Genomic DNA, 193,646 nt, shown 5'->3' with positions numbered 1-193,646 from the left:
GACCTCACCGGCCGGTCAGCGTCACCACAGCTCCCCGAATCAGGGACGAAATACACCTCAAGTGGTGACCCTCATCCTCATAATCAACTCACTAGAGTGATTGTCCTCGCCAAAGATCTTCTGCTCTCGAGACACACCGAGCGAAGGTTGTCATACTTGAACCGGAAGGTCCTTATCAAGAGTTGAAGTTGACTTGACGGCCGTTAAGCATCGGTCCAGGTGCTTGTGTAGGTCGCTCAGGGGCCGCATCTTGACGAACTTGATGCTGTCATGGAGAGACGAGCCCATGATCACCGCAGGAATCGCATCGAGGTGATGGCGATCAACTAGGAGCGCCAACAAACATGTCACAGATTCCCCTCTGGGAGGAGCCTCAGAGGAAACAACATGATGATACCTATGTACCAACGGTAGATGAGTTTCTGGACCTGTTGACGCATTTCGAATTGAAGGCACGCGCAGCCAAAACTCCTTCGGGGGCAGCGAGCAGCACGGAGCAACCATCCGTCACTCGGCCCGTGATCGCGGAATCGATCTCCACCCCAAGGAATCGTTGCCCGACTACATCCTGATGGCTTATCGACGCGCCCACGAGACTCAACACCCCCCGAGGCTCAGCAGGAATCAAAAACATTCTAGTTGCCCTAAGCGAGGCAGATCGCAGAGAGAAATAATTCGGCCCGTTGGAGATCCGAAACTCCTGCGGTGGCGTTTCAGATCTTTCGGGAGAAGCCGTGGAAGCCGAGACAGGCGTGGAGCCTCCGGTAGACGAGTTCTCACCACAAAGAAAGCACAACCGCCGAACGGCTCCACGTGATTGCTCATCGTGTCATGCTCGACGTCTCCCGTGTATTGGTTCACCACGTTGCCCGGCCACTGCGAGACGAACGACAGCGGGGGGTACTTCGAAGGGCAGCTGAGCTCTAACCCAGTTCTGGCAGACAGTGCTAATCTAAGGCGCGACAACTTGCCAAAAGCTCCGCAACCACTGAAGCCACCACACTTACAGGACTTCCTTATCCGCCAAATCGAATCTCGACTCAATGTTAAGCCGCTCTGCGATGCCTAGCGCCAGTTCCACACCGTTGCCATGTCTCGCATTGTCTACTCGTACACGCTTTGCGCCAGTTTGCTCGACATATTGGAGAGTTTCGTCAAAATCTGCGTGGTCACTCAGGCATACAGTATATGAGTTTTCGCTGACACGAAGAACTGGTTCAGATCGCATACGGAAGCCCGTTAGGACCACAGTCGCGCCACCTGGGTCAGCATACCTCGTTAGCGGATCTCTCCGGCCAAGCAGCCTGACATATGAGCGAGTGCCAGGAATATTATCTTGAACATTTGCTACTGCACCATAACGGCAATAGACCTCTAGTTCGTCGGCTACTCTCTTGGTAGCAATAAGGGGATGCCGAATTGCCCCATAGAGGAGCACTGCAGCTCGGTGAAGGGTCCCTGAGTGCGCTTTGATGGTCACTGGTCCACGAACCAGCAAGTCGCTGATCAACTGCAAAAATTCTGCTTCAGCGTCTTCCTGGGAGAAACGCCGCACCGAGGCGGCACTCCCATAAGCCGCATCCACAACCAGCTCGTCTACCTGGATCACTTTAGGAAGTGGCCAAGAGAAATCCCCGCTGTACCCAACCCTGTAACCGTCGACGTACTCGACCGCTACCTGAGCCGAGCCCATCATGTGTCCAGCATTAAGTAACTCGATCGAGATTCCTTGAAGCCTCAGTACCTCGTTGTACTGTGGGCTGTAGACGTTATCGCGCCAAGCTAAGTCCGGGTGACCTTCAAGAAGTAGAAGGTCTCTTGTGGCTGGATGCATCACGAGATCGTGCACGCCTTTGCTCGAAGTGAAGCGCGACATATGATCGTAATGGACATGCGTTTGAACTCGGACGGCACATCTCCTTATATGACCATCGACAACAACTCTTTCGCCGAGCAAGATTGCGCCATCAGCGTTGACCAAAGACCTCCAAGCCGACAATCAGACCGCCTCCGAGAGCTTTCCGGCAAGGGAATTAATTCGCGCTTCGAAGTCACTGACTTCTTTGTCAGCCAAAGGGTGTTCCGACACCAGCGAGAAGCTACGACTAGCCAATTTTCCACCAGAGACCGCGAGGGCCGAATCACGGATATTGTCTGCCAAAAATTTGTCGCGTTCCGATTGACTCAAGCGATTGAGGCAGTCAATCGCAAGTGGGTCATAAATCGCCCCAATGGAAACATGGATATTTATGGTTGATGGGCGCATTTGTAGGGTCGCCCGGATTGCTTCGGCAACGGTGTCGTTACGCCGACGCATTAGCTGCACCACCTGACGGACTTCTTCCTTGGACATCAAGTGCCTAACTGCACTCTCCGCCAAGGCGTCCTGGTCGTCAGGACTTACTCGGCTTACTTCGGCTGCCACCGAGAAAGAGATGGCTCCCGGTTTCCGGCCCCAATCGACCAGTTCAGCGACCTCAGTGCGCAAATGGCGGAGTCGCAAGAACCTCTGAGCGGTTGTTTTGTCCAGCGATACATCTACTAGGGCCTGATCCCAGCCAACGTCGTTTATGTGCTCAACCAAAGACTCTGTCACCTCTAGAGGTGACAGAGGTCGAACACCCTTATGAGTGCCCACTGAGAGGATCAGATCACGCAACTTGGTGCTCACTCGGTAGCCCCAAAGCCCTTTGATGATAGCCCATCCTCAATCAAGGTGCGCGCGGCGTCGTCCAGAGTTGTGCCTTCGGTTTTCGAGTACTCTTTCAATGCAGCGTGTGCAGCACCAGACATTTTAACGAGAATCTGAACTACTTTCTCGCCGGATCGAGCTGATTCTACTAGGTCATCGACAGGGATTTCCGGGTTATCGGCACGCTTTTTGACTAGAGCGTCCTGTTGCGCGCCACTCATACCGCTCAACTCGCGGGCAAGTTGGACTGCCTCCTCCGGTTCCGCCCTCTCTCTCCCAGCTGCTGATGCATCCTGAGCCCGGAGTGCTGTCTTGATATCCAGTCCCTCATTCTTAACCAGGTCTTGGAGCTGCGGAATGAGGCGCGCAACCTTCACATACTCACGCACTATACGTTCGGGAAGGCCCGTTTTACTTGCGACATCCTTAATTGAGCCGTACTTCTGGTACAGTTCCGTACACGCGTCGATCGTGTCAGCTCTAGCAGGGTCGGTGCGAATTAGATTTTCGGTTAGAGACAGGGCCTTACGCTCGGTAAGGTCGATCGGGCGAGGCCTGATGACGGCCTTGATGGTGGAATGGCCCATCTGCTTAAAGGCGAGGAATCGACGCTGGCCAGCGATAACTTCAAACTTTTCAGCATCATGTTCCGACTCGCATACGATGATGGGCTCGAGCAAGCCCTGTACGCGGATACTCTCAACGAGCTCATTAAGCGCCGTCTGATCGATCTTAAGGCGAACTTGCCCCTTACCGATAACGATCTTGTCCATGGCGAGATTCGGCTCGAACCGTTCAGAAGTCAAGTTTCCTCCATGTTGAGCGACACCAGGGCTCAGTTATCCGAGCCCCTGAACCACTAGCGCAACTAGCCTGTATAAGGCTATCGGCCATAGATTCACATGCTACTCGTGTTACCGATCTGAAACAATCAGCCTTTTCGTCCTGGGTAACGGCCTACGTCGATGAACTGCAGCGCGAGGATCGCCTGCACGAGCGTGGTCGCGCGATGCGGGCAGCAGCGCTGCTTGGTCAGTACCGTCCGGGCCTTCGAGTTACGACAGCGTGCTCACAGACGGCGCGGATGCGGGTATGGGCGGTTGACCTCTCGCTGCCCGCGTGACAGCCATCGACGGTGGCGATGGCGCATGAATGGCATGTGGATGCCACCGCCCGCGCCTTGATGGCTCATGTCGGCGATGGACTTGACGCCGGCGCTGGTTAGGCCGCTGATCAGACCGACCATACGAGCGGTCACGTCCGGGAGCGAGCCTCGTCCGTGCTTGTTGCCCAGCAGCCCTGGCTGGCATCTCGGCACCGACGGTCCTCATCGAGCTGAAGACGGGGCATGCGCGGGAGGATCTTCCCCTTGCTGCTCGCGGTGCCAGGCGTTAGCGCAGCTCAAGTCCTGTGAGCCGTCCGCGTCACTCGTGCTCTCCTACAGCGGGCGACACAGATTCGCATCCTGCGTGGGGGACTCTCGGTAGCCAGTGACCTCTTTCATCCTCGGGCGACTTCGTAGTTCTGCAGGACGGCGATGGCCTTGTACAGGTGACCGGTCTTGAGGGGGCGGCAGCGGAGCTTGCGCCAGGTCTTGAGCCGGGCGTTCGCACGTTCGCCCGGGCCGCGAAGGCGGGCGTGTGATCGGTTGGCCCGCTCCTGACGCTGGGGCTTGTTTTGTCCCTGTAGGGAGTGACAACCGGCCTTCGGCACCTTGGTAGCCCTTGTCGGCCAAGACGTTGATCCCGGCCCGCTCCAGCGCACGCAGGATGTCCCAGATCCGGGCGGCAGTCAGATTGTGCGTCTTGCTTGGTAGCGCGCCCGAGGTCTATAGGATCGTCCCGTCCGGCGAGGCGATGGCCTGGACGTTCATCCCGTGCACATGATGCTTGCCGGGGAAGTACGGCCGGTCGGCCTTGATTCGGTCGGTGCGGATCAGCGTGCCGTCCTGCACCAGGTAGTGAAGCCCGCCCCACTTGGCCTTCCGCAGCACCTGATCGAGCTTGGGAGAGCGGGCAGACAGCAGCACCACCGTCCGCGATCCACATGCGGCCACGCTGTCGCCGTCGACACGCCGAATCCGACTGCCAGCTCGGCAAACGTTTCGCCCTTGCGCAGATAGACCAGCACCATCAGCGCCTGCCGTCCCCGGTTCAGCAGCTGCCAGACCGGCCCGATCCCCCGACAATGCCCACGGATCAGGCCGGCCACGTAGTTCAGCGTTATTCGCGACAAATCCACCACAGCACGCTAGAACAACACCCAGAGCTCCTGGTCGTGACGGATGGATTGTGGTGATCAACCCGTCTACCGGGGGCTCCGTTACGTCATCAGCCGAACACCGGACCCGCGATCAAGCTGTGATCAACACCCGCCAGCCGAGGATGAAAGAGGTCAGTGCCGGTAACGTCATTAGTTTGTTACCTGGAGGGTGGCAACGAATTCTCCCCTAGACGCGTCCATCACACCATGCAGCCGCAATACCCCCAAGAGCCCCAGCAGCCGGTATATCCACCAGGGGATTACCAGGCAACGGGATATGGCCAACCCGGGCCTCCTTACGGCCCCTACCCTCAAGGGCCCTATGGCGCTCACCCGCCCTACCACCCCGGCCCTCCCCCTCAGGGGATGCCTCCACATGTGGGCCAGGCTCCCATGTACCCAGGTCCCCGCAGGACACTTCCCGCCAATAACAATTTCGCGGTTACATCACTCATTCAAGGCATCCTCGGCGTCCTCAATGCATTCATCGTTCCGGGGCTGGGGTTCATCCTCGGCGTTATGGCGTGCATCTTCGGAGGACTCGGCATGAGTCGCGCGAACAAAGTAGGCAAGGGGCAAGGCATGGCGATCGCCGGCATCGTCCTCGGTCCCATCGCGATCATCCTCAATATCTTGGCGGGCATCGTCTGGGCGGGCATCAACAGCTAATTGGCTCCCCCCAGTGGACCGCGATGGGGCCGCTTGTCCACGGCCAATGCCCCTAACCGTACAGCCTTGCCCGCGAGCACCCTCACAGCACCTTGAATGTGCTGGATGACTGCTGGCGGGCCTTTACCTGTCGGTCGACAGCGATGGGAGACTGCGCTGGCTTGGCAAGGCACCCGTGACGGAGGGATTGGGGCACGTCTTCGCGAACACCTGGCGCATCCGGACCGCTACCGCGTTTACGGCCGGCAGTCCTCGGCATGCTCGACGTCGCCATCCATCGCGGCGCCGCCGATATGCCTCCAACAAGACCGTCTCCATCTGGATGGCTGAGACCGGTGGACCCGTACGTGCGTCGTCGTACGGCGCTCTCGGCGCCTCGCGTACCCGCCTACCTTCTATCGGCTTAGTCCTTTATATTGGCCTGTATGCGGAATGACTGGCATACCCAGGTAGGCGACCTGCTCACGCGCGACGAACGGATGGCGCTGTACGGCGGCGCCAAGTACGGCGGCATCGAGCCCTCCCGCAAGACGGACAACGTCTTCATCTACTCGGATCCCAGCCGCGGTGAAGCCTATGGCTACAACTTCGACGGCTGGAACCACGACGGCTCCGTCTTCCTCTATACAGGAGATGGGCGTGTCGGCGATCAACAGATGCGCGACGGCAATCTCTCAATTGCTGAGCACCGTGCTCAGCAGCGGGTTCTTCGAGTCTTTATCGCCGATGGGGTAGTCCCAGGAACAAACACCAAGACGCATCGCTATATCGGCTCGTTTGAGCTGGACAGAGAGCGCCCATACTTCCATGAAGAAGCCCCTGACGAAAACGGTGAGATGCGGACAGTCTATGTATTCCGCCTTATTCCCATCGGGGAGGTCCTTCGTCGCGATAGCGATAAAAGCCTTAACGCGACCCCCGTCCTGCCGGAGCGTCGCTGACGATGACGGATGGGGGACATCTGCGGGATGATCTTATGGAGGATGCGCACTGCGCGATGCGTAAGTGCAGCTCAGTGCACACGTCAGGGCCGTCCTGGCCGCGCTCTCCTAAAGCGGGTGCCACAGGTTCGAATCCTGCCGGGGGCACTCATCTCCACCAGGCGTTTCGCCTTCTGACCTGTGGTTTCTCAGCCGCAGGTCTTTTGCTTATAAGGCCCCGGTAGGTCGCCACGAGCATCCGTATGCAGCCGTAAGACCATGATCCGGGGATATGGTCGGGATGATCTTGGCGGCGTTTTCCCAGCTCACATCGCGTCGTCGCCCCAGGATGCACGAAGCCCCAACCGCAGGCAGGCCCTCAATTCCGTAGCAGCATGGACGCCGAATGCCTCGTGCGGCAGGATCATCGAGGCCCCACTTGCCCGGCGTTGGGGACCGTTCGTAGTGGGCGATCGACCAGGGTAGGCGGCCCGTGCCACCTGCACCCGAGGAGGAGAGCTGACGTGAGCGAGGCGCTTTTCGGGTTGATAGGAGTCTTGGTGGGCTCCAGCATCACGGCCATCGTGACGATCTACGCCGAACGTCTGAAGGGCAAGCGCGAGGCGGCACAGAGCGATCGGCAGTACGAACGTGAACGCCGAAATGCTCGCGACTCGTTCCAGAGAGAAAGCATCCTCACGCTTCAGACCGCGACAACCGAGTTGATCCAGTCGGTGTACGCCGAACTCGACAGGCTCGTCGCCCTCTCGAAGGAGGCCGGCAGTGGCAAGCCCGCCAGTGGGAGACGCCCACTGCTGTCGGATGGTCCACGGCCTTACTGCTCCTGAAGTCGTCTCGGGCTCGAGTCTTCGACGAAGACATTCGATCGCTGGCCACTGAGCTCGAAAAGACGGCCGGCACCTCCATTTGGGCCAAGAGCCTCGAAGAGGCACGAGAACACAGCAGACGCATCGAACCACTGCTCGACCGTTTCAACGACGCGGTTGCACGCACGCTGCCCTCGCTCTACTAATGATCACGACCGGCTACAACGCCGCGCCCGATCAAATCGGTCTCGATCACAGCTCGCTATATCTCGGACGAAGTGGATGTACGAGTGAAGTGTGGCCAGATATTGTCCGATCATGCGCCTTGGTGCGTGCCCAAAGGCAGTCGCCACGGTACTGGTCTGTTTCGCGGTCATGACGGGCTGCTCCGGCGAGGAACCGTCCACACTGGACGAGTCGACCCGGCAGCTCGTAAGCGACGGAGACGCGGTGATGTCGCTGATCGCGTCGGATCTGACGGGTGTCACAAAGGAACGAGCCGATCGCGACCGGACGACTTCGTGCGGGACGGGTCAGTCGCAGCGATATTTCATGGCCAAGGGAAACTTCTCCGACCCTGCCAAGCAGGACCCCCTCAGCCGTATCGGACTACTTAAGGGCAAGCTCGAGACACTGGGCTACCGCGAGGTCGTGGACGAGCTCGATCTCGATGAGAACGAGTTGGGTGTCACGGTGGTAGTGAACGACAAGGCCAACTTGACCTTCATCCTCCTCGGACGGCTGTCACAGGCCCCGAATCTCGTGATCGTCGGAAAGACCGCTTGCTACCCCCGCAACGGGTGAACCTCATTACATCAGGCCTGGCACCCGAGCGGCCTCCTCACGGAGTTGCTTCGCGCGACGGCGAAGGCTTTCGGCGGTAGCCAAGCATCCGTTCTCGAGATCGGCCATCTGGCGCCTGAGCTGGTTCGCTTGAGTGAGATAGCGCTCTGCGGCCGGCCCCTTCCAGAACGATTTGCTGCCGCTAGGCGCGGACGGGATGCCGTCGAAGGCGTCGGCGAGGGTCCTGGCGTACCTGGTGAACGTGGCGGCGAGAGCCTCCTTTTCCTCCGCCTCACGGAGCAGTTGGCTGTTGACAGGCCTGATCAGCCGCCTCGGACCTTCATCGGCCGGCTCGCGCGCTACGGGAAAGATCCTCGAGTACAGTCGCGACATTGCGTATTCGCGTCACGCCACTCAGTTCAATAGCGAAAATATAGGAAGCGCTGGTAGCGTCCCCCAGCGCGGGCCGCCATCAAATACGACAGCGCACTTCCAGTCATCGACCGGCTATTGCCGCGCGCTCTCGCAGGTCAAGAATATCCGGCATCGCACAGACACGCTCCTGATCAGCGAAAGGATCGCAATGAGAAGGCGCCACTGGTTAGCTCCCCTCCTCGCGAGCACTCTTATCGTCCTGCCATTGTCAGCCCCAGCGTCCGCCCAGGTTCTCGCGTACGCATGGACCACCACCAGCACCGGCGCCGGGTATTTCTGGGACACCTATCCCTACTCAAGCTCCCCCGGCTGGTACATCTCCATCTACGATGACAGGGCAGACGGCCAGGGTGTCCGCATGCGCCAAGATTACGGCACCTACGTCGACTATCACGACAATGTCAGCGGCGTCGGCTCGGAAGACATCTACTGGAGCAGCTCCAGCGTCGAGAGAATTCAGGCATGCAACCGCGACAAGCTGTCCAATGGCGCCATCAGAGTGCTCAACTGCAGCAGCTGGGTCTCGACCGGTATTTGACCCCGGAAGGAAGCAGGCGACCTCTCGTCCGCGCCAGTGGTCGTGCATTCTTGTACGAATCATCATGCAGAGATCCCCTCTGCGCCAACCCTCGTAACTCAGCCGCTCCTCAAGGACGCCAAATGGCCGATACACCGGACTACGCACAGGTTCAGCCCAGCCGTCGTTCCAAGCGTTCCCGCCGCGTCGCGCTCAGCGCAGCAATCGCGAGCGGAGTAGCCGTCGCGGCAATCGTCACAGTCACCACGAACGTTTTGTCCAAGCCGGAAACCTCGTCCTCCGGCAGCGGAACCGCTTCCGTCAGCTCAGCGCGTGCCTCGGCGCCTGAACCCATCGAGAAGCTGTGGCCCGCAGCAGTGCACGAAGTGCCGGCCAAATTACCCGACGGCAGGAAGGTCCGACCGCGCCTGATGGTGGACACCACCAAGGTGCTCCTGACCGCCGAAGCCAGCTTCGAGAAGGCGAACGGCCTCTACACCTACGACGTGAACAACGGCGAGGTGACCAAGCTCGCCGACATCAGCCTCCCTGCCGGCACCATCCTCTTCCCTGACGGCTTCACCACAGGCCAGGGCCGCGTCGCCTGGTGGACCGCTCGCGGCACGGACGACAAGCGAACCGCCGACATCTGGACCGTCCCGACGACCGGCGGCAAGCCGCAGCTCGTCGCCTCTGCTCCCCTGCCGCCCGCCTCATCCGCCGGGTTCGTCACCGGTATCGCCATCACCCCCGATCGTCTTGCCTGGTCGGCCGGCAACGAAGGCGTCTTCACCGTCGACATCAACGGCGGGCAACCGCAGCGCGTAGAAGGCACGCAGGGACAGCACATCCTGAGCTGGCCCTGGGTCGGATCACCCGGAACGGTCGGCAGCAACGAAGCCCCCTTCCAGTCCGTCATGAACATCGAGACCGGCGAGAAGCGCTCCCAGACCGCCCTGCGGTCCGGCAGCCCTGTGGCCTGCGGGATCACGCTCTGTGTCACGCACCCCGACCGATCCATGGTGGCGCAGGTGCAGGGCCGGGACGGGCGAGCACGGTACGAGATGGATGTAGCGGGAGTCGCGCCGCAGCCGCTGCAGCTGGACAGATTCCTGTCCGCCCAACTGCCGGATCGCGCGCTGGTGCATGACGTGCAGACAGGTGTGTCCGCCGAGATCCGAGGCATTGACACCCGAACCCGCTACCGCGCCCGGGCCGGTAGCAACATCGCTCTCTTCGCCCGCGGCGACAAATTCGTGGTCGTCGACCTCACTGCCATCCACTGAGCCGCGGTGTCACCCCCGCTCCGGGACGTGGTCGTCCGCCGAAATGGAGCAGACGCCAGTTGGTCGACGCCATCCGGTGGAGGGTGCGGACGGGTGCGCCGTGGCCCGCGATCGGCCGTGCCCATCAGCACGCCGCGGGGGCACGCCGGGACGGCCATCCGCAAAGAGGGAGCGCCCGGCGGGACGGGGAGCGAACCGGACGATCGCGCGCTGGGCCGCCCGCGGGGCGGGCTGACCAACAAGACGCATCTGGTCTGTGAGCAGGGGCCGTAAGCCCTTGGCTCTGCTGGTGACGGCCGGCCATCGGGGAGACAGCTCGCAGTTCGTCGCGGTGCTGGGCAGGATCCGGGGCGGCCGTCTGGGGGTGGCCGGCCCCGGACCCGTCCCGGTCTGGTGCTGGCCGACAAGGCGTACACCAGCAGGGCCGACCGCGGTCATCTGCGCCGGCGTGGATTTATGGCGTGCATTCCGAGCAAGGCCGACCAGGACGCCCACCGGCGCGCCAGGGGTTCCAAGGGGCGGGCGGCCGCCGGCCTTCGACCTCGGCCTTCACCGCTGGCGTCATGCGGTGGAATGCGGCATCAACCAGCTCAAGCAGAACCGCGGCATGGCCACCCGCCACGACAAGCTCGCCGTCCACTTCAAAGCCACACTCGCCATCGCCGCGATCGACCAGTGGCGCAAGGCCTCGCGAAACACCGCCTGAAGCGGGTGCCGCAGGTTCGAATCGTTCCGGGGCACCAGGCCGCGAGCACACCAAATGAGCCCTTGACCAGCGGGAACGCGGATCGAAGGGCTCGTTGCATGTCCAGGCGCAACAGACCCCAGGCGACCGCCGCTGACAGGCCGCAAGTAACTACCGGCCACCTCCTTATTGCCAATCTGATTTATGCTTTATGTACGCCCGAAAATGAACGCGCAGGTAGATGCCCATAAAGCACGCCTTATGCCATGGTTCCCTTTTATGGGGGTATGGTGGTTGGCATGGCGGGAGGACTTCGACCACGAACTCCTTACAAGGGAGCGCCCTTCAGCGGCGATCGATGCAGCAGGTTCTTACGGCTTGCTGCTACGGTCGGCCTCTGACAAGGGAAAATGCGGCATCTGATTCTGCCGCCCTAGGTGAGAGGCGCCTCTCGACCAGCTCGTAGGGATGCTCGTCCTTGGCACGGACAGCTGATCTACGAGGCTGTCGAACCTGCACCCCGCTGGTGAAGCGGTGGGCTCGTGCTTGTCGGCAGCAAGTCTGCAAAGGCAGCTCTCATGATCGTCATTCACGCCACTTGGCAGCGCGTCGCGCTGGCCGCGATATTCGCGCTCCCCCTGGTGCTCGTGATCCTCCTGATGTCGCCCTCTTTCGTACTCCTCCCCTTCAGTGAGAAGGGGCGCCAGTTCGCCCTCAAGGTCTTGGACAAGGGCTTGGAACTGGCGAAGTGCATCCTGCCCGGCGCGGAGCAGAGCCAGGAGAAGAATGCGGAGGGCTTGAGGATCGAGTTGCCTGGAACCAGGAGCGCGTAGACACAAGGCCAGTGGAGTGCCTCGTGCCGCCGCCCGCAGAGACTCTGGCGCCGACCAGCGGTTGGCGTTGAGCGTTTACGACTCCATGCTTCATCGTCTATCGTCGATCCACGATGAACAACAACCAGGAACCCATCCCCCGGGCCGAGGCCGAGGAGTACGCGAGCTGGTTCAAGGCGCTGGCCGACGCGACCCGCATCCAGATCGTGTCGTTGCTGGCGCGGCGGCGTGGGCCGATGAGCGTGGGCGAGATCGTGACCGCTTCGGGAGTGGGGCAGTCCACGGTGTCGCACCACCTGAAGATCCTGTCCGAAGTGCGGTTCGTCCTGGTGGAGCGGCAGGGGACGTCGAGCCTGTACCGCATCAACGAGAACTGCGTGAGCTGCTTCCCCACCGCCGCCGACGTGGTGATGGGCAACCCGGCGCCGGCCGCGCCGACCTGTGACTGAGGAGATCTCATGGCGCACGACGAGATCGTCGACCACTACTCGGCCCTGGCTCGCAGCACGCTGAGCGGGCAGCGCATCGCCGACTGTGATCCCGTCGCGGTCGCCGTCGCCGAGCTGCGTGCCGGTGAGACGGTGCTCGACCTCGGGTCCGGCGGCGGCATCGACGTGCTGCTGTCAGCTCGCCGCGTCGGCCCGCACGGCACCGTCTTCGCCCTGGACGCCAGCCCCGCCATGGTGGAACTGGCCCAACGCAACTCCGAACAGGCGGGTGTCGCCAACGTGCGATTCCTGCATGGCACGATCGAGGCGATCCCGCTGCCCGGCCACACGGTCGACGTGGTCATCTCCAACTGCGTGATCAACCTGTCCGACGACAAGGCGGCGGTGCTGGCCGAGGCGTTCCGGGTGCTGCGGCCAGGCGGACGGTTCGGCGTCAGCGACGTCGTCACCGCCCAGGTGCTCGACGAGCAGGCACGACAGCGGGCCGAGCACCGCATCGGCTGCGCCGCCGGATCGCTCACCGTGCAGGAGTACCGGGATCTGCTCGCCGCGGCCGGCTTCGTCGCCGTCACGATCACGCTGACCGCCGATCACGGCGACGGGGTGCACTCGGCCATCGTCCAGGCCGTCAAGCCCGCCATCGGGCCCGGCCTGGAGATCCGGCCGATGCGCGAGGGCGACGCCGCCGAGGTGCTGGCCATCTACCAGGCCGGGCTGGACACCGGCCAGGCCAGCTTCGAGACCACCGCGCCCAGCTGGGAGGGATTCAGCGCGAGCCGGTTGCCGCACCTGCGGTACGTGGCGACCGACAGCGACTCCGGCGAGGTGCTCGGCTGGGTGGCGGCTTCGGCGGTGTCGTCCCGTCCGGTGTATGCGGGGGTGGTCGAGCACAGCATCTACGTCCACCCCGGCTGCCAGGCTCACGGCATCGGCCGGGCGCTGCTGGCGGCGTTCATCGCCGCCGCCGAGGACGCCGGCGTCTGGACGATCCAGTCGGGCGTCTTCCCGGAGAACGCCGCAAGCCTGGCCCTGCACCAGGCGCTCGGCTTCCGCGTCGCGGGCACCCGCGAGCGCATCGGCTGTCACCACGGCCTCTGGCGGGACGTGCTGTTGATCGAACGCCGCAGCGCCTTGACCGGCACCTGAATCCCCACTCGGGGAACACGGGTGGCCGTCTGATGGTTACATCCGTCGTGGCCGGTGTGCCCAGTGTCCCCGGGCCTCACCTATCGCCTTCGCGGACTACCGTTCGGCTGGAGCCGCGTTGTGCCCTTCGCCGAGAGGCGACACGCACACCGGTACGCACTCGTGGTTGAAGGCCCTCGCCGAATCGGCGAGGGCCTTCGCCCTTACGAGAAAGCTCCGCGGACTCCTGCTGGCTTCGATGTCTGTCAATATAGAGGGAGGTCGATTTCGATGGCTGTCTATACGGAGGCGAAGTGGAACCCCTGGAGCTCTTGGAGTGCAGCCCGCCGCTGATGCGCGAGCCGCTGGACGCCGAGCAGGCGGCCGGGGTGGCGCGGGTGTTCAAGGCGCTGGGCGACCCCGTACGGCTGCGCATCCTGTCCATCGTGGCCAGCCGCGCCGGCGGCGAGGTGTGCGTGTGCGACATCACCGGCGCGTTCGAGCTGTCCCAGCCGACCATCAGCCACCACCTGAAGGTGCTCAAGGAGGTCGGGCTGCTGACCTCGGAGCGGCGCGCCTCCTGGGTGTACTACCGGCTGGTTCCCGAGACGCTGGGTGAGCTGTCGGCCCTGCTCGACGTGCCCGCGCCGGTCTGAGGAGCAGCGGGATGTCCTCTTCCAGGTCCTTGTCGACGCCGACTGCGGTGCCCGCGCGGCGCGTCATCGCCGGCCTGTCCACGCTCGACCGGTTCCTGCCGGTGTGGATCATCGCGGCGATGGTCGCCGGGCTGCTGCTCGGCCGGCTGGTACCCGGGCTGAACACCGCGCTGGAAGCCGTGAAGGTCGGCGAGATCTCGCTGCCGATCGCGCTCGGGCTGCTGCTGATGATGTATCCGGTGCTGGCCAAGGTCCGCTACGACCGTCTGGGCGCTGTCACCGGTGACCGCCGCCTGCTGCTCTCCTCCTTGGTGCTGAACTGGGTGCTCGGCCCGGCCGTCATGTTCGCGTTGGCCTGGATCTTCCTGCCCGACCTTCCCGAGTACCGCACCGGCCTGATCATCGTCGGGCTCGCGCGGTGCATCGCCATGGTCCTCATCTGGAACGACCTGGCCTGCGGCGACCGTGAGGCCGCCGCCGTGCTGGTGGCGCTCAACTCGGTCTTCCAGGTGGTCGCGTTCGGCGCGCTGGGCTGGTTCTACCTGCAGGTGCTGCCCGGCTGGCTCGGCCTCGCGCAGTCGGCGCTCCAGGTCTCGGCCTGGGACATCGCCCAGTACGTGCTCATCTTCCTGGGCATCCCGCTGGCCGCCGGCTACGCCTCCCGCAAGCTCGGCGAACGCGCCCGCGGCCGGGACTGGTACGAGAGCCGTTTCCTGCCGCGCGTCGGCCCGCTGGCCCTGTACGGGCTGCTGTTCACCATCGTCATCCTGTTCGCCCTGCAAGGCGGCACGATCACCGCCCGGCCCGGCGACGTCGCGCGCATCGCGCTGCCGCTGCTGGCCTACTTCGCGCTCATGTGGGGCGGATCGTTCCTGGCCGGCAAGTTGATCGGCCTGGGCTACGAGCGCTCCACCACGCTGGCCTTCACCGCCGCCGGCAACAACTTCGAGCTGGCCATCGCCGTGGCGGTCGGCGTCTTCGGCGTCACCTCCGGCCAGGCCCTGGCCGGAGTGGTCGGCCCGCTGATCGAGGTTCCCGTCCTGGTCGCCCTGGTCTACGTCAGCCTGGCCGGCCGCCGCCTGTTCACCGCCGAGGAGCCCGCCCGTGCCTGAGTCCGTACCGGGTAAGCCCTCCGTCCTGTTCGTGTGCGTGCACAACGCCGGACGCTCCCAGATGGCCGCCGGCTGGCTCAGCAACCTGGCAGGAGACCGGGTCGAAGTCCGCTCCGCAGGGTCGGCGCCTGCCGACCAGGTCAACCCCGTCGCCGTCGAGGCCATGGCCGAGGTCGGCATCGACATCACCACCGCCCGGCCCAAGGTTCTGTCCGTCGATGCGGTCCAAGCCTCCGACGTGGTCATCACCATGGGCTGCGGCGACGCCTGCCCGATCTTCCCTGGCAAGCGGTACGAGGACTGGAAACTCGACGACCCCGCCGGACAGGGCATCAAGGCGGTCCGGGCGATCCGCGACGACATCCGCTTGCGCATCGAGAACCTGCTCAACGATCTGCTGCCCAGCTGAGAGCTCTCGCTGGAGTCGCAGATGCCGCAGCCTGCCCCCGCGAGGCATCGCGGACAGACGACTACCGAACGGTCACTGAAGATGTGGATTGCGGCACTGGTGACCGACCGATGGCGTCGGTGTGCTTGACGGCCGGCTCCAGCGCATATGGTGCGGGCCAGGGAATGATCAGACAGTGCTCGAACGGCAGGGCCAGCTGTGCCACTCGATCTGACCGCATCGCAGAGCAGTGGCGCCGGCTTCCTGGGCACGGCAGTCATGGGCTGCCGCAGCCGTGGCCTGGGGGGCTTCGGCAGCTACATGCTGATGCTCAGCCTTACCTCCACCGATCCGTTCATCCCCCGCTGGACGGCAACTTCAGCTCTTGTCCTGTGGACGGTCAGGGCGGCCATGGCTGAGCTTGTCCACCGGATCACGAGCAGGGATCACTGGCCCTTCGAACGCGGACTCGGCATCTGGATCGGCGCCTTCCTCCTGGCGATGGGCACATGCGACACCCTCGCCACCTGACCGGCAACAGCGTAAGGCCGGTGTGCGGGTGCCTGGTGCTGGGAGCGGAGAGGTGCCCCGGTTCTGCACTCTTTGTCGGCGGCGGGCGGGCGGAGCGTGCGACCAGATGGGCGCCTGGTAGACACATGCCCATGAACGCATCCACCGCCCAGCGTCTGCGCATCATGTCTCCCGCATTCGCCGTCGAGCATCTGCCGCATGACGGGTTGCCCGAGGACGATTGGCTGGTGCTCGTCCGCGCTCCGGAAGGGCTGACCGTGGTCCGTGAGGCCAGCGGTGTGGACGCGGCGGAGCAGTGGATCGGCTTCTACGGAGGTGCCACAGCACATGGCCTGGACATTCCCGGAATGCTGTCCGCGCTCGTCAAGCCGCTGGCGGAGGCGGCGATCCCGGTTTTCGTAGCCTCGACTTTCCATGCCGACCTGGTTCTGGTTCCCGCGCCGAGGAAGCAGCAGGCCATCGCCGTCCTTGAGGAAGCAGGGCACCAGGTGGAAAGCCAGGACGGCGAAGCAGGTGAACGTTCCCGCCACGACACCAGAGCTGGGCGGTGATTTCCGCGGCCAGTTGACGGGCGGCGCGGCCCGCCGAGGACCACAACGGACGTACGAGCACGACGTCACCAGGCGGGCAGGGTTACGAAGCCCAGGCCGGACACGATGCCGACGTCTGACAGCACCGAGCTACGGAATCCCGTCAGCTCGGTGCCCCGTCAGGAGTCGAGCCGCTCGACGCCGCCGGCGAAGGCCGTCGGCACCCTGTCGATCAGTGCGTTGACACCACCGACGCGGTGCAGCCCGATGAGGGTGATCGGCAGCAGCGCGGCGACGATGACGAGAACTGCAGGGCCTCGTCCTAGATGGCCGCCGCCAGCAGCAGCGCCCTCCACAGCGGCGTTCAGCACGTAGTCGACAACCAGGGAGGCGCGCAGCGGCGACGCGGTGATCTCGGCGCGCTGAGCGGGATCCGGGGTGTAGGCGTCCCAGAACCAGGCCATCGCCTTGGCCGTCAGGTACGGTCCGTCGGCGAACTCCCGGTAGCTGTCGGTGTCCTGGCCGGCGTCGATGACCGGGTAGTACAGGGACTGGTGCACGAAACACACGTCACCGCGCTAACTAGCGCTTCCTCCGGCGGCCCCGAGCTCCCGGCGGCCGGGTGGGGACGAGGCGGAGGCGACGGCGGGCGGTCCTGCGGAGCGGCTCGGCCACCAGCTCGCGCAGCTCCCGCAATCCCACGACATCGGGGTGCCCCGACGCCAGGACCGCCTTCACGAACTCGTACGCGTCCCCGCCTCCCATCCTCTTGAGCTGGTCCACCAGCCCCTCAGGCCCCGCGAGCTCCAGCACTGACAGGAAGTTCTCCGCACCCAGCAGCAGGTTCTCCCGCTCACTCAGCGCCTCGGGCTGCATCTTCCCGGCATCGATGAGCTGCGTCCACACGGCGGGTCCGAGGACCGGGTCGTGACGTAGGTCATGGAAAAGCCGCCCTTCGGGAAGGAGGTCGGCCAGAACGCGCAGCATCGCCCCCACCCGCGTACGGAACGGGCAGTCCCGCACCGCCTGCAGCAACATCTCAAGGTCCTGCCCCGGGCGGGCCAGCCATCCCTGGAGCTCCGCGACGGCGTCCTCCGGCGGATAGTGCTGGGCGACCACCCCGAGCAGCTCGGCAGGTGGAGCGGTGGCCAGTTCGCCGACGAGGGGCGCGTCGCGGCCCTCGGCGAGGAGGCGGTCGCGGACGCCGCGCACGCCGAGCGGGGTGAGGCGGACCAGCGGGAGGCCGGGCTCGGCGAGGGCGGCGCGCAGGCGTTCGACCGCGTCCGGCGGCAGGGGCTGGTCGTCGTGGTCGAGGTCGCTCACGTAGAGGGGGTCGGCGGGGCCGCGGGTGAGCTCCACGGCCCCGAGGTCGGACAGGACCTCGAACATGCGCCCCAGGTCCCGGGCGGACTCGCGGCGCCAGAGATCGCGCAGGCGCTCTTCCTCCTGGTCGAGATCGAAGTACTCCTGGCAGGCCAGCCACACCGTCTCTTCGAGCCGGACCACCGGCATCTCGTCCAGCCCGTACATGGAGTTGAGCACGTCCGGCAGGATCTCGTCGAAGATCTCTGCCAGGACAGGCTGGGATCGCCATGTCTCGACGGGCACGGTGACCACCCGGCCGAGCTCCGGCAGCACCTCGAACGCGCGCCGCCACAGCGTCTCCGGGTCGCCCAGCAAGGGTGCGGCCTTGGCCACGCGGAGGAGCCGGCCCTTGCTGGTGCGGGTCAGGCGCAGCTTCTTGGCCCAGGCGAGCAGCAGGTTGAGTTGCGGCAGATCGGCGGCGCCGCGGACGCCCAGCCGGTCCTCGCCGGTCCCCAGCAGAGCCGACACCTCAAGAGCGTCGGCGATGTGGAGGTTGCCCGCGTCGGTGAGGGCGCGGCCGTCCTTGCCCACCCAATCGGCCAGGGTGATGAGACGCTGGACGGTCCGACTGCGCGCGGCGGCCTCCATCAGCTCGGACGCGGGGGGCAGGTACACGGGCAGCTGGGGGAAGGCCCGTTCCTCACCGATGTCGCCGTTCACGAGGCGGTTCTGCAGGATCTTGTCCAGCACCTGCTCGTCGTGCGGAACGCGACCGGCGTCGAGATCGCGCTTGAACCGCTCGAACGCCCCAGGAACGGTGAGATCGACGCCCTGGCCGAGAGCCGTGTGCGCCCAGAACGTCGCCACCCCCCGCAGCGTAGGATCGTCAAGCGCGGCCGCGTACTCCGCCCGCACGTCGGCGATGATCTCCCGCGCATCCGCGAACGTGACGCCGCGCGGGTCGCGAAGGCCGGTGACGTCGAGATAGCGCAGGTACGTGCACAGCACCTCCGGAGCGAGGTCGAGCTCCTCCCGCCCGGCCGTCACCTTGCACGGCACGTATCGCAGCAGGAAGAACCTGATGCTCGCACCATCCCAGTACGCCAGCCGGCCGTCACGGCTCTCGTGTCGCGCGTCGACGGCTGCGGAGAGCAGCAGGTCATCGACCGGATGCCCGTGCTCCTCCGCCCACGTGACACACCGCCGGATCAGCAGGTCCTTGGCGGCCTCGAACTCCTCGGCCTCTTCGGGCTCGAACCAGGTACGCACCATTCGAGCCTCCCATCCCTCCAGGGTCACCGTCCCGGCCGGCGGCGGGAGTTCTCGGCGGCCCGGAGAGGTGCGGCGGGGAAGGGCACGCCGGTGAGTTGCCGGCTGATCTCCCGCAGACGGGTGCGGGCGTCGGTGTCGTACGCCTGGTGGTGAGCGCGGGCGGGGCGGGAGCGGTTGAAATAGGTGCCGGTGACGTTGTCCAGGGCGGGGTCGGTGATCAGGCGGGCGGTGTGGGTGACGCCTTCGTCCAGGGTGCTTTGCACGGTGAACAGGTGGGTGACGATCTTGGTGGGCATGTAGGAAGCAGGATGCAGGGCATTGACGGTGACGCCGTGGTCGCGCAGTAGTTCGGCGTGGTCGAGGGTGAGCATGATCTGGGCGAGTTTGGCCTGGCAGTAGGCTTGCACGCCGTCCCAGTGGTGCTCCAGCAGCACGTTGTCGAAGTCCAGGGGGGCCTGTCCGGCGGAGCTGACGTTGACGATCCGCGCCGGGCCCCCGCCTGTGTCGGCGGTGCGGGCCAGGAGCGGGGTGAGCAGGCTGCTGAGCATGTAGGTGGCCAGGTAGTCGACCTGGAAGGTCAGCTCCAGGCCGTCGGCGCTGCGTTGGGGGGCGGTCTCCACGCCGATGCCGGCGTTGTTGACCAACACGTCCAGCCGGTCGCGGGTGGCCAGGCGGTCGGCCAGGGAGTGGATCTGGTCCAGGTGAGCGAAGTCGGCATGCTCGAAGGTGAGCCGGTCGTTGCCGGTTCGGTCGCGTAGGTCGGTCAGCAGTTGCCGGCCCTTGGCCGGGTTGCGGCCGTGCAGGATCAGGGTGGCGCCCTCGGCGGCCAGGCGGTGGGCCAGGGCGCGGCCCAGGCCGTCGGTGGCGCCGGTGATCAGGATGGTCTGGTCGTGCAGTGGGCGGGTGGTGGAGGTGGTCACGGGAATCGACCTCGACGTTCGGTCCGGGTGCTGGTGCTGGTCGGGGTCAGACGATCGGGTGGCCGCTGACGGTGGTGGCGGGGACGTCCTCGCGCAGGTCCCAGTGTTCGGCGATCAGGCCGTCGGAGATGCGGAAGATGTCCACCACCGCGATGCCGGGGTGACCGGGTTGGGCGGTGAACAGGCTGTGGGTGAACACCAGGTCGCCGTCGACGGCCATGCGGCGGATCTCGAAGCGGGCGTCGGGGAGCTGGGCGCGCATCCCGTCGATGAACTCGGTCAGCGGACGGCGGCCATCGGGCAGGTTGGGGTTGTGCTGGATCAGGTCCGCGGCGAGGAACCGGTCGGCCAGCTGGGTGCGGCCCTGGTTCCAGATCTGCTCGAAGTAGTCGCGCACGAGCTGGGCTGCCGGCTGGGACATGGGGTTCTCCTGTGAGGTTGAGGTGACGAACAAAGGAAGGCCGGAAAGGAAGATCAGGTCAGCGGTGGGCCGGAGCGGCCGCGGAGACCAGGGTGGCCGGGCGGGTCGGGCGCGGACGGGTGGAGGCGGCGTGGGCGGTGACGGCCGCGGCCAGCGGCAGTAGCGCCAGGGCCGGGAGCCAGTGGCCGCCCAGGGCGGGCAGCAGTCCGGCGCCCAGCAGGCTGCCCAGGCTCATGCCCAGGTACAGGGCCGAGGCGTTGAGCGCCAGCAGGATCCCACGCTGTTCGGGCAGCAGTTCCACCAGCCGGGCCTGTTGCGGGGCCATGAACAAGGTGTTGAAGACGGCCCAGAAGGCGAACACCGCGACCCCGGCCGCCGGTACGGCGGGTGCACCGGCCAGGCCCAGGAAGGCCAGGGTCAGCCCGGCCAGCGCGACGGCGATGGTGCGGCCGCCGCCCAGGCGGGCGTAGACGCGGGAACCTGCGGCGTTGCCGGCCATGCCCAGCACGCCGAACACCAGCAGCGTCAGCGACACCAGCCCCGGGCCCGCGCCGAACCGGGCGGCCAGGTAGGCCCCGGCGACGCCGTAGACGGTGAATTGGGCCGTCAGCACCAGCAGCGTGGTGGCGATCATGAGGGTGGCGCCCCGGGTTCGCAGCGCGGCGGCAAAGGCACGACCGGTGGGGGGCGGGCCCGGTGCCACCGGTGGCAGCAGCACCGCCAGCAACCCGCCGGCCACCAGGGTCAGGGCGACCACGGCGGCCATGGTGGCGCGCCAGCCGATCGCGGCGCCCGCGGCAGAGGCCAGCGGCACGCCCAGCACGGTGGCGGCGGTCATCCCGCCGAACACCACCGCCAGCGCGCGGGGCCGCTGCTCGGCGGGAACGATCATCGAGCCGGTGGCCGAGGCGGCCGGTCCGAAGATCGCCGCGCCCAGCCCGGCGGCCACCCGCGCGGCGGCCAGGGCGGTGAAGTTGGGCGCCATCGCGGCTGCGGCGCCGCCCAGCGCCATCAGCGCCAGGCCCACCAGCAGCACGGTGCGGCGGTCCAGGCGACCCAGCACGATCGCGGCGACGGGGGCGGCCAGGGCGAACACCAGCGCGAAGACGGTGATCAGGGTGCCGACGGTGGCGGCGGGCACCTTCAGGTCCACAGCGATCGGGCCGCTGAGGCCGACGACCGCCAGGGAGGCGGTCCCCAGCGCGAAGTAGCCCAACGCCAGCGTCAGCAGTGCGGGGGTGGAGGAGCGGGGGCGCATGCCCCCTCCTTTCAATACGGTACGTTGCGTATTGACATTTAAATACGGACCGGTGCGTATGTCAAATAGACTGCGCACCATGACCGGACGACCCCGCGACCCCGCCGTCGACGACGCCATCCGTCAGGCCGCCCTGGACCTGATCACCGAGCAGGGCTACCGAGGGGTGAGCATGGAGGCCATCGCCGCCCGCAGCGGTGTGTCCAAACAGGCGGTCTACCGCCGTTACCCGGGCAAGGGCGAGGTGATCTTGGACGTGCTGACGGTCTACGCCCGTACCCGGCTGCCCACCCCCGACACCGGCGACCTGCGCGAGGACCTGCTGGCCCTGCTGGAGGCCACCTTCGCCGGACAGCGCGGGGTGGCCGGCGCACTCAACCAGGCCCTGGCCGCCGAGGCGTTGCAGGATCCCGCCTTCGCCCAGCGCGTGAGCAGCGAGCTGATCGCGGCGCGCCGCCAGGCGGTCCGCCGGATCCTCACCCGCGCGCGCGAACGCGGGCAGCTCACTCACCCCGATGACGATCTGCTCATCGATCTGGTCTTCGGGCCGATGTGGTACGCGCTCTTGTTCGACCCCGGCAAGCTCACCGACGCCTACGCCGCCGCCCTCACCGACGCCGTGATCGCCGCGGGCGCCCACGCCGGGTGACACACGCCAGGGCCTCGGCCGCCGGGTCCTGCCGCGGTCAGTCCGGGTCGTCCGAATGCCGCAGGTCAGCATGCATTCCTGACGCATCTCCCCGGGACCTTCGCGGTACGACCGACGCAGCGACTCAGGACGCCACGTGCGTGACAGAACGTCATGTCGTAGCGACGCCACCCGCCATCGGATCTTGGAGTGCGCCCCCCGGCGCAGCTGCGGTACGAGGTGGTTGTCGTTGTTGACATTCATCGCATAGGCGACAGAATACACATATGAACAGTTCTTCAGCTGAGAATGTGTTGATGGTGGACGGCTGCGCCGTCAAGGTGGTGGACGCCGACCGGGTGTCCGCGGTGTGCGAGCGGATGCCCGCTGCCGAGGACCTGACCGACACGGCGGACATCTTCGGCCTGCTGTCCGACCCCAACCGGCTGAAGCTGCTGGTCGCCCTGCTGGACGGCGAGCTGTGCGTGTGCGACCTGGCGGCGGTGACCGGGCAGAGCGAGTCGGCGGTCTCCCACGCGCTGCGCCTGCTGCGCGCCCATCGCATCGTGGCCGCCCGCCGTTCGGGCCGGATGGCGTACTACCGGCTGGAGGATCCGCACGTACGGATGCTGCTGGACCTGGCGCTGGCCCACACCGAGCACACCGAGGCCATCCACCCGGAGCGGGAGGGCGAGCGCTGATGGGCGTGGGTCACGGGCACGGGCACGCGGGGGCCCGGCACCGCTGGCGGCTGGCGGTGTCGTTCGTCCTGATCGGTGGGTTCTTCCTGGTCGAGCTGGTCTACGGGCTGATCTCGGGGTCGCTGGCCCTGATGTCGGACGCCGGGCACATGGCCGCCGACGTCGTCACGCTCGGCGCGGCGCTGGTCGCCACCAGGATCGCCGCCCGCCCCGACACCACCGGCCGGCGCAGCTACGGCTCCTACCGGGCCGAGGTGTTCGCCTCGCTGCTGGCCGTGATCCTCATGCTGGGCGTCGCCGTCTACGTGGTCGCCGAGGCGATCGGCAGGATCGGCGGGCCGGCCGAGGTGTCCTCCGGGCCGATGCTCGTGGTGGGCGCGCTCGGGCTGGTGGTCAACCTGATCGCCCTGGTCCTGCTGCGGTCCGGAGCCAGTGAGAGCCTGAATGTCAAGGGCGCGTACCTGGAGGTGGTGGCCGACACGGCGGGGTCGGTCGGCGTCATCGCGGCGGGGTGGCTGATCACGGCGACCGGCCAGACGTTCTGGGACACGGTCATCGCGCTGGCCATCGGGGTGTTCGTCGCCGTGCGTGCGATCTCGCTCGGCCGGCAGGTGTTCGCGGTGCTCGGCCAGCACGTGCCCGAGGGCATGGACGCCTCCGTCGTGGCGGCCGACCTGGCGGCCATCGAGGGCGTGCGCGACGTGCACGACCTGCACCTGTGGACGCTGACCTCCGGCATGCACGTCGCCACCGCCCACCTCGTCACGGGCGACCAGAGCGACAACCACGCCGTCCTCGATCAGGCCCGGGACCTGCTGCGCACCCGTCACGGCGTCGCGCACGCGACTCTGCAGGTGGAGCCGGACGGCCACACCGGCTGCGACGAGGTCGGCTGGTAGCCGGCGGTTCAGGGCGAAACCGCTCGCCAGGACGGCGACGGCGACCGGCCTAGGGTGACGTCGTCGTCCTTGTCGGTGTGGTTGCGACTGCTCACCTTGATCACCTGGACCTCGTCCAGGGACCGTCCGGCCCGGTCGGCCAGGACGAGGCGAGAACGGCAGCCCGAGGGCGGCGCCGGGCTGCGGCAGGTCGGCGAGCTCACCCTGCTGCAGCGCCACCTCCTGCTCACCTCCCTCGGCGACGCGCTCCCGACCCCGCGCCCTTGAGACGACCTCTCGTACGCCGGTTCGGGCAGCGTGGTTCGACAGCGCGTAAAAAATGGTTTTCTGGCAGCCACACCCGCCCCGACCTGGATCGATAAGGCCGCCATGAGCAGCGGGCCCGGTTCCGGATCAAGGGCTTAGCCGGGTCTTACGCCGGAGTTGGCACCGTGAGGCAGCAGAACTTGAGGGAGATGACAGATGAACGCGCACGAGCCTCACGAGCAGGACCCTGGAACGCAGGGAAACGGCGGGTGGAGCCAGTTCGGCACCACGCCGCCGACCGCCGGAGGCTTCCCCCGCCGCGACCCGATCGTCACGGAGCAGCCGCCGCCCCCGCCTCCGCCGGCGCCGACCTTGAAGGCGCGGTTCACCGCCGGCCAGAAGGCGGTGGCCGGGCTCGCGCTGGCGGCGATGGCGATCGTCGGCGGGGTGGCCGGCGCCGTCGCGGCGACCTCCTTCCGGCCCGCGCCCGTCGCCACCGCCAGCCACGTGCCCAGCCCCGTCCTCAAGCCGGCCTCCGGATCGCTCACCGTGTCGGACGTGGCGGCCAGGGTTCAGCCGACCGTCGTGATGATCCAGGGGCAGAGCGGCGAGGGCTCGGGCGTCGTGCTGTCGTCGGACGGCCTCATCCTCACCAACAACCACGTGGTCGAGGGCGCGAGCCAGGGCGGCGGGCAGATGAGCGTGAAGTTCAGCGACGGCAAGACGGCCAAGGCAAGCGTCGTCGGCATCGATCCGGCCACCGACCTGGCCGTCATCAGGGCCGCGGACGTGTCCGGGCTGACCAAGGCGACGCTCGGCGACAGCGACACGCTCAAGGTCGGCGAAGCCGTACTGGCCATCGGCAGCCCCCTCGGCCTGGACGGATCCGTGACGGCGGGGATCGTCAGCGCGCTTGACCGTACCCTCACCACCGGCCCTGACCAGCGGCAGCAGGTCCCGCCCGGCTGGGGACAGGAGCAGAGCCCCCAAAGCGCCGGCACGACGATCGGCGGCGCCATCCAGACCGACGCCTCGATCAACCCCGGCAACTCCGGCGGCGCGCTGGTCAACGCGAAGGGCGAGCTGGTCGGCATCAACACCGCCATCGCCTCGAACGCCGCCGGCGGCGGTGTGGGCTTCGCCATCCCGGTCAACACCGCCAAGCACGTCTCCGACCAGCTCATCGCCACCGGCAAGGTCCGCCACGCGGTCCTCGGGGTGAGCGTCACCGACGCGACCGGCGACGTGCCCGGCGCCCTGATCAGCCAGGTCATCGCGGGAAGCCCGGCGGAGAAGGCCGGACTGAAGCAGGGCGACCTGATCACGAAGATCGGCAGCACCCCGGTCGACGCGGGCGAGACCGTCGTCGGACAGGTCAGGGGCGCCAAGCCGGGCCAGCAGCTCAAAATCACCTACCTGAGGGACGGCCAGGCGCGCGAGGTCAACGTCACCCTCCAGGAGAAGACCTGACCCGACGTCCACGCCGGGGCCTCTCCCCCAAGGCAGGAAAGGCGGATCCTCATGGCAGTCCTCCGCGGGAGCGCTCACGACAGCCTGCGCATTCATCAGGGCTCCGACTTTCTCGTCACCGAGGTGGAGAACGGCATGCCCACAGGCAGTCCGCGCCCAGGACAGGACTTGGGAGGGTGGGCGCTCCCCAGGATCGGAGCAGGGCCCAACGGCGTCGACATCACCAGCGCCGTGCCTCCCGGCGGCCCGATCCACGTCCGCTACGAACTCTGGGACGCCGAGCCGGGCCCGCTCCCTGCCTGGGATCGTCTGTGGGAAGGGCGTCTCGACCTGCGAACCGGCCGCATCGGCATCGCTCAGCATTTCGCGGCGGAGTGGGACGAGTACGTCGAGTTCGACACGGGCGAGCGTGACAGCGCCTGGTCGGCTCGCGTGCTGAACAGGGTTCTCTCCAACACCGAGGAGCCGGACTTTCCCCCCGACATCGTCGAGGTCGACCTCTACCGACTGCAACTCTGGCCGCTCGCCACGGCATGAACGGTTGCGATGAACCGTCGATGGAACGCGTGGAAAGCGCCGGCCCCCCGTGGCACACCCAGGAACGCTCTATGTCAGAGAGGCGAGGAGCCGGCCGAAGGATGTGAGATCTGCACAGGTGATCGGATAGCCGTAGGTGGACGGCCGCTTGCCTTTGTTGACCTTCTTGGGGAAGTGGCGCATGCCGTCCGAATGTTTGGGCGCGTCGGGGATCCCTAATCCCGCCTCCGCGGGAAGCCGTGACAGGTCGGTCTCGGGATGCAAAAAGACAGCGATGACGTTTCTCGCGCTCCGCTGCCGGTCGAGGTAGACGATGACGTGGTCGCGTTTCAATTCGCAGTAGTACTGCACCGGCTCGCGGAGCAGGATGAAGCCGTGCTCGTTCGCGATGGCCAACAGGCGCTGTTCGAGATCCGTGAGCGGATGCTCATGTGCGGCCATTGTGCTCCTTCAGACAGGCGCAGCCTCGGACATGCCTACCAGACGCGGATATTAACGCCCGATCACCAGAGAAAGGTCCCTCGATGACAGGAATCTGGCGGGACACCGGAGATGGGCTGGTCCCCCTCCCCACACAGCCGTTTCTCCGCGAAAAAGACCTGCATGACAGCATCGAGCGGACCCCTGCCATGCTGCCGCTGCGTGGACAGCCGAGGTTAGTGGTGCTGGGACGAGAGGTCCCTCTCGGCACCGGGTATGCAGATTTGATTGCGATGGACGCTGACACCGGTCAGCCCGTGATCATCGAGGTGAAGCTCGCGGCCAACTCCGACCGAAGGTCCGTCTTCACTCAGGTTCTCGGTTACGCGTCACACCTCTTCCAACTGTCATCGGAGACGTTCGAGGAACTCGTACGCCCCCATCTCGCCAAGCGCGGAAGCTCGTCCATAGCGGATGCGATCAGGACGGAAGTCGCCGACGGCTCGGTGGATATGGCCGCCTTCCAGGACAACATGAGGGCGGCCTTGGAGGAGGGCCGGATCCGGTGCGTGGTGGTGCTCGATGCCGCCTCGCCCGACCTGATCGATCTCGCCGGCTATCTGCAGGCGGTCACCAACGAGCGGCTCGATATCGACCTGGTAACCGTCTCGGCGTACAAGGTGCAGGACAGCCAGGTGCTGGTGCCTCAGTTGATCGAACCTGAGCGGGCGACCATGAGATCGCCTATGCGGCCGTCCACCTCCCGAAGAGAGGCGAAGCCGACAGCCGGATCAGCTCTGTTCATCGCCGGTATCGAGGACGCGGACCCCACCCATGGCGATTACCTCCGCGGCCTCTGTGAGTGGGCCCAGCAATTGGAGAGCGCGGGATTGGCCACCCTCTACACAACCGTGGGCAAGGGACGTTGGGTGCTGAATCTCCGCCTGCCGGGTCAGGATCGCGGCATGCTCACCATCTGGAACGACCGAGGAGCCTTCCTCAGCCCGCAGCGTTCGGTCTTGGCGGCCGAAGCACCTCTGACCTTGGCCCGTCTGGACGAACGGCGCCCGAACGAGATCCGCCAGAACAACTACCTGACCAACCCGGTGGACCAGGAGATCCTCGAACTGTTCAAGGAAGCCTACGCCGAGGCCGCCGGCCGCAGGAGCCGCCCCGGCCCGTGATGCGCGTTCGCCTGAAAGCCGGCCAAGGCGTGGATGTCGGCGGTGCGGGGTTCTCAGTACAGTGTCGGGGTGGTGGGTGAGCAGCTGAGTGTGCGGGTGGACAGCTGGATCTGGTCGGTACGGCTCACCAAGACCCGTTCGATCGCGGCCGACGCCTGCCGGGGCGGGCACGTCCGGGTCAACGGGGTGCGGGTCAAGCCTGCGCACGCCGTACGGGTCGGAGACGAGATCCGGCTGCGGCACGATGGGCGCGAACGCATCGTGGTGGTCTCCCGTGCCATCACCAAGCGCGTCGGCGCCGCCGTGGCCGCCGAGTGCTACGTCGACAAGAGCCCGCCGCCCCCTCCGCGCGAGGAGACCGTGACGGTGGCCGTCCGAGCTCGTGGCGCGGGACGTCCCACCAAACACGAGCGCCGCAGCATCGACAGGCTGCTCGCGCGCCCGGTGGTGGAGGAACGGCGGGGCGGCCGGGCCCGCCCGGACTGACCGGGCACGTCCCGCCGCATCGGATACGCGCGGGCAACCGCGCGTGCGCGGCATCCCGACACCACAGTGGTGCGCTGGCGAGGCCCCGCAGAGGTGCTGGACGCCGTCGCCGAGGCCGGCTGGTGTCCTCGACGGCTGCGCGAGCCGGCCGTAGCCCGCTTCTCGGTCACGGCGGAGTGACCGCATCCGCATCCACGCAAAGCGCTCGAACGGTACTCGTTCAGGACTTCGATCTTGTACGGTCGCCCGCATGACCTGGCAGCAGCAGCACGCCGCGGTGACCGCGGCCAACGCACTGACCGCCCGGTGGGTGCAGACCTGTTCGGGGGGATCTGTCGTGATGCCGGCGCGGGCGCCTGGCCGTTGCTGGCTCATCTCGCGTCAGCCGCCGAAGGACGGGGGCGCGCGGAACTGCAGGAGGCCGTGGGCATGGACGCCGCCACGGCGTCCCAGGCGGCCCGAGTCGTGCTGTCGATCATGGACGAGTCCACGGCGATACGGTCGGCGCTGGGATTGTGGTCCCGGCCGGACCTGCCACTGCGTCCGGACTGGCTCAGCACGCTTCCCCCAGGCATGTACGGCGAACTGACTGCAGACCCGGCAGCGGATCGCCGCCGGCTCGACGCCTGGGCCAAGGAGCAGACCGGTGGGCTGATCGAGACCATGCCGCTCCAGCTGAGCGACCGCGTGCTGCTCGTCCTGGCCATGGCGCTGACCGTGCGCACCGCGTGGCTGCGGCCGTTCACCGACGGCGTCGGCCTGTTCGAGGCCGGCCCGTGGGCCGGGCGTGAGATCCATGTCCTACGCCGCAGCACCCGCGTACTCGACCGGGCCGGGGTCGCCGACACCCCGGCCGGCCGGCTGACCTTGCTTCGGGTCATGGGTACCGGTGGGATCGACGTACATCTGGTGCTGGGTGACGACTCGATGGGACCCGGGCAGGTTCTCGGCGCCGGGGTCGATGTGCTGGCCGGGCGTCACCGCGTCACACCGGCCGGTGTTCTGGCTGCGGGCTGTCCGGGCCCCGGGATGACTGTCCGCCACGTACGCGACCACGTCCCTGAGGACGTGCTGAACGTCAGAGTCCCGCGTTTCACCCTCGCCGCCACGCACGACCTGCTGGAGTTGCCTGAGGTCTTCGGCCTGGCAACGGTGACCGACCCGGCCCGCGGCCACTTCCCCGCCATCAGCACCCAGCCGCTCGCCGTCACCCAGGCCCGGCAGAACGCCGTCGCCGCCTTCCACTCGGCCGGGTTCGAAGCCGCCGCGATCACCGCCTTCGGCGCCGTCGGGGGCGGAATGGCTCCGCCGTCCCGATACCGCGTCAGGCACGTCGATCTCGACTTCGGCCGTCCTTTCGGGTTTTTCGCGGTTGACCGCCGGAGCCGGCTCGTCATGGTCGGCGGATGGGTCGCCGAACCCGAAGCCTGGTCTGGGTGAGGACCGCGTCGCCGTCGCCGGCGCCGGGCCGAAAATCGGTTGCCTGGGGCGGCGGGGGTTCGAGAACGTGGTCCCCATGAGGCTCTGACGAACGACACCCCGCCCTTCGAGATGCCGCGACGCCGGTTCGCGTCGTGATGCCGCCTGTCCATGCCCTCTCCAGGGAACAGCCCTTCTGCAGGGAACAGCCCTTCTCCAGGGAAGAGAACGTCTTTGTCTCAGCAGCACCCGGCCCCGTCCGCTCCGGTCACCGGGGCCACCGTCACCGTGTTCGCCTCCCCCACCAGCTGGATCGAGTCCGACGCCGTCGCGCAGTGCCGTCAGGTGGCCGCCCTCGACGGCATGACGCACGTCGCCGCCATGCCTGACCTGCACCCCGGCAAGGGCGCGCCCGTCGGGGCCGCCATGGCGTCGGCCGTCCTGTACCCGTTCCTGGTGGGCTCCGACATCGGTTGCGGCATCGCCGTGTTCCCGGTCAGGCTCAAGCGCGCCGTGCCCGAGAAGCTCGCCGCCCGCTTCCCCGACCTCGATCGTGCGCTGGATCCCGTACGTGATGCCGACGATCCCGCCTGGGCCGTCATGAAGGACGACATCCCCGCCGGTCACGTCGAGGGCCTCGGGACGGTCGGCCGCGGCAATCACTTCGTCGAGCTGGCCCGGATCGGGACGGTCTTCGAACCGCGCCACGCCGCTCGACTCGGCCTCGACGCCGGTGACCTGGTTCTCGTCGTCCACAGCGGGTCACGGGGGCTGGGCGAGCGGATCCTGCGCGAGCACACCGAGGTCCACGGCGCGGGCCCGGCCCCCGATCCCGGCGCCTACCTGGCCAGGCACGACGAGGCCGTACGGTGGGGGTCGCTCAACCGGCGGCTGCTGGCCGCCCGGGTCGCCCACGCGCTGGGGTTCGAGCCTGCCGAGCCGATCCTCGACCAGTGCCACAACTCGGTCGAACTCCGCGACGGCGGCTACCTGCACCGCAAGGGTGCGGCGCCGGGCGACGGCCGCGACGTGCTCATCGCCGGCACCCGCGGCACCCCGTCCTACCTCGTGGCGGCGCACGCCGGTCCGGACGCCGGCCACTCCGTGGCGCACGGCGCGGGCCGCAAGATGTCGCGCGCGGACGCCCTGCGCCGCGGCCGGGCCAAGCACACCGTCGAGGAGCTGCGCCGCACGCCGGTGGGGTCGGTGGTGGTGTGCGGCGACCGCCAGCTCCTCTTCGAGGAGGCGCCCACGGCCTACAAACGCATCGAGCAGGTGATCAACGACCTCGTCGACCACGGCCTGGCCACGCCCGTGGCCACCACGATCCCCCTGGTCACCTACAAGACCCCCGATCTCGGGCCGGCCTCCCGAAAGGACCGCCGCAGGCGGGGGCGGCCGTGACCGTCGTCCACCCGCCGGCTGCCGCACCGCCTGGAAGGCGGCGCCCCTGTGAGCAGGTCCGGCTGCGGGAGTGGCGTTCAGGAGGCGTCAGACGCCGGATGTGCGTCCCGTGCAGCGCAGCTTTTCGCCCTTCTTCACGAACGTGGCGTCCACGGCCAGGTAAAGCTTCTTTTTGGCCGAGACCTTGAGGTCGACGACGATGTCGTAGGAGACGTCGTCGAATGCCTTCTTCTCGTGAAGTGTCTCCTCGTGGATCTTTCCGTCCTTGCCGCGGCGTTCGACCATCAGGTTGAGGTGTGCGGTCTTCAGGCGGATCGGTGCCGCGGTGCTCCAGCGGTAGATGATGTCGGAAACGCGGTGGTAGCCGCCGGTCGTCCGGTACTTGATCTCGAATCGCGCCTTCTCGCCATCGCTCATCGCGCAGCTCGACCTGACGCTGTGCGCCGGAGCGGCCGTGGTGACTGGGGTGGCCGGGGTGGTGGCGTGCGCGGTGGAGGTCAGCAGGGCGAGGGCCAGGCCGGCCCCGGCGAGCGTGGCCGCGGCTCTTCCGAGGATGTGCGTCATGTGCGCGACTCCCTTCAGGTGGCTCGGATCTCTGGTCGAGGGTGACGGCGGCGGTGTTGAGGATCGGTTGAGCATCGGTTCAGGCGAGCGGACAGAAAGGGATCGGTCCCGTGGCGACCTGAAGAAATGCGGGGCTAGCGGCCGATCAGGGTCGCACCGGGGAGTGACTGCTTGACCGCCTCCGGCGTGCCCACCACGACCGTCAGTTTTTCCTTGGTCTTCTTTGCCGCCGCGTTTCCGTAAAGCTGCACCTTTCCGAGGTTTTTTGCCTGGACGGTGACGAACATCCGGGTGGGGGTGCACCACAGGGTCACGGTGCTCTCCGAACTGGTGCCGACCATGGGTTCCTTCGGCCCGGCGAAGCCCTCTTCCGCGGTGACGACGTTGCCCTCGGACTTCGTCAGATCCTGGCTCATGTTGAAGAGCACGTCGGAGGAGCCCTGGTCGGCGAGCCCGCACACGCCCTTGTCGTTGATCCAGGGGACCATGTCGTACTCCGCGACCTGGATCCGCGCCAGCACCTTGTCCGCCCCCTCCGGCACGCCTGATTTGGCGGCCGCGGCCGGCAATGACGCCAGCGGCCAGTGGCTCGGATCCTTGAGCACCCAGTCCTTCGGCTCGTTCGTCGAACAGCCCGTCAGCAATAAGAACGCGACTATCATGATTTTTCCGCGCATAGGTGGATCATCCTAATGTTCGAAAATCCTCCACGTACGGGCGTACGCGGTGACATTTCAGGGGCGGGTTACCGTTGGAGTAGGTGTCGAATCGGCGTTGGGGGTACGCATGAAGCGACGCTCCGCAATGACAGCGATGGCCGCCGGGGCATTCCTGGCCGCCGTCACCACCGCGTCGGGGGCCGCCACGGCTGCCATGGCATCTTCGCCGATGCCGTCCCCGAGCCCGAGCCCGAGCCCGGCGGGCCCGCAGCCCACGTGCCCCGGCATGGGGCAGATGCACGCCGTGACCAGCGAGTACGACTACCTGTCGCAGATGGTCCCGCACCACGAGGACGCCATCGTCGCGGCCCGTCAGCTGCAGCGGTCCAGCAGGCCGGAGATGCGGCGACTCGGGCAGTCGATCGTCACGACGCAGACCGCCGAGGTCGGCACGATGAAGGGCTGGCTGCGGCAGTGGTACCCGCAGAGCCCGGCGCCGAGTCCGGGCGCGACCACGATGCCCGACCTGTCGGGGCTTTCGGGGAATCAGCTCGACAAGGCGTTCCTGCAGCACATGATCCCGCACCACATGATGGCGATCATGACGTCGGAGCAGCTCCTCGTGCACGGCGAGGCGGTGCATCCCGAGGTCGCCGCCTTCGCTCGCAAGGTGCGCGACGACCAGCGGGCCGAGGTCGCCACGATGCGGCGGTACCTGGTCCAGTGGTTCGGGGAGCCGAGCATGCCCTGCATCCCACACATGCCCGACATGACGCCAGGGCCACACATGTCCGAGACACCAGAGCCGCCCCCGTCCGAGACACCAGAGCCACCCACGTCCGACATGACCTCAGAACCACACACGTCCGACATGACGCCGGAGCCGCACATGTCCGACATGACACCCACCACCGACACTTCCTGACGACATCCCGGCCGCGCGGCCCGTGCGGGGAAGGAATGGCGCGGGCCGCGAAGAAGGCGAGGATCGCCCAGCCCGAGGCGATCGCCCAGCCCGAGGGGATCGCCCAGCTCGAGGGGTGAAGGGGCGCGGACCGTGGAACAGGAGGAACGCCGAGCCCGACCGGCAGAAGGGCGCGGGCCGTCAGAAGGCCGGGAACGCCCAGCCCGACGGGTGGAAGGGCGCGCGCTCGCCGCGGAAGGCGAGCGAGGCGGCGGTGACCGCGCCCGGCCGCAGTTCCTCGACCCGGCCCGCCGCGGCCAGCGACGCCAGCGTGGTGCCGCCCAGATAGGCCGCCCCCAGCTCGGCGGAGGTGAGCCGCAGGTCAGGCTGGGCCCGGGTGCGTTCGCAGGTGACGGAGTCGCCGTCGGCCAGCAGGCGGTGGCGCCCGGCGTTCCAGGGGCAGAACGTGTCCTGGACCTCCAGCACCAGGTCCAGGGGGGTCGAGTAGCGGCGTGCCGCCAGCGCCCGGTCCACGTCCACCAGGCGGACCCAGAGGTTGTCGATCGTGGTGGCGCGGGCCGCGCGCGGGTCGGTCAGCAGGTGCGTCAGCGGTTCGTCGACGGCGCCGTCGTAGGTGAGGCCGGCGTGCGCGTCGAGGTCGATGAGGAAGCGCCACAGAGCGGCGTAGGACTGCCTGGTGGTGGCCGCGACCTCGATGACCTGCACCAGCCCGGGCTTGGAGCGGTAGAGGACGTACCCGGTGGCCTCGCCGCCTGGCTCGGTGTGCACGACGAAGCGCAGCTCCGTCCCGCCGCCGCGGACGCGTTCGCCGTCCGCCAGGCGGGCCTGCCAGAACTTCTCCGTACGGTCCACCCAGCCGACCGCGCCGCGGCGGGCGGTGTCGTAGACCTTCTCCAGCAGCGGCCGGGCGTCCCGACGGGCGAGCAGGCGGATCGTGCCGTCGCCGAGGTCGGTGCCGGGCCGAAGGGCCAGGAGTCTCTTGTCCGCCTGGATCTCGGCCACGTGGCTGGCGACGCCGTACCCGAAGCGGCCGTAGATGGTGGCCTCGGCGGCGTTGAGCGCGGTGATCGGCTCGCCGCCCGACTCGTGCAGGTCGGTGAGCTGCCTGCGCATCATCGCGGTGAGGATGCCGCGACGCCGGTGCGTGGGCAGGACCGCGACGAGCGTGATGCCGGCGACGGGGACGGCCGCGCCGGGGACCGTCATGACGCGGCCGTAGACGGAGGCGCCGCCGACGATCTCCGGGCCGTCGTAGGCGGCGAGCGTGCGTTCGGGCTCGATGGAGGAGGCCGCGTTGCGCAGGGCGCCCTCGTACCAGTCCTGGCCGTAGGTCGTGGTGACCATGCGGGCCCAGGCGTCGAGCTCGTGGGCGCCGATGGTCCGCAGCGGGTAGGTGGTTGCCATGCGTCCAGCCTGGCCGGGTAAACATGTGCCGCACATCGGGTGATCCGGGTATTTATATGCTGACGCCGTGGTGGCGGAGCGCGTGGTCAGTCCGGTGTTCGTCGGCCGGGGTGAGGAGCTGGCGGCCCTGGCCGCGGCCCTGGACCAGGCTGTCGCGGAGGGGCCGGCGGTGGCGCTGGTGGCCGGGGAGGCCGGGATCGGCAAGTCGCGGTTGCTGGCGGAGTTCGCGCGGTCGCTGGGGCCCCGGGTTCGGGTGGTCGAGGGCGCCTGTGCCGAGCTGGGCAGCGACGGCCTGCCGTACGCGCCGTTCGTGACGGTGCTGCGCCGGCTGATCCGCGTCGAAGGGGTGCTGCCCGGGCCGTACCGCCAGCTGGCCCGCTGGTTCCCCGAGCTGGGCGGCACGGACGAGGCGGAGGGCGGCAAACACCGGCTGTACGAGGAGGTCCTGACGCTGGTCGAGCGGGTGGCCGCGGACCAGCCGGTGGTCGTCGCCATCGAGGACCTGCACTGGGCCGACGCCGCCACCCGCGAGCTGCTCGGTTTCCTGGCCAGGAACCTGACGCAGCCCGGCGTGCTGCTGCTGATCACGTACCGGCCGCACGAGACCGGCGACGGGCTGCTGCTGTCCGAGCTCGCCCGCCGCCCGCGCGCCACCATGTTGCGCCTGGACCGCCTGGATCGGCAGGGCGTGGGCCGCCAGCTGGCCGCGATCCTCGACGCCGAGCCGGACGCGGCCGCCGTGCTGCGCGTGCACGAACGCAGCGACGGCAATCCGCTGTTCGTCGAGGCGCTCGCCCGCGCGGGTGAGCGCACCCCGGACAGCCTGCGCGACCTGCTGCTGCACGGCCCGCGCTCGCTGCCCGGCCCGGCTCGCGAGCTGCTGCGCCTGGCCTCGGTGGCGGGCGGACGGGTCGCCCACCGGCTGCTGGCGAAGGTGGCCGGGCAGGACGGGGCCGACCTGGACGCCCTCCTGCGCGAGCTCGTCGACCGCAGCCTGCTCGTCACGGCGGGGGACGGCTACGACTTCCGCCACGCGCTGATCCGGCACGCCGTCTACGAGGACCTGCTGCCCGGCGAGCGGGCCCGCCTGCACGCGCGCTACGCCGAGGCCCTGCGCGACGGCGACGCCCATGCGCAGCTGGCCGCGCACGCCTACGCCGCCGGGCAGCGCGGGCCGGCCCTGACCGCCGCCTACCTGGCCGCGGCGCAGGCCCGGCGGTCCTACGCCTACGAGGAGCAGGTCCGCATGCTCGACCAGGTCCTCGAACTGTGGGATCCGCGGGCGGGGCTGGGGGTCGACAGGGTCGACGTCCTGACCGAAGCGGCCGAGGCCGCCATGCTCAGCGGCGACTACGCCTGCGGCGTCGACCACGCCACGGCGGGCCTGGCCGAGGTGGACGAGCGGCGCGAGCCCGAGCGGGCCGCCCAGCTGCTGGAGCACCGGGGCAGGTTGCGGCACCGGCTGGACGGCACGGGCGTCTCCGACTGGGAACACGCCCTCGGCCTGCTGGCCGCCGCTCCCGGCAGCGTCCAGCGGGGGCGGCTGCTCGGGGTGCTGGCCATGGGCCTGCTGCCGGAGGTGGACCGGGCCCGCGACCTGTTCGTGGAGGCGCTGGCCGTCGGCCGGCGCACCGGCGACGCCACGGTCACGATCCGCGGGCTGCTGGGCGTCGGGTCCATGACGGCCGACCTCGCGATGCTGGCCGAGGCCCGCACGCTGGCCGAGCGGCTGGACAGCCACGACCTGCTCATGACCGTCCCGATGTACGAGGCCACGCTGCACACCAAGGCCGGCGACCAGCGGCGCGCCGTGGAGGCGGCCCGCGGCGGCATCCGTCACGCCCGCCGGTACGGGCTGGGCCGCAGCCGCGGCGCCGAGCTGGCCCGCCACGCCGCCCGCGGCCTGATCCTGGCCGGGCGATGGGACGAGGCCGCCGCCCTGCTGGAGGAGAGCCTCCAGCAGGATCCGCCACCGCTGTCGCGCCTGGCCCTGCGCGTCCTCGCCGGCTACCTGGCGCTGCTGCGTGGGGATCTGGCCGCCGCCGCCGACGCCGCTGACGCCGCGGCGGCCGGGCACGCCGCGAGCGGCGATCTGTTCTCCCGCCACCAGTTGCTCTGCCTGCTCGCCGTCGCGCAGGGCGACCCGGAGCGGGCCGACCTGCTGCTGGAGCGGGCGCTGGCCGATCCGGCGCTCACCCGGATCTACAGCAGCGACGCCCGGTCGGTCCTGGTCGCCGGCGCCCTGGTGCAGCGGGTGCGGCTGGCCCGCGGCGCTCCCCGCGAGCGGGTCGCGGCGCGGCAGGCCGAGCTCGCCGCGGTCGATGCGACGCTCGGCGTGGACGGGCCGTTCGACCGGGCCTGGCAGATCATGCTGCGCGCGCTGGTCGAGGACGCCGGCTGGGACGAGGTGGCGGCTGCCTGGCGGGACCTCGGGCAGCCGTACGAGCTGGCGCTGAGCCTGTTCCACGGCGCGCGGGCCGCGCTGGCGGCGGGCGACCGGCCCGGCGTAACGGGCCGCCTCGGGGAGGCCGCGCGGCTGGCCGACGAGCTGGGCGCCGCGCCGCTCGCCAGGGAGATCGCCCTGCTCGGACGGCCCCGACCGGCGCAGGACGGGCTCACCGAGCGCGAGCGCGACGTGCTCGTCCTGATCGCCGACGGGTTGAGCAACCGGCAGATCGCCGCCCGGCTGCACATCTCGCCCAGCACGGCGGGCGTGCACGTCTCCCACATCCTGGCGAAACTGGGCGCGGCCACCCGTACCGAGGCGGCGGCCATCGCGTTCCGCGAGGGGCTGGCGGGATCCTCCACGACCCGCCCATGACCCGAGCGCGGCCCGGGGATCAGGTCAGGGTGTCCTCGACCTTGATCTGGCCGCCCTGGATCACCCACTTCTGGTTGGGGTGGTTCAGGCACGTCCACAACCGCACCACAGTGTTGTTGGCGCGGCTGTTGGTGGCGTCCAGGCAGACCTCGCGACCGGTGCCGACGGTGTCCTCGACCTTGATCTGACCGCCTCGGATCACCCACTTCTGGTTGGGGTGGTTCAGGCACGTCCACAGGCGCACGTTGGTGTTGTCGGCACGGCTGTTGGTGGCGTCCAGGCAGACCTCCCGGCCGGTGCCGACGGTGTCCTCGACCTTGATCTGACCGCCCTGGATCACCCACTTCTGGTTGGGGTGGTTCAGGCACGTCCACAGACGCACCACAGTGTTGTCGGCGCGGCTGTTGGTGGCGTCCAGGCACACCGGCGGGCCGGCCTGGGCGGCGTGGGCCGTCGAGGCGGGGGCGACGGCGGCGGCCACCAGGGCGACGGCGGAAACGGCCATCAGACGGGCGACGGGGCTGGCGGGCATGGATTACCTCCACTGATGCGGTGACGACCATGAACAACGCATACAGAAAGTAATCGCACGACTGCGTAAAGCGATCTGGCGGAAAGGTGACGCATCACTGGCCGGTGTCGAAGGCCTCCGAACTGCCCGGCAGTCAGAGGCCCACCGCCGAGGCGGTCGCCGTCAGCTCGGCCGCGTCCGCTGCGGAGCGGCGGGGCTGGAGATGGAACCCTCCGGGGAGAAGAACCGGTCGTCCACGTGGTCCAGCGCCAGGCAGGCTCCGCCCAGGGCGACGCACTCCTCGCCGAGCGTCGAGGGCCGGATGTCGGGGACGCGTACACAGTGAGGTTCGAGCGCCCGGCGCAGCGCGGGCAGCAGGACGTCGGCCGAGCGGGAGAAGCCGCCGCCGAGCACGACCAGTTCGGGGTCGAGCGTCAGCACCATCGCGGCGGTGCCGAGCGCGAGGTGGCGGGCGTACGCCTCGACCGCGGCCCGCGCCTCCGGGTCGCCGGTTCGGGCCGCGCCGAAGACCTGGCGGGCGGCCTCCTCGGGCGCGGCTCCCTTGGCCGCCGGGCCGCTCTCCAACCGGCCGGCCATGGTGCTCCAGCCCGTGATCTCCATGAGCCCGACCTCGCCGGTGGCCCCGCTGAACCCGTGGTGCAGGCGCCCGTCGATGATCAGCGCGGCGCCGGTCCGGCGGCCGACGTGCAGGTAGACGAGGTGCTGGACGCCCGCGGCCACCCCGAGCCGCTGCTCGGCGAGGGCGGCCAGCTTGCTGTCGTTCTCGATGGTGATCGGGCAGGCCAGCCGCTGCCCGAGGTGACCGACGAGATCGACGCCGGGCCAGTCGGGCAGGTCGTTGACCCTGGTGACGAGCCCTTCGCGGTTGACGACGCCGGTGCTGCCCGCGGTGACGCCCCACAGGTCGGACGCGCTCAGCCCGGCGGCGACGAGCGCGGCGTCCACGGCCCGCCACACCGCCTCCAGCCGATCCCGCTGGGCGGTGTGCCGGTCGACGGCGACCCGCCCGCTGGCCACGATCCGGCCGGCCAGATCGGTGATCACCGCCAGCACCTTGTGCACGCCCACGTCGATGCCGAGCACGTGACCCGCGTCGGTGCGGAACCGGTACCGCTTGGCGGGCCGGCCCATGCCGCCCGGCGCGGGCGGCACCTCGGCGATCCAACCGCGCTGCTCCAGATCCGTGACGACGTCCCCGACGGAGGCCCGCGACAATCCGGTGCGGGCGGACAGCTCGGTGAGCGTCAGTGGCTCGCGCGCCTCACGCAGGGCACGGATGCTGCTCAGGGAGTTCAGCTGGCGTAGCCGCTGAAGGTCGCCACCACTGACCTGCACGGTCACACTCCTCACTATCGCTGGTCTCCGAACTATATCCCTCTGGCCCATCCCCACTTCCAGCTGCATGTGCCGCGCGAGAAGAGGGTTGACGGCAAGGTCATTTCCGTGACTATCTATGGAGACCTTCATAAAGGAGTTCGCGAAATGACAGTGACCATCGCCATCGTCGGGGCCGGATCCCGCGGCCAGATCTACGCCAGGGCCGCCGCCGCGGACGGCCGGGCACGCATCGTGGCAGTGGCCGACCCCGACCCGGCCCGCCGGGCCAAGGTGGCCGCCGAACACGGCCTGCCGGACAGCGCCTGCTTCACCGGATGGGACGAACTGGCCGCCGTGCCGAAGCTCGCGGACGCCGTGGTCATCGCGACCCAGGACCGGCTGCACGTCGAGCCGGCCGTGGCCTTCGCCGACCTCGGTTACGCCATTTTGCTGGAGAAGCCGATGGCGCCGACGGAGCCGGAGGCCCGCCGCATCGTCGAGGCGGTCGAGCGCAACGGCGTGGTGTTCGCGGTCTGTCACGTGCTCCGCTACACGGCCTACACCAGGGCGTTCAAGGAGCTCCTGGACAGCGGCCGGCTGGGCACGATCTCCAGCGTGCAGCACCTGGAGCCGGTGGGCTGGTGGCACATGGCCCACTCCTTCGTACGGGGCGCCTGGCGGAACGCGGCCGAATCGGGGCCGATGCTGCTGACCAAGTCCTGTCATGACATCGACTGGTTGCTCCACATCCTCGGCGAGCAGCCGGTCGCGGTGTCGTCCTTCGGCTCGCTGACCCACTTCCGGCCGGAGAACCGGCCCGAGGGCGCGAGCACGCGGTGCGTGAGCTGCGCCGTCGAGCCGGACTGCGCCTACTCCGCCAAGCGTCTCTACCTGAGCTGCCTCGGCGACGCGCGCCGGGAGTTCTGGCCGCTCGGCGCCGTCACGTCCGACGCCACCGTGGCGGGCGTCACGCACGCGCTGGAGACCGGCCCGTACGGCCGCTGCGTCTACGACTGCGACAACGACGTGGTCGACCAGCAGGTCGTCACGCTGGAGTTCGCGAAGGGCACGACCGTGTCGTTCACCATGACGGCGTTCACGCCGCTGGAGCACCGCAGGAGCCGGATCTTCGGCACCCGCGGGTACGCCGAGGGCGACGGGCGCGAGATCAGGGTCGTCGACTTCGTGACCGGCGCCGAGGAGCGGATCGACACCGAGACGACGGCGGGCGCGTCGCTCGCCGACGGCCACGGCGGCGGCGACGGGGGCCTGACCAAGGCGTTCATCGACGCCGTCGCCGCCGGTGACCAGGCGCCGCTGGGCGCCGGCCCGGCCGAGGCCCTGGCCGGGCACCTGGTCGTCTGGGCCGCCGAGCGCGCCCGCGAGACCCGCACCGTGCAGGCCCTGTGAACGCGACGATCCCGGCGCCCGCCCGCCGCACGCCCGGCGAAGGCCGGTTCGCCTTCACCGCCACGACCCCGCTGTCGGCCGACCCGGCGCTGGCCAGGGCCGCCGAATGGCTTCGCGGAGCCCTCACCCCGGCCACCGGCCTGCCGCTCCCGGAGGGGCCCGGCGGGGTGGAGATCCGGCTCGTCGCGGGCCTCGGGCCCGAGGAGTACCGGCTCACCGCCACGACCGAGTCGGTGCTGATCGAGGCGAGCGGCCCGGCCGGCGCCTTCTACGGGGCGCAGACGCTGCGCCAGCTGCTCGACCCCGCCGCCTTCCGGGCCGGACGCACCGGCGACAGGGCGTGGAGCATCCCCGCGACGGAGATCGCCGACGCTCCGGAACACGGCTGGCGCGGCTGCCTCATCGACGTGGCCCGGCACTTCCTGCCGAAGAACGACCTGCTGCGGTACATCGACCTGCTGGCCGCGCACAAGCTCAACGTCCTGCACCTGCACCTGACCGACGACCAGGGCTGGCGGCTGGAGATCAGGAAGTACCCCAGGCTCACGGAGGTCGGCGCCTGGCGGCGCGAGTCGCCGGTGGGCGCCGCGCGGCACCGGCGGTTCGACGGCCGCCCGCACGGCGGCTTCTACAGCCAGGACGACATCCGCGAGATCGTCTCCTACGCCGCCGACCGGTTCGTCACGGTCGTGCCGGAGATCGACCTGCCCGGCCACACGCAGGCCGCCATCGCCGCCTACCCCGAGCTCGGCAACCTCGACGACCGCCTGCCGGTCCGCACCGAGTGGGGGGTCGGCGAGAACGTGCTCAACGTCGCCGACGGCACGATCGCCTTCTTCACCGACGTCCTGGACGAGGTCCTGGAGCTCTTCCCCGGCCAGTACGTCTGCGTCGGCGGCGACGAGGTGCCGAAGACCCAGTGGAACGAGAGCGTCCCGGCCAAGGAGCGCATCCGGGAGCTCGGCCTGCACGACGCCGACGAGCTGCAGACCTGGCTCATGCGCCACTTCACCGACTACCTGCTGGCCCGCGGGCGCAAGCCGCTCGGCTGGGACGAGCTGCTGGAAGGCGGCCTGCCGCCCGGCGTCACCGTCGCGGCCTGGCGCGGCGACAAGTGCGCGGTGCTGGCCGTGCGGGCCGGTCACGACGTGGTCGTCTCGCCGTTCAGCGAGACCTACCTGGACTTCCGCCAGGCCGACGGCGACCAGGAGCCGGTGCCGATCGGCAGCGTGACGTCACTGCGCGCGGTCCACGCCTTCAACCCCGTCCCCGGCGGCCTGGGCGAAGGGGAGCGCGGCAGGATCCTCGGCGCGCAGGCCGCCCTGTGGACCGAGCACATCGACTCCCCCAGGCTGCTCGACTACATGGCCTTCCCGCGGCTGGCCGCCTTCGCCGAGGCGATGTGGAGCGGCGAGCGCGACTTCGAGGACTTCCTGGCGCGGCTCGCCGTGCACGAGAGACGTCTCGACGCGCTGGGCGTGGAGTACCGGCCGGCGGCCGGCCCGCACCCCTGGCAACGACGTCCCGACGCCCCCGGTCACCCCCGGACCAGGGCGGAGATCGACGCCGAGCTCGCCCGCTGGACGTCGAACCTGCGTCTCTGAGCTGGGTCGCCGACCCAGCGGGCCAGGCCGGGACCAGGCCGGACGCGCTGCCACCGCGTCCCGGAAACCCTGTAGTCATTCCTGGTTGATCATTTGCTATGTCGATCGAGCTGTTCACAAGTGCGCATGGTTACCTTCGGTATTCGTGAAGATACGATCTGGCCCTGCGGGGCCGGGAAACAGCTCATCTGGCCCTAAACGTGCGGCCATTTCCACCATGCTCCTGCTGAGCGCGGTGTCTGTCGCGCTGCAACCTGCCCGTCCGGCAGCCGCGCAACCGGTTCCGCTGGTCGAGGAGGACTTCACCGGGGCCACCGCGATCCCGCAGTTCATCGGCGTGGGATCGGCCTGCCTGACCGGCGCGCCGGCGGCTCCGCCCGCCGGGCCCGGCGACCATCCGCTCGGGGGCTGCCCCGCCGACGCGGCGGGTCCCGTCCCGCCGACCGGAGCAGCCCCGTACGGCTACCTCCAGCTCACCAGCGCCGACCTCGACCAGACGGCGGCCGCCCTCTACAACGAGCCGATCCCGGCCGAAGAGGGCCTGGACGTGACGTTCGAGCAGTGGCAGTACGGCAACACCACGGCGGTGCCCGCCGACGGCATCTCCTTCTTCCTGATCGACGGCGCGGCCACGCTGGACCGTCCCGGCGCGTTCGGCGGCAGCCTCGGCTACGCCCAGAAGCTGCCCGACGACGACCCGGCGAACCCGTTCGAACCCGGCGTCAACCAGGGTTACCTCGGCATCGGCCTGGACGTCCTCGGCAACTACTTCGGGGACTGGGAGCAGCGGGGCCGCACCTGCGCCGAGCGCTCACCGGCCGGCACCGGGTTCCGCGTCCCGGCTCCCGGGCCGAACATGGTGACGGTGCGCGGGCCCGGCAACGGCACCGCGGGCTACTGCTTCGTGACCGCCACCACCAGCAACTTCACCACGACCGGGCCGTGGCCCTCGACGCTGCCGGGCAACCTGCAGGGGCCCACGCGCACCGTGCCCAGCGACCCGCGGGCGGCGCAGGCCGTGCTGGAGGAGTCGAAGCGCACGGTCAACGTCCGGATCACTCCGGCGCCGAACCCCGAGGTCACCATCTCGATCGACTTCAACGACGGCAACGGGATGCAGGAGGTGCTGTCCCTGCCCGCGCCGCAGCCGGTCCCGGAGACCTACAAGTTCGGTTTCGGTGCTTCCACCGGTCTGTTCACCGATGTGCACCTGATCCGGAACGTGGTCGTCCGCCCGGTGGCCGAGCGGCCCGAGCTGTCGCTCAGGAAGCGCGTCGCCGAGGACGCCGACCTGCCCGACCCGGTGCCGGTGGGCACGGAGGTGCCCTACGAGTACGTGGTCACCAACACCGGCAACATGAACATCACCGACCTGATGGTGGACGACGACGTCGTCGATGAGGTCGTCTGCCCGCAGACCACCTTGAACGTGGGCGAGCGGGTCATCTGCCGCGGCTCGTACACGGTCACGGAGGAGGACGCCGAGCGCGGCTCGGTCACCAACACCGCCACCGCGATGGGCCGGGCCGACGGTGAGGAGGTCAGCTCGCCGCCGTCCGAGGTCACCATCGGCGTCACGGACGAGCGCGGGATGCTGGAGCTCGACAAGCGCGTGGACGACTCCCGCACGTACCGCCCCGGCGACCGGGTCACCTATACCTACGTCGTGCGGAACACGTTCGACGAGATCGTGACCGACCTGCGGATCGACGACAACCGGGTGTCGGACATCGTCTGCGAGACCACCACGCTGGAGCCCGGCGAGACCACGTCCTGCACGGGCACCTACACGGTCACCGAGGAGGACGCCGCGCACGGCTCGGTCACCAACACCGCCACGGCGGTGGGCCTGATCGACGACACGGAGGTGAGCTCGCCGCCGTCGGAGGCCACCATCGACGTCATGGGCGAGCGCGGGACGCTGCTGCTGGACAAGAGCGTGGACGACACCCGCGCGTACCGGCCCGGCGAGCGGGTCACCTACCGCTACGAGGTCAGGAACAACTCCGACGAGACGCTGCGGGACCTCCGGATCGAGGACAACCGGGTGACGAACATCGTCTGCCGGACCACCACCCTGGAGCCGGGCGAGACCACCACGTGCACGGGCGTCTTCGTCGTGCCGAGCCGTCCCGGCGGCAAGAAGGACTGCCGCAAGGGCTGCCGCTTCACCGTCACCAACACCGCGGTGGCCAGGGCGGGCGGCCTGACCTCCGGTCCGGCCAGGGCGACGATCCGGGTCGTGCAGAAGTCGAAGAACCCGCACCACCCGTGCCGGCCGGGCAAGAAGGACCGCCACTGCCGGCCCGGCAAGAAGCCGCACCACCACCACGGCCACGGCCGTCACCACGGTCCCGACCACGGGTACGACCACAGGTACGACCACGGCTACGACCACCAGTGCCCGCCGGGCAAGAAGCCGTACGACGGCAGGACCGCCGCATCGGGATGTGTCTCCGAGGCCGCGGACAAGAACGAGCGGGACATGGGCCGCTCCATGGACGAGTCCTACGAGCCTCAGCCTGAGGACATGATGGACGACCCGTACATGGAACGTTCCTACCGGGAAATGGGCGACATGCCGATGCCCTGGGAGACCTCCGAGTAGGTCACCCGTCTTCCCATCCGCGTCAACCTGATGGTCCCTCCCCGCGGGGAGGGACCATCGTGCTGTCCGCCCCCGGACGGTCACCCCCAGGCGCCGACCTCCTTGAGGAAGACGACGCCGTCGATCCTGCCGAGGTGGGACGGGTCCAGCGGGAAGTAGGCGAAATCCTGCGATACGCGCCGCGCCGGGTCGGCGACCGCCTGGGCCAGGCGGCGGGCGTCGATCACCGAGCGGTCCCACGGGAGCCCGGCCAACACGCCCTCGACGGTGTCCGGCGGCGGAGCGTCGTCGCCGGTCGTGCCGAAGGCGGAGGCCAGGTAGGCGTACCGGTCGCCCAGGTGGGCGGCGGCGATCGCGCCCGCGCTCCACCACTCCAGCCGCTGGTCGCCGAACGGCATGAACGTCTTGTCGCGCTGGAGGTGCAGGTTGGAGGAGAAGACCAGGGCCGGGCCGTGCTCGGCGACGGCACGCAGGTTGGCGGCCATCATCGCGTCCCGCAGGGCCGACAGGCGGGTCCAGCGTGCCGGGGAGGCGTCGGCCATCCAGTGGTGGTAGCGCAGCAGGCCGGTGGCGGTGCGCGCGTACAGGTGCGCACGTTCCCTGTCCCGGGCGCCGAGTTGCGGCGACTGCGTGTCGAGCAGCGCCGCCAGGTCGTCAGCGATCACCCGGAGCCGCTGGGCGTCGGCCGACTGGCCGATCGACTTCGCCGGGTCCATGGCCGTGGCCTCGTCGGACCACCGGTCGTCCTGGCCCAGCAGCGTGTCGAGGGTCTCCCTGGTCACCACCGCGGCGGGGAGCGGGCCGTCGAGCAGGTCGTACAGGCCGGTGAGCGCCTCGCGCGGGCTCGCCGCCCAGTACTCCAGCGGGCCGTCGATGCCGAAGAAGCGCAGCTTCTCGTCGTGCTCCTCGTTGTGGGCGCGCATCCAGCGGACGAGCTCGCGGTTGGCCGGCAGGGCGCCGAAACCGTGGCTGAAGCCGCGGTCCATGACGTCGTCGAGGGCGCCGGCGCCGGTCGTGACGTAGTCGTCCACCAGGAGGCCCTTGAGGCAGTCGCTCTCGATGGCGAACGACCGGTAGCCCTCGTTCTCGACGAGGTGCCGGAAGATCTCGTTGCGCAGCTCGCCCAGTTCCCCCACGAAGTGCCGGGCCTCGCCGAGGCCGAGCAGCAGCGGCCTGGCGGGGAGCGTCCCCAGGAACGACGAGACACCCGCGCCGTCGACCGGCCAGGCGATTTCCTTGATGTCCATGCCTTCAACGCTATCGTTGAACTTTCGATGGAAACTTTCCTCTTCATTGCCTGCCTATCACCCACGAAACCTTCAATCGGCACGGCACGTCTTGAACGAACTGTTCAAAACAAGCTGTTGACACCGACAGGTTCAGTGCGGCATCGTTGCCTCCATGTCGATCGATCACCCCTTCTCCCCGCCGGACCCCGAGCAGGCGCGCGCCCAGCGGGTGCACGCGTCCCTGTTCCGGATCGCCGAGCGGCACGCCGCCACCGACGAGCAGCGGCTCAGGCAGGCGCACCCGTCCGTCATCGGGCCGCACGAGGCCGTCAGGCTGGTGTCGTTCCTGCTCAGCGGGGCCGCGCAGCTCGACGACGGCGAGCCGGAGGTGGACCAGGCCGACATCACCGCGGCGTTGAGCCTCGTCCCGCTGGTCCGCGGCGAGCTGGACGCGCTGGAGGCCGGGCTGCTGGCGATGGCCCGTGGGCGTGGCATGACCTGGCAGGAGATCGCCTTCGGGCTCGGCCTCGGCACCGCGCAGGCCGCCCGGCAACGCCACGAACGGCTCGCCGAACGGACGGCTCTCGACTAGGCCGCCCGCCAGGGGTCAGGCGCGGCGCGGGCGGTTCCACCAGAGGGAGAGCGACAGCGCCGCGACCACGAGCAGGCCGCCGGCCGCGGCGAAGGCGGCGGCCGTGTCCACCCGCTCGCGGACGACCGTGAAGGTGCCCGGCAGGGCGTCGAGGGCGGTCGCGAGCTGGCCGGCGTTCTCGGCCCGGTGGTAGGAGCCGCCGGTCGTACGGGCGATCTGCCGGAGTGCGGGCTCGTCGATGACCCGGGGGTTGCGGCTCCGGTCGAAGCCGCCGCCGAACCCGCCGCCCCAGTCGCCGAAGCCGCGGCCGTCGAACTGCGAGTTGTCGCACACCATCGGCACCACCTTCGTGGTGCCGAAGCCGATGGTGAACACGCGTACGCGGCGCAACGCCGCCTCCTGGGCGGCCCGCTGCGGGTCGACGCCCTGGGTGTTGGCGCCGTCGGTGAGCACGACGATCGCGGCGCCGGCGTACCCGGAGGCCGCGGCGGGCGGCGTGGCGGCGGTGGCGGCGACCGAGGGGTCCACCTCGGCGATCGCGTCGATCGAGGTGAGCATGGCCTGGCCGATCGCGGTGCCGCGGGCGACGGTGAGCCCGTCCAGGGCCTTGATCAGGGCGTCGGTGTCGTCGGTGGGCGGGACGAGCAGGCCCGCGGTGCCGGCGAAGGTGACCAGGCCGATGCGCGGCCCGCCGCGCTGCGACTCGATGAAGCCGGCGGCGGCCTTCCTGGCGGCGGTGAGGCGGTTGGGGTCGACGTCGGTGGAGCACATGGAGCCGGAGGTGTCGAGCGCGAGCAGGATCGTCGCCGACCGCATCGGCACCGGCACCGACGCCTGCGGCCGCGCCGCCCCGGCCGCGAGCAGCGCCAGCCCGGCGACGAAGAGCGCCACGGGGATGCGCCGCGTCCAGCGCGTACGCCCGGGAAGCGCGGCCCGTACGAGCGCGATCGAGGTGACGCGCACGACGGCCCGCCGCCGCCGGCGGCCCGCCCACCAGCGGAACGCGAAGATCAACGGGATGACCAGCGCCGACAGCAGCGCCCACGGCCAGGACAACGACATTCAGATCACCCGCCCGGACCGGAACACGGTGACCGCCGCGCCCGCGGCGAGCAGCACGAGGGCGAGCCCGATCAGCCCGCCGGCGAGCGGCAGCGGCTCGTCGGAGACGGTGAGCCGCAGGTCGATCGTGTCGGCGATGCCGTCGAGCCGGGCGGCGTCGGCGGCCGGGTGGTAGGCGCCGCCGGTGGTCCGCGCGATCGTGGTGAGGGTGTCCTCGTCGAGCGAGGTCTGCAGGTGGTAGCCGTCGACCTGCACCGCCGCCCCGGCCGCGGTGCCGACCCCCACGGTGTGGACGCGCACGCCCGCCTTCTGGGCCGCGGCGGCGGCCCGTTCGACGTCGCCGCCCCGGTTCTGGCCGTCGGAGAACATCACGATCGTGGCCGACGGCCAGTAGCCGAGGTCGGGCGGCGTCCCGTCGCGGCCGATCACCACCGGCCGGCCGGTGATGGCCGTCAGGGAGGCCGTGATGGCCGCGCCGAGCGAGGTGCCGCCGGTGATCCTCAGGCGGTCGATGGCCCTGAGCGCGACGGAATGGTCCGCGTCGGGCCGCGCGGTGGTGAGCGCGCCGCGTTCGAACGCGACGACCCCGACGTCCACGCTGTCGGGCTGCGCCGCCACGAACGCGCGGGCCGCCCGCTGCGCGGCGGCCAGCCTGGTCGGCGCGACGTCGCCGGCGCCCATGCTGTTGGAGACGTCGACGGCGAGGATCACGGTGCCCGCGGTCCGCGGCACCGGCACCATCGCCGCCGGTCCCGCGGCGGCGACCGCGAGCACGCCGACGGCCGCGATCGTCAGGCCGGTCCCGAGGTACGCGCCGCGCCCGCCCGGCCCGGCGACCCCGGCCGCGGCCAGCGCCGACCTCCGGCGGCGCGCCGAGACGACGGCCGCCCAGGCCAGCGCCGCCGTGACGAGCAGCCCGGCGACCAGCGGCAACGGGGACGACAGTGTCATGGCCGCCGCTCCCCCGTGCGGGCGGCGATCTCGACGAGCGCGTCGGTCAGGTCACGGTCGGTGCCGACGCGATGGACCGGCACCCCCGCCCGGCGCATGCCCGCCGCGAGCCGGGCGTCGCGGGCGTCCACGGCCTCGCGGAAGCGGACCCGCAGCAGCGGGTCGGCGGAGTCGACGACGAGCTGCTCGCCGGTCTCGGCGTCCTCGACGACGATCAGCCCGGCCTCGGGCAGCACGTCGTCGGCCGCGTCCACGATGCGCAGGGCGACGACCTCGTGCCGCCGGGCCAGGCGCTGGAGCGAGCGTTCCCAGTCGCCCTCGCCGATGAAGTCCGACACGACGACGACGAGCGCGCGGCGGCGGGCCAGCCGTCCGGCCGTGTCGAGCATGAGGGCCAGGTCGGTGGTGGCGCCGGCGCGCGGGGCTGCGGTGCGGTCCAGCTCGGCGCCGATCCGCAGCGCGTGCCGCCGGGACGTGCCCGGCGGCACGACCCGCGCCGTCCCGGTGTCGAACAGCAGCGCGCCGACCCGGTCGCCGCCCCGCCCGAACAGCCGGGCCAGGACGAGCGCCAGCTCGGCCAGGACGTCGTGCTTGCCGCGGCCCGGCCGCCCGGCCGTCATCGAGGCCGACCGGTCGAGCACCAGCCACACCGTCAGCTCGCGGTCCTCGGTGAACACGCGCAGGTGGGGTTCGTCCAGGCGGGCGGTGACGTTCCAGTCGATGTGCCGGGCGTCGTCGCCGTCGGCGTAGCGGCGCAGGCCGGTGAAGTCGACGCCGGAGCCGCGGTGCGCGGTGCGGTGGGCGCCCTGGAGGCGGCCGTCCAGCCGGCGGACGACCTTCCACTCCAGGCGCAGCAGGAGTCTCTCGGGGGCGGTGGCCATGACGGCTCAGCGGTTCCGCAGGACGACGTCGGGCACCCGGACGGCCCCGAGCACCCTGCTGATGATCGTGTCGGCGTCGACGTCGTCCGCCAGGGCCTCGTAGGACAGCACGAGCCGGTGGCGCAGCACGTCGAGCGCGAGCTCGGACAGGTCGTCCGGCAGGACGTAGTCGCGGCCGCGCAGCAACGCCAGCGCGCGGGCGCCCGTGACGAGCGCGATGGACGCGCGCGGGCTGGCCCCGTACGTGACGTACCGCTCCAGCTCCCCCAGCCCGGCCGTGCCCGGCGAACGGGTCACGGCGACCAGGCGCACGGCGTAGTCGACGATTGACGGATCGACGTACACCTGCCGGGCGCTGGCCCGCATCTCCATCAGCTCGGCGGTCGTGACCGTCGGCTGCGGCGGGTCCGGCGGACGCAGCGCGCGTTCGACGATCGCCTGCTCCTCGTTCTGGGCCGGATAGCCGACGACCACCTTCATCATGAACCGGTCCACCTGCGCCTCGGGCAGCGGGTACGTGCCCTCCGACTCGATCGGGTTCTCCGTCGCCATCACCAGGAACGGCTCCGGCACCCGGAACGTCTCGCGGCCGATCGTCACCTGGTGCTCCTGCATCACCTCCAGCAGGGCGCTCTGCACCTTGGCGGGGGCGCGGTTGATCTCGTCGGCGAGCAGCAGGTTCGTGAACACCGGGCCGAGCTCCGTCCTGAACTCGCCGGAGTGCTGGTGGTAGACCCGCGTGCCGACGAGGTCGGCGGGGACCAGGTCGGGGGTGAACTGCACGCGCTGGAAGCCGCCGCTGATCGCCGCGGCCAGCGACCGGACGGCCAGGGTCTTGGCCAGGCCCGGCACGCCTTCCACCAGCAGGTGGCCGTCGGCGATCAGCGCGACGGCCATGCGTTCGAGCAGGACGTCCTGGCCGACGATGGTGCGTTTGACCTCGAAGAGGACCTGTTCGAGCGGATGAGCCTGGGCCGGGGGCATGATGTCCCTTCTGTAGGCGCTGTGGGCGGTGCCGGTCAGATCTGGGGTCCGTCGCCTGGTGGGCCGTCGCCGTCGTCGCCGCCCAGGGCCACGCCGATCGGCACCGCGAACGCGATGCCGGCGAACGCGTCGTCGCCGCCGGGGTCGGCGATCGAGACGACGATCCCGACGACCAGCCCGCGGGCGTCCAGCAGGGGGCCGCCGGAGCTGCCCGGGTTGACGGAGGCGTCGAACTGGATCAGCCCGTTCAGGCCGGCGTCCTTGCCGGTCCGGCCGGTGGTCCGGTCGAGGCCCGACACCACCCCGGTGGAGACGCTGTAGGTCAGGCCCAGCGGGTTGCCGATCGCCACGACCGGCGCCCCCACGGCCACGGCGCCGCCGAGCGTGGCGGGCACCACGATCTCCGGCAGCTTCACCGGCTTCAGCACGGCGACGTCCCGCTTGCGGTTCGCGGCGGCGACGACGGCCTTCGCCCTGGTCCCGTCCGCGAACGTGAGGTTGATGTCCTTCGCGGCCTTGACCACGTGGTGGGCCGTCAGGACCGTCCCGTCCTCGGCCGCGATGACCCCCGTGCCGAGCGACTCGCCCGCCTGGATGACCACGACCGACGGCCCGACCCTGCGGAAGACGTCCGGCACCGTGAGCGTCGCGGCGGGCGTCGGCGTGGCGGGCGGTCGTCCTGCCGCCCTCTCCGCGCTGCCGCTGCCGCCCAGCCAGTACGCCAGCACCGCCACGACGACCAGCACCCCGCCCCCGGCGGCGATCCGCCGAACCCTCCCGGCCCTGGCCCGCCCGGCTTCCCGAGCCCCGGCCGCACCGTCCTCCTGCGGCACGCGCTCCATACCGCTCATACTCAGCAATCGCACCGAAAACTGCCATAAAGAGGGACGCACAACTTGCCGACACCCCCGGACGGGACGGGGCCGGGCCGCAACCCATACGGCAGGACCGATTCCTCACCGCCGGGCCCCCGCATTGGCCTCTTGCGGACACCCCCGGCCTGATCGGGCACGTCATCGTCGCTGCTGGACCTCTCCGCCCGCGTCGGCGGCGGCCACGAGCGTGCGCACCACCATCGGCTCGGCCAGGACGAGGGCCAGCACCTGCGCCGCATGGCGGTGATGCGGCGTGGTCAGGTGCCGCGCCCGCGCCCCGGCGCCGGCCCACTCCTCGATCACGACCATGCTCGCCGGATGGTTCGGGTCGCCGTAGGCGCGGTAGGCCAGGCAGCCGGGCTCGTCCAGCGACGGTTCGATCATCGCTTCCAGCGCGGTCCGCAGCCGGTCCTCCTGCCCGGCCGCGGCCACGTACTGGGCCAGCACGATGAGGGACATCTCCGGCGCCGTCCTCACGCGAGGGGCCGGGCGGGGCCTGCGCCGGCGCCGGAGGCGGTGATCGCGGCGGCGATCTCCGCCAGGTCGGCCGGCGTCAGGTCCACCGCGCCGGCGCCGATCCAGCCGTCCACCTGCTCCGGCCGGCGGGCGCCGACGATGGCCCCGGTGACGCCCGGCCAGGCCAGGACCCACGCGATGGCCACCTCGGCGACGCCGACGCCGTGCCGGGCGGCGACCGGGCGCAGCGCCTCCGCCAGCCGCAGGTTGGCCGCGAGGCCCGTGGTGAAGTCGTGGTGGGCGGTGCGCCAGTCGCCGGCGGGCAGGCTCGCGACGCGCTCGGCCGAGAACGTCCCGGTGAGCAGGCCCGACTGCAGCGGCGAGTACGCGATCACGCCGGTGCCGTGGGCGTGCGCCCACGCGATCTCGGCCGCCGCCGACCGGTTGATCGCCGAGAACGGCGGCTGGACGACGTCCACGTGGGCGACGCGCTCCGCGGCCGCCAGCTCCTGCGGCGAGTGGTTGGACAGGCCGATCGCGCGGACCTTGCCCTCGGCCTTCAGGTCGGCCATGACCTGCCAGTACTCCTCCAGCGGCGTGGCGTTGGGCGACACCGCGCCGAAGCCGCCGCCGGCGTACTCCAGCGACTCGCCGGTGTCGGGGTAGTGCACCTGGTAAAGGTCGATGCGCTCGACGTTCAGGCGGCGCAGCGAGTCCTCCAGCTCGCGCCGGACGCTGGCCGGCTTCATGATCCGGCGCGGGGCGGCCTGCGGGTCCTCGGGGTCCCAGACCAGGCCCACCTTGGTGAAGACGTACGGGCGGTCGGCCTCGGGCAGGTCGGCGATGGCCTTGCCGACCAGTTCCTCGGAGTGGCCGAGCCCGTACACGGCCGCGGTGTCGATCCAGTTGACGCCGCCGGCGACGGCGTGCCGGATCGCGGCGATCGACTCGGCGTCGTCGGTCGTGCCCCAGCCGAACTTCCAGCCGGCCCCCGACACCGCCCAGGAGCCGAAGCCCAGGCGGGTGATGTCCATGCCGGTGCTGCCCAGAGGGCGGGTGGGCAGGTGGGTGGTGCTCATGTCGTGTTGCTCCCTGTGGGTGACCGGGCATCCCCTGTGGACGTCCGGTGCAGCTCACTCTGGCGCGCCGTCCGCGGCCCACCCAGTGCCCGCCGCTGCCTAGGCACGGCATGACCAGGATGGCGACGACGCCGGGCGGCGATACTGGTCCCATGGCACTGGACAGACGCGCAGAACTGGGCGAATTCCTCCGATCCCGCCGGGCCCGGCTGCGTCCCGAGGAGCTCGGCCTGCCCGAGTACGGCAGCCGCAGACGCGTCCCCGGCCTGCGCAGGGAGGAGCTGGCCCAGCTCGCCGGGGTGAGCGTGGACCACTACGTCCGGCTGGAGCAAGGCCGTACCCTGCACTTCTCCGAGGCGGTGCTGGACGCCGTCGCCCGCGCCCTGCGCCTGGACGACGTCGAGCGCGCGCACCTCCACCGCCTGGCCCGCCCTTGGAACGACAGCGACCACGCGCAGACCGCGCCCCCGCTGCAACGCGTCCGGCCCGGCCTCCAGCGCCTGCTGGACGCGTCGGCCGACGTGCCGGCCTACGTCGTCGGGCGCAACACCGACGTGCTGGCCTGGAACCACCTGGCGGCGGCGCTGATCACCGACTTCGGCGCGCTGCCGCCCGAGCAGCGCAACCTGGCCCGCCTGGTGTTCCTGGACGAGGGCATGCGCGACCTGTACGCCGACTGGCCCGCCAAGGCCGCCGACGTGGCCGCCTACCTGCGCCTGGACGCCGGCCGCCACCCCGCCGACACCCGGACGTCGGCCCTGGTCGACGAGCTGTCGGCGGCCAGTCCGGAGTTCCGTGAGCTCTGGGCCGAACACCGGCTCAAGGACAAGACCCACGGACGCTACGTCTACCTGCACCCGGTGGTCGGCAGGCTGGACCTCGGCTTCGAGACCCTCCGCCTGCCCGACGACCCCGACCAGGCGCTGATCGCCCACACCACCGAGGAGGGCTCCCCCTCCCAGACCGCGCTGCGCCTGCTGTCCGCCTGGACCCGCCGGGCCCACGCCGCACCCTGACCCACGGCGGGGCGCGCCCGCTAGGAGCCGTCCTGCTCCAGCAGGCGGTCGAGCCTGATGGCCAGATCGAGGGTCTCGCAGCGCAGCAGGTCGAGCCGCCGGCGGATCTTCGACCGGATCGCCTGGAAGTGCTCGTCGCTCTGCCCGCGCAGGCCGAGCAGCTCGTCGGTCAGGGCCGTGACGTCGTGGCCCGACTCGCTGCGGGTCTCGGCGAGGTCGGCCCGCATCTCGGCGATGCCGAGCACCGCCTCGGAGCAGTCGGCCTCGGCGCACAGTGTCGCCTCCAGCGCCTGGACCCGAAGCCTGATGTCCAGGATCTCCGCCTCTACATCCACTTACTCCTACCTTTGCCGGTAGTCGGTAGGGAACCGGCCCGGTGGTGGAGGGCGGCCGGGTCCCACTTGCTGTAAGCACATGGTGGCAACCCGTGTATACCCGACACGGCCGTCGGCAAGCAACGGGTGCGGGTCCGCGGAGGGCTCAGCCCGGACCGGGTGGCGGCCTCAGGCCGGGCCTGGCGTGGCAGGTCAGTTGTTTCTCGGGTCCGGGCCGTACGCCGGCATCCCCTGCGGGCAGCCGGGCACCGGGCCCTTGCAGCAGCGCGGCCGGCCGGCGGTGAAGTGGTCGTTCATGTGGCGGCGCAGGGCCGCCAGCTCGTCGCCGAGCGCGGCGAAGTCCTGGCGCATCTCCGTCCGGATGTCGGCGATGTCGGCCTGCATCCGGGTGATGCCGGTCATGGTCGCCGTGCTGTCGCCGCCGGGCCTGCCCGCCCTGAGCTTCCGCAGGCGCAGCAACAACTTGAGTATCTGTGTCTCTAGGTCCACACGTTCCCGCCTTCGCGCAGCTGGACAGGGGCCTGCGCCGGACGAGCGGGCGGGCGCCCCGGAGTACGAAAACGGTGACACATCGGCCGCCCGCGTGGGGATGATCTTGATTTCGCCGGGTGGGTTTCCATTACACCGGCGCCCAAGTTTCTTTTCTGTCGGCGGATATTGGCCGCCGAAAGTGACGGACCGAAACAGGCCAGGCCGGAGGAAGGAGGACAGCGACGGCGACCCGCCACGACGGGGCCGAACCGGCCCGCGGCACCGGCCCGCGCCCGCCCCGGCCACGGGCGCGGGCAGGGGCCCGTCCGCTGGAAAAATCTTCTGGCGCATATCACGGCAAATCCGCAGATCAGGGACCGGCAACCCTGCGAATTCCCCTCCGCGGCCACGCCGGATCAAGCATCCTGAGCATGTCATCACGCTCCCCCACCCCCCGTTGTAAGGAGCCTCCGTGACCCGGTTCGCCGTCGACCACTCACGCCACGCGCTCATCGCCACCTGGGGTACGGGGATCGGCGACATCGCCACCACCGTGGCGGAACAGGTGCCTTCGAGCCCCGACGTGCTCCGCCTGGCCACCAGCCTCACGGAGCTGTCCTACGCCTGCTGGCGCTGCTACACCCACCCGTCCAGCGCCGCCGACCAGCACGGTCCCAACAGCGTCGGCTGGCAGCGGCAGGCCGAGCGCGACGCGTTCGCCTCGGTCATCCCGGCCCTGCTGGCGCCCGTCCGGCCGGCCAACGGCGCGCTGACCCTCTACTCCACGCGGGTGGAGGAGGTCGCCCACCGCGTCGGCCGTACGCTGCACACGATCAACCACGCCCCGCTGGCCGGCAGCGTGGCCACCGACGTCACCGCCGAGCTGGCCGCCATCGAGAACGCCGAGCTCGGCGACCTGACCGCGCGCGCCCAGCAGGCCGTCATGCTCAGCCGCGAGGACGCCTCGCCCCTCCAGGTCGCCCAGGCCGACAGCCTGCTGCACCAGCATCCGTTCGGCACGGAGGCGCTGTTCACCAAGATCGACCCCACCGCGGCCGCGATCGCGGCGGCCCACTGGCTCTACGCCGCCGCCACCATCAGCGCCCGGCACACCGGCCTGCATCCGATGCAGACCATCTCCGAGGTCGACAACATCAAGGCCCCGGCCCAGGAGAGCCTCACCGAGGTGATCTCCGCGATGAGCGGCGGCGGCTCGCCCAGGGCCGCGGTCATGCCGATGATCCGTAACGCGCTGCACGTCGCCGAGGGCCACCTCTACGGCGTGACCGAGGCCAAGCACCGCATCGGCGTGGCCGAGGAGCTGATCGCCCAGGCCCGCACCGACCATCCCGAGCTCGGCCTCGGCCCCAGCACGGTCTACCTGCCCATCACCCCGCTCAACCCCGCCCGCCCGGCCCTCGACCTGCTGGAGAACCTCCTCTACGGCATCCGCAGCTGCTGGCTGACCTTCTCCCAGCACGCCGACACCCCGACCGGCCGGGAGCCCGGCCGGCCGCGCCGCCACCACCGCCACACGGAGGTCTTTCTGGCCGAGGTGCGGAAGAGGGCGGCGTCGGACCGTTCCCGGCTGCTGTAGCCGGTCCCTGCCGCCCGCTGGCCGGGGTCACATGATCGCGGTACGCTCGGGCATGTCGGAAAACGCCGTCGAGCGGCCTCCCTTACCGGCGCTCACTCGAGCCCTGGTCGGCCCGCCCGGCAAGGTGCTGCTTCCGCTGGTCGCCGTGGTGGGGCTGATCGTGCTCGACTACACGAGCGTGCCGGGCGGAGGTTCGTTCACACTGCTGCTGGCGGGGCTCGCGCTCGCCGTCGGCACCGCGGTCGTCTGGGTCGCCCGGTTCGCGGTGGGCCTGCTGCGCTCCGACGGACGTCCCGGGCTGCGCCGCCACTGGGTCCGCTGGACGGCCGCGCCGCTGATGGGCGTGATCGTGACCGCGCTGGTGCTCACCGGGGCGCCGTTCAGCGCCCGGTTCGCGCTGTCGGAGCCGGGGCTGGAGCAGTTCGCCCGGACGGTCGCCGCGGACACCGGGGCCGTCAGGCGCGAAGAACAGTGGGTGGGCCTCTTCCCGCTGACGTCGATCGAACGGGTGCCGGGCGGCGCGCGGTTCCTGGTGAGCGACACCGGCTTCATCGACCGGTACGGCTTCGCGTGGCTCCCCGGCGGCGCGCCGGCGGAGGAGTCCCACTCGGAGTACACGCACCTCGAAGGCCCCTGGTACGTATGGGAGAGCCAGTTTTGAAGATTCCTGGACCGGTCGGCGGATGGGTGTCCGCGGTCGCCGCGCTGCTGGTGTTCCCCTTCTTCGTGGGCGGGAGCATGTTCTGGTTGTCGCTGGTCGGCGCGCAGGCGGCCATGATCGTCGCGGTGGTGAAGGCGTACCAGGACGCGGCGCGGTGGCGGGCGCCTGAGGCGGAGCGCGCGGAAGGACCGCCTGCCGCCGGGTGAGGCCGTCCCGGCCCGTACGGAGGTGTCGGCGGCGGTCGACGGGGCAGGAACCGCCCCTCGAATGGGTAGGTCCCCGGGCAGACCTCCAGGAAGGGTGTGCCGATGCGGCGGAGTGGCGGAGAGCTGATGCTGGGCGGCATGCTGTCCGCCAACCATCTGACCGCGATGGAGGACCTGCCGCACGTCGTCGCCGGGCACGCCGCGCTGGTGGGTTTCACCCAGACCGCGATCTACGTCACCGACCTGCAGCAACAGGAGCTCATCCCGCTCCCGGAGCAGCGGGACGCGTCCGGCGAGCCGCTGGCGGTCCTGCGGATCGACGGCACGCTCGCCGGGGTCGCGTTCCGCAACACCGAGGTCGTCCACGTGCCGGGCGGGCCCGACGGCACGGCCAGGCGGTTGTGGCTGCCGCTCCTCGACGGCACCGAGCGGGTCGGCGTGCTCGGGGTGACGGTGCCGCAGGACGACGAGGTCGCCGAGTGGCGGGCCCAGCAGCTCGCGTCGCTCGTCGCGCTGCTGGTGATCAGCAAGCGGCCGCACAGCGACTCCTACTCGCGGCTGATCCGCGCCCGGCCGATGACGCTGTCGGCCGAGGTGCTGGTGCCGCTGCTGCCCCCGGGGACGTTCGCCAACGACGACGTGGTGGTCAGCGCCGGGCTCGAACCGGCCTACGAGGTGGGCGGGGACGCCTTCGACTACGCCATCGACGGCGAGACGCTGCACGTGTCGATCTTCGACTCGATGGGCCACGACACCTCCGCCGGGCTGACGGCGACCATCGCGGTCGGGGCCAGCCGGAACAACCGGCGGCAGGGCGCCGATCTCGTCAGCACGGGCGAGGCGATCGACGCGGCCATCGCCGAGCAGTTCACCGGCCGCTTCGCCACCGGCATCCTGGCCTGCCTCGACCTGCACACCGGCTGGCTGACCTGGGTGAACCGGGGGCACCATCCGCCGCTGGTGATCCGCGAGGGCCAGCAGGTGGCCACGCTGTCCAGCGAGCCCGACCCGCCGATGGGCTTCCTGCTGCGGCCGTACACCGGGGAGCTGCGCTACCAGCTCCAGCCCGGCGACCGGCTGCTGTTCTACACCGACGGGATCATCGAGGCGCAGAGCCCGGACGGCGAGCTCTTCGGCCTGGAGCGCTTCATCGACTTCATCCTCCGGCATGAGGCCGACGGCCTGTCGGCGCCCGAGACGCTGCGCCGGCTGGTGCAGGCCATCCTGGAGCACCAGCACGGCCGGCTCCAGGACGACGCGACCGTGCTGATGGTGGAGTGGCGCAGCAGCAGGCAGCAGCGGCTCGTCATGTGAGCCCGTCAGGTCTCGCCGACGGCGACGAACCCGGTGTCGGGCCGGTAGTCGGGCGACTGGTGGCGGAAGTAGGTGTTGTAGACCTGGCAGTAGCGGCCGCCGCGGGCCAGCAGCGAGGCGTGGTCGCCCTCCTCCACGATCCGGCCGTGGTCGAGCACGATGATGCGGTCGACGTGCTCGATCGTGGACAGCCGGTGGGCGATCACGATCGAGGTGCGGCCGGCCAGCACCACGTCGAGCCCCTCCTGGATCTGGGCCTCGGTCAGCGGGTCGACGCTGGCCGTGGCCTCGTCGAGGACGACGATCGCCGGGTCCTGGATGAGCAGGCGGGCCAGCGCGACGAGCTGCCGCTGGCCCATGGACAGGGCCCGCCCGTGCTCGCCCACGTCGGTGGCCAGGCCGTGGGGCAGCGCCTCGATCCAGTCGCCGCCGCCGACCGCGGCCGCCGCGGCCAGCACCTCGTCGTCGCCCGCGTCGGGACGCGGGTAGCGGATGTTGTCGGCGACCGTGCCGCTGAACAGGAACGGTGCCTGCGGCACCGCGCCGATCTGCCGCCGGTACGCGCCGAGGTCGAGCGAGCGGATGTCGTGGCCGTCGATCAGCAGGCGGCCTTCCTGGAACTCGTAGAAGCGGGTGATCAGCTTGCCCAGCGTGGACTTGCCGGCGCCGGTGTGGCCGACCAGCGCGACGGTCTCGCCCGCCTCGACGACCAGGTCGAAGCGGCGGAGCACGGGGTGGGCCGCGTCGTAGCCGAAGGTGACGTCGTCGAACTCGATGCGCCCGGCCAGCCTGCCCGGGTCGGCCGAGCCGGTCTGCACGACCCGGGGCGGGGCGTCGATCAGGGCGAAGACCCGCTCGGAGGCCGACAGGCCCTGCTGGAACTGCGACCAGAAGGCGGCGATGGAGGTCAGCGGCATCCAGAACAGCGACACGCCCTGCAGGAACAGGTACCAGTCGCCCGCCGACAGGCCGCCGCCCAGCACCGCGGTGCCGCCGAGCTGGACCAGCGCGACCGTCGCGAGCCCCGCCACGAGGAACAGCAGGGGGAAGATGGCCGAGAAGACGAAGCCCTGCCGCAGCGTCACCCGGTAGCTCTGCTCGTTGACCGGCCGGAACTCGTCGTAGACCTGCTGCTCCTGGCGGAAGTTCTTGGCCACGGCGATGCCGCCCATGGTCTCCTGCAGGTTGGCGTTGACCCGGCTCAGCGACCGCTGGGCCCGCCGCGTGCTGGACCGGGCCAGCCGCCGGAACAGCAGCGCCATGCCCATCACGACCGGCGCCACCAGCAGGGTCAGCAGCGCCAGCTCGACGCTGCGCAGGAACAGCAGGACGGTGACGAACCCCACCATCAGCACCTGGCTGATCAGGTCCATCGTCAGAGTGGAGACCGTGGCGAAGTCGTCGGTGTCGGAGGTGACGCGGCTGACGATGCGGCCCGACGGGGTCTCGTCGTAGAACGACAGGTCGCGTTCGAGCACGGCGTCGAAGGCGTCTTCGCGCAGGCGCAGCACGACGTCGCCGGTGACCCGCGCGCTGTACCACTGGCGGACGAAGTTGAAGGCCCAGCTCAGCGCGCCGGCGAGCAGGATGCCGACGACGAGCAGCGGGCCGACGCCGGCGATCGTGCCGTCCTGGATGGCGTCGACGCCCTTGCTGGCCAGCAGCGGCAGGGCCGCCTGCGCCGCCGAGACCAGCACGATCATGGCCGCCACCAGGAACATCGCGCCCAGCTTGGGGCGGAAGTAGGCGAGGATCCGGCGCGTGAGGTCACGGTCGGAGTAGGTGCGGTCGTAGTCCTCGGCGTCGAGGCCGTCCATGATGAAGCCCATCAGTGGACCCTTTCCTGCTCGTCGAGCGCGCCCTGATCGACCGGGACCTCGTCGTAGTGGGAGAAGATGCGGCGGTAGAGGGGGCTGCCGGCGATCAGCTCGTCGTGGGTGCCGAAGCCGGCCACCTGGCCGCGCCGCAGCAGCAGGACCTTGTCGGCCCAGCGGATCTGGGAGAGCCGGTGGGTGATCAGCAGGGTCGTGCGCCCTTCCTGGATGCGCTCGATGGCCTGCTGGATGCGGTCTTCGGTGGCGGAGTCGATGGCGCTGGTGGAGTCGTCGAGGATGAGGATCGCCGGGTCGGTCAGCAGCGCCCGCGCGATGGCCAGCCGCTGGCGCTGGCCGCCGGACAGCGTGAGGCCGCGCTCGCCGATGACGGTGTCGTAGCCGTCGTCGAGCTCGGCCACGAACTCGGCCGCCTGCGCATCCTCGGCCGCCCTGACCACGGCCGCGCGGTCGGCCCGCTGGCCGAGGCCGAAGGCGATGTTCTCGGCCACGGACCGCGAGAACAGCACGACGTCCTGCTCGATGGTGGAGATCTGGGAGCGCAGCGAGTCGAGGTCCCAGTCGCGGACGTCGACCCCGTCGACCAGGATGCGGCCCGAGGTGACGTCGTAGATGCGGGGCACCAGCTTCGTCAGCGAGCTCTTGCCCGCCCCGGTCTCGCCGACGATCGCCACCGTCTCGCCCGGCCGCACGGTGAACGTCACCCCCCGCAGGACGGGCTCGCCCTCGCCGTAGCCGAACGTGACGTCGTCGAAGACGATCTCGCCTCCGATCGGCGCGACGTGGCCGGCGGCCGGCTGCGCCAGCTCGGTCTCGGCGTTGACGATGTCGAGGATCCGGCGGGAGGACACGATGCCGATCTGGACCAGCGAGAACGTGAAGATCGAGATCTGGGTCGGGAAGCCGAGCATGCCCATCAGCCCCATGAAGGCCACCAGGTCGCCGATCGTGATCGCGCCGGCGGCGTGGAGGAGGAGCGCGTGCCACAACGCCCCCGCCATGGCGCACGCGAACAGCAACGTGGGCAGGTAGCGGGCCTGGACGAGGCCGTTGCGCACGAACGAGTCGCGGTAGCGCCGGGCGTTGGCGCGGAAGCGCAGCCGCTCCTGCGCCTCCTGCGCGGTCACCTTGATGACCTCGATGCCGCGCACCGCCTGGCTCAGCCCGGCGTTGAGGTCGCCGAACTCGTCGCGCATGCGGGTGGCCACCGGGTTGAGCTGCCCCATGTAGTGACGCAGCGCGAACGCGAACGCCACCGCGAACACCACGGGCACCAGCAGCAGCCGCGGGTCGATCGCGGCGATGAAGACCAGGGGCACCAGGCCGGTGAGCCCGGAGTCGACGATCAGGTCGACGCCCGGACTGATCATGATGGAGAGCTGGCGGATGTCGTTGGCCGCCCGCGCCATCAGGTCGCCCACCCGCTGCCGGTTGTGGAAGGTCTGGCTCTTGCCGAGCAGGCCGGCGTAGAGCTCGTCGCGGGCGTCGCGTTCGAGCCGCTTGGCCAGCGTCTCGCTGCTCAGCCGGGCGACGAGGTCGAACGCGCCGCGGGCCGACACCACCGCCAGCAGCGCCAGGGCGACCAGCCCGAGCGCGGCGGCGGGCGTGCCCCGGCCGCCCAGCACCGCGTCGAAGGCCGAGCCGGTGAGCTGGGGGACCAGCGCGTTGAGCACCACCATCACCAGCGAGCCGCCGAGGAAGCCCGTCAGGGGGAGCGGATGGCGGCGCAGGTGGGACCAGAGCCAGCGGACCGGCCCGCGCCGGTCGTAGCGCGGGCCTTCGACGGAGAACTCCGAACTGCCGCTGGTCACGGTGAAACCCCTTGGCCGGGAGCGGGCGGACATCGGACCTGTTTGTATCACCGGCCACCGACAGAATTCGAAGGGGTTTTCCGGCCGCCCGTGAAGGCAAAGAGCGGGCAGCGTCACGCAACGAGACAGTAACCTTACCCACCGTGGACTCTTTCCTCCGTCAAGCGGACCTGCTGCCGCTCGTGACCCTCCAGCCGCCGGTGCGCCTCCTCCCGGCCGACGACCTCGCGGCCGTGGTCCGGGCGACGCCGGTCGTCCACGAGCTGCTGCGCCTGGCCCGCGCCGCCGGTGAGCCGGGGGCGGCGGGGCCGGGGCAGGGGCGGCTGTGGGGCGTGGCCGAGGACAGCCGGCTCGTCGACGTGCGCGACGGGGCCGCCACGACCGGCCCGGCGGTCGAGACCCTGGCGTCGGGGCCGGCCGACGACGTGCTGGACACGTGGGGCGACATCCTCTACTCGCTGTTCTCCCCCGAGGCCGACGCCGCGGCGCTCGACGCGGGCACGAGCACCCTGCTGATGCTGCTCAGCCACCGCGACGCCCTGCCGGTGGCGCAGATCCCCGAGCTGACCGACGAGGCGGCCGACGAGCTGGCCTGGTTGGGGCTGATCCGGCGCGAGGGTTCGTCGGTGTCGCTGACCCCGCTCGGCACCTGGAGCGCGCTCGACCTCTTCAGGACCCTCATCGGCCAGGACATCCCGGTCCACGGCGGCACGGCCGGCGCCGACGCCCCCACGCTGCTGCGGGCCCTGCGCACCTACGACGACGACGAACGCGCCGAGGAGGTGCGCGTCTGGCTGGGCGGGCGGGATCCGGCGCGGGCCGCCGAGGAGATCGCCGACGTCCTGCTCGACGTCAGCCCGCTGAGCCGGGCCGTCGGCCTGACCGTGTTGCTGGAGGACCTCGGCCGGCCGGGCCGGGAGATCGCCGACGCGTTGCGCGCGGTGCCCCGGCTGGGGGCGCTCATCCGGGCCCGGGAGAAGGAGGACCACGACGTCCCGCCCGCGCCCGTCGACGTGGCCTGGGTGTACGCCGACATGACCGTGGCCGCGATGGAGATCGGCGGGCCGGCCGAGTCGATACTCCAGCTCTCCGGCAACCTCGACGTCGACGACGTGCTCAGCATGCTCGGCATGATGACGTGCAGCGACCACCCCTACACGACGCCGATGTTGCGCTTCCTCATCGAGCACCATCCGGCGCCGCGGGTGGCCTCGGCCGCGCGCGTGGCGTTGCAGCGGTGGCGCGGGGTGCACGTACGGCCGCCGGGCGAGCGCGGACGCCTGCCCAGGAAGCCCCGCAAACCGGGCAAGACGGCGGGCGCCCAGAAGCGCCGGCGACGCTGACCGCGCCCGTCCGGAGCGGGGCTCAGGGCCTGCGGGTCAGCCTGAGGGCGGCGCCGACGCGCTCGGCCCACTGCCAGGGGGCGTCCGTGCCGCCGGGCAGGGCGTTGTAGTACTCCCAGCCGCTCACCCCGCCCATCCCGGGATGCCGGTGCAGCAGCTCGGCGACGGTGGCGGCCAGGCGGTCGATCTCGACGTGGCCGACGCCCCCGTTGTCGGGGCTGGTGACCGCCCCGGCCACCAGCTTGCCCGCCGGCACCACTCCCCCGGCGAGCACGGCGTCGTAGTCGCACGGGTCGGCCAGGCTGCGCGGGCCGCCGTACATCGGCAGGTTGAGCCACGCGAGGTCGGCGCCCTGCTCGCGGAAGACCTGGTCGTGGTCCACGGCGGCGGACGGGGTGAGCGCGAGCAGGAAGGCCGGGCCGAAGTCGGCGCGCAGCCGGCCGATCAGGCGTCCGAGGGCGGGCGGCGGCACGGGCTCGGTCAGGTGGAGGTCCACGCCGTCGAGGCGGCGGCGGGCGAGCAGGCGGCGCAGCGGCGGGTAGCAGGTCTCGAAGTCGTGGTCGAGGCGGTCGAGGCCGTCGATCATGGCCAGGGCGCGGGCGCCGTACACCTGGGTGACCTGGACGTCGTCCCACATCTGGGCCAGGTCGGGGCAGTCGGGCGGGGCGCCGTTGAGCCGGACGTCGCCGTCCGCGCCGACCTCCACGGTGGCGACGACCAGGTGGGTCAGGCCGGTACGCCGTTCGATCAGGGGCAGCGGGGAGACGTAGAGGCCGCCGTCGCAGTGGGTCCGGTAGTACATCACCAGGCGGGGTGTGTGCTGGGGCAAGGCACGTCCTCCGTGAGGAATGAGGTGATACTTCACCATGTTCCACACCCAGGGTGAGATCAAAACTACTCTCGGTTGATTTTGCCTGGCGCGCCCCAGCACCGGGCAGGGGCGCTCAGCGGCCCGCGCGCGGCGGCCTGACCGGCTCCTTCGCGGCCGAGCCCAGGGGCAGCATGACCTCGACCCGCGTCCCGGCCCCCGGCCCGCTGTTGACGACGCAGATGCCGCCGAGCTCGGCCGCTCGTTCCCGCATCGAGCCGAGGCCCACCCCCGCGCTGTACGCGGCGGGCAGCCCGCGGCCGTCGTCGGCGACCACCACGCGCAGCACCGAGTCCCGCTGGAGCACGATGCGGGCGCGGGAGGCCCTGGCGTGCCGCCGGATGTTGGTCAGCGCCTCCTGGACGATCCGGTAGACGGCCACCTCGACCGCGGCGGGCAGGTCGGTCAGGCTGCCCTCGACCTCCACCTCGATCTCGGTGTCCGGAGAGGACTGGCCGGCCAGCTCGCGGACGGCCCTGGCCAGGCCGAGGTCGTCGAGCGCGGGCGGGCGCAGGCCGTACACCAGCTCGCGGATGTCGTCGGTGACCGCGCCCATGCCGGTGTGCAGCTCGCGCAGCAGCTCGTCGGCGGCGTCGGGGGACTTCTTCAGGCTCGTCCTGGCCATGTTGATGGTCATGGCCATGGCCGAGAGGGTCTGGCCGAGGCCGTCGTGCAGGTCGCGGCGCAGGCGGCGGCGTTCCTCCTCCCTGGCCGTCAGGATGCGTTCCCTGGAACGCTGCAGGTCGGCGGCCATGCGCACGGCGTGCGCCACGTCGGCGGCGTACGGCGTGAGGGTGGTGAGCACGCGCTCGTTGTGGGCGGCGGGGAAGCGGCGCGGGCCGGGCGGCCCGACGAACAGGCGGCCGACGCGCTCGCCGTGCCACACCAGCGGCACCTGGCGGGGCTCCGCGCCCACCCGGCCGCTCTCGACGTAACGCGGCTCGCCGTCGGCGACCTCCACGGCCACGCCCTCGACCGCGAGCCCGTCGCGCAGCACGCTGACCACGGAGGTCAGCGCCTTGGCCGGATCGCCGCGCCGGACGGCCTGGGTCAGGCGCTCGGCCAGCACGGCGGGGTCGCCGACGCTGCCGTACAGGAGGTGGTCGACGGCGCGTTGCAGCACGTGCCGCAGCGGCTGGAAGAACGCGCCGGCGAACAGCGCGGCGGCGATGCCGGCGATCTCGTCGTAGCCGGAGACCACGAGGCTGGACAGCGCGCCCGCGCCGAAGTAGACCGCGCTCACCACGGCCACCAGCCCGGCCGCGACGAAGGCCCGGCTGATCACCGTGTCGATGCCGTAGAGCCGGTAGCGGGTCACCGAGAACGCGACGGCGACCGGGATGAGCGCCGCCCACACGACGCTCGGCCACAGGAGCGCCGGCACGAACGCGGCCAGGATCAGGAACACGACATAGCCCGCGAAGGCGAACAGCGGCCAGCCGATCTGCCGCCTGCCCACCGGGTCGGCCCGGCGCAGCCGCAGCGCCAGGGAGAGCGCCGTCAGCGCCATGGCGACGTAGATGCCGGTCCAGGCGACGGCGGAGACGGCCTCCACGTACGGCCCGAGCGCGCGGATCTGCAGCGGGTTGGGGATGACGGCGGGGTAGGGGTAGCTGCCGGGGGGCGGGTCGGGCCGGAACACCGAGCGGGCCAGGTCGAGCCCGAGCGAGAACGCGCCCAGCAGCAGCACCCACCGCCAGCGCGGCGAGGGCAGCCGCCCGTCGGGCGAGTAGAGCGGCAGCAGCATGGTGAGCGCCAGGCCGCACACCGCCCACCCGACCTGGGCGGGGAAGCGCACGAGCCCGGCCGCGACCAGCTCGCCGTCGGCGGCCAGCCGGAACATCAGCGCGCTGGACAGGTCGCTGACGGCGGCGGCGATGCCGCCCGCGACCATCAGCCACGCCATGTTCAGCCGGGGCCGGTGGAAGATCAGGAACGCGCCGACCGCGGGGAAGGTCAGGGCCGCGGCCGTCTGGGGCGAGGCGGTCCGCAGCGGGGTCCACGCCTCCGGCAGCCGGGCGTAGACGAGCAGCGCGGCGACCGTGAGAACCGGCGAGGCCACCGCCAGGACGACGGCCGTGACGCGCGCGAGCCGCACGCCCCGGCCCGCGGAGCCGCGCCCGGTGCCGCGGCTCTCCACCGGCCCGGCCTCTTCGGCGATCTCGGTGAACCCGGTCATCTCATCACCGCCTTCCCCAACACTTGAACAGGATTATGACCCTTTTACTGGGATAATCCGCCCGTTGTGTCCGGGCCGTTACCGTCCGACGCCTGCTCCGGCCCCTCACGGGGCCAGGACAGGCATCAACCTACTCGACGGCGGCGCGTGGTTTCCTGTACGCATGCCCGAACCTGATCTCGTGATCGACGGCGGCGACAAGATGTGCGTGCAACTGCTCATCGAGCTGCGCGGGCACGTGCTGCGCGCCGGTCCCGGCGCCGTGATCCACCTGATCGCCACCGACCCCGCCGCGCCCGTCGACCTGCCCGCCTGGTGCCACCTGACCGGCCACTCCTACCTCGGGCCGGTGCCCGGCGCCGGGCGCCCGACGTACGCGGTGCGCGTCGCGGACGCCGCCAAGGAGACCGAGCCCACCCGTCCCTGGCACGCGGCCTGACGGCGGTCGCCGCCCGTCAGCGGAAGGAGCGCCGGTAGGCGGCCGGGGTGGTGCGCAGCGCGGTGTGGAAACGGCGGCGCAGGTTGACGGCCGAGGAGAGGCCGACGCGGGCGGCGATGGTCTCGACCGGCAGGTCGGTCTCCTCCAGCAGCGCGCGGGTGGCGGCCAGCCGGCGTTCCAGCAGCCAGCGGGCGGGCGGCACGCCGAGCTGGTCGGCGAACTGCCGGGTCAGGGTACGCGCGGAGACGCCCGAGTAGGCGGCCATGTCCTCGACGGTGACGTGGTCGGGCAGGCGGCCGAGCAGCCATTCCAGCAGCGGGGCCAGGGAGTCCGGCATGGGCCCCGCGGTGGGCAGCGGCGGGTACTGGCGCTGGCAGCCCTCGCGGTGCGGCCCGGCGGCGAGCTGACGGCCGATGCGCATGGCGTGGGCCGCGCCGTGGTCCTGGAGCACCTGGTGCAGGCAGAGGTCGAGGGTGGCGGCCGAGGCTCCGGCGGTGGCGACGTCGCCGTGGTCCACGTAGATGACGGTGTCGTCGGGGATGACGCGCGGGTGACGGGCGGCCAGCTCCCCGGACAGCTCCCAGTGGACGGACGCGCGGCGGCCGTCCAGCAGGCCCAGGGCGGCGGGGATAAAGATGCCCGCGCAGACGGCGACGATCCGCGCCCCGCGGGAATGGGCCCGGGACACCGCGTCGAGCACGGCCGGCGAGGGGACCAGGGTCCAGCCCGCGACGATCACCGTGTCGGCCTCGTCCATGGCGTCCAGACCGCTGTCCACCTGCATGGGGACGCCCAGGGTGGTGGAGAGCGAGCCCGGCCGCTCGGCGCACAGGGTGAAGCTGTAGTGCTGGGGGATGTCGGGGCCCTGGTAGCCGAAGACGGCCGAGGCCGAGGTGACGGGGTAGAGCTCCTGGTTGGGGGCGACCAGGGCGACCACGCGGTGCGGGCTGACGGGGGCCGGAGGCGTCTCCGGGCAGTCCAGGGGCATGGCGCAAATGTACCCAATGATGTCATTTGGGACACCGGTGCTTTGATCTGGAGAAATCCAGAATTGGGGCTCATGTGGACGAGGAGTTTCGCCCTCTACTTCGGGGCCCGCACGATCTCGCTGCTCGGCGACGCGATGATGCCCGTCGCCTCGGCGCTGGCGATCGGCAAAGTTTACGGGATCGCCGGCGTCGGCTTCGTGCTCGCGCTCTGGACCGCATCGGCCGTGCTGGTCATGTTGTTCGGCGGGGTCGTCGCCGACCGGATCGGGCCCCGGCGGCTGATGATCGGCGCGGACGTGGTCAGGGTGGTCACCCAGGCCGTCGTGGCCGTCGCCTTCCTCGACGGGGCCCCGCCGTTCGTCCTGCTGCTGGCGATGGCGTTCCTGTCGGGCATGGCCGCCGGGGTGTTCGAGCCGTGCGTCAACGGGATGGTCCCGCTGGTCGCCCAGGACACGCAGCGGGCCAACGCGACCTTGAAGATCGCCGAGGCGGTCACCCAGCTCACCGGGCCCGCGCTGGCCGGCGTCCTGATCGTGGCCACCGGGCCGGTCTTCGTCTACACCGTGGACGCCGCGACGTTCCTGGTCAGCGCGGTGTGCCTGGTGCTGGTGCGGGTCGCCGTGCCCAGGCCGGAGCCGTCCGACGTGCTGAGCGACCTGCGCAGGGGCTGGGAGGAGTTCAAGGCCAGGAGCTGGATGTGGTCGGTCATCCTGGTCTGGGTGTTCTGGGGGGTGCTGGTGGTGGGGCCGTCCGTGCCGCTGTCGTCCCAGGTCATCGGGGCCGACTACGGGTGGGTGATGGCGGCGCTCGGCCTCGGGACCGTGCTGGGCGGGCTGGTGGCGATCCGGCTGAAGCCGCGCAGGCCGCTGGCGGCGGGGGCGGTGGCGCTGATCGGGTACGTGCCCGTGCCGCTGTCGGTCGCGCTCGGGGCGCCGCTGCCGCTGCTGATGGCCGGGCACCTGGCCGGGGGGTGCGCGATGGCCTTCTGGTCGGTGATGTGGTCGACGACCGTGCAGACCCAGGTCGCGCCGGACGTGCTGAACCGGGTCAACGCCTACCAGGTGGCCGGGTCGGTCGCGGGCATGGCGGTCGGGCAGGCGCTGGCCGGACCGGTGACCGCGCTGGTCGAGCCGCGCGCCTTCATGCTGGTGTCCGCCCTGGTGACGGTCGGGGTGGTGACGGCGCTGCTGGTGATCGGGCCGGTGCGGCGGCTCGGCCGCAGGTCGCAGGCGTCCGGGAGCGGGCAGGTCACGGTCCCGGCGACGTGACCGAGGCCGGGGGGTGCCCACGGCACGTGCCGCGGCCGGGGCGGGCGGCTGGCAGACCGTCCGCCCCCGTCTGCGGCACGTGCCGTCCCCTCCTCTTCGCGGCACGCGACGTGGGAGCCGCCCCAGCGTCCCCCGCGCTCAGGACGACTCCACCAGACAAGAGCGCAGAGGTACCCGTATCAGTACGTCCTCCCGCAAAGTTTTCTTGACAATTTTATTTGTCGGTAGCTACCGTGGGCACCACGAAACGGGAGGAACACCATGAGCAGCATGATCAACTCCGCGGACGGCACCCCCATCGCGTACGAACGCGCAGGCCAGGGCCCGGCGGTCATCCTCGTGGACGGCGCACTCAGCTTCCGCGGCTCCAGCATCAACGGCGGCCTGGCCGAAGCGCTCGCCCCCGACTTCACGGTCTACACCTACGACCGGCGCGGACGGGGCGAGAGCGGCGACACCGGGCCGTACGCCATCGAACGGGAGGTCGAGGACCTGGCCGCGCTCGTCAAGGAGGCCGGCGGCCCGGTCCGCCTGTACGGCACCTCGTCCGGCGCCGCCCTCGCCCTGGCGGCGGTGCAGAACGGCCTGCCGGTCGAGCGCCTGGCCCTGTACGAGCCGCCGTTCGTCGTGGACGGCACCCGCGCCCCGGTCAAGGACGACTACCCGCGACGGCTGGCGGCGCTGGTGGCCGCGGGCCGCCGGGCGGAGGCGGTCAGGATGTTCATGCGCGAGGGGGTCGGCCTGCCGGCGGTCGTGGTGGCGATGATGCGGTTCATGCCGGCGTGGGCCAGGCTCAAGGCGGTGGCGCACACCCTGCCGTACGACACCGCGCTCGTCTTCCCGTACCAGCGGGGCCTGCCGTACCCGGAGGGGGCGTGGGCGTCGGTGACCGTCCCGACGCTCGTCGCCGACGGCGGGAAGAGCCCGGCGTGGATGCGCAATTCCGTGGCCGCGCTGGCGAAGGCGCTGCCCGCGGCCGACCACCGCACGCTCGACGGGCAGACCCACATCGTCAAGCCGGAGGCCCTGGCGCCGGTGCTCCGGGAGTTCTTCGCCTGAGGGCCGCGGGTCAGACGAAGGCGGCGGACTTCTTCGCCTGAGGGCCGCGGGTCAGACGAAGGCGGCGGAGTTCTTCGCCTGAGGGCCGCGGGTCAGACGGACGCCGTGGAGTTCCTCGCCTCAGGGGCCGGCGGTCAGGGGGAGACGGTGGCGAGCCAGTGGGTCCAGGCGGCTTCCAGGGCCTCGCCGTCCACCGGCGCGTAGGCGTGGTGCTCCACCACCGCCATGCCGCGTCCCTGGACGAACATGTACAGGCCGTCGTCCGTACGGACCGCCACGAACGTGCCCGGAGCGGTCACCCACTCCACGACGCCCGGCTCCGGCGAACGCCCCTCGACCGCGACCGTCACCTTCTCCCCCGCCACGGGACGGCCCGCGACGCCGAGCGCGGCCCCGAGCGCGGCCCAGAACCGCTCCTCCGACGCGCACGGGCCGGTCAGGAACAGGTTGTGGGCAGAGATCCTGCCGGGGAAGTGCCTGAGGTAGACGGCCAGCTTGTACAGGTACTGCAGGTCGCCGCGCTCAAGGTCGTCGTACTCCGACTCCCAGTCGTCGCCGAGGAAGCCGCTGTGGACGAAGCGGAGCACCGTGCTGCCCGAGCCGCGGGCCTCCAGCAGGTACTCGAAGGCCATGAAGGTGCCGTCGGGGTTCTCCACGCCCCGGTGGGCCAGGCGCCTGCCCGGCTCCCAGGCGGTCACCACCGACTCGGTGGCGACGTCTTCGCCGAAGGTCTGCGTGCCCCGGCCGCCCACGCGCGGTTCCAGTTCGGTGCGGCCCATGAACCACGAGTCGATGCCCGGCCCTTCCGCGATGGCCCGCCAGACGACGTCGGGGGCGGCGTCCAGCGGGATCTCGTGGCGGATCTCGAACTCGTGCGGCATGGCGGTCTCCCTGTCACGGCCCGGCGCGGTGTGCGGCCGACGATCGCACCGACAATATCGGTTGTCAAGCCGACTCCTGTTGTCGGCCCGCGCGCCGTGGCAGGTGGGGCGCGGCAGCGAGGGGCATCCCTCTTGAGAGCGAGGCGTGGGATCGCCCGTCCCGGCGATCCCATCCGGAGCGGAAAACCGCAGGATGAGTGCATCGCCCCGCCCCTTGAGGAGAACCCCCGATGAACACCCGCGCCGCGTTCGTGGCCGCCCCGCCGCGCTGCCGGGCCCAGGACGGCGCCCGGCCCTCGCTCGTCCATGCGTGAGGAAGAATGGAACCCTGTGTCCGATCTGACGCTTGTCGACGTCCTTCGTCGCCGGCTTCGAGCGCTCCCCCACCTCTGGGTGGACGGAGCGCTCGCGCTGTTGATCGCCCTCGTCCAGGTCTGGCCGCTGATCTCCAGCCATGACTCGCAGGGCGGCAGATGGGACTGGTGGGGGTACGTGATCGCGATCGGCGCCTCGCTCCCCGTCGTCTGGCGGCGCCGGTGGCCGGTGACCATGCTGATCGCCAGCCTGGTCGTGGGCGCGCTCTACGACTTCGCCGACAACGTCGCCCGCCAGCCCATCTGGTACGGCGCCCTGGTCGCCTTCTACACGGTCGCCGCCTACTCACCCCGCCTGCCCAGGGTCGTCATGCTCGTCGTGACCCTCGTCGGCGGCCTGGCCTCCGTCGGCTCGTGGGAGACCGCGATGCGCGGGGTCGCCCTGTTCACCGCCGCCTACGCCATCGGCCGCGCGGCGGCCACGTCCCGCGCCCACGCCGCCGAACTGGCCGAGCGCGCGGCCCGGCTCGAAAGGGAGCGTCAGTTGGAAGCCGAGCGCGCGGCCGAACGCGAGCGGGCCAGGATCGCCCGCGACATGCACGACATCCTGGCCCACGCGGTCAGCCTCATGGTGGTCCAGGCCGAGGCGGGGCCCGTCGTGGTGCGCAGCAACCCGGCCAGGGCCGAGGCCGCCTTCGACGCCATCGCCGCCGCCGGCCGGGACGCGATGGTGCAGCTGCGCCGCATGCTCGGCGTACTGAAGGAGGACGAGCCGCAGGCGCCGCGGGCGCCGCAGCCGACGCTCGCGGAGCTGCCCGCACTGGCCGGCCAGGTGGCGGACACCGGCCTGGACGTGAGCTTCGCCGAGTCCGGCGAGCCCCGCCCGATCGGCCCCGACAGCGCGCTGGCCGCCTACCGGATCACGCAGGAAGCGCTCACCAACATCGTCAAGCACTCCGGCGCCGACCGCGCCGAGATCCGGCTCACCTGGGAGGACGACCACCTGATGATCGACGTCACGGACAACGGGCGCGGCGGCGGCCCCGCGCTGCCCTCGGGCGGCAACGGCCTGATCGGCATGCGCGAACGGGCCGCGGCCTGCGGCGGCAGCGCGACCGCCGGCCCGCGCGCGGACGGGCCCGGCTTCGCCGTGTCGGCGCGGCTGCCGCTGGGGGCCGGCCAGTGAGCGTGCGCGTCGTGGTGGCCGACGACCAGGAGCTGGTCAGGGGCGGGTTCGCGATGATCCTCGACGCCCAGCCCGACATCTCGGTGGTGGCCGAGGCGGGCGACGGGGTCGAGGCCGTGGCCGCCGTACGGGCCCACGAGCCGGACGTGCTGCTGCTCGACATCCGCATGCCCAGGATGGACGGCATCGAGGCGGCCAGGATCGTGTGCGCCGAAACTGCCTGCCGGGTGCTGATGCTGACCACGTTCGACCTGGACGACTACGTGTTCGACGCGCTGCGCGCGGGCGCGAGCGGGTTCCTGCTGAAGGACGTGCGACGCGACGACCTGGTGACCGCGGTGCGCGTGGTGGCCGCCGGCGAGTCGCTGCTCGCGCCCACGGTGACCAGGAGGCTGATCGCCGAGTTCACCTCCCGCCCCGCGACGACCGCCGCCCCCGCGCGCACGCTGGAGTCGCTGACCGCCAGGGAGCGCGAGACGTTGCAGCTGATCGCGCGCGGCCTGTCCAACGCGGAGATCGCCGAGGCCATGGTGGTCAGCGAGCACACCGTGAAGACGCACGTCAGCAACGTGCTGAGCAAACTGGGGCTGCGGGACCGCGTGCAGGCGGTGATCGCGGCCTACGAGTCGGGGCTGACCGTTCCCGGGGCGTAACGCGAGGGTTGGGCGGGTAGGCGGCCCATATGACTGAGGGTTTCGACACGGACACGCTCTGGGACGAGTTCCACCGGGCGGTCAACATGAACTCGGAGGAGCTGCGCGGCTACCTGCTCGCCGACGCCTCGGACGAGGAGGGCTTCCCTCCCGACCCCGACATGGGCATCGACGAGCTGGGCAGGGGCGTGCTGCACGTCCTGAGCAAGCGGAAGGGCGACCTGACCAAGGCCGACCTCGACGTGATGCGTCAGGTCGTCGAGCTGGTCGAGACCATGGGCGACCGGACGGACGACGACTCGCGGCGCGAGCTCATGTCCGTCGGGCACGACCCGCTCAGGGCATAACGCCCCGAATTCAACAAATGGTGGATGTGGGCCGACGCAAAGTGATGAAATGTGCGAAGCCGACTTCGTCCGAGGAGATCCGTTGAGAGACAACCTCGACCTCGCCGCGAGCGCCCAGCAGCTGGCCGACGCCGCCCCGACGGGATCGATCGACCGTGCCGCCGCCTCGTCCGTGGCCATCACACTGGCCACGACGCGTGACATCGCCGACGCGCGGCAGGCCCTCGACGGGTTGACCCCGGAGGAGGTGCGTCAGGCGGCGCTCACCCTCTTCGACCGGCTCTCGGAGAGCTGAGCCCCCTGCGCCGGCCTGCTCGGACCGGGTGAAGGCGGGCGGCCCGCCGGGAACCCGGCATGGCTGCATGCCCGTACGGTGGGGGCATGCGGATCGGGGTCTTGGGGCCGCTCCAGGTGGCTGGGGCCGAGGTCGGCGGCGCGCGGGTGCGGGCCCTGCTCGTCCGTCTGGCGCTCGACCCGGGCCGGGTGGTGACCGCCGACCGGCTGATCGACGACCTGTGGCCCGGCGAGCCGCCCGCCCATCCGGCCGCGGCGCTCCAGTCGCTGGTGTCGCGGGCCCGCAGGCAGGCGCCGGGGCTGATCTCCTCGCACCCGGCCGGCTACCTGCTCGACGTGCCGCCCGGCGAGGTGGACGCGTCGGAGTTCGAGCGGCTGGTGCGGGCCGGTGATCCGCGCGGCGCGCTGGCGTTGTGGCGCGGGCCCGCCCTGGCGGACGCGGCCGGGCTGGCGTTCGCCGCCGCGCCCGCGACCCGGCTGGAGGAACTGCGCCTGACGGCCCTGGCCGCCGCGATCGCCGCCGACCTGGCGGCCGAGTCCACCCTCACCCCCGATTCCGCCCTCTCCCCCGAGTCCGCCCTCTCCCCCGAGTCGGTGCCCGCCGCCGTCGCGGCCGAGCAGGCGCGGGGCGGACGTGACGGCGGGCCGGGGGTGGTGGCCGAGCTGGAGGAGCTGGTCGCGGCGCACCGGCTGCGGGAGCCGTTCCACGCCCTGCTCATGCGGGCGCTGGTGGCGCGCGGGCGGCGCGGCGAGGCGCTGGAGGTCTTCGCGCGGATCAGAGCCGACCTGGCCGACGAGCTGGGCGTCGATCCCGGCCCCGAGCTGCGCGCGGCCCATATGGCGGCGTTGCGCGACCCGGCTCCCGCGCCGAGGGGCAACCTGCCCGCCCGGCTCACCGGTTTCGTCGGCCGGACCGGCGACGTCGCCCGGCTGCACGCCCTGCTGGGCGGCCGGGACGAGCGGCTGGTCACGCTGGTCGGCCCCGGCGGCGTGGGCAAGACCCGCCTGGCGCTGGAGGCGGCCCGCGGCCTCGACGTGCCCGACGGCGTGTGGCTGGTCGAGCTGGCCTCCGCCACCGGGGTGCGGGCCGCGGTCGAGAGCGTGCTGCGGACGACCGACGTGGTCCGGGCGCTGCGCGGCACGTCGCCGCTCATCGTGCTGGACAACTGCGAGCACGTCGTGGAGGAGGCCGCCACGGTCGCGCGGTGGCTGCTGTCGGAGGTCGCCGGGCTGCGGGTCCTGGCCACCAGCAGGGAGCCGCTCGACATCCCCGGCGAGGTGCTGCATCCCGTCCTGCCGCTGCCCGAGGCCGCGGAGCTGTTCCTGGCGCGGGCCGCGGCGGCCAGGCCCGGCCTGGAGGTGAGCGCGGCCGACGCCGAGCGCGTCTGCCGGGAGCTCGACGGCATCCCGCTGGCGATCGAGCTGGCCGCCGCCCGGCTGCGCACGATGCCGGTGTCCGTGCTGGTCCGGCAGCTCGGCGACCGGCTGGCCTTCCGTGGGGGGCGTACGTCCGAGCCGCGTCACCGTACGTTGCGCGACGTCGTCGACTGGAGCTGGAACCTGCTGTCGGCGTCCGAGCGCGAGCTGCTGCGCGGGCTGACGGTCTTCTCCGGCGGCGCGACGTACGAGGCCGTCGCGCAGGTGTGCGGCGGCGACCCGGACGACCTCGCCTCGCTGGTGGACAAGTCGCTCGTCTCGGTCTCCGGCGACCGCTACTCGATGCTGGCCACCATCAGGCAGTACGCCGCCGCAGATCTGCCCGGCCTCCGGCAGGCCCACGCCCGCTACTACACCCGGCTGGCCGAGACCGCCGACCCCCTCCTGCGTACCGGCGAGCAGCTCGCCTGGCTGGAGGTGCTGGACGCCGAGCAGGACAACCTCGACGCCGCGCTGCGCCACTCCGACGACCCGCTCCGGCTGATCCTGCCCCGGTTCTGGCCCTGGATCATGCGCGGACGGCGGCGCGAGATGAGCGAGCGGGCGGCGGCCGTGCTGCGCCGGGTCGGCGACGTGCCGCCGCCGGGACGCGAGCTGGCGCACGGGCTGTGCCGGATGCTCACGGGCGGCGAGCCGACCCAGGCGGTGCTCGACTCCGACCATCCCGCCGCGCTGAACTTCTGGGCCATGAGCGGCGCGCAACGCCCGCCCGCCGACGTCGTCGAGCTCACCGAGGACGTCGTCGAGCGCCTGCGCGACTCCCCCGACCTGTGGACGCGCTCGGCCGCGCTGCTGGTCGGCGGCATCGTCCGGTTCGAGTACGGCCCGGTCGCCGGCGCGCAGGACCTGCTCGGCCCGGCGCTCGACGGCTTCCGCCGCACCGGCGACCGCTGGGGCCAGTGGGCCTGCCTCTACTGGTTGTCGCTGGTCGCGGAGAACCGGGGCGACTTCGCCGCCGCGCTCGCCCGTGCCGAGGAGCCCGGACGCCTGGCCGCGGAGCTGTCGGGGCTGGACGCGCCGTTCGGCCCGATGACGTTCCTGCTCCGGCTCGGGCAGCTCAAGGCGCGGACGGGCGACCACGAGGGGGCCGCCGCCACGCTGGCGGAGGCGTGGCGGTCGGCGTTGCGGGCCGAGGACGCGGTGACCCAGGCCAGGGTCCTGCACGCCCGCGCCGAACTGGCCCGGCGCACCGGCGACCGGTTGGGGGCGGCCCGGCTGCTCGACCGCGCGCTGACCCTCGACAACGGGGACGGGCCCGCGCAGTTCAGGGCGTTCATGCGGGTCGAGCTGGCCCGCGTGGCGGAGCCGGGGCCGCCGCTGCGCAGGGCGCTGGAGCTGATGGAGACCTGCGGCGACCGGACGGCCCGCGCGACCGTGCTGGAAGGCGTGGCCGAGCACCTGCCGCCTCGGCCGGCGGCCGAGTTGCTGGGCGCGGCCCGCGCGCTGCGCGGCGTCGCCGGCTCCGCCGATCCCGCCCTGGTGGCGCTGGACGGACGATGCCGCTCCGCCCTCGGCCCCGACGTCTTCCACAAGGCTCTGACCAGCGGAGCGGCGCTGCCGAACCCGGAGCGGCACGCACTGTCGCTGCTCGGCTGAGCCCGTCGCGTACGCGGCACCCGGCGCCGGGCCATATGGTCAGGGAAGAGGCCACGGAAACCGACGACGAACCCCTTCTCCGCCGCTCCCCGGACGACCATGGAAAACCTTCCGGTTTCGCAGCGGATACGCCAGGGTTGTGGCAACTTTCCACCACAATGTGAGGAGATCTGTGGCCAGTCCAAGTGTGGTCGACACCCGGGGCAGTGACTTCGCCCGACTAGCCCGCCGCATCTCTGACGCCGGTCTCCTCGACCGACGTCCGGTCTATTACGCGGTGCGGCTGACCGTCGTGGTCGTCGCGTACCTCGGCTGCTGGGCGTTGTTCGCCTGGGTGGGCGACTCGTGGTGGCAACTGCTCGTCGCGGTCGCGCTGGCCGTGGTCTTCGCGCAGATCGGCTTCGTCTCCCACGACCTCGGCCACCGCCAGGTGTTCAGGAAGCGGCGGCCGAGCGACGTGACCGGTCTCCTACTGGGGAACCTCGGCATCGGCCTGGGCTGGGGATGGTGGACCAGCAAGCACAACCGCCACCACGCCAACCCCAACCACGAGGACCACGACCCGGACGTCTCACCCGCGGTCATCGTCTGGTCGGACGACCAGATGGCGCGCAGCGCGGGCCTGCCGCGGGCCGTCGCCAGGTACCAGGCGTTCCTGTTCTTCCCGCTGCTCACGCTCGAGGCCTGGCACCTGCACATCGCCAGCTTCAAGGCGCTGCTCGCGCCGGCGGCCAAACGGCCGTGGGCGGAGCTGGCGCTGCTGACCACGCACTTCGTGCTCTACTTCGGCGCGGTCTTCGCCGTGCTGCCGTTCGGCAAGGCGCTGGTGTTCCTGGCCGTGCATCAGGGGCTGTTCGGCCTCTACCTGGGCTCCACGTTCGCGCCCAACCACAAGGGCATGCCCGTCCTGACCAAGGACGACAAGCTGGACTTCCTCCGCAAGCAGGTGCTGACCTCCCGCAACGTCAGGGGCGGCCTGTTCACCGACGTGGCGCTCGGCCAGCTCAACTACCAGATCGAGCACCACCTGTTCCCGAACATGCCCGCGCCCAACCTGCGCAAGGCGCAGCCCATCGTCGAGAGCTACTGCGCCGAGGTCGGCGTCAGCTACCTGCAGACCGGGCTCGTCGCCTCCTACGGCCAGGCCCTGCGCCACCTGCACGAGGTGGGCGCTCCGCTGCGCCGCTGAGCCTCAGCCCTCCTCCTCGACCCGCCTCTCCAGATCCGCCCGGCGTCGTTCGAGGTCGGCGATCAGCTCGGACTGCTCGTCGGCCTGGGCGATCATGGCCGAGGTCTCGATCTGGTCGGTCGCGCCCATGGTGCCCACCTGGTCGCGCAGGTCCTGGTTCTCCGCCTTCAGCCGGGCCAGGTCCTCTTCGACCTGCCGGAGCTCATCCTTGGTACTCATCTCGGTCAACTACCCCATGACTCGCACGACCATACAAAATGGAGCACATGCGTAGATTGTCGGCGAGCACCGCGGTGTCCCTCGGGGTGGTCGCCGTCGCGCTCGCCGGCACCCTGGTCGCCGGGCTCAGGAGCGAGCAGTCCCCCAGCGTGCTCGACGTGGTGCTGCCGATCGTGTCGTGCGGCGCGCTGATGTTGCGGCGGCGCCTTCCCGTCACGTCGCTGATCGTGGTCGTCGTGGCGGTGTCCGCCTACTACCCGCTCGCCCGGTTCGACGGACCGCTGGTCGTGCTGGTGTTCGTGGCCCTCTACACCGCCGCCGACCAGGGACGGCTGGCCGCCGCGATCGCCACCGGCGCCGCCGTGCTGCTGGCGATGGGGTTCGGCGAGGCCCACGGGTCCAGGCACGTGGACGACGGCACGTTCGGCGCGATCACCGGCTGGGTGGTGGCCGCCATCGCGTTCGGCGGGGTCACCAGGAACCGCCGGGCGTACCTGCTGGAGGCGCAGCGGCGCGCGCTGGACGCCGAGCACTCCAAGGAGGAGGAGGCCAGGCGGCGCGAGAGCGAGGAACGGCTGCGCATCGCCAGGGAGCTGCACGACGTGCTCGGGCACAACATCTCCATGATCAACGTGCAGGCGTCGGCCGCGCTGCACGGGCTGGCCAGGCGTCCCGAGAAGGCCGAGGCCGCGCTGCGGACCATCAAGGAGACCAGCAAGGAGACGCTGCGCGAGCTGCGCACCACGCTGGGCGTGCTGCGCCAGGTGGACGAGGACGCGCCCACCAGGCCCGCGGACAGCCTCGCGCGGCTGCCGGAGCTGGTCGCGGCGTCGGGGCTGGAGGTGGCCGTCGAGCCGTCCGGGCCGCTGGACGATGTGCCGACCGAGGTCGACCTGGCCGCCGCCCGCATCATCAGGGAGTCGCTGACCAACGTCGCCCGCCATTCCGGCACGACGAAGGCCACCCTCTCGGTCAGCAACTCCGCAGGGAACATCCTGATCCGGGTCGAGGACGACGGCCCGGGCGCCACGTACACCGAAGGCAGCGGCTTCGGCCTGCAGGGCATGCGCGAGCGCGCCGCCGCGCTCGGCGGCGACCTGGAGGCCGGCCCGCGCCCCGAGGGCGGCTTCCGCGTCGCCGCCCGCCTGCCACTGAACGGAGACCGATGATCCGCGTCCTGCTCGCCGACGACCAGACCCTGGTCCGTGCCGGATTCCGGTCGATTCTCTCCGACGAGGACGACATCGAGGTCGTCGGCGAGGCCGGCACCGGCGCGGCGGCCGTGGCGGGCGCCCACGAGCACCGGCCCGACGTGGTGCTCATGGACATCCGCATGCCCGAGCTCGACGGCCTGGAGGCCACCCGGCGCATCGCGGGCGACCCGCGGCTCGACGGCGTCAAGGTCATCATCCTGACCACCTTCGACCTGGACGACTACGTCTACGGCGCGCTGCGCGCGGGCGCGGGCGGCTTCCTGGTCAAGGACACCGAGCCGGCCGAGCTGATCCACGCGATCCGGGTCGTGGCCAGGGGCGACGCGCTGATCTCGCCGTCGGTGACCCGGCGGCTGATCGCGGAGTTCGCCGGCCGGGTCAAGCGGCCGGAGCCGGGCCCCGAGCTCAACGCGCTCACCGAGCGCGAGCGGGAGGTCATGGGCCTGGTGGCGGCCGGGCTGTCCAACGACGAGATCGCCGCCCGGCTCGTGCTCAGCCCCGCCACGGCGAAGACGCACGTCAGCCGCATCATGACCAAGCTGGGCGTGCGCGACAGGGCCCAGCTCGTGGTGGTCGCCTACGAGGCCGGGATGATCACGCCGGGCTGGCTTACAACCTGAGTCGTACGACTTCAGCGATCTTCGCCCCTGGGTTGTACGCCCGATTGCAGACCCGGGCATGACGCGCCGGAGCAGGCCGTGACGCCAAGCTCTCGGCATGGACACCGTCGACCTCGCCCGGCTGCAGTTCGCGTTCACCGCGGGCGCGCACTTCCTCTTCGTCGCGCTGACGCTCGGCCTGGCGACGCTGGTGGCCGTCGTCCAGACCCGGGCCACGTTCAGCGGCGACCCCGTCCACCTGCGGATGACGAGGTTCTGGGGGCAGCTCTACATCATCAACTACGCCATGGGCATCGTCACCGGGCTGGTCATGGAGTTCCAGCTCGGGCTGTCGTGGAGCGGGCTGACCGACTACGCGGGCAACGTCTTCGGCGCCTCGCTGGCGATCGAGACGCTGGTGGCCTTCTTCGTCGAGGCCACGTTCCTGGGCCTGTGGATCTTCGGCTGGAACCGGCTGAACCGCTGGGCGCACCTGGTGCTGATCTGGGTCGTCACGCTCACCGCGTACGCGTCGGCATTCTGGATCATGATCTCCAACGGCTTCCTGCAGAACCCGGTGGGCCACGCCGTCGAGGGCGGCAGGCTGCGGCTCACCGACTTCGGGGCGCTGATCGCCAACCCGGCCGCGCAGATCGCGTTCGGGCACGTCATGGGCGGCGCGATGATCGTCGGCGGGTTCTTCATGGCTGGGGTGAGCGCCTACCACCTGCGTAGGCGCACGGCCGAGCACGACCTGTTCAGGAAGTCGCTGCGGATCGGCGTCGGCGTCGCGCTGCCGGCCTCGTTCCTCACGGTGACGTTCGGCGGGCTCGGGTTCCAGACCCTCCAGCCGTCCAAGGCGGCGGCCTGGACGGGGAAGGCCGAGCGGCTGGCCGCGGTGCAGGCGGACATGGCGGCCAGGTTCGGGCCGGGCGACTACCTGCCGCCGACCGGCTGGGTGCAGGCGGCGGGCATCACGATGATGATCCTCTGGGTGGTGATGACCGTCGTGGCGGGGCTGAGTCTGCTGCTGATGTTCTTCCGGCCGGTCGTACGGGGCTTCCGGGCCTGGCACTGGCTGCTGACGCTGATGATCCCCGTGCCGTTCGTCACCATGCTCGCCGGGTGGACCTTCCGCGAGCTGGGGCGTCAGCCGTGGGTGGTCTACGGGCTGCTGCGCACGTCCGAGGCCATGTCGCCGGTGACGGCGGGGCAGATGCGGCTGTCGCTGACGGCGTTCGTGACGGTGTTCACGGCGCTGATCGCGGTCAACTACTGGCTGCTGGCCCGGACGGCCAGGCGCGGGCCGGGCGCGGTCGCGCTCGGCGCCCTTCCGGCCGAGACCCCCGTCCCCGTCCCGGCGTTCTGAAGGAGCCGATCATGGAGATCTTCGTCCTGGCCTTCTTCGCCCTCGGCTACCTCGTGCTCGGCGGGGCCGACATCGGGGTCGGCATGGCGCTGCCCTACCTCGGGCGGTCGGCGGGCGAGCGGCGCGAGGTGATCGCCGCCATCGCGCCGTTCTTCCTCGGCAACGAGGTGTGGCTGGTGGCCTCGGCCGGCGTGCTCGCGGGGCTCTTCCCCGACCTGGAGGGCCACCTCCTGAGCGGCAATTACGCGGTGGTCGTCGCGCTGCTCGTCTCGTGGGTGGTCAGGGACATGGGCCTGTGGCTGCGCGGGCGGGTGCCCGGCGCGCGCTGGCAGGCGTTCTGGGACGGCGGCATCGTGGCCGGGAGCTGGGGGCTGGCGCTGAGCTGGGGGCTGCTGCTCGCCGAGGTGCTGCTCGGCATCCAGGGGCCGCTCGTGCTGCTGGCCGCGCTGGTGGTGGCGGCGCTGTTCGCGGTGCACGGGCTGGCGTTCGCGGCGCTGCGGCTGCGCGGATCGTTGCGGGAGCGGGCCGGGGTGTTGTCCGGCGAGGCAGGCGAGGGCCGCACGTACGCGCTGACGGCCGGCGCGCTGCTGGTGGTGGGGGTGCTGGCCGGGCTGCGGCTGCCGCTGGTGGCGGGGTCGTCGGGGGCGCTGCTGGCGCCGGTGATCCTCGCCCTGATCCCGCTGCTGGTCGCCTCGCAGGTGTGGGTGTGGTGGACGTTCCGGCACCGGGTGACCGGGCCGTCGTACCTGTGAGTGCCTGTGGGGCCCGTCGTGCCTGTGGGCCCGTCGTGCCTGTGGGCCCGTCGTGTCTGGGGGCCCGTCGTGCCTGTGACCAGGCGGGTGACCGTCGTGGGGCACCCGCCTGGCGCCGGGTCAGAACAGCGGAGCGCCGTCGCGGGTCAGCCGCCAGTTGGCGGAGGCGAAGTCAGCGGGGTTGATCGTGCCCTTGGCGGTGGCGTACTCGATCAGCGCCTGGCGGATCTCCACCTGCGCGTTGTACAGCACGGGAGCGGTGGTGACGTGCGGGAAGCCGCCGCCGCCCGACTGGCGGTAGTTGTTGATCGCGACCACGAACTCCTTGCCGGCCGGGATCGGCGCGCCCTCGAAGGTGAGGTTGGCGATGCGCTGCCCGGCGGGCTTGGCCACGTCGATGTCGTAGGACACGCCCGAGAGCTGGTCGTAGTTGTAGTCCGGGGTGTTGCCGGCGTTGGTCAGCTTGGTGACGTCCACCGGGTCGCCCGGGTTGAGCTGGTTGAAGTACCGGGCCGAGTACTCCAGGTAATCCTTGATCTGGGCGCCGGTCAGCTTGATCGCCAGCAGCGTGTTGTCGTAGACGTAGAGCCCGGCCACGTCCCTGACTCGCACGTCACCGGCGGGGAAGACGGCGGTGCGGCTGAACGGCGCGGCGATCGACAACACCGGCAGGGTGTTGCCCGGCAGCGCGGCCTTCACGGTCTCGGTCTGCACCTGCTGGATGTAGTCGAGGATCGGCGTGTCCTTGTACGGCGACTCGGCCGCCGACAGCTCCTCGGCCGACTTGGCGACGACCTTGTTGACGTAGCCGACCGTGGTGTCGTGCTGCGGCTTGAGCAGCGAGACGATCTTCGGGTCCTCCGTCACCGTGTTGGTGTTGAGCGTGGCCGAGCTCTTGCCGGTGACGACCCACTTGCCGTGCTGCTTGGTGAGGGTGAAGTCGAGCCGCGACAGGCGCTGGCCCCACTTGCCCGGCTCGGTGAGCAGCACCTGCCGCCCGGTGGCCTTGTTGGTCACGAAGCGCTGGGCGACCTCGTTGTGCGCGTGCCCGAACAGCACCGCGTCGATGCCCGGCACCTGCTCGGCGACCATCGCCGAGGCGTTCTCCACGGGCAGGTCGGTGCCGTAGGAGGACATGCCGCTGTCGCCCGCGTGCGCGGTCACCACGACCACGTCCGCGCCGAGGCCGCGGATGACCGGCACCCACTTCCTGGCCGACTCGACCAGGTCGGTGAAGCGCAGCTTGCCCTCGACGTTCGCCTTGTCCCAGATGGCCACGCCGGGGTTGGTCAGGCCGAGCACGCCGACCTTGATCGGCTTGTCACCCTTGACCTTCATGGTCTTGATCACGAACGGCCGGTACGCCGGCAGCCCGCTCCCGGCGTGCACGGCGTTCGCGCCCAGCACCGGCGCCCGCATCTGCCTGATCCAGGTGGCCAGCAGCGGCAGACCGTAGTTGAACTCGTGGTTCCCGAGGGTGACGGCGTCGTAGCCGATGGCGTTCATGGCCTTGGCCATCGGGTGGGTCTGCCCGGTCTCGGTGATCGGCTCGACCTTGGCGTAGTAGTAGGCCAGGGGCGTGCCCTGGATCGTGTCACCCGAGTCGAACAGCAGCGTGTGGTCCGCCCCGCGCTCGGCCCTGACCTTGTTGACCAGCGACGACACCTGGGCCAGGCCGATGGTGTTGCCCTGCTTGTCGGCGTAGGCGGCGTCCTTGAAGTAGTCCCAGTTGAGGGCGTTGCTGTGGATGTCCGACGTCCCCATCACGGTGACGGTGACGCTCTTGTCCCCGCTCGCGTGGGCGGGGAGCGCCACCAGGGCCAGCGCGGTCAGCGCGGCGGCCCCGGTGGCGGCGAGCTTCTTGGTCTGCATGTGCCTGGAGGGTAACCAGGACAAATTACTCGTTGGTTACGAAATCGCGGATCAAGGCTGTCACCTCTTCGGGACGTTCGTGTAGCACCACATGCCCGCTGTCCAGCTCGGCGTAACGGCTGCCGGGCAGCGCGGCGTGCAGGGCACGGGCGTGCCCGACCGGGACGAGGTGGTCCTGCGTGCAGCCGATCACCAGCGTGGGCGCGGTGATGCTCGGGAGCAGGTCCCTGATGTCGGTCCTGAGGTCCAGCTCGATCTGGCGTACCGTGCCGGGGGGCGGGTCGCCGGCCATCACGGCCTTCAGGCCGTCCTCGCCCAGGCCGCTCACGAAGGCCGGGCTGAAGCCGACCAGCGGGCCGTACGCCGCGAAGCTCTCGGGGTCGGTGGCCGCCAGCCGGGCCCAGGTGCGCAGGCCGAGCCGGAGCCGGGGGTCGCCGGCGTGCGTCCAGCCCGCGATCAGCACCAGCCGCCTGACCCGCTCGGGATACCGGGCGGCGACCCCCGCCGCCACCACCGCGCCCAGCGAGAAGCCCACCAGGTCGGACGGGCCGCCCTCCGGGAAGGTCGCCGCGACCTGCTCGATCAGCAGGTCGAGGGTGAGGTCGCCGCCGGGGTCGGTGGTCTGGCCGCTGCCCGCGTAGTCGGGGGTGATCACCGTGCGGATGTCGGTGAAGTTCTGGACGAGGTGGCCGTAGTTGGTGGCGGCGTCGCCGCCGGTGCCGTGCACCATGACCAGGCCGGGGCCGCTGCCCGCCCGGTCGAAGTGCACGTGTCCGCCGTCGTGGACGACTGTGGGCATGGGGGTCTCCTAGAGGTTTCCGCCGCCGGTGGCGTCGAGGGTGGTGCCGGTGATGAAGCTCGCCGCGGGCGAGGCGGCGAACGCGACCACGCCCGCGATCTCGCCGGGCTCGCCGATGCGGTTGAGCGCGTGCCTGCTCGCCGCGTACGCACGGGCCTCTGGGTCGGTCAGCCAGCCCGCGTTGACGTCGGTGTCGATGATGCCGGGCGCGACGTTGTTGACCGTGATGCCACGCGGCCCGAGCTCCTTGGCCAGGGCCAGCGTGAACACCTGCACCGCGCCCTTGGTCATCGCGTACGCGATGCCCTCCGGATAGGCGATGCGGGCCGCGCCGGAGGTGATGTTCACGATGCGGCCTCCGTCGGGGATCAGCGGCAGCACCTGCCGGGTGAGGAAGAACGGGCCCTTGACGTTGACCGCGAACAGCCGGTCGTAGCCCTCCTCCGTCTCCTGTGCGAGCGGCTTGGACAGGCCGATGCCGGCGTTGTTGACCAGCACGTCGAGCACGTCGGTCTCCTCGGCCACCCGGCGGGCGAGCCGCTCGACCGCCTCGGGCACTCCCAGGTCGGCCTGCACGGCCACCGCGTTCGCCCCGATCAGCCCGACGACCTCCTCGGCCGCGGCGGCGTCCCTGGCGTAGTTCACGATCACGCGGAACCCGTCCTTGGCCAGGCGCAGCGCGATGGCCCGGCCGATGCCCCTTCCGGCGCCCGTCACCAGGGCAGTCCTCATCGCTCGAATCCTTTCTTTAGCGATCGATACAAAAACCATAACATAGCGATCGCTATAGAATGAGTGCATGGCGAGGCAGCGGGCATTCGACAGGGACACGGCACTGGAGAGCGCGCTGCGCGCGTTCTGGGAGCACGGTTACGAGGCGACCTCGATCGCGGCGCTGACCGCCGCCATGGGCATCAGGCCCCCCAGCCTGTACGCCGCCTTCGGCGACAAGCGGCGGCTGTTCGAGGAGGCGGTGCGCCGCTACCAGCTGACCCACGGCGCGTTCACCACCAGGGCGCTCGCCGAGGAGCCCACCGGCCGCCGGGCCGTCGAACGCGTGCTGCGCGAGTCGGCCGCCGTGTACACGAACGCCGACCACCCGCCCGGCTGCCTGATCATCAGCGCCGCGGTCAACTGCGGGCCGGAGTCCGCCGACGTGAAGGAGTTGCTGCGGGGGTTCAGGGAGGCGGCGAAGGCGGCGATCAGGAAGCGCGTGGACGACGACGTGGCGGCCGGCCGGCTGCCCCCCGGCACCGACACCGAAGCCCTGGCCACCTTCTTCGCGTCGGTGATCCAGGGCATGTCCACGCAGTCCCGCGACGGCGCCACCTACGCCAACCTGCTGAGCGTCGCCGAACTAGCCATGGCGGCCTACCCGCCGCCACCCTGACGGGCCTACCCGCCGCCACCCTGACGGGCCTACCCGCCGCCACCCTGACGGGCCTACCCGCCATCCCCGCCCTGACGGGCCCACCCGCCGCTCCTCCCGGACGGCCGCGCGAAGGCCGCGCGGCCGCCCGGCTCATGAGGGCTCTCGGGCGTCCGGCTCATCAAGGCTCTGGGGCGTCCAGCTCATGACGGCTCATTGCGACATGACGCCCGCGTCCTCCGGGGGCAGTTCGGGGGGCGAGGCGCGCAGCCAGCGGCAGCCGTGCGGGCCCAGCGCGAGCTTGGCCGTGCCGTCGGCCGACACCTTGATCGTGCCGTCCACCAGCAGGTCGGTGAGGTCGCAGTTCTCCAGGCCGTCCAGCCGCAGCTCGACGTCCCTGGCCGTGTCGCACAGGTTGTGGGCGACCACGACCGTCGCGCCGTCGGCGTCGCAGCGGTGCGAGAAGACCGCGTCGTCGCCGGTCTCCAGCACCGTGTACTGGCCCCACGCCAGCTCGGGGCATTCGCGGTACCGCTCGATGAGGAGCTGGAACCAGCGCAGCAACGAGTCGGTGTCGCGTTTCTGGTCGGCCACGTTGACCCGGTCGGGGGCGAAGGAGCCCTCGGGGATCTCGCGGACCGTGTCCCCGTTCTGGCTGAAGCCGCCGTCCTCGGACCACTGCATGGGGATGCGGACGGCCATCCGCCCCTCTTCGTCCAGGTTCTCCCCCATGCCGATCTCCTCGCCGTAGAAGATCACGGGGGTGCCGGGAAGGGAGAACAGCAGGCTGTAGGCCATCTTGATGCGCCGCAGGTCGCCGCCGAACATCGTGGGCAGCCGCCGCCGCAGCCCGCGGCCGAAGATCTGCATGTCCTTACGGGGGCCGAACGCCTCGAAGATCTCCTGGCGTTCCTCTTCGGTGAGCTTGTCGAGGGTGAGTTCGTCGTGGTTGCGGAGGAACATCGCCCACTGACAGTCCTTGGGGGCCCGGGGGCGTTCCTGCAGGGCGTCCATCAGGGGGCGGGCGCTGTTGCGGGCGAAGGAGAGCCAGCTGTTCTGCATGCCGATGAAGTCGAAGCACATGGTGATCTGGTCACCGAGCCCTTCACCGAAGTACCGCAGTAACTCCTTGTAGGGCAGGTTGACCTCGCCCAGCAGGATCGAGCCGCCCTTGCGCCTGGTCATGAAGGCCCGCAGGTCGGCCAGGAACTCGTGCGGGTTGGCCAGCTTGGGGTTGACGTTCTCGATGAGGAACGGCACCGCGTCCACGCGGAAGCCCGACAGGCCGAGCTCCATCCAGAAGCCCAGGATGCGGGTGATCTCGTCCCTGACCTCGGGGTTGCCGACGTTCAGGTCCGGCTGGTGACGGTAGAAGCTGTGCAGGTAGTACTGGCCGCTGCCCTCGTCGTACTGCCAGATGGAGTCCTCCTTGTCGGGGAAGACCACCTGCTTCGGGTCGTCGGGCTCGGGGGTGTCGGACCAGACGTACCAGTCGCGCATCGGCGAGTCCTTGCTCTTGCGCGACTCCTTGAACCAGGGGTGCTGGTCCGAGGTGTGGTTGACGACCAGGTCCGCGATCACCCGCAGGCCCCGGTCGTTGGCGGTCCGCATGAACTCCACGAAGTCGCCCAGGGTCCCCAGCCGGGGATCGATGCTGTAGAAGTCGGTGATGTCGTACCCGTCGTCCCGGTTGGGGGTGGGGAAGAACGGCATCAACCAGAGGCACGTCACGCCGAGACCCGCGAGATAGTCGATCTGCTGGGTCAAGCCGCGGAAGTCGCCCACGCCGTCGCCGTTACCGTCCTTGAACGTCTCCACGTCCAGGCAGTACACGACGGCGTTCTTCCACCAGACGTCAGAGGTGTACGTCAGTCGCATGGCGGCCCTGCTACCCACCCGGCCAGAAGAAATGTCCTATTGGTGATTTGCGTCCGGTTCTGATTCTGTGACCTCGGGCCACCGGGGGCATCGCCGAACCCAAGCAGCCGTGCGGATCCCGCCCGAATAGTTCGGTAGCCGAACCGATGTTAGGCTGATCTCATGGCCAAGCCCGAGGAGCAGCTGGGAGTCGTCTCCGCCCTGGTGCGCTCGACCTTCCTGGTCAACGCCGTCTACGCCGAATCGGCCCGCGCGTACGGGCTGACCTCCCAGCAGGGCCAGCTGCTGTGCGTGCTGATGGCCCAGCCGTACGGGATGAGCGAGCTGGGGGCGATGTTGCGCCTGGCCAAGTCCAGCCTCACCGAGCTGGTCGACCGCACCGCCCAGCGCGGCATGGTCCGCCGCGAGCCCAACCCCGCCGACCGGCGCGCCGTCCAGGTCACGCTGACCGAGGAGGGCGCCAAGCTCGCCGAGGAGTTCTACACCGAGGCGTGCCGGCGCATCGACGAGCTGCCGTCCGGGCTCGGCGAGGCCGAGCGCGCCACCCTCGCCGACCTGCTCTCCCGCCTGGTGCGGGACAACAACGCCCCCACGGTCTTCATCGAGCGCGCCGACACCCCCTGACCGCCGCCCGCGGTCACACCCCGGCCGGCGCCGGCTCGCCGGCGACCCCGAACAGCTCCGCGAACCGTCCGGTGAACAGGTCCCGGCCCTTGTAGTCGGCCACCGACCCGGCCGGCAACACGATCGGCCCGTCGGGCGAGGGCAGCTGGCCGACGCCGCCTTCGGCCCCCAGCGGCAGCAGCACGAACGGCAGCGGCGAGGGCCGGTAGACCGACGAGGGCCGCTCGCCGCGCAGCTGGGCGACGATGTTCGCGGCCACGACCTCGGCGTGCTGCATCGCGTTCCCGGCCATCTTGGCCTCGGCCAGGTCGGTGATGTCGCCGATCGCGTAGACGTGCTCGTGGCCCTCCACGTTGAGCCGTTCGGTCACCCGTACGTGGCCGCCGGGCGTGCGCGCGTCGCCGAGGTCACCGTCGAGGTAGCCGGTCCGGACGCGCACGCCGTACGCGCGGAACCAGATGTCGGCCGACAGCTCCCCCGCCGTGGACCCGACGGTGAACGGCTCGGCCCGCCCCGGCTCGACGGGCGGCTCGGCGTCCAGCGTGGTGCCGAGCAGCAGCTCCACCCCCAGCTCGGCGAGCTGCCTGCGCAGGTCGGCGCGCACCTGCGGCTCGAAGGCCGGCAGCGGCTCCGTGCCGCGATCGACGACGGTGACCCGCTTGTCCGGCCACACCGCCTTGATCTCCCCGGCCAGCTCCAGCCCGACCGGCCCGGCCCCGGCGATCAGCACCCGCCCGGCCGCCGCCAGCTCCCCGTGGACGGCGTGGATGCGCTCGCGCGCCTGCCCGGCCAGGTCGTCCTCGAACTTGAACGGGAAGGGGTACCCCGACCCGGTGGCCAGCACGAGGTAGTCGGCCTCCACCCGTTCCCCGGACGCCAGTAGCACACCCCGCGAATCCACCGAGACCGCCCGCTCCCGGATGATCCGGCCACGCTCCATCAACCGGTCGTAGGGGAAGAACAGCTTCCCGGCCCATTCCGGCCGGGCGAGGGCCCGCATGGACGCGGCGTTCTGGACGAAGGCGTCCTTGGGCTCGATGAGCACGACGTCCGCGTGCTCGTCCAGCGCCTTGGCGGCCGCCGCGCCGCCGTAACCACCACCGATGATCGCCACAGTACGGCTCATGGTGCACCTCTCCCGTCAGGACCACGGCTTGTTCGTATTACGAACCATAATAGTTCGTAACCCGAACCGCAACCGCCCGAAACTTCTCCGCCCGGACGCGATGAGTTCCGGCGCCCCCGCCGGTACGTATGCGTGAACCTGTCACCAGCGATGAGGAGAGACAGCCATGACCGAGACCCGACCGCACGACGTGGCCGCCATCAAGAGCGTCCTTGAGCGCCTCTACCAGGCATGGGCCGACGGCGACGCCGACGCCTTCGTCACCGACTACACCGAGGACGCCACCGCGATCATGCCCGGCAGCGTGCGCCGGTCGCGGGAGGAGGTGCGCCGGAAGATGGCCGAGGGCTTCGCGTCCTACCTCAAGGGCAGCACGACCGCCGACAGGCTGGAGAGCATCCGTTTCCTGGGCGAGAGCGCCGCGATCGCGGTGAGCGAGACCGGCGTGCTCTTCCCCGGCGAGACCGAGGTCCCCGCCGAGCGTATGGTGTACGCGACCTGGGTGCTGGAGAAGCGGGACGACGCCTGGCGGCTCGCCGCCTACCACAACAGCCCGGCCGTCGTGGCCGGCTGAGGCACCCGCAGGCAGTCGGAAGGCAGGGCAGGGGCGTGGACGTGGTGACGCCGGGAGAAGTGGGCTTCGATCGCCGGATCGAGCCGTTCCGCAAGGAGCTGCTGGCGTACTGCTACCGGATGCTCGGCTCGCCCCACGACGCCGAGGACCTCGTCCAGGACACGTACCTGCGGGCGTGGCGGGCGCGGGAGCAGTACGACGGCACCCGCAGCTCCCTGCGCACCTGGCTCTACCGGATCGCGACCAACGCCTGCCTGACGGCCCTGGAGGTCCGGGGCCGCCGGCCGCTGCCGTCGGGGCTGGTGGCCGCGTCCGACCCGCTGGCGCCGCTCGTCCAGGGGGAGAACCTGGCCTGGCTCCAGCCCCTGCCGGACTCGATGCTGGACGCGGGCGACCCGGCCGGCGCCGTGGTCGAGCGCAGCGGCCTGCGCCTGGCGTTCGCCGCCGCCCTGCAACACCTGTCGGCGCGCCAGCGCGGCGCGCTGATCCTGCGGGACGTGCTGAGCTTCTCCGCCTCGGAGTCGGCGGAGATCCTCGGCACCACCGTCGTGTCGGTGAACAGTGCCCTGCAGCGGGCCCGTGCCCGGGTGAAGGAGGCCGGCGTCCGGCCGGAACCGCTCGGCGAGCCGCCGCTGGCCGAACAGCGCGCCTGGGTCGACCGCTACATGCGGGCCTTCGAGCGCGCCGACGTCGAGGAGCTCAAACGGCTGCTCACCGAGGACGTCGTCATGGAGATGCCGCCGATGCTCAACTGGTTCGCCGGGCGCGGCAACTACGGCCTGTTCATGGACTGGGTCTTCGAGGCGGCCGGCACCGACTGGCGGCTGGAGGCGGTCACGGCCAACGGCCAGCCGGGGTTCGGCGCCTTCCGCCGCGCCGGCGACCGGTACGAGCCCCACACGCTCCAGCTCTTCACCGTCACCGCCGCGGGCATCAGCCGGAACTCGGTGTTCCAGGGGACCGAGATCTTCGCGGCCTTCGGTCTGGCGGCCGGGTTCGACGCGCCCCGATGACCCAGGTGGGCCTGCAAGTTTCTTCAAGACCGGGCGGAGGCGCACGGCCGATGCTGGGCGGGTGATTTCTCCCGTTTCTCCCCCGGTGACCGGCGTGCGCCGTGGCCCGATGCTCGCCGTGCTGCTCACCGGTCAGGTCATGGCCTCCATGGACGGCTCGATCGTGTCGGTCGCCGCGCAGACCATCCGCGAGGACCTGCACGCCGGCGGCACGGCGATCCAGCTCGTCGTGTCGGGCTACCTGCTGACCGTCGGCGTGCTCCTGGTCACCTGCGCGCGGATCGGCGACCTCGTCGGGCAGCGGCGCGCGTTCCTGCTCGGGCTGGGCTGGTTCACCGGCGCCTCGCTGCTGTGCGGGCTGGCCCCCGACGTCGGCGTGCTGGTGCTCGCGCGCGTCGCGCAGGCCGCCGGGGCGGCGCTGCTCACCCCGCAGATCTTCGCGCTCATCCAGACGCACTGGCAGGGCGAGGCCCGCCGCCGCGCGATCGGCCTGTACAGCATGGTGCTCGCCCTAGGCGTCGCGCTGGGACAGGTCGTCGGCGGGCTGGTCGTCAGCGCCGACCTCCTGGGCCTGTCCTGGCGGCCGGTGTTCCTGATCAACATCCCGATCGGCGTGCTCGCCCTGGCCGTTGGGCCGCGCCTGCTGCCGCCCTCGCCCGTGGACGCGCGGGCGCGCCTCGATCCGGGCGGCGTGGTGATCCTGACCGCGGCCATGGCCGCGATCACCGTCCCGCTGATCTTCGGCCCCGACCTCGGCCGGCCGCTCTGGATGTGGATCTCGCTGGCCTGCGGCGCCGCGCTGTCGGCGGTGTTCGTCCGGCACGAGAGCAGAGCCCGGCATCCGCTGCTGGACCTGGCCTCGGTGCGGCCGCGCGGGGTGCGGCCGGGGCTGGCGGCGTGCTGGATCGTCATGGGCTGCTACACCGTCTTCCTGCTCACCCTCACGCTGCACCTCCAGACCGCGCTGGGGTACTCGCCGCTGTGGGCGGGGCTGGCCTTCGTCCCGTACGCGCTGGGGTTCGGCGCGCTGAGCCTGAGCTGGACCCGGTATCCGCGGGGGTTGCAGCGGGTCCTGCCGGTCGCGGGGCCGGTCGCCTTCGCCGCCGGGGCGGGCCTGCTGGTGCTGCTGTGCCGGGACGAGTGGCGGCCGGACCTGGCCGTCCCGCTGCTGCTCCTGGCCGGGGGCGGGCACGCCGCCGGGTACAGCCCGCTGATCGCCCGCGTCACCACGCTGGTCGAGCCGCGGCTGGCGTCGGCGATCTCGGCGCTGAACGCCACCGGGCCGGTGCTGGCCGGGGTGACCGCCGTCGCCGGGCTCGGCAGCGTCTACTTCGCCGCGCCGTCCTCGGCCGACGGGCTGCTGCGGGTCGTCGGCGCGGTCGCCGCCCTGCTCGTGGGCGCGGCCCTGTGCGCCGGCCGGGCCACCCTGGGGAGCGGCGGCCCGGCGTTCACAGGAGGGTCCCGCCGGAGACGTCGAACCTGACCAGCGCCTCGTCGATCCTGTTCAGGGTGTCCGGGTGCAGGGTGAGGTCGGCGGCGGCCAGGTTCTCCTCGATGTGGGCCGGGGTGCGGCTGCCCGGGATCGCCACCACGTGCTCGTCCTGGTGCAGCAGCCAGGACAGGGCCAGCTGGGCGGGGGTGATGCCGAGGCTGGCGGCCAGGGTGCGGACGGGGGCGTACCTGTCGTTGTTGCCGGCCAGGTTCTCCGCCGAGAACCGCGGCGCGTTGTGGCGGAAGTCGCCTTCCTCCAGCCGCTGGACCGTGCCGGTCAGGAAGCCGTTGCCCAGCGGGCTCCAGGCCACCAGGCCGACGCCGAGCTCGCGGGCCGCGGCCAGCAGGTCCGGCTCCACCGGCCGCCACATCGACCACTCGTTCTGCACGGCCGTCACCGGATGGACCGCGTGCGCGGCCCGCAGCTGGGCCGCCGTCACGTTGGACAGGCCGATGTGCCTGATCAGGCCGTCGCGCACCAGGTCCGCCATCGCGCCGACCGTCTCCTCCAGCGGGACGCCGGGGTCCGGGTAGTGCAGGTAGTACAGGTCGATCACGTCGGTGTCCAGGTTGCGCAGGCTGCGCTCGGCGTAGCGGCGGACCAGGCGCGGGTCGGCGTTCACGCGCAGCTCGTTGAACGCGTACCCGACCGGGTACGGGCGGCTGGGCTCCCCTTCGGGGATCGCCAGGCCGAACTTGGTGGCCACCACGACCTCGTCGCGGGGGCGACCCTTGAGCGCGCGGCCGACCAGGCGCTCGTTGTGGCCGTCCACCCCGTAGGCGTCGCTGGTGTCGACGTGGGTGGCGCCGCCGTCGAGGGCGGCCCGCAACGCCTTCTCGGCACGGGTGTCGTCGATGTCGCCGTACACACCGGGCGAGAGCACCATCGCGCCGTAACCGAGCGCGGGGACCTGCAGTGTTCCGAGTTCACGTGTCTTCATGACGATGATCGTGCCGCCGGCGCACGCCCGGCGTCCAAGACCCTTTGCTATAACCATCGGTTATGGACGTGCACCTGCGGGAGCTCCGCTACTTCGTCGCGGTGGCCGAGGAGCTGAACGTGACGCGCGCCGCCGAGCGGCTCTTCGTCTCGCAGCCGGCCCTGTCCAAGCAGATCAGGGTGCTGGAGCGGCAGCTCGGCTTCGCGCTGCTGGAACGCGTGCACGGCGGCGTGACGCTGACCCGGCAGGGCGAGGCGCTGCTGCCGGTGGCCCGCGATCTGCTCGGACGCTGGGCCGCCGGCGTGGAGGCGGCCCGCGCCGCCGCCCCCGCCGGGACGCTGGTCATCGGCATGCAGACGGCCGTCGGCCGGGGGTTGCAGCAGGAGGCGCTGCGGCTGTTCCGGCAGGCCCGGCCGGGCTGGGAGGTGTCGCTCCGGCTCGTGGGCTGGGACGACCCGAGCGGCGGCCTGGCCGACGGCTCCTCCGACGTGGCGTTCATCTGGCTGCCGGTGCCGCCGGGGCTGGAGACGTACGTGCTGGTCACCGAGGAGCGGGGGGTGGCGATGCCCGCCGGGCACCGGCTGGCCGGCCTGGCCGAGGTCCCGTTCGCCGAGCTGCGGGACGAGCCGTTCATCGCGCTGCCCGCCGCGGCCGGCCCGCTGCGCGACTTCTGGCTCGCCCGCGACGCCCGGGACGACGACCCGGTCGTGGGCGTCACGGCGAACACGCCCGAGGAGGTGTTCGAGGCCGTGATCAGCGGTCTGGGCGTCGTCCTCGTGGCCGAGGGGAACGCGGCGCTCTACAAGCGTCCCGGCATGGTCTACCGCCCGGTGACGGGTCTCCAGCCAGGCCGGCTGGCCATCGCCTGGCGCCACGGGGACGCCCGTCCCCACGTCACCGCCTTCGTCGAGGCCCTGAAACGGGCCGCCGCCACGGTCTGACGCGGCCGGGGTCGCCTTCCGGATGCGCATCCATCCGTGCTATCACCCCGAGAGCCGCAAATCAGGGAAAGGCTCGCTTTTCCGGCGATCAGCCCGAATTCATCGGCACGTTTCGGGAAGTCGCCACTAAGGTCTGACCCGACGCACCGGTAACACAGGAAAGGCACCCCCTATGAGCGACCACGCCATCACCTTCGACCTCATCGACGTCGACAAGGACGGCCGCATCTCCGCCGTCGAACTCGTCCGCCTGATGGAGATCCTCGGCCAGCCCATCACGCTGGACGCGGCCCAGGAAGGCGTGCGGAAACTGGACAAGGACGGCGACGGCCTGATTGACGTGGACGAGTTCGGCGCATTCCTGCAGAAATGACAGAAACAAGCTCTTGCTAGGCAAACTCTTGTCGCCTGATCCACAATGGCGACAGGAGGGACGATGACCATCAAGAGTGACATCAGCGAAACCCGGCTCCCCGCGGACATCGTGAGAACGCTCAAGGCGGGCATCGGAAGGGTCTCGGCCGAGGTGACCGAGGAGATCCGGACCCGGATCCCCGAGTACGCCAGACCCGCCGACGAGATCTACATCAAAGTCGTGAAGATGGCGGTCGAGGAGGCCATCGACGGCTTCCTCGACCGCATCGAGAACCCGGCCGCCCCCTTCGACCCCGAGCCGTTCCGCATGATCGGCAGGGGCGAGGCGGCCGAGGGCCGCAACCTGGAGCCGCTGCAGACGGCCATGCGGCTCGGCGCCCGCGTCTGCTGGCGGCGGCTGACGGAGATCGCCGACCCGCTCGGCCTGACCCCGCAGACCCTGTACGACCTGGGCGAGGCCATCTTCGTCTGCCTCGACCAGCTCGCCGACGCCGCCGCCCAGGGCTTCGACGAGGCCAGGGCGCACGCCGCCGGCGAGCTCGAACGCCGCCGCAACCGGCTGCTCGACCTGCTCCTCAGCCGCCCGGCCGCCGCCCCCGAGGCCGTCGCCGACCTGGCCAGGGCCGCCGGGTGGCGGCTGCCGAGAACAGTGGCGGCCGTGGCGCTGGACGACCGGCACGGGACGTACCGGGCGCCCGTCCTGCCGCCGGACGTGCTCGGCGGGCTGGAGCGGCCCGCGCCGTGCCTGCTGGTGCCCGACCCGGACGGGCCGGGACAGGCGCAGTTGCTCGACCACGCGCTGCGCGGCCACCGTGCCGCGATCGGCCCGGCGGTGCCGCTGGCCGCGGCGGCGACGTCCCTGAGGTGGGCGCGCGAGGCGCTGGAGCTGTCCGGGCGCGGCGTGCTGCCGCGCGGGCTGCTGCGCTGCGCCGACCACATGGCCACGCTCGTGGTGTTCAAGGACGAGGAGCTGGTCGGCGCCATGGCGCAGGCACGTCTCGCGCCGCTGGCCCACCTGCGGCCGGCCCAGCAGGACCGGCTGGCCGAGACGCTGCTCGCCTGGTTGCGGCACGGCCGGGGCGCCGGCGAGGTGGCCGCCCGGCTGCACGTGCATCCGCAGACCGTGCGCTACCGGCTGCGGCAGCTCGAAGAGCTCTACGGCGACCAGCTCGCCGACCCCGACGTCCGGTTCGAGCTGGAGATCGCGCTCAGGGCCCGCCAGGCCCTCATCGCCGCCCGGCCGTGACCGGCCCGCCGCGCCAGGCCGGCGCGGCGGCTCGCGTCAGGCGGTGTGCAGGTAGACCTGGCCGAAGACCTCGGACAGGTTCTTGATGTCCGTGGCGACGTCGGCCTCGGGGCTGCTGTAGTCGTAGACGGTGGCCAGCCGCGGGCGCACGGTGCCGAGCTTCTTGAGCTGGTCCCAGGTGGGGTTGGCCGCCCACTTCTCGCCGTACACGCGGTTGACCTGGCCCTGCGCGTCCTGCCAGCGGCTCCACAGGACGACGGTCTCGGCGGCGTCGGCCTGGAGCGGGGCGGCGATGCGGTCGGTGATGGCCTGGGTGGCCTGCTCGGCGGTGAGCTTGGACGTGCCGGCGGCGGTGAACCCGGCGTCCTCGGCAGCAATCTGGGCGTAGGCGTCCCAGGCGCGGGCGCGGACCTGGATCCACTGGTTGCGCTGGGCCTCGGCGGCGTCGATCTTCCAGGTGGCGTACTCGGTGGCCAGGTGGCCGGTGTCCAGGGTCAGCTGGTCGATCTGGCCGCCGGAGAGCCAGGCGCCGATGCGGGCGGGGTCGAGCAGCGGGTACTTCTTGGTCATCTCGGCCTTGCAGGCGTCGTTGGCGCCGCAGCCGAACAGCGGGACCACCGTGTGCGCCGCCAGCTTCTTGCCCGGCACGAGGTTGCGCAGCGCGGTCGTGGCCTCGGTGACGAACGTGTCCAGCTCCTCGGCCGTGGTGAAGGTCTGGTTGTAGCCGAGCTGCGAGGTGAACCTGATCCCGGCGACCCCCGGCCGCGCGGCCAGGGCGGCGACCTTCTTGGCGGCCTCGGCCAGCTTGCCGGCCTTGTAGTCGTCGGCCAGCTCGGTCTCGATCCAGGTCCGCAGGCCCGCCTCGACCGCGCTCTTCACGGCCTGGCCCGCCGGGCTCTCGGCGGCGGCCGTCTTGGCGGCGGCCGAGATCTCGTCGGGGTCGACGTGGCACTTCTGGCCGTCCGGGCACTGGTCGGGGGTGCCGCCGTCCTCGGCGCCGTCGACGTCCGGGGAGTCGACGTCGTGCATCTCGCCGTCGCCCTCGGAGTCGGTCGCGCACTCGTTGCCGGGCTCGGAGCAGTCGACCACGATCTCGCGCATCGGGCCGGAGTCGATCATGTTCTTGCCGTCGTTGTCCAGCCAGAACCGGGCGATGTCGGCGGCCTCCTCGGGGGTGGCCAGCCAGCGGCAGACGACGTACGCCGGGGTGTCGGCGGACATCAGGTCGTTGCAGCCCCGTGGATCGTCCTGCGACCAGGCGGGAACCCCGACGCCGAGCAACGACAGGGTCAGTCCGATGACGAAGATCTTCCGCAGTCGCATGACGCCTTTACTCCCATGGGGGGCGATCGTGGGCAAATAGCACACTATCTGGACGATCAACAACCTTCAATGAGATCCACGGCGGTCCTCACGCGCTTCTCGACGGGCAGTAGGCGTCCCAGTCGGGACGGCGAGGGGGTCATCCGTCTTCCTCCACCCAGTGCCAGCCCGAGCCGTCCGGGTTCTCCCGCACCACCCTCGTACACCCCTGCACGACCCTGACCCACCCGGTAGGCGGCGCCTCCTCCCGGCGGGACGGGTGATCGACCTGCGTGTCAGGCATGCCTCGGAAACTACGCGAGAACCGGGCACGGTTCTTGCCCGGCGCCCGCACTTTTCCCGACCGGTCCTGTCACCGCCGTGACAAATATTGGGACGACAACCCGCCGCCACAAACGGCAGACTGGGACGGATTTGACCGTTTTCGAGGGGACCGGCCCAGTGCACAACTACCTTCGCGACCTCGGGCTGCTCCGCGACCGCAAGTTCGCCCTGTTGTTGTCCGCGCGGACCATCTCCATGCTCGGCAGCGCCTTCGCGCCCGTGGCGCTCGCCTTCGGCATCCTCGAACTGCCCGGCGCGAACGCCACGACGTTGTCGGTGGTGCTCACCGCCGAGTCGCTGCCCATGATCGTGTTCATGCTGATCGGCGGGGTGATCGCGGACCGGCTGCCGCGGCAGCGGGTGATGATGGCCGGCGAGCTGCTCATGGCGCTGGGCTACTTCGCGCTGGCGGCGATGATGCTGACCGGCTGGGCGCCGCTGCCCGTGATGAGCGTCGCGGCGGCGGCCTGCGGCGTGGGCACGGCGATCATGTTCCCGGCGCTGACCGGCATCATCCCCGAGGTCGTGCCCGCCGACCGGCTGCAGGCCGGCAACGCCCTGCTCGGCCTCGGCGCGAACGCCTCGCGCGTGACCGGGGTGGTGCTGAGCGGCGCCACGGTGCTGTGGTTCGGCGGCGGCTGGGCCCTGCTGGTCAGCGGCGCGATGTTCGCGGTGGCCGGCGTGCTGATCGCGCTGCTGCGCCTGACCCCCGCCGAGCGCGCGGCGGCCGAGCGGCACTCGGTGCTGGCCGACCTGCGCCACGGGTGGCGGGAGTTCAGCTCGCGGCAGTGGATCTGGGTGGTGGTCGCCCAGTTCTCGGTGCTGGTGATGGCGATCCAGGCCGGGCACGGCGTGCTCGGGCCGCTGCTGGCCAAGGAGACGCTGGGCGGGCCGGCGGCCTGGTCGGCGTTCCTGGCCGGCGAGGCCGTCGGGACGATCGCCGGGGTGCTGGTGTCGTTGCGGCTGCGCCCGCGCCGGCCGATCCTGCTCGGCACGCTGCTGTGCCTGCCGACCGCGCTGCCGTACGTGCTGCTCGGGCTCGACGCGCCGCTGTGGGCGATCGTGGCGGGGGCGTTCGTGCTGGGCGTGTGCTTCGACGTCTTCGGCGTGTTGTGGCAGACGACGATGCAGCGCGAGATCCCGGCGGAGTCGTTGTCGCGGGTCAGCTCGTACGACGCGCTCGGGTCGCTGATGTTCGGGCCGATCGGGCTCATGCTGGCCGCGCCGGCGGCGGTGGCCTTCGGCACCGAGGGGGCGCTGCTCGGCTGCGCCGCCCTCGTCGTGCTGTCCACGCTCGCCGCGCTGGCCGCGCCGGGGGTGCGCAACCTGCGCGCCCCCGAGCCGGAGCCGGAGCCGGTCTCACTCTGAGCGGAACCAGGCGTTGGCCCGCGGCTGGAACATCAGCGTGACGGCCCCGAGGACGGCCGTCACGTGCAGCACCCGGCTGATCGTGAAGAGCCAGGTCACCACGTCGGCCCCGGCGGCGGCCTCGGCGATCGAGCCGCCGTGCAGCAGCCACTGGATCGGCCCCACGACCAGCGACAACGTGCCGAAGACGCCGAGCCCGACGGCCAGCGTGAGCCTGGCCCAGTTCCGTCCCGCGCGCATCCGCAGCGCCAGGAAGACCGCCGCGGCGAACACGGCCACCCGCAGACCGGCGCCGGGCAGCAGGTCCAGGACGCCCGAGGTGCCCTCGTAGAGCTCCCTGCCGACGGCGAGCACGGTCTCGAACGCCCCCGCCGCGACGGCGGACATCCACAGCAGCGCGGCGGCGTGCACGACGGGCGGCGGCTGGGGGGTACGGGGCTCGGCGGTCTGCGAGGCGAGGGCGGCGGTCATGGCGGGCTCCCTGTCGTGTCGGCTACAGGGAAAGTCTGATCCGCGGGCCCGCGCCGATCATGCCCGTCGTCCCCCGAATCCCGGTGAGGCGGGCCCTACCCCGAGGTCTCCGCTCGTGCGCAGGCCGCGGGCGACGGCGCGCTCGTGGCCGAGCCCGAAGCGCGGCTCGGGGGCGCGCTCGCCGTCCAGGATCGAGGCCACGTACGCGGCCAGGGCCGGGGCGTGCTTGAACCCGTGGCCCGAGTCGCCGCCGAGCAGCCACACGCCGGGCGCGTGCTCGGCGATGATCCATTCGGCGTCGGGGGTGAGCGCGTACTGGCAGACCTGGCTGAACAGCACCGGCGCGGTCGCCAGCGAGGGGAACCTGCGCCGCAGGTAGCCGCGGGCCTGCTCGACCGCGGACGGGTGCACCACCCGGCTGCCCCCCTCCGGCTCGTACGGCTCCCCTTCGGCGTCGGAGGTGGCCTTCATGCCGACCCCGTCCACGTCGCCGTGCCCGTAGGCCGAGGAGCCGTAGTCCATCCAGGCGGGCGTCTCGGGGGACGACCACGCGGCGGGCGCGGCGAAGTGCACCGTGTCCTGCCTGGTCACCGTGACCGGCACGGAGAACAGGCCGGGCAGCCAGGCGCCGCACGCCCACACGACCCGGTCGGCCCGCCGCACCTCGCCGTCCACCTCGACCGCGCTCAGCCCCGGCACGGGCGCCGCCCGTCCTCTGACCAGCCGGACGCCGGCCGCCAGGGCCAGCCGGGCGGTCACCTGCGTCGCCCGCCGCGCCCTGAGCACGCCCGCGTGCGGCTCGTGGAGCAGGAAGCTCAGGTCGTCGCCGCGGTAGTCGGGGAAGAACCGCCGGCCGTCCGCCGGGTCGAGCACCTCAACCGGGATGTCAAGATTTTTCAGTACTTGGGCGCTGGCGTGCTCCCACCCGTCCGGCCGGGCCGCGAACCACACCACACCCGACTCCAGGAACAGATCCTCGCCGGCCCGCTCGCCCAGCCGCCGCCAGCCCTCCCGCGCCTCCCAGGCCAGCCGCGCGTACCAGTCGTCGGCGCCGTGCGCGCAGCGCAGGAGCCGCGTCTCCCCCGCGCTGGCCTGCCGGACGTGTCCGGGCTTGTGCTGTTCGACCAGGGTCACCTGCCAGCCGGTTTCGGCCAGCCGCAACGCCAGCGACGACCCCCATATACCGGCTCCGACCACAATGACCGATTTCATGGAACCACCGTGACCGCAGGAACCGCCCCGCGCAAGGGCTCAGACGATGATCAACCGGACCACGACGCCCGCGCAGTTGCCCGCCACGCAGACGCGCACCGGGACCTCGGAGATGCCGGCCGCCTGGGGCACCCCGCCCACGTGCCCGTCGGGGCCGATCGTCACGCCCGCGGGCAGCTTGGCGTGGTCGGTCACGCTGAAGGTGGGGACGACGCCCGGGGGACCGCCGTTGATGCCGATCTCGCCGGCCAGCGGGACGCCGACGCGGCCCGGGAAGGTCAGCTCGCGCGGCTCCCATGGAACGTTCCCGAGCACGACGAGGGTGATGAGCTGCTCCTCGCACGCGTGCCCGGCGCAGAGCCGGACCGGGGCGATGAACGTGCCCACGCGCGAGGGCGTGCCGGACAGCCGCCCGCTCGCGTCGACGCTGACCCCCACGGCGACGTAACCGGCGCGGAAGGTGACGCCCTTGGCGACCGGCAGCAGCCACTGGCTCACCGTGATGCCCTGGGTGAGGTAGAAGGTGTTCTCCACCAGCCGGTCGCCCTCCGCGCGCGGCGGCGGGTCGATCAGGGTCTCCCTCGCCATGTACGCGATCGGCGTGGTGAGCGACGGCACGGCCGGCGGCAGGGCGCAGAGGGCCAGCCCGGCGACCAGGAACAGCCACCTCTGCCGCATCTCCACCCCCCCGACGCCTCTCGTCCCTACGTACCCCTTCACCGTGCTCTTTCACTGGTCAGCGGTCACTCCATAATCGAAGTCATGGCCGCCGAATCCGCCCAGACGCTCGAACGCGGGCTGCGCCTGCTGCGACTTCTCGCCGACGGGAAGGGCGGGCGCACCCCGACCGAGCTGAGCACCGAGTTGTCGCTGAGCCGGCCGGTGGTCTACCGGCTGCTGACGACGCTGCTGAACGAGGGGTTCGTCCGCCGCGACGCCGAAGGCCGGGTGCATCTCGGGTTCGGGGTGCTGGTGCTGGCCCAGGCCGTGCAGCCGTTGCTGCGCGCGGCGGCGGTGCCGACGCTGCGGCGGCTGGCCGAGCAGGTGGGCGCGACGGCCCACCTGACCGTGGCCGAGGGCGACGACGGGCTGGCGGTGGCGGTGGTGGAGCCGTCCTGGACCGACCTGCACGTGGCCTACCGGGAGGGGTCGCGCCATCCGCTGGCGAAAGGCGCGGCGGGCCGGGCGATCCTGGCCCTGCGCGAGGGGCGCGACGAATACCTCGTGACGGAGGGGCAGTTGCAGGTGGGGGCGCGGGGCATCGCCGCCCCCGTGACCGGGCTGCCGTGGCTGGAGGCTTCGGTGGGGGTGGTGACGTTCGGCCCGCTGGAGGAGGGGACGGGGCCGCGCGTGGTGGCGGCGGCCGCCGAGCTGGCCGCCGCGCTGGGTTGACATCTCCACACCGATGTCGGACGGTAGTCACACATAGAGGACACATGCGTCCGGTAAGCGGACAACATGGAGGGCGGATGCCGTACTACCGCGTCGTTGGGGAAGTGCCCCGCAAACGGCACACGCAGTTCAGGCGGCCGGACGGCGGCCTCTACGCCGAGGAGCTGATGGGCGAGGAGGGCTTCTCGTCCGACTCCTCGCTGCTCTACCACCGCCACCTGCCCACCGCGATCATCAAGGCCGAGGCGGTCACGCCCGCGTCCGCGACGCGGCTGGAGCCCAACCTGCCGCTCTCCCCGCGCCATTTCCGCACGCAGGAGCTGTCCAGCGCCGGTGACCTGGTCGACGGCCGCATCCTGCTCGCCGGCAACGCCGACGTCCGGTTGTCGTACGCCACCAGCGACCGCCCCAGCGAGCTGTACCGCAACTCCATGGGCGACGAGTGCGTCTACGTGCAGCGCGGCTCGGTCCGCTTCGAGTCCACCTACGGCGTCATCGAGGCCGGCGAGGGCGACTACGTCGTCGTCCCGACCGGCACGATCCACCGCTGGGTGCCCGACGGGCAGGTCAACGTGCTGGCCATCGAGGCGTCCGGGCACATCAGGCCGCCCAAGCGCTACCTGTCGCAGTACGGGCAGTTCCTGGAGCACGCGCCGTACTGCGAACGCGACCTGCGCGCCCCCTCACAGACCCTGCTCGTGGAGGGCGAGGAGGTGCCCGTCCTGGTCCGCACGCGCGGCGGCCTGACCAGGCTCGTCTACCGCAACCACCCCTTCGACGTGGTCGGCTGGGACGGCTACCTCTATCCGTACGCCTTCAACATCGACGACTTCGAGCCGATCGTGAAGAAGACGCACGCGCCGCCGCCGGTGCACCAGACGTTCGAGGGGCCCGGGTTCGTGGTCTGCTCGTTCTGCCCGCGGCCGCTCGACTACCACCCCGAGGCCATCCCGATCCCGTACAACCACCACAACGTGGACTCCGACGAGTTCATGTTCTACGTGGGCGGCGACTACACCGCGCGCAAGGGCTCGGGCATCGACGTCGGCTCGGTCTCGCTGCACCCGGCCGGCTTCACCCACGGCCCGCAACCCGGCGCGGTCGAGGCGGTGATCGACGCGGTCGCCCGCGGCGTCACCACCACGAGCGAGATGGCCGTGATGGTCGACACCTTCCGCCCGCTCGACCTCGGGCCGGGCGCGCTGTCCTGTGAGGATCCCGGCTACGCATGGACCTGGGCACGATGAGTCTCTACGCCGAACTGGTCGACGACGCGGGCCTGTTCCCGCCGACGTCGCTGCACATGGACGAGGCGCTGGCCCGCAACCAGCGCGACCTGGAGCACGGCAACGGCGTGCTCACCCACCGCTTCCTCTGCCCGGCCAGCCGGCTCGACCGGCTGCGCGGGCACGCCTACCGGCCGCGGCGCATCGGGCTGATCGTGGACACGCCCGAGCTCCCCGACTTCGGCGACCTGCCGGTGGACTTCGTCGAGATCCCGCTCGGGGCCGACGAGTCCGTCGCCGGGCTGGCCCGGCGCCTCGGCCTGCCCGCGCACGTGCGGCTGTTCGTCGAGGTCCCGCCGGACCGGAAGGTCGCCGGCGTGCCCGACGGGGTGGGGCTGAAGGTGCGCTGCGGCGGGCTGAAGGCCGAGGCGTTCCCGTCGGTGGAGCACCTCGCGGCGTTCGTCCGGGGCTGCGTCGAGGCCGACGTCCCGTTCAAGGCCACGGCCGGGCTGCACCACGCGGTGCGGCACTTCGACCCGAGCCTCGGCGTCGACCGGCACGGCTTCCTCAACCTGCTGCTGTCGGTCTGCGAGGCTGTGGAGGGCCGCGACCCCGCGGCCGTGCTGCGCACCACCGACGTCGGCCACCTCGTACGGCTGGCCGGGGCCGTGACGGAGGAGACCGCGAAGCGGGCGCGGCGGCTGCTGGTCAGCTACGGCTCCTGCAGCACCGGCACGCCCATCGAGGACCTGCAGACGCTAGGAGTGATTCAGTGAGCTGGGGAGTGGACAACCTGCCCTACGGCGTGTTCTCCCGCCGGGGCGAATCGCCCAGAGTGGGCGTCAGGTACGGCGACAAGGTGCTCGACCTGGCCGCCGCGCTGCACGACGAGGTGTTCGCCGCCCCATCGCTCAACCCGTTCATGGCGAGGGGCCGCTCGGCCTGGCACGACACCAGGACCCTCATCCAGAACAAGCTGACCGGCGACTCCTCGGTCACCGAGAGCCACCTGATCCCGCTCGACCAGGTGCGGCTGCACATGCCGTTCGAGGTGGCGGACTACGTCGACTTCTACTGCTCGCTCGACCACGCGAGCAACATCGGGCGCATCTTCCGTCCTGACGCCGAGCCGCTGCTGCCCAACTGGCGTCACCTGCCCGTCGGCTACCACGGCAGGTCGGGCACGGTCGTGGTGTCCGGCACGCCGGTCCGGCGTCCGCACGGCCAGCTCAGGGCCGGGGTCTACGGGCCGTGCGCCAAGCTCGACATCGAGGCCGAGCTGGGGTTCGTGGTCGGCGTGCCGTCGGAGCTGGGCTCGCCGGCCGGCGCGTTCGAGGACCACGTGTTCGGGGTGACGCTGGTCAACGACTGGAGCGCGCGCGACATCCAGGCGTGGGAGTACGTGCCGCTGGGGCCGTTCCTGGGCAAGTCGTTCGCGACCTCGGTCTCGCCGTGGGTCACGCCGCTGGAGGCGCTGCCCAGGGTCCCGGGCCGCCCGCAGGACCCCGAGCCGCTCGACTACCTGCGCAGGCAGGGCGACTGGGGCCTGGACATCGCCGTCGAGGTCGTGCTCAACGGCGACGTGATCTCGCGTCCGCCGTACCCGAGCATGTACTGGACGCCCGACCAGATGCTCGCCCACATGACCGTGAACGGCGCCTCCCTGCGCACCGGAGACCTGTTCGCCAGCGGCACGATCTCCGGCCCCGAACGCGACGAGCGCGGCTCGCTCATCGAGCTGACCTGGAACGGCGCCGAACCGATCAAGCTGTCCGGCGGCGACACCCGCACCTTCCTCCAGGACGGCGACACGGTGACGATCCGGGCCACCGCGGGCGGCCTGACATTGGGCGAGGTGTCCGGAACCATCGGATAAGTAACTCAAGGTGCTTCGACCGTCACTCACCGCTAACCTGGGAACTCCCCTTCCCTCGGAAAGCCCTCGGAGAGTGACGTGCGGCGTGCCGCGATCCTGTGTGTCGCCTTCCTCCTGGCCTGCTGCGGCTGCGGTCCCGTCGGCGACTCCCCGGCCGCGCCCGCGGTCGTGCACGTCTTCCCCGCCTTCGACGCCAAGCGGGCCCGTCCCGACAAGGGGCTGGTCATCACGGCGCAGGGCGGCCGGCTGACCCAGGTCCTGGTCTACGAGGGAGGCGAGCACGTCCCGGGCCGGCTCGACGCCTCGCACACCAGGTGGCGCTCCGACTGGACGCTCAAGCCCGCGACCGAGTACACCGTCACCGCCACGGCCGCGGGCGAGAACGGCCCGTCCACGGTCTCCATGGGCCGCTTCCGCACCCGCGCCGCCGAGCACACGTTCGGGGTGGCCGCCACCGCGCCGCTGCCCGGCGAGACCGTCGGCGTGGGCATGCCGGTCGTCATCGACTTCGACACCCCGATCCAGGACAAGGCGGCCGTCGAGCGGTCGCTGGAGGTCACCACGAAGACCCCGGCCGAGGGCGCCTGGCGCTGGACCAGCGACACGCAGGTGGTCTACCGCACCCGCCGGTTCTGGACCTCGGGGCAGCAGGTGATGGTCAGCGCCCACCTGGCCGGGGTGCGCCCGGCCCCCGGCGTCTACGGCACCCTCGACTCCACCTTCGCCTTCACCGTGGGCCGCAGGCAGACCAGCACGGTCGACGCCCGCACCCACCAGATGGTCGTGCGCCGCGACGGCAAGGTGGTGCAGCAGATGGCCATCAGCGCCGGCATGGCCACCACGCGCGAATACACCACCACCAGCGGCATGCACCTGACCATGGACAAGGGCAACCCGGTCCGCATGATCTCCCCCGGCCGCACCAAGGGCGACCCCGGCTATTACGACCTGCTGATCGAGCACGCCGTGCGCATCTCCAACAGCGGCGAGTACGTGCACGCGAAGGACAACGTCTGGGCCCAGGGCAGGGAAAACGTCAGCCACGGCTGCATCAACGCGCGCCCCGACCAGGCGGCCTGGTTCTACGCCGGTTCGCTGCGCGGCGACCCCGTGCTGATCACCGGCACCGCCCGCCAGCTGGAATGGGACAACGGGTGGGGTTTCTGGCAACTTCCGTGGGACAAGTGGGTCCTGGGAAGCGCCCTGGCGGCCCCGCCGGCCGGCCGGTGACGGGTGCCCTGCGGACGAACGGGGGATTACGGTGGTAAGGGGGAACCAGTCGCACACACAGGCCCGTTATAGGTTCAGGAGGGCCGGAGCATGGATGAATGGGTCATCTGGATAATCCTCGCAGTCGTCCTCGGTGTGGCCGAACTGTTCACTCTCACGGCGGCCCTCGGGCTCCTGGGCGTGGCCGCTCTCCTGACCGCCGTGACGGCCGCCGTCGGGCTGCCCGTCCCCTTGCAGATCCTCGTGTTCGCCCTGTCCTCCGCGGCGGGGATGGTGGTCATCCGGCCGCTCGCCGTCCGCCATCTTCAGCAGCCGCCGTTGCAGCGTTTCGGCGTGGAGGCGCTGGTCGGCAAGCCCGCGTACGTGGTCTCCGAGGTCACGGGCCGCGACGGGCGGGTCCGTATCGGGGGTGAGGAGTGGTCCGCACGCGCTTATGACGAGACCCTGGTGATCCCCACCGGGGCGACCGTCGACATCATCGAGATCGAGGGCGCCACGGCCCTCGTGTATCCACGGGAGTGACCACATGGACCCGTTGCTGATAGCCGGACTGCTGATCATCCTTTTCGCCGCGTTCACCGTGCTCAAGGCCGTGCGGATCGTGCCACAGGCGCGGGCCCGCAACGTGGAGCGGCTCGGCCGCTACCACCGCACGCTCAAGCCGGGTCTCAACTTCGTCATCCCCTACGTCGACCGCGTCTACCCGATGATCGACCTGCGCGAGCAGGTGGTGACCTTCCGCCCGCAGCCGGTCATCACCGAGGACAACCTGGTCGTCGAGATCGACAACGTCCTGTACTTCCAGGTCACCGACCCGCGGGCGGCGGCGTACGAGATCGCCAACTACATCACGGCCATAGAGCAGCTCACCGTCACGACCATGCGTAACGTGATCGGCTCGATGGACCTGGAGAAGACGCTCACCTCGCGCGACACCATCAACAGCCAGCTGCGCGGCGTGCTCGACGAGGCCACCGGCAAGTGGGGCATCCGGGTCAACCGCGTCGAGGTCAAGGCCATCGACCCGCCCAAGACCATCAAGGACGCGATGGAGAAGCAGATGCGGGCCGAGCGTGACAAGCGGGCCGCGATCCTCAACGCCGAGGGCCAGCGCCAGTCGCAGATCCTCACGGCCGAGGGTGACAAGCAGAGCCGCATCCTGCGGGCCGAGGGCCAGCGCTCGGCCGCCATCCTGGAGGCCGAGGGCCAGTCGCGCGCCATCGACCAGGTCTTCCAGGCCGTCCACCGCAACGACCCCGACCCCAAGCTGCTGGCCTACCAGTACCTTCAGGTGCTGCCGCAGCTCGCCCAGGGCAGCGGCAACACGTTCTGGGTCATCCCGAGCGAGGTCACCTCGGCGTTGCAGGGCGTCTCGAAGGCGTTCACCGAGGCGCTGCCGAAGTCGGCCGCCACCCGCGAGGAGCAGCCCCGGCCGTCGGAGGAGCTGGACAGGGAGATCGCGGCGGCCTCGGAGGCGGCGGCCGAGGCGGTCGCCGACGCGCAGGAGGCCGAGAGCCCCAAGGGCCCCCGCCAGATCGCCCAGGCCGTCGACGAGCCGTCCCCGTTCCCCGACCTGGAGCGCGAGCGCGAGCCCAAGGACACCGGCCGCTGACGTCCGCCGGGGCCGCGCGGGTTCTCCCGTCCGGCCCCGGCGCCGTTCAGCGCTGGCCGTTGTCGAAGTACGCGGCCAGCTCCGGGTCCAGCGGCGGCACGTCGTACGGCATGCCGCCGTCGCGCAGCGACATCGTGGCCATGTACCCGGCGGCGACGCTCATCCGGGCCGCCACCGGTGAGGTGTCGGTCGCCCCGCCGTCCCTGACGAACCGGCAGAACTCGGCCATGATCTGCGGGTCGGCCCCGCCGTGCGAGCCCTGCGCGGCCGGCACCCGGTAGGCGATGTCGCAGTCGTCCCGGTAGGAGGTGGGGCCGGTGTTCCACACCTTGACCGTGTCCCCCGGGCCGTCGCCGAAGTTCTCCAGCCGGCCCTCGGTCCCGATGACCGTGTAGTTGCGCACGTAGTCGGGGCTGAAGTGGCACTGCTGGTAGGCGGCGATGACGCCGTTGTCCAGGCGCATGTTCATGACCGACACGTCCTCGACGTCGATCACGTGGTTCAGGTCGCGCCGCTGCGTGGGCGGCCACTCGAACTCCCGCAGCCAGCCCTCCGGCCGGGGCGTCCCGGGCTCGCGGCGCGGCAGGTCGCCGTAGACCATCAGGTCGCCGAGGGCGTTCACGCGGGTGGCGTAGCCGCCGGCCAGCCAGTGGATCACGTCGAGGTCGTGCGCCGCCTTCTGCAGCAGCAGGCCCGTGGTGCGGGTGCGGTCGGCGTGCCAGTCCTTGAAGTAGTAGTCGCCGCCGTAGGACACGAAGTGGCGTACCCACACGGTCTTGGGCTCCCCGATCACACCCTTGCGGATGATGTCCCGCATCAGGCGCACCACGCCCATGTGGCGCATGTTGTGCCCCACGTACAGGCGGCTGCCCGTCTCGCGGGCGGCCCGCAGGATGTTGTCGCAGCCCTCGACGGTGATGGCCATCGGCTTCTCCAGGTAGACGGCCTTGCCGGCCTGGAGAGCGTCGATGGCGATGCGCTCGTGCGTGTCGTCGGGGGTGTTGACGACGATCGCGTCGAGATCCGGCCGGTCGAGCAGCTCGCGGTACTCCCCGGTCAGGAACTCCGCCTCGAACCGCTCCGACTGCTTCTTGAGCACTGCCGGGTCGGAGTCGCACAGCGCCGCCACGACCGAGCCCCCGCCCGGCTGGTGGGCGGCCAGGGCGAGACTCGTCCGCAGGCCGAGCCCGATGACTCCGATGCGCAGGTCTTCCACAAGTGTCCTTTCAAACGGTAGAACGGTCAGCCCTTGGCGATGGAGGCCTCGTACTCGGCCCGCATCGCCTCGCCGCCCCTGCCCAGCCACTTCTTGACGAAGGCCGGCCAGTCCGACATCGACTTACGCCCGGTGACGATGTCGTCGACCATGTCCTTGCCCATGGTGCTCAGCTCGCCGTTCTTCTGGGTGTAGGTGTCGGAGAAGTGGCCGGTGGTGACGCGCTCCTGAAGCATAGGAGCGATCTTGGTCTCGAAGTCGTGGATGAGCTTGGTGCGCTCGGGCTGGCCGGGCAGGAACAGCGCGGACGGCGACCCGATCACGAACGAGAGCGGCTGCTGCGTGGTGGGCACCTCGGCCTTGCCCTTGTCGGTGAAGGCGAGGTCGCCGTCCTTCTTGGTGAAGTGGGTGCCCTCGACGCCGAAGTTGACGCGCTCGTACTCCTCCGTGCCGAACGGGGCGGCCAGGTAGTTGAGCACGCCGAGCAGGGTCTCGATGCGCTTGGCGGCCACCTTCTTGCTGATCGAGGTGAAGCCCACCGAGCCGAGCCCGGCGTTGTAGACCGGCTTGGACGACGGCGTCGCCGCGAACGGCACGATCGCGCCCAGGTTGTACTTCTGGGTCTTGGCGTCGTTGAGGAAGCCGGGGAACGACTCGACGTACGCGCCGATCTGGCCGTTGGCGACCTTGTCCTTGATGGTGGCCAGGGCGGGGTCGGGCCAGAACAGGTTGGCCTTGAAGCACTTGACCGCCAGCTCCAGCGCCGCCTGGTACTCGGGCGTCTCGAACTGGTGGATCAGCTTGCCGCCGGTCAGCTTCCAGGTGTTGGGGGCGCCGTACCAGTGGCTGAACATGTGCACGTGGTTGTAGTAGCTCGGTTCGAGCGGGTACTTGTTCTTCTTCACGTCGAGCAGCTGCTTGGCCTTGGCCAGGAAGTCGTCGGCGCTGGTGAACTCGGTGCCGCCGACCGGCTGCCAGTAGTCGGTGTTGACCAGGAAGACCTGGCCGAAGCGGCTGTAGGCGACCGCGACGCCGTACAGCTTCCCGTCGGTGACGGCGGACTTCCAGGTCACGTCGCCCAGGTTGGCCAGGTTCGGGTACTTCTTGATCGCGTCGCCGCTCAGGTACGACGTCAGGTCGTGGAACTTGGCCGCCAGCAGCTCCGGCACCCGCTGCAGGCCCTGGTTCGGCGGGAACCAGACCAGGTCGGGCAGGTCGTCGCTGGCGATGATGGCGTTGAACTTGTCGGGGTAGCCGTCGCCCACGACGATGTTCATGCTCCACTCGGAGCCCAGGGCCTTGCTCAGCTCCTGCAGGTAGGTGTTCTGGCCGGGGGCGGGCGGGGCGACGTCCCACGTCTGGGTGAGCGAGGTGATCTTCTGGCCGTCGCCCGGCGGGGTGGCGACCGACTTGACCAGCTCGCTCGGGTACTTCAGGTACGCGGGGTCCTGGCCGGCGTCGATCGGCAGGTCGGGCGTGGGGATCTTGGCGGCGGTGTACGTCGGCAGCGTCAGCTTCTTGGACAGATCCGCGCCGCCCTTCTTCACGCCTGCGGGGCCGCTCTCGCCGCCGCAGGCCGCGAGCCCGGCGACGGTGGCGCCGGCGAGCGCGAGTCCGAGGAATCCACGACGGGACATGATGGATGACATGGTTGCTCCCGGGTTCTCAGCCCTTGATGGCGCCGGTGAGGACGCCCTTGGTGAAGTACTTCTGGAGGAAGGGGTAGGCGAGCAGGATCGGCACGAGCGCGATGATGAGCACCGCCATCTGCACCGACGAGGCGGGCAGGTCGCGCACGATCGCGACGTCGGAGCCCGTGGCCGAGGTGCCGCGGAAGATGAACTGCCGCAGCACGACCTGGATGGGGTGCTTGGTCTGGTCGTTGATGTAGAGGATCGCGGTGAAGAACGTGTTCCAGTACGAGACCGCGTAGAACAGGCCGACGACGGCGATCACCGCCTTGGACAGCGGGATCGCGATCCGCCACATCATCCGGAACTCGCCGCACCCGTCCATGCGGGCCGCCTCGAACAGCTCCTCGGGCAGGTTCTGGAAGAACGACCTGACCACGACCACGTTGAACGCGTTGACCAGCACCGGCACGATGAGCGACTGGTAGGTGTCGATCATGCCGAGTTCCTTGACCATGAGGTAGCTCGGGATCATGCCGGGGGTGAACAGGAACGTGGCCAGCACCATGAGCAGGATCGGCTTGCCGCCGAGCATGCCGCGCCGCGACAGCGCGTAGCCGAGGAAGACCGTGCAGATCAGGCTGAGCGCGGTGCCGGTGAGCGTGATGCCGATACTGATCAGCACCGACCGGGTGACCGCGCCGCCGGACAAGATCAGCGAGTACGCCTCGAAGGTGGGGTGCGAGGGCCAGAGCACGTAGCTGCCGCCGTTGGCGATGCTCTCGGCGCGGCCCATCAGGCTCGTGCCGACGGCCAGCCCGAACGGGTACAGCACGGCCACGGTGATCGCGGTCAGCACGACGAACTTGAGCGTGCGCCCGGCGATGGTCGGGCGTTCCATCCACGGCGGCCTCATCGGTAGATCCCCTGCTCTCCGAAGCGGTGCGCGAGCTTGTTGGCCGCGTAGATGAGCGCCGCGCCGATGAGGCCCTTCATGAGGCCGGCGGCGGTGCTCATGCCCCAGTCGCCGTCACGGATGCCGTGGTAGTAGACGTAGGTGTCGATGACCTCGGCCGCTCCGGCGCCCACGGCCTCCCGTTGCAGGACCATCTGCTCGAAGCCGACGGACAGGATGTCGCCCAGGCGCAGGATGAGCATCATGAGGATGACCGAGCGGATGCCGGGCAGCGTGACGTGCCACAGGCGGCGCTTCCAGTCGGCGCCGTCGATGGCGGCGGCCTCGTACTGGCTCATGTCGATCGCGGTGATCGCGGCCAGGAAGATGATCGTGCCCCAGCCGCAGTCCTTCCAGATGACCTGGGCCGTCACGAGCAGCTTGAACGTGTCCGCGTTCGACATCAGGTTGCCGATGGTGACGCCGTGCGAGTTCAGGAACGAACTGACCGTGCCGGCGCCCCCGATGACCTGCTGGAACATCGCCACCACGACCACCCACGACAGGAAGTGCGGCAGGTAGACGACGGTCTGGATGAACCGCTTGACGCGGTGGCCGATCAGGGAGTTCAGCAGGAGCGCGAGCGCGATCGGGGCCGGGAAGTACAGGACGAGCTGGAGCGCCGTGATCTGCAGCGTGTTGCCGACCGCGCTCCAGAACTCCGGCTCCTCCAGCAGCATCACGAAGTTGTCCAGGCCCACCCAGGGGCTGCCCGCGATGCCGAGGAACGGCGCGTAGTCCTTGAAGGCGATGACGTTGCCGAGCAGCGGCACGTAGAAGAAGGCCACGAAGTACAGGACGCCGGGCAGGCACAGGGCCAGCAGCGTCCAGTCGCGCTTCAGCCGCTCAAGCAGGGTGACAGCGGCCACGCTCACCTCCAGTCGGGTCGGGATGGCTGGAGGCTAGTACCGATTTATGCAAATAACTAGGTTAAAGCGATCAGATCTGAGCATGCGTGCTGGATCGATGTCGCTCAGCGACATGGCTGTGACAGAACGGTGACCTAATTAGCCAAGTTGGCTACGTAAAGAGCAGGCGATCCGCCTGATCGAGGGCGAACCGGACAGCGCCCAGCGTGATGCACTCGCTGCCCAGCCCCGACGCCACCACCTCCGGCGGGTAGAGGCAGTACTCCTCGAACAGCTCGCGTACCGGCTCGACCAGCAGGTCTCCGGCCGAGGACAGGCTGCCGCCGATGACCACCATGTCCGGGTCGAGCGGGTTGACCACCGTGACGAGCCCGGCGGCCAGGCCACGCGCGAACTCCCTGACCGCCTGCCCCGCCCGCTCGTCGCCGGCGCGGGCCCTGGCGATCGCGAACTCGGCGCACTGCCGGCTGGAGCGCAGCTCGCCCGGCTCGACGGTCATCGCGTAGTCGAGGACGTGCCGGAAGGCGGTCCAGTTGTTGTTCGGCTGGGCCCCGATCTCGCCGCCGGCCGCGTGCGCCCCCCGGTACGGCCGGCCGCCGATGAGCAGGCCCATGCCGATGCGGTCGCCGGTGAACAGGTAGACGACGTCGTCACGGCCCTGGGCGGCGCCCCGCCAGTGCTCGGCCAGGACGGCCAGGCGCATGTCGTTCTCGACCAGCACCGGCGCGGGGATCCGGGCCGACAGCTCGCCCTGCAGGTCGAGGCCGGTCCAGTCGGACAGGGCGATGCTCTTGACGACCCGCCCGGAGCCGTCGACCGTGCCGGTGGTGCCCACGCCGACGACGGTGACGTCCGCCAGCGCCAGCCCGGCCTGGGCGGCGGTCTCCGCGGCGAGCCCGACGACCTGGTCGAGCCGCTCGGCGGCGGGCATGTCGCGGTGGTTGGGCGCGCGGCGGGTGACGGTGATCGTGCCGTTCAGGTCGGCCAGCATGGCGCGCAGGCTGGAACCGCCGATGCCGACGCCCAGCACGTGCCCCGCCGAGGCGCGGAACCTGAAGCGTTTGGCCGGGCGTCCCCGCTGGCGGTCGCCGGCCTCCTCCTCGCACTCCTCCGCCCAGCCCTCGGCGACCAGGTCGTCGACGATGACCTCGGCCGTCGGCCTGGACACCCGGGCGGACCTGGCCAGCTCCGACAGCGTGGCCACGTCGGCCTCGCGCAGCACGCGCAGGATGGCCGCCGAGTTGAGCTTGCGCAGAAGCGAGGCGTCGCCGCTCTGCTGTCGCACCGATACCTCCGAGTCGCCGGGCAGGTCATCTTCAAGCTTATTTCGTAATTGTGCCTGGTCCCCCTGCCGCGTGAAGCTGAGCTGTGGGGGCACTTAAGAATCCCTCGATGGACATGTTCCGAGGGGAGCGGGCACAGTGCGTTAGGTTCGGAACAGGGGGAAGTGAAGCGATGAAAGCGCTGGTCAAGCAGAAGGCCGAGCCCGGCCTTTGGCTGGTGGACGTGCCGGAGCCCGAGGTCAGGCCGGGCGAGGTGAAGATCCGGGTGCTGCGTACCGGCATCTGTGGCACCGACCTGCACATCCGCAAATATGACGACTGGGCGCGGCACACGCTGAAGCTCCCGCTCGTCGTCGGGCACGAGTTCTCCGGCCACGTGGTCGAGGTCGCGCCCGGCGTGGAGGACATCGCCGTCGGCGACCTGGTGAGCGGCGAGGGCCACATCGTCTGCGGCAAGTGCCGCAACTGCATGGCCGGACGCCGTCACCTGTGCCGCAACACGGTCGGCCTCGGCGTCAACAGGGACGGCGCGTTCGCCGAGTTCGTCACGCTGCCCGCCTCCAACGTGTGGGTGCACCGGGTTCCCGTTCATCCCGACGTGGCGGCCATCTTCGACCCGTTCGGCAACGCCGTGCACACCGCGCTGTCCTTCCCGCTGGTCGGCGAGGACGTGCTGATCACCGGCGCCGGCCCGATCGGGCTGATGGCGGCGGCCGTGGCCACGCACGTCGGCGCGCGCAACGTGATGATCACCGACGTCAGCGACGAGCGCCTCGACCTGGCCGGCAAGCTCGGCGTCTCGCTCGCGCTCAACGTCTCCAGGGCGACGATCGCCGAAGGCATGCGCCAGCTCCACCTGCGGGAGGGCTTCGACGTCGGGCTTGAGATGTCCGGTAACCCTGGGGCCATGCGTGACATGATCGCGAACATGACGCACGGAGGGAAGATCGCGATGCTCGGTCTTCCCGCCGAGGAGTTCGCCGTCGACTGGGCCACCGTGGTGACCTCGATGCTCACCATCAAGGGCGTTTACGGTCGGGAGATGTTCGAGACCTGGTACAACATGTCAGTCCTGCTGGAAAAGGGTCTCGACCTCTCCCCCGTGATCACCGATCGGTTCCCGTACCACGACTTCGACGCCGCCTTCGACACGGCCGCGAGCGGCCGTACGGGCAAGGTCATCCTCGATTGGAGCGCTTGATGTTCACGAACGTGCGCGAGCAGCTGCGTGCGACGCTCGACGAGATCACCGAGGCCGGGCTGCTCAAGCCCGAGCGGGTGATCACCACCCCGCAGAGCTCCCAGGTCGGCGTGGCCGGGCGCGAGGTGCTGAACTTCTGCGCCAACAACTACCTGGGCCTGGCCGACCACCCCGAGGTGGTCGAGGCGGCCAAGCAGGCGCTCGACCGCTGGGGCTTCGGCATGGCCTCCGTACGGTTCATCTGCGGCACCCAGGAGGTGCACAAGGAGCTCGAATCCCGCCTGTCGGACTTCCTGGGCATGGAGGACACCGTCCTCTACAGCTCGTGCTTCGACGCCAACGGCGGCGTGTTCGAGACCCTGCTCGACGCCCAGGACGCGGTCATCTCCGACGCCCTCAACCACGCGAGCATCATCGACGGCATCCGCCTGTCCAAGGCCCAGCGCTTCCGCTACGCCAACCGCGACATGGCCGAGCTGGAGGCCAGGCTCAAGGAGGCGTCCGACGCCCGGCGGCGGCTGATCGTCACCGACGGCGTCTTCTCCATGGACGGCTACCTCGCCCCGCTGCGCGAGATCTGCGACCTGGCCGACCGCTACGACGCCATGGTCATGGTGGACGACTCTCACGCCGTCGGCTTCGTCGGCCCCACCGGCCGCGGCACGCCCGAGCTGCACGGCGTCACCGACCGGGTCGACATCATCACCGGCACCCTCGGCAAGGCGCTCGGCGGGGCCAGCGGCGGCTACGTCTCGGCCCGCAAGGAGGTCTGCGAGCTGCTGCGCCAGCGCTCGCGGCCGTACCTGTTCTCCAACTCCCTGGCCCCGGTCATCGCCTCGGCCTCGCTGCGCATCCTCGACCTGCTGGAGACCTCCGGCGAGGCGCGCGAGCGGCTGCGCTCGAACACCGCGCGCTTCCGCAGCGAGATGACCAGGGCCGGGTTCGACATCCTGCCGGGCGAGCACCCGATCGTGCCCGTCATGATCGGCGACGCCGCCGAGGCGGGGGCCATGGCCGAGCGCCTGCTCGACCTGGGCGTCTACGTGATCGGCTTCTCCTACCCGGTGGTGCCGCACGGCCAGGCCAGGATCCGGGTGCAGCTCTCGGCGGCCCACTCCACCGAGGACGTCGACCGGGCCGTGGCGGCCTTCGTCCAAGCACGCCAGGGTTGAGTATCCTCGCTGCGTGATTGACACGCGGCGGCTGCGCACACTGCGGGCGGTGGCCGACCACGGCACGGTCACCGCCGCCGCGGCGGCGCTCCACCTGACCCCGTCGGCGGTCTCCCAGCAGCTCGTGGCGCTGGAGCACGAGGTGGGCCACCAGCTGTTCACGCGTGACGGCCGGGGCGTGCGCCTCACCGCCGTGGGCAAGATCATGGTGGGGCACGCCAACGAGGTCCTGGCCCAGCTCGAACGCGCCGAGGCCGAGGTGGCCGCCTACACCACCGGCGAGGCCGGCGAGGTGACCGTGGCCTGCTTCGCCACCGCGATCAGCGCCGTGCTCTCCCCCGCCATCGCTGCCCTGCGCGCCACCGCGCCCGGCCTGCAGGTCCGGGTGCTCGACGCCGAGGGCGACCACAGCCTGGCCATGCTGCTCGACGGCGGGGCCGACCTAGCGGTGACGGTCGAGTACCGGGGCGGCCCCGACGCCGCCGACCGCCGGCTGTCGCGCATCCCGCTGTACGCCGAGCCGTTCGACCTGGTCCTGCCCGAGGGGCATCCGGAGGCGGGGTCGGCCACGCTGGTGTCGCTCGCCGCCGACACCTGGATCGGTCCTTATCCGGGCAATCCCGTGCACGACGTCATCACGTTCGCGTGCCAGCAGGTGGGGTTCACGCCCAACGTCGTCCACTGCTCCGACGACTTCCGGGCCGTGGTCGCGCTGGTGGGGGCGGGCGCGGGGGTGGCGCTCGTGCCGCGGCTGGCGCTGCGGGACATGGCGCTGGCCGGGGTCGTGGTGCGCCAGACGCCGGGGCCCGACCGCCGCGTCTTCGCCGCGATCCGCCGCGGGGCCGACGCGCACCCCCTGCTCCAGCCGCTGTTGTCGGCGTTGCGCACGGTCGCCGCCTCCCTCGCCTCCGACTGACCGCACCGCCGATCCCGGGCGTCGCCGGGGAGCGATCTTGCAGGTTAGCGTGGGCGGATGGGAAGGGACATGCCATATCGGGACCTGTTCCGGCTGCCCGGGGCCGGGGCGCAGGCCGTGTCCGGCTTCCTCGCCCAGCTCACCCAGCAGGTCGCGCCCGTGGGGATGGTGCTGGTCGTGCAGGACGCGACCGGGTCGCTGGCGCTCGCGGGCACCTGCGCGGCGGCGTTCTCGGTGGGCGCGGGCATGGGCAGGCCCGTCCAGGGGCGGCTCATGGACCGGCGCGGGCCTCGGGTGGTGCTCGCGGCGACGGCGTTCCTGCACGTCGCCGCCTTGATCGCGCTCGTCGCGGCGGCGGCGGCCGGGTGGCCGGTGTGGACGTCCGTGGTGCTGGCCTGGGTCGCCGGGGCCGGGTTGCCGCCGATCTCGGTGAGCATGCGCGTCGAGTGGGGGCGGCGGGTGCCCGACGGCGCCCGTACGGCCGTCTACAGCCTGGTCTACCTGGTGCAGGAGCTGGCCATGCTGGCCGGGCCGCTGCTGTTCGGGCTGGTGATCGCGGTGGCCTCGGCATCCCTGGCGCTGGGGGCGGTGGCGGTGGGGGCCGGGGTGGGCACGCTGGCGTTCTCGCGGGCGTTGCGGGCGGGCGGGGCGGCGTCCGTACGGGAGGGCGGGCGGGTCTTCGCGGACCGCCGGATGCCGGTGCTGCTGGCCGTGGTGCTGCTGCTCGGCGGGACCATCGGGGCGTTGCAGGTGGGGGTGCCCGCGCTGTCGGCCGCCCGTGGCGTGCCCGCCGCCACCGGGGTGCTGGTGGCGGCGCTCTCGCTGGGCGGCATCGCCGGGGCGGCCGGGTACGCGGCCCGTACGTGGGCGTCCTCGCCGGCGGCGCGGCTGGTGGGGTTGATGCTGGCGCTCGGCGTCGTGCTGACGCCGCTCGCGGTGGTGGGGGCGTTGCCGGTGTTCTGGGTGGTGCTGTTCGCCGGGGGGCTGGTGCTGAATCCGGCGTTGACGACGTCGTCGCTGCTGGTGGACCGGTTCGCGCCGGGGGCACAGGGCGAGGCGTTCGGGTGGTTGTCCACCGCCGTGGGGGTGGGGGGCGCGGCCGGGTCGGGGGTGGCGGGGGTGGCCGGGCAGTGGTTCGGTGCGCCCGCGCCGTTCCTGGTGGGCGCGGCGTCCGCCCTGCTGGGCGCGCTGCTCGCGCTCCCCCTGCTCGACCGCAGGCACGGGTGACGGCGGTACCGCTCGCGGGGGCGCGGGTGACGGCGGTCAGGAGCGGGCTGTGGCGACGGCCTCGGTGAAGCGGGCGTAGCGGTCGAGCTCGGCCGTCACGGGGGCCAGCACGTAGTCCCCGGCGACCTCGCCGATGGCGGCGCGCAGGGCGCGGGCCGTACGTCTGGCCCGACGCCGCCCGCCCGCCCAAGCGGCCAGCCTGGACAACAACGCGACCACCACCCCGGCCAGCGCGCCGCCCGCCAGCAGCACGGTCGGCCAGGGCACCGCGCCCACGGTCGGGAGCGGCGGCTGCGGCAGGCGCAGGTAGTCCATCCCGAACAACACGCCCAGCCACAGGGCGCCCGCCACCATGACGGCGAAGACCAGCCACTGCAGCACGTTCACCATCCGCCACCACCGCGGCCTGCGCGTCGTGCCCGCCGTGGTGCGGCCCACGGCCCGGTCCACCGCGTCGGCCAGCTCCGGGGAGCGCGAGCGCGCGGCCTGCCGCACCGCCGCCGCCCACGGGCCGGGCAGGCCCGCGGCGGCCGCCTCGCCGACGTCCCTGATCGCCGTCTCGACCTGCGCCCGCTGTACGGCCGACGCCGCCGGCACCGACGTACGCCCCACGATCTCCTTGCCCGGCTTCCCCACCCCGATCCTGAGCCTGCGCAACGGGTCGGGACGGAACCTGCGCAACCAGCGGGTGACCGGCCAGCCGGTGGCGACCACGGCCCGGTGCCGGTGCCCCTTGGCCACGGCCTCCAGGACCAGCGGCACCCCGGCGGCCTGGGAGAGCGCGCCGGTGAGCCGCCGGTCCAGCCCGGCCGCCCGCCGGTCGCCGGGGTCCGGCCGCGAACCGTCCGCGGCCAGGTGACCGGCGGCGGCGGTGACGTCGGCGGCCAGGCGGGCGGCCCACGACTCGCGCTCGGCGACCCGGTCGGCGAGGAGCGAGCGCAGCTCCGGCAGGCCCGTCCCGGTCGTGGCGGAGACCGGCAGCACCGGCACGCCCGCCAGCCCGTCCTCCTCCAGGAGGCGGCGCAGGTCGGCTACGCAGCGGTCCACAGCCTGTGGAGGCAGGCGGTCCACCTGGTTGAGCACCACCAGCATCACGTCGCGGTGCCCGGCCAGCGGGCGCAGGTAGCGTTCGTGTAGCGCGGCGTCGGCGTACTTCTGCGGGTCCACGACCCAGACGAGCAGGTCCACCAGCGCCACCAGGCGGTCCACCTCAAGCCGGTGGGAGAGCCGGACGGAGTCGTGGTCGGGGAGGTCGAGGAGGACGAGCCCCGACATCCCGGGCGCCTCGGCGGCGGAGTGGCGGCGCGGGACGTCCAGCCAGTCCAGCAGCGGGCCGGCTCCCTCGCCGTCCCACAGGGCGGCCTGGGCGGTGGACGTCGTCGGCCTGGTGACGCCCACGGCGGCCAGGTCCTCGCCGGCCAGGGCGTTGTAGAGGGAGGACTTGCCGCTGCCGGTCGCGCCGGCGAGCGCGGCCACGGTGTGGTCGACGGAGAGGCTGCGGCGGGCGCCGGCCCGTTCGGCGACGGACCGCGCGGCGGACACGTCCTGCTCGGGGAGGCGTCCTTCGGCCAGCTCGGCGGCCTCCAGCAGGGCCGTCAGCCGGGAGTCGAGCGAGGGCCCCTCCTTGCGGCGCAGCAGCTTCACGGCCCCTCCGAGCGGTCGCGATCGGGCGGCTGGGGCGCGCCGGGAGCGGGCAACTCGGCCGTGGGAGCAGGGGGAACAGGGGGCACGGGGAGCTCGGCCGTCGGGGCGGAGGCGGCGGGGAGTTCGGCGCGGTGGTCGTGGACGGCGCGGGCCGCCGCGCGCAGGGCCTCGGCCGTGCCCCTGGGCGGTTCGACGGTCTCCAGCCGGTCGGTGAAGCGGGCGGCCTCCTCCGCCAGCAGCACCCGCACCCGTTCGCGCAGGTCCTCGCGGGCCCGCGTGGTCAGCGAGCGCACGGCCTGGTCGCCGAAGACGGCCTCCAGCAGCTTCTGCGACAACACGCTCGTGCCGCCCGCGATGCCGACCTCGATCCCGGTGAGCCCGCCGGTCGAGGCGAACACGGCCAGCATGAGCAGCAGCCCCGCCCCGTTGACCCCGAACGAGGCCAGCCGGGCGGTGGTGCGTTTCTCCGCCCCCTCCTCGCGCACGAGGTCGAGGACGAACTCCTGCCAGCCGCGCACCGCCGCCTCGGCCCGTCGGGCGAGGTCGGGAGAGGCCCGGCCGAGCCGCGCGGCCTCCATCGCGCCGAGCCGGTCGAGCAGCCCGCCACCGCCCGGCGCGGCCGACCACCCTTCGAGCGCGCGTTCGGCGGCGCCGTCGGCCGCACCCCTGATCAGCGACTCGACGCCGCTCTCCAGGGCGTCCTTGAGCTCGACGGCGGGGGCGCGGCCGGTGAAGAAGCCGACGATCCGGTCCCGCAGCCACCCCACCCGGCTCTCCAGGGAACGCATGAGGTCGCCGGTGCCGATGAAGTCCTGCCAGCGGGCCAGCACCTCGCCACGCAGCAGGGACCCGTCGCGCATGCCCTCGTCGAAGTCGGCCATGCCGCCCGCGTACGCGCCGGTCACGATCGTGCGCAGCCCGTCGAAGGCGGCCTGCTGGCGTTCGACGGCCGTGGCCAGCGCGGGGACGCGGGTGTCCAGGCTGTCCAGGGCCCCCGACAACGTCTGGCGGACGACCCGGGACCGCTCGGCGGCGTCGGCGGCCAGCCCCGTGAGCCAGGAGACGATGGGCCGCACCGACTCCTCCGGCAGCCGCGCCTTCTCGTCGGGCAGCGCGGCCTCGGGCACGGTGAACAGCCGGGTGCCCGGCAGGCCGTTCTCCACCAGGAGCCGGTCGAGGTCGCGCGAGACGGGCTCGACGGCCTCGGGCGCGATCCGGTCGAGGACGACGGCCAGGGCCGTGCTGCGTTCGCGGGCCGAGCGCAGGAAGCTCCAGGGCACCTCGTCGGCGTACCGGGCGGCGGTGGTGACGAACAGCCACAGGTCGGCGGCGGCGAGGAGCTGCGCGGCCAGCTCCCGGTTGGAGGTGACCACGGAGTCGATGTCGGGGGCGTCGAGCAGCGCCAGCCCGGCGCCCAGCGCGTCGGAGGCGACCACGCGCAGCGCGCCAGCGCCGCCGCCGGACTCGCCGGTGGCGCGGGACAGGCCGGGCAGCACGTTCTGGCCCGTGAACCAGGCGCGGTCGGCCGGGTTGACGACGAGCGTGGGCACCAGCGTGGTGGGCCGCAGCACGCCTGGCTCGGCCACGTCGGCCCCCACCAGCGAGTTGACCAGCGTGGACTTGCCCGCTCCGGTGGACCCGCCGACGACGGCCAGCAGCGGCGCGTCGATCGCCCGCAGCCGCGGCAGCAGGTAGTCGTCGAGCTGCCCGGCCAGCTCGCGCAGGGCACGCCGGTCCGCCGCGGCCTCGCCGATCGCCAGCGGGAACAGCTCGCGATCGAGCGGGCGGCGCAACGACTCCAACGCCCCCAGCAGATCCATAGGTGCCAACCCCGCTTCCCGCGGTACGCCGCTCGACACCTCGCGCCCGCAGGTCCACGCTACGGTGAGCGCCCGGGACGGTCCACCGGCCGGGTCCGCGCGGCGGGGATCAACCGGCGGGCGGCGGCTCCCTGAGCACGTACCCGACGCTGCGCAGCGTGTGGATCAGGCGGGGCTCGACGTCGTCCACCTTGCGCCGCAGGTAGGAGACGTACGACTCGACGACGCCGGCGTCGCCGCCGAAGTCGTAGTTCCACACGTGGTCGAGGATCTGCGCCTTCGACAACACGCGGCCGGCGTTGACCATGAAGTAGTGCAGCAGCTTGAACTCCGTCGGGGACAGCCGCACCTGGCGGCCGGCCCGCCAGACCTCGCGGGCGTCCTCGTCCAGCTCCAGGTCGGCCACCTTCAGCCGGCTGACCGGCGCCCCCTCCGTCCTGGTACGGCGCAGCACCGCCCGGATCCTGGCCTGCACCTCCTCCAGGCTGAACGGCTTGGTGACGTAGTCGTCGCCCACCCGGAGGCCGGCGATCTTGTCCTCGGTGGCGTCCCGGGCGGTGAGGAACAACACGGGCGCGTCGATGCGCCTGGCCACCTCGAACCCGTCCAGGTCGGGCAGCATGACGTCGAGCACCACCAGGTCGGGCGCGGCGCGTTCGGCGACCTCGACGGCCTCCTGTCCGTCGGCGGCGGTCAGCACCTCGAATCCGGAGAAGCGCAGGCTGGCGGAGAGCAGGTCCCTGATGCTGGGCTCGTCGTCCACCACCATGATCAACGCCTCGCGGACCTCGCGGAGCTCGGGTTTCGTCACGATTCCAGGGTGACCCAGGCAGCTGAGGGTTAGCTGAAGGCTCACTCCAAGGCGAGTGGGAGTTCGACCCGGAAGGTGGAGCCCTCCTCGGGCGAGCTGGTCAGCGTCACGGTCCCGCCGTGGGCCTGCACGAGCGCCTGCACGATGGCCAGGCCGAGCCCGCTGCCGCGGTCCTCGGAGGAACGGCGGCGGCTGCGCGCGGAGTCGGCGCGGTAGAACCGTTCGAAGACCCGCTCGACCTGTTCGGGCGGCAGGCCGGGACCGCTGTCGACGACCTCGGTGAAGACCGTGTCGTCGGTCGCCCCGGCCCGGACGACGATGGGAGTGCCGGGCTCGGTGTGCACGATGGCGTTGGTCATGAGGTTGCTGATGACCTGCCGCAGGCGCACCTCGTCGCCGGAGACGATGAGCGCCGCGCCGCCGACCACGTCCAGCTTCACCGTACGGTCGGGGGCGAGGATCCTGGCCTCGTGCACGGCGTCGGCGACCAGGGCCAGCATGTCCACCGGGCGCATCTGGAGCGGGCGTTGCTGGTCCACCCTGGCCAGCAGCAGCAGGTCGTCCACGAGCAGGCTCATGCGCCCGGCGGCCTTCTCCACGCGCTGCATCAGCTCGGCGGGGTCGGCGCCGGGGTTCTGGCGGGCGTACTCGGCGAAGCCGCGGATGGAGGTGAGCGGGGTGCGCAGCTCGTGGGAGGCGTCGCCGACGAACTGGCGCATGCGGTCCTCGGAGCGGCGGGCCGCCGCCTCCGACGCCGAGCGCGCGGCGAAGGCGGTCTCGATCTGCGCGAGCATGCCGTTGAGCGACCTGGCCAGGCGGCCCACCTCGGTGCGGGGGTCGGCGTCCGGCACCCGGCGGCCGAGCTCGCCGCCCGCGATGGCCTCGGCCGTGCGCTCGATCTGGCCGAGCGGACGCATGCTGCGGCGCACGATCGTGACGCCCGCGACCGCCAGGATGAGCAGGATGCCGCCGCCGCCGAGCAGCTCGATCAGCACGAGCCGCCGGGTGATGGCGTCCACCTCCTCCAGGTCCACCGCGACGACCAGCGTGCGCCGCTGGATCTCGCTCTGCAGCACCCGCCACTCGCCGTCGCCGCCGGCGGCGGGCGCGGTGTAGGCGTCCTCGCCGGGCGACTCGCGCAGCACGGGCTTGGGCTTGGCGTCCACGTCGCGGTCGCGCAACATCGGGACGAACGCCTCACCCGGCTCCTTGACCAGCGCGATCGCGTCGGACTCGATGAGGATCGGGCGGTCGGGGGTCTCCCTGTCCCGCCGCCAGTCGCTGACGACCTTCTTGTGCATGCGCACGCTGAGCAGGTTGAGCTGGCTGTCCACCCGGTCCATGAGATAACCGTGCAGGACCGAGACGCTGACCAGGCCGACGAAGGTCATGCCGCAGCCCAGCAGGGCCAGCATCGCCGCGATCAGCTTGACCCTCAGCGGCAGGGCTCTCATCAGGGGCTCGGCGGCAGGCGCAGCACGTATCCGACGCCCCGCAGGGTGTGGATGAGCCGGGGGCTACGGTTGTCGATCTTCCGGCGCAGGACGGACACGTACGACTCCACGATGCCCACCTCGCCCCTGAAGTCGTAGTCCCAGACGTGGTCGAGGATCTGCGGCTTGGACAACACGCGGCCGGCGTTGGTCATGAAGTAGCGCAGCAGCTTGAACTCGGTCGGCGAGAGCGAGACGGCGTTGCCGCCGCGCCAGACCTCGTGGCTCTCCTCGTCCAGCTCGATGTCGGCGAAGGTCAGCCTGGGCGGCGCGGCCTGCGCGTCCCCGCTCGTGCGCCGGAGCACCGCGTGGATCCTGGCCACGACCTCCTCCAGGCTGAACGGCTTGGTGACGTAGTCGTCGCCGCCGATCGTGAGCCCGCGGATCTTGTCCTCGGTCTCGTCGCGGGCGGTCAGGAACACGACGGGCGTGTGCAGGCCGCCGCTCCGCATCCGGCGGACGATCTCGAACCCGTCCAGGTCGGGCAGCATGACGTCGAGCACGACGAGGTCGGGCCGGTGCCGTTGCACGGCGTTGACGGCGTCGAGGCCGCTCTTGGCCGTGGTCACGTCGAAGCCGGCGAACCTCAGGCTCGCGGCGAGGAGTTCGAGGATGTTGGGGTCGTCCTCGACTATCAGCAGGCGTGATTCCATCACCTCCAAGGATGCCCTCATCGGGAGAGTGCTGGAACAATTCCGGCAATATGCCGGGCAATTGCCAGGCTTGACGTCGCCGCGGGCGAGGGCGCGTTGCGCACCAGGACCACGCTCCCGTGGACGTCGACCACGAAGTCGTCCACCAGCCGGCCGTCCCTGGCGACGGCCTGGGCGCGCACGCCGCCGCCGGTCCTGACGAGGTCGGCGGCGGTGAGCTCGGGCACGTACCGCCGGGCGGCCCGGACGAACGCGCTCTTGACGAGCGAGCCGTAGACCTCCTTGATCCCGGTACGCCAGTGGGTGCGAGCCATGCGAAGCGTCCCCGGCCAACGCACAATTTGACCGAAATTTCGTACATCTCGCCATCTGTAGCCTTCGTAGGCCAGGGCCAGCACCGCGTTCGGCCCCACCAGCACCTCGTCGTCGATGTGCCTGGTCAGATGCACGCCCAGGAACGGGTACCGCGGGTCGGGCACCGGGTAGATCAGCCCGCGCACCAGCTCCCTGGCCGCCCCGGCCAGCGCGTAGTACTCGCCCCGGAACGGCACGATCCGCACGTCCCCCGCCGCCCCGGCCATCCTGGCGACCGCGTCCGTGCCGAGGCCGCCGCAGACCACCAGCCGGTCGAAGGTGAACCGCCGCCCCCCGGCCAGCACCTCGACGCCCCTCGACGTCTCGCGGATCGCCCGGACGGCGTGCGACAGGCGGACCGAGCCGCCCGCCCTGGCCACGTCGAGGGCGAGCGCGCGGGCGACGGCGGGGAAGTCGGCGATGGCGGTGTGCGGCGAGTGGATCGCGGCGACGCCGACCGCGTGCGGCTCGATCTCGCGCAGGCCGAGGCCGTCCAGCTCGGCGACGTCCGGCACGCCGTTGGCCCGCGCCCGCTCGGCCAGCGCGCGCAGCGGCGCCCGCTCGGCCCGCGTGCTCGCCACGACCAGCTTGCCGACCTCCCGGTAGGGCAGCTCGTGCTCGGCGCAGTACGCCTTGAGCAGCGCCACGCCCTCCCGGCACAGCCTGGCCTTGAGCGAGCCCGGCGGGTAGTAGATCCCGGCGTGCACGACGCCGCTGTTGTGCCCGGTCTGGTGGGCGCCGACGCGCGGCTCCTTGTCCAGCACGGTCACCTCGGCGCCGCGGGCGGCGGCCAGTTCGCGCGCCACGGCCAGTCCGACGATCCCGGCGCCGACGACACCGATCTTTTCCGTCACACACCTGATTTTCCTGGTAAAGGCCACCCTGCCGCCATACCTGGGCGAATCGAACATGAGTACGATGGCCTTCATGTACGTCCCGCCAGAGTGGCCCGCCGAGGTCCGTCCGCCCAGCGTCCCCGACTGGGAGACCTCGGCGGTGGCCTGGCTGCTCGACGCGGTGCCGCCCGACTACCGGGCCTACGAAGTGCTGCGGCGGCACCCGGTGGCCCTGGCCAGCATGGCCAGGCATCACGTCCGGTCGGCGGTGGAGGCCGCCCGCGCGGGCTATCGCGGCGCGGCCGTCGATCTCAAGGGCCACCTGCCGCCGCACGCCGTCGAGGCGGTGCTCGACGCCTACCGCGAGGAGGGGCCGCGACTGGTGCGCCTGTCGCGCTCGATCGAGGTGGTCGAGCGCGCGCTGCGCGGCGACATGTTCACCGCGACCATGCGCCACCCCTGACGGCTCACCGGGTGCGGCGCGCGATGAAGGTGATCACCCCGGTCGCGCCCGCGGCCGCGGCCAGCCAGATCAGCACGTCTTTGGCGGTCAGGCCGCTCGGCTCGCCGGTGTCGGACGGCCGCGCGCTCTCCTGGGCCGCGACGGGCTTCGGCGTGGGGGTGCGCGTGGCCTGGGCGCGCTCGGGCAGCGGCACCCGGTAGACCGGGCTGTTCGGGCCCTCCGAGCCGACCAGCAGGGCCTTGCCGTCGGCGGTGTAGGCGATCGACTCGGCCTGCCGCAGCTCCGGCATCGGAACCCTGGCCAGTGTCTCCCCCGACGGGCGGTAGAGGGTGGCCGAGAAGTACGTGCGGATGACGTAGGAGGAGCCGTCGGGGGCGTAGGCGGCGTCCGTGGCCATGATCGGGGCCGCGGCGACCCGGCGCAGGATGTTGACCTTGTCGGTGCGGAGCTTCTTCGGCGCGGCGTAGACGGATCCGGAGAACTCCTTGGACACGACGTAGAGGCGGCCGGTGCGCGGGTTGATCATGATGCCCTCGGCGTTGCGGCCGCCGCCGGCGTAGCGGAAGCGGTAGCGGGTGGCCGGCAGCGTGGCGTCCCGGAGCGTGCGCGGCTCGGCGACCTTGTAGATCGACACGTCGGGCCAGGCGCCGTCGAGGTTGTCGCCGATGTCGGCGAACCAGAGCGTGCCCTGCCCGGTGTCCGGGTCCCTGGTCGCGGCCATGGCCTCCCAGTCCCTGGCCTGCGCGCCGCGCAGGTGGAAGGTGGCCTTCGTCCGCCCGTCGGCGCCGACCGCGTAGAACACGGGGGCGGCGGAGCTGTCGTTGTGGGTGTAGAAGACGTCGTCGTGCGTGGGCGACACGGCCAGGCCGCTCGACTCGGTGATGGCGCGGTCCTTGAACGTGAACAGCTTCTCCGGCCCGTCGTCGTCGGCCCACGCCGGAGCCGCCGACAGCGCGAACGTCGCCGCCACGGCGGCCAGGACCCGGAACACGACATCCCCCACCTCGCCATCATGCCCCACGGCCGCGCCCGGGAGGCTCAGGCCACCGCCTCGGCCGTGCCCACGCGGGCGCTGTGACGGCGGAACCCGGCCCCCTGGAGCACCACGAGCAGGCCGTTGGCCGCCGCCATGGCCACCCAGAGCCCGGTGATGCCCCACGTCCGCGCCACCGGCACGGCGGCCGCCAGGAGCACGCCGTAGCCGAGGACGAAGTAGGCCAGGCTCGCGCCGGACCTCTTGAGCGCGGTCAGCCCCATGCCCTGCACCGCCTGCGCGGCGTCGGCCAGCGACGACACCAACATCAGCGGCAACAGCGCGAGGGCCCGCTCGCGTACGGCGGCGTCGCCGGTGAACAGCCCGAGCACGCGCTCGCCGAGCAGCAGCAGCACCAGGGCCGCGACCAGCGTGCCGGCGACGGCGAGCAGCGCGGCGGCGCGGTTGGCCCGCCGCGCCCCGGCCGGGTCGCCGGCGCGGGCCACCTCGGGCACCGACGCCTGCGCGACGGAGAGCGAGACCAGCATGATGAGGCCGGTGAGCGTGGTCAGCACCGCGTGCGCCGCGGTGTCGCGGGCGCCGGTCGCGCCCGCGGCGAACGTGACCACGCCGAGCACCCCGAACTTGATCAGCACGGTCGCCGCCAGCGGCACGCTGACCCTGGCCAGCCGGACGATCTCGGCCACCCTGGGCCGCCCCTGGCCGATCGGCCGCCCGAGCGCGCGGCGCAGCAGAAAACTCGCCACGACCGCGGCCACCACCCCGGCGACCACCCAGGCCACGCCCACGCCGTCGAGGCCGAGCCGCGGCGCCAGCACCGCGGTCAGCGCGCTCAGCAGCACGCCGAAGGTCAGGCTGGGCCACAACACGTCGCGGCTGCGCCCGAGCGCCACCAGGATCGTGCTCGCGCCGCCGGTCGTGGCGAAGACCAGCAGGTAGGCGGCCAGGAACCAGGGCAGCAGGCCCAGCTCGCCGACCACCTCGCCGGGCACCCCGCTCACCCGCGCGAGCGCGGGCACGCAGAGCACCGCGAGCGCCCCCAGCGTGCCCGTGACCAGGCTGAGCCAGCGCGCGTCCCGTACGACGGGCACCGCCGCGCCCGGATCGTCCCGGTACGGCGCCACGAACGGCCCGAGCCCCCGCAGCGCGCCCTGCACGGCGGCGGTGGCGGGGGTGAGCACCGCGCTCATCACCGCGAAGGCGGCCAGCGCGACCGTCTCGTGGTTGCCGAGCACGGACGTGACCACCAGCGTGCCCATCAGGCCGGTGACCATCGCCAGGAAGACCGGCAGCGCGGCGCGGAGCAGGACGATCACGAGGACCCCGCGCAGATCATGAACTCACCCTATGGCCTGGAGCGCGCTCCAGGTATTTAGTGTGGACCCCATGGACTATGTCAACCTCGGACGCAGCGGCCTCCAGGTGAGCCCGCTCTGCCTCGGCACGATGAACTTCGGCCCGCTGACCTCGGAGGAAGACTCCTTCGCGATCATGGACAAGGCCCACGAGCTGGGCATCAACTTCTTCGACACCGCGAACGTCTACGGCTGGAAGAGGGGCGAGGGCATCACGGAGAACATCCTGGGCCGCTGGTTCGCCCAGGGCGGCGGCCGGCGCGAGCGCACGGTCATCGCGACCAAGCTCTACGGCGACATGGGCGACTGGCCCAACGAGCGCCGCCTGTCGGCGCTGAACATCCGCCGGGCCTGCGACGCCTCGCTGAAGCGCATGCAGACCGACTACATCGACATCTACCAGGCCCACCACGTCGACCGGAACACGCCTTTCGAGGAGTTCTGGGAGGCCATGGAGGTCCTGCGGCAGCAGGGCAAGGTCATCTACGTGGGCTCGTCCAACTTCGCGGGCTGGCACATCGCCAAGGCCCAGGAGACGGCGGCGCGGCGCGGCACGTTCGGGCTGACCAGCGAGCAGAGCCACTACAACCTGCTCACCCGGGCGGTGGAGCTGGAGGTGCTGCCCGCCTGCGAGGACTACGGCATCGGCGTGATCCCGTGGAGCCCGCTGGCCGGCGGCCTGCTCGGCGGCGTGCTGCGCAAGATCGACAAGGGCCGGTCCGCCTCCGACACCATGGTTCGGGAGCTGGACAAGCACCGGGACAAGATCGAGGCGTACGAGAAGCTCTGCGACGAGCTGGGCGAGGACCCGGCGTACGTGGCGCTGGCCTGGCTGCTGCGGCAGCGCGCGGTGACCGCCCCGATCATCGGCCCGCGCACGCTGGAGCAGCTCGAAGGCAGCATGCGCACGCTGGAGATCGAGCTGGACGAGGCCACCCTGGCCCGCCTCGACGAGATCTTCCCCGGCCACCGCACCGCCCCGGAGGACTACGCCTGGTGACGCCGTGACCGGCCGGGCCCGGCACGACCACGGGCCCGGCCGCTCGGGGCGGCTCAGGTCAGCAGGCGGCTCAGGTCAGCAGGGCGCCGAGAAGGACGATCAGGAACAGCAGGCCGAGCACGAGGGGCAGCAGCCAGGGGCGAGGACGGTCCACGCCCTGGAGCCTAGCCCCGCTTCACCGGTGCGAGCGCCCAATCGCCGAGTGACTCGTACCTCACCTGGGGCCCGGTGTGGCTGCGGAACAGGTGCAGCCGCTCGGCCCGCCACGGCGACCCGGCGAACCCGGCCAGCGACTCCACCAGCTCTCGCAGGTCGGTGTCGGTCCGGGCCCTGGCCAGGGTGAGGTGGGCGTGGAACCGTTTCTCGTCGGTCTGCACGGCCCCCGCGCGGCGGCCGGCCGCGCGGGCCGAGTCGGCCAGCCGGGTCATGGGGTCGCCCGCGACCCCGGCCCAGAGCACCCTGGCCCGCCGCGCCGAGGAGAACGCCCCGGCCCCGGCGAGGGCCACGTCGAGCACCGTGTGCCGGTGGGCGGCCCGCTCCAGGCGCACCTGGAGGTCGGGCAGCGCCCGTTCGGGCACCTCGCCGTAGAAGGCCAGCGTGACGTGCCAGGTCGGGCGGCCGGCCCAGCGCAGCCCCGGCACCTGCCCGACGTACGGCGCCACGGCCCGCTCGACCTCGTCGAGCGCCTCCTCAGGCGGGACCACGGCCGCGAAGAGCCTCATGTCATGCGATTGTCCCCGGACGGGGACGGATCACGCCATCGTCATGCCGCAGCGTCATGCCATCGCGAGCGCCGGCCTGGCCATCCGGTTGCCGATCAGCTTGGTCACCAGCACCGCGAGCCCGGTGCCCACCAGGACGAGCACGCCCGACAGCAGCACGCCGGTACGCGGCCCGCCCAGCTCCGACAGCCACCCGATCAGCGGCGCCCCGATGGGCGCTCCCCCGGTGAAGACCAGCATGTAGATGCCCATGACCCGGCCCCGCATCTCGGGGGACGTGGCGATCTGCACGCTGGCGTTCGCGGCCGTGTTGATGGTGATCAACGCGATGCCGGTCGGGACGAGTAGCAGCAGATAGACCGGGTAGAAGGGGGCCAGCCCGGTCAGCACCTGGAACAGCCCGAACCCGATCGCCCCGGAGAAGAGCACCTTGCGCGAGAGTCTGGCCCGCCGCGCCGCCAGCAGCGCGCCGCCCAGCGCGCCCACCGCGAACATGCTGGAGGCCAGCCCGAACGACGACGCCCCGGCGCCGAACACCTCGCGGGCCATCAGCGCGATCGACATCGAGAACGACTGCGAGAACATCGACACGAAGGCGATCAGCAGTATCGGCATGAGGAGCTCCTCGCGCCGCAGCACGTACCGCAGGCCCTCCCTGAGCTGGCCCTTGGCCCTCGGCACCGGCTCGGACAGGTTGAGCTCGGACTTCCGCATGAAGACCAGGCTGGAGATCACCGCGCCGAAGGTGAGCGCGTTGATCAGGAAGATCGGTCCGGTGCCGCCCAGCACCGAGATCAGGATGCCGGCCAGCGCGGGGCCCACCACGCGGGCGAGGTTGAAGATGGAGCTGTTCAGGGCGATGGCGTTGGGCAGATCCTGCCGTCCGACCATCTCGACCACGAACGCCTGCCTGGTCGGCACCTCGACGCAGGAGATCAGGCCGAGCAGGAACGCCATCACGAACACGTGCCAGACCTGCGCGGCGCCGGTCATGGTCAGCACGCCGATGGTGAGCGCGAGCACCGCCATCATCGACTGGGCGGCGATGAGGATGGGCCGCTTGGGGTACCGGTCGGCGAGCACGCCGCCGAAGAGCCCGAACAACAACATCGGCAGGAACTGCAGGGCGGTCGCCAGGCCGAGGGCCGCCGCGCTGCCCCCCACGCCGTGCGGGCCCTTGGTCAGGTCGAGCACCAGCCAGTCCTGGGCGGTGCGCTGCAGCCAGGTGCCGACGTTGGAGACGGCGCCACCTGCCGCGAACATGCGATAGTTGCGAACCTTGAGCGACCGGAACATCCCGGTCTTGGGTTGCTCAGGCTCTATATCTTGCTGAGCTTCTCCAGGATCGGCGCCGCCTGCCGCAGGATCGACCGCTCCTCCGGCGAGAGCTCCTTCAGCCGCTGTGTCAGCCACGCCTCCTTGCGGCGGCGTTCCTCCTTCAGCAACGTCTGGGCGGCCTCGGTCACGGTCACGGTCACCTGACGCCGGTCGGTCGGGTGCGGGGTGCGTGCGACCAGGCCGCGTTCCTCTAGCGCGGCGATCACGCGCGTCATCGAGGGCGGTTGCACCTTCTCTAGCTCGGCCAATTCGCCGGGGGTTATCCCGGAATGCCGTTCCACGGCGGCGAGCGTCGCGAACTGGGTGGGCGTCAGCGAGTGCGCCGCCGCCTGACGCCGGAGTCGCCTGGTCAGCCTTGCCATCGACACGCGCAGGGCTGAGGCCAGGCCCGCGTCGCTGCGCAGGTCCATCTTGGGCTGGGTGTTCATTAGCACGTCTCATTACCTTTGCTAACTATATGCGAAGGCAAGATATTTCCCTAGGTCAGGTTCGTCTCACTCCTTGATACCCCGAAGCCGCCCCACATGCGCGGGGCGGCTCCTGGTGTCGAGGTCAGAGACCGATCGCGGCCCGGATCGGGCCGATCGCGAAGTACAGGACGAACAGCGCGGTGACGCCCCACATGAGCGGGTGGACCTCGCGCGCCTTGCCCCGCACGACCTTGACCAGCACGTAGCTGATGAAGCCGGCGCCGATGCCGTTCGAGATGGAGTAGGTGAACGGCATGACGACGATGGTGAGGAAGGCCGGGATGGCGATCTCGTAGTCGTCCCAGTCGACGTCGCGGATGGCGGTCATCATGAGGAAGCCCACGACGACCAGCGCGGGCGTGGCGGCCTCGTAGGGCACGACGGCGACCAGCGGCGCGAAGAAGATGGCGACCAGGAACAGCGCACCGGTGACCACGCTGGCCAGACCGGTCCGCGCGCCCTCCCCGACGCCGGCGGCCGACTCGATGTACGTGGTGTTCGACGAGACCGAGCCGGCGCCGCCGGCCGCCGCGGCGATCGAGTCGACGAGCAGGATCTCCCTGGTCCGCGGCAGCGTGCCGTCGGCCTGGACCAGGCCCGCCTGGCGGCCGACGCCGACGATCGTGCCCATCGTGTCGAAGAAGTCGGTGATGAGCAGGGTGAACACGAACAGCACGGCCAGCAGCACGGAGATCCGGCTGAAGGCGCCGATCGGGTCGAACTCCGTGAACAGCGTCAGCGGGTTGTGGAAACCGAAGATCTTGTCGGCGGACGGGAGGGCGGGGACGTTGAGCTGCCAGCCGCCGGCGTTCTTGGGCGAGGCCGCCCCCACCTTGGTCAGCGCCTGGACGACGATCGCCAGCACGGTCGAGCCGACGATGCCGATCAGGATCGCGCCCTTGACCTTCCGCGCCACCATGGCGGCCGTGGCCAGCAGGCCCACGATGAACACGAGCACCGGCCAGGAGGTGAGCTGGCCGCCGATGCCCAGCTCCAGCGGCGTGCCCGCGGCCTTGCGCACGAAACCGGCGTCCACGAAGCCGATCAGCGCGATGAACAGGCCGATGCCGACGCTGATGGCGGTCTTGAGCTGGGCCGGGATGGCACGGAACACCGCCGTCCGCAGGCCGGTCAGCACCAGGATCGCGATGATGACGCCTTCGAGGAAGACCAGGCCCATGGCCTCCTCCCAGGTCATCATCGTGGCGATGTTGAAGGTCACGAAGGCGTTCAGCCCGAGCCCGGCGGCCATCGCGAACGGCACCCGGCCGACCAGGCCCATGATGATCGTCAGGACGCCGGCCACGAACGCCGTGCCCGCGGCGACCAGCGGCACCTGCGGGGTCGTGCCGTCACCGATGACCTGGCCCTCGATGTCCTTGCCGTAGGCGAGGATGATCGGGTTCAGCACCACGATGTAGGCCATCGTGAAGAACGTGGCCAGGCCGCCGCGCACCTCACGGGAGATCGTCGAGCCTCGTTCAGAGATTGCGAAGAAACGGTCTATTGCATTACGCATGTCACTCACGCGCCGAAGAGTGACAGTAGTGGTGAGCTGGGAAAAGTGTCCGCAATCGGATCGAGACCCGATTGGAAGCTAGGCTGGACACGTGAAGCAGCAGTGGCGCCCCGATCCCGAGCCGATCAAGACCAACGACACGGCCGCCGTCGGGGCCGGCACCGCCCTGTGGGCCGTCGCCCTGGTCGTCCTGCTGATCTTCCGCCCGGCCCCCGAGAACACGTGGTGGATCTGGACCTGCGTCACCGGGGTGGGCTTCGGCCTCTTCGGCATGTGGTTCGTCAGCCGCCCGCGCCGGGGTTGACATTCATCATCTTCCGGACATCTCCGAAGTCATCAGGAACCCATGTCTCCCTCCACTACCTGGGCGGACACCGTCCCGGCAGGCTGGTCAGCATGAAGAAGGCGATGTTGACGATCCTGCTGGGCGCCGCCGTCCTCGCCGGCTGCGGCACCACAGGTGAGCCCGCGAAGCAGACCGGGCCCGGCAAGGGCGCCGTCGCCTGGAGCCCGTGCACCGGGCTCACCGGGCCCGACGGCAAGCCGCTGCCCGAGGACGAGGCCGTCCAGTGCGGGGCCGTACAGGTGCCCCTGGACTACGGCGATCCCGGCGGCCGGAAGATCGATCTGGCGCTGATCCGCGTCAAGGCCACCGGCGACCCGCTCGGCTCGCTGGTCTTCAACTTCGGCGGGCCCGGGGCGTCCGGCGTGGACACGCTGGCCCAGGCCGCGAAGGCGTTCGGCAGCCTGGGCACCCGCTACGACCTGGTCAGCTTCGACCCCCGCGGCGTCGAGCGCAGCGCGGGCGTCAGGTGCGGCGGCCGGCTCGACGCCCTCCTCGCCGGGCCCACGGGGGCCGCTGGCGAGGCGATGTCGGAGCAGTTCGCCGCGGCCTGCGAGAAGGACTCGGGCGCGATCCTGCCCCACGTGGGCACCGTGAACGCCGCCCAGGACCTCGACCGCATCAGGGCGGCCCTCGGCGAGCGGCGGCTCAACTACTTCGGCTTCTCCTACGGCACCCACCTCGGCGCCGTCTACGCCACCCGCTTCCCCGCGAACGTCGGCCGCTTCGTCCTCGACGGCGCCTTCGACCCCACGGTCAGCTTCGAGCAGCGCGCCGTCACCCAGGCCACCGGCTTCGCCCACGCCTTCGAGGCGTTCGCCGAGGACTGCGTGGCGCAGACCTGCGACCTCGGCAAGGACCCGGCCGCCGTGCGGAGCGCCGTCGAGAAGCTGCTCGACGGGCTCAGGGCCAAGCCGCTCAAGGTCGGCGACCGGCAGCTCACCTACGGCCTGGCCCAGCTCGCCGTCATCACCCCGCTGTACGCCAAGTCCGCCTGGCCGGTGCTGGAGCAGGCCGCCGCGGCCGGCATCAAGGGCGACGGCGCCACCCTGCTCGCCCTGGCCGACGCCTACACCGGGCGGCGGCCCGACGGCACCTACTCCACCATGATGACCAGCCTGCAGGCCATCACCTGCGCCGACACCACCGAGCGCCCGACCGCCGCCGACATGGCCCGGGTCGACGCCAGGATCAAGAAGATCTTCCCCATCCTGTCGGCGGAGGGCACTGCCACCGTCTGCGGCCACTGGCCCACGCCCGGCGACGACGCGGCCAAGCGCATCGACGCCACCGGCTCGGCGCCCATCGTGGTCATCGGCGGCAAGGGCGACCCGGCCACGCCGTACGAGTGGGCCACCGCGCTCAACGCCAAGCTGAAGACCGGCGTGCTCATGACGTACGAGGGCGAAGGGCACGGCGCCTACCTGAGCGGCGACAGGTGCGTGACGCGCACGGTGGACGCGTACCTGCTGAACGGAAAGGTGCCGGCGGCCGGCACCACCTGCGCGGCCTGACCCGGAAGGGTGCCGGCGGCCGGCACCCACCTGCGCGGCCTGACCGCGGCGGGCCGCCCCCCGCGACCGGGGAGGCGGCCCGCCGGTCTCAGGTCAGGTCAGGTCGGCCTCGGCCAGCAGCAGCGGCACCGCCTCCGGGTCGCGCAGCAGCGCGGCCACGGCCAGCCGGTCGTTCCACTGGCCCGTGGCCCAGGCCAGCCCGCGGGCCAGCCCGTCGACGCCGGTGCAGTGGACCGCGCCCTCGAAGAACCGCCACGTGCAGGCGACGCCGTCGACCAGCAGCTTCTCGTGCTCGACGTACGTCTCGGGCGCGGTCGGCAGCAGCGAGCGCACCTGCGGCGGCACCGCGCGCACCTCGCCCTGCGAGGTCACCTCGCCGGTGGCCAGCTCACCGGCCAGCGGCAGGTCGAGCAGCTCCGACAGCGCCTCGGCCAGGTCGTAGGAGGCCAGCACCAGCGGCCGGTCGGTGACGAGCTGCAGCAGGTCGGGGGCCTCGACCACCACGGCGTCCTCGGCGGCGGCCACCACGATGTCGCCGCCGAGCACCGCGCGCACCCGCGAGGGCGGCTCGACCCGGGCCGGATCGACGGCGGCCAGCGCGATCCACAACGCCCGCAGCTGCGCCCGGTCGACCTCGATCGCCGGGTCGGCCATCAGCTCCAGCAGCTCCTCGGGGCCGCCGTGGGCGGCCAGCAGCTCGGCGAGCGTGGTGCGCACGCCGAGCATCGACAGCGCCGCCTCGTCGAGCCCGGCCGGCGCGTCGGCGTAGAGGCCCTGCAGGAGCGGGTCGGCGCCGGGCAGCCGCAGCTCAAGCGGCTTGCGGCCGCCGAGCACCGGATGGTTGGCCAGCCACCACGCGGTGTAGGACGGCACCTCCACGCCCTCGACGCGCAGCGGGTGCAGCGCGGCCCGCAGCGGCGGCCGGGTCAGCAGCGGCAGCGCGGCCGCCCAGTCGGCCACCAGCTCAAGGTCGCGCACCGCCGCGAAGTCGGCCACCACCGGCGGCACCGCGAGGTCGGGCAGCAGGTCGAGCACGTGGTCGAGCCAGTCGGCCTCGCCGTCGAGGTCGTGGTCGCAGTCGTCGTGGTCGAGCAGCACGTCGGAGTCGTGGGCGACGGCGAACCCGTCGAGCACGCCCGCCGCCGCCAGCACCCGCGCCCCGTAGGTCTCCTCCAGCTCGGGCGCGGCCACGCCGAGGTGGGTGTCGGGGGCCAGCAGCCCGGCCAGGGCCCCGTCGGCGAGCATCAGCTCACCGGCCGCGTAGAGCTCGCCGTCGGCGCCGCGCAGCGCCAGCTCGGCCAGCCACGGCGCCTCGCCGGGAACCAGCCCGGACGCCGCCACCAGCGACAACACGGCCCGCGCGACCGGCTCGGGGTCGGCGCTGTCGAGCGACTGCGCGACGGCGGCCTTGGTCAGCGGATCTTCCAGCACCGTGCGCGGGGTGGCCTCGGCGGCCCCCAGCCGCAGCAGCGCCGGATGGGCCGCCTCCGGATGCACGATGCGCAGCCCGAGCGGGGTGAGGTCGAGGTCGGCGCCGCCGTCGGTGAGGATCAGCGTGCCGCGCGGGCCGCGCACCACGCGGCCGTCGGTCAGCGGCACCGGCAGCGCGCCCAGCGACTCGGGGTCGTCGGCGGGCAGCACCGCATACAGGGAGCGCCACCAGGACGGCTCACGCGCCTCCACGGCCTCCCCGGACAGCAGGTCGACCACGTCGGCCAGCTCCACCCGGCGCACGCCCAGGGCGACCATGGCCGGATGCCTGGCCGGCCACCCGGCGGGCAGCAGCCCCGGCACGAAGTCGGCCACGGTGTCGAGCAGCTCGGCGGTGGCCCCGGCCACGACGGCCGCCTCCCGGCCCGCGACCACCCAGCCGTCGCCCTCGGGCTCGCGCGCCGGATGCTCGACCCGCCACTCGGCGTCGGGCTCGTAGACCTCGGCCTCGGCGAAGGACGGGGTCTGGACCGCGGGCGCGGGCGCCGACAACGCGGGCAGCAGCGGCGCGGACGGCAGGCGCTGGAGCACGGCCCGCCGGACGCGCGCGTCGAGCTCACCCTTGCCCATGAGGGACGGCACCAGGTCGAGCAGCCTGGACGTGCGAGGCAGCTCGCCCAGCAGCCGGACGTAGGCGTCGGCCACCCGCTCGACCAGGAAGTCGGTGAGCGGCCCCTTGGCGACGTGCCGCCGGTCGGTGGCCATCGGGAAGGAGGCGATCAGCAGCGCGGGCAGGTCGATGGGCTCGTCGCTGGGCGTCGGGGCGTGCACGACGGGCGGCACGGCGGCGGGCAGCGGGCCGGGCTCGCCGGTGCCGGTGACGGGCACCGCCCAGCGCAGCGACCAGAAGGGCCGCGCCCGCTCCTCGGTGGGCCGGTCGGCGAACAGCCTGGCGACCTCGTCGGGGGTGAACTCGCCGGACTCCGACACGACGTGCCAGCCGTCGGCCACGACCGTGCGGGTGGCGCCGTCGAGGTCGATCTCGATGGCCTCCAGCGCGGGCAGGCCGAGCAGCAGCGCCGGGCTGGTCTCGGCCAGCATGCCGCGGACGGCGTCGACCGCGGCGGCGTCGCGCAGCGGCAGCCGGACGATCGTGTCGAACCCGGCGGGCACCTCCAGCGGCGGCGCGTCGAACGGCAGCCTGAGCAGCGGCACGTGGCCGGCCCGGTCGGCCAGCTCGCCCGCCAGCACGGGGATGCCCGCGACCAGCTCGGACGTGCCGGCCCGGGACCAGCGCACCGAGCCGCCGCCGCGCGAGCCGATGGCCGGCTCGTCGCAGACGGAGACGACGGCCGCGAAGCCCACGCCGAACCGGCCGGCCGCGCCGATCTCGTCGCGCTTGCCCGACACGCGCAACGTGGACAGGCCCTCCACGCCGGTCGCGTCGAGCGGGGCGCCGGTGTTGGCGGCCGTCAGCACGTCGCCGCGCAACGTCAGCCGCAACACCCCTGGCACCCCCGCGCGCAGCGCCGCGTCGGCGGCGTTCTGGGCGAGCTCGACGATCAGCCGGTCGCGGTAGCCGCCGAGCGCGAAGTCCTCCTCGGCGTTGGCGTCCTCGCGGAACCGGGCGGGCGAGGCCGTCCAGGCGGAGAGGACGGCGGCTCGCATCCGGTCAGTGCCAAAGGTGTCGGTCATCGATCACGATCCTGGTCGAGTGAAGAGGGGCCAGGGTAGGTTAGCCCCCCTGACCGACGAAACCGCCGTGCTCGTGCTCGTGCTCCGGTCAGGAGTGGCCGAGCTCCTCGGTGGCGGATCCGTCCACCGAGCCCTCTTCCTCCTCGATCAGGTCGTAACCCAGGTCGTCGAGGATGGGGATGGCCTGCTCGACCGGCGGGGGCAGCACGGCCGCCTCCGAGTGGGCGCCGCAGCCGTGGTCGGCGGCGACGACCTTGCCGTCGTCGGGGGCGTACTCGTTGGCGCAGACGCCGAACGACAGCCGCAGCTCACCGGAGAGCAGCCAGTAGAACCCGCAGGTGGAACACTGCGCGGGCGCGGCGTGTGCGATCGGAGTGTGCGGCCCGTGCTCGCCCGCGTGCCAGCGTCTGGCAGCCCGGTCTCTGCCGATGGCCGAGAGCACACGGGCTCGGCCCAGGCCGTACTCGAAAACCATCTGGCGGTCGGCATCTTCGTCGAGCTCGGTGAAACCGGGCGCCAGCCTGTCGTCGTCGTCGGGGGTCGGCAGCAGGTCGCCGACGCCCAGGTCGCCCGGCCGCAGCCGCTCGCTCCACGGCAGCCACTCGGGGGCGAGCAGCGCCCCGGAGCCGGGCAGCAGCACGGCCTCGCTGACCGTGACCTTCTTCGCGCGCGAGGCGCGGGTGACCGTGACGGCCCACCGCCAGCCGCGATAGGCGCGGTCGAGGCAGGCGAAGTAGTGGGTGACGATCCGGTCGCCCTCGCTCTCGAAGCCGAGGTGGTCGCCGGGCTCGCCCGGGTGCGCCAGCTCCTGCGCCGCGGCGCGCGCCAGATCGACTGCGGCGACGCAGGCCTGGTCGGGAGCGGGGACGCGGGCCCGGGTGCGGCTCATCGGGCCGCCTCCGCCTGAAGGTGCTGTTCGCTCACACTTCATTCTCACCCATAGGCGGACCTGGCAGACCCACAACCGCCGATCCGAAGCTGAGAAGAGGGGTGAATCGGGTAAGACTGGTAGGCGTGGGGGGTGGCTGGGAGCAGGCTCGGGACATCTCGCGGCGGATGGGCCAGGCCATCGGCGACGCGGGCCGGGCCGCCGTGCGCGCGGGCCGGGGCACCGCGAGCGGCGCCGTCCGGGCCGGCCGCGCCACCGCCAGGGGCGCACGCAGGGCGGGCAGGGCGACCAGGAAGCTGACGTACGCGGGCGGCGCGGGCCGTACGGGGCTGGGCCGGCTGATCGAGCTGTCGGCCGGCAACAGCGCCGCCGACGCGCTGGTCACGGTGGCCCTGGCCAGCACGGTGTTCTTCGGTGTGCCGGTCGGCGAGGCGCGCGGGTCGGTCGCGCTCTACCTGGTCATCACGATGTTGCCGTTCGGGCTGCTCGCGCCGTTCGTGGGGCCGATCCTCGACCGGTTCAGGTCGGGCCGCCGCTACGTGATGGCCGGCACGCTGTTCGGCCGGGGGCTGCTCTGCTTCGCCATGGCCGCCGCCGTGGGGGCGGGCGACCTGCCGACGCTGTTCATCGGCGCGCTGGGCGTGCTGGTGTTGTCGAAGGCGTACAACGTGTCCAGGGCGGCGATCATGCCGAGCGTGCTGCCCGCCGACATCACGCTGGTCTCGGCCAACGCGCGGGTGGCGCTGTTCACGCTGGTGGCGGCCGGGGTGGCGGTGCCGGTCGGGGCGGGGCTGACCGCGTGGCTGGGCAGCGCCGTGGTGCTGCGCGTGGCCATGCCGGCCTTCCTGCTGCTCGGCGTCGCCGCCGTACGCCTGCCGCGGCACGTCGACTCGCCCGACCAGGAGGAGGAGGGCGTGGCGCCGCGCTGGCGCACCCTGCTCAAGGTGGGCCCGGCCGTGGCCGAGGCGGTCTGGGCGAACGTGGCGCTGCGCGTCTTCTCCGGTTTCCTGGTGTTCTTCCTGCTCTTCCTGGTCCAGGACAAGGCGGTGCCGTGGCTGGCCGCGCCGGCGGCGGCCGCCTCGTTCTTCGACGTGCCCAAGACGATCGCGCTGCTCGCCCTGGCCGCCGGGCTGGGCGGCCTGGCCGGGGCCGCGGTCGCCAACTGGACGCGCAGCCACTCCCCCCAGGTGATCGTGCTGGTCACGCTGGCGGTGACGGCCGCGACCACGATCGCCACGGCCGTCCTGTTCGACCTGTGGACCGCGCTGGCGGTCTCGCTGGTCACCGCGTTCGCCCAGGAGCTGGGCAAGCTCGCGCTCGACGCGATCGTGCAGCGGGAGATCGGCGAGGAGGTGCGCTCGTCCACGTTCGGGGTGGTGGAGGCGGTGCTGCAGTTCGCCTGGGTGTTCGGCGGCCTGCTCGGGCTGGTGTTGTCGCTGACCCGCAGCTCCCTGGCCGGCTTCGTCGCGCCGGCGGTCGCGCTGACCGGGGCGCTCGGCTGGCTGCTGGTCACCAGGCGGGGGCGGGTGCGGGCGGCCGAGGCCAAGCTGGCCGGGCAGCGGGCCGAGGACCCCGATCAGCAACGGACCGAGACCCTCGACCGCACCAAACCCCTGACGAACCCGGGCGGTTAGGCGTCGAGGTCGTCCGCGACGGCCCTGAGCACCTGGGCGATCTTCTTGGCGTGGGCCGCCTCGGGGTGCTTGCCCCGCTGGTAGGAGGTGGAGACGCCGTCGAGCAGTTTGATCAGGTCTTCGACGATGACGACCATCTCGTCGGGCGTCTTCCGCTTGCCCTTGGGCTTCGTCTTTGCCAGGGTCGGCGGCTGGTCCAGGATCCGGACCGACAGCGCCTGCTGGCCCCGGCGTCCCTCGGCCACGCCGAACTCCACCTTCTGGCCTGGCTTGAGCGGGCCGGCGTTTGTGGGAAGCGCGGAGGAATGCACGAAGACCTCACCGCCGTCGTCACGGGTGAGGAAGCCGAAACCCTTGTCGGCGTCGTACCACTTGACCTTGCCACTCGGCACAGGAGGACCTCGTTCAAACAGTCGAAAAGGATGAATGGATGTAGGTTATGCCCCGAAGAGCGCGGAGGCGACCGGAAAAAAGCCCGGCAATTACCGTAGTTCGTCGCGTGCACGCCATCCGGCGAACCAGTCGGCGAATTCGGTCAGGTCGGCGAGCGCCACATCGGCTCCGTGCTCACGCAGCTCTCCCACCGTGTAAGGGCCCGTCGCGACGGTCACGCTCATGGCGCCGCCCGCGCGTGCCGCCTCGATGTCGGCGACATGGTCACCAACATAAGCCGCCGCGCCGAAGCGCGCGAGTGCCGTTCCCTTGGCGGCTCCGAACACCGATCCGACCACTTCGTCCACGGCCAGCCCGAGCAGTTCGACGGTGCCGGCTGCGTCGCGCGGGTTCTTGCCCGTCACCACGATCACCCGGCCGCCGCGGGCCCGTACGGCGGCGATGGCCTCGTACGCGCCCGCCATCGCGGTGTGCACCGGAACGCCCACCGCGGGATAGATCTCCCGGAACAGCTCGGCGGCCGCCGGAATGGCCTCCGCCGGCATCCAGTTGGCCAGCTCGTACTCCAGCGGCGGCCCCAGCCGGGTGATGATCTCACCGCTGTCGATGTGCACGCCCAAACGGCTTGACAGCTCGTCGTAAACGGCCGCGATGCCTGATCGTGTGTCGGCCAATGTCATGTCCAGGTCGAAACCCACTGAGGTAGTCACCCGTGCAGGATGCCAAACGCCGCATCGACGTCGGTAACGACCCTTGTTGTGGGACTCTGGGAATGGGCAGAAAGGAATTACTTATCGGAGAGGAGTGACCGTGTCAGAGACCCCCCGCACGCCCGGCACGGGAGACCGGCTCGTGGCCGCCGCCGCTCCCCGTCCCCATCGGCCCGCCCGGCCGCGCGGCACGCCGGTGACGGCCTGGCGGCGGGTCGTGTCGTTCGTGGCGTACGCGGTACGGCTCGCGTCCAGGCTGGCGGCGCTCTCCTTGGCGCTCCACGCCGTCTTCACGGTGTTCCGGGCCAACCCGGCCAACGGCTGGTACCAGCTCGTCGAGTCGCTGGCCTCGGGGCTCTCGCTGGGGCTGACCAACCTGTTCCAGCTCGCCGACCCGCGCTGGACCACGCTCGTCAACGACGGGCTGGCCGCGCTGGTGTGGCTGGTGGCCGGTTCGGCGCTGGCGGGCCTGGTCAGGCGCACCGCGCCCTGACGACTACTCTCGTTGCGGAGGTATCTGCACAGACATGACCAGATCGACCCGTGAGCGGATCATCGACGAGGCCCTGCGGCTGTTCGCCGAGCGTGGCTACGCCGCCACCTCCGTGGCCGAGATCGAGGCCGCCTCAGGGCTCTCCCCCGGCGCGGGCGGGCTCTACAGGCACTTCAAGTCCAAGTACGAGGTGCTCGCGGCGGCGATCAACGAGCATGCCGCCCGCACCAGGAGCCAGGTCGCCGAGAGCCTGGCCGAGCTGAGCACCATGGAGGCCGCCGCCGGCCTGGAGGACCGCCTGTCGCTGCTGTGCCGGGCGGGCCTGGCCAAGGTGCGGGAGGAGTCCGAGCTCACCCGGGTGTTCTTCCGGGACCTGAGCCAGTTCCCCGAGCTGGTCGCGGTGGTCCGCGAGGGGCTGCTGCAGCCCATGTTCGACGCGATCACCACCTGGTTCCGCGCCCAGCCCGAGTACGCCGACGCCAAGGTCGACTGGACCGGCATCGCGGCGGTGCTCGGCGGCTCGGTGGTCCACTACCGGCTGTTCCAGGAGACCGTGGGCGAGATGCCGGGCCACGCGGAGAAGGACCAGTTCGTCGCCGCCTGGGTACGCCTGGCCGTCGGCCTGTTGCCCAGCCCCGCGCCGGTCAGCTGACGTCGAGCAGCCGGTAGGCCAGCCAGGCGACGCCGAGGGCCGTACCGATCATGAACATGACCCCGCTCACCTCGAAGAACCGGGCGACGAACGCCTCCAGGCCCGGCTCGGCCGCCTGGAGGCCCCCGACGAGCACGCCGCCGACCGTGTAGCCGAACAGCGGCGTCCCGGCCCCGGCCAGCTTGTCGCCCACCGTCCAGGTGTCGCTGAACAGCACGGCCGCCGCCCCCGCCGCCCACACCAGCACCGGCACCTGGAAGATCGCCACAGCCGGCAGCCCCACCGGCACCAGCAGCGCGGCCAGCGCCAGCACCACGAGGGCGGCAACGTCCCGCGGCTGCCCCCTGACCACGCCCCCGGCGCCCCCGCGGCCGGCCGCCGCGCGCCTGCTCCCGGGCCGGACGGCCGGGAGGCGCAGGGTGGGCCGCGGCCCGGCGGGGGTCCTCGGCGCGGGCTCGCCGGGCGGGTCGGCGGGCGGGTCGGCGGCGGGGGGCGTGGGTGGGGCGGCCAGGCGGCGGGCCTCGCGTTGCACCAGGGCCACCGGGTCGCCGAAGCGCGTCAGCACCTTGGCGACGTCCCGGGCGTCCTGGCTGCCCCGCCGCTCCGCCTCGATCCTGGCCCGCAGCCGCCGCGCGAAGTCGAGCCGCTGGTCGGGCCTGAGCACGCCGTGCGCCGCGTCGGCCGCCCTGCTGACGTAGTTCAGGACCATTTGGTCCGCGCGCTCTATCACGTCTGGCAATGCTGCCCCGATCAGGGGGGACATACCATGGCAACGATGGAGTTCACGGAGTGGATCAGGGGGCGCACCGACGAACAGCTTCGGGCGCTCGTCTCCGCGCGGCCTGAGTTGATCACTCCGGTGCCCGCGCATCTGGAAGGGCTGGCCGCGCGGGCCGCCAGCCCTTCGGCGATCGGCAGGGTGCTCGACCGGCTCGACCGGTTCACGCTGGCCGTCGTCGAGACGCTGGCCGTACAGGACGGGCCGGTGACGAAGGCGGCGCTGCGCGGCCTGATCGGGCGGGCCCTGGCGGCGGGCAGGCCCGAGCCCGCGCTGACCGCGGCCCTCGACCGGCTGCGTGACCTGGCGCTGGTCTTCGGCCCCGACAACGCGCTCGACCTCGGGCCGGGCGTGCGCAAGGTCCTGGAGGAGCCCGCCGGGCTCGGCCCCAAGGTCGTCGACGTGTTCCGGCACCACCCGCCCGAGCAGCTCGACGAGATGGCCGACGACGTCGCCCCCGGCTCCGACGGGCCCGGCAAGGAGCGGCTGGCCGCCGCGCTGGCCGCGCCCGAGGCCCTGGTGGCGGCGGTCTCGCCCGAGGCCAGGGGCGCGCTCGACCAGCTCGTGTGGGGGCCGCCGACCGGGCGGGTGCCCAACGCCAGGCGCGAGGTGCGCGTGGCCTCGGCCCGTTCGCCCATCGAGGAGTTGCTGGCGCGCGGGCTGCTCGCGGCCACCGGCGAGGAGAGCGTGACGCTGCCCCGCGAGGTGGGCCTGCACCTGCGCGGCGGGCGCGTCCACCGCGACCTGCTCGCCGTGCCGCCGGCGCTCGGCGGGGCCGCGCGCGACCGCGAGCTGGCCGACCGTACGGCGGCGGGCCAGGCGTTCTCGTTCGTCAGGTCCGTCGAGGAGCTGTGCGAGCGGTGGAGCATCGATCCGCCGGGGGTGCTGCGCACCGGCGGGCTCGGCGTACGCGACATGAAGCGCACCGCGACCGACCTCGACCTGCCCGAATGGGCGGCGGCGCTGGTCGTCGAGGTGGCGCACGCGGCGGGGCTGGTCGCCGCGGGCGGCGGCGTCGACGGCGAGTGGCTGCCGACCTCCGGCTACGACCTGTGGCGGGTCAGGGCCACCGCCGACCGCTGGGTGACGCTCGCCGCGACCTGGCTGCACATGGACCGCGTGCCCGGCCTGGTCGGCGAGCGCGACGACCGCGACCGGCCGCTCAACGCCCTGCACACCGACCTGCGCCGGGCCTCCGCGCCGGGGGTGCGCACGGCGACCCTCGGCGTGCTGGCCGCCGCGCCGGGCCTGGCGCCCGACCGCGACTCGGTGCTCGAACGCCTGGCCTGGGAGCAGCCGCGCCGGCGCGGGCCGCTGCGCGAGCAGCTCACCGAGTTCGCGCTGCGCGAGGCCGAGCAGATCGGCGTGACCGGCCTCGGCACGCTGTCCGGCCACGGGCGGGCGCTGCTCGACGGCGGCGACGCGGCCGGCCTGCTCGCGCCGCTGCTGCCCGAGCCGGTCGATCACGTGCTGCTGCAGGCCGACCTCACCGCCGTCGCCCCCGGGCCGCTGACCAGCGAGCTCAACCGCTGGATGACGCTCACCGCCGACGTCGAGTCCAAGGGCGGGGCGACCGTCTACCGCTTCGGCGAGGGCTCGATCCGGCGGGCGCTCGACGCCGGGCACGGCGGCGAGGAGCTGCTGGCGATGCTGGCCCGCCATTCGGCCACGCCGGTGCCGCAGGCCCTGTCGTACCTGGTGACGGACGTGGCCCGGCGGCACGGCCGGATCCGGGTGGGCACGGCCAGCGCTTACATCCGGTGCGACGATCCCGCGCTGCTCGACCAGATCACCGCCGACCGCCGCGCCGCCGCGCTGCGCCTGCGCCGGCTGGCCCCCACGGTGATCGCCTCCCGCTCGTCCAGGGCGGCGCTGGTGGACTCGTTGCGGGCCATGGGGTACGCGCCGGTCGCCGAGTCGCTCGACGGCGACGTGATCATCTCCCAGCTCGACAGCAGGCGTACCGAGGGGGTGGCGCCCGTACGCGCCGTGGCCTCGGTCGGCGGGCTCGATCCCGAGGTGGCCTCGGCGGCCGTACGCGCGCTGCGCGCGGGCGACGCGGCTCACCTGGCGCGCCGCGAGCCGGTCGACGCCCCGGGCGGCGCGGTGCCCAGGGGGCCCGCCACGGCCACGATCTCGGCCCTCCAGGACGCCATCAAGCAGGGCGTACGGGTGTGGATCGGTTACCTCGACTCGCAGGGCAACGCCACCTCGCGCATCCTGGAGCCGGCCCGGATGGAGGGCGGCTACCTGACCGCGTACGACGAGACCAGGGCGGCCGTCCACCGCTTCGCCCTCCACCGCATCACCGGCGTCGCCGGTCTCTGACCGCCTTCCCCCGTCTCAGGGGTGGTGGGTGAGCGCGTGGTCCGCGAGCCGGGCCGCGGGGCCGTCCCCGGCGGCCAGGCGGCGCAGGTGGGCCGCCGCGTCGGCCGGGTAGCGCAGCGACAGCCCGCCGCACAGCCCGGCGACCGCCGCGACCGCCCGCGGGTCGGCCGGGTCGGATGACCAGGTGAGCGCCAGGCGCAGGGCCTCGGGGGCGAGGGCGTCGTCGGCGCACATGTACGACAGCGCGCCGCCCGCCGCCAGCCGTTCGCCCGCCCGTCCCCTGGCCCACACCTCCAGGAACTCCTGCCGCGCCTCCCTGAACGACCAGGCGGCCAGCAACGCCACGCCCTCGGCCGCCCGCGCGCGCACGTCGTCCCCCTGGAGGGCCAGGGAGCGCGCCCACTCGCGCAGCGGCTGCCAGAGCCAGTAGCCGTACCGGGCGACTAGCTCGCCGAGCACCTGGGCGCGGTGCTCCGGGGCGCGGAAGACGACGAGACCGTCGTGCACGGCGATCAGCGGGTGCGGCGCGCCGGTCGGCCCCGGCCCCGCCTCGTGGGCCTCCCGGCCGCGCTCGAACGCGGCCAGCAGGCGGGCGAACTCCGGCTCGGGCAGCCCGTGCGCGAACGCGAGCGCCGCCACCGACCGCACCTCGCGCATCGGCGGCTTGGTGTCGAACCAGGCGGCCACCTCCTCGCCCGCGGGCTCGTCGTCCCGCACCAGGCGCGTGGCCAGGCGGACGACCTCGGCGGGCGTGCGCAGCGTCAGCGCGCGGACCCGGGCGGTGGCGGCCCCGGCCGGGGCGCTCCGGCCGCCGAACGCGCTCAGGTACAGGTCGAACAGCTCGCCGGGGTCGGGCGCGCACCACGGCTGCTCCACCTCGACCGCCTGCGACGGGACGCCGTTCCGGGTGATCACCAGGTACGACCCCAGCTCGGCGAGCTCGCGGGCCAGGTCGAGCAGCTCGCCGCGGTCGGCGCTCCCGGCGATCCAGTCGTGCAGCAGGTACGCCCGGCCCGGCCCGTACTCGGTTCTGGCGAGCAGGTCGGCGGCGCTGCCGGCCGGTGACAGCACGGTGATCCTGCTCTCGGCCAGCGACATGCGCGACAGCAGGGCGATGGCGCCGAGCCGCTTGCCCACGTCCGCCTCCCCCACCAGGACGAGCAGGTGGCGCGTGGACAGCCGGCGCACCGCGTCGGCGAAGCCGGCGGGCTCCAGGTAGGAGCGCAGCAGGGTGTCGGCCGCACGCCGGTCGAGGTCGCGGGCCACCGGGACGACCAGAGGCCGGAGCTGTTCGTTGATGGCGATGACACGCTCGGTGAGCGTTTTGTCGTCGAGGTCGCTCTCGCCTGCTTCAGGCGTGTCGATCACGAAGTCACCTCGGGCCTGACTGGAACGTTGACTGTGGAAAATGTCTTTCGCGAACGTTTTTCTCCGGCGACTTGTTTCCCGGGCTTATGGATTGACCGTTCGCCGCCCGGCAGCCACCGCGCTGACCAGGCGTTACTCGCAAAGCTCGCGGCCACGGCCGCCGGCGCGCGCATGTCGATCATGTCCTCCATTGCTCTGGGCGACGGGCCGGTGACAAGAACCGCGGCAAGCCATCTGGTAGCACGGAACCCTAGTTATCCCACCAATACACGATCTAGCGCCACCCGAAAACTCGAATGACCTTCTAGGCCGATATTGGACATTTACTCGGCATGACAGCATCGTCCACAATCATCAGTCAAGGGTGGACATGAGAACGTTCAGGGTTGACTGCGCGCGGCGCCTCCGATCAGGTTGTGCATGTGACCGAGCAAACGCTGGGCCAGCTGGCCGAGGAGTCATGGAACCGCTTCGACGACCACGACTCGGTGTTCTACGAAGGGGTCTGGCACCGCAGCCACGCGCTGGCGGAACGCGCCCGCCGGATGTGCGGCGGGTTCGTCGAGGCCGGGGTCCGGCCGGGCGACCGGGTGGTCGTGATGATGGCCACCTCCCCCGAGGTCCCGATCGTCTACCAGGCGTTGTGGGCGGCGGGCGCGGTGGTCACGCCGGTGGTCTTCCTGGTGGGGGCCGAGGAGCTGCGGCACATCCTGCTCGACAGCGGCGCGTGCGCCGTCGTCACCTCGCCCGAGCTCGTGGAGACCGTACGGGCCGCCGCGGTGGACGTCCGGATATATGTCGACACGGCCGAGCTGGAGAGCGCCACCGAGCACGAACGGGTGCACAGGGACCCCGGCGACCTGGCCGCGCTCATGTACACCGGCGGCACCACGGGCGTCGCCAAGGGGGTCATGCTGAGCCATCGCGGGCTCTGGCAGGTGGCCAAGGACGCGTACGAAATATCCCATCAAGAGGGGAAAAATCGTGCGATCGTGCCTGTGCCGCTCTCGCACGCGTACGGGTTGATCATCACCGTGGCCGGCCTGCACGCGACCGAGCCCCAGCAGGCCGTGCTCATGCGCTGGTTCGAGCCGGAGGCGTTCCTGCGACTGGCCGCCGAGCAGCACGTCCAGTACGGCACCGTCGTGCCCGCCATGATCCACATGCTCCTGGCCCAGCCGCTGGAGTCGCACCCGCTCCCCGACCTGGCCTACCTCACCTGCGGCGCGGCGCCGCTGGGCCGGGAGGCGCTGCAGGAGTTCGAGCGCCGGATGCCGGGCACGCAGATCCTGGAGGGCTACGGCCTGACCGAGACCAGCGCCGTCACCACCTTCAACCCGCCGGGCAGACGCCGGCCCGGCAGCGTCGGCCTGCCGCTGGCCGGCTACACGATCACCATCCGCGACGCCGCAGGCGAGGCGGTGGAGTGCGGCGACGTCGGCGAGATCTGCGTCAGCGGCGACTCCCTGATGCTCGGCTACTGGGGCGAGCACGAACCCGACCCCGAGGGCACCGCGCTGGTCGGCGACGAGCTGCGCACCGGCGACATCGGCTGCGTGGACGACGACGGCTACCTCTACATCGTCGACCGCAAGAAGGACCTGATCATCCGCGGCGGCTTCAACGTCTTCCCGCGCGACGTCGAGGACGCGCTCAACCAGCACCCCGACGTGGTCATGTCGGGCGTCGTCGGCCGTCCCGACCCGCGGCTGGGCGAGGAGGTCGTGGCGTTCGTGCAGCTCAGGCCGGGGGCCGAGGAGAACGCCGAGGAGCTGATCGAGTGGGCGCGCGACCGGGTCGGACGGGTGAAGTACCCGCGCGAGGTGCGCTTCGTCGAGTCGATCCCGGTCACCAGCGTGCTCAAGCTGGACAGGAAGGCTTTGCGCGGCCGGTTGTGACCGTCCGCGCACACCCGGGTCGGGCACGTCGGTATTCCGTGATAAACGTTGACCTGTCTGGAGGTGAACGTGAGTCAAGAAGATCCGTCCGGCTACCCGCATCTGCCCTACGGGGCGCCCTACGGCGAGCAGCCGCCTCCGCAGTACGGCTACGGCTACGGCGTGCCGCCGCGGCGCGACGAGGGCCCGCAGGCCGCCGCCATCGTCGCCGTCGTGCTCAACTTCCTGTCCCTCGCCTCCTGCCTCAACGTGCTCGGGCTGCCCGGCGGCATCCTGGCCGCCGTGGCGCTGACGCGGGCCCGCGAGCAGCCGGGAAGCGCCCGTTCGCTGCTGGTCTGGAGCTGGGTGCTGTTCGGCGCCGGTTTCGTGTTGAACATCGGGCTCTTCCTCTTCCTGGGCCTCACCGGCCGCCTGGACGACTGATCGATTACCCGTTCCGGGACTGTTCCTGCCGTCGTGTGTGTTGGATAAGGGTCAACCGTAGGAAGGGATGTCCGTGAACGACGGCCCGCTCATCGTCCAGTCGGACAAAACGCTGCTGCTCGAGGTCGACCACGAGAAGGCCGACGCGTGCCGCAAGGCGATCGCGCCGTTCGCCGAGCTCGAACGAGCGCCTGAACACGTCCACACCTACCGCGTCACGCCGCTCGCCCTGTGGAACGCGCGGGCCGCCGGCCACGACGCCGAGCAGGTCGTCGACGCGCTGATCGGCTTCAGCCGCTACCCGGTGCCGCACGCGCTGCTCGTCGACATCGCCGAGACGATGGCCCGCTACGGCCGCCTGCGCCTGGAGAAGGACCCGGTCAACGGGCTGGTCCTGACCTCGACCGACCGCGCGGTGCTCGAAGAGGTGCTGCGCTCGAAGAAGATCCAGCCGATGCTGGGCGAGCGCCTCGGCGCCGACTCGGTCATCGTGCACCCGAGCGACCGCGGCAACGTCAAGCAGGCGCTGCTCAAGCTGGGCTGGCCCGCCGAAGACCTGGCCGGCTACGTCGACGGCGAGGCCCACCCCATCAAGCTGCTCCAGGACGGCTGGGAGCTGCGCCCTTACCAGCGCGAGGCGGCCGACGCCTTCTGGCACGGCGGCTCCGGCGTGGTCGTGCTGCCCTGCGGCGCGGGCAAGACCATCGTGGGCGCGGCGGCCATGGCCCACGCCCAGGCCACCACGCTGATCATGGTGACCAACACGGTCAGCGCCCACCAGTGGAAGACCGAGCTGCTCAAGCGCACCTCGCTGACCGAGGACGAGATCGGCGAGTACTCCGGCAACAAGAAGGAGATCCGCCCGGTCACCATCGCCACGTACCAGGTGATGACCACCAGGCGGAAGGGCGTCTACAGCCACCTGGAGCTGTTCGACGCGCGCGACTGGGGCCTGATCGTCTACGACGAGGTCCACCTGCTGCCCGCGCCGATCTTCCGGATGACCGCCGACCTCCAGGCCCGCCGGCGGGTGGGCCTGACCGCGACGCTCGTGCGCGAGGACGGCCGCGAGGGCGACGTGTTCTCCCTCATCGGCCCCAAGCGCTACGACGCGCCGTGGAAGGAGATGGAGAACCAGGGCTGGATCGCGCCGGCCGACTGCGTCGAGGTGCGGGTCACGCTGACCGACGAGGAGCGGCTGGCGTACGCGATGGCCGAGGCCGAGGAGCGTTACCGGTTCTGCGCCACCACGCCGTCCAAGACGTACGTGACCGAGGCGCTGGTCCGGCGGCATCTGGGCGAGCAGGTGCTGGTCATCGGCCAGTACATCGACCAGCTCGACGAGCTCGGCGAGCACCTCAACGCGCCGGTCATCAAGGGCGAGACCAGGGTCAAGGAGCGCGAGCGGCTCTACCAGGCGTTCCGCGACAAGGAGATCCAGGTCCTGGTGGTGTCGAAGGTGGCGAACTTCTCCATCGACCTGCCCGAGGCGGCCGTCGCGATCCAGGTGTCGGGCACGTTCGGGTCGCGGCAGGAGGAGGCCCAGCGGCTCGGACGGGTGCTGCGGCCCAAGGCCGACGGCGGTGGCGCCCGGTTCTACACGGTGGTCAGCAGGGACACCGTCGACCAGGAGTTCGCCGCCCACCGGCAGCGCTTCCTGGCCGAGCAGGGATACGCCTACCAGATCATCGACGCCGACGACGTGCACGGCGAGGTGTGACGGGTTGAAGGCCCGGCCGCTCGTTGCCTGAGCGGCCAGGCACGGCGTTTATGTCACGTCCACGAGACTCCACGGGTCGTCGACATCGAACCACCCCCCTCACCTGCGTACTATCACGCCGCCTGCGACATACCCCCATGATCCGCCAAACGCACCTGAAATGCCCGACTTTTTCGGTATTCCCACGTTCACTCAGAGATACGGTCTTTGCCGGGTTTGCTAGCCGGCCAGCAGGCCGCCGAGGAACAGCACCGCGCCGGCGACGATCCAGGCGGCGACCCCCGTCCCCATGAGCCGGCCGAACGTGCGCGGGTCCTGCCGGGACGCCGGGACCAGCCACGCGGCCAGCGTGGCGCAGGCGGCCAGCGCGGCGAACAACCCCGACACCGTGGAGACCGCCCCGAGGCGCCGGGAACACGCCGACGGGGACTCGCCGCCCGCGCAGAACGCCTCCAGCCCCCATCCGGCGAAGACCGACATCCCCCAGAGCGCCGCCAGCAGGAAGCTCGCGACCGTGGGGATCATCGGCGAGAGGACCAGGCGAAGCCGCGCCACCTTCCCTCCTTACCCCGCCGCGCGCCGGTAAATGCTTTGGAGGCACCGGACGGCCGCCGTTAAACTAGTCGATTCGCTGCCTTGACCACCTCCGTTTCTCGACCATGGGAGGCGCTTTCGCATGCCCACACACCAACTGGCTCCCGACATACCCTCCGACGTGCTCGCCGCCGAGCAGGCCCACCTGGCCGAGTCCAGGGCCGCGCTCAAGGCGATGCGGGCCCACGCCCAGTCGTTGTCGGCCGACGCGGCCGGCGACTGGGTCTCGCAGCAGATCCTCCAGTCGCTGCTGGACCAGCGCGTGGCCGCCCTGGCCGACCACCCGGACACCCCGCTGTTCTTCGGCCGCCTCGACCGCGAGGGCGGCGACGACCTGCCGGGCACCCTCTACGTCGGCCGCCGGCACGTGCACGACGGCACCAGCCGGCCGCTGGTCATCGACTGGCGCGCGCCGGTGTCCCGCGCGTTCTACCAGGCCAGCCCGGCCGACCCGATGGGCGTCGTCCGCCGCCGCCGCTTCGGCTACCACGGCGGCGCGCTGACCGCGTTCGAGGACGAGCCGCTCGGCGAGGGCGGTGAGGTCGGCCCCTCGAAGATCCTCACCGAGGAGATCGAACGCCCGCGCACCGGCCCGATGCGCGACATCGTGGCCACCATCCAGCCCGACCAGGACGAGATCGTCCGCGCGACGCTGGCCCAGACGGTGTGCGTCCAGGGCGCCCCCGGCACCGGGAAGACCGCCGTGGGCCTCCACCGGGCCGCGTACCTGCTGTTCACCCACCGCGAGCGGCTGGCCAGGTCAGGCGTGATGATCGTGGGCCCGAACCGGGCGTTCCTGTCCTACATCTCCTCCGTCCTGCCCGCGCTGGGCGAGGTCAAGGTCGACCAGACCACCGTGGCCGGGCTGCTCGGCGAGCACGCCGCCGAGGAGGACCCGATGGTCTCCGCGGTCAAGGGCGACGCCAGGATGGCCGCGGTGCTCGAACGGGCGTTGTGGATGCACATCGTCAAGCCCGAGGACGGCCTGGTGTTCACGAAGGGCGCCTACCGCTACCGGGTCGCCGACCACGAGGTGCGCGAGATGGTGGCCTCCCTGCGCGGCACCACCCGCTACTCGCCGGGGCGGGCCGCGCTGGCCCAGCGCCTGGCCCACCAGGTGCTCGTACGGATGGAGCAGCGCGGCGAGTCGCCCGACGACCGCGTCCAGGACGCGGTGGCCAGGTCGAGGCCGGTCAAGCAGCTCGTCGACGCGGTGTGGCCGAAACTGACGCCGGAACAGGTCCTGCACCGCCTGCTGTCCGACCCAGAATTCCTCTCAAAAGCCGCCAAAACCGATTTGTCGCCTGACGAGCAGGAAATGCTGCTTTGGCGGAAGCCTTATCGGAGCTGGAAGTCCGCCAGATGGTCGGCCGCCGACGCCGCGCTCCTCGACGAGCTGCGCGACCTCATGGAGCGCACCCCGTCGCTCGGCCACCTCGTCGTGGACGAGGCCCAGGACCTGTCCGAGATGCAGCTGCGGGCGCTCGGCCGGCGCTGCCGCAACGGCTCGGCCACCGTGCTCGGCGACCTGGCCCAGGGCACCACGCCGTGGTCCACCAGCTCGTGGGAGACCGTGCTGAAGCACCTCGGCCAGGACGAGGGCGAGGTGACCGAGCTGACGCTCGGCTTCCGCGTGCCGCGTGAGGTGCTCGACTACGCGGCCCGCCTGCTGCCCTCGATCGCCCCCGAGCTGGCCGCCCCGCGGTCGCTGCGTCCGGGCGCGGGCTCGCTGACGGTCCGGCCGGGCGGCACGGTCGCCGAGGCCGCCCGGGAGGTCCTGGCCAAGGAGGGCTCGATCGGGGTCATCGTCCCCGACGCGATGGTGGCGGCGGTCTCCGAGTCGCTGTCCGGCCTGCCGCACGCGGTGCTCGACCCCGACGCGACGCAGGAGCACCGCCTGCTGATCGTGCCCGCCACGCTCGCCAAGGGCCTGGAGTACGACCACGTGATCGTCGTGGAGCCCGCGGACATCGTCGAGGCCGAGCCCCGCGGCCTGGCCCGCCTGTACGTGGTCCTGACCCGTGCGGTCACCTCGCTCACGGTGCTGCACGACAGGCCGCTCCCGGCGCAGCTGGCAACCTGACGGAGGGCGGGCACGGCCGCTTCTAGGATGGCCTGAAGGAGCTGTCAACCTAGGAGGATGCCGTGCCCGCACCGCTTCCGCATGAACACCTGCCCCCGGTCCCCGCGCTCGTGGTGGAGAGCGACGACATCCGCGACGGCGAGCGGCTGAACGACCTCCACGTCTTCGACGACTGGGGGATGACCGGCGGGAACGTCTCTCCCCAGCTGCGCTGGTCGGGCGCCCCCGAGGGCACCCGCGGCTACGCCGTCACCTGCCACGACCCCGACGCCCCCACCGGCAGCGGCTTCTGGCACTGGGTGCTGTTCGACCTGCCCGGCGACACCACGGAGCTGCCCAGGGGCGCGGGCACCGGCCCCGACTTCAAGGGCCTGCCCGCCGGCGCCGTCCACGCCCGCAACGACTACGGCACCAAGGACTACGGCGGCGCCGCTCCCCCGCCCGGCGCCCCCCACCGCTACGTCTTCACCGTGCACGCGCTCGGGGTCGACGAGCTGGGCGTCGACAGCGACGCGAGCCCGGCCGTGGTCGGCTTCAACATCACCGCCAACACGCTGGCCCGCGGTCACGTCGTCGCGCACTTCGGCGTCTGAGACCGGCACAACACCGCGGCGAAGGCGCCCCGTTCGCGTTCGGGGCGCCTTCGCCGTGGTGCCGCGTCGGGTTCAGGTACGCCCGGCGCCACCAGACGGGGTTCAGTCGCCCTGCACCAGTTCGTCGGCGAACGTGAAGTCCATGGGGGCGTTGGACGACCGGTCCTCGCTCTCGCCGGCCGACCGGCCCTCGAAGGCGTCCGCGACGTCCTCACGCTCGCCTGACATGTCCTGGCCCTCGTCCGCGACGTCCTCGCGCTCGCCGGACACGTCCTGGCCCTCGTCCGCGACGTCCTCGCGCTCGCCGGACATGTCCGCGCCTTCGTCCGTGGCGTCCTCGCGCCAGTCGGACATGTCCTGGCCTTCGTCCGAGGTGTCCTCGCGCCAGCCGGACCTCTCGCCGGCCTCGTCCGACGTCCTGTCCTCGCCTTCCTCCGACGACCGGTACTCGCCCTCCTCCGACATCTCCCCGCGCTCGTCCTGCGACGTCCATCTCGACGGCGAGGCGCAGTAGTCGCGGTCGTACAGTTCCAGGTAGCCCGCGCAGTAGGGCACGTCGACGTACTCCAGGGCATCGTCCAGGTAACCGTGGTCGTCTGCCTGGGCGGGCATCGTCATGGCGGCCGCGGCGGCCACCATGACGGCTCCGAGCCCGAGAACGCGCGCGGTGCGGGAATTCATGTAACTACTCCTTTGTGCGGTGAATCGTCACTTCGTTTCGTTACTTTCCGTAGTCAATAACTACTAAACGTGACGGGTTCGGACACAACAAAAGGCGGCCGGATCCGTGGAGATCCGAACCGCCTTCTGATGCGTCAGCGACCAGGCGAGGCCTAGAAGTCCATGTCGCCGCCGCCGGGCATGCCGGCCGGAGCAGCAGGGGTCTTCTCGGGCTTCTCGGCGATGACGGCCTCGGTGGTGAGGAAGAGCGCCGCGATGGAGGCGGCGTTCTGCAGCGCGGAGCGCGTCACCTTGGCCGGGTCGATGATCCCGGAGTCGAACATGTTGACGTACTCGCCGGAAGCGGCGTTGAGGCCCTCGCCCGGGGTCAGGTTGCGCACCTTCTCCACGACGACGCCGCCCTCGAGGCCCGCGTTGACCGCGATCTGCTTGAGGGGCTCCTCAAGCGCCTTCTTCACGATCGCCGCGCCGGTGGCCTCGTCGCCGTTGAGCTCGAGCTTGTCGAACGCCTTGGCGCCGGCCTGCAGCAGCGCCACGCCACCGCCGGGGACGATGCCCTCCTCGACGGCCGCCTTGGCGTTGCGCACGGCGTCCTCGATGCGGTGCTTGCGCTCCTTGAGCTCGACCTCGGTCGCCGCGCCGGCCTTGATGACCGCCACGCCACCGGCCAGCTTGGCCAGGCGCTCCTGCAGCTTCTCGCGGTCGTAGTCGGAGTCGGTGCGCTCGATCTCGGCGCGGATCTCGTTGACCCGGCCGGAGATCGCCTCGGCGTCACCGGCGCCGTCGACGATGGTGGTCTCGTCCTTGGTCACCACGACCTTGCGGGCGCGGCCGAGCAGGTCGAGGGTGGCGGTCTCGAGCTTGAGGCCGACCTCCTCGGCGATGACCTGACCGCCGGTCAGGATCGCGATGTCGCCCAGCATGGCCTTGCGGCGGTCGCCGAAGCCCGGGGCCTTGACGGCCACGGAGCGGAACAGGCCGCGGATCTTGTTGACCACCAGGGTCGCCAGGGCCTCGCCCTCGACGTCCTCGGCGATGATCAGCAGCGGCTTGCCGGACTGAACGACCTTGTCGAGCAGCGGCAGCAGGTCCTTGTTGGCCGAGACCTTGCTGTTGACGATCAGGATGTACGGGTCTTCGAGAACGGCCTCCATGCGGTCGGAGTCGGTCACGAAGTACATCGACGTCATGCCCTTGTCGAAGCGCATACCCTCGGTGAGCTCGAGCTCCAGGCCGAAGGTGTTGCTCTCCTCGACGGTGATGACGCCTTCCTTGCCGACCTTGTCCATCGCCTCGGCGATGAGCGAGCCGATCTCGGGGTCGGCGGCGGAGATGGAGGCGGTGGAGGCGATCTGCTCCTTGGTCTCCACGTCCTTGGCCAGCTTGGAGAGCTCCTCGCTGACCCGCTCGACGGCGGCCTCGATGCCCTTCTTCAGGGCCATCGGGTTGGCGCCGGCGGCCACGTTGCGCAGACCTTCGCGCACCAGAGCCTGGGCGAGCACGGTGGCCGTGGTGGTGCCGTCGCCGGCGACGTCGTCAGTCTTCTTGGCGACTTCCTTGACCAGCTCGGCGCCGATCTTCTCCCACGGGTCCTCGAGCTCGATCTCCTTGGCGATGGAGACGCCGTCGTTGGTGATCGTGGGAGCGCCCCACTTCTTCTCCAGCACGACGTTGCGCCCCTTGGGGCCCAAGGTCACCTTGACGGCGTCGGCGAGCTGGTTCATACCGCGCTCGAGACCGCGCCGGGCGTCCTCGTCAAACGCGATCATCTTGGCTGCCATAAGGCTAGACCTCCCAGATGCAGGGTGGCGTGTCCTGGACCGAGCCGACGCCCGCGACGGCATAGGCCTGCATCTCCGTTCGGCAGACCCCATCGTCTCGATCCGAGTTGTTGGCACTCTGCCACACAGAGTGCCAACGAACTGTTTAGCACTCTACCCTGCCGAGTGCAAGCCACGGGCACCCCACCCCAGCTCATCGGGCAGGTCATCGGGTGCGCCGGTTCGTACGGCGAGCCGCCCCTGAGGCGCGGCCCGCCGTGCGAAGCCGACGGAGGAAACAGTGGCGAGCCCGTACGGACTGCGCTGCCGCACGTCCCGCCTGGTGCATACCAGCGAGGGTGAATCAGACCGTGCGGACGGACTCCGCCTGCGGCCCCTTCTGGCCCTGCGTGATCTCGAACTCGACGCGCTGTCCTTGTTCGAGAGAGCGGTACCCGTCCATCATGATCGCTGAGTAATGGACGAATACATCCTTACCACCGTCTACCGCGATGAAGCCGTAGCCCTTGTCCGCGTTGAACCACTTGACGGTGCCCTGCGCCACTTCCGACTCCTCTTACTGGGCTCGCAGATCTCGCCCATTCCTTCGCGAGACCCGTAATCGCCTGACTTTTGGGAAAATCAGCCAGACGATCGCCCTCGACCATACCTGTGGCACGGGGTTTGGCAACAGAGTCAACCGACAAAACGCTAATTTCATCGAAGGCTGAGTCGTTCGAGGTTGAATTTGGTTCTAAAACAAGAAGGCGCCCACAAGGGGCGCCTTCAAGAGTCGGTGGTTCGGGGTTCGGCGGTCAGCCGCCCGCGACGGCGGGGATGATGGAGATCTGAGCGCCTTCAGGGGCGGGAGTGTCCAGTCCCTCGGCGAAACGGACATCCTCTTCGCCAACGTATACGTTGACAAAACGACGAATCTTGCCCGATTCATCCAGAATTCTCGCGCCGATCCCCGGGTAGTCGGAGTCGAGCTTGGCGAGAACGTCACGAAGAGTCGCCCCTTCGCCACTCACCTCGGCGTTACCCCCGGTGTAAGTGCGCAGAATGGTGGGAATCCGCACAGAAACGCTCATGGTTTTTGTTGCCTTTCCTGGATTGTCAGACAGTCGCGCGGAACGCGTCGAGAGAGGGCCGGATCACGGCGGTGGGCCGCGCGTCGTCGCTGATCGCGTCGAGCGTCTTGAGGCCGTCGCCGGTGTTCAGGACCACGGTCTCGGCCTCGGGGTCGAGCCTGCCCGTCTCGACGAGCTTCTTCAGCACGCCCACCGTGACGCCGCCGGCGGTCTCGGCGAAGATGCCCTCGGTGGAGGCCAGGAGCTTGATGGCGGCGACGATCTCGGGGTCGGTGACGTCCTCGACGCCCCCGCCCGTGCGCCGGGCGATGTCCAGCACGTACGGCCCGTCGGCGGGGTTGCCGATGGCCAGCGACTTGGCGATCGTGTCCGGCTTGACCGGCTGGACGACGTCGTGCCCCGCCTTGTACGCCGTCGAGACCGGCGAGCACCCGGCCGCCTGGGCCCCGAACACCTTGTAGGGGGTGTCCTCGACCAGCCCGAGCGCGATCAGCTCCTTGAAGCCCTTGTCGATCTTCGTGAGCTGGGAGCCGGAGGCGATGGGGATGACGATCTGCTCGGGCAGCCGCCAGCCGAGCTGCTCGGCGATCTCGTACGCGAGCGTCTTGGACCCCTCGGCGTAGTAGGGCCGCAGGTTGACGTTGACGAACCCCCACCGCTCGCCCAGCGGGTCGCCGATCAGCTCCGAACAGAACCGGTTGACCTCGTCGTACGTGCCGTCGATGCCGATCAGCCGGCCGCCGAACACCCGGGCCATGGCGATCTTGGCCGCTTCGAGGTCGGCCGGGATGAACACGCACGCGTCGAGGCCGGCCCGCGCGGCGGCGGCGGTGACCGCGCCGGCGAGGTTGCCCGTGGAGGAGCAGGAGAGCGTGTGGAAACCGAAGTTCCTGGCCGCCTCGACGGCGATGGCGACCACCCGGTCCTTGAAGGAGTGGGTGGGGTTGCCCGAGTCGTCCTTCACGTACAGGGAACGGATGCCGAGCGCCTTGCCGAGGTTGCCGGCCTTGACCAGCTTCGTCCAGCCCGGGTTCATGTTGGGCTTGCTCGCCACGTCGGCGGGGACCGGGAGCAGGTGGCGGTAGCGCCAGATGTTGGCGGGGCCGGACTCGATGTCCGCGCGGGTCACCTGGCCGAAGGAGTAGGCCGCTTCGAGCGGCCCGAAACACTCCAGGCAGGCGAAGCTGGGACCCAGGGGGTAGCGCGTGCCGCACTCGCGGCAGGACAGAGCGACGGCAGGACCAAAGTCGAGCGACATGAAGCGAGGCCTTCCCTCATCTTCGCCCGCGGCCACCTTGACCGCGAACCGGAATTGGCACCTTGTCCCGGTCGGCCTCGCCAGGTCGCGAGCACAAGCCGGGAGGGTTGCCGGGGCTTCGCAGGGCCGGTCCCTCCACCCCTCTGGATGAGCAATATTCAGTTGTTCGAAAAGGACTCTACCTTCTCAAGTGGTGGAAACGACCACCCGTCTCAGCATGCGAGAGAACGCGTCTCACCGATAGTCCTCCCCGAGGACTCCCTGCACGTACTTGCGGGCCTGGTGGATGCGGGACTTGGCGGTGCCGAGCGGGATGTTGAGCTGCTCGGCCACCTCGCTGTAGTCGAGCTGGACGATGTCGCGCAGCACCAGCGCCTGGGCCAGGTCGGGCTTGTCGGCCTCCAGCGCCTCCATCGCGTCGAGCAGGTCGAGCCGCGAGCCGGCGATCACGCTGACCCGCCGCGCGTCCGGCTTCTGCATCGGCAGCTCCTCCGACGTCTGCTCGGCGGCCCTGCGCTTCAGCGAGCGGTACGTGGTGCGCGCGCAGTTGGCGGTCACGATGTGCAGCCAGGTGCTGAACCTGGCCCGCCCCTCGAACCGGCCGATGTTGCGCGCCACGGCCAGCAGAGTGTCCTGCGAGGCTTCTTCCGCGTCCTGGTGATAGGGCAGGATCCGGGCGCAGTGGCGCATCACGTCAGGCTCGATCCTGGCCAGGAGCTCGCCGAGCGCGCGATGGTCTCCGGCCGCGGCCGAGCGGGCGAGTTCCTCGGTTAGCTCATCTAGCGCCATAGCTGGGATCCTATGGGCGAAGGGAGCCCAAATGAACAGCGTTCTCGTGGCGTCCAACCGCGGGCCGGTCTCCTTCACCGTCGACGACGACGGTGAGCTGACCATGAAACGCGGTGGTGGCGGCCTCGTCTCGGGCCTGTCGGGGGTGGCCAAGGAGCACGGCGTGCTGTGGGTGTGCGCCGCGCTGTCCGACGGCGACCGCAGCGCCGTGCGCCTGGCCCCGGGGGGCCGGCTCGACCGCGGCGGCTACGACACGGGCGCCCTGCGCATGCTCGACATCCCCGCGGCCACCTTCCACCGCGCCTACAACGCCGTGGCCAACTCGACCCTGTGGTTCGTCAACCACCTGCTGTACGACATCCCCAACTCCCCCAGTTTCGGCACCAGGTTCCGGCGCGAGTGGGAGTCCTACCGCGACTACAACGGCGCGTTCGCGCTGGCGCTGGCCGAGGAGGCCGGGCACGGCGCCCGCGTGATGGTCCAGGACTACCACCTGACGCTCACCCCGGCGATGCTCCGCGCCGAGCGGCCCGACCTGCGCATCGCCCACTTCAGCCACACGCCGTGGGCGCCTCCCGAGTACTTCTCCCTGCTGCCCGACGCGGTGACCGGGGAGGTGCTCGACGGCATCCTGGGAGCCGACCACGCGGGCTTCCTCACCGCCCGGTGGGCGGCGGCGTTCATGGACTGCTGCGAGGCGCTGCTGGGCGCGCGGGTGGACCGCGCGGCCCGCACGGTCACCCACGAGGGCAGGACGACCCGCGTCGGCGTGCACAGCCTGGGCGTGGACGGCGCGGCGCTGTGGGCGCGGGCCTGCGAGCCCGACGTCGAGTCGCACATGGCCGCGCTGGCCGAGCAGGTGGCCGGACGCCGGCTGATCGTCCGCATCGACCGCACCGAGCTGTCCAAGAACATCGTGCGCGGGCTGCTGGCCTACCGGGAGTTCCTGGCCGCCCATCCGGAGTGGCACGGCAAGGTCGTCCACCTGGCCTTCGCCTACCCCAGCCGGCACGACCTGCCCGAATACCGCGAGTACACCGCGTCGGTGCAGCGCTGCGCGCGCGAGATCGAGGACGAGTACGCCACCGAGGACTGGGACCCGGTCATCCTCAACGTCAACGACGACTACCCGCGCTCGCTGGCCGCCTACCGGCTGGCGGACGTCCTGCTGGTCAACCCCATCCGCGACGGCATGAACCTGGTCGCCAAGGAGGGGCCGGTCCTGTCGCCGCGCTGCGCCCTGGTGCTCTCGCGCGAGGCGGGGGCGGCCGCCGAGCTGGGCCCGTACGCGCTGGTGGTCAACCCCTACGATGTGAGCGGCACCGCGGACGCGCTGCACGAGGCGCTGGTGATGCCCGAGGACGAACGCCGGCGGCGCCGCGACCGGCTGCGCGAGGCGGCCACCGCGCTGCCGCCGCACCAGTGGCTGGAATCCCAACTCGACGCCCTGCTTTAACATGAGAAGTCGGGTTCACTGCCAATGACGGAGGCTGCCGGGTGTCGACGGTCTCAGTGCCCATCAGACTCGTCCGGGACCGTCCGACCTGGCTCATCTACTTCCTGCTCGGCACGTTCGCCACGTTCGTGTACGGCCTGAGCGCCGCCCTCCCGCTGCTGCGCGCCGACCAGCGCACCACGGCCACCGTCGCCGGGCTGCACGGCACCGCCATGGCGGTCGGCACGATCGGCGCCGGGCTCGCGCTCCCCCTGCTCACCAGGCTGCTCGGCCGGCGCTCGACGTGCTGGTTCGGCCTGGCCGGGATGAACGCCGGCGTGCTGCTGGTCATGGCCACCTCCGCGCTGCCCCTGACGCTGCTCGGCTACGGCCTGGCCGGCGGCTTCGGCTCGGTCATGCTCTACGCGGCGATGGCCGAGCTCAGCGACCACCAGGGGGCCGCCGGGCCGGCCGCGCTCAGCGAGGCCAACGCCGTGGGCGTGCTGGTGGGGATGGTGGCGACGTTCGTGCTCAGCCAGGTGGCGCAGAGCGCGCTCGGCTGGCGGGCCGCCCTGCTGGTCACCCCCGCCGTCAGCGTGCTGCTCGCGTTGTCGCTGGGCCGCTCCTGGCCCGCGCCCCGGCGGGCCGGCGGCGGGCGGGGCGACGCGGTCGCCGGGCAGGCCGTCCCGGCGCGGGAGGGTGGCGGGTGGCGCTTCCATCTGGCCGGGGGCGTGCTGTTCTGCTGCGTGGCCCTGGAGTTCTCGTTCAATCTGTGGGCCGCCGACCTGTTCGCCCTCAGGACGGGCGTGCCGGTGGCCGTCGCGGCGACCGGGCTGACGGCGTTCGTCAGCGGCATGGCGGCGGGCAGGTTCGCCGGCGCGCAGCTCGCGCTGCGGCTGCCGGCCACGCCGCTGCTGGCCGGCGCTCTGGGGCTGATGGCCTTCGGCTGGGTGCTGTTCTGGGCGAGCACCGCGCCGGTCCTGTCGTACGTGGGGCTGGCGCTGAGCGGGCTGGGCGCGTCGCTGCAGTTCCCGCTCGCGCTGAGCACGCTGATCGCCGCCTCCGGCGACCGGGCGGACCGGGCGGCGGCCGCCTCGCCCGTGTGGGCGGGCGCCGCCATGGCGATCGGCCCGCTGCTGCTCGGCGCGCTGGCCGACGGCTACGGCACCGGGAACGCGTTCCTGCTGGTGCCCGTGGTCATCGGCCTCGCGGTCGCCGGGGTGCTCATCTCCAGTCGGCGTACTTGAGCGTGTCGGCCAGGCCGGGCGTGTCCCACTGGTCGACGACGAGGATCTGGCTCTTCGGCAGGTACCACTCGCGCTGCGTGAAGCGGGCCTTGACGCCGCCGCCCGAGTAGCTGACGCAGGTCGCCTGCCAGGCGTTGTAGGCGGCCTTGTGCCCGGCCCCCATCTGCCGGTAGCCCCTGGTGACCTTGGGGCCGACGACCTCGCCCCACTTGCGGTTGATCGGGCACGGCTGCACATCGCTGGCCGGATAGTACGGGTTCTTGCCCGTGTAGGGCCCGAACCCCTCGGCGCCCCGCTTGATCGCGCCGGGGCCGAGGACGTAGAACGCGTCGCACTCCGGCGAGCCCCAGCCCTGCGGCTTGGCGCACCGGCCGGTCACCACCTGGACGACGTCGCCGCCCTTGCGGTGGACCACCCACTCGATCGGGATGTAGAGCGTCAGCCCGCCGCGCAGCCTGAGCTGCTGGGCGGGGGCGGCGGAGGCGGCGCCGGGGACGGCGAGCACGGCGGCCAGGGTGGCCAGAGCCGCGGCGGAGGCGGCGGCGAGAGATCGTCGTGACATGCGCACCACCGTAGGACCCGCCACTTGCAGCCCAATCACGAACGGCTGAAAGCCGCGAGCCGGCCCGAAGCGAGCCGGCTCACGAACGGCTGGACCCTACGGACGGGTGAAGGCCGTCGTCAGCTCCCGCAGCAGCGCCACCACGCCGTCGGGCCCGTCGACCACGATGTCGGCCCGCTCGGCCAGCGCGGTCACCTCGGCCGAGCCGCTGCACACGGTCACGCCGGGCAGCCCCGAGGCGCGGACGGCGTCGAAGGCGGCCAGGTCGCCGAGGTCGTCGCCGACGAACATGACGGACCTGGCGTCCCGCTCGGCCAGGAACAGCCCGAGCGCGTGGCCCTTGTCCATGCCGGGCGGGCGCAGCTCGAGGACCATGCGTCCGGGCTCGATCACCAGGCCGTGTTTCCCGGCCAGCTCGGCCAGCGGCTCGCGCAGCACGGCGAGCGCGCCCTCGGGGTCGGGGGCGCGCCTGGTGTGCACGGCCACCGCCCTGCCCTTGTCCTCGATCGCCACGCCGTGCAGGCCGAGCGCGTCGAGCAGCAGGGGCAGCTCGGCCCGCACGCGCGGCACGCCGGGTGGCGGCGGCGGCGCCGAGACGCGTCCGTGCTCCCACCGTTCGAAGCCGTAGTGGCCGAGCACCACGAGGCCGGGCACGTCGGCCAGGCCGGGCCCGAGTTCGAGCGCGGTGGCCGCCGGCCTGCCGGTCACGATGGCCACGGCGCCGACGTGCGCGCCCAGTTCTGCGAGCACGGCGGGGGCCTCGGGGTGGATCTTGGCGGAGGCGGGATCGGGCACGATCGGCGACAGGGTTCCGTCGAAGTCGAGCCCGATCACGGCGCCGGACGGATCTTTAAGGATCGCTTCCATACCAGGGATGTTCCTCACGCGGCTGCCGTACCCAGCCGGTCAGGGACGCATGCCGAGCCGTCTCGCCGCACGGTCGCGCTGACGGGTGGAGCGCAACCGTCGCAACCGTTTGACCAGCATCGGGTCCTGCTCCAGCGCCTCCGGTCTGTCGATCAACTCGCCGAGCAACTGGTAGTAGCGGGTGGCCGAGAACCCGAAGGTCTCCTTGATGGCCTGCTCCTTGGCGCCCGCGTGCCGCCACCATTGGCGTTCGAAGGCGAGGAGTTCGAGATCGCGGTCGTTGAGGGATGTCCGGGACGGTTCCTGGGCAGCACTGTCACCGCTGAGCGGTGCTCCCATGATGTCCTCCTCGGGAAGGGGCGTGCGACGATCACATCGCACGCTTCGCGGCCCGTGGCCAATCGTAATGTGCGATCTGCGGCTGTTCACGGCGGATTGCCGGACGTACAGTCACGAAATGTGACCCCAGTCATCACGCTCCTCACGGACTACGGCCTCGAAGACGGCTATGTGGCCGCCTGCCACGGAGTGATCGCCGGGATCGCGCCCGAGGCGCGGGTGATCGACGTGTGCCACCTCGTCCCGCCCGGCGACGTACGGCGGGGCGCGGCGATCCTCGCCCAGACCATCCCCTACCTGCCTGAGGGCGTGCACATCGGCGCGGTCGATCCCGGCGCGGGCGGCGCGCGGCGATCGGTGGCGGTCGAGGCGGGCGGCCGGATGTTCGTCGGCCCCGACAACGGCCTGCTGTCGTGGGCGGTGCACGCCAGCGGCGGCGCGCGGGCCGCGTACGCGCTCAGCAACGAGGAGCTCTTCCTGCGGCCGGTGTCGCCGACCTTCCACGGCCGGGACGTCTTCGCGCCGGTCGCCGGGCGGCTGGCCGGCGGCCTGGACCCGGCCGAGCTGGGCCCCCGGGTGCCGGTCGAGCGGCTGGTCACGCTGCCCGCGCCGACCTCGCTGCTGCGGGAGGGCTCGGTCGAGGGCGAGGTCGTCTCGGTCGACCGGTTCGGCAACACGCAGCTGTCGATCGCGGCCGGCGACCTGCAGGCGCTGGGCGTCCAGGTGGGCGACACGCTGGGGGTGTGGCTCGGGCGGCGGCAGCTCGCCCTGCCCTTCCGGGCGACGTTCGCGGCGGTGCCGCCGGGCGAGCTGGTGGCGTTCACGGACTCGGCGGGGCTGATCGCCATCGCGGTCAACTCCGGGGACGCGGCCCAGAGGCTGGGCCTCCCCCCTGGGGCCCATGTCCGACTTTCGCCGACACCCTAGGGCGAATGGCCGCATAACAGCAATTACTCCGCGTATCGGGCTGTTTACCGAAGCGTCGGAACGAATCATCGGCCGCGTGCCAGAATGCAGGGCAGATCGGGCGTCCCTCCCCTCCCGTTCGAGGTTGACGTGTACCAACTGTCCGTCGTGCTGCTCTCCATCCTGTCCGTGTTCTGGCCGCAGGCCGACGTGCCCGTGCCGGAGCGCTGGCACACCTGGCCGGTGGCGCGGATCTTCCCTTCGGTCGTGCCGGGCCTCAGCCCGTCGGGGGCCAGGGTGACGTACGTGCTGGCGGGCGTGGCCCCCGAGGCGCCGTGCCGGGTCGCGTTCCAGCCCGCCGCGGTGCGGCCCGGCTGCCTGACCGCCCTGCGGGCCACGTACGCCGACAGCACCCGGACGTACGTGGCCACCGTCGGCATCGCCGTGCTCGGCGCGCCGGGCACGGCGATGTACCGCGGGACCTACCGCGGGACGCGCCCGGCCACCGTGCGGCCCGTCGCCTTCCCCGGCGGGCCGGCCGAGCGGTTCGGCCGGCGGCAGTACGTCACCGGGGCGGTGGCCGGCACGGGTGAGCCCTACCTCGTGGCGACGGCCGTGGGATACGCCGACGGGCGGGCGTACCGGCCGGGCGACCGCGCCGCGCCGCGGCTGCGCGGGGTCGCCCGGCAGCTCGCCGAGGCGTTGTACCGGGCGCTGACCCGATGAGGGTGCTCGCGTCCCTGCTGCCGGCTCTGATCCTGGCGGCCGGGGTCGCGGGCGTGGCGTCCAGCACCACCGACGACGTGCGGACGGCGGCCTCGCCGAGCGCCCCCGGCGGGGTGGGCGCCACCGCGCGGGCCCGGCAGTGGCAGCTCGCGGCGCTGCGCGCGCCCAGGGCGTGGCGGGAGAGCCGGGGCGCGGGCGTGCTGGTGGCCGTGCTGGACACCGGCGTGAACGCCTGCCACCCCGACCTGCGGGGAGCCGTCACCCAGGGCCCCGACCTGACCGGCGCGCCCCCGCGGCTCTGGGGACACCACGGCACCGCCATGGCCGGTCTGATCGCCGGCCGCGGGCACGGCGAGGGCCGCGCGGAGGGCGTGGTCGGCGTGGCCCCCGCGGCGCGGGTGTTGTCGATCAGGGTCACGCTGGAGAACACCGACCCGCTGCGCGCCGAGCAGCGGTCCGGCCGCCGCGACGCCCTGGCCGCCGGCATCAGGTACGCGGCCGACCACGGCGCGGACGTGATCAGCATGTCCCTCGGCGGCGGCAGCGGCGCGTGGGAGGGCTCGGCGGCCGAGGAGGAGGCCGTGCAGTACGCGCTCGCCCGCGGCGCGGTCCTGGTGGCCTCGGCGGGCAACGACGGCGACACGGCCAACAGGAAGAACTTCCCCGCCGCCTACCCGGGCGTGATGGCCGTGGGCGCGGTGGACCGGCGGCTGCGGGTGGCCCCCTTCTCCAACCGCCAGGACTACCTGTCGGTCGTCGCGCCGGGCACGGACGTCGTCACGGCCGACGGCGGCGACGGGTACGTGGTGGGCGACGGCACCAGCTCGGCGGCGGCCATGGTCGCGGGCGTGGCGGCCCTGGTGCGGTCGGCCCATCCGGAGCTGTCGCCGTACCAGGTGCGCACGGCCATCGAGCGCGGCACCAGGAGACGCCCCGCGCGCGGCCACAGCCCCGCCTATGGGCACGGGGTGGCCGACGCGCCGCTCGCCCTGCGGGAGGCGCGGCGGCTGGCCCACGGAAGGGTCTCACCGGCCGCCCGGCCCGGCCCGTACTTCGGTCGGGGGCCGGCCCGGCCGCCCGCCTCCAGGACGCCGGTCGTGGCCGGGATGGTGGTGCTGGCGGCGGCCATGTCGGCGCGGGTGGTCGCGACCCGGCGGCGGCGCAGGAGGGATTCACCCTAACAAGCGCTTGTGTAATACTCCTCGATATGACCTTAGCGATCGACGGCTGGTTCGCCATCGACGGGGACGGCGTCACCCACCTCATCGGCACCACCTGCCTGACCTGCGGGACCGTCGCCTTCCCGCCGCAGCCCGGCCTGTGCCGCAACCCGCGCTGCGAGGGCGAGGAGACAGCCGAGGCCCGGCTGCCGCGGCGCGGGCGGGTCTGGTCCTACACCGAGGCGTGTTACCCGCCGCCGGAGCCGTACGTGGCGGCGGAGCCGTACCGGCCGGTCACGCTGGCCGCCGTCGAGCTCGGCGACGCCGGGCTGGTGGTGCTCGGCCAGGTCAAGGACCTCACGGCCGGCGACCTGGAGGTGGGCATGGAGCTGGAGCTGGTGCACGGGCCGCTGGCCGACGGGCCGCTGGTGTGGATGTGGGGGCGGGCCTCGTGAGCGCGGTGGTGGTGCTCGGCGCGGGCATGCACCCGTGGGGCAAGTGGGGGCGTCCCTTCGCCGAGTACGGCGTCGCCGCCGCCCGCGCCGCCCTCCGCGACGCCGGCGTGGCCTGGACCGACGTCCAGTACGTGGTGGGGGCCGACACGATCAGGAACGGCTACCCCGGCTTCGTCGCCGGCGCCACCTACGCCCAGGCACTCGGCTGGACCGGCGCCAGGATCGCCTCCTGCTACGCGGCCTGCGCGTCCGGGGCCCAGGCCGTGGACATCGCCCGGACCAGGATCATGGCCGGGCTGTGCGACGTGGCGCTGGTGGTGGGCGCGGACTCCACCCCCAAGGGCTTCTTCAAGCCCGTCGGCGGCGACCGGCACGACGACCCCGACTGGCTGCGCTTCCGCCTGCTCGGCGCGACCAACCCGGCCTACTTCGGCCTGTACGCCCGCAGGCGCATGGCCCTGTACGGCTCCACCGCCGACGACTTCGCCGCCGTCAAGGTCAAGAACGCGCGCGCCGGCGCGCTCAACCCCATGGCCCGCTACCGCCGCCCGGTCACGGCGGAGGAGGTGCTGGCCTCGCCCATGGTGGCCGACCCGCTGCGCCTGATGGACATCTGCGCCACCTCCGACGGCGGGGCCGCGGTCGTGCTGGCCTCGCAGGCCTACGCCAGGCGGCTCGGCGCGACGGCCCCCGTGCGCCTGGCCGCCGTCTCCACGGTGACCCCGACCTTCCCCAACACGATCCTGGAGCTGCCGAACTTCGCCACCGAGTCCTGCGCCGCCGTTCCCGCGCCGGAGAGGCCCTTCAGAGCCGCGATCGCGCACGCGGCCTACGAGGAGGCCGGCCTGGGCCCCGAGGACGTCTCCTTCGCCGAGGTGTACGACCTGTCCACCGCCCTGGAGCTGGACTGGGTCGAGGACGTCGGCCTGTGCCCGCCGGGCGAGGCGGACAAGCTGCTGCGGGCGGGCGAGACCGCGCTCGGCGGCCGGGTGCCGGTCAACCCGTCGGGCGGCCTGGCCTCCTTCGGCGAAGCGATCCCGGCCCAGGCGATCGCGCAGCTGTGCGAGCTGACGTACCAGCTGCGCGGCGCGGCGGGCGGGCGGCAGGTGCCGGGCGCGCGCGTCGGCCTGGCGGTCAACCAGGGGCTGTTCGGCCACGGCTCGGCGATCGTGGCCACCACGTGACAAGGCCCTCCGGGAGGTTCTCCCGGAGGGCCTCACGATCGCTCGCGGTCAGCCCGCGTGCACCACGTCGTGCGTCTCGGCGAAGTGACAGGCGCTCTCGTGCCCGGTCCCCGTCCGGATCTGCAGCAGCGGCTCCTCCTCCGCGCAGATCTCCTGCGCCTTCCAGCAGCGGGTGCGGAAACGGCAGCCCGACGGCGGGTTGGCGGGCGAGGGCGGGTCGCCCTGCAGGATGATCCGCTCGCGCTGCTCCCGGCCCTCGGGGTCGGGAACCGGCACCGCCGACAGCAGCGCCTGCGTATACGGATGAGCGGGCTTGTCGTAGATCTCGACGTCCTTACCGAGCTCGACGAACTTGCCCAGGTACATCACGCCCACCCGGTCGGAGATGTGGCGGACCACCGACAGGTCGTGGGCGATGAAGATGTAGGCCAGGTTGAACTCGTTCTGCAGCCGCTCCAGCAGGTTGATCACCTGGGCCTGGATCGACACGTCCAGCGCCGAGACGGGCTCGTCGCAGACGATGATCTCCGGCTGCAGCGCCAGGCCGCGGGCGATGCCGATGCGCTGCCGCTGGCCGCCCGAGAACTGGTGCGGGTAGCGGTTGATGTGGTCGGGGTTGAGCCCGACGACCTCCAGCAGCTCCTGCACCTTGCGGCGGCGGTCGCCCTTGGGCGCCACCTCCGTGTGGATCTCGTACGGCTCGCCGATGATGTCGCCGACGGTCATCCGGGGGTTCAGCGAGGTGTACGGGTCCTGCATCACCATCTGGATGTTGCGGCGCATGCGCTTGAGGTCGCCGCCCCTGGCCTTGGCGATGTCCTTGCCGTTGATCTTGACCGAGCCCGAGGTCGGCCGCTCCAGCGCCATCAGCACCTTGGCCAGCGTGGACTTGCCACAGCCCGACTCGCCCACGATGCCCAGCGTCTCGCCCCTGTTGAGGTCGAACGAGACGCCGTCCACGGCCTTGATCGCGCCGATCTGCTTCTTGAGGACGATGCCCTGGGTCAGGGGGAAGTGCTTGACCAGGTCGCGAACCTCAAGGATGCGCTCACTGCCGTTCGCCATCGAGGACCTCCCTCCAGTAGTGGCAGGCGCTGGAACGCGTGCCGCTGATCTCGTAGAGCTGGGGGGCGACGGTCACGCAGTTGTCCTGCCGGTACGGGCAGCGGGGATTGAACGCGCAGCCGCTCGGCAGGTCGAGCAGGTTGGGCGGCAGGCCCTTGATCGCGTACAGCTCCTGGCCCTTGAGGTCCACCCGGGGGATGGACTCCAGCAGGCCCTTCGTGTACGGGTGCGCCGGCGCCCGGTAGATGTCGTGCACCGGGGCGTTCTCCACGATCCGGCCGGCGTACATGACCGAGATCTTGTCGGCCACGTCCGCCACGACGCCCAGGTCGTGGGTGATCAGGATCATGCCCATCTGGCTCTCGCGCTGCAGCTCGGCCAGCAGTTCCATGATCTGCGCCTGGACGGTCACGTCCAGGGCGGTGGTCGGCTCGTCGGCGATCAGCACCTCGGGGTCGAGCGCGATGGACATCGCGATCATGATGCGCTGCCGCATGCCGCCCGAGAACTGGTGCGGATAGTCGTTGACGCGCTGCCGGGCGGCCGGGATGCGGACCTTGTCCATCAGCTCGACGGCCTTGTTCATGCCGTCGCGCTTGGACATGCCGCGGTGGACCCGGAACATCTCGCTGATCTGCCAGCCCACGGTGAACACCGGGTTGAGCGCCGAGAGGGCGTCCTGGAAGACCATCGCGATGCGCTGGCCGCGCACCTGGGTGCGGGCGTCCTCCGAGAGCTTGAGCAGGTCGGTGCCCTTGAAGCGGATCTCGCCCTTGGGGATGACGGCCGGCGGCATGTCCAGGATGCCCATGATCGCCTGAGCGGTCACGGACTTGCCCGAACCCGACTCGCCGAGCACCGCCAGCGTCTCACCGGGGTTGACCGTGTAGCTCACGCCGTTCACCGCGCGCACGACGCCCTGACGCGTACGGAACTCCACGTGCAGGTCGTCCACCGCGAGCAGCGGTTCGTTGCCCAGCCCTCCCTCGGCGGGCAACACGTCTGTCGACGTCTTCTTCACTTGATCCCCCCTTCTACCTGAGCTTCGGGTCGAGAGCGTCGCGCACGGCGTCGCCCAGCATGATGAACGCGAGCACCGTGATGCTCAGGAACAGGGCCGGGAAGAACAGCGGCAGCGACGCGTCGAGGAAGCGCGGCCGGGCGTCGGCGATCATGAGGCCCCACGAGATGTCCGGCGACTGCACGCCGACCCCGAGGAACGACAGCGCCGCCTCCGCCGCGATGAAGCCGCCGAGGTTGATCGTGCTGACCACGATCACCGGCGCCAGCGAGTTCGGCAGCAGGTGCTTGAACATGATGCGCCACTGGCCCGCGCCCACCGACCGTGCGGCGACCACGAAGTCCTGGCTCTTGGCCGTGATCACCGAGGCCCGCATGATGCGGAACACCATCGGCCAGCCGAGCACCGCCAGCGCCGCGATGACCAGCAGGATGCTGTTGATGCCGCTGTCGCGGAAGGTGGCGGCGATCAGCAGGGCGCCCAGGATCGGCGGGATGGCGAAGAAGATCTCGGTGACCCGGGAGGAGACCGAGTCGATCAGACCGCTGCGGAAGCCGGCGAACAGGCCGAGCAGGCCGCCCACGATCATGGTGATGATCGTGGTGGTCACGCCGATCACGATCGAGTTGCGGGCGCCGTAGATCGTCCTGGCGAACACGTCACACCCCTGGCTGTCCTTGCCGAACGGGTGCCCCACGCTGGGGAGCTGCCGGGCGGTGGACAGGTCGCAGGTCTGGGCGTTGGTCGGGTCGATCGAGGTGAACAACGACGGCCAGAACGCCATGACCAGCAGGATCGCGATCAGCACCGCGGAGATGATGAACATCGGCCGGCGGCGCAGGTCGTACCAGGCGTCGGTCCACAGGCTGGCGGGCTTCTCCTGCTTCTGCTTGCCGCGCCTGCCCTGCTTGTCGGGGGACGGTGGCGCCGGGGCCTCCGTGACCAGCGACTTCGCTTCCGGCAGCATGGGCCCGACGTTTGCTTCGTTACTCATAGCGGATCCTCGGGTCGAGCACTGCGTACAACATGTCGACGACCAGGTTGGCCAGGATGTAGATCAGCACCAGCACGGTCACGATGCCCACGACGACCGGCTGTTCTCGCAGCAGGATCGAGTTGAACAGCTGGTTGCCGATGCCCGGCAGGTTGAAGATCGTCTCCGTGATGACCGCGCCGCCCATCAGGTTCCCGAGGTCGGCGCCGAGGTAGGTGACCAACGGGATCAGGGCGTTGCGGAGCCCGTGCCTGCCGATGACGCGGCGTTTGGCCAGACCCTTGGCGGTGGCCGTGCGGATGTAGTCCGCGCGCAGCGTCTCCACCAGGCTCGTCCGCGTCAACCTGGTGAGATAGGCGATCGACGTGCCGGCGAGCACGAAACCGGGCAGCAGGTAGCTGCGGAACCCGGCCGAGATGCCGGCCACGGGGAAGATGTCGCTCCCCGTCCACAGCTTGAGCTTGACTCCGAGCACGAGCTGCAGCACGAAGCCCGTCACCAGCGTGGGGACGGAGATCAGCAGCAGCGTCGAGGCGAGGATGGCGGTGTCGGAGGCCCTGCCGCGGCGCAGCGCCGCCCACAGGCCGAGGCCGACGCCGATGATGGCCTCCATGACGAGCGCGGTCAGCGCGAGGTTCAGCGTGACCTGGAACTTGCCGGCCATGAGCTGCGAGACCGGGATCCTGGAGAAGGTGGTCCCGAAGTCCCCGTGGAGGAGCACGCCGCTGAGGTAGTACCAGTACTGCAGCAGCAGCGGATCATTCAGGTGGTATTGGTCGCGCAGGACCTCGGCCACCGCCGGGTCCAGGCGCTTCTCGCCCGCCAGTGCCTGGATGGGGTCGCCGGGCAGGGCGAAGACGATCGAGAAGATGAGTAGCGTGGCGCCGAGCAGGACGGGTATCGCCTGCAGCAGTCGCCTGATGACATAACGGCCCATTCAAGCCCTCCGGTACATGCGTGGAGGCAGTCACCCTCGTAGCCGCGGTTTGCCCGGCCCCAAAGTGACTGCCTCCAAGCTCAGTCCTCCGATGGGCGGACGGCAAGAGCCGTCCGCCCGGCGAATGACGTCAGGCCTTCTCGATGTCGGCCCACTGAACCTGGTTGAGCAGGTTCAGCTTGACGCCCTTGACCTTGGGGGAGTGTCCGAAGTTGCTCCGGTAGAAGTACACCGGGATGTACGGCATGTCCTTGATCAGGATGTCGTCGGCCTGCTGGTAGAGCTTGAGGCCCTCGGCAGCGTCGGCGGCCTGGTCACCCTTGGCGACGATCTCGTCGAATTCCTTGTTCTCGTAGCCGCCGTAGTTCGAGCCGGTCGAGATGGCCTGGGTGCCGAAGATCGGCGTCAGGTAGTTCTCGGCCGACGGGTAGTCGATCGACCAGCCCATGCGGAACAGGCCCTTGTACTTCTTGGCGTCCAGGTCGTCCAGGATGGCCTTGAAGTTCTCGAACGGCTTCGGCGTGACCTCGATGCCCAGGTTGGCGCGGAGGTTGTTGGCGACGGCCTCGATCCACTCCTTGTGGCCGCCGTCACCGTTGTAGCCGAGCTCCAGCTTGGCCGGGCCCTTGGCGTCGGCGTAGAGCTTCTTCGCCTCGGCCGGGTTGTACGTGCAGGCCGTGCAGGCGCCCTGACGGTAACCGGGGATGGCCGGGTTGATGAAGTCGTCGGCCGGGGCGCGGGTGCCCGCGAAGACCGTCTCGGTGATGGTCTTGCGGTCGATGGCCATGGAGATGGCCTTGCGCACGTCCGGGTTCTTGAACTCGGGGTTGTACTTCAGCGGGACGCCGATGTAGCCGACGGAGGCGTCGGGCTCGTCGAAGTAACGGTCGCCGAGGACGGACTTGGCGGTCGCGATCGCCGAGGCGGGCAGCGAGTCGTCCACGTCCAGGTTCTCGGCCTGGAGGTCCTGGAAGGCGGTCTCGGCCGAGCTGTAGATCTTGAACTGCAGCTTGGTCCAGTTCTTCGGCTTGGGGCCGGGGAACTTGTCGTAGACCGTCATGTCGATGGTCTGCGCGCCGCCCTTCTTGTAGGGCTTGTCGACCTTGAACAGGCCCTGGCCGATCGGCTGCTCGCCGTAGGCCTGGGTCACCTTGCCGTCGGCGCCGAGCGCGGAGGCCGGCAGCGGGTAGAAGGCGGTGTACCCGAGCATCGTCTTGAACTGCGAGAACGGTGCGGACAGCGTCACCTCGAGGGTGCTGTCGTCGACAGCCTTGAGGCCCTTCATCTCCTTGGCCGTCGGCGTCTTGCCCTCGCCCGGGTGGACGTCGGCGAAGCCGTCGATGCGGGAGAAGAAGGCGGAGGAGCTCATGGCGTTGTCCTGGTTGGCGCCATAGTTCCAGGCCCGCGCGTAGTCAGCCGCGGTGACCGGCTTGCCGTCGTGCCAGGTGTAGCCGGACTTGAGCTTGATCGTCCAGACCTTGCTGTCCTGGGTGGTGATCGACTCAGCGGCCTCTTCAACCGGCTGCTTGTTCTCGTCGTACTTGACGAGCGGCGAGAACACCGCGGCGAGGACTTCGGAGCCCTCGGTCTCGGTGGTGTTCAGCGGGTTGAGGAGCTCCTGAGGCTCACCGATCTCCATGCGGACCGGCGTTTCGCCGCCGCCCGCGGCAGTGCCGCCGTCCGAGGCACCGCCGCCACACGCGGCAACCGCGAGGGCGAGCAGCGCGGTACCGGCGACGATCTGTGCGCCCTTAGTAACACGCATGGTGAAAAAAATCCTCCCTCTACAGGTGGGCGACAGCGCTGAGCTGCGGTGATGGTAAGCAGCCTGACGGGGGGTTCCTGGTATCCCCCGGATTTGGCTGACATGGTCAAACCAGCCGACGCCCTGCCAGTCGATCGCGACTATCCCTTACTACTTGCCACCAGCGAGTCTCTGGCGCGTTGCAGTTCGGTCACACGTGCGCCAATCCAGCGTCACAGACATTCTTCCTATAAGACTACAAACACCCCAGGGATGCTCAAACAGGTCAAGCCACGACGTGAACGGCGGATGAAAATTACCCCCTACAGGACCGTGGTCGCGCCCTTCCCGCCATGGCCCGCCTCGCTGGGCTACGGTTGAGCGAGTCTTGACGGCACCTTGGAACCTGGCGCCCCAAGACTCCGTCCAAGCATCTGCCGCGTCCCTCGCGGCAGGCACCCCACCGACCTGGATCCAATAGAGTCCTAGCCATGAGCCAGCCGGAATCCGCTGTCGCGGACGCCCAGGCGGGCGGCCGAAGCGGGCAGGAGCCGCTGGCCAAGCTCGCCGAGAGATACGGACTTCGCCGTGCCATCGCGCGGCCGAGGTTCCCTGTCTATCTGCGCCAGCTCTGGGAGCGGCGACACTTCATCCTGACGTACGCGACGTCCCGCAACGTCTCGAAGTACTCCAGCTCGGCCCTGGGCCAGCTGTGGCAGGTGCTGACCCCCCTCCTCAACGCGGGCATCTACTACGTGATGTTCGGCGTCATCCTGGGCGGCCGGGGCGGCATCGAGAACTACCCGGCCTTCCTGCTGACCGGGATGTTCGTCTTCACCTACACCCAGCGCGTGGTCACGGCGGGCGCCAAGTCGATCTCCGGCAACCTGTCGATGATCCGCGCCCTGCACTTCCCGCGCGCCTCGCTCCCGCTGGCGTACACGATCCAGGAGCTGCAACAGCTCGCCATCTCCATGGGCGTGCTCCTCGTCATCGTGACGGCCACCGGCGAGTGGCCCACCTGGTTCTGGCTCATGATCCCGGTGGTGCTGGCGCTCCAGACGATGTTCAACATCGGGGCCAGCCTGGTGATCGCCCGGATGGGCGCCCAGATGCGCGACCTCAACCAGTTGCTGCCGTTCATCACCCGCACCTGGCTCTACGCCTCGGGCGTCTTCTTCTCGATCCAGGACAAGGTGGTCGGGTCCGCGAAGCTGCCGCAGTGGGTCGCCGACGTGATGTACCTGAACCCGACGGCGTCCTACATCGAGTGGATGCGCGACATCCTGATCAAGAGCTACCACCCGCAGAACGGGCACTACCCGCCGACCATGGTGTGGGTGTCTTGCGTATTCTGGGCAGTGTTCTCACTCGGCTTCGGCTTCTGGTACTTCTGGCGGTCCGAGGAGAGGTACGGGCGTGGCTGAACTGACCGAGGAGCTGTCACAGGTGAAGGGCGAGGAGCCCGGCGTCCCCGGCAAGGACGTGAGGGTGCACCCCAACCCGGAGCCCCGGGGCAAGAGTCCGCTCGACGTTCCCACGGGCACCCCGACCGTCATCGTCGACGACCTGCACATCGTCTACCGCGTCTACGGCACGGCCACCGACAACGAGAAGGGCAACGCGGTCAACGCCCTCACGCGCCTGCTGAAGCGCCAGGGCCGGCCGCAGATGAAGGAGGTCCACGCCGTCAAGGGCGTGACCTTCGTGGCCTACCACGGCGACGCCATCGGCATCGTGGGGCGCAACGGGTCGGGCAAGTCCACGTTGCTGCGCGCCATCGCCGGCCTGCTCCCGCCGCACGAGGGCGCCGTCTACACCGACGGGCAGCCCTCGCTGCTCGGCGTCAACGCCGCGCTCATGCGCGAGCTGACCGGTGAGCGCAACATCGTCCTCGGCTGTTACGCCATGGGCATGACGCCGGCGGAGGTCAAGGAGAAGTACCAGGAGATCGTCGACTTCTCCGGCATCGACGAGTTCGTCCAGCTGCCCATGTCCACGTACTCGTCGGGCATGGGCGCGCGGCTGCGCTTCGCCATCTCCTCGGCCAAGACCCACGACGTCCTGCTCATCGACGAGGCCCTGGCCACGGGCGACCGCGAGTTCCGCAAGAAGAGCGAGGCCCGCATCCGGCAGATCCGCGAGTCCGCCGGCACGGTCTTCCTGGTCGCCCACGACCTCAAGGTCATCGAGGAGACCTGCAACCGGGTCATCTGGCTGCACAAGGGCAAGATCCGGATGGACGGCGACCCCAAGGAAGTCATCGCCGCCTACAACAAGGGCTGAGCCGCACCGCTTTTCGATCACCTGCGCGAAACGTGGGTGACTCGCGCGCCGAAACACTGACAGCGTGACTGCCGTTCCGATAGTATTCGAACGCGGATTCGATCCAAGGAACGCTGATGGAGTGGGGGCGCGCGATGGGAGAGCTTTCGGCCGCGATCGACCACCTGGCCATCGAAGACGTGGCCGAGATCCCCAGGATGCAGCTCGCCGAGCAGCTGCTGGAGCTTCACTGGCAGATGGCCCGGTTGCAGGCCCAGATAGCCCGGCGCACCGGCGTCCGGCTGCCCTAGCGGCCCGGCGCCGTACGAGGGGGACAAGACAAGGCCGCCGACCCCGTGACGGGGCCGGCGGCGGGCTCGGCGCGGCGCCGCTGCCCTGCAGTCAGCGGCGGCACGCGGGTGCGAACCCCCGGGCCGGAGCGCATCCGCCCAGACCCGTGGCGGGCCCGTCCGCCCGAGCGGCGGACCCGCGACCGACGCGCGGCAGTGCCGTCGGGGCGCTCGGCACCTTGTGAGCGCACACCATCGGCCTGTCCTGTCGGTGCGACGACGCCCCCGTCGTTCCGCGGGCGTCCACCGACGCCGGGGAGAGCGGGAACCCGCCGTCGCGGGAACAACCTGGCACCTGAACGCGGGCCACCGCACGGCCGTCACGGCCGGTTCGCGAGCGTCGGCACCTGGGACGCCGGCGAACCGTCGCACGGCCCTCGGCGGGGCCGCGTGCGCGCGTCGTCACGTCATGTCCGGGACGCGCCCGCGCGGGTCACGTCCGCGACACGTCCGGGACGCGCCGCGCTCGTCTCAGTCGCGAACCCAGGAGCCCCGCACCGAGCTCGTCAGCGCGTCGCTGCTCCAGCCGAGGGCGGAGACCATGTCGCTGTAGGAGCCGGCGGCCTTGGAGCCGTTGGCCGAGACGAGGCCCGCGGTGTCCTGCATGAGCGGGGTGATCTCGTCGACGGAGGCGGTCCTGGTGGTGCCCGGCAGCGCCTCGGCGATCGGCGCGGCCTCGACGGGGGCGACCTGCCCGACCATCGGGGCCAGCTCGCCGCCGGACGCGTGCGGCAGGGCCATCCTGGCGGCGCGGGTGAGCCCGCCCATCCCGGACTCCATGGACAGGTCGCGCAGGCCCTTGGTGGCGCCCGTCATGCTCGTGGTGGCGGTGCCGGCCGTGCCGGAGCCCGTGCCGGGCAGCAGCGCGCCGCCGCCCACCTTGCCCATCGCGCCGCCGACCGAGGCCCCGGCCAGGGCGGTCATCGTGTCCATGGCGCCGCGCAGCGGGGCGCTGGTGCCGGTGAGCCCGCCGTTGCTCTGGGGCGCGCCCTTGACCAGCGGCTGCGCCATGCGGGCGCCGCCGAGCAGCGGCAGCGACTTGGCCAGGCCCCGGCCGCCGCCGCCGACCGCGCCGCCGCTGAGGATGGGCGACAGCTCGGGCAGCGGGCCGCTCGCCTGGGTGACGTCCTCGGCCGCGTTCGGCGTCATCGCCAGGCTGGCGCGCCGGTTCTCGTCGGCGATGTCGCGCGCCCTGGCCTCGCCGGCGGCGTCCGCCGCCTTGGCCTTGTTGGCCCCGGTCAGGCCGCCGAGGCCGCCGCCCAGGCTGCTGAGCAGCCCGCCGCCGAGCAGCCCGCCGAGCAGGTCGAGCGGGCCTCCGCTGGTGCCCCCGCCCAGGCCGTCCAGCGGGACGATCCTGGCGGTGTGAGTGAATTGAACTTCTGCTTGAGCTGGCACGGCCAAAGCCGCCGCCAAGCCGAATGCTGTGACGGCAACGGCCGCCTTGACTACTCGATTCATGATTGCCTTCCCGGCTCGTGATCGATCGCTCTCGAATGCGGTGGAAATGCGAATCGATAACCCCCGAATGCCGTGGCGCACACGCTATGGGCACCACACGAAGCGTGCTGTCACGGCTGAGCTACGGAAGCAGTTGTATCACTGACGGTGATCGCCCGCAGGCGGCCGGAAAGCCCATGTAGCAGGGTTTGCAGGCCGGTTACCGAGTAAAGGGAGAGCGTTGAGCGGAGAGACAAAACGGGAAATACCCCGGTTTTGATTTCGATTCCGCGCGGACCCGATCGCCATCAGGACCCGCGCCGCCGACGTGCGCCCGCACGGCCCGCGAACAAGTGGTCGCATTAACAAATGTCCCGGGCCGGGGGCGCACAATTCAGTGACGGTGGTGCGAGAACGCGACCACTCAGATGGGCAGCAACGCGTCGGCCGGCTCGAACGGAAAACGCTCGGCGAAGGCCGGCCGCAGATCCGTCAGCCAGACCGCCGACGGGTCGTACCGGGCGAAGAACGGCCGCCCGACCAGCTCGGGGTCGCGGGCCTGGATGAGGTGGAGCACGAAGACGCGCTCACCGGCGATCTCGGTCACGCCGTCCACGCACACCTTGCCCGGCGTGGCCGACATGGACGGCCCCCGGACCGTACGGCAGAGCCCGGAGACGGTCGAGTAGGCGTCCCTGAAGATCTCGTACGCACGGGCCAGCGGGACCGCGAAGTAGTCCTGCGGCCCGGTGTCACGCTCGACGAACATGTAATAGGGAATCAGCCCCATCCGCAGCTGCCGCCGCCACATCGACGACCACACGGCCGGATCGTCGTTGATGGACCTGATGAGCGGCGCCTGGGTCCTGATCGTCGCCCCGCTGCCGAGGATGCGTTCGACCGCCGACTCCACCAGCGGCGAGTCCAGCTCCCGCGGATGCGAGAAGTGGGCCATGAACGCCAGGTTCTTGCCGGCCTTCACCACCTCCTGGAACAGGCCGAGCGTGGCGTCGGCGTCGGGGTCGGTGGTGAAGCGCTGCGGCCAGTAGGCCAGCGCCTTGGTGCCGATCCGGATCGATTCGAGCTGGTCGAGGCCGAGCAGCGGCTCGATGTACCGCCGGATGACCGGCTCGCCCATGATCATGGCGTCGCCGCCGGTGATCAGGACGCTGGTGACCTCGGGGTGGTGGCGGATGTAGGACACCATCCGGTCGACGTCGTCGGAGGCGAACTTCAGGTCCGCGTCCCCGATGAACTGCGCCCACCGGAAGCAGTACGTGCAGTAGGCGTGGCAGGTCTGCCCCTGTTTAGGGAAGATGAGCACTGTCTCTGGATATTTGTGCTGCATGCCGGGCACCGGCTCGTCGTCCATCCTCGGGACGTTGAGCTCCTTCTGCCCGGCGGGATGCGGGTTGAGCTGCGCGCGTACGCGGTTGGCCTCGGCCTGGACCTCGCTGTTGGGCGCCTCGGCCTTGAGCAGGTCGGCCAGCCTGGCCACGTCCGCGGCGGGAAGCATGTCCTCCTGCGGGAAGACGAGGCGGTAGATGGGATCGTCGGGCGCCGCCGACCAATCTATGAGTTCATCCACGACATAGGCGTTCGTCCGGAAGGGCAGCACCGTGGCCACGGCGCGGACCCTCAGCCGCTCCTCGTCGTCCAGCCCCGCCCGTCGCAGGAGCTCGTCGAGGTGCTTGGACGTGTACGCCTTGAAGCGTCGGGTACCTGCCTGGTTCAAGATCACTAGGCCTTTCCCATCTTTTTTGTTCGCTCGCGTGTAAACCTCACGACCCAGTCGCGCGTCTACGGTTCTTAATATCCGGACGCGACGCGCCGCGTCCCCGGTTCCACTGGGCTCCAAGTTTCCTTGCAGGTTCGACACTCGCGACATATCGCGATTCGACATACACTGATTCATCGTGACCGAGGATCTCGATCTGCGCGCCTCCGACGCCGACCGCGACCGCGTCGCAGCCCTGCTGGGCGACGCGCTCGCCACCGGAAGACTCACCAGCGTCGAGCACGCCGACCGTCTGGAGATCGCCTACACGGCGAAGACGATCGGCGAACTCGTCCCCCTCACCCGGGACCTGCCCCAGGTGTCCGCCCCGTCCGCCCTGCCCGAGGCCATCGAGCACCAGGTGATCAGCTCGAAGTTCAGCAAGATCGTGCGCAAGGGGCGCTGGGTCGCGTCCCGGCGCACCAAGCTGTCGGCCCGCTTCGGCGCCCTCGTCATCGACCTGTCCGACGCCGTGCTGCCCGGCCGGGAGATCACCATCGAGACCGACGCGAGGTTCAGCAAGATGATCGTCCGGGTGCCGGAGAACGCCCACGTGATCGACGAGGGCAGCTCGATCTTCGGCAAGCGCAACGTCAGCGGCGGCTCGGCGGGCGACGGCCCGCTGATCCGGGTCACCGGCTCGTCGAAGTTCTCCAAGGTCATCGTGACCCGCGGCCTCGACGACTGGAACCTCCACTGACGGCCCCTCGCGACTGGGACCGCCGCGCCGGGGAAGCAGGGAGGTCCACCCGCCGGTCGACCTGACGTCCGGCCTGCCTACGATGCGGACATACACGAGCCCGCGTACCGGCCCGGCCGGGCGACGGCGGGCTCGTCTGTCCCACGAGGTGACCATTGTCCGACAGCAGGCCCGTCGCGCTCGACGCCATGGGCGGCGACCACGCTCCCCACGAGATCGTGGCCGGCGCGGTCCACGCCGTCCGCGAGCGCAAGCTGCCCATCGTGCTCGTCGGCTCACCCCGCATCCTGTACGAGGCCCTGGCCGACCACGACGCCACCAAAGAGGTCCCGATCGTCCGGGCGGAAGAGGCCCTGGCCATGGACGAAGGCGCCCTGGCCAGCCTGCGCCGCCCGCGGTCCAGCATCGCCATCGCCTGCCACCTCGTCCGCCGCGGCGACGCCTCGGCCGTGGTGTCGGCCGGCTCGACCGCGGGCATCGTCGCCACCGGCAGGCTCCGGCTCAAGGCCCAGCAGGGCGTCCTGCGACCGGCCATCGCCGTGGCGCTCCCGACGCTGCCCACCCCCACCCTCCTGGTGGACGCCGGCGCCAACGCCGAGGTCAAACCGGAGATGCTGCTGCAGTTCGCCCACCTCGGCGCGGCCTACGCCGAGCTGGCCTACGACATCCCCGAGCCCAGGATCGGCCTGCTCACCATCGGCAGCGAGGCGGAGAAGGGCAACAAGCTCGTCAAACGCGCCCACGAACTGCTGCAGTCCTCCCCCGGCATCCGCTTCACCGGCAACGTCGAGGGCCACGACCTGCTCACCGGCAAGGTCGACGTCGTCACCACGGACGGCTTCACCGGCAACGTCGCGCTCAAGACCATGGAAGGCGCGGTCCGGTACGCGTTCGGCGAGCTGGCCGAGACCATCGGCGAGAGCAGGATCGCCAAGTTCGGCGCGCTCATGCAACGCGGCCGCCTGCGCGAGCTGCGCAGACGCCTCGACGCCGAGGCCCACGGCGGCGCCGTCCTGCTCGGGCTGAACGGGACGGTGGTGATCGCCCACGGCTCCTCCAGGGCGCCCGCGATCAGCGCCGCCTGCCAGGTCGCCGCCGACCTCTCCGCGGGCGGCATCGTCGCCAGGATCGGCGACCGGATCGCCGCCACACATCGCTCACACCGACTCTGGTGACGCCGTAGTGTGTGAGACCGATCCACAGAAACGGGGGGTATGTGGACGGCCTCACCTCAGCACAGGTCGCGGAGGCGAAGACCAACGAGGTGCCGCGGCGGTCGAGCAGATCGCTCAGCGCGATCATCAGGGCGAACGTGTTCACCCTGTTCAACCTGGTCATCGGCGTGCTCTGGGCGCTGATCCTGATCTTCGGCGAGTGGCAGGACGGCCTGTTCGGCCTGGTGATCGTGGCCAACGCGCTGATCGGCATCGTCCAGGAGCTGCGTGCCAAGCGCACCCTCGACAAGCTCGCCGTGATCAACGAGGCCCCGGTCCGCGTCCGCCGCGACGGCCGTGAGCAGCAGGTCGAGCCGCACCGGGTGGTCCTCGGCGACCTGGTGCTGCTCGGCTCCGGCGACCGCCTGCTGGTCGACGGCGAGGTCGTCGACTCCGACGGCCTGGAGGTCGACGAGTCGCTGCTGACCGGCGAGGCCGACCCGGTGCACAAGAAGCCCGGCGACCAGGTGTTGTCGGGCAGCTTCGCGGTCGCCGGCTCCGGCGCGTACGTCGCCACCCGCGTCGGCACCGACGCCTACGCCGTGCGGCTGGCGGAGGAGGCCAGCAAGTTCCACCTCGCCCACTCCGAGCTGCGCGAGGGCGTGGCGAACTTCATCAAGTACATCACCTGGCTGGTCGTGCCGATCGGCGCCCTGCTGATCTACAGCCAGCTGCACAACTCCGCCGACTTCTCCACCGCCATCACCGGCGCGGTCGCCGGCATCGTCACCATGATCCCCGAGGGCCTGGTGCTGATGACCTCGATCGCGTTCGCCGTCGGCGTCATCCGCCTCGGCCGGCGCAAGTGCCTGGTCCAGGAGCTGCCCGCGATCGAGGGGCTGGCCAGGGTCGACGTGCTCTGCCTGGACAAGACCGGCACCCTCACCGCCGGCGGCATGGACCTCGACCAGGTGCTCCCGCTGCGCGACGGCCAGCCGGTCGAGCCCGCGCTGGCCGCCCTGGCCCACCTCGACGCCCGTCCCAACGCCACCGCCCAGGCCATCAGGGCCCGCTACCCCGCCCCCGCCGACGGCTGGTCGGCGGTCTCCTCCGTGCCCTTCTCCTCGGCCCGCAAGTGGAGCGGCGCCGACTTCGGCGGGCACGGCGCCTGGCTGCTGGGCGCCCCCGACGTGCTGCTGCACGACGGCGACGGCTACGACAAGGCCGCCGAACTGGCCGCCACCGGCACCCGCGTGCTCGTCCTGTGCCGCACGCCCGACCTGCGGGCCGCCCAGGACGGCGGGCCCGTCGAGCCCGTCGCGCTGGTCACCCTCAGGCAGCGGATCAGGCCCGACGCGCTCAAGACCCTCGGCTACTTCGCCAAGCAGGGCGTCACGGTCAAGGTCATCTCCGGCGACAACCCGGAGGCGGTCTCCGCCATCGCCATGAGCCTGAAGATCCCCGGCGGCGACCGTTCCGTCGACGCCAGGACGCTCCCGCAGGACGACCCAGACAAACTCGGCGAACTGCTCGACTCCCACACCGTGTTCGGCCGGGTCAGCCCGCAGCAGAAACGGCAGTTCGTCGGCGCGCTGCAGGCCCGCGGGCACACCGTGGCCATGACCGGCGACGGCGTCAACGACGTCCTCGCGCTCAAGGACGCCGACCTCGGCATCGCCATGGGCGCGGGCAGCCCGGCCACCAAGGCGGTGGCCCAGGTGGTGCTGCTGGACGACAAGTTCGCCACGCTGCCGCACGTCGTCGGCGAGGGCCGCCGGGTGCTGGCCAACATCGAACGCGTCGCCAACCTCTTCCTCACCAAGACCTTCTACGCGATCGTGTTGTCGCTGGCCGTCGGCGTGGCCGGGGTGATGTTCCCGTTCGCGCCCCGCCACTCCACCCTCACCAACGCGCTGACCATCGGCATCCCGGCGTTCTTCCTGGCGCTCGCGCCCACGGTCGAACGGGCGCGGCCTGGGTTCGTCCGGCGGGTGCTGCGCTTCGCCGTGCCGGCGGGGGTCTTGTGCGCGATCGCGGTGCTGCTGTCGTTCTGGGCCGCGCACAGCGGCACCTCCACTCTGACCGAGGACCAGACGTCGGCGGTGATCACCCTCTTCCTCACCACGTGGTGGGTGCTCGTGCTGATCACCAGGCCGCTCAACTGGTGGCGGATCACGCTGCTGGCGTCCATGGCGGGGCTCTTCGCGCTCGCCCTGTCGCTGCCGCCCGTCAGGCGCTTCTTCGCCCTCGCGCCCGGCGACCTCAGCAACGACCTGACCGCCGTCGGCATCTCCCTGGTGGCCGCTGCGGCGATCAGCATCGCGGTCAAGGTCGCCGGTACCCTTAGAACATGACCGACCCGCAGATAGTGCTCACCGAGCGCGTCCAGCAGGCGCTGGCCAACGCGTTCGGCGCCGAGCACGCCGACGCAGACCCGCTGATCCGGCCCTCCCAGTTCGCCGACTTCCAGGCGAACGTCGCGATGAGCCTGGCCAAGCGCCTGCGACGGTCCCCGCGGGAGGTCGCCGAGGCGATCAAGGCCGAGCTGTCCGACTTCCCCGGCACGGTCGAGGTCAGCGGCCCCGGCTTCCTCAACATCACCCTCGCCGACTCCTGGATCGAGTCCCAGGCCGCGGGCATGCGCGACGACCAGCGCCTCGGCGTCGGCAGCAGCACGCCCGCGCAGACCATCGTGATCGACTACTCCGCGCCCAACGCGGCCAAGGAGATGCACGTCGGCCACCTGCGCACCACCATCGTCGGCGACTCCCTGGCCCGCCTGCACGAACACCTCGGCAACAAGGTGATCAGGCAGAACCACCTCGGCGACTGGGGCACCCCGTTCGGCATGCTCATCGAGCACCTGCTCGACATCGGCGAGCCGGCCGCGGTCGCCCAGCTCGAAGCGGGCATGGGCACCGAGTTCTACCAGGCGGCGCGGGCCAAGTTCGACGCCGACGAGGGCTTCAAGCAGCGCGCCCGGGTCCGGGTCACCACCCTCCAGTCGGGCGACCCCGCCACCATGCGCCTGTGGCACGTCTTCATGGACGCCACCGTCCGCTACTTCAACAAGGTCTACTCCCTGCTCGGCGTCACGCTGACCGACGCCGACCTCGCGGGCGAGAGCATGTACAACCCCATGCTGGAGAAGACCTGCGCCGACCTCGAGGCGTCGGGCGTCGCCGTCCACAGCGAGGGCGCGCTCTGCCTGTTCCCGCCCGGCTTCACCGGCTCCGACGACAAGCCCCTGCCGCTCATCATCAGGAAGAGCGACGGCGGCTACGGCTACGCCTCCACCGACATGGCGGCGATCCGCTACCGCGTCCACGACCTGAAGGCCGACCGCATCCTCTACGTGGTGGGCGCCGACCAGGCACTCCACTTCCGCATGGTCTTCGCCTCCGCTCAGATGGCCGGCTGGCTGCCCGACACCGTCTCGGCCGAACACGTGCAGATCGGCATGATGCTCGGCAAGGACGGCCGCCGCTTCAAGACCAGGTCGGGCGAGTCCATCAAGCTGATGGACCTGCTCCAGGAAGGCGTCGACCGGGCCGCGGCGGCCATCGCCGAACGCGGCTACGACGAGGCCACCCGCAACGAGATCGCCCTGGCCGTCGGCATGGGCGCGGTGAAGTACGCCGACCTGTCGGTCAGCCACGACAGCGAATACGTCTTCGACTACGACCGCATGCTGGGCTTCACCGGCAACACCGGCCCCTACATGCAGTACGCCACCGCCCGCATCCGGTCCATCTTCCGCAAGGCGGACATGGAGCCGGCGGCCGCCACGTCCCCGATCCTGCTGGCCGAGCCCGCCGAGCGCGCCCTGGCCCTGCACCTGCTCGGCTTCGGCACGCTCATCGAAGAGGTCACCGCCCGCTCCGAGCCCCACCGGCTGTGCAACTTCCTCTTCGAGACGTCGAGCCTGTTCAGCACGTTCTACGAGCAGTGCCCGGTGTTGCGGTCCGACGTCGAGCCCGAGACCCGCGCCTCGCGGCTGGCCCTGTGCGCGCTGACCCTGCGCGTGCTCGAAACCGGCCTCGACCTTCTGGGCGTCCCCGTCCCCGACCGCATGTAACAGGCAGTTGGCTCAAAGTCTCCCGTTCCGTCATGGGCGCGCCTCCACCGGGTTGGCGCGCCCTAACGGCTAGGCTTTACGCGGTCATGAACTGAGGCCGAAATGGGGGAGTTCTCTGCCTTGAGCACGGACCTGACTGCGAGCCCCCAAGCAGCGACGGAGTTGCAACGCTACGCCGAGGCGCTGCTGGCGCACCTCGCCGCCAATGGCACCGCTCCTCCCGCCGCTCCGGGCTTTCGCGACATACCCGGCCACTGGCTGCCTCCTGCCGTCGAAGCACTGGTCGCCATCCTCGCCGGCGACGACCCGCTCGAACCACTGAGCAGGGCCGCCGGCCGCGACCAGCAGCAGACCGCGCTCTTCCTGTGCCTGGCCCTGGCGGTGTCCGGGCAGGGCAGCCGCATCCACGCCTCCTGGCTCGGCACGGCCTTCGGCGAGCTGTCGCTCGACCGTCCCGTCACCCACGGCCAGCGCTCGCTCTGGCTGGCCGCCGCCCGCGGCGCCTACGGCCCGGCCGGGAAGATCTTCGTGCTGCGCAAGCTCGACGCGCTGGCCGTCCAGGAGCACGCCGACGTCGAGGAGTGGGTGCAGGCGCTGGTGCCGGGCGAGCCCGCGGTCGTCGTGCCGCCGTCGCTGGCCGACTTCCCGGAGATGGCCGAAATTCCCGACCTGGCCCGTCCGGCGGTCGCGGCCGCCCGCCTGGCCAGGCTGCGCGGCCGCTGCGCCGAGATCACCTCGGCCCGGCAGGCCGACCACGACTCCGCCGCCCCGCTCAGCAACAGCTCGGCCAGCCCGGCCGCGTCCTGGGCCGAGGACGAGCCGCTGGCGGTCCTGCGCGCCCAGATCGGGCAGGGCGGCCCCGCCGGCCCGATGGCCTCGCTGATCTCCCACCTGCTCGACGACCTGCGTCCCGGCGCCGACCCGCACCTGGCCGCCATCGCCCTGCACGTCGCCGCGCCCATCCTGCGCGGCCTGGCCGAGGAGCTCGAAGCCGACAGCCGGCTGACGCCGCCCGCCACGCTGACCGTCCCGCTGCTCGGCCACCGCATCCACCTGCGCCCCGAAGGCCCCGACGAGACCTCGATCGCCACGGCGGAGCACGCCATCCTCACCGAGGGCGTCGTGCCGCGCGGCCGGCCGTGGGCCGCGTTCGTGCTGATCGTGGCGGGGGTCGCGTGCCTGGCCGGAGCGGCGTTCAGCGCCTCGCTCCTGCTGGCCGCCGCCGGGGTGGCCATGCTCGGGCTGGGCGGCTGGCAGCTCTGGCAGCGCCACAAGACGATCGTCGCCGACGCCCGTTACGTAGCCGCCCAGGTCAACGAGCTGAAGGAGCTGGCCGAGGGCGCCGTCTGGGCCCTGCACGCCTACGCCAGAGAAGCGGACGCACGTGCGAAACAGGCCGCTGACGATGCAGCCGAGCTCACCCGGCTGATTCGTCGCGGCCCGCGCGCTGCTTAGACCCGATCAGGTCGTCTCGATCTCCACGTGCGCCGGCGCGAGCAGGAACACGCGATCGGCGATGCGCTCGATCCGACCCTCGCAACCGAACGCGAGCCCGGCGGCGAAGTCGACCATCCTCGTCGCCTCGGGCATCGCCATGCCCGTGACGTCCATGATCACCGTCTGCCCGTCACGGAAGTGCTGACCGATCAACGGTGCGTCGTTGTACTTGAGCGGCTGGACCATCACGATGCGCGACGCGTCGACGTTCGCGCGCCACCGCCGGGCGGCCCGCTCCGTCGCCGGAACGTACTCGTCCTCGTAGTGCTCGTCGTCTTCATAGCCGTCGTCGTAGTGATCGACCCCGCTCAGGCCAAGGTAGTTCACCACCTTGCGCACTGCCCCCATCGGCTTGTCCTTTCCTCAGGAACTCACCGTAATCGGCACGTCCCTACACATTGGACGGTAACCGACGATTCCGCATTCGCCACGCGACACGCCCAGCCCTAATTCCATTTTGTACGGCTTGCAACCCGCTTGCATCTGGATATCCGTCCCCCCCGTATAGCATCGGCCACATGCGCCTGTTCACTGTAGACGCCTTCACCGACACAGCTTTCAAGGGTAATCCCGCAGGTGTCTGCCTGCTGGACTCTCCGGTTACTGATGGGTGGATGCAGAGCGTAGCCGCCGAGATCAACCTCTCCGAGACCGCCTTCCTGCTCGGCGATTCCCTACGGTGGTTCACCCCTGTGGTCGAGGTCACTCTCTGCGGTCATGCCACGCTGGCGACCGCTCACGTTCTGTATTCGACCGGCGCCGCCACCGGCCCCGTCGAATTCCGCACGGCCAGCGGAACGCTAACCGTGAATCGCGCCGCCGGAGACCTCATCACGATGGATTTCCCGGCCAAGCAGGTGACGCCCGTCACGGTTCCCGACGGCCTGGAGAAAGCGCTCGGAGCCACCCCGGTACGGGTCGGGAAAAGCGACCTGGACCTGCTGGTCGAGCTCGATTCAGAGCAGACCGTACGCGCTCTGCGCCCCGACATCCCGGCCCTGTCGGCGGTGGAGGCGCGCGGCGTCATCGTCACCGCCCGCGGCACCGGCACGGATTTCGTCTCACGATTCTTCGCTCCCAAAGTGGGCGTCGCCGAGGATCCGGTGACCGGCTCGGCCCACTGCGCCCTGTCGCCGTACTGGTCCGCGCGGCTCGGCCGCACGACCCTGACCGGTGCACAGCTGTCCGCCAGAGGCGGCCTGGTCCACACCCGCCTCGACGGCGACCGCGTCCACCTCGCCGGCCATGCCGTGACCATCCTCACCGGCACACTCCTCACGCCCGGGTAAAAACTTCCTTACCTTCCTTGCTTCCCTCTGCTCAGCTCTCTAACCTACAAATCGAGTTGGAGGTTAGCTACTACGACAGAAGCAGGAGGTTCGGAACCATGCTGCTGACTTCGATCGACCCGTTCTTCCAGGAGTTCGAGCGCCAGTTCAACCGGCTGGCCCGCCAGACCTTCGACAACGGCAGCGCCGCCACGATGCCGATGGACGGCCTCCGCCGCGACGACGACGTGGTCCTGCGCTTCGACCTGCCTGGCATCGACCCGGACTCCATCGAGGTCACCGTCGACCGGGGCGTCCTCACCGTCAGCGCCCGCCGCGAGGAAGAGATCGCCGAGAACGAACGCCTGTTCGTCCGCGAGCGTCCGATGGGCACGTTCACCAGGCGCGTCTACCTGTCGGAGCACCTCGACAGCGACCGCATCGACGCCGGCTACGCCAACGGGGTGCTCACCGTCCGCATCCCCGTCCTCGAACGCGCCAAGCCGCGCAAGGTGGAGATCCGGCGCAACGACACGAAGGCCATCCGGGCCTGAACCGGCACCGGGGGCGGGGCAACCCGGCCCCGCCCCCGAATCCCGAGGAGGCCCGATGCCCGAGCTGCCCTTCGACGACGAGCACGCCCCCCTCTACTCCCTCGGCCAGGTCGCCGAGATGCTCCAGGTCCGCCAGGCCTACCTCCGCCGCCTGGACGAACACGACGTCATCAGCCCGACCCGCTCATCCGGCGGCCAACGCCGCTACTCCCGCAACGACATCCTGACCGTCCAGCACGTGACCGACCTCGCCGACCAGGGCATGACCCTGATCGCCATCCGCCGCATCCTGGAACTCGAACGCGAACTCGCCGACGTCCGCCGGCAACTCAAAGAAGCCCGCACCCGCCTCGACGAGGCCACCTGACACCCGCCGCCCCCAGGACAAACAAGACTTCCTGCCCCTCTCCCCCGACAAGCCCCCTTCCAGAGTCCCGCCCAGACCGCCGGCCACGAAATTCCCCCCAGCATCCCGACGAGCCTGCCCCACCCCGCAAGGCCGTCACATACAAACGATCCCCGCCACCGGCGCCGACTCAGGCATAAACGCCATGTCGACCTGTCGGGCGTAGGATGCGCCCTTGCCGTACCACCGCCCACCCCCCGACAGGACTCGCCCGTCATGAATCCCCACCACGAACACCTTCGCGCCCGGTTCCGAACCGCGCCGCTCCAACCCCCGCCCGCACCCTGGCGCGCCCTGCCGCCAGTAGCGGTCGGAGGCTTGACCGGCGTCGGCTTCGCCATACACCCCGAATCGGGCGAAGACCTCATCCTCGTGACCTCTCACCAGGGCCGCGGCGTCCTCAACTGCGTCACCGGCCAACGCATAGCACGCGACCCCGACCCAGAACCAGCCTGGCCGGACGACTACACCCTCACCTGCCAAGGCATAGGACCTCTTGCAGGCACCACCGTCAAGATCGCTGGCCTCCTGGGCGGCGGACTGCATACGACCACCACGAATGGATGGTCCATCGATGTCGTCACACCCGACTGGCCCATCGAAAGCGTCCTGCTGTCCAGCGGCGGGGACCGTTACCACGACGAAGCCGGATCGACCTGGTGGCACATCCACCGCGAAGAGGGCTGCGAGCTCCGCACAGCCGGCTTCTCCCCCACAGGCCGAACCCTGGCCCTCGCCTCCAGCTGCACACTGACCCTCTTCACCCACCCCTGACCCCCAGCCAGCCACCATGGCATCAGAACAGCCGGCCCTGGCCCACCTACGCAATGCCGCCTCATTGAAGTGCGTCTGCGGTCGCGGGACGAGCGCGACCGCACGCAGGCGGGTAAGGGCCGACACTCAGCGGAGGCGTAGGGCCGCCCCCAAGGACGGCCCTGAAGGAACATCGGACCAGAGGCCGGATACGAACCCCACGGCTCTCCTACAAGGCGGAACTGATAAGCCCCTCAGACTCCTCCGAGCAGGGCGGGACACGAACCCTCAGCCTCCGAAGCGGACCAGCTCGCACTGACTGACCAGAGGCAGAACCCACTAAGACCCACCGGAAGCCGTACCTGCGCCTTACACCAGCGCACCTCCAGCCGCGAGCCGATCCGGCGCCCCACCGTCCCATCGGGCCACCGGCCCATCGGCCGTCGAGGCCCCCCAGGAGCCGGCCTCTGAGCCGGCGCCCGCCCACCCTCAGCACCCGCGGCGCCCCGCGACAAACACCCTGGAAAGAGGAACACCCCTCCGGGAATGCGGAAAAGGGTCCCGGCCGAGCCGGAACCCTCCCCCGAACGCGAAGAAGCCCCACACGGTTCGTGTGGGGCCTCTTCGAAAGATTGTCCGGCGGTGACCTACTCTCCCACACCCTCACGAGTGCAGTACCATCGGCGCAGAGAAGCTTAACTTCCGGGTTCGGAATGTAACCGGGTGTTTCCTTCCCGCCATAACCGCCGTAACCCTATGAA

The 193,646-nt window shown here is 71.0% G+C and carries 185 protein-coding genes, 1 rRNA gene, 2 pseudogenes and 1 riboswitch; of the genes and pseudogenes, 102 read left to right on the top strand and 86 right to left on the bottom strand.

Going from position 1 to position 193,646, the window contains the following annotated elements; translation table 11 throughout:
- Nucleotides 1–1,003: 1,003 nt before the first annotated feature.
- The 5 genes and pseudogenes from ACFYYW_RS42730 to ACFYYW_RS42710 form a co-directional block, all read right to left on the bottom strand.
- Nucleotides 1,004–1,981, bottom strand: a complete 978-nt coding sequence (locus ACFYYW_RS42730) for a hypothetical protein (protein WP_387658611.1) — start codon at nt 1,979–1,981, stop codon at nt 1,004–1,006.
- 18 nt (nt 1,982–1,999) lie between these two features.
- The gene (locus ACFYYW_RS42725; RefSeq protein WP_387658608.1) at nt 2,000–2,353 is read right to left on the bottom strand and encodes a hypothetical protein; all 354 of its coding nucleotides are present in this window, start codon (nt 2,351–2,353) and stop codon (nt 2,000–2,002) included.
- Nucleotides 2,354–2,667: 314 nt separating this feature from the next.
- Complete coding sequence (locus tag ACFYYW_RS42720; protein WP_387658605.1) at nt 2,668–3,498, bottom strand: ParB/RepB/Spo0J family partition protein; 831 nt, start codon at nt 3,496–3,498, stop codon at nt 2,668–2,670.
- A gap of 125 nt (nt 3,499–3,623) precedes the next feature.
- Nucleotides 3,624–3,965, bottom strand: a pseudogene (locus ACFYYW_RS42715) (IS5/IS1182 family transposase); the annotation flags it as partial.
- A gap of 227 nt (nt 3,966–4,192) precedes the next feature.
- A pseudogene (locus ACFYYW_RS42710) lies at nt 4,193–4,936 on the bottom strand (transposase family protein).
- Nucleotides 4,937–5,347: 411 nt separating this feature from the next.
- Between ACFYYW_RS42710 and ACFYYW_RS42705 the strand changes: the two are divergent.
- The 4 genes from ACFYYW_RS42705 to ACFYYW_RS42690 all read left to right on the top strand — a co-directional run bounded on the left by ACFYYW_RS42705 (nt 5,348) and on the right by ACFYYW_RS42690 (nt 8,174).
- Entirely contained in the window at nt 5,348–5,623 is a 276-nt protein-coding gene (locus ACFYYW_RS42705) for a DUF4190 domain-containing protein (protein WP_387658603.1), read from the top strand.
- A 425-nt stretch (nt 5,624–6,048) separates the two neighbouring features.
- Nucleotides 6,049–6,564 carry a hypothetical protein gene (locus tag ACFYYW_RS42700; protein ID WP_387658600.1) on the top strand — a complete coding sequence of 172 codons (516 nt, stop codon included), beginning with the start codon at nt 6,049–6,051 and terminating at the stop codon, nt 6,562–6,564.
- Between the two features lie 503 nt (nt 6,565–7,067).
- The gene (locus ACFYYW_RS42695; RefSeq protein WP_387658597.1) at nt 7,068–7,391 is read left to right on the top strand and encodes a hypothetical protein; all 324 of its coding nucleotides are present in this window, start codon (nt 7,068–7,070) and stop codon (nt 7,389–7,391) included.
- 297 nt (nt 7,392–7,688) lie between these two features.
- Complete coding sequence (locus ACFYYW_RS42690; protein ID WP_387658594.1) at nt 7,689–8,174, top strand: hypothetical protein; 486 nt, start codon at nt 7,689–7,691, stop codon at nt 8,172–8,174.
- 6 nt (nt 8,175–8,180) lie between these two features.
- Here the strand turns inward: ACFYYW_RS42690 and ACFYYW_RS42685 are convergent, their stop codons facing one another.
- Nucleotides 8,181–8,546, bottom strand: coding sequence for a WXG100 family type VII secretion target (locus tag ACFYYW_RS42685; protein WP_387658592.1), 366 nt, complete (start codon nt 8,544–8,546; stop codon nt 8,181–8,183).
- Nucleotides 8,547–8,793: 247 nt separating this feature from the next.
- On the opposite strand from ACFYYW_RS42685, the gene ACFYYW_RS42680 reads away from it, so the two are divergent.
- From ACFYYW_RS42680 to ACFYYW_RS42630, 11 genes are all read left to right on the top strand, one after another.
- Nucleotides 8,794–9,126 (top strand): hypothetical protein, encoded by a 333-nt coding sequence (locus ACFYYW_RS42680; protein ID WP_387658590.1) that lies wholly within the window; start codon nt 8,794–8,796, stop codon nt 9,124–9,126.
- A 122-nt stretch (nt 9,127–9,248) separates the two neighbouring features.
- Entirely contained in the window at nt 9,249–10,391 is a 1,143-nt protein-coding gene (locus tag ACFYYW_RS42675) for a TolB family protein (RefSeq protein ID WP_387658588.1), read from the top strand.
- Nucleotides 10,392–10,959: 568 nt separating this feature from the next.
- The gene (locus ACFYYW_RS42670) at nt 10,960–11,097 is read left to right on the top strand and encodes a hypothetical protein (RefSeq protein WP_387658586.1); all 138 of its coding nucleotides are present in this window, start codon (nt 10,960–10,962) and stop codon (nt 11,095–11,097) included.
- A gap of 557 nt (nt 11,098–11,654) precedes the next feature.
- Complete coding sequence (locus tag ACFYYW_RS42665; protein ID WP_387658583.1) at nt 11,655–11,909, top strand: hypothetical protein; 255 nt, start codon at nt 11,655–11,657, stop codon at nt 11,907–11,909.
- A gap of 113 nt (nt 11,910–12,022) precedes the next feature.
- Nucleotides 12,023–12,358, top strand: a complete 336-nt coding sequence (locus ACFYYW_RS42660; RefSeq protein WP_387658580.1) for an ArsR/SmtB family transcription factor — start codon at nt 12,023–12,025, stop codon at nt 12,356–12,358.
- Between the two features lie 9 nt (nt 12,359–12,367).
- Nucleotides 12,368–13,504 carry a GNAT family N-acetyltransferase gene (locus ACFYYW_RS42655; protein ID WP_387658577.1) on the top strand — a complete coding sequence of 379 codons (1,137 nt, stop codon included), beginning with the start codon at nt 12,368–12,370 and terminating at the stop codon, nt 13,502–13,504.
- A gap of 293 nt (nt 13,505–13,797) precedes the next feature.
- Entirely contained in the window at nt 13,798–14,139 is a 342-nt protein-coding gene (locus ACFYYW_RS42650) for an ArsR/SmtB family transcription factor (protein WP_387658574.1), read from the top strand.
- A gap of 11 nt (nt 14,140–14,150) precedes the next feature.
- The gene (arsB, locus tag ACFYYW_RS42645; RefSeq protein WP_387658571.1) at nt 14,151–15,251 is read left to right on the top strand and encodes an ACR3 family arsenite efflux transporter; all 1,101 of its coding nucleotides are present in this window, start codon (nt 14,151–14,153) and stop codon (nt 15,249–15,251) included.
- Nucleotides 15,244–15,660, top strand: coding sequence for an arsenate reductase ArsC (locus ACFYYW_RS42640; protein WP_387658568.1), 417 nt, complete (start codon nt 15,244–15,246; stop codon nt 15,658–15,660). Before arsB ends, ACFYYW_RS42640 begins: the two co-directional genes overlap by 8 nt.
- A gap of 198 nt (nt 15,661–15,858) precedes the next feature.
- Entirely contained in the window at nt 15,859–16,170 is a 312-nt protein-coding gene (locus ACFYYW_RS42635; protein ID WP_387658565.1) for a hypothetical protein, read from the top strand.
- A gap of 131 nt (nt 16,171–16,301) precedes the next feature.
- Complete coding sequence (locus ACFYYW_RS42630) at nt 16,302–16,721, top strand: ACT domain-containing protein (protein ID WP_387658563.1); 420 nt, start codon at nt 16,302–16,304, stop codon at nt 16,719–16,721.
- 158 nt (nt 16,722–16,879) lie between these two features.
- Here ACFYYW_RS42630 and ACFYYW_RS42625 read toward each other — a convergent pair whose 3' ends face one another.
- Genes ACFYYW_RS42625 through ACFYYW_RS42605 form a run of 5 tightly spaced genes read right to left on the bottom strand, consistent with a single transcriptional unit; the run spans nt 16,880 to nt 21,876 of the window.
- A complete protein-coding gene (locus ACFYYW_RS42625) occupies nt 16,880–17,260 on the bottom strand; it encodes an alpha/beta hydrolase fold domain-containing protein (RefSeq protein ID WP_387658560.1) in 381 nt (126 codons plus the stop codon).
- 22 nt (nt 17,261–17,282) lie between these two features.
- A complete protein-coding gene (locus ACFYYW_RS42620; protein WP_387658557.1) occupies nt 17,283–19,277 on the bottom strand; it encodes a hypothetical protein in 1,995 nt (664 codons plus the stop codon).
- Nucleotides 19,278–19,300: 23 nt separating this feature from the next.
- Nucleotides 19,301–20,197 carry an SDR family NAD(P)-dependent oxidoreductase gene (locus ACFYYW_RS42615; RefSeq protein ID WP_387658553.1) on the bottom strand — a complete coding sequence of 299 codons (897 nt, stop codon included), beginning with the start codon at nt 20,195–20,197 and terminating at the stop codon, nt 19,301–19,303.
- A gap of 46 nt (nt 20,198–20,243) precedes the next feature.
- The gene (locus ACFYYW_RS42610) at nt 20,244–20,618 is read right to left on the bottom strand and encodes a nuclear transport factor 2 family protein (RefSeq protein ID WP_364420934.1); all 375 of its coding nucleotides are present in this window, start codon (nt 20,616–20,618) and stop codon (nt 20,244–20,246) included.
- A 58-nt stretch (nt 20,619–20,676) separates the two neighbouring features.
- Entirely contained in the window at nt 20,677–21,876 is a 1,200-nt protein-coding gene (locus ACFYYW_RS42605; protein WP_387658549.1) for an MFS transporter, read from the bottom strand.
- A 79-nt stretch (nt 21,877–21,955) separates the two neighbouring features.
- On the opposite strand from ACFYYW_RS42605, the gene ACFYYW_RS42600 reads away from it, so the two are divergent.
- The 6 genes from ACFYYW_RS42600 to ACFYYW_RS42575 all read left to right on the top strand — a co-directional run bounded on the left by ACFYYW_RS42600 (nt 21,956) and on the right by ACFYYW_RS42575 (nt 26,357).
- On the top strand, nt 21,956–22,525 hold the full coding sequence (locus ACFYYW_RS42600; RefSeq protein ID WP_387658546.1) for a TetR/AcrR family transcriptional regulator: 570 nt from the start codon (nt 21,956–21,958) through the stop codon (nt 22,523–22,525).
- Nucleotides 22,526–22,821: 296 nt separating this feature from the next.
- Entirely contained in the window at nt 22,822–23,205 is a 384-nt protein-coding gene (locus tag ACFYYW_RS42595; RefSeq protein ID WP_352361466.1) for a metalloregulator ArsR/SmtB family transcription factor, read from the top strand.
- Nucleotides 23,205–24,104 (top strand): cation diffusion facilitator family transporter, encoded by a 900-nt coding sequence (locus tag ACFYYW_RS42590; RefSeq protein ID WP_387658541.1) that lies wholly within the window; start codon nt 23,205–23,207, stop codon nt 24,102–24,104. Before ACFYYW_RS42595 ends, ACFYYW_RS42590 begins: the two co-directional genes overlap by 1 nt.
- 54 nt (nt 24,105–24,158) lie before the next feature.
- Nucleotides 24,159–24,371, top strand: coding sequence for a hypothetical protein (locus tag ACFYYW_RS42585; RefSeq protein WP_387658538.1), 213 nt, complete (start codon nt 24,159–24,161; stop codon nt 24,369–24,371).
- A gap of 195 nt (nt 24,372–24,566) precedes the next feature.
- Nucleotides 24,567–25,820 (top strand): S1C family serine protease, encoded by a 1,254-nt coding sequence (locus ACFYYW_RS42580; protein WP_387658535.1) that lies wholly within the window; start codon nt 24,567–24,569, stop codon nt 25,818–25,820.
- A gap of 51 nt (nt 25,821–25,871) precedes the next feature.
- Nucleotides 25,872–26,357, top strand: a complete 486-nt coding sequence (locus tag ACFYYW_RS42575; protein WP_387658532.1) for a hypothetical protein — start codon at nt 25,872–25,874, stop codon at nt 26,355–26,357.
- Between the two features lie 69 nt (nt 26,358–26,426).
- Here the strand turns inward: ACFYYW_RS42575 and ACFYYW_RS42570 are convergent, their stop codons facing one another.
- Nucleotides 26,427–26,798, bottom strand: coding sequence for a hypothetical protein (locus ACFYYW_RS42570; RefSeq protein ID WP_387658529.1), 372 nt, complete (start codon nt 26,796–26,798; stop codon nt 26,427–26,429).
- A gap of 83 nt (nt 26,799–26,881) precedes the next feature.
- Here ACFYYW_RS42570 and ACFYYW_RS42565 point away from each other — a divergent pair, with 83 nt between their 5' ends.
- The 4 genes from ACFYYW_RS42565 (at nt 26,882) to ACFYYW_RS42550 (ending at nt 31,270) form a co-directional block, all read left to right on the top strand.
- Nucleotides 26,882–27,961: a hypothetical protein gene (locus ACFYYW_RS42565; protein ID WP_387658526.1), complete on the top strand. Its 1,080-nt coding sequence runs from the start codon at nt 26,882–26,884 to the stop codon at nt 27,959–27,961.
- Between the two features lie 33 nt (nt 27,962–27,994).
- Entirely contained in the window at nt 27,995–28,447 is a 453-nt protein-coding gene (locus ACFYYW_RS42560; RefSeq protein WP_387658523.1) for an RNA-binding S4 domain-containing protein, read from the top strand.
- A 306-nt stretch (nt 28,448–28,753) separates the two neighbouring features.
- Nucleotides 28,754–29,887: a serpin family protein gene (locus ACFYYW_RS42555; protein ID WP_387658520.1), complete on the top strand. Its 1,134-nt coding sequence runs from the start codon at nt 28,754–28,756 to the stop codon at nt 29,885–29,887.
- Nucleotides 29,888–30,100: 213 nt separating this feature from the next.
- On the top strand, nt 30,101–31,270 hold the full coding sequence (locus ACFYYW_RS42550; protein WP_387658517.1) for an RNA ligase RtcB family protein: 1,170 nt from the start codon (nt 30,101–30,103) through the stop codon (nt 31,268–31,270).
- 87 nt (nt 31,271–31,357) lie between these two features.
- Here the strand turns inward: ACFYYW_RS42550 and ACFYYW_RS42545 are convergent, their stop codons facing one another.
- Nucleotides 31,358–31,834 (bottom strand): hypothetical protein, encoded by a 477-nt coding sequence (locus ACFYYW_RS42545; protein ID WP_387658514.1) that lies wholly within the window; start codon nt 31,832–31,834, stop codon nt 31,358–31,360.
- Between the two features lie 134 nt (nt 31,835–31,968).
- Nucleotides 31,969–32,511, bottom strand: a complete 543-nt coding sequence (locus ACFYYW_RS42540; RefSeq protein ID WP_387658511.1) for a hypothetical protein — start codon at nt 32,509–32,511, stop codon at nt 31,969–31,971.
- A gap of 136 nt (nt 32,512–32,647) precedes the next feature.
- Here ACFYYW_RS42540 and ACFYYW_RS42535 point away from each other — a divergent pair, with 136 nt between their 5' ends.
- Nucleotides 32,648–33,418: a DUF305 domain-containing protein gene (locus ACFYYW_RS42535; RefSeq protein ID WP_387658508.1), complete on the top strand. Its 771-nt coding sequence runs from the start codon at nt 32,648–32,650 to the stop codon at nt 33,416–33,418.
- A 180-nt stretch (nt 33,419–33,598) separates the two neighbouring features.
- On the opposite strand, the gene ACFYYW_RS42530 is transcribed toward ACFYYW_RS42535, so the two are convergent.
- Nucleotides 33,599–34,822 (bottom strand): GNAT family N-acetyltransferase, encoded by a 1,224-nt coding sequence (locus tag ACFYYW_RS42530; protein WP_387658505.1) that lies wholly within the window; start codon nt 34,820–34,822, stop codon nt 33,599–33,601.
- Nucleotides 34,823–34,889: 67 nt separating this feature from the next.
- Between ACFYYW_RS42530 and ACFYYW_RS42525 the strand changes: the two genes are divergently transcribed.
- Nucleotides 34,890–37,643 (top strand): ATP-binding protein, encoded by a 2,754-nt coding sequence (locus tag ACFYYW_RS42525; protein WP_387658502.1) that lies wholly within the window; start codon nt 34,890–34,892, stop codon nt 37,641–37,643.
- A 19-nt stretch (nt 37,644–37,662) separates the two neighbouring features.
- Here the strand turns inward: ACFYYW_RS42525 and ACFYYW_RS42520 are convergent, their stop codons facing one another.
- Both ACFYYW_RS42520 and ACFYYW_RS42515 read right to left on the bottom strand, forming a co-directional pair.
- Nucleotides 37,663–38,175 carry an RICIN domain-containing protein gene (locus ACFYYW_RS42520; RefSeq protein ID WP_352327529.1) on the bottom strand — a complete coding sequence of 171 codons (513 nt, stop codon included), beginning with the start codon at nt 38,173–38,175 and terminating at the stop codon, nt 37,663–37,665.
- 162 nt (nt 38,176–38,337) lie between these two features.
- Nucleotides 38,338–39,516 (bottom strand): ROK family protein, encoded by a 1,179-nt coding sequence (locus ACFYYW_RS42515; RefSeq protein ID WP_387658499.1) that lies wholly within the window; start codon nt 39,514–39,516, stop codon nt 38,338–38,340.
- Between the two features lie 141 nt (nt 39,517–39,657).
- Here ACFYYW_RS42515 and ACFYYW_RS42510 point away from each other — a divergent pair, with 141 nt between their 5' ends.
- The 3 genes from ACFYYW_RS42510 (at nt 39,658) to ACFYYW_RS42500 (ending at nt 45,114) form a co-directional block, all read left to right on the top strand.
- On the top strand, nt 39,658–40,902 hold the full coding sequence (locus ACFYYW_RS42510; RefSeq protein ID WP_387658496.1) for a Gfo/Idh/MocA family protein: 1,245 nt from the start codon (nt 39,658–39,660) through the stop codon (nt 40,900–40,902).
- Nucleotides 40,899–42,506, top strand: a complete 1,608-nt coding sequence (locus ACFYYW_RS42505; protein ID WP_387658493.1) for a beta-N-acetylhexosaminidase — start codon at nt 40,899–40,901, stop codon at nt 42,504–42,506. Before ACFYYW_RS42510 ends, ACFYYW_RS42505 begins: the two co-directional genes overlap by 4 nt.
- A gap of 217 nt (nt 42,507–42,723) precedes the next feature.
- Nucleotides 42,724–45,114, top strand: coding sequence for a hypothetical protein (locus ACFYYW_RS42500; RefSeq protein WP_387658490.1), 2,391 nt, complete (start codon nt 42,724–42,726; stop codon nt 45,112–45,114).
- Nucleotides 45,115–45,194: 80 nt separating this feature from the next.
- Here the strand turns inward: ACFYYW_RS42500 and ACFYYW_RS42495 are convergent, their stop codons facing one another.
- The gene (locus tag ACFYYW_RS42495) at nt 45,195–46,361 is read right to left on the bottom strand and encodes an erythromycin esterase family protein (RefSeq protein ID WP_387658487.1); all 1,167 of its coding nucleotides are present in this window, start codon (nt 46,359–46,361) and stop codon (nt 45,195–45,197) included.
- Between the two features lie 154 nt (nt 46,362–46,515).
- Here ACFYYW_RS42495 and ACFYYW_RS42490 point away from each other — a divergent pair, with 154 nt between their 5' ends.
- Entirely contained in the window at nt 46,516–46,935 is a 420-nt protein-coding gene (locus ACFYYW_RS42490) for a DNA-binding protein (protein WP_387658484.1), read from the top strand.
- A 15-nt stretch (nt 46,936–46,950) separates the two neighbouring features.
- On the opposite strand, the gene ACFYYW_RS42485 is transcribed toward ACFYYW_RS42490, so the two are convergent.
- The 7 genes from ACFYYW_RS42485 to ACFYYW_RS42455 all read right to left on the bottom strand — a co-directional run bounded on the left by ACFYYW_RS42485 (nt 46,951) and on the right by ACFYYW_RS42455 (nt 53,223).
- Nucleotides 46,951–47,997 carry a VWA domain-containing protein gene (locus ACFYYW_RS42485; RefSeq protein ID WP_387658481.1) on the bottom strand — a complete coding sequence of 349 codons (1,047 nt, stop codon included), beginning with the start codon at nt 47,995–47,997 and terminating at the stop codon, nt 46,951–46,953.
- Complete coding sequence (locus ACFYYW_RS42480) at nt 47,998–48,948, bottom strand: VWA domain-containing protein (RefSeq protein WP_387658478.1); 951 nt, start codon at nt 48,946–48,948, stop codon at nt 47,998–48,000.
- On the bottom strand, nt 48,945–49,829 hold the full coding sequence (locus ACFYYW_RS42475; RefSeq protein WP_387658475.1) for a DUF58 domain-containing protein: 885 nt from the start codon (nt 49,827–49,829) through the stop codon (nt 48,945–48,947). The genes ACFYYW_RS42480 and ACFYYW_RS42475 overlap by 4 nt, the downstream gene beginning before the upstream one ends.
- A 6-nt stretch (nt 49,830–49,835) precedes the next feature.
- Nucleotides 49,836–50,813: an AAA family ATPase gene (locus ACFYYW_RS42470; protein WP_387658472.1), complete on the bottom strand. Its 978-nt coding sequence runs from the start codon at nt 50,811–50,813 to the stop codon at nt 49,836–49,838.
- A gap of 35 nt (nt 50,814–50,848) precedes the next feature.
- Complete coding sequence (locus ACFYYW_RS42465; RefSeq protein WP_387658469.1) at nt 50,849–51,664, bottom strand: S1C family serine protease; 816 nt, start codon at nt 51,662–51,664, stop codon at nt 50,849–50,851.
- Nucleotides 51,665–51,826: 162 nt separating this feature from the next.
- Entirely contained in the window at nt 51,827–52,147 is a 321-nt protein-coding gene (locus tag ACFYYW_RS42460) for a putative quinol monooxygenase (RefSeq protein ID WP_387658466.1), read from the bottom strand.
- Between the two features lie 14 nt (nt 52,148–52,161).
- Nucleotides 52,162–53,223 carry an aldo/keto reductase gene (locus tag ACFYYW_RS42455; RefSeq protein WP_387658463.1) on the bottom strand — a complete coding sequence of 354 codons (1,062 nt, stop codon included), beginning with the start codon at nt 53,221–53,223 and terminating at the stop codon, nt 52,162–52,164.
- Nucleotides 53,224–53,375: 152 nt separating this feature from the next.
- Between ACFYYW_RS42455 and ACFYYW_RS42450 the strand changes: the two genes are divergently transcribed.
- A complete protein-coding gene (locus ACFYYW_RS42450) occupies nt 53,376–54,239 on the top strand; it encodes a helix-turn-helix transcriptional regulator (protein WP_387658460.1) in 864 nt (287 codons plus the stop codon).
- Nucleotides 54,240–54,259: 20 nt separating this feature from the next.
- Here ACFYYW_RS42450 and ACFYYW_RS42445 read toward each other — a convergent pair whose 3' ends face one another.
- Complete coding sequence (locus tag ACFYYW_RS42445) at nt 54,260–54,574, bottom strand: hypothetical protein (protein ID WP_352323121.1); 315 nt, start codon at nt 54,572–54,574, stop codon at nt 54,260–54,262.
- Between the two features lie 192 nt (nt 54,575–54,766).
- Entirely contained in the window at nt 54,767–55,063 is a 297-nt protein-coding gene (locus ACFYYW_RS42440; RefSeq protein WP_387658457.1) for a hypothetical protein, read from the bottom strand.
- A 454-nt stretch (nt 55,064–55,517) separates the two neighbouring features.
- On the opposite strand from ACFYYW_RS42440, the gene ACFYYW_RS42435 reads away from it, so the two are divergent.
- From ACFYYW_RS42435 to ACFYYW_RS42420, 4 genes are all read left to right on the top strand, one after another.
- On the top strand, nt 55,518–56,642 hold the full coding sequence (locus ACFYYW_RS42435; RefSeq protein WP_364416712.1) for a hypothetical protein: 1,125 nt from the start codon (nt 55,518–55,520) through the stop codon (nt 56,640–56,642).
- Between the two features lie 52 nt (nt 56,643–56,694).
- Nucleotides 56,695–57,303, top strand: coding sequence for a hypothetical protein (locus ACFYYW_RS42430; RefSeq protein WP_387658454.1), 609 nt, complete (start codon nt 56,695–56,697; stop codon nt 57,301–57,303).
- A complete protein-coding gene (locus ACFYYW_RS42425) occupies nt 57,300–57,509 on the top strand; it encodes a hypothetical protein (RefSeq protein WP_387658451.1) in 210 nt (69 codons plus the stop codon). Before ACFYYW_RS42430 ends, ACFYYW_RS42425 begins: the two co-directional genes overlap by 4 nt.
- A 102-nt stretch (nt 57,510–57,611) precedes the next feature.
- Nucleotides 57,612–58,823 carry a PP2C family protein-serine/threonine phosphatase gene (locus ACFYYW_RS42420; RefSeq protein WP_387658448.1) on the top strand — a complete coding sequence of 404 codons (1,212 nt, stop codon included), beginning with the start codon at nt 57,612–57,614 and terminating at the stop codon, nt 58,821–58,823.
- A gap of 5 nt (nt 58,824–58,828) precedes the next feature.
- Here the strand turns inward: ACFYYW_RS42420 and ACFYYW_RS42415 are convergent, their stop codons facing one another.
- Together ACFYYW_RS42415 and ACFYYW_RS42410 are read right to left on the bottom strand one after the other, a co-directional pair.
- On the bottom strand, nt 58,829–60,652 hold the full coding sequence (locus ACFYYW_RS42415) for an ABC transporter ATP-binding protein (RefSeq protein ID WP_364416704.1): 1,824 nt from the start codon (nt 60,650–60,652) through the stop codon (nt 58,829–58,831).
- The gene (locus ACFYYW_RS42410) at nt 60,652–62,466 is read right to left on the bottom strand and encodes an ABC transporter ATP-binding protein (RefSeq protein WP_387658445.1); all 1,815 of its coding nucleotides are present in this window, start codon (nt 62,464–62,466) and stop codon (nt 60,652–60,654) included. The genes ACFYYW_RS42415 and ACFYYW_RS42410 overlap by 1 nt, the downstream gene beginning before the upstream one ends.
- A 143-nt stretch (nt 62,467–62,609) precedes the next feature.
- Here ACFYYW_RS42410 and ACFYYW_RS42405 point away from each other — a divergent pair, with 143 nt between their 5' ends.
- Complete coding sequence (locus tag ACFYYW_RS42405) at nt 62,610–63,809, top strand: hypothetical protein (protein ID WP_387658442.1); 1,200 nt, start codon at nt 62,610–62,612, stop codon at nt 63,807–63,809.
- Between the two features lie 22 nt (nt 63,810–63,831).
- Here the strand turns inward: ACFYYW_RS42405 and ACFYYW_RS42400 are convergent, their stop codons facing one another.
- Together ACFYYW_RS42400 and ACFYYW_RS42395 are read right to left on the bottom strand one after the other, a co-directional pair.
- Entirely contained in the window at nt 63,832–64,638 is an 807-nt protein-coding gene (locus tag ACFYYW_RS42400; RefSeq protein ID WP_387658439.1) for a hypothetical protein, read from the bottom strand.
- Between the two features lie 115 nt (nt 64,639–64,753).
- Complete coding sequence (locus ACFYYW_RS42395) at nt 64,754–66,856, bottom strand: histidine kinase (RefSeq protein ID WP_387658436.1); 2,103 nt, start codon at nt 66,854–66,856, stop codon at nt 64,754–64,756.
- Nucleotides 66,857–67,019: 163 nt separating this feature from the next.
- On the opposite strand from ACFYYW_RS42395, the gene ACFYYW_RS42390 reads away from it, so the two are divergent.
- A complete protein-coding gene (locus ACFYYW_RS42390) occupies nt 67,020–67,295 on the top strand; it encodes a sulfurtransferase TusA family protein (RefSeq protein WP_352323132.1) in 276 nt (91 codons plus the stop codon).
- Nucleotides 67,296–67,311: 16 nt separating this feature from the next.
- Here ACFYYW_RS42390 and ACFYYW_RS42385 read toward each other — a convergent pair whose 3' ends face one another.
- Complete coding sequence (locus ACFYYW_RS42385) at nt 67,312–68,283, bottom strand: helix-turn-helix domain-containing protein (protein ID WP_352323133.1); 972 nt, start codon at nt 68,281–68,283, stop codon at nt 67,312–67,314.
- Between the two features lie 72 nt (nt 68,284–68,355).
- On the opposite strand from ACFYYW_RS42385, the gene ACFYYW_RS42380 reads away from it, so the two are divergent.
- Entirely contained in the window at nt 68,356–69,552 is a 1,197-nt protein-coding gene (locus ACFYYW_RS42380) for an MFS transporter (RefSeq protein ID WP_387658431.1), read from the top strand.
- Between the two features lie 270 nt (nt 69,553–69,822).
- On the top strand, nt 69,823–70,611 hold the full coding sequence (locus ACFYYW_RS42375; protein WP_387658428.1) for an alpha/beta fold hydrolase: 789 nt from the start codon (nt 69,823–69,825) through the stop codon (nt 70,609–70,611).
- Between the two features lie 134 nt (nt 70,612–70,745).
- On the opposite strand, the gene ACFYYW_RS42370 is transcribed toward ACFYYW_RS42375, so the two are convergent.
- Entirely contained in the window at nt 70,746–71,492 is a 747-nt protein-coding gene (locus ACFYYW_RS42370) for an SRPBCC domain-containing protein (protein ID WP_387658425.1), read from the bottom strand.
- A gap of 414 nt (nt 71,493–71,906) precedes the next feature.
- Between ACFYYW_RS42370 and ACFYYW_RS42365 the strand changes: the two genes are divergently transcribed.
- From ACFYYW_RS42365 to ACFYYW_RS42340, 6 genes are all read left to right on the top strand, one after another.
- The gene (locus ACFYYW_RS42365) at nt 71,907–72,992 is read left to right on the top strand and encodes a sensor histidine kinase (RefSeq protein ID WP_387658422.1); all 1,086 of its coding nucleotides are present in this window, start codon (nt 71,907–71,909) and stop codon (nt 72,990–72,992) included.
- Nucleotides 72,989–73,645 (top strand): response regulator transcription factor, encoded by a 657-nt coding sequence (locus ACFYYW_RS42360; protein ID WP_352323138.1) that lies wholly within the window; start codon nt 72,989–72,991, stop codon nt 73,643–73,645. The genes ACFYYW_RS42365 and ACFYYW_RS42360 overlap by 4 nt, the downstream gene beginning before the upstream one ends.
- Nucleotides 73,646–73,674: 29 nt before the next feature.
- On the top strand, nt 73,675–73,992 hold the full coding sequence (locus ACFYYW_RS42355) for a DUF3140 domain-containing protein (protein ID WP_387658418.1): 318 nt from the start codon (nt 73,675–73,677) through the stop codon (nt 73,990–73,992).
- A gap of 82 nt (nt 73,993–74,074) precedes the next feature.
- On the top strand, nt 74,075–74,287 hold the full coding sequence (locus ACFYYW_RS42350; RefSeq protein ID WP_352323140.1) for a hypothetical protein: 213 nt from the start codon (nt 74,075–74,077) through the stop codon (nt 74,285–74,287).
- Nucleotides 74,288–74,373: 86 nt separating this feature from the next.
- Nucleotides 74,374–77,319: a BTAD domain-containing putative transcriptional regulator gene (locus tag ACFYYW_RS42345; RefSeq protein WP_387658415.1), complete on the top strand. Its 2,946-nt coding sequence runs from the start codon at nt 74,374–74,376 to the stop codon at nt 77,317–77,319.
- Nucleotides 77,320–77,491: 172 nt separating this feature from the next.
- Complete coding sequence (locus ACFYYW_RS42340) at nt 77,492–78,508, top strand: fatty acid desaturase family protein (RefSeq protein WP_387658412.1); 1,017 nt, start codon at nt 77,492–77,494, stop codon at nt 78,506–78,508.
- A 3-nt stretch (nt 78,509–78,511) separates the two neighbouring features.
- On the opposite strand, the gene ACFYYW_RS42335 is transcribed toward ACFYYW_RS42340, so the two are convergent.
- Entirely contained in the window at nt 78,512–78,727 is a 216-nt protein-coding gene (locus tag ACFYYW_RS42335) for a hypothetical protein (protein WP_352328126.1), read from the bottom strand.
- Between the two features lie 47 nt (nt 78,728–78,774).
- Here ACFYYW_RS42335 and ACFYYW_RS42330 point away from each other — a divergent pair, with 47 nt between their 5' ends.
- The 4 genes from ACFYYW_RS42330 to ACFYYW_RS42315 all read left to right on the top strand — a co-directional run bounded on the left by ACFYYW_RS42330 (nt 78,775) and on the right by ACFYYW_RS42315 (nt 82,661).
- Nucleotides 78,775–79,896, top strand: coding sequence for a sensor histidine kinase (locus tag ACFYYW_RS42330; RefSeq protein WP_387658409.1), 1,122 nt, complete (start codon nt 78,775–78,777; stop codon nt 79,894–79,896).
- Nucleotides 79,893–80,561 carry a response regulator gene (locus ACFYYW_RS42325; RefSeq protein WP_387658406.1) on the top strand — a complete coding sequence of 223 codons (669 nt, stop codon included), beginning with the start codon at nt 79,893–79,895 and terminating at the stop codon, nt 80,559–80,561. Before ACFYYW_RS42330 ends, ACFYYW_RS42325 begins: the two co-directional genes overlap by 4 nt.
- A 97-nt stretch (nt 80,562–80,658) precedes the next feature.
- Complete coding sequence (locus ACFYYW_RS42320) at nt 80,659–81,909, top strand: cytochrome ubiquinol oxidase subunit I (protein ID WP_387658403.1); 1,251 nt, start codon at nt 80,659–80,661, stop codon at nt 81,907–81,909.
- A gap of 11 nt (nt 81,910–81,920) precedes the next feature.
- Complete coding sequence (locus ACFYYW_RS42315; RefSeq protein ID WP_387658400.1) at nt 81,921–82,661, top strand: cytochrome d ubiquinol oxidase subunit II; 741 nt, start codon at nt 81,921–81,923, stop codon at nt 82,659–82,661.
- Nucleotides 82,662–82,781: 120 nt separating this feature from the next.
- Here ACFYYW_RS42315 and ACFYYW_RS42310 read toward each other — a convergent pair whose 3' ends face one another.
- The 3 genes from ACFYYW_RS42310 to ACFYYW_RS42300 are packed head-to-tail and all read right to left on the bottom strand — an operon-like array spanning nt 82,782 to nt 86,064.
- A complete protein-coding gene (locus ACFYYW_RS42310; RefSeq protein ID WP_387658398.1) occupies nt 82,782–84,533 on the bottom strand; it encodes a bifunctional metallophosphatase/5'-nucleotidase in 1,752 nt (583 codons plus the stop codon).
- Between the two features lie 25 nt (nt 84,534–84,558).
- Nucleotides 84,559–85,332, bottom strand: coding sequence for an alpha/beta fold hydrolase (locus ACFYYW_RS42305; protein ID WP_387658395.1), 774 nt, complete (start codon nt 85,330–85,332; stop codon nt 84,559–84,561).
- Between the two features lie 9 nt (nt 85,333–85,341).
- The gene (locus ACFYYW_RS42300; RefSeq protein ID WP_387658392.1) at nt 85,342–86,064 is read right to left on the bottom strand and encodes an SDR family NAD(P)-dependent oxidoreductase; all 723 of its coding nucleotides are present in this window, start codon (nt 86,062–86,064) and stop codon (nt 85,342–85,344) included.
- A gap of 67 nt (nt 86,065–86,131) precedes the next feature.
- Between ACFYYW_RS42300 and ACFYYW_RS42295 the strand changes: the two genes are divergently transcribed.
- The gene (locus ACFYYW_RS42295; RefSeq protein WP_387658389.1) at nt 86,132–86,722 is read left to right on the top strand and encodes a TetR/AcrR family transcriptional regulator; all 591 of its coding nucleotides are present in this window, start codon (nt 86,132–86,134) and stop codon (nt 86,720–86,722) included.
- Nucleotides 86,723–86,914: 192 nt separating this feature from the next.
- On the opposite strand, the gene ACFYYW_RS42290 is transcribed toward ACFYYW_RS42295, so the two are convergent.
- Nucleotides 86,915–88,579 carry an alpha-amylase family protein gene (locus tag ACFYYW_RS42290; protein WP_387658386.1) on the bottom strand — a complete coding sequence of 555 codons (1,665 nt, stop codon included), beginning with the start codon at nt 88,577–88,579 and terminating at the stop codon, nt 86,915–86,917.
- A gap of 162 nt (nt 88,580–88,741) precedes the next feature.
- Here ACFYYW_RS42290 and ACFYYW_RS42285 point away from each other — a divergent pair, with 162 nt between their 5' ends.
- Nucleotides 88,742–89,203: a MarR family transcriptional regulator gene (locus tag ACFYYW_RS42285; RefSeq protein WP_352324951.1), complete on the top strand. Its 462-nt coding sequence runs from the start codon at nt 88,742–88,744 to the stop codon at nt 89,201–89,203.
- Nucleotides 89,204–89,216: 13 nt separating this feature from the next.
- Here ACFYYW_RS42285 and ACFYYW_RS42280 read toward each other — a convergent pair whose 3' ends face one another.
- Complete coding sequence (locus ACFYYW_RS42280; protein ID WP_387658383.1) at nt 89,217–90,329, bottom strand: NAD(P)/FAD-dependent oxidoreductase; 1,113 nt, start codon at nt 90,327–90,329, stop codon at nt 89,217–89,219.
- 166 nt (nt 90,330–90,495) lie between these two features.
- On the opposite strand from ACFYYW_RS42280, the gene ACFYYW_RS42275 reads away from it, so the two are divergent.
- From ACFYYW_RS42275 to ACFYYW_RS42265, 3 genes are all read left to right on the top strand, one after another.
- Nucleotides 90,496–90,903, top strand: a complete 408-nt coding sequence (locus ACFYYW_RS42275; protein WP_352324954.1) for an SgcJ/EcaC family oxidoreductase — start codon at nt 90,496–90,498, stop codon at nt 90,901–90,903.
- 35 nt (nt 90,904–90,938) lie between these two features.
- Nucleotides 90,939–91,916, top strand: a complete 978-nt coding sequence (locus ACFYYW_RS42270) for a sigma-70 family RNA polymerase sigma factor (protein WP_387658380.1) — start codon at nt 90,939–90,941, stop codon at nt 91,914–91,916.
- A gap of 61 nt (nt 91,917–91,977) precedes the next feature.
- On the top strand, nt 91,978–93,399 hold the full coding sequence (locus ACFYYW_RS42265) for an MFS transporter (protein ID WP_387658377.1): 1,422 nt from the start codon (nt 91,978–91,980) through the stop codon (nt 93,397–93,399).
- On the opposite strand, the gene ACFYYW_RS42260 is transcribed toward ACFYYW_RS42265, so the two are convergent.
- Complete coding sequence (locus ACFYYW_RS42260) at nt 93,365–94,348, bottom strand: aldo/keto reductase (protein ID WP_352324958.1); 984 nt, start codon at nt 94,346–94,348, stop codon at nt 93,365–93,367. The genes ACFYYW_RS42265 and ACFYYW_RS42260 overlap by 35 nt on opposite strands.
- Nucleotides 94,349–94,410: 62 nt before the next feature.
- Between ACFYYW_RS42260 and ACFYYW_RS42255 the strand changes: the two genes are divergently transcribed.
- The 3 genes from ACFYYW_RS42255 (at nt 94,411) to ACFYYW_RS42245 (ending at nt 96,910) form a co-directional block, all read left to right on the top strand.
- Nucleotides 94,411–95,289 (top strand): LysR family transcriptional regulator, encoded by an 879-nt coding sequence (locus ACFYYW_RS42255; protein ID WP_387658373.1) that lies wholly within the window; start codon nt 94,411–94,413, stop codon nt 95,287–95,289.
- Between the two features lie 172 nt (nt 95,290–95,461).
- Entirely contained in the window at nt 95,462–95,662 is a 201-nt protein-coding gene (locus ACFYYW_RS42250) for an EF-hand domain-containing protein (protein ID WP_352324961.1), read from the top strand.
- A gap of 63 nt (nt 95,663–95,725) precedes the next feature.
- Nucleotides 95,726–96,910: a helix-turn-helix domain-containing protein gene (locus ACFYYW_RS42245; protein WP_352324962.1), complete on the top strand. Its 1,185-nt coding sequence runs from the start codon at nt 95,726–95,728 to the stop codon at nt 96,908–96,910.
- Between the two features lie 36 nt (nt 96,911–96,946).
- Here ACFYYW_RS42245 and ACFYYW_RS42240 read toward each other — a convergent pair whose 3' ends face one another.
- On the bottom strand, nt 96,947–98,233 hold the full coding sequence (locus ACFYYW_RS42240; RefSeq protein WP_387658368.1) for a hypothetical protein: 1,287 nt from the start codon (nt 98,231–98,233) through the stop codon (nt 96,947–96,949).
- A 441-nt stretch (nt 98,234–98,674) separates the two neighbouring features.
- On the opposite strand from ACFYYW_RS42240, the gene ACFYYW_RS42235 reads away from it, so the two are divergent.
- Nucleotides 98,675–99,925 (top strand): MFS transporter, encoded by a 1,251-nt coding sequence (locus ACFYYW_RS42235; protein WP_387658365.1) that lies wholly within the window; start codon nt 98,675–98,677, stop codon nt 99,923–99,925.
- Here ACFYYW_RS42235 and ACFYYW_RS42230 read toward each other — a convergent pair.
- From ACFYYW_RS42230 to ACFYYW_RS42220, 3 genes are read right to left on the bottom strand one after another with little or no spacing between them, the layout of a single operon-like run.
- Nucleotides 99,917–100,396: a hypothetical protein gene (locus ACFYYW_RS42230; RefSeq protein WP_387658362.1), complete on the bottom strand. Its 480-nt coding sequence runs from the start codon at nt 100,394–100,396 to the stop codon at nt 99,917–99,919. The two genes, ACFYYW_RS42235 and ACFYYW_RS42230, sit on opposite strands and share 9 nt — an antisense overlap.
- A gap of 57 nt (nt 100,397–100,453) precedes the next feature.
- The gene (locus ACFYYW_RS42225; protein WP_387658359.1) at nt 100,454–101,608 is read right to left on the bottom strand and encodes an NAD(P)/FAD-dependent oxidoreductase; all 1,155 of its coding nucleotides are present in this window, start codon (nt 101,606–101,608) and stop codon (nt 100,454–100,456) included.
- A gap of 39 nt (nt 101,609–101,647) precedes the next feature.
- On the bottom strand, nt 101,648–102,286 hold the full coding sequence (locus tag ACFYYW_RS42220; protein ID WP_387658356.1) for a hypothetical protein: 639 nt from the start codon (nt 102,284–102,286) through the stop codon (nt 101,648–101,650).
- 84 nt (nt 102,287–102,370) lie between these two features.
- On the opposite strand from ACFYYW_RS42220, the gene ACFYYW_RS42215 reads away from it, so the two are divergent.
- The 7 genes from ACFYYW_RS42215 to ACFYYW_RS42185 all read left to right on the top strand — a co-directional run bounded on the left by ACFYYW_RS42215 (nt 102,371) and on the right by ACFYYW_RS42185 (nt 108,944).
- Nucleotides 102,371–103,000, top strand: coding sequence for a helix-turn-helix domain-containing protein (locus ACFYYW_RS42215; protein ID WP_352324970.1), 630 nt, complete (start codon nt 102,371–102,373; stop codon nt 102,998–103,000).
- A gap of 77 nt (nt 103,001–103,077) precedes the next feature.
- The gene (locus ACFYYW_RS42210; protein WP_387658352.1) at nt 103,078–104,247 is read left to right on the top strand and encodes a homogentisate 1,2-dioxygenase; all 1,170 of its coding nucleotides are present in this window, start codon (nt 103,078–103,080) and stop codon (nt 104,245–104,247) included.
- Nucleotides 104,229–105,002: a hypothetical protein gene (locus tag ACFYYW_RS42205; RefSeq protein ID WP_352324973.1), complete on the top strand. Its 774-nt coding sequence runs from the start codon at nt 104,229–104,231 to the stop codon at nt 105,000–105,002. The genes ACFYYW_RS42210 and ACFYYW_RS42205 overlap by 19 nt, the downstream gene beginning before the upstream one ends.
- Nucleotides 104,999–106,102: a fumarylacetoacetase gene (gene fahA, locus ACFYYW_RS42200; RefSeq protein ID WP_387658348.1), complete on the top strand. Its 1,104-nt coding sequence runs from the start codon at nt 104,999–105,001 to the stop codon at nt 106,100–106,102. Before ACFYYW_RS42205 ends, fahA begins: the two co-directional genes overlap by 4 nt.
- Nucleotides 106,103–106,180: 78 nt before the next feature.
- Nucleotides 106,181–107,332, top strand: coding sequence for an Ig-like domain-containing protein (locus ACFYYW_RS42195; RefSeq protein WP_387658345.1), 1,152 nt, complete (start codon nt 106,181–106,183; stop codon nt 107,330–107,332).
- Between the two features lie 90 nt (nt 107,333–107,422).
- Nucleotides 107,423–107,854, top strand: coding sequence for an NfeD family protein (locus ACFYYW_RS42190; protein ID WP_352324976.1), 432 nt, complete (start codon nt 107,423–107,425; stop codon nt 107,852–107,854).
- Nucleotides 107,855–107,858: 4 nt separating this feature from the next.
- A complete protein-coding gene (locus ACFYYW_RS42185) occupies nt 107,859–108,944 on the top strand; it encodes an SPFH domain-containing protein (RefSeq protein WP_352324977.1) in 1,086 nt (361 codons plus the stop codon).
- Nucleotides 108,945–108,990: 46 nt separating this feature from the next.
- On the opposite strand, the gene ACFYYW_RS42180 is transcribed toward ACFYYW_RS42185, so the two are convergent.
- The 5 genes from ACFYYW_RS42180 to ACFYYW_RS42160 all read right to left on the bottom strand — a co-directional run bounded on the left by ACFYYW_RS42180 (nt 108,991) and on the right by ACFYYW_RS42160 (nt 114,900).
- The gene (locus ACFYYW_RS42180) at nt 108,991–110,160 is read right to left on the bottom strand and encodes a Gfo/Idh/MocA family protein (RefSeq protein ID WP_387658341.1); all 1,170 of its coding nucleotides are present in this window, start codon (nt 110,158–110,160) and stop codon (nt 108,991–108,993) included.
- A gap of 26 nt (nt 110,161–110,186) precedes the next feature.
- Complete coding sequence (locus ACFYYW_RS42175; protein ID WP_387658338.1) at nt 110,187–111,809, bottom strand: hypothetical protein; 1,623 nt, start codon at nt 111,807–111,809, stop codon at nt 110,187–110,189.
- A 16-nt stretch (nt 111,810–111,825) separates the two neighbouring features.
- Nucleotides 111,826–112,692, bottom strand: a complete 867-nt coding sequence (locus ACFYYW_RS42170) for a carbohydrate ABC transporter permease (RefSeq protein ID WP_352325035.1) — start codon at nt 112,690–112,692, stop codon at nt 111,826–111,828.
- 11 nt (nt 112,693–112,703) lie between these two features.
- The gene (locus ACFYYW_RS42165) at nt 112,704–113,615 is read right to left on the bottom strand and encodes an ABC transporter permease subunit (RefSeq protein WP_352325034.1); all 912 of its coding nucleotides are present in this window, start codon (nt 113,613–113,615) and stop codon (nt 112,704–112,706) included.
- 151 nt (nt 113,616–113,766) lie between these two features.
- Complete coding sequence (locus tag ACFYYW_RS42160; RefSeq protein WP_387658334.1) at nt 113,767–114,900, bottom strand: ROK family protein; 1,134 nt, start codon at nt 114,898–114,900, stop codon at nt 113,767–113,769.
- A gap of 170 nt (nt 114,901–115,070) precedes the next feature.
- Here ACFYYW_RS42160 and tdh point away from each other — a divergent pair, with 170 nt between their 5' ends.
- From tdh to ACFYYW_RS42140, 4 genes are read left to right on the top strand one after another with little or no spacing between them, the layout of a single operon-like run.
- Nucleotides 115,071–116,099, top strand: a complete 1,029-nt coding sequence (gene tdh, locus ACFYYW_RS42155) for an L-threonine 3-dehydrogenase (RefSeq protein ID WP_352325032.1) — start codon at nt 115,071–115,073, stop codon at nt 116,097–116,099.
- Nucleotides 116,099–117,271, top strand: coding sequence for a glycine C-acetyltransferase (locus ACFYYW_RS42150; protein ID WP_352325031.1), 1,173 nt, complete (start codon nt 116,099–116,101; stop codon nt 117,269–117,271). Before tdh ends, ACFYYW_RS42150 begins: the two co-directional genes overlap by 1 nt.
- 13 nt (nt 117,272–117,284) lie before the next feature.
- Complete coding sequence (locus tag ACFYYW_RS42145) at nt 117,285–118,187, top strand: LysR family transcriptional regulator (RefSeq protein ID WP_387658330.1); 903 nt, start codon at nt 117,285–117,287, stop codon at nt 118,185–118,187.
- A gap of 57 nt (nt 118,188–118,244) precedes the next feature.
- Nucleotides 118,245–119,414: an MFS transporter gene (locus tag ACFYYW_RS42140; protein ID WP_387658327.1), complete on the top strand. Its 1,170-nt coding sequence runs from the start codon at nt 118,245–118,247 to the stop codon at nt 119,412–119,414.
- A 36-nt stretch (nt 119,415–119,450) separates the two neighbouring features.
- On the opposite strand, the gene ACFYYW_RS42135 is transcribed toward ACFYYW_RS42140, so the two are convergent.
- The 6 genes from ACFYYW_RS42135 to lhgO all read right to left on the bottom strand — a co-directional run bounded on the left by ACFYYW_RS42135 (nt 119,451) and on the right by lhgO (nt 127,100).
- Entirely contained in the window at nt 119,451–121,058 is a 1,608-nt protein-coding gene (locus tag ACFYYW_RS42135) for a GTPase (RefSeq protein WP_387658323.1), read from the bottom strand.
- Complete coding sequence (locus tag ACFYYW_RS42130; protein WP_387658320.1) at nt 121,055–122,878, bottom strand: ABC transporter; 1,824 nt, start codon at nt 122,876–122,878, stop codon at nt 121,055–121,057. The genes ACFYYW_RS42135 and ACFYYW_RS42130 overlap by 4 nt, the downstream gene beginning before the upstream one ends.
- 109 nt (nt 122,879–122,987) lie before the next feature.
- Nucleotides 122,988–123,647, bottom strand: a complete 660-nt coding sequence (locus tag ACFYYW_RS42125) for a response regulator transcription factor (RefSeq protein ID WP_357696674.1) — start codon at nt 123,645–123,647, stop codon at nt 122,988–122,990.
- 83 nt (nt 123,648–123,730) lie between these two features.
- Nucleotides 123,731–125,143, bottom strand: coding sequence for a HAMP domain-containing sensor histidine kinase (locus tag ACFYYW_RS42120; RefSeq protein WP_364416662.1), 1,413 nt, complete (start codon nt 125,141–125,143; stop codon nt 123,731–123,733).
- Nucleotides 125,143–125,835 (bottom strand): response regulator transcription factor, encoded by a 693-nt coding sequence (locus ACFYYW_RS42115; protein WP_352361663.1) that lies wholly within the window; start codon nt 125,833–125,835, stop codon nt 125,143–125,145. The genes ACFYYW_RS42120 and ACFYYW_RS42115 overlap by 1 nt, the downstream gene beginning before the upstream one ends.
- A gap of 17 nt (nt 125,836–125,852) precedes the next feature.
- Nucleotides 125,853–127,100 (bottom strand): L-2-hydroxyglutarate oxidase, encoded by a 1,248-nt coding sequence (lhgO, locus tag ACFYYW_RS42110; protein WP_387658315.1) that lies wholly within the window; start codon nt 127,098–127,100, stop codon nt 125,853–125,855.
- Nucleotides 127,101–127,116: 16 nt separating this feature from the next.
- Here lhgO and ACFYYW_RS42105 point away from each other — a divergent pair, with 16 nt between their 5' ends.
- The gene (locus ACFYYW_RS42105) at nt 127,117–127,488 is read left to right on the top strand and encodes a hypothetical protein (protein ID WP_352325024.1); all 372 of its coding nucleotides are present in this window, start codon (nt 127,117–127,119) and stop codon (nt 127,486–127,488) included.
- A gap of 4 nt (nt 127,489–127,492) precedes the next feature.
- Here ACFYYW_RS42105 and ACFYYW_RS42100 read toward each other — a convergent pair whose 3' ends face one another.
- Nucleotides 127,493–128,491, bottom strand: a complete 999-nt coding sequence (locus ACFYYW_RS42100) for a hypothetical protein (protein WP_387658312.1) — start codon at nt 128,489–128,491, stop codon at nt 127,493–127,495.
- A 35-nt stretch (nt 128,492–128,526) separates the two neighbouring features.
- Entirely contained in the window at nt 128,527–129,798 is a 1,272-nt protein-coding gene (locus tag ACFYYW_RS42095) for an MATE family efflux transporter (protein ID WP_387658309.1), read from the bottom strand.
- A gap of 70 nt (nt 129,799–129,868) precedes the next feature.
- On the opposite strand from ACFYYW_RS42095, the gene ACFYYW_RS42090 reads away from it, so the two are divergent.
- On the top strand, nt 129,869–130,837 hold the full coding sequence (locus tag ACFYYW_RS42090) for an aldo/keto reductase (RefSeq protein ID WP_352325021.1): 969 nt from the start codon (nt 129,869–129,871) through the stop codon (nt 130,835–130,837).
- A 164-nt stretch (nt 130,838–131,001) separates the two neighbouring features.
- Here the strand turns inward: ACFYYW_RS42090 and thpR are convergent, their stop codons facing one another.
- The 4 genes from thpR to ACFYYW_RS42070 form a co-directional block, all read right to left on the bottom strand.
- Nucleotides 131,002–131,559 carry an RNA 2',3'-cyclic phosphodiesterase gene (gene thpR / locus ACFYYW_RS42085; protein ID WP_364416652.1) on the bottom strand — a complete coding sequence of 186 codons (558 nt, stop codon included), beginning with the start codon at nt 131,557–131,559 and terminating at the stop codon, nt 131,002–131,004.
- A gap of 54 nt (nt 131,560–131,613) precedes the next feature.
- Nucleotides 131,614–132,855, bottom strand: a complete 1,242-nt coding sequence (locus ACFYYW_RS42080; protein WP_352320924.1) for an MFS transporter — start codon at nt 132,853–132,855, stop codon at nt 131,614–131,616.
- Between the two features lie 23 nt (nt 132,856–132,878).
- Nucleotides 132,879–133,325, bottom strand: coding sequence for a MarR family transcriptional regulator (locus ACFYYW_RS42075; protein WP_352320922.1), 447 nt, complete (start codon nt 133,323–133,325; stop codon nt 132,879–132,881).
- Nucleotides 133,326–133,449: 124 nt separating this feature from the next.
- Entirely contained in the window at nt 133,450–134,886 is a 1,437-nt protein-coding gene (locus ACFYYW_RS42070; RefSeq protein ID WP_387658304.1) for an NCS2 family permease, read from the bottom strand.
- A 91-nt stretch (nt 134,887–134,977) separates the two neighbouring features.
- Here ACFYYW_RS42070 and ACFYYW_RS42065 point away from each other — a divergent pair, with 91 nt between their 5' ends.
- On the top strand, nt 134,978–135,190 hold the full coding sequence (locus ACFYYW_RS42065; RefSeq protein ID WP_387658302.1) for a DUF2530 domain-containing protein: 213 nt from the start codon (nt 134,978–134,980) through the stop codon (nt 135,188–135,190).
- A gap of 92 nt (nt 135,191–135,282) precedes the next feature.
- The gene (locus tag ACFYYW_RS42060; protein ID WP_387658299.1) at nt 135,283–136,743 is read left to right on the top strand and encodes an alpha/beta hydrolase; all 1,461 of its coding nucleotides are present in this window, start codon (nt 135,283–135,285) and stop codon (nt 136,741–136,743) included.
- 93 nt (nt 136,744–136,836) lie between these two features.
- On the opposite strand, the gene ACFYYW_RS42055 is transcribed toward ACFYYW_RS42060, so the two are convergent.
- Nucleotides 136,837–139,869 carry a sacsin N-terminal ATP-binding-like domain-containing protein gene (locus ACFYYW_RS42055; protein ID WP_387658296.1) on the bottom strand — a complete coding sequence of 1,011 codons (3,033 nt, stop codon included), beginning with the start codon at nt 139,867–139,869 and terminating at the stop codon, nt 136,837–136,839.
- Nucleotides 139,870–139,957: 88 nt separating this feature from the next.
- On the bottom strand, nt 139,958–140,758 hold the full coding sequence (locus ACFYYW_RS42050) for a DUF3027 domain-containing protein (RefSeq protein WP_352320914.1): 801 nt from the start codon (nt 140,756–140,758) through the stop codon (nt 139,958–139,960).
- Between the two features lie 125 nt (nt 140,759–140,883).
- Here ACFYYW_RS42050 and ACFYYW_RS42045 point away from each other — a divergent pair, with 125 nt between their 5' ends.
- On the top strand, nt 140,884–142,392 hold the full coding sequence (locus ACFYYW_RS42045) for an MFS transporter (RefSeq protein WP_387658292.1): 1,509 nt from the start codon (nt 140,884–140,886) through the stop codon (nt 142,390–142,392).
- On the opposite strand, the gene ACFYYW_RS42040 is transcribed toward ACFYYW_RS42045, so the two are convergent.
- Nucleotides 142,389–142,784 carry a cold-shock protein gene (locus ACFYYW_RS42040; RefSeq protein ID WP_352320910.1) on the bottom strand — a complete coding sequence of 132 codons (396 nt, stop codon included), beginning with the start codon at nt 142,782–142,784 and terminating at the stop codon, nt 142,389–142,391. The genes ACFYYW_RS42045 and ACFYYW_RS42040 overlap by 4 nt on opposite strands.
- A 90-nt stretch (nt 142,785–142,874) precedes the next feature.
- On the bottom strand, nt 142,875–143,495 hold the full coding sequence (locus ACFYYW_RS42035; RefSeq protein WP_387658288.1) for an HAD family hydrolase: 621 nt from the start codon (nt 143,493–143,495) through the stop codon (nt 142,875–142,877).
- 100 nt (nt 143,496–143,595) lie between these two features.
- Here ACFYYW_RS42035 and ACFYYW_RS42030 point away from each other — a divergent pair, with 100 nt between their 5' ends.
- Entirely contained in the window at nt 143,596–143,988 is a 393-nt protein-coding gene (locus ACFYYW_RS42030; RefSeq protein ID WP_352320906.1) for a hypothetical protein, read from the top strand.
- Between the two features lie 34 nt (nt 143,989–144,022).
- A complete protein-coding gene (locus ACFYYW_RS42025) occupies nt 144,023–144,640 on the top strand; it encodes a helix-turn-helix domain-containing protein (RefSeq protein WP_357976178.1) in 618 nt (205 codons plus the stop codon).
- Here the strand turns inward: ACFYYW_RS42025 and ACFYYW_RS42020 are convergent.
- Complete coding sequence (locus ACFYYW_RS42020) at nt 144,633–145,349, bottom strand: hypothetical protein (protein WP_387658283.1); 717 nt, start codon at nt 145,347–145,349, stop codon at nt 144,633–144,635. The genes ACFYYW_RS42025 and ACFYYW_RS42020 overlap by 8 nt on opposite strands.
- Nucleotides 145,350–145,415: 66 nt before the next feature.
- Between ACFYYW_RS42020 and ACFYYW_RS42015 the strand changes: the two genes are divergently transcribed.
- Nucleotides 145,416–147,746, top strand: coding sequence for a helicase-associated domain-containing protein (locus tag ACFYYW_RS42015; protein WP_387658280.1), 2,331 nt, complete (start codon nt 145,416–145,418; stop codon nt 147,744–147,746).
- 15 nt (nt 147,747–147,761) lie between these two features.
- Here ACFYYW_RS42015 and ACFYYW_RS42010 read toward each other — a convergent pair whose 3' ends face one another.
- Nucleotides 147,762–149,114, bottom strand: a complete 1,353-nt coding sequence (locus ACFYYW_RS42010) for a hypothetical protein (protein WP_387658277.1) — start codon at nt 149,112–149,114, stop codon at nt 147,762–147,764.
- Nucleotides 149,115–149,536: 422 nt separating this feature from the next.
- On the opposite strand from ACFYYW_RS42010, the gene ACFYYW_RS42005 reads away from it, so the two are divergent.
- From ACFYYW_RS42005 to ACFYYW_RS41995, 3 genes are all read left to right on the top strand, one after another.
- The gene (locus ACFYYW_RS42005) at nt 149,537–151,012 is read left to right on the top strand and encodes an AMP-binding protein (RefSeq protein ID WP_387658274.1); all 1,476 of its coding nucleotides are present in this window, start codon (nt 149,537–149,539) and stop codon (nt 151,010–151,012) included.
- A 69-nt stretch (nt 151,013–151,081) separates the two neighbouring features.
- A complete protein-coding gene (locus ACFYYW_RS42000; protein WP_352320895.1) occupies nt 151,082–151,435 on the top strand; it encodes a hypothetical protein in 354 nt (117 codons plus the stop codon).
- A gap of 67 nt (nt 151,436–151,502) precedes the next feature.
- The gene (locus ACFYYW_RS41995) at nt 151,503–153,155 is read left to right on the top strand and encodes a DNA repair helicase XPB (RefSeq protein ID WP_352320894.1); all 1,653 of its coding nucleotides are present in this window, start codon (nt 151,503–151,505) and stop codon (nt 153,153–153,155) included.
- Between the two features lie 219 nt (nt 153,156–153,374).
- Here the strand turns inward: ACFYYW_RS41995 and ACFYYW_RS41990 are convergent, their stop codons facing one another.
- Nucleotides 153,375–153,710, bottom strand: coding sequence for a hypothetical protein (locus ACFYYW_RS41990; RefSeq protein ID WP_387658269.1), 336 nt, complete (start codon nt 153,708–153,710; stop codon nt 153,375–153,377).
- 121 nt (nt 153,711–153,831) lie between these two features.
- On the opposite strand from ACFYYW_RS41990, the gene ACFYYW_RS41985 reads away from it, so the two are divergent.
- A complete protein-coding gene (locus ACFYYW_RS41985) occupies nt 153,832–155,832 on the top strand; it encodes a HelD family protein (RefSeq protein ID WP_387658266.1) in 2,001 nt (666 codons plus the stop codon).
- Nucleotides 155,833–155,894: 62 nt separating this feature from the next.
- Nucleotides 155,895–156,425, top strand: coding sequence for a YbhB/YbcL family Raf kinase inhibitor-like protein (locus ACFYYW_RS41980; protein WP_352320888.1), 531 nt, complete (start codon nt 155,895–155,897; stop codon nt 156,423–156,425).
- A gap of 102 nt (nt 156,426–156,527) precedes the next feature.
- Here the strand turns inward: ACFYYW_RS41980 and ACFYYW_RS41975 are convergent, their stop codons facing one another.
- From ACFYYW_RS41975 to ACFYYW_RS41950, 6 genes are all read right to left on the bottom strand, one after another.
- Complete coding sequence (locus ACFYYW_RS41975; RefSeq protein WP_387658262.1) at nt 156,528–157,106, bottom strand: hypothetical protein; 579 nt, start codon at nt 157,104–157,106, stop codon at nt 156,528–156,530.
- 152 nt (nt 157,107–157,258) lie between these two features.
- Nucleotides 157,259–158,887: a chaperonin GroEL gene (groL, locus tag ACFYYW_RS41970; protein ID WP_352320884.1), complete on the bottom strand. Its 1,629-nt coding sequence runs from the start codon at nt 158,885–158,887 to the stop codon at nt 157,259–157,261.
- 343 nt (nt 158,888–159,230) lie between these two features.
- Entirely contained in the window at nt 159,231–159,431 is a 201-nt protein-coding gene (locus ACFYYW_RS41965; protein ID WP_106250594.1) for a cold-shock protein, read from the bottom strand.
- A gap of 250 nt (nt 159,432–159,681) precedes the next feature.
- Nucleotides 159,682–159,957 carry a MoaD/ThiS family protein gene (locus ACFYYW_RS41960; protein ID WP_352320882.1) on the bottom strand — a complete coding sequence of 92 codons (276 nt, stop codon included), beginning with the start codon at nt 159,955–159,957 and terminating at the stop codon, nt 159,682–159,684.
- Nucleotides 159,958–159,982: 25 nt separating this feature from the next.
- Nucleotides 159,983–161,215: a threonine synthase gene (gene thrC / locus ACFYYW_RS41955; protein WP_352320881.1), complete on the bottom strand. Its 1,233-nt coding sequence runs from the start codon at nt 161,213–161,215 to the stop codon at nt 159,983–159,985.
- Nucleotides 161,216–161,228: 13 nt separating this feature from the next.
- Nucleotides 161,229–161,369, bottom strand: a riboswitch (SAM riboswitch).
- A gap of 80 nt (nt 161,370–161,449) precedes the next feature.
- Nucleotides 161,450–162,004 carry an RNA polymerase sigma factor gene (locus ACFYYW_RS41950; protein WP_352320880.1) on the bottom strand — a complete coding sequence of 185 codons (555 nt, stop codon included), beginning with the start codon at nt 162,002–162,004 and terminating at the stop codon, nt 161,450–161,452.
- Between the two features lie 31 nt (nt 162,005–162,035).
- Between ACFYYW_RS41950 and ACFYYW_RS41945 the strand changes: the two genes are divergently transcribed.
- Both ACFYYW_RS41945 and ACFYYW_RS41940 read left to right on the top strand, forming a co-directional pair.
- Nucleotides 162,036–163,460, top strand: a complete 1,425-nt coding sequence (locus tag ACFYYW_RS41945) for a trehalose-6-phosphate synthase (protein WP_352320878.1) — start codon at nt 162,036–162,038, stop codon at nt 163,458–163,460.
- 41 nt (nt 163,461–163,501) lie between these two features.
- On the top strand, nt 163,502–164,686 hold the full coding sequence (locus ACFYYW_RS41940) for an MFS transporter (RefSeq protein WP_387658255.1): 1,185 nt from the start codon (nt 163,502–163,504) through the stop codon (nt 164,684–164,686).
- Here the strand turns inward: ACFYYW_RS41940 and ACFYYW_RS41935 are convergent.
- The 3 genes from ACFYYW_RS41935 to ACFYYW_RS41925 form a co-directional block, all read right to left on the bottom strand.
- Entirely contained in the window at nt 164,664–165,248 is a 585-nt protein-coding gene (locus ACFYYW_RS41935; protein WP_387658252.1) for a hypothetical protein, read from the bottom strand. The genes ACFYYW_RS41940 and ACFYYW_RS41935 overlap by 23 nt on opposite strands.
- A gap of 96 nt (nt 165,249–165,344) precedes the next feature.
- The gene (otsB, locus tag ACFYYW_RS41930; protein WP_387658249.1) at nt 165,345–166,115 is read right to left on the bottom strand and encodes a trehalose-phosphatase; all 771 of its coding nucleotides are present in this window, start codon (nt 166,113–166,115) and stop codon (nt 165,345–165,347) included.
- Between the two features lie 39 nt (nt 166,116–166,154).
- Nucleotides 166,155–166,454, bottom strand: a complete 300-nt coding sequence (locus ACFYYW_RS41925) for a DUF3263 domain-containing protein (RefSeq protein ID WP_352320870.1) — start codon at nt 166,452–166,454, stop codon at nt 166,155–166,157.
- Nucleotides 166,455–166,574: 120 nt separating this feature from the next.
- On the opposite strand from ACFYYW_RS41925, the gene ACFYYW_RS41920 reads away from it, so the two are divergent.
- From ACFYYW_RS41920 to ACFYYW_RS41900, 5 genes are all read left to right on the top strand, one after another.
- Entirely contained in the window at nt 166,575–167,381 is an 807-nt protein-coding gene (locus ACFYYW_RS41920; protein WP_387658245.1) for an S-adenosyl-l-methionine hydroxide adenosyltransferase family protein, read from the top strand.
- A gap of 129 nt (nt 167,382–167,510) precedes the next feature.
- The gene (locus ACFYYW_RS41915) at nt 167,511–168,086 is read left to right on the top strand and encodes a hypothetical protein (RefSeq protein WP_387658242.1); all 576 of its coding nucleotides are present in this window, start codon (nt 167,511–167,513) and stop codon (nt 168,084–168,086) included.
- The gene (locus tag ACFYYW_RS41910) at nt 168,083–169,267 is read left to right on the top strand and encodes a S8 family serine peptidase (protein WP_387658239.1); all 1,185 of its coding nucleotides are present in this window, start codon (nt 168,083–168,085) and stop codon (nt 169,265–169,267) included. The genes ACFYYW_RS41915 and ACFYYW_RS41910 overlap by 4 nt, the downstream gene beginning before the upstream one ends.
- 26 nt (nt 169,268–169,293) lie before the next feature.
- Complete coding sequence (locus ACFYYW_RS41905; RefSeq protein ID WP_387658237.1) at nt 169,294–169,701, top strand: Zn-ribbon domain-containing OB-fold protein; 408 nt, start codon at nt 169,294–169,296, stop codon at nt 169,699–169,701.
- A gap of 26 nt (nt 169,702–169,727) precedes the next feature.
- Nucleotides 169,728–170,885, top strand: coding sequence for a lipid-transfer protein (locus ACFYYW_RS41900; RefSeq protein ID WP_387658613.1), 1,158 nt, complete (start codon nt 169,728–169,730; stop codon nt 170,883–170,885).
- A 48-nt stretch (nt 170,886–170,933) separates the two neighbouring features.
- Here ACFYYW_RS41900 and ACFYYW_RS41895 read toward each other — a convergent pair whose 3' ends face one another.
- From ACFYYW_RS41895 to ACFYYW_RS41875, 5 genes are all read right to left on the bottom strand, one after another.
- A complete protein-coding gene (locus ACFYYW_RS41895) occupies nt 170,934–171,950 on the bottom strand; it encodes a dipeptide ABC transporter ATP-binding protein (protein WP_352320859.1) in 1,017 nt (338 codons plus the stop codon).
- Nucleotides 171,934–172,971 carry an ABC transporter ATP-binding protein gene (locus ACFYYW_RS41890; RefSeq protein ID WP_352320857.1) on the bottom strand — a complete coding sequence of 346 codons (1,038 nt, stop codon included), beginning with the start codon at nt 172,969–172,971 and terminating at the stop codon, nt 171,934–171,936. Before ACFYYW_RS41890 ends, ACFYYW_RS41895 begins: the two co-directional genes overlap by 17 nt.
- Before the next feature lie 13 nt (nt 172,972–172,984).
- Complete coding sequence (locus ACFYYW_RS41885; RefSeq protein ID WP_358298721.1) at nt 172,985–173,965, bottom strand: ABC transporter permease; 981 nt, start codon at nt 173,963–173,965, stop codon at nt 172,985–172,987.
- Nucleotides 173,958–174,902: an ABC transporter permease gene (locus tag ACFYYW_RS41880; RefSeq protein WP_358298719.1), complete on the bottom strand. Its 945-nt coding sequence runs from the start codon at nt 174,900–174,902 to the stop codon at nt 173,958–173,960. The genes ACFYYW_RS41885 and ACFYYW_RS41880 overlap by 8 nt, the downstream gene beginning before the upstream one ends.
- A 130-nt stretch (nt 174,903–175,032) precedes the next feature.
- A complete protein-coding gene (locus ACFYYW_RS41875) occupies nt 175,033–176,541 on the bottom strand; it encodes an ABC transporter substrate-binding protein (protein WP_352320851.1) in 1,509 nt (502 codons plus the stop codon).
- Nucleotides 176,542–177,137: 596 nt separating this feature from the next.
- Between ACFYYW_RS41875 and ACFYYW_RS41870 the strand changes: the two genes are divergently transcribed.
- From ACFYYW_RS41870 to ACFYYW_RS41860, 3 genes are all read left to right on the top strand, one after another.
- A complete protein-coding gene (locus ACFYYW_RS41870; protein ID WP_352320850.1) occupies nt 177,138–178,073 on the top strand; it encodes an ABC transporter permease in 936 nt (311 codons plus the stop codon).
- Nucleotides 178,066–178,932 carry an ABC transporter ATP-binding protein gene (locus ACFYYW_RS41865; protein ID WP_352320848.1) on the top strand — a complete coding sequence of 289 codons (867 nt, stop codon included), beginning with the start codon at nt 178,066–178,068 and terminating at the stop codon, nt 178,930–178,932. Before ACFYYW_RS41870 ends, ACFYYW_RS41865 begins: the two co-directional genes overlap by 8 nt.
- A gap of 134 nt (nt 178,933–179,066) precedes the next feature.
- Nucleotides 179,067–179,222, top strand: coding sequence for a hypothetical protein (locus ACFYYW_RS41860; protein ID WP_185845322.1), 156 nt, complete (start codon nt 179,067–179,069; stop codon nt 179,220–179,222).
- A 510-nt stretch (nt 179,223–179,732) separates the two neighbouring features.
- On the opposite strand, the gene ACFYYW_RS41855 is transcribed toward ACFYYW_RS41860, so the two are convergent.
- Nucleotides 179,733–180,656 (bottom strand): hypothetical protein, encoded by a 924-nt coding sequence (locus ACFYYW_RS41855; protein ID WP_387658229.1) that lies wholly within the window; start codon nt 180,654–180,656, stop codon nt 179,733–179,735.
- 466 nt (nt 180,657–181,122) lie between these two features.
- Nucleotides 181,123–182,439 (bottom strand): lysine 2,3-aminomutase, encoded by a 1,317-nt coding sequence (locus tag ACFYYW_RS41850; protein WP_352320844.1) that lies wholly within the window; start codon nt 182,437–182,439, stop codon nt 181,123–181,125.
- A 175-nt stretch (nt 182,440–182,614) separates the two neighbouring features.
- Between ACFYYW_RS41850 and ACFYYW_RS41845 the strand changes: the two genes are divergently transcribed.
- From ACFYYW_RS41845 to ACFYYW_RS41825, 5 genes are all read left to right on the top strand, one after another.
- Nucleotides 182,615–183,175 carry a DUF1707 domain-containing protein gene (locus tag ACFYYW_RS41845; protein ID WP_352320842.1) on the top strand — a complete coding sequence of 187 codons (561 nt, stop codon included), beginning with the start codon at nt 182,615–182,617 and terminating at the stop codon, nt 183,173–183,175.
- Between the two features lie 155 nt (nt 183,176–183,330).
- On the top strand, nt 183,331–184,350 hold the full coding sequence (gene plsX / locus ACFYYW_RS41840) for a phosphate acyltransferase PlsX (protein WP_352361761.1): 1,020 nt from the start codon (nt 183,331–183,333) through the stop codon (nt 184,348–184,350).
- A gap of 41 nt (nt 184,351–184,391) precedes the next feature.
- A complete protein-coding gene (locus ACFYYW_RS41835; protein WP_387658225.1) occupies nt 184,392–186,683 on the top strand; it encodes an HAD-IC family P-type ATPase in 2,292 nt (763 codons plus the stop codon).
- A complete protein-coding gene (gene argS / locus ACFYYW_RS41830) occupies nt 186,680–188,407 on the top strand; it encodes an arginine--tRNA ligase (RefSeq protein WP_387658222.1) in 1,728 nt (575 codons plus the stop codon). Before ACFYYW_RS41835 ends, argS begins: the two co-directional genes overlap by 4 nt.
- 162 nt (nt 188,408–188,569) lie before the next feature.
- Nucleotides 188,570–189,862, top strand: a complete 1,293-nt coding sequence (locus ACFYYW_RS41825; RefSeq protein ID WP_387658219.1) for a hypothetical protein — start codon at nt 188,570–188,572, stop codon at nt 189,860–189,862.
- A 6-nt stretch (nt 189,863–189,868) separates the two neighbouring features.
- Here ACFYYW_RS41825 and ACFYYW_RS41820 read toward each other — a convergent pair whose 3' ends face one another.
- On the bottom strand, nt 189,869–190,252 hold the full coding sequence (locus ACFYYW_RS41820) for a cell division protein SepF (protein WP_357999800.1): 384 nt from the start codon (nt 190,250–190,252) through the stop codon (nt 189,869–189,871).
- A gap of 170 nt (nt 190,253–190,422) precedes the next feature.
- On the opposite strand from ACFYYW_RS41820, the gene ACFYYW_RS41815 reads away from it, so the two are divergent.
- From ACFYYW_RS41815 to ACFYYW_RS41800, 4 genes are all read left to right on the top strand, one after another.
- Entirely contained in the window at nt 190,423–191,193 is a 771-nt protein-coding gene (locus tag ACFYYW_RS41815; protein ID WP_387658216.1) for a PhzF family phenazine biosynthesis protein, read from the top strand.
- Nucleotides 191,194–191,291: 98 nt separating this feature from the next.
- Nucleotides 191,292–191,726, top strand: coding sequence for an Hsp20/alpha crystallin family protein (locus ACFYYW_RS41810; protein WP_387658214.1), 435 nt, complete (start codon nt 191,292–191,294; stop codon nt 191,724–191,726).
- A 55-nt stretch (nt 191,727–191,781) separates the two neighbouring features.
- On the top strand, nt 191,782–192,093 hold the full coding sequence (locus tag ACFYYW_RS41805) for a MerR family transcriptional regulator (RefSeq protein ID WP_387658211.1): 312 nt from the start codon (nt 191,782–191,784) through the stop codon (nt 192,091–192,093).
- A gap of 357 nt (nt 192,094–192,450) precedes the next feature.
- Nucleotides 192,451–192,906, top strand: coding sequence for a hypothetical protein (locus ACFYYW_RS41800; RefSeq protein ID WP_387658208.1), 456 nt, complete (start codon nt 192,451–192,453; stop codon nt 192,904–192,906).
- Nucleotides 192,907–193,519: 613 nt separating this feature from the next.
- Here ACFYYW_RS41800 and rrf read toward each other — a convergent pair.
- Nucleotides 193,520–193,636, bottom strand: a 5S ribosomal RNA gene (gene rrf / locus ACFYYW_RS41795).
- Between the last annotated feature and the right edge of the window lie 10 nt (nt 193,637–193,646).

The organism is Nonomuraea sp. NPDC001831 (genome assembly GCF_042892035.1).
Lineage (GTDB): Bacteria > Actinomycetota > Actinomycetes > Streptosporangiales > Streptosporangiaceae > Nonomuraea.
This window is presented reverse-complemented; position numbering and strand designations above follow the sequence as displayed.

What these genes read in the sequence shown, in the direction of transcription:
- ACFYYW_RS42375 (WP_387658428.1), top strand. Translation starts at nt 69,823, where the DNA reads ATGATCAACTCCGCGGACGGCACCCCCATCGCGTACGAACGCGCAGGC.
- ACFYYW_RS42075 (WP_352320922.1), bottom strand. Translation starts at nt 133,325, where the DNA reads ATGAACACCCAGCCCAAGATGGACCTGCGCAGCGACGCGGGCCTGGCC.
- ACFYYW_RS42610 (WP_364420934.1), bottom strand. Translation starts at nt 20,618, where the DNA reads ATGTCCCAGCCGGCAGCCCAGCTCGTGCGCGACTACTTCGAGCAGATC.
- ACFYYW_RS42655 (WP_387658577.1), top strand. Translation starts at nt 12,368, where the DNA reads ATGGCGCACGACGAGATCGTCGACCACTACTCGGCCCTGGCTCGCAGC.
- ACFYYW_RS42630 (WP_387658563.1), top strand. Translation starts at nt 16,302, where the DNA reads ATGAACGCATCCACCGCCCAGCGTCTGCGCATCATGTCTCCCGCATTC.
- ACFYYW_RS42320 (WP_387658403.1), top strand. Translation starts at nt 80,659, where the DNA reads ATGGACACCGTCGACCTCGCCCGGCTGCAGTTCGCGTTCACCGCGGGC.
- groL (WP_352320884.1), bottom strand. Translation starts at nt 158,887, where the DNA reads ATGGCAGCCAAGATGATCGCGTTTGACGAGGACGCCCGGCGCGGTCTC.
- ACFYYW_RS42600 (WP_387658546.1), top strand. Translation starts at nt 21,956, where the DNA reads ATGACCGGACGACCCCGCGACCCCGCCGTCGACGACGCCATCCGTCAG.
- ACFYYW_RS41900 (WP_387658613.1), top strand. Translation starts at nt 169,728, where the DNA reads ATGCACCCGTGGGGCAAGTGGGGGCGTCCCTTCGCCGAGTACGGCGTC.
- ACFYYW_RS42370 (WP_387658425.1), bottom strand. Translation starts at nt 71,492, where the DNA reads ATGCCGCACGAGTTCGAGATCCGCCACGAGATCCCGCTGGACGCCGCC.
- ACFYYW_RS42475 (WP_387658475.1), bottom strand. Translation starts at nt 49,829, where the DNA reads ATGGCCACCGCCCCCGAGAGACTCCTGCTGCGCCTGGAGTGGAAGGTC.
- argS (WP_387658222.1), top strand. Translation starts at nt 186,680, where the DNA reads ATGACCGACCCGCAGATAGTGCTCACCGAGCGCGTCCAGCAGGCGCTG.
- ACFYYW_RS42390 (WP_352323132.1), top strand. Translation starts at nt 67,020, where the DNA reads ATGCCCGAACCTGATCTCGTGATCGACGGCGGCGACAAGATGTGCGTG.
- ACFYYW_RS41815 (WP_387658216.1), top strand. Translation starts at nt 190,423, where the DNA reads ATGCGCCTGTTCACTGTAGACGCCTTCACCGACACAGCTTTCAAGGGT.
- ACFYYW_RS42070 (WP_387658304.1), bottom strand. Translation starts at nt 134,886, where the DNA reads ATGCGTAATGCAATAGACCGTTTCTTCGCAATCTCTGAACGAGGCTCG.
- ACFYYW_RS41925 (WP_352320870.1), bottom strand. Translation starts at nt 166,454, where the DNA reads ATGGGAGCACCGCTCAGCGGTGACAGTGCTGCCCAGGAACCGTCCCGG.
- ACFYYW_RS42015 (WP_387658280.1), top strand. Translation starts at nt 145,416, where the DNA reads ATGGAGTTCACGGAGTGGATCAGGGGGCGCACCGACGAACAGCTTCGG.
- ACFYYW_RS42500 (WP_387658490.1), top strand. Translation starts at nt 42,724, where the DNA reads ATGCTCCTGCTGAGCGCGGTGTCTGTCGCGCTGCAACCTGCCCGTCCG.
- ACFYYW_RS42220 (WP_387658356.1), bottom strand. Translation starts at nt 102,286, where the DNA reads ATGCGGCAGAGGTGGCTGTTCCTGGTCGCCGGGCTGGCCCTCTGCGCC.
- ACFYYW_RS42315 (WP_387658400.1), top strand. Translation starts at nt 81,921, where the DNA reads ATGGAGATCTTCGTCCTGGCCTTCTTCGCCCTCGGCTACCTCGTGCTC.
- ACFYYW_RS42510 (WP_387658496.1), top strand. Translation starts at nt 39,658, where the DNA reads ATGACAGTGACCATCGCCATCGTCGGGGCCGGATCCCGCGGCCAGATC.
- ACFYYW_RS42450 (WP_387658460.1), top strand. Translation starts at nt 53,376, where the DNA reads ATGGCACTGGACAGACGCGCAGAACTGGGCGAATTCCTCCGATCCCGC.
- ACFYYW_RS42170 (WP_352325035.1), bottom strand. Translation starts at nt 112,692, where the DNA reads ATGGAACGCCCGACCATCGCCGGGCGCACGCTCAAGTTCGTCGTGCTG.
- ACFYYW_RS41810 (WP_387658214.1), top strand. Translation starts at nt 191,292, where the DNA reads ATGCTGCTGACTTCGATCGACCCGTTCTTCCAGGAGTTCGAGCGCCAG.
- ACFYYW_RS42255 (WP_387658373.1), top strand. Translation starts at nt 94,411, where the DNA reads ATGGACGTGCACCTGCGGGAGCTCCGCTACTTCGTCGCGGTGGCCGAG.
- ACFYYW_RS42050 (WP_352320914.1), bottom strand. Translation starts at nt 140,758, where the DNA reads ATGAGCCGCACCCGGGCCCGCGTCCCCGCTCCCGACCAGGCCTGCGTC.
- ACFYYW_RS42520 (WP_352327529.1), bottom strand. Translation starts at nt 38,175, where the DNA reads ATGCCCGCCAGCCCCGTCGCCCGTCTGATGGCCGTTTCCGCCGTCGCC.
- ACFYYW_RS42245 (WP_352324962.1), top strand. Translation starts at nt 95,726, where the DNA reads ATGACCATCAAGAGTGACATCAGCGAAACCCGGCTCCCCGCGGACATC.
- ACFYYW_RS42490 (WP_387658484.1), top strand. Translation starts at nt 46,516, where the DNA reads ATGTCGATCGATCACCCCTTCTCCCCGCCGGACCCCGAGCAGGCGCGC.
- ACFYYW_RS42540 (WP_387658511.1), bottom strand. Translation starts at nt 32,511, where the DNA reads ATGCGCGGAAAAATCATGATAGTCGCGTTCTTATTGCTGACGGGCTGT.
- ACFYYW_RS41950 (WP_352320880.1), bottom strand. Translation starts at nt 162,004, where the DNA reads ATGGCGCTAGATGAGCTAACCGAGGAACTCGCCCGCTCGGCCGCGGCC.
- ACFYYW_RS42175 (WP_387658338.1), bottom strand. Translation starts at nt 111,809, where the DNA reads ATGTCATCCATCATGTCCCGTCGTGGATTCCTCGGACTCGCGCTCGCC.
- ACFYYW_RS42385 (WP_352323133.1), bottom strand. Translation starts at nt 68,283, where the DNA reads ATGCCCCTGGACTGCCCGGAGACGCCTCCGGCCCCCGTCAGCCCGCAC.
- ACFYYW_RS42080 (WP_352320924.1), bottom strand. Translation starts at nt 132,855, where the DNA reads ATGTTCCGGTCGCTCAAGGTTCGCAACTATCGCATGTTCGCGGCAGGT.
- ACFYYW_RS42380 (WP_387658431.1), top strand. Translation starts at nt 68,356, where the DNA reads ATGTGGACGAGGAGTTTCGCCCTCTACTTCGGGGCCCGCACGATCTCG.
- ACFYYW_RS42025 (WP_357976178.1), top strand. Translation starts at nt 144,023, where the DNA reads ATGACCAGATCGACCCGTGAGCGGATCATCGACGAGGCCCTGCGGCTG.
- ACFYYW_RS41875 (WP_352320851.1), bottom strand. Translation starts at nt 176,541, where the DNA reads ATGGAGATCGGTGAGCCTCAGGAGCTCCTCAACCCGCTGAACACCACC.
- ACFYYW_RS42570 (WP_387658529.1), bottom strand. Translation starts at nt 26,798, where the DNA reads ATGGCCGCACATGAGCATCCGCTCACGGATCTCGAACAGCGCCTGTTG.
- ACFYYW_RS42480 (WP_387658478.1), bottom strand. Translation starts at nt 48,948, where the DNA reads ATGACACTGTCGTCCCCGTTGCCGCTGGTCGCCGGGCTGCTCGTCACG.
- ACFYYW_RS42690 (WP_387658594.1), top strand. Translation starts at nt 7,689, where the DNA reads ATGCGCCTTGGTGCGTGCCCAAAGGCAGTCGCCACGGTACTGGTCTGT.
- ACFYYW_RS42530 (WP_387658505.1), bottom strand. Translation starts at nt 34,822, where the DNA reads ATGGCAACCACCTACCCGCTGCGGACCATCGGCGCCCACGAGCTCGAC.
- ACFYYW_RS42470 (WP_387658472.1), bottom strand. Translation starts at nt 50,813, where the DNA reads ATGCCCCCGGCCCAGGCTCATCCGCTCGAACAGGTCCTCTTCGAGGTC.
- ACFYYW_RS42560 (WP_387658523.1), top strand. Translation starts at nt 27,995, where the DNA reads ATGTCGGCGGTGCGGGGTTCTCAGTACAGTGTCGGGGTGGTGGGTGAG.
- ACFYYW_RS41885 (WP_358298721.1), bottom strand. Translation starts at nt 173,965, where the DNA reads ATGAGTAACGAAGCAAACGTCGGGCCCATGCTGCCGGAAGCGAAGTCG.
- ACFYYW_RS42020 (WP_387658283.1), bottom strand. Translation starts at nt 145,349, where the DNA reads ATGGTCCTGAACTACGTCAGCAGGGCGGCCGACGCGGCGCACGGCGTG.
- ACFYYW_RS42430 (WP_387658454.1), top strand. Translation starts at nt 56,695, where the DNA reads ATGTCGGAAAACGCCGTCGAGCGGCCTCCCTTACCGGCGCTCACTCGA.
- ACFYYW_RS42205 (WP_352324973.1), top strand. Translation starts at nt 104,229, where the DNA reads ATGGACCTGGGCACGATGAGTCTCTACGCCGAACTGGTCGACGACGCG.
- ACFYYW_RS42355 (WP_387658418.1), top strand. Translation starts at nt 73,675, where the DNA reads ATGACTGAGGGTTTCGACACGGACACGCTCTGGGACGAGTTCCACCGG.
- ACFYYW_RS42700 (WP_387658600.1), top strand. Translation starts at nt 6,049, where the DNA reads ATGCGGAATGACTGGCATACCCAGGTAGGCGACCTGCTCACGCGCGAC.
- ACFYYW_RS42125 (WP_357696674.1), bottom strand. Translation starts at nt 123,647, where the DNA reads ATGGTGGTGGACGACGAGCCCAGCATCAGGGACCTGCTCTCCGCCAGC.
- ACFYYW_RS42190 (WP_352324976.1), top strand. Translation starts at nt 107,423, where the DNA reads ATGGATGAATGGGTCATCTGGATAATCCTCGCAGTCGTCCTCGGTGTG.
- ACFYYW_RS42090 (WP_352325021.1), top strand. Translation starts at nt 129,869, where the DNA reads ATGGACTATGTCAACCTCGGACGCAGCGGCCTCCAGGTGAGCCCGCTC.
- ACFYYW_RS42345 (WP_387658415.1), top strand. Translation starts at nt 74,374, where the DNA reads ATGCGGATCGGGGTCTTGGGGCCGCTCCAGGTGGCTGGGGCCGAGGTC.
- ACFYYW_RS41805 (WP_387658211.1), top strand. Translation starts at nt 191,782, where the DNA reads ATGCCCGAGCTGCCCTTCGACGACGAGCACGCCCCCCTCTACTCCCTC.
- ACFYYW_RS42300 (WP_387658392.1), bottom strand. Translation starts at nt 86,064, where the DNA reads ATGAGGACTGCCCTGGTGACGGGCGCCGGAAGGGGCATCGGCCGGGCC.
- ACFYYW_RS42545 (WP_387658514.1), bottom strand. Translation starts at nt 31,834, where the DNA reads ATGACGCACATCCTCGGAAGAGCCGCGGCCACGCTCGCCGGGGCCGGC.
- ACFYYW_RS42115 (WP_352361663.1), bottom strand. Translation starts at nt 125,835, where the DNA reads ATGGAATCACGCCTGCTGATAGTCGAGGACGACCCCAACATCCTCGAA.
- ACFYYW_RS42725 (WP_387658608.1), bottom strand. Translation starts at nt 2,353, where the DNA reads ATGTCCAAGGAAGAAGTCCGTCAGGTGGTGCAGCTAATGCGTCGGCGT.
- ACFYYW_RS42565 (WP_387658526.1), top strand. Translation starts at nt 26,882, where the DNA reads ATGACAGGAATCTGGCGGGACACCGGAGATGGGCTGGTCCCCCTCCCC.
- ACFYYW_RS42120 (WP_364416662.1), bottom strand. Translation starts at nt 125,143, where the DNA reads ATGAGAGCCCTGCCGCTGAGGGTCAAGCTGATCGCGGCGATGCTGGCC.
- tdh (WP_352325032.1), top strand. Translation starts at nt 115,071, where the DNA reads ATGAAAGCGCTGGTCAAGCAGAAGGCCGAGCCCGGCCTTTGGCTGGTG.
- ACFYYW_RS41910 (WP_387658239.1), top strand. Translation starts at nt 168,083, where the DNA reads ATGAGGGTGCTCGCGTCCCTGCTGCCGGCTCTGATCCTGGCGGCCGGG.
- ACFYYW_RS42420 (WP_387658448.1), top strand. Translation starts at nt 57,612, where the DNA reads ATGCGGCGGAGTGGCGGAGAGCTGATGCTGGGCGGCATGCTGTCCGCC.
- ACFYYW_RS42130 (WP_387658320.1), bottom strand. Translation starts at nt 122,878, where the DNA reads ATGGATCTGCTGGGGGCGTTGGAGTCGTTGCGCCGCCCGCTCGATCGC.
- arsB (WP_387658571.1), top strand. Translation starts at nt 14,151, where the DNA reads ATGTCCTCTTCCAGGTCCTTGTCGACGCCGACTGCGGTGCCCGCGCGG.
- ACFYYW_RS42285 (WP_352324951.1), top strand. Translation starts at nt 88,742, where the DNA reads ATGGCCAAGCCCGAGGAGCAGCTGGGAGTCGTCTCCGCCCTGGTGCGC.
- ACFYYW_RS42415 (WP_364416704.1), bottom strand. Translation starts at nt 60,652, where the DNA reads ATGGGCTTCATCATGGACGGCCTCGACGCCGAGGACTACGACCGCACC.
- ACFYYW_RS41905 (WP_387658237.1), top strand. Translation starts at nt 169,294, where the DNA reads ATGACCTTAGCGATCGACGGCTGGTTCGCCATCGACGGGGACGGCGTC.
- ACFYYW_RS42455 (WP_387658463.1), bottom strand. Translation starts at nt 53,223, where the DNA reads ATGAGCACCACCCACCTGCCCACCCGCCCTCTGGGCAGCACCGGCATG.
- ACFYYW_RS42605 (WP_387658549.1), bottom strand. Translation starts at nt 21,876, where the DNA reads ATGCGCCCCCGCTCCTCCACCCCCGCACTGCTGACGCTGGCGTTGGGC.
- ACFYYW_RS42330 (WP_387658409.1), top strand. Translation starts at nt 78,775, where the DNA reads ATGCGTAGATTGTCGGCGAGCACCGCGGTGTCCCTCGGGGTGGTCGCC.
- ACFYYW_RS42665 (WP_387658583.1), top strand. Translation starts at nt 11,655, where the DNA reads ATGATCGTCATTCACGCCACTTGGCAGCGCGTCGCGCTGGCCGCGATA.
- ACFYYW_RS41945 (WP_352320878.1), top strand. Translation starts at nt 162,036, where the DNA reads ATGAACAGCGTTCTCGTGGCGTCCAACCGCGGGCCGGTCTCCTTCACC.
- ACFYYW_RS42305 (WP_387658395.1), bottom strand. Translation starts at nt 85,332, where the DNA reads ATGCCCACAGTCGTCCACGACGGCGGACACGTGCACTTCGACCGGGCG.
- ACFYYW_RS42295 (WP_387658389.1), top strand. Translation starts at nt 86,132, where the DNA reads ATGGCGAGGCAGCGGGCATTCGACAGGGACACGGCACTGGAGAGCGCG.
- ACFYYW_RS42590 (WP_387658541.1), top strand. Translation starts at nt 23,205, where the DNA reads ATGGGCGTGGGTCACGGGCACGGGCACGCGGGGGCCCGGCACCGCTGG.
- ACFYYW_RS42185 (WP_352324977.1), top strand. Translation starts at nt 107,859, where the DNA reads ATGGACCCGTTGCTGATAGCCGGACTGCTGATCATCCTTTTCGCCGCG.
- ACFYYW_RS42310 (WP_387658398.1), bottom strand. Translation starts at nt 84,533, where the DNA reads ATGCAGACCAAGAAGCTCGCCGCCACCGGGGCCGCCGCGCTGACCGCG.
- ACFYYW_RS42150 (WP_352325031.1), top strand. Translation starts at nt 116,099, where the DNA reads ATGTTCACGAACGTGCGCGAGCAGCTGCGTGCGACGCTCGACGAGATC.
- ACFYYW_RS42395 (WP_387658436.1), bottom strand. Translation starts at nt 66,856, where the DNA reads ATGACCGGGTTCACCGAGATCGCCGAAGAGGCCGGGCCGGTGGAGAGC.
- ACFYYW_RS42465 (WP_387658469.1), bottom strand. Translation starts at nt 51,664, where the DNA reads ATGAGCGGTATGGAGCGCGTGCCGCAGGAGGACGGTGCGGCCGGGGCT.
- ACFYYW_RS42620 (WP_387658557.1), bottom strand. Translation starts at nt 19,277, where the DNA reads ATGGTGCGTACCTGGTTCGAGCCCGAAGAGGCCGAGGAGTTCGAGGCC.
- ACFYYW_RS42325 (WP_387658406.1), top strand. Translation starts at nt 79,893, where the DNA reads ATGATCCGCGTCCTGCTCGCCGACGACCAGACCCTGGTCCGTGCCGGA.
- ACFYYW_RS42290 (WP_387658386.1), bottom strand. Translation starts at nt 88,579, where the DNA reads ATGCGACTGACGTACACCTCTGACGTCTGGTGGAAGAACGCCGTCGTG.
- ACFYYW_RS41960 (WP_352320882.1), bottom strand. Translation starts at nt 159,957, where the DNA reads ATGAGCGTTTCTGTGCGGATTCCCACCATTCTGCGCACTTACACCGGG.
- ACFYYW_RS41995 (WP_352320894.1), top strand. Translation starts at nt 151,503, where the DNA reads ATGTCCGTGAACGACGGCCCGCTCATCGTCCAGTCGGACAAAACGCTG.
- ACFYYW_RS42280 (WP_387658383.1), bottom strand. Translation starts at nt 90,329, where the DNA reads ATGAGCCGTACTGTGGCGATCATCGGTGGTGGTTACGGCGGCGCGGCG.
- ACFYYW_RS42495 (WP_387658487.1), bottom strand. Translation starts at nt 46,361, where the DNA reads ATGGACATCAAGGAAATCGCCTGGCCGGTCGACGGCGCGGGTGTCTCG.
- ACFYYW_RS42675 (WP_387658588.1), top strand. Translation starts at nt 9,249, where the DNA reads ATGGCCGATACACCGGACTACGCACAGGTTCAGCCCAGCCGTCGTTCC.
- ACFYYW_RS41895 (WP_352320859.1), bottom strand. Translation starts at nt 171,950, where the DNA reads ATGGCGAACGGCAGTGAGCGCATCCTTGAGGTTCGCGACCTGGTCAAG.
- ACFYYW_RS42250 (WP_352324961.1), top strand. Translation starts at nt 95,462, where the DNA reads ATGAGCGACCACGCCATCACCTTCGACCTCATCGACGTCGACAAGGAC.
- thrC (WP_352320881.1), bottom strand. Translation starts at nt 161,215, where the DNA reads ATGTCGCTCGACTTTGGTCCTGCCGTCGCTCTGTCCTGCCGCGAGTGC.
- ACFYYW_RS41880 (WP_358298719.1), bottom strand. Translation starts at nt 174,902, where the DNA reads ATGGGCCGTTATGTCATCAGGCGACTGCTGCAGGCGATACCCGTCCTG.
- ACFYYW_RS42580 (WP_387658535.1), top strand. Translation starts at nt 24,567, where the DNA reads ATGAACGCGCACGAGCCTCACGAGCAGGACCCTGGAACGCAGGGAAAC.
- ACFYYW_RS41985 (WP_387658266.1), top strand. Translation starts at nt 153,832, where the DNA reads ATGCCCACACACCAACTGGCTCCCGACATACCCTCCGACGTGCTCGCC.
- ACFYYW_RS42460 (WP_387658466.1), bottom strand. Translation starts at nt 52,147, where the DNA reads ATGTCCCTCATCGTGCTGGCCCAGTACGTGGCCGCGGCCGGGCAGGAG.
- ACFYYW_RS42060 (WP_387658299.1), top strand. Translation starts at nt 135,283, where the DNA reads ATGAAGAAGGCGATGTTGACGATCCTGCTGGGCGCCGCCGTCCTCGCC.
- lhgO (WP_387658315.1), bottom strand. Translation starts at nt 127,100, where the DNA reads ATGTTCGATTCGCCCAGGTATGGCGGCAGGGTGGCCTTTACCAGGAAA.
- ACFYYW_RS42215 (WP_352324970.1), top strand. Translation starts at nt 102,371, where the DNA reads ATGGCCGCCGAATCCGCCCAGACGCTCGAACGCGGGCTGCGCCTGCTG.
- ACFYYW_RS42225 (WP_387658359.1), bottom strand. Translation starts at nt 101,608, where the DNA reads ATGAAATCGGTCATTGTGGTCGGAGCCGGTATATGGGGGTCGTCGCTG.
- ACFYYW_RS41870 (WP_352320850.1), top strand. Translation starts at nt 177,138, where the DNA reads ATGAGCCAGCCGGAATCCGCTGTCGCGGACGCCCAGGCGGGCGGCCGA.
- ACFYYW_RS42485 (WP_387658481.1), bottom strand. Translation starts at nt 47,997, where the DNA reads ATGTCGTTGTCCTGGCCGTGGGCGCTGCTGTCGGCGCTGGTCATCCCG.
- thpR (WP_364416652.1), bottom strand. Translation starts at nt 131,559, where the DNA reads ATGAGGCTCTTCGCGGCCGTGGTCCCGCCTGAGGAGGCGCTCGACGAG.
- ACFYYW_RS42140 (WP_387658327.1), top strand. Translation starts at nt 118,245, where the DNA reads ATGGGAAGGGACATGCCATATCGGGACCTGTTCCGGCTGCCCGGGGCC.
- ACFYYW_RS42535 (WP_387658508.1), top strand. Translation starts at nt 32,648, where the DNA reads ATGGCCGCCGGGGCATTCCTGGCCGCCGTCACCACCGCGTCGGGGGCC.
- ACFYYW_RS42210 (WP_387658352.1), top strand. Translation starts at nt 103,078, where the DNA reads ATGCCGTACTACCGCGTCGTTGGGGAAGTGCCCCGCAAACGGCACACG.
- ACFYYW_RS42105 (WP_352325024.1), top strand. Translation starts at nt 127,117, where the DNA reads ATGTACGTCCCGCCAGAGTGGCCCGCCGAGGTCCGTCCGCCCAGCGTC.
- ACFYYW_RS42275 (WP_352324954.1), top strand. Translation starts at nt 90,496, where the DNA reads ATGACCGAGACCCGACCGCACGACGTGGCCGCCATCAAGAGCGTCCTT.
- ACFYYW_RS42660 (WP_387658580.1), top strand. Translation starts at nt 12,023, where the DNA reads ATGAACAACAACCAGGAACCCATCCCCCGGGCCGAGGCCGAGGAGTAC.
- ACFYYW_RS42705 (WP_387658603.1), top strand. Translation starts at nt 5,348, where the DNA reads ATGTACCCAGGTCCCCGCAGGACACTTCCCGCCAATAACAATTTCGCG.
- ACFYYW_RS41975 (WP_387658262.1), bottom strand. Translation starts at nt 157,106, where the DNA reads ATGAATTCCCGCACCGCGCGCGTTCTCGGGCTCGGAGCCGTCATGGTG.
- ACFYYW_RS41935 (WP_387658252.1), bottom strand. Translation starts at nt 165,248, where the DNA reads ATGTCACGACGATCTCTCGCCGCCGCCTCCGCCGCGGCTCTGGCCACC.
- ACFYYW_RS42230 (WP_387658362.1), bottom strand. Translation starts at nt 100,396, where the DNA reads ATGACCGCCGCCCTCGCCTCGCAGACCGCCGAGCCCCGTACCCCCCAG.
- ACFYYW_RS42260 (WP_352324958.1), bottom strand. Translation starts at nt 94,348, where the DNA reads ATGAAGACACGTGAACTCGGAACACTGCAGGTCCCCGCGCTCGGTTAC.
- ACFYYW_RS42595 (WP_352361466.1), top strand. Translation starts at nt 22,822, where the DNA reads ATGGTGGACGGCTGCGCCGTCAAGGTGGTGGACGCCGACCGGGTGTCC.
- ACFYYW_RS42335 (WP_352328126.1), bottom strand. Translation starts at nt 78,727, where the DNA reads ATGAGTACCAAGGATGAGCTCCGGCAGGTCGAAGAGGACCTGGCCCGG.
- ACFYYW_RS42055 (WP_387658296.1), bottom strand. Translation starts at nt 139,869, where the DNA reads ATGACCGACACCTTTGGCACTGACCGGATGCGAGCCGCCGTCCTCTCC.
- ACFYYW_RS42575 (WP_387658532.1), top strand. Translation starts at nt 25,872, where the DNA reads ATGGCAGTCCTCCGCGGGAGCGCTCACGACAGCCTGCGCATTCATCAG.
- ACFYYW_RS42685 (WP_387658592.1), bottom strand. Translation starts at nt 8,546, where the DNA reads ATGTCGCGACTGTACTCGAGGATCTTTCCCGTAGCGCGCGAGCCGGCC.
- ACFYYW_RS42240 (WP_387658368.1), bottom strand. Translation starts at nt 98,233, where the DNA reads ATGCGACTGCGGAAGATCTTCGTCATCGGACTGACCCTGTCGTTGCTC.
- otsB (WP_387658249.1), bottom strand. Translation starts at nt 166,115, where the DNA reads ATGGAAGCGATCCTTAAAGATCCGTCCGGCGCCGTGATCGGGCTCGAC.
- ACFYYW_RS41820 (WP_357999800.1), bottom strand. Translation starts at nt 190,252, where the DNA reads ATGGGGGCAGTGCGCAAGGTGGTGAACTACCTTGGCCTGAGCGGGGTC.
- ACFYYW_RS41860 (WP_185845322.1), top strand. Translation starts at nt 179,067, where the DNA reads ATGGGAGAGCTTTCGGCCGCGATCGACCACCTGGCCATCGAAGACGTG.